Annotated in this window: 213 protein-coding genes and 2 pseudogenes (1 of these 215 running past the window's edge); 88 read left to right on the forward strand and 127 right to left on the reverse strand. The window is 70.4% G+C overall.

Annotated elements, in window-relative coordinates:
• Positions 1-265 precede the first annotated feature (265 nt).
• The 4 genes from D1369_RS13870 to sigE form a co-directional block, all read right to left on the reverse strand.
• On the reverse strand, positions 266-694 hold the full coding sequence (locus D1369_RS13870; RefSeq protein ID WP_007384517.1) for a sec-independent translocase: 429 nt from the start codon (positions 692-694) through the stop codon (positions 266-268).
• Between the two features lie 207 nt (positions 695-901).
• Positions 902-2,848, reverse strand: coding sequence for a trypsin-like peptidase domain-containing protein (locus D1369_RS42895; protein ID WP_162951014.1), 1,947 nt, complete (start codon positions 2,846-2,848; stop codon positions 902-904).
• 91 nt (positions 2,849-2,939) lie between these two features.
• On the reverse strand, positions 2,940-3,902 hold the full coding sequence (locus tag D1369_RS13880) for a zf-HC2 domain-containing protein (RefSeq protein WP_007384516.1): 963 nt from the start codon (positions 3,900-3,902) through the stop codon (positions 2,940-2,942).
• A complete protein-coding gene (gene sigE / locus D1369_RS13885) occupies positions 3,899-4,597 on the reverse strand; it encodes an RNA polymerase sigma factor SigE (RefSeq protein ID WP_037901355.1) in 699 nt (232 codons plus the stop codon). The genes D1369_RS13880 and sigE overlap by 4 nt, the downstream gene beginning before the upstream one ends.
• 235 nt (positions 4,598-4,832) lie before the next feature.
• Between sigE and D1369_RS13890 the strand changes: the two genes are divergently transcribed.
• Positions 4,833-5,531, forward strand: coding sequence for an O-methyltransferase (locus D1369_RS13890; protein ID WP_342364943.1), 699 nt, complete (start codon positions 4,833-4,835; stop codon positions 5,529-5,531).
• Positions 5,532-5,635: 104 nt separating this feature from the next.
• On the opposite strand, the gene D1369_RS13895 is transcribed toward D1369_RS13890, so the two are convergent.
• Positions 5,636-5,803 (reverse strand): DUF3117 domain-containing protein, encoded by a 168-nt coding sequence (locus D1369_RS13895; RefSeq protein ID WP_003966491.1) that lies wholly within the window; start codon positions 5,801-5,803, stop codon positions 5,636-5,638.
• Between the two features lie 357 nt (positions 5,804-6,160).
• Between D1369_RS13895 and D1369_RS13900 the strand changes: the two genes are divergently transcribed.
• Positions 6,161-6,952, forward strand: coding sequence for an enoyl-CoA hydratase-related protein (locus tag D1369_RS13900; protein WP_118082470.1), 792 nt, complete (start codon positions 6,161-6,163; stop codon positions 6,950-6,952).
• A 3-nt stretch (positions 6,953-6,955) separates the two neighbouring features.
• Here the strand turns inward: D1369_RS13900 and D1369_RS13905 are convergent, their stop codons facing one another.
• Together D1369_RS13905 and D1369_RS44520 are read right to left on the reverse strand one after the other, a co-directional pair.
• Positions 6,956-7,534 carry a DNA-3-methyladenine glycosylase I gene (locus D1369_RS13905; protein WP_007384511.1) on the reverse strand — a complete coding sequence of 193 codons (579 nt, stop codon included), beginning with the start codon at positions 7,532-7,534 and terminating at the stop codon, positions 6,956-6,958.
• Complete coding sequence (locus D1369_RS44520; RefSeq protein ID WP_082319452.1) at positions 7,531-7,890, reverse strand: DivIVA domain-containing protein; 360 nt, start codon at positions 7,888-7,890, stop codon at positions 7,531-7,533. Before D1369_RS44520 ends, D1369_RS13905 begins: the two co-directional genes overlap by 4 nt.
• A 137-nt stretch (positions 7,891-8,027) precedes the next feature.
• On the opposite strand from D1369_RS44520, the gene folP reads away from it, so the two are divergent.
• Positions 8,028-8,888: a dihydropteroate synthase gene (gene folP / locus D1369_RS13915; RefSeq protein WP_007384509.1), complete on the forward strand. Its 861-nt coding sequence runs from the start codon at positions 8,028-8,030 to the stop codon at positions 8,886-8,888.
• A 40-nt stretch (positions 8,889-8,928) separates the two neighbouring features.
• On the opposite strand, the gene D1369_RS13920 is transcribed toward folP, so the two are convergent.
• Complete coding sequence (locus D1369_RS13920; protein ID WP_007384508.1) at positions 8,929-9,687, reverse strand: TIGR00730 family Rossman fold protein; 759 nt, start codon at positions 9,685-9,687, stop codon at positions 8,929-8,931.
• Between the two features lie 108 nt (positions 9,688-9,795).
• Entirely contained in the window at positions 9,796-10,875 is a 1,080-nt protein-coding gene (gene dapE / locus D1369_RS13925; RefSeq protein ID WP_007384507.1) for a succinyl-diaminopimelate desuccinylase, read from the reverse strand.
• 84 nt (positions 10,876-10,959) lie between these two features.
• Here dapE and D1369_RS13930 point away from each other — a divergent pair, with 84 nt between their 5' ends.
• Positions 10,960-11,949, forward strand: coding sequence for a heavy metal transporter (locus tag D1369_RS13930; RefSeq protein ID WP_106433532.1), 990 nt, complete (start codon positions 10,960-10,962; stop codon positions 11,947-11,949).
• Positions 11,950-12,223: 274 nt separating this feature from the next.
• Complete coding sequence (locus tag D1369_RS13935; protein WP_007384505.1) at positions 12,224-12,664, forward strand: hypothetical protein; 441 nt, start codon at positions 12,224-12,226, stop codon at positions 12,662-12,664.
• Positions 12,665-12,743: 79 nt separating this feature from the next.
• Here the strand turns inward: D1369_RS13935 and D1369_RS13940 are convergent, their stop codons facing one another.
• On the reverse strand, positions 12,744-13,838 hold the full coding sequence (locus D1369_RS13940; RefSeq protein ID WP_007384504.1) for a bifunctional succinyldiaminopimelate transaminase/glutamate-prephenate aminotransferase: 1,095 nt from the start codon (positions 13,836-13,838) through the stop codon (positions 12,744-12,746).
• Positions 13,839-13,948: 110 nt separating this feature from the next.
• Entirely contained in the window at positions 13,949-14,266 is a 318-nt protein-coding gene (gene fdxA / locus D1369_RS13945) for a ferredoxin (protein WP_007384503.1), read from the reverse strand.
• Between the two features lie 140 nt (positions 14,267-14,406).
• Between fdxA and D1369_RS13950 the strand changes: the two genes are divergently transcribed.
• Positions 14,407-15,414: a GNAT family N-acetyltransferase gene (locus tag D1369_RS13950; RefSeq protein ID WP_118082471.1), complete on the forward strand. Its 1,008-nt coding sequence runs from the start codon at positions 14,407-14,409 to the stop codon at positions 15,412-15,414.
• Positions 15,415-15,446: 32 nt separating this feature from the next.
• On the forward strand, positions 15,447-16,298 hold the full coding sequence (locus D1369_RS13955) for a transglutaminase-like domain-containing protein (RefSeq protein WP_037901353.1): 852 nt from the start codon (positions 15,447-15,449) through the stop codon (positions 16,296-16,298).
• Between the two features lie 64 nt (positions 16,299-16,362).
• Here the strand turns inward: D1369_RS13955 and D1369_RS13960 are convergent, their stop codons facing one another.
• The 8 genes from D1369_RS13960 to D1369_RS13995 all read right to left on the reverse strand — a co-directional run bounded on the left by D1369_RS13960 (position 16,363) and on the right by D1369_RS13995 (position 24,110).
• On the reverse strand, positions 16,363-16,980 hold the full coding sequence (locus D1369_RS13960) for a response regulator transcription factor (RefSeq protein ID WP_007384501.1): 618 nt from the start codon (positions 16,978-16,980) through the stop codon (positions 16,363-16,365).
• Positions 16,977-18,143 (reverse strand): histidine kinase, encoded by a 1,167-nt coding sequence (locus D1369_RS13965; protein WP_007384500.1) that lies wholly within the window; start codon positions 18,141-18,143, stop codon positions 16,977-16,979. The genes D1369_RS13960 and D1369_RS13965 overlap by 4 nt, the downstream gene beginning before the upstream one ends.
• Positions 18,140-18,880, reverse strand: a complete 741-nt coding sequence (locus tag D1369_RS13970; protein ID WP_007384499.1) for an ABC transporter permease — start codon at positions 18,878-18,880, stop codon at positions 18,140-18,142. Before D1369_RS13970 ends, D1369_RS13965 begins: the two co-directional genes overlap by 4 nt.
• A complete protein-coding gene (locus D1369_RS13975) occupies positions 18,877-19,788 on the reverse strand; it encodes an ABC transporter ATP-binding protein (protein WP_007384498.1) in 912 nt (303 codons plus the stop codon). The genes D1369_RS13970 and D1369_RS13975 overlap by 4 nt, the downstream gene beginning before the upstream one ends.
• Positions 19,789-19,896: 108 nt before the next feature.
• Positions 19,897-22,344 (reverse strand): hypothetical protein, encoded by a 2,448-nt coding sequence (locus D1369_RS13980; RefSeq protein WP_240436070.1) that lies wholly within the window; start codon positions 22,342-22,344, stop codon positions 19,897-19,899.
• A gap of 248 nt (positions 22,345-22,592) precedes the next feature.
• The gene (locus D1369_RS13985) at positions 22,593-23,003 is read right to left on the reverse strand and encodes a DUF6113 family protein (protein WP_007384495.1); all 411 of its coding nucleotides are present in this window, start codon (positions 23,001-23,003) and stop codon (positions 22,593-22,595) included.
• Positions 23,000-23,857 carry an N-acetyl-1-D-myo-inositol-2-amino-2-deoxy-alpha-D-glucopyranoside deacetylase gene (gene mshB / locus D1369_RS13990; protein WP_007384494.1) on the reverse strand — a complete coding sequence of 286 codons (858 nt, stop codon included), beginning with the start codon at positions 23,855-23,857 and terminating at the stop codon, positions 23,000-23,002. Before mshB ends, D1369_RS13985 begins: the two co-directional genes overlap by 4 nt.
• A gap of 58 nt (positions 23,858-23,915) precedes the next feature.
• Positions 23,916-24,110, reverse strand: a complete 195-nt coding sequence (locus tag D1369_RS13995; RefSeq protein ID WP_007384493.1) for a hypothetical protein — start codon at positions 24,108-24,110, stop codon at positions 23,916-23,918.
• A 177-nt stretch (positions 24,111-24,287) separates the two neighbouring features.
• Here D1369_RS13995 and D1369_RS14000 point away from each other — a divergent pair, with 177 nt between their 5' ends.
• A complete protein-coding gene (locus tag D1369_RS14000; protein ID WP_007384492.1) occupies positions 24,288-26,408 on the forward strand; it encodes a prolyl oligopeptidase family serine peptidase in 2,121 nt (706 codons plus the stop codon).
• A gap of 135 nt (positions 26,409-26,543) precedes the next feature.
• Here the strand turns inward: D1369_RS14000 and D1369_RS14005 are convergent, their stop codons facing one another.
• The 5 genes from D1369_RS14005 to D1369_RS14025 form a co-directional block, all read right to left on the reverse strand.
• Positions 26,544-27,581: a dipeptide ABC transporter ATP-binding protein gene (locus tag D1369_RS14005; protein ID WP_037901352.1), complete on the reverse strand. Its 1,038-nt coding sequence runs from the start codon at positions 27,579-27,581 to the stop codon at positions 26,544-26,546.
• Positions 27,574-28,548 carry an ABC transporter ATP-binding protein gene (locus D1369_RS14010; RefSeq protein ID WP_007384490.1) on the reverse strand — a complete coding sequence of 325 codons (975 nt, stop codon included), beginning with the start codon at positions 28,546-28,548 and terminating at the stop codon, positions 27,574-27,576. Before D1369_RS14010 ends, D1369_RS14005 begins: the two co-directional genes overlap by 8 nt.
• 342 nt (positions 28,549-28,890) lie before the next feature.
• Positions 28,891-29,859 (reverse strand): ABC transporter permease, encoded by a 969-nt coding sequence (locus tag D1369_RS14015; RefSeq protein WP_007384489.1) that lies wholly within the window; start codon positions 29,857-29,859, stop codon positions 28,891-28,893.
• A complete protein-coding gene (locus tag D1369_RS14020; protein ID WP_007384488.1) occupies positions 29,852-30,775 on the reverse strand; it encodes an ABC transporter permease in 924 nt (307 codons plus the stop codon). Before D1369_RS14020 ends, D1369_RS14015 begins: the two co-directional genes overlap by 8 nt.
• Before the next feature lie 7 nt (positions 30,776-30,782).
• Entirely contained in the window at positions 30,783-32,426 is a 1,644-nt protein-coding gene (locus D1369_RS14025; RefSeq protein WP_007384487.1) for an ABC transporter substrate-binding protein, read from the reverse strand.
• 386 nt (positions 32,427-32,812) lie between these two features.
• On the opposite strand from D1369_RS14025, the gene D1369_RS14030 reads away from it, so the two are divergent.
• From D1369_RS14030 to D1369_RS14050, 5 genes are read left to right on the forward strand one after another with little or no spacing between them, the layout of a single operon-like run.
• Entirely contained in the window at positions 32,813-34,654 is a 1,842-nt protein-coding gene (locus D1369_RS14030; protein WP_086023220.1) for an ABC transporter substrate-binding protein, read from the forward strand.
• Positions 34,647-35,702: an ABC transporter permease gene (locus tag D1369_RS14035; protein ID WP_007384485.1), complete on the forward strand. Its 1,056-nt coding sequence runs from the start codon at positions 34,647-34,649 to the stop codon at positions 35,700-35,702. The genes D1369_RS14030 and D1369_RS14035 overlap by 8 nt, the downstream gene beginning before the upstream one ends.
• Positions 35,699-36,622, forward strand: a complete 924-nt coding sequence (locus D1369_RS14040) for an ABC transporter permease (RefSeq protein WP_007384484.1) — start codon at positions 35,699-35,701, stop codon at positions 36,620-36,622. The genes D1369_RS14035 and D1369_RS14040 overlap by 4 nt, the downstream gene beginning before the upstream one ends.
• Complete coding sequence (locus D1369_RS14045; protein WP_037901350.1) at positions 36,619-37,617, forward strand: ABC transporter ATP-binding protein; 999 nt, start codon at positions 36,619-36,621, stop codon at positions 37,615-37,617. The genes D1369_RS14040 and D1369_RS14045 overlap by 4 nt, the downstream gene beginning before the upstream one ends.
• The gene (locus tag D1369_RS14050; protein WP_037901348.1) at positions 37,614-38,648 is read left to right on the forward strand and encodes an oligopeptide/dipeptide ABC transporter ATP-binding protein; all 1,035 of its coding nucleotides are present in this window, start codon (positions 37,614-37,616) and stop codon (positions 38,646-38,648) included. Before D1369_RS14045 ends, D1369_RS14050 begins: the two co-directional genes overlap by 4 nt.
• 32 nt (positions 38,649-38,680) lie before the next feature.
• Here D1369_RS14050 and D1369_RS14055 read toward each other — a convergent pair whose 3' ends face one another.
• The 8 genes from D1369_RS14055 to D1369_RS14090 all read right to left on the reverse strand — a co-directional run bounded on the left by D1369_RS14055 (position 38,681) and on the right by D1369_RS14090 (position 49,911).
• The gene (locus tag D1369_RS14055) at positions 38,681-39,070 is read right to left on the reverse strand and encodes a VOC family protein (RefSeq protein ID WP_007384481.1); all 390 of its coding nucleotides are present in this window, start codon (positions 39,068-39,070) and stop codon (positions 38,681-38,683) included.
• Positions 39,071-39,140: 70 nt separating this feature from the next.
• Positions 39,141-40,289, reverse strand: coding sequence for a dipeptide ABC transporter ATP-binding protein (locus D1369_RS14060; protein ID WP_037901345.1), 1,149 nt, complete (start codon positions 40,287-40,289; stop codon positions 39,141-39,143).
• Positions 40,282-41,331 (reverse strand): ABC transporter ATP-binding protein, encoded by a 1,050-nt coding sequence (locus D1369_RS14065; RefSeq protein WP_007384479.1) that lies wholly within the window; start codon positions 41,329-41,331, stop codon positions 40,282-40,284. The genes D1369_RS14060 and D1369_RS14065 overlap by 8 nt, the downstream gene beginning before the upstream one ends.
• A gap of 10 nt (positions 41,332-41,341) precedes the next feature.
• Positions 41,342-42,295: an ABC transporter permease gene (locus tag D1369_RS14070; protein WP_007384478.1), complete on the reverse strand. Its 954-nt coding sequence runs from the start codon at positions 42,293-42,295 to the stop codon at positions 41,342-41,344.
• Positions 42,288-43,220, reverse strand: coding sequence for an ABC transporter permease (locus D1369_RS14075; RefSeq protein ID WP_007384477.1), 933 nt, complete (start codon positions 43,218-43,220; stop codon positions 42,288-42,290). The genes D1369_RS14070 and D1369_RS14075 overlap by 8 nt, the downstream gene beginning before the upstream one ends.
• Before the next feature lie 145 nt (positions 43,221-43,365).
• Positions 43,366-44,991, reverse strand: coding sequence for an ABC transporter substrate-binding protein (locus tag D1369_RS14080; RefSeq protein WP_007384476.1), 1,626 nt, complete (start codon positions 44,989-44,991; stop codon positions 43,366-43,368).
• 645 nt (positions 44,992-45,636) lie between these two features.
• A complete protein-coding gene (typA, locus tag D1369_RS14085) occupies positions 45,637-47,544 on the reverse strand; it encodes a translational GTPase TypA (RefSeq protein WP_020119702.1) in 1,908 nt (635 codons plus the stop codon).
• Positions 47,545-47,673: 129 nt separating this feature from the next.
• Positions 47,674-49,911 carry an ABC transporter family substrate-binding protein gene (locus D1369_RS14090; protein ID WP_007384474.1) on the reverse strand — a complete coding sequence of 746 codons (2,238 nt, stop codon included), beginning with the start codon at positions 49,909-49,911 and terminating at the stop codon, positions 47,674-47,676.
• A 299-nt stretch (positions 49,912-50,210) separates the two neighbouring features.
• Here D1369_RS14090 and D1369_RS14095 point away from each other — a divergent pair, with 299 nt between their 5' ends.
• The 4 genes from D1369_RS14095 to D1369_RS14110 are packed head-to-tail and all read left to right on the forward strand — an operon-like array spanning position 50,211 to position 54,058.
• On the forward strand, positions 50,211-50,501 hold the full coding sequence (locus tag D1369_RS14095) for a hypothetical protein (RefSeq protein WP_007384473.1): 291 nt from the start codon (positions 50,211-50,213) through the stop codon (positions 50,499-50,501).
• A gap of 19 nt (positions 50,502-50,520) precedes the next feature.
• Complete coding sequence (locus D1369_RS14100) at positions 50,521-51,357, forward strand: hypothetical protein (RefSeq protein WP_007384472.1); 837 nt, start codon at positions 50,521-50,523, stop codon at positions 51,355-51,357.
• Complete coding sequence (locus tag D1369_RS14105; protein WP_037901344.1) at positions 51,357-53,291, forward strand: fumarate reductase/succinate dehydrogenase flavoprotein subunit; 1,935 nt, start codon at positions 51,357-51,359, stop codon at positions 53,289-53,291. Before D1369_RS14100 ends, D1369_RS14105 begins: the two co-directional genes overlap by 1 nt.
• Positions 53,288-54,058 (forward strand): succinate dehydrogenase/fumarate reductase iron-sulfur subunit, encoded by a 771-nt coding sequence (locus tag D1369_RS14110; protein WP_007384470.1) that lies wholly within the window; start codon positions 53,288-53,290, stop codon positions 54,056-54,058. The genes D1369_RS14105 and D1369_RS14110 overlap by 4 nt, the downstream gene beginning before the upstream one ends.
• On the opposite strand, the gene D1369_RS14115 is transcribed toward D1369_RS14110, so the two are convergent.
• Together D1369_RS14115 and D1369_RS14120 are read right to left on the reverse strand one after the other, a co-directional pair.
• Positions 54,039-54,239, reverse strand: a complete 201-nt coding sequence (locus D1369_RS14115; protein ID WP_007384469.1) for a hypothetical protein — start codon at positions 54,237-54,239, stop codon at positions 54,039-54,041. The genes D1369_RS14110 and D1369_RS14115 overlap by 20 nt on opposite strands.
• Before the next feature lie 120 nt (positions 54,240-54,359).
• Positions 54,360-55,457: a glycosyl hydrolase family 18 protein gene (locus D1369_RS14120; RefSeq protein WP_037901338.1), complete on the reverse strand. Its 1,098-nt coding sequence runs from the start codon at positions 55,455-55,457 to the stop codon at positions 54,360-54,362.
• Positions 55,458-55,598: 141 nt separating this feature from the next.
• Between D1369_RS14120 and D1369_RS14125 the strand changes: the two genes are divergently transcribed.
• Positions 55,599-56,915: a hypothetical protein gene (locus D1369_RS14125; RefSeq protein ID WP_240436071.1), complete on the forward strand. Its 1,317-nt coding sequence runs from the start codon at positions 55,599-55,601 to the stop codon at positions 56,913-56,915.
• 14 nt (positions 56,916-56,929) lie between these two features.
• Here D1369_RS14125 and D1369_RS14130 read toward each other — a convergent pair whose 3' ends face one another.
• The 6 genes from D1369_RS14130 to D1369_RS14155 form a co-directional block, all read right to left on the reverse strand.
• Positions 56,930-59,557, reverse strand: a complete 2,628-nt coding sequence (locus D1369_RS14130) for a SpoIIE family protein phosphatase (protein WP_037901334.1) — start codon at positions 59,555-59,557, stop codon at positions 56,930-56,932.
• 290 nt (positions 59,558-59,847) lie between these two features.
• Complete coding sequence (locus D1369_RS14135) at positions 59,848-60,255, reverse strand: ATP-binding protein (protein ID WP_205574469.1); 408 nt, start codon at positions 60,253-60,255, stop codon at positions 59,848-59,850.
• A gap of 96 nt (positions 60,256-60,351) precedes the next feature.
• Positions 60,352-60,813: a (deoxy)nucleoside triphosphate pyrophosphohydrolase gene (locus D1369_RS14140; protein WP_037901332.1), complete on the reverse strand. Its 462-nt coding sequence runs from the start codon at positions 60,811-60,813 to the stop codon at positions 60,352-60,354.
• A gap of 25 nt (positions 60,814-60,838) precedes the next feature.
• The gene (locus tag D1369_RS14145; protein ID WP_007384464.1) at positions 60,839-61,030 is read right to left on the reverse strand and encodes an SPOR domain-containing protein; all 192 of its coding nucleotides are present in this window, start codon (positions 61,028-61,030) and stop codon (positions 60,839-60,841) included.
• A 313-nt stretch (positions 61,031-61,343) separates the two neighbouring features.
• The gene (locus D1369_RS14150) at positions 61,344-62,096 is read right to left on the reverse strand and encodes a GntR family transcriptional regulator (RefSeq protein ID WP_007384463.1); all 753 of its coding nucleotides are present in this window, start codon (positions 62,094-62,096) and stop codon (positions 61,344-61,346) included.
• Positions 62,097-62,242: 146 nt separating this feature from the next.
• A complete protein-coding gene (locus tag D1369_RS14155; RefSeq protein ID WP_007384462.1) occupies positions 62,243-63,517 on the reverse strand; it encodes a DUF4190 domain-containing protein in 1,275 nt (424 codons plus the stop codon).
• Between the two features lie 81 nt (positions 63,518-63,598).
• Between D1369_RS14155 and D1369_RS14160 the strand changes: the two genes are divergently transcribed.
• On the forward strand, positions 63,599-64,780 hold the full coding sequence (locus tag D1369_RS14160) for a serpin family protein (protein ID WP_037901330.1): 1,182 nt from the start codon (positions 63,599-63,601) through the stop codon (positions 64,778-64,780).
• Between the two features lie 14 nt (positions 64,781-64,794).
• On the opposite strand, the gene D1369_RS14165 is transcribed toward D1369_RS14160, so the two are convergent.
• Entirely contained in the window at positions 64,795-65,625 is an 831-nt protein-coding gene (locus D1369_RS14165; RefSeq protein WP_007384460.1) for an oxidoreductase, read from the reverse strand.
• 84 nt (positions 65,626-65,709) lie between these two features.
• Between D1369_RS14165 and D1369_RS14170 the strand changes: the two genes are divergently transcribed.
• Positions 65,710-66,627 (forward strand): LysR family transcriptional regulator, encoded by a 918-nt coding sequence (locus tag D1369_RS14170; protein ID WP_202477945.1) that lies wholly within the window; start codon positions 65,710-65,712, stop codon positions 66,625-66,627.
• Between the two features lie 33 nt (positions 66,628-66,660).
• Here D1369_RS14170 and D1369_RS14175 read toward each other — a convergent pair whose 3' ends face one another.
• Entirely contained in the window at positions 66,661-68,841 is a 2,181-nt protein-coding gene (locus D1369_RS14175; protein WP_205574470.1) for a DEAD/DEAH box helicase, read from the reverse strand.
• Positions 68,842-68,919: 78 nt separating this feature from the next.
• Positions 68,920-70,008, reverse strand: a complete 1,089-nt coding sequence (gene ychF, locus D1369_RS14180; RefSeq protein ID WP_007384457.1) for a redox-regulated ATPase YchF — start codon at positions 70,006-70,008, stop codon at positions 68,920-68,922.
• A 177-nt stretch (positions 70,009-70,185) separates the two neighbouring features.
• Here ychF and D1369_RS14185 point away from each other — a divergent pair, with 177 nt between their 5' ends.
• The gene (locus D1369_RS14185; protein ID WP_007384456.1) at positions 70,186-70,704 is read left to right on the forward strand and encodes a DUF6542 domain-containing protein; all 519 of its coding nucleotides are present in this window, start codon (positions 70,186-70,188) and stop codon (positions 70,702-70,704) included.
• An 88-nt stretch (positions 70,705-70,792) separates the two neighbouring features.
• On the opposite strand, the gene D1369_RS14190 is transcribed toward D1369_RS14185, so the two are convergent.
• Positions 70,793-71,536: a polyphosphate--glucose phosphotransferase gene (locus tag D1369_RS14190; protein WP_007384455.1), complete on the reverse strand. Its 744-nt coding sequence runs from the start codon at positions 71,534-71,536 to the stop codon at positions 70,793-70,795.
• A 29-nt stretch (positions 71,537-71,565) separates the two neighbouring features.
• The gene (locus D1369_RS14195; protein WP_007384454.1) at positions 71,566-72,576 is read right to left on the reverse strand and encodes a 4-hydroxy-3-methylbut-2-enyl diphosphate reductase; all 1,011 of its coding nucleotides are present in this window, start codon (positions 72,574-72,576) and stop codon (positions 71,566-71,568) included.
• 671 nt (positions 72,577-73,247) lie between these two features.
• On the opposite strand from D1369_RS14195, the gene xseA reads away from it, so the two are divergent.
• From xseA to D1369_RS14210, 3 genes are all read left to right on the forward strand, one after another.
• A complete protein-coding gene (gene xseA, locus D1369_RS14200) occupies positions 73,248-74,456 on the forward strand; it encodes an exodeoxyribonuclease VII large subunit (protein WP_007384453.1) in 1,209 nt (402 codons plus the stop codon).
• 9 nt (positions 74,457-74,465) lie between these two features.
• Positions 74,466-74,702: an exodeoxyribonuclease VII small subunit gene (locus D1369_RS14205; protein WP_007384452.1), complete on the forward strand. Its 237-nt coding sequence runs from the start codon at positions 74,466-74,468 to the stop codon at positions 74,700-74,702.
• Between the two features lie 135 nt (positions 74,703-74,837).
• A complete protein-coding gene (locus D1369_RS14210) occupies positions 74,838-75,428 on the forward strand; it encodes a malonic semialdehyde reductase (RefSeq protein WP_007384451.1) in 591 nt (196 codons plus the stop codon).
• 60 nt (positions 75,429-75,488) lie between these two features.
• On the opposite strand, the gene D1369_RS14215 is transcribed toward D1369_RS14210, so the two are convergent.
• A complete protein-coding gene (locus tag D1369_RS14215; protein WP_007384450.1) occupies positions 75,489-76,010 on the reverse strand; it encodes a DUF4245 domain-containing protein in 522 nt (173 codons plus the stop codon).
• 126 nt (positions 76,011-76,136) lie between these two features.
• Here D1369_RS14215 and glpX point away from each other — a divergent pair, with 126 nt between their 5' ends.
• The gene (glpX, locus tag D1369_RS14220) at positions 76,137-77,171 is read left to right on the forward strand and encodes a class II fructose-bisphosphatase (RefSeq protein WP_007384449.1); all 1,035 of its coding nucleotides are present in this window, start codon (positions 76,137-76,139) and stop codon (positions 77,169-77,171) included.
• 183 nt (positions 77,172-77,354) lie between these two features.
• On the opposite strand, the gene D1369_RS14225 is transcribed toward glpX, so the two are convergent.
• Complete coding sequence (locus D1369_RS14225; protein WP_007384448.1) at positions 77,355-77,729, reverse strand: WhiB family transcriptional regulator; 375 nt, start codon at positions 77,727-77,729, stop codon at positions 77,355-77,357.
• Between the two features lie 174 nt (positions 77,730-77,903).
• Entirely contained in the window at positions 77,904-78,638 is a 735-nt protein-coding gene (locus tag D1369_RS14230; protein ID WP_037901320.1) for a DUF1707 domain-containing protein, read from the reverse strand.
• A gap of 167 nt (positions 78,639-78,805) precedes the next feature.
• Here D1369_RS14230 and D1369_RS14235 point away from each other — a divergent pair, with 167 nt between their 5' ends.
• From D1369_RS14235 to D1369_RS14250, 4 genes are all read left to right on the forward strand, one after another.
• Entirely contained in the window at positions 78,806-80,476 is a 1,671-nt protein-coding gene (locus tag D1369_RS14235; RefSeq protein ID WP_007384446.1) for a fumarate hydratase, read from the forward strand.
• Positions 80,477-81,235: 759 nt separating this feature from the next.
• A complete protein-coding gene (locus D1369_RS14240; RefSeq protein ID WP_007384445.1) occupies positions 81,236-82,639 on the forward strand; it encodes a class II fumarate hydratase in 1,404 nt (467 codons plus the stop codon).
• A 72-nt stretch (positions 82,640-82,711) separates the two neighbouring features.
• Positions 82,712-83,404 (forward strand): DUF402 domain-containing protein, encoded by a 693-nt coding sequence (locus D1369_RS14245; protein WP_050789752.1) that lies wholly within the window; start codon positions 82,712-82,714, stop codon positions 83,402-83,404.
• Between the two features lie 295 nt (positions 83,405-83,699).
• Positions 83,700-85,823, forward strand: coding sequence for a SpoIIE family protein phosphatase (locus D1369_RS14250; protein ID WP_118082473.1), 2,124 nt, complete (start codon positions 83,700-83,702; stop codon positions 85,821-85,823).
• A gap of 49 nt (positions 85,824-85,872) precedes the next feature.
• Here D1369_RS14250 and D1369_RS14255 read toward each other — a convergent pair whose 3' ends face one another.
• Positions 85,873-88,218 (reverse strand): transglycosylase domain-containing protein, encoded by a 2,346-nt coding sequence (locus D1369_RS14255; RefSeq protein WP_007384441.1) that lies wholly within the window; start codon positions 88,216-88,218, stop codon positions 85,873-85,875.
• Positions 88,219-88,468: 250 nt separating this feature from the next.
• Here D1369_RS14255 and D1369_RS14260 point away from each other — a divergent pair, with 250 nt between their 5' ends.
• The 5 genes from D1369_RS14260 to D1369_RS14280 all read left to right on the forward strand — a co-directional run bounded on the left by D1369_RS14260 (position 88,469) and on the right by D1369_RS14280 (position 93,304).
• Entirely contained in the window at positions 88,469-89,371 is a 903-nt protein-coding gene (locus tag D1369_RS14260; protein ID WP_037901314.1) for an SPFH domain-containing protein, read from the forward strand.
• Positions 89,368-89,622 carry a hypothetical protein gene (locus tag D1369_RS14265; RefSeq protein ID WP_037901311.1) on the forward strand — a complete coding sequence of 85 codons (255 nt, stop codon included), beginning with the start codon at positions 89,368-89,370 and terminating at the stop codon, positions 89,620-89,622. Before D1369_RS14260 ends, D1369_RS14265 begins: the two co-directional genes overlap by 4 nt.
• Before the next feature lie 117 nt (positions 89,623-89,739).
• Entirely contained in the window at positions 89,740-90,261 is a 522-nt protein-coding gene (locus tag D1369_RS14270) for a PadR family transcriptional regulator (RefSeq protein WP_007384438.1), read from the forward strand.
• Complete coding sequence (locus tag D1369_RS14275) at positions 90,258-90,944, forward strand: ABC transporter ATP-binding protein (protein ID WP_007384437.1); 687 nt, start codon at positions 90,258-90,260, stop codon at positions 90,942-90,944. The genes D1369_RS14270 and D1369_RS14275 overlap by 4 nt, the downstream gene beginning before the upstream one ends.
• Positions 90,941-93,304, forward strand: coding sequence for an FtsX-like permease family protein (locus tag D1369_RS14280; RefSeq protein WP_037901309.1), 2,364 nt, complete (start codon positions 90,941-90,943; stop codon positions 93,302-93,304). Before D1369_RS14275 ends, D1369_RS14280 begins: the two co-directional genes overlap by 4 nt.
• Before the next feature lie 22 nt (positions 93,305-93,326).
• Here the strand turns inward: D1369_RS14280 and D1369_RS14285 are convergent, their stop codons facing one another.
• The 11 genes from D1369_RS14285 to D1369_RS14330 all read right to left on the reverse strand — a co-directional run bounded on the left by D1369_RS14285 (position 93,327) and on the right by D1369_RS14330 (position 103,500).
• Positions 93,327-93,755 carry a hypothetical protein gene (locus D1369_RS14285; protein ID WP_007384435.1) on the reverse strand — a complete coding sequence of 143 codons (429 nt, stop codon included), beginning with the start codon at positions 93,753-93,755 and terminating at the stop codon, positions 93,327-93,329.
• 4 nt (positions 93,756-93,759) lie between these two features.
• Positions 93,760-94,170, reverse strand: a complete 411-nt coding sequence (locus D1369_RS14290; RefSeq protein ID WP_007384434.1) for a roadblock/LC7 domain-containing protein — start codon at positions 94,168-94,170, stop codon at positions 93,760-93,762.
• Positions 94,171-94,212: 42 nt separating this feature from the next.
• Complete coding sequence (locus tag D1369_RS14295) at positions 94,213-95,031, reverse strand: hypothetical protein (RefSeq protein WP_037901308.1); 819 nt, start codon at positions 95,029-95,031, stop codon at positions 94,213-94,215.
• Positions 95,032-95,185: 154 nt separating this feature from the next.
• Positions 95,186-96,535 carry an AI-2E family transporter gene (locus tag D1369_RS14300; protein ID WP_118082474.1) on the reverse strand — a complete coding sequence of 450 codons (1,350 nt, stop codon included), beginning with the start codon at positions 96,533-96,535 and terminating at the stop codon, positions 95,186-95,188.
• Positions 96,536-96,668: 133 nt separating this feature from the next.
• Positions 96,669-96,803 carry a hypothetical protein gene (locus D1369_RS44525; protein WP_007384431.1) on the reverse strand — a complete coding sequence of 45 codons (135 nt, stop codon included), beginning with the start codon at positions 96,801-96,803 and terminating at the stop codon, positions 96,669-96,671.
• A 26-nt stretch (positions 96,804-96,829) separates the two neighbouring features.
• A complete protein-coding gene (locus tag D1369_RS14305; protein ID WP_205574471.1) occupies positions 96,830-97,516 on the reverse strand; it encodes a transglycosylase SLT domain-containing protein in 687 nt (228 codons plus the stop codon).
• Between the two features lie 412 nt (positions 97,517-97,928).
• A complete protein-coding gene (locus tag D1369_RS14310; protein WP_007384429.1) occupies positions 97,929-99,254 on the reverse strand; it encodes a PhoH family protein in 1,326 nt (441 codons plus the stop codon).
• Between the two features lie 324 nt (positions 99,255-99,578).
• The gene (locus D1369_RS14315; protein WP_007384428.1) at positions 99,579-100,352 is read right to left on the reverse strand and encodes an isoprenyl transferase; all 774 of its coding nucleotides are present in this window, start codon (positions 100,350-100,352) and stop codon (positions 99,579-99,581) included.
• Positions 100,353-101,035: 683 nt separating this feature from the next.
• The gene (locus D1369_RS14320; protein WP_007384427.1) at positions 101,036-101,827 is read right to left on the reverse strand and encodes a methyltransferase domain-containing protein; all 792 of its coding nucleotides are present in this window, start codon (positions 101,825-101,827) and stop codon (positions 101,036-101,038) included.
• 177 nt (positions 101,828-102,004) lie between these two features.
• A complete protein-coding gene (locus D1369_RS14325; RefSeq protein ID WP_007384426.1) occupies positions 102,005-102,877 on the reverse strand; it encodes an LLM class flavin-dependent oxidoreductase in 873 nt (290 codons plus the stop codon).
• A gap of 41 nt (positions 102,878-102,918) precedes the next feature.
• Positions 102,919-103,500, reverse strand: coding sequence for a dihydrofolate reductase family protein (locus tag D1369_RS14330; RefSeq protein ID WP_007384425.1), 582 nt, complete (start codon positions 103,498-103,500; stop codon positions 102,919-102,921).
• 100 nt (positions 103,501-103,600) lie between these two features.
• On the opposite strand from D1369_RS14330, the gene D1369_RS14335 reads away from it, so the two are divergent.
• Positions 103,601-104,017 carry a DUF192 domain-containing protein gene (locus D1369_RS14335; RefSeq protein ID WP_037901304.1) on the forward strand — a complete coding sequence of 139 codons (417 nt, stop codon included), beginning with the start codon at positions 103,601-103,603 and terminating at the stop codon, positions 104,015-104,017.
• Between the two features lie 87 nt (positions 104,018-104,104).
• Here the strand turns inward: D1369_RS14335 and D1369_RS14340 are convergent, their stop codons facing one another.
• Genes D1369_RS14340 through D1369_RS14355 form a run of 4 tightly spaced genes read right to left on the reverse strand, consistent with a single transcriptional unit; the run spans position 104,105 to position 108,226 of the window.
• Positions 104,105-105,142, reverse strand: a complete 1,038-nt coding sequence (locus D1369_RS14340; RefSeq protein ID WP_037901303.1) for a type VII secretion system-associated protein — start codon at positions 105,140-105,142, stop codon at positions 104,105-104,107.
• On the reverse strand, positions 105,139-107,166 hold the full coding sequence (locus D1369_RS14345; protein ID WP_118082475.1) for a putative T7SS-secreted protein: 2,028 nt from the start codon (positions 107,164-107,166) through the stop codon (positions 105,139-105,141). The genes D1369_RS14340 and D1369_RS14345 overlap by 4 nt, the downstream gene beginning before the upstream one ends.
• Complete coding sequence (locus tag D1369_RS14350) at positions 107,166-107,750, reverse strand: hypothetical protein (RefSeq protein WP_037901300.1); 585 nt, start codon at positions 107,748-107,750, stop codon at positions 107,166-107,168. The genes D1369_RS14345 and D1369_RS14350 overlap by 1 nt, the downstream gene beginning before the upstream one ends.
• Entirely contained in the window at positions 107,747-108,226 is a 480-nt protein-coding gene (locus D1369_RS14355; RefSeq protein WP_106433531.1) for a hypothetical protein, read from the reverse strand. Before D1369_RS14355 ends, D1369_RS14350 begins: the two co-directional genes overlap by 4 nt.
• A 388-nt stretch (positions 108,227-108,614) precedes the next feature.
• On the opposite strand from D1369_RS14355, the gene D1369_RS14360 reads away from it, so the two are divergent.
• The 3 genes from D1369_RS14360 to mycP all read left to right on the forward strand — a co-directional run bounded on the left by D1369_RS14360 (position 108,615) and on the right by mycP (position 111,776).
• Entirely contained in the window at positions 108,615-108,935 is a 321-nt protein-coding gene (locus D1369_RS14360) for a hypothetical protein (RefSeq protein ID WP_007384419.1), read from the forward strand.
• Between the two features lie 52 nt (positions 108,936-108,987).
• The gene (locus D1369_RS14365) at positions 108,988-110,370 is read left to right on the forward strand and encodes a hypothetical protein (protein ID WP_007384418.1); all 1,383 of its coding nucleotides are present in this window, start codon (positions 108,988-108,990) and stop codon (positions 110,368-110,370) included.
• Positions 110,371-110,453: 83 nt separating this feature from the next.
• Complete coding sequence (gene mycP / locus D1369_RS14370) at positions 110,454-111,776, forward strand: type VII secretion-associated serine protease mycosin (protein WP_106433629.1); 1,323 nt, start codon at positions 110,454-110,456, stop codon at positions 111,774-111,776.
• Between the two features lie 48 nt (positions 111,777-111,824).
• Here the strand turns inward: mycP and D1369_RS14375 are convergent, their stop codons facing one another.
• The gene (locus D1369_RS14375) at positions 111,825-112,037 is read right to left on the reverse strand and encodes a DUF397 domain-containing protein (RefSeq protein WP_007384416.1); all 213 of its coding nucleotides are present in this window, start codon (positions 112,035-112,037) and stop codon (positions 111,825-111,827) included.
• Between the two features lie 7 nt (positions 112,038-112,044).
• Complete coding sequence (locus D1369_RS14380) at positions 112,045-112,386, reverse strand: Scr1 family TA system antitoxin-like transcriptional regulator (protein ID WP_007384415.1); 342 nt, start codon at positions 112,384-112,386, stop codon at positions 112,045-112,047.
• 38 nt (positions 112,387-112,424) lie between these two features.
• Between D1369_RS14380 and D1369_RS43815 the strand changes: the two are divergent.
• A pseudogene (locus D1369_RS43815) lies at positions 112,425-112,769 on the forward strand (ATP-binding protein); the annotation flags it as partial.
• Positions 112,770-112,947: 178 nt separating this feature from the next.
• Here D1369_RS43815 and D1369_RS42900 read toward each other — a convergent pair.
• The 18 genes from D1369_RS42900 to D1369_RS14470 all read right to left on the reverse strand — a co-directional run bounded on the left by D1369_RS42900 (position 112,948) and on the right by D1369_RS14470 (position 129,275).
• Positions 112,948-113,508, reverse strand: a complete 561-nt coding sequence (locus tag D1369_RS42900; protein ID WP_007384413.1) for a hypothetical protein — start codon at positions 113,506-113,508, stop codon at positions 112,948-112,950.
• The gene (locus tag D1369_RS14390; protein ID WP_037901297.1) at positions 113,501-115,768 is read right to left on the reverse strand and encodes a DUF6571 family protein; all 2,268 of its coding nucleotides are present in this window, start codon (positions 115,766-115,768) and stop codon (positions 113,501-113,503) included. The genes D1369_RS42900 and D1369_RS14390 overlap by 8 nt, the downstream gene beginning before the upstream one ends.
• A 62-nt stretch (positions 115,769-115,830) precedes the next feature.
• Positions 115,831-116,169, reverse strand: coding sequence for a hypothetical protein (locus D1369_RS14395; RefSeq protein WP_007384411.1), 339 nt, complete (start codon positions 116,167-116,169; stop codon positions 115,831-115,833).
• 390 nt (positions 116,170-116,559) lie between these two features.
• Positions 116,560-117,552: an alpha/beta hydrolase gene (locus D1369_RS14400; protein WP_007384410.1), complete on the reverse strand. Its 993-nt coding sequence runs from the start codon at positions 117,550-117,552 to the stop codon at positions 116,560-116,562.
• Positions 117,553-117,730: 178 nt separating this feature from the next.
• Positions 117,731-118,363 (reverse strand): OmpA family protein, encoded by a 633-nt coding sequence (locus D1369_RS14405; RefSeq protein WP_007384409.1) that lies wholly within the window; start codon positions 118,361-118,363, stop codon positions 117,731-117,733.
• An 8-nt stretch (positions 118,364-118,371) separates the two neighbouring features.
• Entirely contained in the window at positions 118,372-118,953 is a 582-nt protein-coding gene (locus tag D1369_RS14410; protein ID WP_037901295.1) for a hypothetical protein, read from the reverse strand.
• Between the two features lie 36 nt (positions 118,954-118,989).
• Positions 118,990-119,535, reverse strand: coding sequence for a pilus assembly protein TadG-related protein (locus tag D1369_RS14415; RefSeq protein WP_240436072.1), 546 nt, complete (start codon positions 119,533-119,535; stop codon positions 118,990-118,992).
• A gap of 56 nt (positions 119,536-119,591) precedes the next feature.
• Positions 119,592-119,780, reverse strand: a complete 189-nt coding sequence (locus tag D1369_RS14420; RefSeq protein WP_050789751.1) for a hypothetical protein — start codon at positions 119,778-119,780, stop codon at positions 119,592-119,594.
• Positions 119,781-119,865: 85 nt separating this feature from the next.
• Positions 119,866-120,672 carry a response regulator transcription factor gene (locus D1369_RS14425; RefSeq protein WP_037901293.1) on the reverse strand — a complete coding sequence of 269 codons (807 nt, stop codon included), beginning with the start codon at positions 120,670-120,672 and terminating at the stop codon, positions 119,866-119,868.
• Between the two features lie 32 nt (positions 120,673-120,704).
• A complete protein-coding gene (locus tag D1369_RS14430) occupies positions 120,705-121,901 on the reverse strand; it encodes a histidine kinase (RefSeq protein WP_037903622.1) in 1,197 nt (398 codons plus the stop codon).
• A 506-nt stretch (positions 121,902-122,407) separates the two neighbouring features.
• A complete protein-coding gene (locus tag D1369_RS14435) occupies positions 122,408-123,295 on the reverse strand; it encodes a DUF5936 domain-containing protein (protein WP_205574527.1) in 888 nt (295 codons plus the stop codon).
• Positions 123,296-123,311: 16 nt separating this feature from the next.
• Entirely contained in the window at positions 123,312-124,256 is a 945-nt protein-coding gene (locus D1369_RS14440) for a type II secretion system F family protein (protein ID WP_007384402.1), read from the reverse strand.
• Positions 124,257-124,267: 11 nt separating this feature from the next.
• Positions 124,268-125,605 (reverse strand): CpaF family protein, encoded by a 1,338-nt coding sequence (locus D1369_RS14445; protein WP_007384401.1) that lies wholly within the window; start codon positions 125,603-125,605, stop codon positions 124,268-124,270.
• Positions 125,606-125,618: 13 nt separating this feature from the next.
• Positions 125,619-125,978, reverse strand: coding sequence for a TadE/TadG family type IV pilus assembly protein (locus tag D1369_RS14450; RefSeq protein WP_007384400.1), 360 nt, complete (start codon positions 125,976-125,978; stop codon positions 125,619-125,621).
• A gap of 1 nt (position 125,979) precedes the next feature.
• Positions 125,980-126,360 (reverse strand): TadE/TadG family type IV pilus assembly protein, encoded by a 381-nt coding sequence (locus D1369_RS14455; protein WP_007384399.1) that lies wholly within the window; start codon positions 126,358-126,360, stop codon positions 125,980-125,982.
• The gene (locus tag D1369_RS14460) at positions 126,357-127,607 is read right to left on the reverse strand and encodes an AAA family ATPase (protein WP_007384398.1); all 1,251 of its coding nucleotides are present in this window, start codon (positions 127,605-127,607) and stop codon (positions 126,357-126,359) included. Before D1369_RS14460 ends, D1369_RS14455 begins: the two co-directional genes overlap by 4 nt.
• 9 nt (positions 127,608-127,616) lie before the next feature.
• Complete coding sequence (cpaB, locus tag D1369_RS14465) at positions 127,617-128,324, reverse strand: Flp pilus assembly protein CpaB (RefSeq protein ID WP_007384397.1); 708 nt, start codon at positions 128,322-128,324, stop codon at positions 127,617-127,619.
• Between the two features lie 66 nt (positions 128,325-128,390).
• Positions 128,391-129,275 carry a hypothetical protein gene (locus tag D1369_RS14470; protein ID WP_082319449.1) on the reverse strand — a complete coding sequence of 295 codons (885 nt, stop codon included), beginning with the start codon at positions 129,273-129,275 and terminating at the stop codon, positions 128,391-128,393.
• A 257-nt stretch (positions 129,276-129,532) separates the two neighbouring features.
• Between D1369_RS14470 and D1369_RS14475 the strand changes: the two genes are divergently transcribed.
• A complete protein-coding gene (locus D1369_RS14475) occupies positions 129,533-131,233 on the forward strand; it encodes a glycoside hydrolase family 18 protein (protein ID WP_050789750.1) in 1,701 nt (566 codons plus the stop codon).
• 9 nt (positions 131,234-131,242) lie between these two features.
• Here D1369_RS14475 and D1369_RS42905 read toward each other — a convergent pair whose 3' ends face one another.
• The 4 genes from D1369_RS42905 to D1369_RS14490 all read right to left on the reverse strand — a co-directional run bounded on the left by D1369_RS42905 (position 131,243) and on the right by D1369_RS14490 (position 133,859).
• On the reverse strand, positions 131,243-131,410 hold the full coding sequence (locus tag D1369_RS42905) for a hypothetical protein (RefSeq protein ID WP_007384394.1): 168 nt from the start codon (positions 131,408-131,410) through the stop codon (positions 131,243-131,245).
• Positions 131,411-131,554: 144 nt separating this feature from the next.
• Positions 131,555-131,977, reverse strand: a complete 423-nt coding sequence (locus D1369_RS42910) for a hypothetical protein (protein WP_007384393.1) — start codon at positions 131,975-131,977, stop codon at positions 131,555-131,557.
• A 100-nt stretch (positions 131,978-132,077) separates the two neighbouring features.
• Positions 132,078-133,394: an Nramp family divalent metal transporter gene (locus D1369_RS14485; protein WP_037901289.1), complete on the reverse strand. Its 1,317-nt coding sequence runs from the start codon at positions 133,392-133,394 to the stop codon at positions 132,078-132,080.
• 57 nt (positions 133,395-133,451) lie between these two features.
• Positions 133,452-133,859 (reverse strand): ATP-binding protein, encoded by a 408-nt coding sequence (locus tag D1369_RS14490; protein WP_037901287.1) that lies wholly within the window; start codon positions 133,857-133,859, stop codon positions 133,452-133,454.
• A 571-nt stretch (positions 133,860-134,430) separates the two neighbouring features.
• On the opposite strand from D1369_RS14490, the gene D1369_RS14495 reads away from it, so the two are divergent.
• On the forward strand, positions 134,431-135,780 hold the full coding sequence (locus D1369_RS14495) for a M14 family metallopeptidase (protein WP_007384390.1): 1,350 nt from the start codon (positions 134,431-134,433) through the stop codon (positions 135,778-135,780).
• A gap of 18 nt (positions 135,781-135,798) precedes the next feature.
• Here the strand turns inward: D1369_RS14495 and D1369_RS14500 are convergent, their stop codons facing one another.
• From D1369_RS14500 to D1369_RS14520, 5 genes are all read right to left on the reverse strand, one after another.
• Positions 135,799-136,368 carry a hypothetical protein gene (locus tag D1369_RS14500; RefSeq protein WP_037901285.1) on the reverse strand — a complete coding sequence of 190 codons (570 nt, stop codon included), beginning with the start codon at positions 136,366-136,368 and terminating at the stop codon, positions 135,799-135,801.
• Between the two features lie 171 nt (positions 136,369-136,539).
• Entirely contained in the window at positions 136,540-138,012 is a 1,473-nt protein-coding gene (locus tag D1369_RS14505) for a gluconate:H+ symporter (RefSeq protein ID WP_007384388.1), read from the reverse strand.
• A 136-nt stretch (positions 138,013-138,148) separates the two neighbouring features.
• Positions 138,149-138,559 carry a RidA family protein gene (locus tag D1369_RS14510; RefSeq protein WP_007384387.1) on the reverse strand — a complete coding sequence of 137 codons (411 nt, stop codon included), beginning with the start codon at positions 138,557-138,559 and terminating at the stop codon, positions 138,149-138,151.
• Positions 138,556-139,317, reverse strand: a complete 762-nt coding sequence (locus D1369_RS14515; protein WP_007384386.1) for an IclR family transcriptional regulator — start codon at positions 139,315-139,317, stop codon at positions 138,556-138,558. The genes D1369_RS14510 and D1369_RS14515 overlap by 4 nt, the downstream gene beginning before the upstream one ends.
• On the reverse strand, positions 139,314-140,513 hold the full coding sequence (locus D1369_RS14520; RefSeq protein ID WP_037901283.1) for a sugar kinase: 1,200 nt from the start codon (positions 140,511-140,513) through the stop codon (positions 139,314-139,316). Before D1369_RS14520 ends, D1369_RS14515 begins: the two co-directional genes overlap by 4 nt.
• A 68-nt stretch (positions 140,514-140,581) precedes the next feature.
• Between D1369_RS14520 and D1369_RS14525 the strand changes: the two genes are divergently transcribed.
• Together D1369_RS14525 and D1369_RS14530 are read left to right on the forward strand one after the other, a co-directional pair.
• A complete protein-coding gene (locus D1369_RS14525; RefSeq protein ID WP_202477077.1) occupies positions 140,582-141,898 on the forward strand; it encodes an amino acid deaminase in 1,317 nt (438 codons plus the stop codon).
• A gap of 32 nt (positions 141,899-141,930) precedes the next feature.
• Positions 141,931-143,541 (forward strand): D-aminoacylase, encoded by a 1,611-nt coding sequence (locus D1369_RS14530; RefSeq protein ID WP_007384383.1) that lies wholly within the window; start codon positions 141,931-141,933, stop codon positions 143,539-143,541.
• 30 nt (positions 143,542-143,571) lie between these two features.
• Here the strand turns inward: D1369_RS14530 and D1369_RS14535 are convergent, their stop codons facing one another.
• Both D1369_RS14535 and D1369_RS14540 read right to left on the reverse strand, forming a co-directional pair.
• Entirely contained in the window at positions 143,572-144,504 is a 933-nt protein-coding gene (locus D1369_RS14535; protein WP_007384382.1) for a serine protease, read from the reverse strand.
• A gap of 202 nt (positions 144,505-144,706) precedes the next feature.
• Positions 144,707-145,357 carry a hypothetical protein gene (locus D1369_RS14540; protein WP_118082477.1) on the reverse strand — a complete coding sequence of 217 codons (651 nt, stop codon included), beginning with the start codon at positions 145,355-145,357 and terminating at the stop codon, positions 144,707-144,709.
• Positions 145,358-145,483: 126 nt separating this feature from the next.
• Between D1369_RS14540 and D1369_RS14545 the strand changes: the two genes are divergently transcribed.
• The 6 genes from D1369_RS14545 (at position 145,484) to D1369_RS14570 (ending at position 152,012) form a co-directional block, all read left to right on the forward strand.
• Positions 145,484-146,695: a pyridoxal phosphate-dependent aminotransferase gene (locus D1369_RS14545; RefSeq protein ID WP_007384381.1), complete on the forward strand. Its 1,212-nt coding sequence runs from the start codon at positions 145,484-145,486 to the stop codon at positions 146,693-146,695.
• Between the two features lie 89 nt (positions 146,696-146,784).
• The gene (locus D1369_RS14550) at positions 146,785-147,207 is read left to right on the forward strand and encodes a hypothetical protein (RefSeq protein ID WP_007384380.1); all 423 of its coding nucleotides are present in this window, start codon (positions 146,785-146,787) and stop codon (positions 147,205-147,207) included.
• Positions 147,208-147,619: 412 nt separating this feature from the next.
• Positions 147,620-148,684, forward strand: a complete 1,065-nt coding sequence (locus tag D1369_RS14555; RefSeq protein WP_037901279.1) for a substrate-binding domain-containing protein — start codon at positions 147,620-147,622, stop codon at positions 148,682-148,684.
• 16 nt (positions 148,685-148,700) lie between these two features.
• On the forward strand, positions 148,701-149,876 hold the full coding sequence (locus tag D1369_RS14560; protein ID WP_007384378.1) for a toxic anion resistance protein: 1,176 nt from the start codon (positions 148,701-148,703) through the stop codon (positions 149,874-149,876).
• Positions 149,873-151,429, forward strand: a complete 1,557-nt coding sequence (locus tag D1369_RS14565) for a VWA domain-containing protein (protein ID WP_007384377.1) — start codon at positions 149,873-149,875, stop codon at positions 151,427-151,429. The genes D1369_RS14560 and D1369_RS14565 overlap by 4 nt, the downstream gene beginning before the upstream one ends.
• A complete protein-coding gene (locus D1369_RS14570; protein ID WP_007384376.1) occupies positions 151,416-152,012 on the forward strand; it encodes a hypothetical protein in 597 nt (198 codons plus the stop codon). Before D1369_RS14565 ends, D1369_RS14570 begins: the two co-directional genes overlap by 14 nt.
• A 186-nt stretch (positions 152,013-152,198) precedes the next feature.
• Here the strand turns inward: D1369_RS14570 and D1369_RS14575 are convergent, their stop codons facing one another.
• Positions 152,199-154,022 carry a phosphoenolpyruvate carboxykinase (GTP) gene (locus D1369_RS14575; protein ID WP_007384375.1) on the reverse strand — a complete coding sequence of 608 codons (1,824 nt, stop codon included), beginning with the start codon at positions 154,020-154,022 and terminating at the stop codon, positions 152,199-152,201.
• Positions 154,023-154,360: 338 nt separating this feature from the next.
• Here D1369_RS14575 and D1369_RS14580 point away from each other — a divergent pair, with 338 nt between their 5' ends.
• The 4 genes from D1369_RS14580 to D1369_RS14595 all read left to right on the forward strand — a co-directional run bounded on the left by D1369_RS14580 (position 154,361) and on the right by D1369_RS14595 (position 158,144).
• On the forward strand, positions 154,361-155,074 hold the full coding sequence (locus tag D1369_RS14580; protein WP_007384374.1) for a hemolysin III family protein: 714 nt from the start codon (positions 154,361-154,363) through the stop codon (positions 155,072-155,074).
• 101 nt (positions 155,075-155,175) lie between these two features.
• The gene (locus D1369_RS14585) at positions 155,176-156,714 is read left to right on the forward strand and encodes a DHA2 family efflux MFS transporter permease subunit (RefSeq protein ID WP_007384373.1); all 1,539 of its coding nucleotides are present in this window, start codon (positions 155,176-155,178) and stop codon (positions 156,712-156,714) included.
• Positions 156,715-156,725: 11 nt separating this feature from the next.
• Positions 156,726-157,352 (forward strand): TetR family transcriptional regulator, encoded by a 627-nt coding sequence (locus D1369_RS14590; protein WP_037903619.1) that lies wholly within the window; start codon positions 156,726-156,728, stop codon positions 157,350-157,352.
• A gap of 33 nt (positions 157,353-157,385) precedes the next feature.
• Positions 157,386-158,144, forward strand: a complete 759-nt coding sequence (locus D1369_RS14595; protein WP_118082478.1) for a Mut7-C RNAse domain-containing protein — start codon at positions 157,386-157,388, stop codon at positions 158,142-158,144.
• Here D1369_RS14595 and D1369_RS14600 read toward each other — a convergent pair.
• Positions 158,101-160,131 carry a thioredoxin domain-containing protein gene (locus tag D1369_RS14600; protein ID WP_118082479.1) on the reverse strand — a complete coding sequence of 677 codons (2,031 nt, stop codon included), beginning with the start codon at positions 160,129-160,131 and terminating at the stop codon, positions 158,101-158,103. The genes D1369_RS14595 and D1369_RS14600 overlap by 44 nt on opposite strands.
• A gap of 167 nt (positions 160,132-160,298) precedes the next feature.
• On the opposite strand from D1369_RS14600, the gene D1369_RS14605 reads away from it, so the two are divergent.
• Entirely contained in the window at positions 160,299-163,502 is a 3,204-nt protein-coding gene (locus tag D1369_RS14605) for a tetratricopeptide repeat protein (protein ID WP_007384369.1), read from the forward strand.
• A 584-nt stretch (positions 163,503-164,086) separates the two neighbouring features.
• Here D1369_RS14605 and D1369_RS14610 read toward each other — a convergent pair.
• Positions 164,087-164,344: a hypothetical protein gene (locus tag D1369_RS14610; protein WP_007384368.1), complete on the reverse strand. Its 258-nt coding sequence runs from the start codon at positions 164,342-164,344 to the stop codon at positions 164,087-164,089.
• Positions 164,337-165,197 (reverse strand): mycothiol conjugate amidase Mca, encoded by an 861-nt coding sequence (gene mca, locus D1369_RS14615; protein ID WP_037901271.1) that lies wholly within the window; start codon positions 165,195-165,197, stop codon positions 164,337-164,339. Before mca ends, D1369_RS14610 begins: the two co-directional genes overlap by 8 nt.
• Positions 165,198-165,333: 136 nt before the next feature.
• Between mca and D1369_RS14620 the strand changes: the two genes are divergently transcribed.
• Positions 165,334-165,732 (forward strand): DUF4307 domain-containing protein, encoded by a 399-nt coding sequence (locus D1369_RS14620; protein WP_007384366.1) that lies wholly within the window; start codon positions 165,334-165,336, stop codon positions 165,730-165,732.
• Positions 165,733-165,899: 167 nt separating this feature from the next.
• A complete protein-coding gene (gene greA, locus D1369_RS14625; RefSeq protein ID WP_007384365.1) occupies positions 165,900-166,400 on the forward strand; it encodes a transcription elongation factor GreA in 501 nt (166 codons plus the stop codon).
• A 60-nt stretch (positions 166,401-166,460) separates the two neighbouring features.
• Here greA and D1369_RS14630 read toward each other — a convergent pair whose 3' ends face one another.
• The 3 genes from D1369_RS14630 to ilvA all read right to left on the reverse strand — a co-directional run bounded on the left by D1369_RS14630 (position 166,461) and on the right by ilvA (position 169,705).
• Positions 166,461-167,318: an ABC transporter permease gene (locus D1369_RS14630; protein WP_007384364.1), complete on the reverse strand. Its 858-nt coding sequence runs from the start codon at positions 167,316-167,318 to the stop codon at positions 166,461-166,463.
• Positions 167,315-168,295: a daunorubicin resistance protein DrrA family ABC transporter ATP-binding protein gene (locus tag D1369_RS14635; protein WP_037901269.1), complete on the reverse strand. Its 981-nt coding sequence runs from the start codon at positions 168,293-168,295 to the stop codon at positions 167,315-167,317. Before D1369_RS14635 ends, D1369_RS14630 begins: the two co-directional genes overlap by 4 nt.
• Before the next feature lie 180 nt (positions 168,296-168,475).
• Positions 168,476-169,705: a threonine ammonia-lyase gene (gene ilvA, locus D1369_RS14640; protein ID WP_007384362.1), complete on the reverse strand. Its 1,230-nt coding sequence runs from the start codon at positions 169,703-169,705 to the stop codon at positions 168,476-168,478.
• Between the two features lie 163 nt (positions 169,706-169,868).
• Between ilvA and D1369_RS14645 the strand changes: the two genes are divergently transcribed.
• The 3 genes from D1369_RS14645 to D1369_RS14655 all read left to right on the forward strand — a co-directional run bounded on the left by D1369_RS14645 (position 169,869) and on the right by D1369_RS14655 (position 171,324).
• Positions 169,869-170,372 (forward strand): MarR family transcriptional regulator, encoded by a 504-nt coding sequence (locus tag D1369_RS14645; protein ID WP_007384361.1) that lies wholly within the window; start codon positions 169,869-169,871, stop codon positions 170,370-170,372.
• Positions 170,373-170,543: 171 nt separating this feature from the next.
• Positions 170,544-171,047: a sigma factor-like helix-turn-helix DNA-binding protein gene (locus D1369_RS14650; protein ID WP_007384360.1), complete on the forward strand. Its 504-nt coding sequence runs from the start codon at positions 170,544-170,546 to the stop codon at positions 171,045-171,047.
• 28 nt (positions 171,048-171,075) lie between these two features.
• Positions 171,076-171,324 (forward strand): hypothetical protein, encoded by a 249-nt coding sequence (locus D1369_RS14655; RefSeq protein ID WP_007384359.1) that lies wholly within the window; start codon positions 171,076-171,078, stop codon positions 171,322-171,324.
• Between the two features lie 27 nt (positions 171,325-171,351).
• Here D1369_RS14655 and D1369_RS14660 read toward each other — a convergent pair whose 3' ends face one another.
• Positions 171,352-172,509 carry a cystathionine gamma-synthase gene (locus tag D1369_RS14660; RefSeq protein ID WP_007384358.1) on the reverse strand — a complete coding sequence of 386 codons (1,158 nt, stop codon included), beginning with the start codon at positions 172,507-172,509 and terminating at the stop codon, positions 171,352-171,354.
• A 172-nt stretch (positions 172,510-172,681) separates the two neighbouring features.
• On the opposite strand from D1369_RS14660, the gene D1369_RS14665 reads away from it, so the two are divergent.
• From D1369_RS14665 to D1369_RS14675, 3 genes and pseudogenes are all read left to right on the forward strand, one after another.
• A complete protein-coding gene (locus D1369_RS14665) occupies positions 172,682-173,800 on the forward strand; it encodes a hypothetical protein (protein ID WP_007384357.1) in 1,119 nt (372 codons plus the stop codon).
• Positions 173,801-173,962: 162 nt separating this feature from the next.
• Positions 173,963-174,631: a peptide-methionine (S)-S-oxide reductase MsrA gene (msrA, locus tag D1369_RS14670; protein WP_037901267.1), complete on the forward strand. Its 669-nt coding sequence runs from the start codon at positions 173,963-173,965 to the stop codon at positions 174,629-174,631.
• Positions 174,632-174,735: 104 nt separating this feature from the next.
• Positions 174,736-174,882, forward strand: a pseudogene (locus tag D1369_RS14675) (DUF4291 family protein); the annotation flags it as partial.
• A 74-nt stretch (positions 174,883-174,956) separates the two neighbouring features.
• Here the strand turns inward: D1369_RS14675 and D1369_RS14680 are convergent.
• Complete coding sequence (locus D1369_RS14680; RefSeq protein WP_007384354.1) at positions 174,957-175,550, reverse strand: DUF4291 domain-containing protein; 594 nt, start codon at positions 175,548-175,550, stop codon at positions 174,957-174,959.
• Positions 175,551-175,675: 125 nt separating this feature from the next.
• Here D1369_RS14680 and D1369_RS14685 point away from each other — a divergent pair, with 125 nt between their 5' ends.
• From D1369_RS14685 to D1369_RS14700, 4 genes are all read left to right on the forward strand, one after another.
• The gene (locus tag D1369_RS14685; RefSeq protein WP_007384353.1) at positions 175,676-176,377 is read left to right on the forward strand and encodes a hypothetical protein; all 702 of its coding nucleotides are present in this window, start codon (positions 175,676-175,678) and stop codon (positions 176,375-176,377) included.
• A gap of 26 nt (positions 176,378-176,403) precedes the next feature.
• Positions 176,404-176,832: a DUF4291 domain-containing protein gene (locus tag D1369_RS14690; RefSeq protein ID WP_237557962.1), complete on the forward strand. Its 429-nt coding sequence runs from the start codon at positions 176,404-176,406 to the stop codon at positions 176,830-176,832.
• Positions 176,833-176,899: 67 nt separating this feature from the next.
• On the forward strand, positions 176,900-177,028 hold the full coding sequence (locus D1369_RS44530) for a hypothetical protein (RefSeq protein WP_272920819.1): 129 nt from the start codon (positions 176,900-176,902) through the stop codon (positions 177,026-177,028).
• Between the two features lie 61 nt (positions 177,029-177,089).
• A complete protein-coding gene (locus D1369_RS14700) occupies positions 177,090-177,683 on the forward strand; it encodes a hypothetical protein (RefSeq protein WP_007384350.1) in 594 nt (197 codons plus the stop codon).
• Positions 177,684-177,689: 6 nt separating this feature from the next.
• Here the strand turns inward: D1369_RS14700 and msrA (D1369_RS14705) are convergent, their stop codons facing one another.
• Positions 177,690-178,202, reverse strand: a complete 513-nt coding sequence (gene msrA / locus D1369_RS14705) for a peptide-methionine (S)-S-oxide reductase MsrA (RefSeq protein ID WP_007384349.1) — start codon at positions 178,200-178,202, stop codon at positions 177,690-177,692.
• A gap of 163 nt (positions 178,203-178,365) precedes the next feature.
• Here msrA (D1369_RS14705) and D1369_RS14710 point away from each other — a divergent pair, with 163 nt between their 5' ends.
• Together D1369_RS14710 and D1369_RS14715 are read left to right on the forward strand one after the other, a co-directional pair.
• Entirely contained in the window at positions 178,366-179,481 is a 1,116-nt protein-coding gene (locus D1369_RS14710; RefSeq protein WP_037901264.1) for an AI-2E family transporter, read from the forward strand.
• A gap of 122 nt (positions 179,482-179,603) precedes the next feature.
• Complete coding sequence (locus D1369_RS14715) at positions 179,604-180,524, forward strand: DUF5829 family protein (RefSeq protein ID WP_007384347.1); 921 nt, start codon at positions 179,604-179,606, stop codon at positions 180,522-180,524.
• A gap of 72 nt (positions 180,525-180,596) precedes the next feature.
• Here D1369_RS14715 and D1369_RS14720 read toward each other — a convergent pair whose 3' ends face one another.
• Entirely contained in the window at positions 180,597-180,980 is a 384-nt protein-coding gene (locus D1369_RS14720) for a VOC family protein (RefSeq protein WP_007384346.1), read from the reverse strand.
• Positions 180,981-181,072: 92 nt separating this feature from the next.
• Here D1369_RS14720 and D1369_RS14725 point away from each other — a divergent pair, with 92 nt between their 5' ends.
• Genes D1369_RS14725 through D1369_RS14735 form a run of 3 tightly spaced genes read left to right on the forward strand, consistent with a single transcriptional unit; the run spans position 181,073 to position 184,231 of the window.
• Entirely contained in the window at positions 181,073-182,119 is a 1,047-nt protein-coding gene (locus D1369_RS14725; protein WP_007384345.1) for an iron-siderophore ABC transporter substrate-binding protein, read from the forward strand.
• A gap of 4 nt (positions 182,120-182,123) precedes the next feature.
• Positions 182,124-183,110, forward strand: a complete 987-nt coding sequence (locus tag D1369_RS14730) for an iron ABC transporter permease (protein ID WP_007384344.1) — start codon at positions 182,124-182,126, stop codon at positions 183,108-183,110.
• Positions 183,111-183,160: 50 nt separating this feature from the next.
• Entirely contained in the window at positions 183,161-184,231 is a 1,071-nt protein-coding gene (locus D1369_RS14735) for an iron ABC transporter permease (RefSeq protein WP_007384343.1), read from the forward strand.
• Positions 184,232-184,339: 108 nt separating this feature from the next.
• Here the strand turns inward: D1369_RS14735 and D1369_RS14740 are convergent, their stop codons facing one another.
• Positions 184,340-185,380 carry an NAD(P)-dependent alcohol dehydrogenase gene (locus D1369_RS14740; RefSeq protein ID WP_007384342.1) on the reverse strand — a complete coding sequence of 347 codons (1,041 nt, stop codon included), beginning with the start codon at positions 185,378-185,380 and terminating at the stop codon, positions 184,340-184,342.
• A gap of 180 nt (positions 185,381-185,560) precedes the next feature.
• Between D1369_RS14740 and D1369_RS14745 the strand changes: the two genes are divergently transcribed.
• Complete coding sequence (locus D1369_RS14745; RefSeq protein ID WP_007384341.1) at positions 185,561-186,463, forward strand: helix-turn-helix transcriptional regulator; 903 nt, start codon at positions 185,561-185,563, stop codon at positions 186,461-186,463.
• Positions 186,464-186,475: 12 nt separating this feature from the next.
• Here the strand turns inward: D1369_RS14745 and D1369_RS14750 are convergent, their stop codons facing one another.
• From D1369_RS14750 to D1369_RS14775, 6 genes are all read right to left on the reverse strand, one after another.
• A complete protein-coding gene (locus D1369_RS14750; RefSeq protein ID WP_007384340.1) occupies positions 186,476-187,246 on the reverse strand; it encodes an antibiotic biosynthesis monooxygenase in 771 nt (256 codons plus the stop codon).
• 183 nt (positions 187,247-187,429) lie between these two features.
• A complete protein-coding gene (locus tag D1369_RS14755) occupies positions 187,430-190,747 on the reverse strand; it encodes a S8 family peptidase (RefSeq protein WP_007384339.1) in 3,318 nt (1,105 codons plus the stop codon).
• Positions 190,748-190,957: 210 nt separating this feature from the next.
• On the reverse strand, positions 190,958-191,641 hold the full coding sequence (locus tag D1369_RS14760; RefSeq protein ID WP_007384338.1) for an ABC transporter ATP-binding protein: 684 nt from the start codon (positions 191,639-191,641) through the stop codon (positions 190,958-190,960).
• A 238-nt stretch (positions 191,642-191,879) separates the two neighbouring features.
• Entirely contained in the window at positions 191,880-193,343 is a 1,464-nt protein-coding gene (locus D1369_RS14765) for an ABC transporter permease (protein WP_007384337.1), read from the reverse strand.
• A 178-nt stretch (positions 193,344-193,521) separates the two neighbouring features.
• The gene (locus D1369_RS14770; RefSeq protein WP_202477075.1) at positions 193,522-194,787 is read right to left on the reverse strand and encodes an Ig-like domain-containing protein; all 1,266 of its coding nucleotides are present in this window, start codon (positions 194,785-194,787) and stop codon (positions 193,522-193,524) included.
• 203 nt (positions 194,788-194,990) lie between these two features.
• Positions 194,991-195,335: a hypothetical protein gene (locus D1369_RS14775; protein ID WP_037901263.1), complete on the reverse strand. Its 345-nt coding sequence runs from the start codon at positions 195,333-195,335 to the stop codon at positions 194,991-194,993.
• A gap of 130 nt (positions 195,336-195,465) precedes the next feature.
• Between D1369_RS14775 and D1369_RS14780 the strand changes: the two genes are divergently transcribed.
• Together D1369_RS14780 and D1369_RS42915 are read left to right on the forward strand one after the other, a co-directional pair.
• A complete protein-coding gene (locus tag D1369_RS14780) occupies positions 195,466-195,747 on the forward strand; it encodes an LPXTG cell wall anchor domain-containing protein (RefSeq protein ID WP_007384334.1) in 282 nt (93 codons plus the stop codon).
• 11 nt (positions 195,748-195,758) lie between these two features.
• Complete coding sequence (locus D1369_RS42915) at positions 195,759-195,932, forward strand: hypothetical protein (RefSeq protein ID WP_007384333.1); 174 nt, start codon at positions 195,759-195,761, stop codon at positions 195,930-195,932.
• A gap of 48 nt (positions 195,933-195,980) precedes the next feature.
• On the opposite strand, the gene hutH is transcribed toward D1369_RS42915, so the two are convergent.
• The 3 genes from hutH to D1369_RS14795 all read right to left on the reverse strand — a co-directional run bounded on the left by hutH (position 195,981) and on the right by D1369_RS14795 (position 200,165).
• The gene (gene hutH / locus D1369_RS14785; protein ID WP_007384332.1) at positions 195,981-197,519 is read right to left on the reverse strand and encodes a histidine ammonia-lyase; all 1,539 of its coding nucleotides are present in this window, start codon (positions 197,517-197,519) and stop codon (positions 195,981-195,983) included.
• A gap of 82 nt (positions 197,520-197,601) precedes the next feature.
• Positions 197,602-198,750: a GGDEF domain-containing protein gene (locus D1369_RS14790; protein WP_037901262.1), complete on the reverse strand. Its 1,149-nt coding sequence runs from the start codon at positions 198,748-198,750 to the stop codon at positions 197,602-197,604.
• A 614-nt stretch (positions 198,751-199,364) separates the two neighbouring features.
• Positions 199,365-200,165 carry an enoyl-CoA hydratase-related protein gene (locus tag D1369_RS14795; RefSeq protein ID WP_118083134.1) on the reverse strand — a complete coding sequence of 267 codons (801 nt, stop codon included), beginning with the start codon at positions 200,163-200,165 and terminating at the stop codon, positions 199,365-199,367.
• 201 nt (positions 200,166-200,366) lie between these two features.
• On the opposite strand from D1369_RS14795, the gene D1369_RS14800 reads away from it, so the two are divergent.
• Positions 200,367-201,026 (forward strand): hypothetical protein, encoded by a 660-nt coding sequence (locus D1369_RS14800; protein WP_205574472.1) that lies wholly within the window; start codon positions 200,367-200,369, stop codon positions 201,024-201,026.
• A gap of 12 nt (positions 201,027-201,038) precedes the next feature.
• On the opposite strand, the gene D1369_RS14805 is transcribed toward D1369_RS14800, so the two are convergent.
• Both D1369_RS14805 and D1369_RS14810 read right to left on the reverse strand, forming a co-directional pair.
• Positions 201,039-202,133, reverse strand: coding sequence for an adenylate/guanylate cyclase domain-containing protein (locus D1369_RS14805; protein ID WP_118082480.1), 1,095 nt, complete (start codon positions 202,131-202,133; stop codon positions 201,039-201,041).
• 107 nt (positions 202,134-202,240) lie between these two features.
• Entirely contained in the window at positions 202,241-203,104 is an 864-nt protein-coding gene (locus tag D1369_RS14810; RefSeq protein ID WP_037901260.1) for a biotin--[acetyl-CoA-carboxylase] ligase, read from the reverse strand.
• Positions 203,105-203,215: 111 nt separating this feature from the next.
• Here D1369_RS14810 and D1369_RS14815 point away from each other — a divergent pair, with 111 nt between their 5' ends.
• On the forward strand, positions 203,216-204,808 hold the full coding sequence (locus D1369_RS14815) for an acyl-CoA carboxylase subunit beta (protein WP_007384326.1): 1,593 nt from the start codon (positions 203,216-203,218) through the stop codon (positions 204,806-204,808).
• 17 nt (positions 204,809-204,825) lie between these two features.
• Complete coding sequence (locus D1369_RS14820; protein WP_007384325.1) at positions 204,826-205,035, forward strand: acyl-CoA carboxylase epsilon subunit; 210 nt, start codon at positions 204,826-204,828, stop codon at positions 205,033-205,035.
• Here the strand turns inward: D1369_RS14820 and D1369_RS14825 are convergent.
• Positions 205,032-206,162: an SGNH/GDSL hydrolase family protein gene (locus D1369_RS14825; protein WP_007384324.1), complete on the reverse strand. Its 1,131-nt coding sequence runs from the start codon at positions 206,160-206,162 to the stop codon at positions 205,032-205,034. The two genes, D1369_RS14820 and D1369_RS14825, sit on opposite strands and share 4 nt — an antisense overlap.
• 106 nt (positions 206,163-206,268) lie before the next feature.
• On the opposite strand from D1369_RS14825, the gene D1369_RS44535 reads away from it, so the two are divergent.
• Positions 206,269-206,397, forward strand: a complete 129-nt coding sequence (locus D1369_RS44535) for a hypothetical protein (RefSeq protein ID WP_007384323.1) — start codon at positions 206,269-206,271, stop codon at positions 206,395-206,397.
• Between the two features lie 18 nt (positions 206,398-206,415).
• On the forward strand, positions 206,416-207,036 hold the full coding sequence (locus tag D1369_RS14835) for a nucleoside triphosphate pyrophosphatase (protein ID WP_007384322.1): 621 nt from the start codon (positions 206,416-206,418) through the stop codon (positions 207,034-207,036).
• A 164-nt stretch (positions 207,037-207,200) separates the two neighbouring features.
• Here D1369_RS14835 and D1369_RS14840 read toward each other — a convergent pair whose 3' ends face one another.
• Positions 207,201-207,698: a hypothetical protein gene (locus D1369_RS14840; protein WP_037901258.1), complete on the reverse strand. Its 498-nt coding sequence runs from the start codon at positions 207,696-207,698 to the stop codon at positions 207,201-207,203.
• A gap of 378 nt (positions 207,699-208,076) precedes the next feature.
• Here D1369_RS14840 and D1369_RS14845 point away from each other — a divergent pair, with 378 nt between their 5' ends.
• Positions 208,077-209,849 carry a biotin carboxylase N-terminal domain-containing protein gene (locus tag D1369_RS14845; RefSeq protein WP_007384320.1) on the forward strand — a complete coding sequence of 591 codons (1,773 nt, stop codon included), beginning with the start codon at positions 208,077-208,079 and terminating at the stop codon, positions 209,847-209,849.
• A 108-nt stretch (positions 209,850-209,957) separates the two neighbouring features.
• Here the strand turns inward: D1369_RS14845 and D1369_RS14850 are convergent, their stop codons facing one another.
• The 4 genes from D1369_RS14850 to D1369_RS14865 form a co-directional block, all read right to left on the reverse strand.
• Positions 209,958-210,656 carry a hypothetical protein gene (locus D1369_RS14850; protein WP_007384319.1) on the reverse strand — a complete coding sequence of 233 codons (699 nt, stop codon included), beginning with the start codon at positions 210,654-210,656 and terminating at the stop codon, positions 209,958-209,960.
• Positions 210,657-210,736: 80 nt separating this feature from the next.
• Positions 210,737-211,804 carry a helix-turn-helix transcriptional regulator gene (locus tag D1369_RS14855; RefSeq protein ID WP_007384318.1) on the reverse strand — a complete coding sequence of 356 codons (1,068 nt, stop codon included), beginning with the start codon at positions 211,802-211,804 and terminating at the stop codon, positions 210,737-210,739.
• 249 nt (positions 211,805-212,053) lie between these two features.
• Positions 212,054-213,016 carry a DeoR/GlpR family DNA-binding transcription regulator gene (locus tag D1369_RS14860; protein WP_082319448.1) on the reverse strand — a complete coding sequence of 321 codons (963 nt, stop codon included), beginning with the start codon at positions 213,014-213,016 and terminating at the stop codon, positions 212,054-212,056.
• A 166-nt stretch (positions 213,017-213,182) separates the two neighbouring features.
• Positions 213,183-214,631 carry an NAD(P)H-quinone dehydrogenase gene (locus D1369_RS14865; RefSeq protein WP_037901256.1) on the reverse strand — a complete coding sequence of 483 codons (1,449 nt, stop codon included), beginning with the start codon at positions 214,629-214,631 and terminating at the stop codon, positions 213,183-213,185.
• Between the two features lie 96 nt (positions 214,632-214,727).
• On the opposite strand from D1369_RS14865, the gene D1369_RS14870 reads away from it, so the two are divergent.
• From D1369_RS14870 to D1369_RS14880, 3 genes are all read left to right on the forward strand, one after another.
• Complete coding sequence (locus D1369_RS14870; protein ID WP_007384315.1) at positions 214,728-215,165, forward strand: gamma-glutamylcyclotransferase; 438 nt, start codon at positions 214,728-214,730, stop codon at positions 215,163-215,165.
• 115 nt (positions 215,166-215,280) lie between these two features.
• Positions 215,281-216,105, forward strand: coding sequence for a purine-nucleoside phosphorylase (locus tag D1369_RS14875; RefSeq protein WP_007384314.1), 825 nt, complete (start codon positions 215,281-215,283; stop codon positions 216,103-216,105).
• A gap of 518 nt (positions 216,106-216,623) precedes the next feature.
• Positions 216,624-218,255, forward strand: a complete 1,632-nt coding sequence (locus tag D1369_RS14880; protein ID WP_007384313.1) for a phospho-sugar mutase — start codon at positions 216,624-216,626, stop codon at positions 218,253-218,255.
• A 515-nt stretch (positions 218,256-218,770) separates the two neighbouring features.
• Here the strand turns inward: D1369_RS14880 and D1369_RS14885 are convergent.
• Positions 218,771-219,445 carry a PH domain-containing protein gene (locus D1369_RS14885; protein WP_007384312.1) on the reverse strand — a complete coding sequence of 225 codons (675 nt, stop codon included), beginning with the start codon at positions 219,443-219,445 and terminating at the stop codon, positions 218,771-218,773.
• Between the two features lie 111 nt (positions 219,446-219,556).
• Here D1369_RS14885 and deoC point away from each other — a divergent pair, with 111 nt between their 5' ends.
• The 3 genes from deoC to D1369_RS14900 are packed head-to-tail and all read left to right on the forward strand — an operon-like array spanning position 219,557 to position 222,865.
• Positions 219,557-220,516 carry a deoxyribose-phosphate aldolase gene (gene deoC, locus D1369_RS14890; RefSeq protein ID WP_037901253.1) on the forward strand — a complete coding sequence of 320 codons (960 nt, stop codon included), beginning with the start codon at positions 219,557-219,559 and terminating at the stop codon, positions 220,514-220,516.
• Between the two features lie 5 nt (positions 220,517-220,521).
• Positions 220,522-221,973: an aldehyde dehydrogenase family protein gene (locus D1369_RS14895; RefSeq protein ID WP_007384310.1), complete on the forward strand. Its 1,452-nt coding sequence runs from the start codon at positions 220,522-220,524 to the stop codon at positions 221,971-221,973.
• Complete coding sequence (locus D1369_RS14900; RefSeq protein WP_007384309.1) at positions 221,963-222,865, forward strand: aldehyde dehydrogenase family protein; 903 nt, start codon at positions 221,963-221,965, stop codon at positions 222,863-222,865. The genes D1369_RS14895 and D1369_RS14900 overlap by 11 nt, the downstream gene beginning before the upstream one ends.
• A gap of 62 nt (positions 222,866-222,927) precedes the next feature.
• On the opposite strand, the gene D1369_RS14905 is transcribed toward D1369_RS14900, so the two are convergent.
• The gene (locus D1369_RS14905; RefSeq protein WP_007384308.1) at positions 222,928-223,323 is read right to left on the reverse strand and encodes a hypothetical protein; all 396 of its coding nucleotides are present in this window, start codon (positions 223,321-223,323) and stop codon (positions 222,928-222,930) included.
• Between the two features lie 162 nt (positions 223,324-223,485).
• Here D1369_RS14905 and D1369_RS14910 point away from each other — a divergent pair, with 162 nt between their 5' ends.
• The gene (locus tag D1369_RS14910) at positions 223,486-224,088 is read left to right on the forward strand and encodes a uridine kinase (RefSeq protein WP_037901251.1); all 603 of its coding nucleotides are present in this window, start codon (positions 223,486-223,488) and stop codon (positions 224,086-224,088) included.
• 163 nt (positions 224,089-224,251) lie between these two features.
• On the opposite strand, the gene D1369_RS14915 is transcribed toward D1369_RS14910, so the two are convergent.
• A complete protein-coding gene (locus D1369_RS14915; protein ID WP_037901249.1) occupies positions 224,252-224,995 on the reverse strand; it encodes a SigE family RNA polymerase sigma factor in 744 nt (247 codons plus the stop codon).
• Positions 224,996-225,224: 229 nt separating this feature from the next.
• Here D1369_RS14915 and afsQ1 point away from each other — a divergent pair, with 229 nt between their 5' ends.
• Positions 225,225-225,715, forward strand: the 5' portion of a protein-coding gene (gene afsQ1, locus D1369_RS14920; protein ID WP_007384305.1) for a two-component system response regulator AfsQ1. Its footprint extends 187 nt past the window's final position; only the first 491 of its 678 coding nucleotides appear in the window; its start codon is at positions 225,225-225,227; the stop codon falls past the right edge of the window.

Here is a 225,715-nt window from a genome sequence, read left to right on the forward strand (position 1 = left end):
GGACCGGACCGGCCCGCCCCCCTTCGGGCGGCGTCGCTGGTTCGCGTACGGCCCGCACAACAACTCGGCAGCATAGCCACACCGCTCCGAGCTGCGGGGAAACCGCCCGGCGCGCGGGGCGCACGGAGGGTGGCTTCAGGCCGTACGGGGGCCGTGCGCGGTGAGAGCGCGGTATGAAACGCGTCACGTACGACGTCACGTACGACGGGAAAAGGCGCCCGCGAGCTCAACTGCTCGGCAGGCGCCTTCCGGTGGGGCGTACGGCTCAGGTGGCGTCCGCGTCGAAGGGCGGGCGGTCGTCCTTGCCGAGCTCCTCGGGCTTCTTGGTCATGTCGATCCGGCCACCGGAGGAGGACGAGGAAGGCGAGGTGTCCGTGCTGTGCACCGCGTCGGTGACCTCGGCCATCTCCTTCTTCAGGTCGAAGCCGTTGCGGATCTCCTTGAGCCCCAGCTCGTCGTTGTCCAGCTGCTTGCGGATGAACGTCTTGGGGTTGAGGTCCTCGAACTCGAAGTCCTTGAACTCCGGGCCCAGCTCCGAACGGATGTCCTGCTTGGCGCTCTCCGAGAACTCGCGGATCTTGCGCACGGTCCGCATGACGTCCTGGATGACCTTCGGGAGCTTGTCCGGACCGAAGACGAGCACGGCGAGGACAACGAGCGTGATCAGCTCGAGCGGTCCTATGTCATTGAACACCTGAAGCTCCTTGCGATGTCCTCGGTCCTCGGCCCTCGGTGGTCTGTGCGGTCTTCCGTGGTCCGGGCCGGGTCCACGGTACCTGGGGATCCCGTACGACCGGTACTGCCCCGAGGGCTCCGAGTCCGTGCGGGTGGGCGGTTTTCCTGGTTGTTTGCCTTGTGGCGCGGGATTCGGGGGCGCCTCTACGAGGTTTCTGTCATCGCTTCAGCCGCCATCTGAGGATCCGAGGACCAGCGAAAGACTCCTTTCCCTGCCGTCGCGCTTCACGGTGAGCCGCAGGCGGTCGCCGGGGCGGTGGGCGCGGGTCCTCACGATGAGCTCGTCGCCGGAGTGGATACGGCGGCCGTCGACCTCGCTGATGACGTCGCCCGCCCGGAGTCCGGCCCGGTCGCCCGGACCGCCCTCGGTCACGGCGGGTCCGCCGTCGCTGCCCTTCGTCCCTATGCGGGCGCCGTCGCCCGTGTAGTCCATGTCGAGGGTGACTCCGATGACGGGATGGGTCGCCCTGCCGGTGTTGATCAGTTCTTCCGCGACCCGCTTGGCCTGGTTGACGGGAATGGCGAAGCCGAGACCTATCGAACCGGCCTGTCCGGTCCCGGAGCCAGTGCCGTCGTCGGCGGAACGGATGGCGGAGTTGATGCCGATGACACGGGCCCGGGAGTCGAGGAGGGGGCCGCCGGAGTTGCCGGGGTTGATGGGCGCGTCGGTCTGCAGGGCGTCGACATACGACACGTCGCTCCCCTCCCCGCTCTCGCCTCCGGCGGTGATGGGCCGTTCCTTCGCGCTGATGATCCCGGAGGTGACGGTGCCCTCCAGGTCGAAGGGGGCGCCGATGGCGACGACGGGGTCGCCGACCTGGACGCTGTCGGAGTTGCCGAGGGGCATGGGCCGCAGCCCGCCGACACCGCGCACCTGGACGACGGCGAGGTCGTAGCCGCTGTCCCGCCCCACGACGGTGGCCACGGCGGTGTCCCCGCTCTGAAAGGTCACCGATATCTCGCCGTCGGCGCCGGCCGGCTCCACGACGTGGTTGTTGGTGAGGATGTGACCCCGCCCGTCCAGCACGAACCCGGTCCCGGTCCCGGACTCCTCCGCCCCGCTCACATGCAGGGTCACGACGCTGGGCAGCGACCTCGCGGCGATCCCGGCGACAGTGCCCGGCGCGCGCCCTGCGGGCTCCTCCTCGGCCTGCGGCAACTCCACGACGTCACCTCCCATGCCGTTGCGCTCCAGATACGCCCCTACGACCCCACCGATCCCGCCCGCCACGAGCGCGAGCAGGAGAGCACCGGTGAGAAGCGCCCGCCGGGCTCGGCGACGCCGGGCGCCAACGGTGTCCACCACGGCACCGGTCTGCTGGAGGGGGGCGGGGACGGGGGCCCAGGGGTCGTAGTTCTGCCAGGGGTTCGGGGTGGCCGGCGCCGGGGGTGAGACCGGGGGCCGGCCGGCTGGGGGTGCCGTGGCGGTCGCCGGGAAGGGGGTGGGCGCGTCCATGGATGAGGCCGAGTCCTGGGCGGAGTCGGACGGCTGCCCCTGCGGGGGTCGCGTGTCGGACGGCGAGGGTGCGGCTGGGGCGACGCTCGCGGCCGACGCAGGGGGGCGACCCGGCGGCGGTGGGGCGAGCGCGCCGAGGGGTGCCGGAGGGGCGGTGACGGGGTGGGACGGTTGGGCCGCCGGGGGGTGGGCGGGCCCGTCGAGGTGCGGTCCTGGGGCCGGGACCGGGGCGTCACCCGGCGGAACCGCTGCGTCGGGGTGCGGTGAGGGCGTGGGTGTGCCCTGCCCTTGCCGCGGTGCGGGCGTCGGGGGCGCCGACATCGCCGTGCCCTGACCCTCCGACCCAGTCGGTGTCGGTATCCCCGTTCCATGCGTGGCTGTGGTCGTCGCCGGGTGCTGGACCCGCGGGGCGGGGGCCCAGGGACCCGGCACGCCGTAGGGCGGGGTGCTGGAGGAGTCGTAGTCCTGCGGCGGCTCGGGGCGGTCCGGGGCGGGCAACTCGAAGTCGTCCGCGGCCGCCGGTCCGTCCGTCTTCGCACCGGACGCCCGGTCTTCCGGTGGCCCGAGCAAGAAGTCACCGTCGGCCCCCGTCGGGCCGGTCCTCGGCGCAGCCCCCTCGCCTGGCCCGGAAACCGCCCTCGGCTTGCCCTCGTCCATGCTCCCCCCACAGTTGACCGGCCGCGGTGCGCGGCACGTCGACCTGTCTGTGGATTCAACCAGGTTCGGGCGCCGCGGAGCAGGGCGCCGGTCAGCGGGCGGTGCTGGGGGGAGGGGGCGCCGACGGGGTGGGGGAGACGGGTGCGGCGAGGAAGCCGGCGGTGGTGAGGTCCGGCGGTGTGGACAGGGACGTCAGGGTGAGCGGCGGGGAGGCACTGAGCGGACGTATGAGAGGGGACATCGCGGCGGCTCCGGCGACGACGGGCGCCGTCAGGGAGTGCAGGGCCGCCTGCTGCACCTGGGCGGGGATGCCCGGCAGCAGCGGGGCGGACGCGGTGGTCGGGGCGACCGGTGTGTCACCCGTCGTCCGCTGTCCCTGGTCCTGCGCGAGGAGCGGACCCACGCCACGGCGGCGCTGGCTCTCCGCCACCGCGGCTCCCGTGCCCGCCGTGCGTGCCGGTGTCACATTGCTGCCGGCCCCGCGGGCGTCGGTGTCGCCCGGTACCCCGGTGGTGACGCCGCCCAGCGCGATCGCGGCCAGCGACACCGCCCCGGCGGCGACGACCGCGAACCGCATGCCGCGCGAGGCCGAGCGGTCGGTCTCGTGACGGCTGACGTCATGGATGCGGAAGCCCCGGCCCGCGGAGGGCGGGAGCAGCGCGGTGTGCGTGCGGGCGGGGACGTAGTCGAACGCGAAGCGCTCGCCACGTCTTACGCCGAAGGCTCCGGTGGTGCCGGGTCGTCCCGACAGTCCTCCGAATCCTCCTCCGTCGAACGGCGAGCCGTCGCCGTCGTCAGGATCACCTCCCGGCAGCCCTTGGAGGCGGGCCAGGAAGCTCTCGGAGGGCGGGGGCGGGGCAGCCTCCGCGAAGACGTTCTTCAGGCGGCGCTGGGCGTCCGCCTCCGCCTTGCACTTCGGGCAGGTGGCGAGATGCGCAAGGACACGCTCTCGCGTGGCGTGACCGAGCTCGCCGTCCACCAGGGCGGCGAGCCGGTCTCCCAGATGCTGTTCCGCGAGGCTTCCCTCGCCGGGTTTGGGCAGTGATCCACTCACGCGGACGCGCCCCCTCCCCCCAGCGCGGGGACCCGGGCCATGAAGGAGCGGCGCTCGGCACGGGCCTCGGGTGAGCGGTGGGCAAGGGCCTTGCGCAGCTGGGACCGGCCGCGGTGGATCCGCGAACGGACGGTGCCGAGCTTGACGCCCAGGGTGGCGGCGATCTCCTCGTACGACAGTCCCTCGATGTCGCACAGGACGACCGCGGCGCGGAACTCCGGCGCGAGGGTGTCGAGGGCCTGCTGGACGTCCGCGTCGAAGTGGGCGTCGTTGAAGAGCTGCTGGGGTGACGGCTCGCGGCTGGGCAGCCGCTCGGCCGCGTCCTCGCCGAGGGCGTCGAAGCGGATGCGCTGCTTGCGGCGGACCATGTCCAGGAAGAGGTTGGTGGTGATGCGGTGCAGCCAGCCCTCGAAGGTGCCCGGTGTGTACGTGGACAGCGAGCGGAAGACGCGGACGAAGACCTCCTGCGTGAGGTCCTCGGCGTCGTGCTGGTTACCGGTGAGGCGGTACGCCAGGCGGTAGACGCGGCCGCTGTGCGTGCTGACGATCTCCTCCCAGGTGGGCGGAGTCCACGCCTGCCCGTCCGCGTCGGTGGCAAAGGTCGCGGTCTGGGCGTAGTCGCCGGCGTGGCTGTGGTCAGCAGTGTCGTTCACGGATCTCGGCCTGCCCGCCGATCCGAGGAAGCGCCGCAGCACTCCCCCACGATCACCAGGTGCGGCCGCACCTCCCCTGTCGGCTCTGGTTGTCTCCAGTGGAGCCCCTACCATAGCCACCTCGCCCGTTAGCTCCGGATAAGCGGTTTTACGAGAATTTGATCTGGGCTGATACCACTCGGTCCCCTGCGTCAGCAGTTGCTCGAGGGCCCGCTCGGCTTCGTGATCCAACTGTGTCCCCCCGGGTGCGTCTCCACCCCTCTAAACGCCCGGTCCCATCTGCGGGTTCCCGACGCCAACGGATACAGTCACGCCCAGGCAACCACGGGGCAAGGAGAGGGTCATTACCGGCAACCGGCAGACGAGCTGGGCGTTCGCCGACGCCTACGTCGCCGAGGACGAAGTCCTGAGCTGGGCCCGGGACCGGGCCCGTGAGGCGGGGCTGCGCTCGGTGTCGCCCGGCGCGGGCGCGGCGCTGCGGTTGCTGGCCGCCTCCGTGGACGCCAAGGCGGTCGCCGAGATCGGCACCGGCACCGGCGTGTCCGGCATTCACCTGCTGTATGGGATGCGCCCGGACGGCGTGCTGACCACCGTCGACCCCGAGCCGGAGCACCAGCAGTTCGCCCGCCAGGCGTTCCGCGCCTGCGGCTTCGCCAGCAACCGGGCCCGCTTCATCCCGGGCCGCGCCCTGGACGTCCTGCCCCGTCTCGCCGACGCCGGCTACGACCTCGTCTTCTGCGACGGTGACCGGCAGGAGGTCATGGACTATCTCGCTGAATCGTTGCGCCTGCTGCGTCCCGGTGGCCTGGTGGTCTTCGAGGGCGTCTTCGCCAACGGCCGCACCGTGGACTCGGGACCGCAGCCGACCGAGGTGCTGCGCCTGAGGGAGCTGCTGCGGGCCGTACGCGAGAGCCAGGAGCTGGTGCCGTCGCTGCTGCCGGTGGGCGACGGATTGCTCTGCGCGGTCAAGCGCTGAGCCGATGAGGGCCGTACGGCCATTAGGGGGACCGCCCGGGCAGACCACTGCCCCGGCACCTCAAAAGATGCCGGGGCAGCCGAAAGGGTATGGTCGCTTCCGCGTCAGCCGACGACCTTCTTGAGGGCGTCACCGAGCGCGTCGGCCTCGTCAGGCGTCAGCTCGACGACGAGCCGACCGCCGCCTTCGAGCGGAACGCGCATGACGATGCCCCGCCCCTCCTTGGTCACCTCGAGCGGGCCATCGCCCGTCCGCGGCTTCATGGCCGCCATGCTCGTTCCCCTTCCTGAAACCAGCTCATCGTCAAAGCCGACAGCCCTGGGAGGGCACGCGCATCCAAGAAGGGACACACGCCACCGGCATCGAACACATTGCTTCCCAGCCATTATCCCGCATCGCAGGACCCGATGACCAACATCAGTCGGCATCGCTTGGGCAACGCGCGCGAGCAAAACCACTCAATTCGGCGATGTGGCTGCGATACTCCGCCGCCGCGCCGATCCCAGCCGCTCGTGAGCGCTCCGTAATTCTTTGACGCAGGTCACACGTCCGGTCCGGTCCGCGGACGGTGATCTCCGCCATGCTGTCTTCGGACATCGGATGCAGCGGACAACCGGAGGGGATACGCCATGGCCGACACCGTGCTCTACGAGGTGCACGACGGGCTCGCGACGATCACGCTGAACCGGCCGGAGGCGATGAACGCGCTGAACATCGCCACCAAGGTCGCGCTGCGGGAGGCCGTGGAGTCGGCGGCCTCGGACGACGCCGTACGGGCCGTGCTGCTCACCGCCGCCGGGGAGCGGGCGTTCTGCGTGGGACAGGACCTCAAGGAGCACATCGGGCTGCTCGCCGAGGGCTCCACGGAGGTCATGAGCACGGTCAGGGAGCACTACAACCCGGTCGTGCGGGCCCTGACGGAGATGCCGAAGCCGGTGGTGGCCGGGGTGAACGGGGTCGCGGCGGGTGCCGGCTTCGGGCTCGTGCTCGCGGCGGACTACCGGGTGGCGGCGGACACGTCCGCGTTCAACACCTCGTTCGCGGGGGTGGCGCTGACCGCGGACTCCGGGATCTCGTGGACGCTGCCGCGGGTGGTGGGGCCGGGGCGCGCCGCCGACCTGCTGCTCTTCCCGCGGACCATGTCGGCTCGGGACGCCCATGATCTGGGGATCGTGAACCGTCTCGTGCCGTCCACCGAGCTGCCCGCGGAGGCCGAGCGGGTGGCGCGGGCCCTGGCGGAGGGGCCGACGGTGGCGTACGGCGCGATCAAGGAGTCCCTCGCGTACGCGCTGTCGCACTCCCTGGCGGAGACGCTGGACAAGGAGGACGAGCTGCAGACGCGGGCGGGGGCCTCCGAGGACCACGCGATCGCCGTGCGGGCCTTCGTGAACAAGGAGACGCCCAAGTACCTGGGCCGGTAGGGCTCAGCGGCTCCTGGCGACGCACGTCTCCAGGTGGTCGTCCACCAGTCCGCACGCCTGCATCAGGGCGTACGCCGTCGTCGGGCCCACGAACCGCAGCCCGCGCTTCTTCAGGGCCTTGGACAAGGCGGTCGACTCCGCAGTGACCGCGGGGACGTCCGCCAGGGTCCTGGGGACCGCGTGCGAGGCCGGGGCGTGGGACCAGATCAGCTCGTCCAGCTCGCCCGGGGACCATTCGGCCAGCACGCGCGCGTTGGCCATCGTCGCGTCGATCTTGGCGCGATTGCGGATGATCCCCGGGTCGAGGAGCAGACGGTCGCGGTCGGCCTCACCGAACGTGGCCACCTTGGCGATCTCGAAACCCGCGAAGGCGGCGCGGAAACCCTCGCGGCGGCGGAGGATGGTGATCCAGGACAGTCCGGACTGGAAGGCCTCCAGGCTGAGCCGTTCGTAGAGGGCGTCGTCGCCGTGGACCGGGCGGCCCCACTCCTCGTCGTGGTACGTCACGTAGTCCGGGGTGGACAGGGCCCAGGGGCAGCGCGGAGCGCCGTCCGGGCCGGTCAGGGCGGTGCCGTCGCTCACTGCTGCTCCTCCTGGCCGTGCTCCGGCTTGTGCAGGGCGACGTGGGCCGCGGCCTGGGCGCCGGCCAGCGCGGACTCCAGGTCGGCGATCCGGGCGTCCCGCTCGGCGAGCTCGGCGCCGAGGCGGCTGAGCGCGTCGTCGACGTCCGCCATGCGGTAGCCGCGGGCGGTCAACGGGAAGCGCAGGCCCTCGATGTCGGCGCGGTTCAGGGGTCGGTGCAGCGGCAGCGGGTCCTGGAGCCGCTCGGGGGCGACGTCCGGCAGCGGGCCGTCGCTCTCGCCGCCGCCCACCACGGCGAGCGTCACCGCGGCGACCACGACCGCGAGCGCGATGACCAGGAACAAGAACATAACCATCGCTGAGGTCCCCAGGGTCCCTGCCGGCGGCCGGCCACCGGCGTCGAATGTGTCAGGGTCCGATCGTGCCATGCGGGTCGGACGGTTAGGGTCGCAGGCGGCGGATGTGCAGGACGTACTAGGAGAGGTCACAGGCGATGCTCAGGCTGGGCAGGCGTGAATTCGACGCGCACGAGCCGGTGATCATGGCGATCGTGAACCGGACCCCGGACTCCTTCTACGACCAGGGCGCCACGTTCCTCGACGAGCCCGCCCTCGCGCGCGTGGAGCAGGCGGTGGCCGAAGGGGCCGCCATCATCGACGTCGGCGGGGTCAAGGCCGGGCCGGGCGAAGAGGTGTCCGCGGCGGAGGAGGCCCGGCGGACCGTCGGATTCGTGGCGGAGGTACGGCGGCGCTTCCCCGACGTGATCATCAGCGTCGACACCTGGCGGGCGTCCGTCGGTAAGGCCGTGTGCGAGGCGGGGGCGGATCTGCTCAACGACGCCTGGGGCGGGGTCGATCCGGGGCTGGCCGAGGTGGCCGCGCGGTACGGGGTCGGACTCGTGTGCACGCACGCCGGGGGCGCGGAGCCTCGTACGCGGCCGCATCGGGTGACGTACGACGACGTCATGGCCGACATCCTGCGAGTGACCGTGGGGCTCGCCGAGCGGGCGGTCGCGCTGGGGGTGCCCCGGGAGTCGGTGTTGATCGATCCCGGGCACGACTTCGGGAAGAACACGCGGCACAGCCTTGAGGCGACTCGGCGGCTCGGGGAGATGGTGGAGACCGGGTGGCCCGTCCTGGTGTCGCTGTCCAACAAGGACTTCGTGGGCGAGACCTTGGACAAGCCGGTGAAGGAGCGGGTGGTCGGCACGCTGGCGACGACTGCCGTGTCCGCGTGGCTGGGAGCCCAGGTGTACCGGGTGCACGAGGTGGCGGAGACACGGCAGGTGCTCGACATGGTGGCGTCGATCGCAGGACGCCGGCCTCCGGCGGTGGCCCGCAGGGGGCTGGCCTAGGACCGGGAGCGCAACCCCCGGTCCCGGCCGGTGCGAACGGCTACCTGCCCGCCTCCTTGGACACCAGCGCCACCGCCTCGTCCACGTCGTCCGTCATGTGGAACAGCAGCAGGTCCTTCTCCGACGCCTTGCCCTGGGCGATCAGGGTGTTCTTGAGCCAGTCGACGAGGCCGCCCCAGTACTCGCTGCCGAAGAGGACGATCGGGAAGCGTGTGACCTTCTGGGTCTGGACGAGGGTCAGGGCCTCGAAGAGTTCGTCGAGGGTGCCGAGGCCGCCGGGCAGGACCACGAAACCCTGCGCGTACTTCACGAACATCATCTTGCGGACGAAGAAGTAGCGGAAGTTGAGACCGATGTCGACGTAGGGATTGAGCCCCTGCTCGAAGGGGAGCTCGATGCCGAGGCCGACCGAGGTGCCCTTGGCCTCGCAGGCGCCCTTGTTGGCCGCCTCCATGGCGCCGGGGCCGCCGCCGGTGATCACGGCGAAGCCCGCCTCCACCAGGCCCCGGCCGAGCCGCACGCCCGCCTCGTACTCGGGAGAGTCCACCGGTGTCCGCGCCGAGCCGAACACGCTGATCGCGGGCGGGAGTTCGGCGAGCGTGCCGAAGCCCTCGATGAACTCCGACTGGATGCGCAGAACGCGCCAGGGGTCGGTGTGGACCCAGTCCGAGGGGCCGCCCGCGTCCAGCAGGCGCTGGTCGGTCGTGCTCGCCGTGACCTGTCCCCGCCGGCGGAGGACAGGTCCCAGGCGCTGCTCCTCCGGCGGCTGCTTCTTGCCCTCGGGGTTCCCGGTAGCCATGTGCGCTCCCTCCGCTTGCCTGGTCTTTCCATCTCAGCGTAGATCTACGCGGGTTACGGAGGGGGGACGTCCGCGTGTCCGCCATGAAGCGCCACCGGCGCACCCTTCCTACGACGTCAGCCAGGCCCGCAGCCGCGCCTCAGCCTCCGGGATCAGCGAGGCCTTCACCCGCTCGTCCACCTTGTGCGCGAGCAGCGGCTGACCGGGGCTGTAGTTCACCGCGGGCACACCGAGCGCGCTGAACCGGGACACGTCCGTCCAGCCGAACTTGGGGCGGGCGACACCCCCGACCGCCGCCATGAACGCCTGGGCGACGGGGTGGGTGAGGCCCGGGCGGGCGCCGCCGGTGTGGTCGTCGACGGTGAACTCGTCGACCCCGCAGTCCGCGAAGAAGTCCCGCACGAAGGCCTCCGCCTCGGCCTCGCTGCGGTCCGGCGCGTAGCGGAAGTTGACCGTCAGGGTGCAGGAGTCGGGGATGACGTTCGTGGCCACGCCGCCGTCCACCCGCACGGCGTTGAGCCCCTCGTGGAACTCCAGCCCGTCCACCACCGGCTTGCGCGGCTCGTAGGCCGCCAGCTTCGCGAGGGCGGGAGCGGCCTTGTGGATCGCGTTGGAGCCCATCCACGCCCGCGCGGAGTGCGCCCGCTCTCCCCTGAACGTCAGCAGCACCCGCAGGGTTCCCTGGCAGCCGCCCTCGACCTGGTTGTCCGTCGGCTCCAGGAGGACCGCGAAGTCGCCCTCCAGCCACTCGGGGTGGGCCTCGGCCACATGCCCCAGGCCGTTGAGGTGGGCCGCGACCTCTTCGTTGTCGTAGAAGATGAAGGTGAGGTCGCGGTTGGGCTCCGGGACCGTCGCCGCGATCCGCAGCTGGACCGCGACCCCGGACTTCATGTCGCAGGTGCCGCAGCCCCACAGGTAGCCCTCGTCGTCGAGCCGGGAGGGGACGTTGCCCGCGATGGGCACGGTGTCGATGTGGCCGGCGAGGATGACGCGTTCCGGACGGCCGAGGTCCGTGCGGGCGACGACGTTGTTGCCGTGGCGGTCGACCGTGAGGTGCGGCAGGGCGCGCAGGGCGCTCTCGATCGCGTCCGCGAGGGGCTTCTCGGTGCCGCTCTCGGAGGGGAAGTCGACGAGCTGCGCGGTGAGCTGAGCTGCGTCCAGCGAAAGGTCAAGAGGGGTGTCGGCCATGCTCCCGACCCTAACGCCCCGCTCCGCGCCCTCTCGGTCCCCGTCCGGCACAGCTGTCTCAGTACTCTCCAGTATCTTGTCCGGATGCCAGAGCCGTTGCCCCCTACTCGCAAGCGCCGTGGCCGTCTCCTCCGCTTCGGGGCGGCCGTCGTGGTCCTGTGCGCGGTCGCCGGTTACCTCGTGGTGCAGTACCTCACCGGCGGCACCGACGGGCCGACCTGCAGAGTCGTCTCCAGCGGCGCAGGCGGGCCGTCGTACGAGTTCACGCCCGAGCAGGCGGTGAACGCGGCGACGATCACCGCCGTCGGCACCGGGCGCGGGCTGCCGGAGCGGGCTGTGACCATCGCGCTCGCCACCGCGCTCCAGGAGTCGGGGCTGCGCAACATCTCGCACGGCGACCGTGACTCCCTCGGCCTGTTCCAGCAGCGGCCCTCGCAGGGCTGGGGCTCTCCGAAGGAGATCCTGGACCCGACGTACGCGGCTGCCGAGTTCTACAAGCACCTGGTCAAGGTGAAGGGCTACCAGGACCTCCCGCTGACGGTCGCCGCCCAGCGCGTGCAGCGCAGCGGCTATCCGGAGGCGTACGCCAAGCACGAGCCGGACGCCGAGCTGCTGGCCGCCGCCCTCACCGGCACCGCGGCGGCCACCCTGACCTGTGACGGCCGCCAGGACACCACCCAGGCCGCCCAGGCCACGGCCACGGGGACTCAGGCCACCGCCACGGGCCCCGACGCCGTGCGGTCGGCTCTCGTACGGGACTTCGGGCGCGACGCGCTGGAGACGACCGCGGCGGAGGTGGGCGCCAAGGCCGCGCCGAGCCCGACGCCCAGCACGAACGACACCCGCACCGTGACCCTTCCCGTGCGGAAGGACACCCGCCCCGGTTCCGACCGCAGCCTCCGGGAGCGCGGCTGGCAGCTCGCCCACTGGGCCGTCGCCAACTCCTCGGCGCTGCGCATCGAGCGGGTCTCCTACGCCGGGCGGCAGTGGACGGCCGGGAACACCGTCAGCGAGTGGCGTACGACGGGCGGCGAGGACGGCACGGAGTCGGTGCGGATACTGACGGCACGCTAGTTCGGAAGATCACCCGGGAGGGTCTCGTCCGGCCACCGCGGGAGCGGGTGTGCGCAGGTTTTCGTCACCTCACCCCCGTATCCGCGAAATCCCTTGCGGACACAGGGCGACAAGGATTCGGCGGACTTTCAGACCGGAAGCTTTTTGCCCGTTTTTATCCGCAGGTGATAATGCGACGCATTGCCAACTCTTTACATTGCGCGTCCGCAACCTTCGACGGCTTCGAGCGGTAGTCACGGCGTCCTAGCAACGTTTCCTCCGTCGAAGGAGCAACATGTCCCTCCCCCTGACCCGCAGGATCGCCCGTGCCGCGCTGCTCGTCGCTGCCGGAGCGGCCGCCGGGGTCGGTGCGGCCGGCTCCGCCAGTGCGGCTCCCGCCGCGCTGCCCGCCACTCCGAACCTCGGCGGGCTGACCGCTCTGGACGGGGCGCACGTCGGCAACACGGTGGACGGCACGGCGAAGAACCTGACCGGGACCGTGGGCAAGACGGGTGGCAAGGCCGTCGAGAAGGCGGTGCCGTCCGCGGGCAAGGCCGTGAAGAAGGCCACGCCGGTGGCGCAGAAGACGGCGGGTGCGGCCGCGGGCTCCGCCGGTGGCGTCGTCGGCGACACGGCGTCAACGGCGACGAAGGGCGGACTGCCGACCGACTCCCTCGCCAAGGGCGGCCTGCCGTCGGCTGACACCCTGCCGGTGAAGAGCCTCCCGCTCGGCTAGTACCCCCCGCATACGGCGAAGGGGCCCGGGGAACTCCCCGGGCCCCTTCGGCGTGTCCGGTCGTCGTGTCCGGAGCGGGTCACGCCAGTCGCTCGACCGCCGCCCGCACCCGCTCGTCCGTCGCCGTCAGCGCGACCCGTACGAACTTCTCGCCCGCCGCGCCGTAGAAGTCGCCCGGGGCCACCAGGATGCCCAGGTCGGCCAGGTGGGCGACGGTCGCCCAGCAGGACTCGTCCCGCGTGGCCCACAGGTAGAGGCTGGCCTCGCTGTGCTCGATGCGGAAGCCGTGGTTCAGGAGGGCCTCGCGCAACAGCGACCTGCGAGCCGTGTAGCGCTCGCGCTGTTCGCGGACGTGGGTGTCGTCGCCGAGGGCCGCCACCACCGCGGCCTGCGTCGGCGCCGGGGTCATCATGCCGCCGTGCTTGCGGATCTCCAGGAGGGGCGCCAGGACGGCCGGGTCACCCGCGAGGAAGGCCGCGCGGTAGCCCGCGAGGTTCGACCGCTTCGACAGCGAGTGAACCGCCACGATGCCGTCGTAGGAGCCACCGTTGACGTCCGGGTGCAGGACGGAGACCGGGTCGGCCTCCCAGCCCAGCTCCAGGTAGCACTCGTCGGAGAAGACCAGGATGCCGTGGGACCGGGCCCAGGCGACGATCCTCGTCAGCTCGTCCTTGGACAGCACCTTGCCGGTCGGGTTGGACGGCGAGTTGAGCCACAGGAGCTTCAGGCCCGCCGGGTCCAGCTCGGTGGGGTCGTCGTAGACCTCGTGGTCGGCCCGGGCGAGGCGCGCGCCGACCTCGTACGTCGGGTAGGCGAGGCGGGGGTACGCGACCCGGTCGCCGGGGCCGAGGCCCAGCTGGGTGGGGAGCCAGGCGACGAGTTCCTTGGAGCCGACGATCGGCAGGACGTGGCGGTGGGTGACCTCGCGGGCGCCCAGGCGCCGCTCCACCCAGCCGGTGATCGCGTCGCGCAGGGCCGGGGTGCCCCAGACCGTCGGGTAGCCCGGGGAGTCCGCCGCGTCGATCAGGGCCTTCTGGACGAGATCGGGGACCGGGTCGACGGGTGTGCCGACCGACAGGTCGACGATGCCTCCGGGGTGCGCGGCAGCCGTCTTCTTGTACGGCTCCAGCTTGTCCCAGGGGAAGGTGGGAAGGCGGTCGCTGACTGCGGACACGGCGTCGGGCTCACTTTCGGGTCGTACGGGAAACACGTCGGTCCCGCAGGCCAGGATCGGGGGCGATCAGGCCGTACGGGACCGAGGCGACACGGAAAGGTGCCAGCTGATCAGGCCTGCGGCGGCAGCGCGGCGATGAACGGGTGGTCCCGCTCGATCAGACCCAGCTTGCTGGCGCCGCCGGGCGAGCCGAGTTCGTCGAAGAACTCGACGTTCGCCTTGTAGTAGTCCTTCCACTCGTCCGGAGTGTCGTCCTCGTAGAAGATCGCCTCGACCGGGCAGACCGGCTCACAGGCACCACAGTCGACGCATTCGTCCGGGTGGATGTACAAGGACCGGGAGCCCTCGTAGATGCAGTCGACCGGGCACTCCTCGATGCAGGCCTTGTCCTTCACGTCGACACAAGGCTGCGCGATGACGTAGGTCACGCTGTCGTTCCTCCTCCATAGGGCGCTGGCGGGCCTCCTCAGGCTCCGCCGCCTCGCGCGCGGGAGCGCGGCGTCGTCGATGCCCGCCCCTAGTATCTCCGTTCTTGGGCATGATCCGAACAGGAGGGGTGAACTGACCTGTGGAAATCTCCGCGGCGGGGCGTCTCGTCGTCCGTATCTCCGCAGCTGACGTGGGCAAACGGGTATCCGTACGGTGCCTGGACGAAACCGGCGGCACCGGGGAGAAGTTCACCGACACGGTGGGTGTTCTCACATCATGGGACGACGGTGTGCTGAGCGTCACGCGGCGGGACGGGCAAAGTGTCCGCATCACGGAATCCGCGCTGGTCGCGGGCAAGGTCGTCCCCGCCGAGCCGGCCCGCCGCCGGGGCCCGGCCGCCTCGTACGAGGAGCTGGCCCGGATCACCGCGCGCGGCTGGCGGCCCGTGGAGAGCGAGTGGCTCGGCGAGTGGGAGCTGCGCGCCGCCTCCGGGTTCACCCGCCGCGCCAACTCCGTCCTCCCCCTCGGTGACCCCGGCCTGCCCCTCGACGAGGCCCTGACCGCCGTACGACGGTGGTACGGCGACCGCGGCCTGCCGGCGTACATACAGACCGCGACCGGCGCCGCGGGCACGCAGGAGGTGCTGTGCGCGGAACTGGAGGAGCGCGGGTGGACGCGCGAGGTGACGGCGGAGCTGTGGACCGGGGCGCTGGCGCCGGTCGCCGACCGGTCGTGCGACCAGGACGTGGTCCTGTCCCGGGAGGCAGACGACTCCTGGCTGGCGCGCTATCAGCGCAAGGGGGTGAGCGAGGTGGCGCTGCGGGTGCTGGGGAGCGGCGCGTCGGTGTGGTTCGCGACCGTCCCCGGGGCGGGGGCGCCGGCCGCGATCGGGCGGTGTGTCGTCGACGGGCGGTGGGCCGGTTTCGCGGCGGTCGAGGTGGATCCCGCGCTACGGCGACGGGGGCTGGCCACGACCGTGATGGCGGCCCTGGCGCAGCGCGCCCTCGACGAGGGGGCGTCGGCCGCCTGGCTCCAGGTCGAGACGGACAACGCCGGTGCGCGGGCCCTGTACGAGCGGATGGGGTTCGCCGCGCACCACGCCTACCACCACTACCGCGAGCCGGACGTCTCCGGCGGGGCCCGGTAGTAGCGATCGCCGTGAAAGGGCACGAGCCTGCTATGCGTCCCCCGTTTCCACCATCGCCCGAACGTTCCGCCGAGCTCCGGAGGCGGTTCGCCGAAGAAGCGCGGTCCGAGCGGCCCGATCTGGCCGCGCTGTGTCTGCTCCTGGGAGCCGAGGCCGACGGGGCGCTCGACGAGGCCGGCATCGACGCGGCCCAGATCGAACTCGACACGCTGGCCGGACAGCTGCCGTTCCGGCCGGGCGGGCCTCGCTCGTGGGCGGTGTCGTTGCGGGAGCTGCTGGGCGACCGGTGCGGGTTTCACGGCTCCGCCGCGGACTATCAGCGGCTGGAGTCCTCGTTGCTGCACGAGGTGCTGGTGCGGCGGCGCGGGTTGCCGATCCTGTTGTCGGTGGTGTGGATGGAGGTGGCCCGGCGGGCGGGAGCTCCGGTGTACGGGGTGGCTCTGCCGGGGCACTTCGTCGTGGGGTTCGGGCCGCCGCAGGAGCAGGTGCTGGCCGATCCCTTCGACGGGGGGCGGGTCCTGGCGGGGGCCGACGCCGAGTTGTTGGTGGCGGGGGCCACGGGGGGCTCATTGGAGCCGTCGATGCTGGTGCCCGCGGAGACCCTGGACGTCGTGCAGCGCATCCTCAACAACGTGCGCGCGTGGGCCGCGACCCGTCCCGAGCGGTCCGATGTGGGGCTGTGGGCCGTGGAGTTGGCCCTGCTGTTGCCCTCGCATCCGGCGCGGCTTCGGTACGAGCGGGCGCAGTTGCTCGTGCAGCGGGGTGACTTCGTCGAGGGGGCCGGGGAGTTGGAGGCGTATGCGGGGGTGGTGGCGGCGGTGGACGAGGCGGCCGCGGGGCGTCTGCGACAGCAGGCACGGGCGGCGCGAGCACGGTTGAACTAGGCCCGTCGTAGCGTCTACCGGTCCGCTGTGGCTGGTCGCGCAGTTCCCCGCGCCCCTGGGTGGGTCACAGCCAGCCCTTCTCTCTCGCGATCCGGACTGCCTCCGCCCTGTTCCGTACCGCCAGCTTCTGGATCGCCGTCGACAGGTAGTTGCGGACCGTGCCCTGGGACAGGTGAAGGGTCTGCGCCAGCTCGGCGTTCGTGGAGCCGTCGGCCGCTGCTCTCAGGACCTCCCGCTCCCTGTCCGTCAGCGGGTTCGCGCCCTCCGCCAGTGCCGCCGCCGCAAGGGTGGGGTCGATGACCCGCTCCCCCGCGAGCACCTTGCGTACCGCTTCCGCCAGTTGGGCCGCGGGGGCGTCCTTGACCAGGAAGGCGTCGGCGCCCGACTCCATCGCGCTGCGGAGGTAGCCGGGGCGGCCGAAGGTCGTGAGGATGACCAGCTTGACCGCCGGGAGTTCCTTGTGGAGTTGAGCCGCCGCCTCTATGCCCGTCGCGCCCGGCATCTCGATGTCCATGAGGGCCACGTCGATGTCGTGGGCGCGGGCCGCCGCCAGGACCTCGTCGCCGCGGGCCACCTGTGCGACGACCTCGATGTCGTCCTCCAGGCCGAGCAGGGCGGCCAGGGCCTCGCGGACCATCGACTGGTCCTCGGCGAGCAGGACCTTGATCGTGCGGCTCGTCATGAGGCGGATCCTACGTCGGCCGCGGAACCGGCGGGCACGCGGGCGACCAGCCGGAAGCCGCGCCGGGTGCCGGTGGCCTCCAGGGTGCCGCCGGCCTTCTCCAGGCGTTCGGTGAGGCCGGTGAGGCCGTTGCCGGGAGCGTTGCCCGCGCCGCCGGAACCGTCGTCCTCGACGGTGAGTTCGAGCCGGGGCCCGTCGAGGGTCTGGCGGTGCAGCAGCTCCACCGTGCAGCCGCGGGCACCGCTGTGCCGTACGACGTTGGTGACCGCCTCGCGCAGCGCCCAGGCCAGGGCCGACTCGCTCTCCTCCGGCACGCCGGCGAGGTCGGGTTCGGGGGGCAGGGTGGCGGTGACGCCGGCTGCCGTCAACGCGACCTGGGCGCCCGCGAGTTCCGCGGCCAGACGGGGGCGGCGGAAACCCGAGACGGCCTCGCGGACGTCCACCAGGGCCTGCCGGCTGACCTGTTCGATGTCGGCGACCTGCTGGGCCGCCTTGTCGGGGTGGGCGGGGAGCATCCGGCCCGCCAGCTCGCTCTTCAGGGTGATGAGGGACAGGGAGTGGCCGAGCAGGTCGTGCAGGTCGCGGGCGAGGCGCAGCCGCTCCTCGTTGGCGGCGAGCTGGGCGACCCGGGCCCTGGCCTCCCGCAACTCGATGGTCGTACGGACGAGTTCGCGGACGCCGGTCATCGCGAAGCCGCCGAGCAGGGCCGGGATGAGGAGGGCGCCGATGTAGTCCGTGCCGTCGGCGACGAGCAGGGCGAGGATCGCCATCAGGGCGGACGCTGCGGGGATGGTCCAGCGGGCGAGCCGCAGCGGCAGGGCCGCGCCGGACGCGATCGAGACGTACACGAAGAGGACGAGCCACTCGCGGCCCAGGGTGAGGACGAGCAGGGTCGACTCGGCCGAGAGGACCGCGAGGGAGACGAGGACGAACTCCTGGGCGTTGCGGCGGCCGGTCCTGAACAGCAGCGCCAGGTACCAGGCGACGAAGCCCGCGAGGCCGAGCCAGCCGAGGACGACGGCCACCGCGCCGTGGCCGCCGTGCAGGAGGTCCGAGACGGGTGCGCTCAGATAGACCAGCCAGATGCCCGTCCACAGCATCTTGACCATCATCTGCTTGCGGGTCTCGGGGCGCTGCCCGATCCCGACGCCGGTGCCACTCACGCCTTCAACGTGTCCTTCCGGTACAGCCAGGCCGCGCCGCCCGCGAACAGGGCGAAGGAGACGGCCAGGACGGCGATGTCCTGTGCGTGCGGGGCGCGGCTCTGCTCGATGGCCTGCCCGAGGGCAGCGTACGCGTGCGTGGGCAGCCACTTGGCGATGTCCTGGAGCCACTGCGGGAAGGTCGTCGTGGGCATCCACAGGCCGCCCAGCATCGAAAGCCCGAAGTAGGTGATCATCGTGATCGGGCGGACCGCGTCACCGGTGGCGAGGTAGCCGATGGCGACGCCGAGGGCGGCGAAGACGAGGCTTCCGGCCCAGATCGCGCCGGTGAGGGCGAGCCACTGCCAGGCGTCCAGTCGTACGTCCTTCACGGTCGCGGCGACGACGAACACGACCACGATCGAGGGCAGGCTCACCACGGCCGCGCTCGCCGTCTTGGCGAGGACATAGCCGCGACCGGGGAGCGTGGTCAGCCTCAACTGCCGTACCCAGCCGCCCTCCCGCTCCTTCGCGATGCGCTCGCTGTTGCCCATCAGGACGGCGGTCAGGGCGCCGAAGGAGGCCATCGAGACCATCATGTACGTCGCGACCGTCAGACCGGTGCCGTCGACCTTGTCGGTGGTCCCGGAGCTGCCCGCGATGATCAGGAACAGCACCGACGGGTAGAGCACCGAGAAGAACAGGAACTTGCGGTTGCGCAGGGCGCGGACGAGTTCCAGCTTGATCAGGCTGTTCATGACTGCTTGGCCTCCTCGGCCTCGGTGATGGCGACGAAGGCCTGCTCCAGACCGAGCCCGGCGACTTCGAGGTTGCGGGGGTAGACGCCGAGGCCGTAGAGGGCGTGGACGGTCGCGTCGGCGTCGGTGGACTGGATGCGGACGGTCTGGCCGCTTATGTCGATCGAGGTGAGGAAGGGCAGTGCGCGCAGCGGCCCCTCGTCGATGGCGCCCTCCAGGTCGAAGGCGATCCTGCGGGCGCCGGCCTTCGCCTTGATCTCGGCGGCGGTGCCGTCGGCGAGGAGGCGGCCCCGGTGCAGGACGAGCACCCGGTCGGCGATGGCGTCGGCCTCTTCGAGGTAGTGGGTGGCGAACAGGACCGTACGGCCCTGGTCGGCCTGTTCGCGCATGGTGGCCCAGAAGGCCTGGCGGGTGGTGACGTCCATGCCGGTCGTCGGCTCGTCCAGGACGATCAGGTCGCTGTCGCCGGCGGTCGCGAGGGCGAAGCGGACCCGCTGGGCCTGGCCGCCGGAGAGCTTGTTGACCTTGCGGTCGGCGATCTGGGCGATGCCCGCGCGGGACAGCACCTCGGTGGGCCGGTACGGCTTCGGGTGCAGATCGCAGGCGAGGCGTACCAGCTCGGCGACGGTGACCTCGTCCATCAGACCGCCGCTCTGGAGCATCGCGCCCACGCGCCCGGCGACGATCGCCTCACGCGGGCTGGTGCCGAAGAGCCGGACGCTGCCGCTGTCGGGCTGCTTGAGGCCGAGCAGCAGATCGAGGGTGGTGGACTTGCCGGCGCCGTTGGGGCCGAGCAGCGCCACGGTCTCCCCCGGGCGCAGGGTCAGGTCCAGTCCGTCCACGGCGCGTACCTCGCCGTACGCCTTGCTCACCTGGTCGAAGGCGACCACCGGGGCTGTCGTTGTCATACGGCCATGGTGGCTCCGCGGGTGCGGTGGCGGGCAGTGTCGGCCGTCCGGAGTGCCGCATGACAGATGTCATGTCGGGCGGCACTCCGGTGCCTGACTGCCGATCGGTCAGCTCGGGTTGGTGTCGATGACCCCGACGCGCTCGGCCGCCGTCTTGCCGCGCAGCGCCTTGCGGAGGGCGGAGGCCACGTCCTCGGGCAGGACGTCGCGCTTGCCGCTCGCGCCGTTGATCTGCACGCCCGCGAAGGTGGTGCCGTACGCCTCCTTGAGCGCTTCGAGGTTGTACGTCTCCACGAGCTTGCCGTCGACCGCCTTGAAGCCGAGGATCTTCGGCAGGGACAGCGAGCCGAACTTGATGCTGTGCGTCGCGTCGGTCTTGATGATGACGATCTCGGACATCGCGGGTTCCGCGAACTCCTTCATCATCCGGTCGACCTCGGCGTTCGAGATCGTCGGCTGCTTGGTGGTCGTCGGCAGCGTCACCTTGCCCGCGGTGCCGGTCTCCACCTGGGTGCGGTACGCCTCCTCGACCGCGGTGGTCGACCTGGCGACGTCGATGCCCTTGCCCGCCTTGCCGTACACGGCGACGGCCTTGCCGTTGACGAACTTGATCGTGCCGTCGGTCGCCGAGCCCGCGCCGCCCGAGGCGTCCTCCAGGGCCGCCTGGAGCTTCTCCTCGTCGACCGGCATGACCGGGTCGACGACCCGGTGGTTGCCGAAGAGGGAGCCGATGACGGAGATCGGGTTGTAGTCGCTCTTCGCGGCCGCGGCGACCGTGGCCTGGTCGTCGAGCTGGAGCCCCGCCTGGTCCGGCTTGAGCGAGACGGTGTCGCCGCCGACCGACAGCTTCAGCGCCTCGTTCACCCGGTCGCCGAGGGAGTCGTCGAGCTTCTTGACCGCGTCGTCGCGGGTGCCGCCGCCGATGTCCACGCCGAGCACGGTGGTGCCCTTGGGCACGTCGGAGCGGTTCATCAGGAGACCGGCGCCGTAGGCACCGACGCCCAGCAGGACCACCGTGCCGCCGACCATCGCCAGCTTGCTGCGGCCCTTCTTTTTCTTCTTCTTCGCCGCGGCGGCCGGGGCCGCCTGCGACGCGGTGTCGGGCAGCTTCGGGGGCGTACGGCCGTCGGTGCCCGGTCCGAAGGGGGCGTTCTGGGCGCCCGACGGCACGACCGGCATGCCGCTGGTGACGGTGTGTCCGGAGACGTTGTCCGGGGCGCCGTAACCGGGAGCGCCCGGTCCCGGGGCCGGCTTCTGCGGGGTGAGGATCGCGGTGTCGTCGCTCAGACCGCCACCGGGGCCGAGACCGGCACCGGGAGCACCGCCGGGGGCGGGGGCGCCGGGGCCGCCCGGCCGACCGAGGGTGCCGGGGCCGCCCGGAGCGGACTGGCCGGGCTGACCGCCGGAGATGCCCGGGGCACCGGGGCCCGCGGGGCCGCCGGAGATGCCGGGGCCGCCCGGGCCACGGGATCCGCCGGGGCCGCCTGGACCGCGTGCGCCGCTGCCCGGGCCGCCGCCCTGGCCGTTGAAGCTGTCGGGACCGTTGAAGGGCTCGCCGCCGAAGGACTCGGCCCTGGCGAAGGGGTCCGGTCCTGCGGGCGGCACGACCGGGCCGTCGCCGGTGACCGGGCCGCCCGTCGGGCCCGCGGGACCCTGGGACCCGCCCGGGCCGCCGGCGCCCTGCGTTCCGCCGAAACCGCCGCCGTAGTCGATCCGGCCGCCCTGGCCGCCGTAGTCGATCTGGCCGTTCTGCCCGCCGGGGCCGGCCGGGACACCGGGGCCGCCCGGCGCACCGAAGCCGCTCTGGCCGTTCGGACCACCGGCGGGGCCGCCGTAGCCGCCCTGGCCGTTCTCCTCGCCCGGGACGCCCGAGCCGTTGCCGTTCTCCGCGAAGTACGGCAGCTCGTCGCGGCGGGGTTCGGTGCCTCGCTGGCCGGCGTTCAGCGCCTCGGTGACGTCGAAGGAGCCGGTGCCGCCGCCGTGGCCCGGGGCCACCGGACCGCCCGTGGCACCCGGGAGCCCGGCGCCGTTCGTGGCGCCGGAACGGGAACCGCCCGGCACGCTCATGGAACCGACCACCCCACCGGGGCGCCCGGCACCGGGGCGCGCACCGCCGGACGCGGCCGCACCGGCACCGGCACCGCCGTGGCGGGGGCCGGACGCACCGGGGCTGCCGGCACCGGCCGCACCCGCGCCCGAACCGCCCGGCAGACCGACTCCGTTGCCGGCACCCGCGCCCGGACCGCCCTTGGCGGGGCCGGACTTGCGGGGCGCGAACCAGTCGCTCTGCCTCTCCTCGGCGGTCGGCGGGGCGGGTTCGGCGGGCAGTTCGACCGTGCCGGTGGTCGAGGAGGGACTCGGCGTCGGCGCCTCGGCCTCCGGACCGCTGTCACCGGAACTCTCCGCTTCCGCGACGGGCTGACGCACGACGACCGGCGGAATGGGCCGCGAACCGGGGATGTTGATCCGGATCCGGGTCGTCAGCGTGGTCTCGGTCTTGCGTTCCTCCGGCTGCGTGGCCGAACGGCCCGCGTCCGGACCGCCGTCGGAAGCCATGGGCGTCCCGTACGGCGGCGTGCCCGAGGGGTAGGCGGCTCCGCCGCGCCCGTTGGGCCCGGAGGACGGACTGTCAGTTTCACGACTCAAGGCAGGTTCTCCCGGTTGGCTCCGCCGCCCGTTTCGACCTCACTGCTTCGGGCGCCGGCGGCGCGCACCACCATACTGGCCACTTCTGGCCTGTATCCCACGACCGCCGGGGAAACCCACACGGGACTCGCACGCGCGCGATGTGGAGAAGTGGTACGTCACTTGCCAAGTCGGGCGGCGTCGCCGCCCGGTTGCCGCCCTTGCCCAAGGGTGGCGCAGATCACAGCCACAGCCATGCCGCCGAGCAGGAAGAGATAGGAGCCACTTCCTGCGGCGAAGACGAAGTCGCCTTCCGGACGGCTGGTGGTGAGAAAGATGACGGCGAGCATCCAGCCGCCGGCGGGCGCGACGGCTCCGGCCCGGCCGGCGGCGGCGCGGGCCCCGCCGAGCAGCAGTCCGGCCTCGCCGAGCAGCGCGAGCAGCAGTCCGCCCGGGAACCAGCCCCCCTGCACCAGCGCTCCGGCGAGCCCCACGACCGCCCCGAGCACGAAAAGGCCGAGGTAGGCGGCGACCCGTCCGGCGGAGGGGCGCTGCAGGGGCTGGGCCAGCATCGACGTACGGTCGCTCATGACGCGCCCTCGATCCCGGAGAACAGGTCGGTCTCCCTGGTGTCCCCGGGTTCCCCTCTCACCAGTTCGTAGTACTCGGTGGTGAAGAGAGGTTGCGCGAGTTCGTTGGAGAGCGCGAAGTACGCCCCGGACACGTCGATCTGGGTCGCGTGGGCGGCCATCGCGGCGCTCTTGGCGGTGGCGTACGCGGTGCCGTCGATCTCGGTGGTGATCCGCTCGTCGTCCACCACGCCCGGCACGTCGTCCAGGACGGCGGACTTGGTGAAGGGGAGGCCGGGCAGGTCGGCGTGGAGCTGGGCGAAGGCCCGCTCACCGATCGCACGCGGGACGCGGTTCCAGTAGACCTTCGGGATCCGCCATCCGGCGTCGGCGGCGAGCTCGACGGCGCGCATGGCGACGCGGTGGGCCTGGATGTGGTCGGGGTGGCCGTAGCCGCCGTGGTCGTCGTAGGTGACGAGGACCTGGGGGCACACCTCCAGGATCACCTCGACGAGATGGCGGGCCGCGTCGTCGACATCGGCCCGCCAGAAGCAGGCGGGGTCGTCGTTCTCCGGGAGGCCCATCATTCCGGAGTCCTGGTAGCGCCCGGCGCCGCCGAGCAGGCGGAAGTCCGCGACGCCGAGTTCACGCATGGCCGCGGTGAGCTCGCCGCGCCTGTGCTCGCCGAGAGCGGCGCCGGTCAGGTGCCGCAGTCCGGGCGGGATGACCTCGCCGAGTTCGCCGAGGGTGCAGGTGACCAGGGTCACCCGGGCTCCCTCGGCCGCGTACCTGGCCATGGTCGCGCCGTTGTTGATCGACTCGTCGTCCGGGTGCGCGTGCACCAGGAGAAGACGCCGAGCGGGCTGTTCCGTCATGGCCCCAGCCTACGAGGAGCCACCGACAGTCCCGCTCAGCCGGGTCGTCGGGGACGGGTCAGAACTTGATACTGCCGATCATGCCCGCGATGTTGGTCGTCAGCTCGCTGATCGTCGGTGCGATCGAAGAGGCGGCGAGATAGAAGCCGAGCAGGATGCACACGACGGCGTGCCCGCCCTTCAGTCCCGACTTCTTCACCAACAAGAAGACGATGATCGCCAGCAGCACTACCGCCGAAATTGAGAGTGCCACGGCGGCTCACCTCCAAAGATCCCAAGAGCGCGGGGGGTCGGACCAGGGGGGCAGATAAATCCATACAGCAGCCAGCGGATTCATACCCACTATGCGGTAGTGATCATAACTATCCGGGCCTGCGCATCCGTCGGCGCACGGCCGCACAAGGGGGCGCATGGCCAATATGGTCGGGTCATGACGACCGAGCCTGACTCCTTTCCCCGTCGGCACGCCCGTACCCAGCGCTTCACCGTCGGCGCGCCGCGCGCGTTCACCGTGGCGCCCGACGGATCGCGTGTCGTGTTCCTGCGCTCGAACTCGGGCACCAACCGGGCCAATTCGCTGTGGGTGCTCGACGCGGCGGACGGCGGGGAGCGCGTGGCGGCCGACCCGCGCGCCCTCCTGGGCAACACCGAGGAACGCCTGTCGGCCGCGGAGCGGGCGCGCCGCGAGCGCAGCCGCGAGGGCGGTGCCGGCATCGTCGGCTATGCCACCGACACAGCCGTCGAGTTGGCCTCTTTCGCCTTGTCAGGGCGGCTTTTCACGGCGGAGCTGCGGGCCGGGACGGCACGTGAACTGCCCGCCTCCGGACCGGTGATCGACCCTCGCCCGGCCCCTGACGGACGGCACATCGCGTACGTCGCCCGGGGCTCCCTGCGGGTCGTGGGCGCCGAGGGCGAGGACGACCGGGCGCTGGCAACTCCGGAGTCGGATCAGGTCACCTACGGCCTCGCGGAGTTCATCGCGGCCGAGGAGATGGGCCGGTCACGGGGCTTCTGGTGGTCGCCGCAGTCCGATCGGCTGCTGGTCGCGCGCGTGGACGACACGCCGGTGCGGCGCTGGTGGATCTCCGATCCGGCCCACCCGATGCGTGAGCCACACCACGTCCCGTACCCGGCCGCGGGCACCCCCAACGCGGACGTCCGGCTGTTCGTGATCGCTCTGGACGGGGTGCGCACGGAGGTCTCCTGGGACCGGAAGCGCTATCCGTATCTGGCCCATGTGCACTGGTCAGCCGCGGGTGCCCCGCTGCTGCTCGTACAGGCGCGCGACCAGCGCAGTCAGCTGTATCTGGCGGTGGACCCGGAGTCCGGAGCAACCCGGATGGTGCACGCGGACGAAGATCCAACTTGGCTGGATCTTTTCCCTGGGGTGCCCTGCTGGAGCCCTTCGGGGCAGCTCGTTCGCATCGCCGACGAAGGCGGCGCGCGGGTGCTCGCGGTCGGTGAACGGCCGCTGACCGGACCGCAGTTGCACATCCGCGCGGTGCTGGACGTCACCCGGGACGACGTACTGGTCTCGGCGTCGGCAGGCACCGAGGCCGAGTCCCCGGAGCTGGGCGAGGTGCACGTCTACCGGGTGAACGAGCTCGGAGTGGAGCGCTTGTCGCAGGAGCCCGGCGTGCACTCGGCGGTGCGCGCCGGGGGCGTGACCGTACTGGTGTCGGCGACCCTCGACCGGCCGGGCGCCCGCGCGCGGGTACTGCGCGACGGCAAGGAGACGGCGACTGTCACGTCATACGCGGAAGATCCCGGTTTGACCCCGCGCGTGACACTCACCGAGGGGGGCGCACGCAGGATCCCGTGCGCCGTGCTTATGCCGCAGGACTACGCCGGTGACAGCCCCCTTCCGGTTTTGCTGGACCCGTACGGGGGTCCGCACGGACAGCGGGTGGTCGCCGCGCACAACCCGCACCTCACCTCGCAGTGGTTCGCCGACCAGGGCTTCGCGGTGGTCGTGGCCGACGGCCGGGGCACCCCGGGCCGCTCCCCCGCCTGGGAGAAGGCCGTCCGGGACGACCTCGCGGCGGTGACGCTCCAGGACCAGGTCGACGCGCTCCAGGCGCTCGCCGAGGACTTCCCGCTGGACCTCTCCCGGGTCGCGATCCGCGGCTGGTCCTTCGGCGGCTATCTGGCGGCCCTCGCGGTGCTGCGCCGCCCGGACGTCTTCCACGCGGCGGTGGTGGGCGCCCCGGTCACCGATCTGCGGCTGTACGACACCCACTACCAGGAGCGCTACCTCGGCCACCCGGACGAGCAGCCGGCGGTCTATCGCCGCAACTCGCTGGTCGACGACGAGGGTCTGGTCGACGCGGCCGAGCCGCACCGCCCGATGATGATCATCCACGGCCTCGCGGACGACAACGTGGTGGTCGCCCACTCCCTGCGCCTGTCCTCGGCCCTGCTGGCCGCCGGCCGCCCGCACGAGGTGCTGCCGCTGTCCGGCGTGACCCACATGACCCCGCAGGAGACGGTCGCGGAGAACCTGCTGCGGCTTCAGCTGGACTTCCTGAAGCGGTCGTTGCGGGTGGCGTAGGGCGATGGCGCGGTAACAGCAGCGGGCCGGGACGACATGGCGCGTCCCGGCCCGCTTACGGCACCCGCACGGCCGTACGTCTTAGAGACTGACGCGTCCGTATATCGGAACCGGGTCAGTCAAGTTGCCTCCGTGTTACTCCGGCTCCTCGGCCGGGACGACCTGTTTCTCCTCCGCGAAGTGGCACGCCGAGTCGTGTGCCGCCGGGCCGCCCGCGAACCGGAACTCCGCGGGCACCGCCAGCGCCGGGACCTCCAGCGCGCAGCGCTCCTGCGCCTTCCAGCAGCGGGTGCGGAAGCGGCACCCGGACGGAATGTTCGTCGGGGACGGGACGTCACCCGTGAGGATGATCCGCTCGCGGTGTTCGCGGGCCTCCGGGTCGGGCACCGGCACGGCGGACAGCAGCGCCTGGGTGTAGGGATGCGTCGGATGGTCGTAGATCTCCTCGTCCCGGCCGATCTCCACGATCCGCCCGAGGTACATCACCCCGACCCGGTCCGAGATGTGCCGGACGATCGACAGGTCGTGCGCGATGAAGAGGTACGACAGCTCGAACTCGCTCTGGAGCCGGTCCAGGAGGTTGATCACCTGGGCCTGGACGGAGACGTCGAGGGCGGAGACCGGTTCGTCGGCGACGATGACCTCCGGGCGCAGGGCGAGCCCCCTCGCGATGCCGATGCGCTGGCGCTGACCGCCGGAGAACTGGTGCGGATAGCGGTTGATGTACTCGGGGTTGAGGCCCACGACGTCCAGCAGGTCCTGGACCTTCTTGCGCCGGTCGCCCTTGGGGGCCACCTCGGGGTGGATGTCGTACGGCTCCCCGATGATGTCGCCGACCGTCATCCGGGGGTTGAGGGAGGTGTACGGGTCCTGGAAGACCATCTGGATGTTGCGGCGGACCGACTTGAGCGCCTTGCCGGAGAGCTTGGTGATGTCCTCGCCCTTGTACTTGATCGCGCCTTGCGTCGGCCGCTCCAGGTTGACCAGCATCTTGGCGACGGTCGACTTGCCGCAGCCGGACTCCCCGACGATGCCGAGGGTCTCTCCCTTGTGGAGCGTGAAGTCCACGCTGTCCACGGCCTTGACGGCACCGACCTGTTTCTTGAACAGGATGCCCCGGGTCAACGGGTAGTGCTTGACCAGTCCATCCACTTCCAGGATCGGCTCAACCATTGAGGCACTCCGTCCAGAAGTGACAGGCACTGGCCCGTCCGTCGTCGACTTCGTACAGAGGTGGTACGTCCGTACGGCACACGTCCCGGGCCATCGGGCAGCGGGGGTTGAACGCGCAACCCGGCGGGATGTGCATCAGGTTGGGCGGCAGACCCTTGATCGCGTACAGCTCCTGACCCTTCTGGTCGAGACGGGGGATGGAGTCGAGAAGTCCGCGGGTGTAGGGGTGGGCGGGCGCCTTGTAGATGTCGTGCACGGGGGCCTGCTCGACGATCCGTCCGGCGTACATGACGGCGATCCGGTCGGCCACGTCCGCGACGACGCCGAGGTCGTGAGTGATGAGGATGAGGCCCATGTGGTACTCGCGCTGGAGCTCGGCGAGCAGTTCCATCACCTGGGCCTGGACGGTGACGTCGAGCGCGGTGGTCGGTTCGTCGGCGATGATCAGCGCGGGTTCCAGGGCGAGCGCCATCGCGATCATGATGCGCTGGCGCATACCGCCGGAGAACTGGTGCGGGTAGGCCTTCACGCGCTCCTTGGCGGCCGGGATGCGCACCCGGTCCATCAGCTCGACGGCCTTGGTCCGCGCGTCCTTCTTCGACATGCCCCGGTGCACGACGAACATCTCGCCGAGCTGGTCGCCGACGGAGAGCACGGGGTTGAGGGAGGACAGCGCGTCCTGGAAGATCATCGCCATCTCGGCACCGCGGACCCTGCGCCGCTCCTCCTCCTTCAGCTTCAGCAGGTCCCGCCCCTGGAAGACGATCTCGCCCCCGGTGATCCTGCCGGGCGGCATGTCGAGGATCCCCATGATCGCCTGCGCGGTCACCGACTTCCCCGACCCGGACTCCCCGAGCACCGCGAGGGTCTCCCCCGCGTCCACCTGGTAGTCGACCCCGTTGACCGCCTTGGCCACCCCGTCCCTGGTCCTGAACTCCACCTGCAGATCACGCACTTCGAGCAGCACGGAGACTCACCTCAGCTTCCGGTCGGGGCGTCGCGGGTCGGCTGGAACGGGGGCGCGAGGGACGTGGTGCGATGTTCGACGACCAAGCCCCCGCTCTCCTGGCACACGCGAACCCCCCGCGCTGACGGACCGCCAACGCAGCGCCCCCACCCCCACAGGACACCGAACCCGCCGCACCACGGCCCCTGGGCTGCAGCCCCGCTCCCGCCCCGGTCCCCTCCCCGGGACGGCACCCCAGCGCCCCGGCGCCACAGCCCGCCGAACACACCACACCACGACGCCCCGGCCCCCAGCCCCGCCCGCCTCCAACACACCCTCGCCCGCCAGGGCTCTCATGTCCGCTCACCTCAGTTTCGGGTCGAGGGCGTCGCGGACCGCGTCGCCGAGCATGATGAAGGCGAGGACCGTGAGGGCGAGGGCTCCGGCGGGCCAGAGGAGCATGTGGGGGGCGTTGCGGATGTAGGCGGAGGCCGCGGAGATGTCGATGCCCCAGCTGACCGTGGGGGGCTTGAGGCCCACGCCGAGGTAGGACAGGGTCGCCTCCAGGGAGATGTACGTGCCGAGGGCGATGGTCGCGACCACGATCACCGGGGCCACGGCGTTGGGGGCGATGTGGCGGAGCAGCAGGCGGGAGTTGGAGGCGCCCAGGGCCCTCGCCGCCTGGACGTAGTCGTTCTGTTTGGCGGTGATGACCGAGCCGCGCGCGATGCGGGAGATCTGCGGCCAGCCGAGCAGCACCATGAACCCGATCACCGGCCACACCGTGCTGCTCGTGACGACCGACAGGAGCACCAGGCCGCCGAGGACCACGGGGATCGCGAAGAAGATGTCGGTGGTGCGGGACAGGATCGAGTCCGAGAAGCCTCCGAAGAACCCCGCGAGGCCGCCTAGGACCGACCCGAGGAGCGCGACGCCCAGCGTGGCGCAGACGCCGACCGTCACCGACGTACGGGCGCCGTACACCGTGCGCGTGTAGACGTCGCAGCCCTGGCCGTCGTAGCCGAAGGGAGCGCCGGGCTGGGAGCCCTCCTGGGCCTTGGAGAGGTCGCACTTGAGCGGGTTGCCCGACGCGATCAGCGACGGCCACAGGGAGATGACGACCAGGAAGACGATCACCAGGGCGGAGATGATGAAGACAGGGTTGCGGCGCAGGTCGCGCCAGGCGTCGGACCACAGGGAGCGGGGCTTGTCCTGAGGGCCCGTACCGTCGGGGCCCTTCTCCAGGGTGGTGGCCTCGCTCACCGCGAGATCCATCGCACCGCCCGCTCCGGTCCCGGCGATGGCGCCCTCTGGTTCCTGGTATTCAGGCATAGCGGATCCTGGGGTCGAGGACGGCGTACAGGAGGTCGACGAGCAGGTTGGCCACCAGGAACACCAGGACGAGGACGGTGACGAAGCCGACCACGGTCTGGGTGTTCTGGCGCAGGATGCCCTGGTAGAGCTGGTAGCCGACGCCGTGGATGTTGAAGATGCGCTCGGTGACGATCGCCCCGCCCATCAGGGCACCGATGTCGGTGCCGATGAAGGTGACGACGGGGATGAGCGAGTTGCGGAGCAGGTGCCGCACGATGACCCGCTGTCTCGGCAGGCCCTTCGCCACCGCCGTACGGACGTAGTCGGACCGCCTGTTCTCCGCGATGGACGTGCGGGTCAGCCGGGTCACGTACGCCAGGGACACGGACGCGAGGACCAGGCCCGGCACGATCAGCTCGCCGAAGGTGGCGTCCGTGGACACCGAGGGTTTGATCCAGCCCCACTCGACGCCGAGGAGCAGCTGGAGCAGCAGGCCGGTGACGAAGGTGGGGACGGAGATCACGACGAGGGTGAGCAGGAGGACCGAGGTGTCGACGGGCCGGCCGCGCTTGAGTCCGGTGATCACGCCCAGCGTGATGCCGACGACGATCTCGATGACGATGGCGACGATCGTGAGCCTGATGGTCACGGGGAACGCCGTCGCCATCAGCTCGGTGACCTTCTGGCCGTTGAAGGCGGTGCCGAAGTCGCCGGTGAAGACGTTGCCCATGTAGGTCAGGTATTGCTGCCAGACGGGCTTGTCGAGGCCGAACTCCTTCTTGAGCTGGGCGGCCGTCGCCGCGTCGCACTGCTTGTCGCCGCACAGGCCCGCGATGGGATCGCCCATCACGTTCACCATGAGGAAGATCAGCAGGGTCGACCCGATGAACACCGGGATCATCTGGAGCAGACGCCGGACGACGTACCGTCCCATGGCGGGGTCAGCCGACCTTGATCTCGTTGTAGACGGGGACGCTGAACGGGTTGAGCTTGACGTTCGAGAGCCGCTCCGAGTAGCCCGCGCTGCCGTTCTGGTACCAGAGCGGGATGGCGGCCATGTTGTCCCGTACGACCTTCTCTGCCGCCTGGAACTTCTCGATGGCCTTGGTGGTGTCGGTCTCGGCGTTGGCCTCGTTCACGAGCTTGTCGAAGTCCTTGTTGGACCACTTGCCGTCGTTGGAGGAGGCGTTGGTGTAGTAGAGCGGCTGGAGGAAGTTCTGGATGAGCGGGTAGTCCATCTGCCAGCCCGCCCGGAAGGGGCCGCTCATCTTCTTCGCGGTGATCTGGCTGCGGAAGTCGGCGAAGGTGCCGACGGGGTTGCCGACGCAGGCCTTGTCGTTGTCGAGCGCGTTGTTGATGGAGTTGCAGACCGCGTCGATCCACTGCTTGTGGGAGCCGGTGTCCGCGTTGTACGTGATCTTGATCTGGCCGCCGGGAAGCCCGCCGCCCTCCTTGATGAGCTTCTTGGCCGCGGCGGGGTCGTAGTCGCAGGCGTCCCCGCACAGCCCGTCCTGGAAGCCGCCCTCCTTGCCGAGGACCGGGGAGGTCCAGTCGGTGGCGGGGGTACGGGTCTTCTGGAAGATGGTCTCGGTGATCTGGGCACGGTTGATCGCGCGGGACAGGCCGGTGCGGACCTTCTCCGAGCCGGCCTTGTTCCAGTTCTTGTCGTAGAACGGGAAGGCGAGGGTCTGGATGATGCCGGCCGGGGTGTTGATGTAGCGGCCGCCGAGGTCGCTCTTGACGTTCTTGAGCTGGGCGGCCGGGACGTCGTCGACGAGGTCGAGGTTGCCGGCCATGAGGTCGGTGTAGGCGGTGTTGTTGTCGGTGTAGACCTTGAGGGTCACCCCGCCGTTCTGTGCCTTGTCCGGGCCGTTGTAGCCGTCCCACTTCTTCAGGGCCATCTGCGAGCCCTTGGTGTACGAGTCGATGGTGTACGGCCCGTTGCCGACCGGCTTCTTCAGCCAGCCCGCGTGGTCCTTGAAGAAGGCCTGCGGGAGCGGCGCGTAGGCCGGGTAGCCGAGGGTGTCGGGGAAGGTCGAGAACTTCTGGTTGAGCTTGACGGTGAAGGTCCTCGGGCCGGTGACCTTCAGTCCGGAGAGGGTGTCGGCGGTCTGCTTGCTGCCGTCGTCGGGGTGGGTCTTGTCGTAGCCGTCGATGTAGCCGAAGAAGTAGGCGTTCTTCTGGTTGTTCTTGAGGGAGGCCCCATAGTTCCAGGCGTCCACGAACGACTGGGCCGTGACCTTCTCGCCGTTGCTGAAGGTCCAGCCGTCCTTGACGGTGATCGTGAAGTTCTGCGAGTCGCTCGTGTCGATCTTCTCGGCGAGCATGTCCTCGGCCTTGCCCGTCTCCGGGTTGTACTTCTTCAGGCTCCGGAAGATCATGTCGAGGACCTTGCCGCCCTGCACCTCGTTGGTGTTGGCCGGCTCCAGCGGGTTCTGCGGGTCGCCCCAGGAGGAGCTCAGCACCGCGCTGCCGTCACCGCTGCCGCCACTGTCGCTGCCGCTGTCCCCACCGCCGCAGGCCGTCGCCGCGAGGGCTACCGCCGCCGCGCAAGCGGCCCGTCTGGCGTGCGTGGCTCCACGCATGGAGTGCCTCCTCGTGAGTGCGCTGTGCCACCAGCGCCAGGGTACTGATCCAATACGAGGAAATATCTACCAATAAGACTCAAAACGCTAATCATTCCGTCCATTAGGTGTCACGCCTCGACGGATCCGAGAAGCGGGTCATCTGACAGGCCTCCGAATGGCCGTCATGGCTCCACCAGGGACCTTTCACTGATATGGACCAATGATTGTTCTGCGCCGGTCGGTTCACTGTTTCCGCAGGCCAGAACGGTCTCAGGCGCCGTTGACGAGCCCAGACCGCCACTGGTAGACACACTCATCAATCACCGCTCAGAACAAGCCCTCCCCGTGCAAGCGATGACGCGAGGTCACGACCTATGAGCACACCAATCCACGGCAGCGGCTTCATGAGCTCGAGAAGAGGACGACCGCGCATCGCCAGGCTCGTCGCCGTCGCCGGTGCCGCCGCGCTGATGTCATTAGCCGGACTCGCGACCCCGCTGAACCCGGCCCCTCAGCAGGCCTCCGCCGCGGACAACGGCAAGGTTCTCACCGTCGCCGTCGCGCAGAGCGTCGACTCCCTGAGCCCGTTCCTGGCCAGCCGGCTGCTCAGCACCAGCATCCACCGGCTGATGTACGAGTACCTGACCAACTACGATCCTACGAACGCCCGTACGATCCCCGGTCTGGCTACCAAGTGGGAGTCGTCCTCGGACAAGCTGACCTGGACCTACACGATCCGCTCGAACTCCAAGTGGTCGGACGGTCAGCAGGCCACCGCCGAGGACGCGGCCTGGACGTTCAACACGATGATGACCGATGAGGGCGCCGCCACTGCCAACGGCAGCTTCGTCGCCAACTTCGAGAAGGTCACCGCCCCAAGCCCCACCAAACTGGTCATCAAGCTGAAGAAGCCGCAGGCCACGATGACAGCCCTCGACGTGCCGATCGTGCCGAAGCACCGATGGGAGAAGGTCGGCGACCTCTCCAAGTTCAACAACGACAAGAGCTTCCCCGTAGTCGGGAACGGGCCGTTCATCCTCACCGACTACAAGCCTGACGGCTACGTGCGCCTCAAGGCGAACAAGAGTTTCTGGCGTGGGGCTCCCAAGTTCGACGAACTGCTCTTCCGCTACTACAAGGACCAGGACGCCGCCGTAGCAGCCCTGCGTAAAGGCGAGGTCTCCTTCGTCGCGGGCTCCCCTTCGCTGACGCCCGCCCAGGCGGCCTCCCTCAAGAACGCGGAGAACATCCACGTCAACGACGCCCCCGGTCGCCGCTTCTACGCCCTTGCGACCAACCCGGGTGCCAAGGCGAAGAACGGTCAGAAGTTCGGCGACGGCGACCCCTCCCTGCTGGACGAGCGGGTCCGGCACGCCCTGTTCATGGCGGTCGACCGCAAGGCCGTCATCGACAAGGTGTTCCAGGGTCACGCCGTGGAGGGCCAGGGGTACATCCCACCGCGGTTCTCGCAGTACTTCTGGAAACCCTCGCCGAGCCAGGAACTCGCCTACGACCCCGCGAGGGCCGCCCAGCTCCTCGACCAGGCGGGCTACCGGAAGAACAGCTCCGGCAAGCGTCTCGGCAAGGACGGCAAGCCGATCACGTACCGCGTCCTGTGCCACGCCACCGACCCGAACGACAAGGCGGTCGGCCAGTACCTGACGGAGTGGTGGGGCAAGCTCGGCATCGGCGTCACCCTCGACTGCCTGGACAACGTCACAGACCCCTGGCTCGCGGGCACGTACGACCTCGCCTTCGACGGCTGGTCCGTCAACCCCGACCCGGACTTCGTGCTGTCCATCCACACCTGCGCGGCCCTGCCCGCCACCCCGAAGGACACCGGCGCCACCGACAACTTCATCTGCGACAAGCAGTACGACAGCCTGTACGCGCGTCAGCTCGCCGAGTACGACCCCGCCGAACGGGCCACGATCGTGAAGCAGATGGAGTCGCGGCTCTACGACCTGGGGTACATGAACGTCATCGCGTACCCGAACGCCGTGGAGGCCTACCGGACCGACCAGATCAAGTCGATCCGGACGATGCCGAGCGCGGCGGGCAACATCTACGGCCAGGACGGCTACTGGAGCTGGTGGTCGGCGGTCCCGGCCGCCTCGGACGGCTCCTCCGACGACTCCGGCTCCACCGGGATCGTCATCGGCGGGATCGTGGCGGCCGTGGTCGTCGTGGGTGCCGGCGTGTTCTTCGCGATGCGCCGCCGGGCCACCGCGGAAGACCGTGAGTAGCGCCGGGCAGACCGCCGCCGACGCCCTCGCCGAACCGGCGGTCCGCGTCCGCACCCCGAGGGCGCGCGCCACGACCGCGTACGTCCGTTACGGCGCCGGCAAGGTCGGCGGCGCCCTCGTGTCCCTGCTCGCCGTGCTCGTCACCGGCTTCTTCCTGTTCCGGCTGATCCCGGGTGACCCGGTGAAGACGATGACCGGCGGCCGCCCGGTGTCCGCCGAGCAACTGGCGTCCTACCGGCGGGAGTTCGGGCTCGACCTGCCGTTGTGGCAGCAGTTCACCGACTACTGCGGCAACGCGCTCACCGGCGACCTGGGCACGTCGTACCAGTTCCACGCCCCGGTCGTCGACAAGATCGGCGAGGCACTGCCGAACACGCTGCTGCTGACCGGCACGGCCTTTGTCCTGTACACCGCGCTGGGCATCCTCCTCGGCACCCGCGCGGCCTGGCGTCACGGCCGGCTCGGCGACCGGCTGAACACCGGTCTCGCCCTGACCCTGTACTCCGTCCCGTCGTTCTGGCTGGGCCTGCTGCTCATCATCGTTTTCTCGGTGGGCATCGGCCCGATCCCGGGGCTGTTCCCCACCGGTGGCATGGAGTCGGGCGGCGAGGAGGGCTTCGCGTACGTCCTCGACGTGGCCCACCATCTGATCCTCCCTGTCGTCACGCTGGTCGCTGTCGAGTACGGGCAGACCCTGCTGGTCACCCGGTCGGCACTGCTCGACGAGATGGGCAGCGACTATCTGACCACCGCGCGCGCCAAGGGTCTCCGGGACGACCTGGTCCGGCGCCGGCATGCCGTACCGAACGCGCTGCTGCCGACTGTGACGCTTGTCTTCGTCAATCTCGGCCGGACGGTCGCGGGAGTGATCCTCGTCGAGACCGTGTTCTCCTGGCCCGGTCTCGGCGGATTGTTCTACCAGGCCTTGAGCGTGCCCGACCTGCCGTTGGTGCAGGGCCTGTTCCTCTTCTTCGCGGCGGCGGTGATCATCATGAACACACTGGCCGACCTGGTCTATCCGCTGCTCGACCCTCGGGTGGGCAGATGACGACCGGCGTCCCGACCCCGGTCACCGGCGCCGGCCCGTTCCGGCTCGCCTGGCAGCGCCGCCGTCGGTCCGCCGTCCGGTTCTGGGCGGGGTACCGAACCCACCGCGCCGGACTGGTCGGCCTGGCCGCGCTCACCCTGTTCGCGGTGGTCGCGCTGACCGCGCCGCTCACCGTCGGCTCCGACGTGGCGGGAGCGACCGACGCGCCGGGGCAGCCGATGGAGAGCCCGAGCGGCGAGTTCCCGCTGGGCACCGACCGGTTCGGGCGCGACCTGCTGGGCCTGCTGGTCTGGGGCTCGCGAGTCTCGCTGCTCGTGGGGCTGCTCGCGGCGGTGCTGTCGGTGGCGATCGGCACGCTGGTCGGCGTCACGGCCGGACACTTCAAGGGCTGGTACGCGACCGTGCTGATGCGGGTCACGGACTGGTTCCTGGTGATGCCGACGCTGGTGCTCGCCATCGCACTGGCCACCGTGATGTCCCGCTCGCTCGGCACGGTGATCCTCGCGATCGGCGTGACCTCGTGGCCGACCACCGCACGGCTGGTGCGGGCGCAGACACTGGCGGTGGAGTCACGGCCGTACATCGAACGCGCGAAGGCGCTGGGCGGCGGTCACGGGCACGTCATGTCCCGGCACGTGCTGCCCAACGTGATGCCGCTGGTGCTGGCACAGGCGACCCTGATGGTCTCCAGCGCGATCCTCGCCGAGGCGACGCTGGCGTTCCTCGGACTCGGTGATCCGACGGTGGTGTCGTGGGGCGGGCTGCTCCAGGAGGCTCGGGAGGCAGGTGCGGTGAGTTCCGGGGACTGGTGGTACCTGGTGCCGCCCGGCATCGCGATCGCCGCGGTTGCGCTGGCGTTCACGCTGTGCGGGCGTGCGGTGGAGTCGGTGCTCAACCCCCGGCTGGGGGTGGACCGTTGACCTTACTGGAGGTGCGGGACCTCGCAGTGACCTACCCGGGCGGGGCCGCCGCCGTCCGGGGCGTGAACCTGTCCCTGGCAGCCGGGCGGAAGCTCGGCCTCGCGGGCGAGTCGGGCTGCGGCAAGTCCACGCTGGCGCTCGCGCTGTTGCGGCTGCTTCCGGCCGGGGCCCGGGTCGGCGGGCAGGTCCTGCTGGACGGCGAGGACGTGCTGACGATGCGGTGGGGCCAGGTGCGGGCGGTCCGCTGGGCGGGCGCCTCGATCGTCTTCCAGGGGGCGATGCACTCGCTCAACCCCGTGCACCGCGTCGGCGACCAGATCGCCGAGCCGATCCTGCTGCACCGCAAGGCCACCGCGGCGGCGGCGAAGAGGCAGGCGGGCGAACTCCTGGTGCAGGTCGGCCTGCCGGCGGCGCGGGCCTCGGCGTACCCGCACGAACTCTCCGGGGGACAGCGTCAGCGCGTCATGATCGCCATGGCGCTGGCCTGCGACCCTCGCCTGATCATCGCCGACGAACCGACCACCGCGCTGGACGTGATGATCCAGGCACAGATCCTGCGCCTGATCGAACAGCTCGTCACCGACCAGGAACTGGGCCTGGTGATGATCAGCCACGACCTTGCGGTCCTCGCCGACACCTGCGACCGGCTCGCGGTGATGTACGCGGGCCGGGTGGTTGAGGAGGGCCCCGCCCGGGAGGTCTACGAGAACGCGGCCCACCCGTACGTCAAGGCTTTGTCGGCCGCCTTCCCGCGCATCGGCGACCCGGAATCCCGGTTCGCCCCCCGCGGCCTCCCCGGCGACCCCCCCGACCCGTCCGCGCTCCCCACCGGCTGCACCTTCCACCCCCGCTGCCCGGCCGCGCTGCCCTCCTGCGCGACGGAGGACCAGGAACTGCGGGAGTCGGGGGCGGCGCGGCGGGCGGCGTGTGTGCATGTGCGGGGAGCGGAGCCAGGGCCGGCCCCCGCGGCCGAGGATGCGAGGAGCGGCACATGACCGAGCGGCAGACGACGACACCGGTGCCGTCACCCGAGGTATCACCCACAGCTCCACCCCTGCTGAGCGCTCAGGGGCTGCACGTCACCTACCCCGGCCGGAACGGCGGGCCGCCCGCTCGGGCCGTGGACGGTGTCGAACTCGACGTCCGAGCCGGGGAGATCGTGGCCCTGGTCGGTGAGTCGGGCTGCGGCAAGACGACGCTGGCGCGGGCTCTGCTGGGCCTGGTCCGGCCGACCGGGGGCAGTGTCAGCTTCGGCGGGGAGCCGCTGGAGTACTCCGCCCGGGCCCTGAAGGCGTACCGCCGACGCGTCCAGCTGATCCTCCAGGATCCGACCGGATCACTGAACCCGCGGCACACCGTGTACGACGCGGTGGCGGAGGGCCTGCGGATCCACGGCCACCGCGGCGACGAGCGGGAGGCCGTGGCAGCGGCCCTGTCCCGGGCGGGCCTGCGTCCCCCCGAGCGCTTGTTCCTGCGCTACCCGCACGAACTGTCCGGCGGCCAGCGCCAACGGGTCGTCATCGCGGGTGCGTTGGTCCTGGAGCCCGAGCTCCTGGTCGCCGACGAGCCGGTGGCCTCGCTGGACGCCTCCGTCCGCGGCGAGATCCTGGCCCTGCTGCTGCGACTGCGCGCCGCACTGGGTCTGTCCGCATTGGTGGTGACGCACGACCTGGGCTTGGCCTGGAACATCGCCGACCGGCTGGCGGTGATGTACCTGGGCCGGATCGTGGAGACGGGGGACGTGGAGCAGGTGCTGACGGCACCGCGCCATCCCTACACGCAGGCGATGATGTCGGTGCTGCCGGGGGCCGCCGGGGCGCCGGTCGTCCTCACCGGAGAGCCCCCGGACCCGTCCCGCATCCCCTCCGGCTGCCGCTTCCACGCCCGCTGCCAGATCCTGGCAAGCGGGGAGGCGGAACGCGCGGGCGTCGCAGGGGCGTGCCGGGACGAGGATCCCGGGGTACTCGAGGGGGGTGACCAAGCGCAGGTGGCGTGTCACTGGGCGCGGGCGACTGCCACGGCGTGACCCAGGCTGCCACGGCGTGACCCAGGCGGCCGTCACGGCGTGGTCCCGGCCACCAGCTCCACCTCGAAACCGTCCGTGTTGGCGAGGTAGGCGGCGTAGTGCTGCGGGCCGCCCGCGAGCGGGTACCGGTCAGGGAAAAGGGGCGTCCAGCCGTGGGCGGGGGCCTCGGCGGCCAGGACGTCGACCTGACCGCGGCTGCCGGCGTGGAACGCCAGGTGGTTGAGGCCGGGGCGGGTGCGCTCGTGCCGGGTGCCGGTCAGCGCTGGTGACCGCTCCACGACGAGATACGTCGGCCCCAGGCGCCAACTGCGGCCGTGCTCCCAGTTCTGGTAGGGCTCGTAGCCGAGGCGGGTGAGCAACCAGCCCCATTCACCGCCCGCGCGGGAGAGGTCGGGGACCCACAGTTCGACGTGGTGCAGCATCGGTCGCTCTCCGAAAAAGCCGGTTCTCGGCACCCGTCGGGGTGCCGAGAACCGGCGGAATCCGTGACGGTCAGGCCGCGTGCACGACGTCCTTCTCCTCCGCGAAGTGGCAGGCCGACTCGTGCGCCGCCGGGGTGTCCGCGCCCTTGAAGCGCTCGGGGATCGCCAGCAGGGGCGCCTCCTCCGCGCACTTGTCCTGGGCCTTCCAGCAGCGGGTGCGGAAGCGGCATCCGGAGGGCGGGTTGGCCGGGGACGGCACGTCGCCGGTCAGGATGATCCGCTCACGGCCCTCACGGGCCTCCGGGTCCGGCACCGGGACCGCCGACAGCAGCGCCTGGGTGTAGGGGTGCGTCGGGTGGTCGTAGATCTGCTCGTCGGAGCCGATCTCGGCGATCTTGCCGAGGTACATGACCCCGACGCGGTCCGAGATGTGCCGGACGATCGACAGATCGTGCGCGATGAAGATGTAGGAGAGGTTGAACTCGTCCTGCAACCGCTCCATCAGGTTGATGACCTGAGCCTGCACCGACACGTCCAGCGCCGACACCGGCTCGTCGCAGATGATGATCTCCGGGTTGAGCGCCAGGCCGCGGGCGATGCCGATGCGCTGGCGCTGGCCGCCGGAGAACTGGTGCGGATACCGGTTGATGTACTCCGGGTTCAGACCGACGACGTCGAGGAGTTCCTGCACCTTGCGGCGCCGGTCGCCCTTCGGGGCCACCTCGGGGTGGATGTCGTACGGCTCCCCGATGATGTCGCCCACCGTCATCCGGGGGTTGAGCGAGGTGTACGGGTCCTGGAACACCATCTGGATGTTGCGGCGGACCGCCTTCAGCGCGCGCCCGGACAGCGTGGTGATGTCCTGGCCCTTGTAGAAGATCTCGCCGGCCGTCGCCCGCTCCAGGTTCATCAGGAGCTTCGCCACGGTGGACTTACCGCAGCCGGACTCGCCCACGATGCCCAGGGTCTCGCCCTGATACAGGTCGAAGGAGACTCCGTCGACGGCCTTGACCGCGCCGATCTGCTTCTTGAACAGGATGCCCCGGGTGAGCGGGAAGTGCTTCACCAGGTTGCGCACCTGGAGGATCGGCTCGCCACGCTCGACGGGCGCCTCGATCGCGGCGACCGCCTCCGACTCGGAAGCGGCGTCCACGACCTCGACGTCGGAGACGTTCGGCGTGGCGTCCTGCTGCTCGTCGTTCTTGCTGAGCTCAGCCATGGAGCGTCTCCTTCCAGAAGTGGCATGCCGAGGCGCGGCCGACCAGCTCGCTGCCGTCCTGGTCCGTCACCGGGAACAGGTCCGGGATGTCCGTACGGCAGATGTCCTGGGCCTTGGGGCAGCGCGGGTTGAAGGCGCAACCGGTGGGCACGTGCAGCAGGTTGGGCGGCAGGCCCTTGATGGCGTACAGCTCCTGGCCCTTCTGGTCCAGGCGCGGGATCGAGTCCAGCAGACCCCGTGTGTACGGGTGCGCGGGCCGCTTGTACAGCTCGTAGACCGGGGCGCGCTCCACGATCCGGCCCGCGTACATCACCGCGATCTTGTCCGCGACGTCGGCGACCACGCCGAGGTCGTGCGTGATCAGGATGAGGCCCATGTTGTACTCGCGCTGCAACTCCGAGAGCAGGTCCATGACCTGGGCCTGGACCGTCACGTCGAGAGCCGTGGTGGGCTCGTCGGCGATGATCAGGTCGGGCTCCAGGGCCAGCGCCATGGCGATCATGATGCGCTGGCGCATACCGCCGGAGAACTGGTGCGGGTAGTCGTTGACCCGGGCCGCGGCGGCCGGGATCTTCACCCGGTCCATCAGCTCGATCGCCTTGGCCTTGGCGTCCTTCTTGGACAGGCCGTGGTGGACGCGGAACATCTCGCCGAGCTGGTAGCCCACACTGAGCACCGGGTTGAGCGAACTGAGCGCGTCCTGGAAGATCATGGCGATGCGACGGCCACGGATCTTGCGGCGCTCCTCGCCGGACATCTTCAACATGTCCTGGCCGCGGAAGAGGATCTCCCCCTGGGGAATCGTCGCCGGCGGCATGTCGAGGATGCCCATGATCGCCTGCGCGGTGACGGACTTGCCGGAGCCGGACTCACCGAGCACGGCGAGCGTCTCGCCCGCGTTGACGCTGTAGTTGACGCCGTTGACGGCCTGGACCACGCCCTCGCGGGTGTGGAACTGGACGTGCAGGTCACGCACTTCCAACAGCGGTCCGCCGTCGCCCTCGCGCGGCGAGGGCACGGATACTTCTTCGATGATGGTCACGACGCCTCCCTCAGCGCATCTTCGGGTCGAGGGCGTTGCGTACGGCCTCACCGAGCATGATGAACGCCAGCACCGTGATGCTGAGCATGATCGACGGATAGAGCATGATCCACTGGGCCACGCGGATCTGGTTGCCGCCGTCGGAGATGTCGTTGCCCCACGACACGCCGTTGAGGCCGAGGCCCAGGAACGACAGTGTCGCCTCGGCGGAGATGTAGATGCCGAGTGAGATGGTGGCGACGACGATCACCGGGGCGAGGGTGTTCGGCAGGATGTGCCGGAACATGATCCGCGGCGTGCTCGCGCCGAGCGCCTTGGCGGCCTGCACGTAGTCGGCCTGCTTGGTGGTGATGACGGCACCGCGCATCACGCGGGCGACCTGCGTCCAGCCGAAGAAGCCCAGCGCGCCGATGACCACCCAGGTGGTGCGGTCCGCGAAGGAGTTCAGGATGACCATGGTGCCGAGCAGGAACGGGATGCCGAAGAACACGTCCGTCAGCCGGGACAGGATCGAGTCGACGAGACCACCGAAGTAGCCGGCGATCATGCCCACCAGGCCACCGAGGACCGTGACGACCACGGTGGTGCCGAAGCCGACCGCGATGGAGGCCCGCGCACCGTAGATGACCCGGGCGAAGACACTGCGACCCTGCTGGTCGTAGCCGAGCCAGTCGGCCGAGCCGACGTCGCTCAGCTTGGGCTTCTGCAGGTAGTGCTTGGCCAGGTCACCGAGAATCGGGTCCTCGCTGGTGAACCACCCCGGGAAGAAGGTGATCAGCAGCAGCACCAGGATCAGCACGCTGGAGATGATGAAGATCCAGCTGCGCCGCAGATCGGCCCAGGCGTCGCCCCAGAGGCTGCGGGCCTTCTCGGGCTTGGCCGCGGTGGGCGTCATCGGGGGCGTCGCGCCCGCCGGGTCGGCCGCTCCGGTGTTCTTGACGTCGGTCTTGGTCACGTCAGGCATAGCGAATCCTCGGGTCAAGGACCGCGTAGAGCAGGTCGACGAGCAGGTTGGCGAGCAGGTACACGAGCACGAGGATCGTCACCAGGCCGACCAGGGTGGTGCCCTCCCGGCGGGTGATCGACTGGTAGATCGTGCCGCCGATGCCCTGGATGTTGAACAGTCCCTCAGTGACGACCGCGCCGCCCATCAGCGCACCGATGTCGGTGCCCAGGTAGGTGATCACGGGGATCAACGAGTTGCGCATCAGGTGGACGCCCACGACGCGGCGCTTGGGCAGGCCCTTGGCGATCGCGGTGCGGATGTAGTCGGCGCGCAGGTTCTCGGCGACGGAAGTCCGGGTCAGGCGGGTCACGTAGGCCAGTGACGCCGACGCGAGGACCACGGCCGGCATCAGCAACTCGTTGTAGTTCGTCGAGTCGTTGACGTTCGGTGGCAGCCAGTTCAGCTCGAAGGCGAAGACCACCTTGAGGATGAAGCCGAGGACGAAGACCGGTACCGAGATCAGCAGCAGCGAGATCAGCAGGGCCACGTTGTCGGTGAGCCGGCCGGCGCGCATGCCCGCCACGATGCCGAGGGCGATGCCCACGACCAGCTCGATCAGGAAGGCCAGGGAGGCCAGACGGATCGTCACCGGGAACGCGTCACCCAGGACGTCAGTGACGGGGCGGCCACTGGCGATCTGCGTGCCGAAGTCGGCGTGCAGGATCATGTTTTTCATGTAGTGCCAGTACTGCACCATGATCGGCTGGTCCAGACCGTACTCATGTCTCAGCGCGGCGATCACCTGAGGGCTTCCGCCCTTGTCGCCGAAGAGCCCGCGCACGGGATCACCGGGCAGGGCGTAGACCATGAGGAAGATAAGCAAGGTGGTCCCGATGAACACCGGGATCATCTGGAGCAGTCGTCGTGCGACGTAGCGCCCCATCGTGCCTCCATGTCAGTCACAGCAGCGGCAGCCGACGGGCCCTTTCCCCGCGCACCGTTGAGTGATGCGTGCGGAAAGGGCCCCCCGGCCGCTGCCGTTGCCCGGGGCGCGGTCGTGCCGCGCCCCGGGAACGGGCTGTTTGCGGTTACTTCTTGACCTGAACGCCGGTCAGGATCGGGTCGCCGTCCTGGGCGTACTTGACGCCGCTGACCTTCTCCGAGTAACCCGCGTTGACCTTGTAGTACCAGAGCGGAATGCTCGGCATGTAGTTCGGGAGCGCCTTCTCCACCTGCTGGTAGAGCTTCTCCGACTCCTCCAGGGAGGGGGCGGCGTCGGCCTTGGCGATCAGGGTGTCGATCTCCTTGCTGGAGAAGCCACCCTGGTTGCCGTCCGAGTGCGTGCCGAACAGGTCGCGGATGAAGTTGGCGATGAACGGGTAGTCGAGCACCCAGCCGGAGCGGTACAGCGACTTGACCTCGTGCGCGTCACGGGCGTTGAGGTCCGCCTGGAAGTCCGCCTTGGAGTCGCCGGTGCAGGCCACGCCGACGGCCTTGGTGATGGAGTTGCAGACCGCCTCCACCCACTCCTTGTGACCGCCGTCCGCGTTGAACTGGATGGAGATCTTGTTCCCCGGGACGCCGCCGCCCTCCTTGATGAGCGCCTTGGCCTTGGTGGGGTTGTACGTGGTGACGTCACCGGCGGCGTTCGGCTGGTAGCCGAGGACGCCCTTGGCGACCCAGCCGGTGGCGGGCTCACGGGTGCCCTGAAGCACCGTCTTGGTGATGGTGTTGCGGTCGATCGCCATCGACAGGCCCTGGATGACCTTGGGGTCGATGTTCTTCCACTGCTTGGTGTAGTAGGCCACCGCGATGCTCTGGATCGCCGAGTACGACTGGTCCACGGCACGGTCGCCGAGGTCCGTCTTGTAGACCGGCAGGTCCTTGGGCGCGAGCTGGCGCAGGACGTCGACGTTGCCGGACTTCAGGTCCTCGTACGCCGTCTCCAGGTTGGTGTAGTTCTTGAAGACCACACCACCGTTCTTGGCCTTGTTCGGGCCCTGGTAGTCGTCGTAGCGGGCGACCTCGATCGACTTCTTGTGGTTCCAGCTGACGAACTTGTACGGGCCGTTGCCGACCGGCTTCTCGCCCGCGGCCTTCGGGTCCTTGTAGAAGGACTCCGGCAGCGGCGAGAAGACCTCGTAGCCCAGCTTGTAGACGAAGTAGGGCAGTTCGTTGTTCAGCGTGATGGTGAAGGTGTTGTCGTCGACGACCTTCAGGCCGGACATCTCGGTGGCCTTCGCCTTGCCCTTCTCGGGGGCGACGTCGGAGTAGCCCTTGATGTCCGAGAACCAGAAGCTGTTGGTCTGCTTGTTGGCCGGAACAGCGGCCCAGTTCCACGCCTTCACGTAGGACTCGGCGGTCACCGGGGTGCCGTCGTGGAACTTCCAGCCCGGCTTCAGCTTGACCGTGAAGGTCTTGTTGTCCTTGCTGTCGACCGACTGCGCGTTCATCATGACGATCTTGCCGCTGGCGTCGTAGTCGACGAGCCCGGTGAACAGGGCCTTCGTCACGATGCTGCCGTTGGACTCCATGGTGTTCGCCGGCTGCAGCGGGTTCTGCGGCTCGCCGACCTCGATCGAGAACTTTCCGTTCGGGTCGATCGCAGCCTTGCTGTCGTTGCCGCTGTCACTGCTGCCCCCGCCGCAGGCAGTCGCGCTCAGCGCCACAACCGCGGCTATCGCGACCCACTTGGCGCTCTTGGCACCGCGCATGGGTTCCTCCTCATGAGTCCATTGGTTCACCGCAAAGGGGCGCACACAGCACACAACCGCACCGCCCGTCGCCGGTGTCGGAGATGTCAGGTGCCCCCGCGCTCGTGAGTCGGCGCCGATGGCGCGTGACCCGTTTAGCCGAGCTCTACGCGCCTAACTATCTGCCATGCGCCAGGACCGAACCACACCCCTAAGGTCTCGGTTCGATCACACCTCTCGCCTACATCTTCCAAAATCCGGACAAACGGCTTGCTGAAAGATGCCTGCGAAACGGACTTGTTACACATCTATCGGGGGTGGCTGTCCGTATTCCGGACAGGCGAGGTTTGAAAACCGATTGCGCGCAACGGGGCCGCCATGTACGGGGCCTCCGCGCACCGAGGGCGCGGCAGGTGAAGCTCACTGACGCTCCGTCAACGCACCGTGACAGCACCGCCGTTCAGTGATCTGAAGCACACTCTTCGGGTGCCGGCACAGCGGACGCACAGTCGTGCCGCCTCCGCGACAGGGTAGTGCGGACGACACGGCCTTGCGGGCCCCCTTCCCTAAATCGAGGGATTACCCTATGGGCGCCACGACGGCGCCGGGCACCCTCGCAGTGAAGCGAGGGTGCCCGGTGGGTCGGTCTGGGGCGAAGGCCCGGCGTCAGCCGTGCTTGGCGCGGCTCGCGGCGCGGGCGCGCTCGCGGGCGTCCAGGTTGACCTTACGGATGCGGACCGCTTCCGGGGTCACCTCGACGCACTCGTCGTCGCGGCAGAACTCCAGGGACTGCTCCAGGGAGAGCTTGCGCGGCGGGACGATCGCCTCGAACGAGTCGGCCGAGGACGACCGCATGTTCGTGAGCTTCTTCTCCTTGGTGATGTTCACGTCCATGTCGTCGGCGCGCGAGTTCTCACCGACGATCATGCCCTCGTAGACCTCGGTGCCCGGGTCCACGAACAGCACGCCGCGCTCCTGGAGGTTCGTCATCGCGAAGGCGGTGACGGCACCGGAGCGGTCGGCGACCAGGGAGCCGTTGTTACGGGTCTGCAGGGTGCCGAACCAGGGCTCGAAGCCCTCGTGGATGGAGTGCCCGATGCCGGTGCCGCGGGTCTGGGTCAGGAACTCCGTGCGGAAGCCGATCAGACCGCGGGAGGGCACCACGAACTCCATGCGCACCCAGCCGGAGCCGTGGTTCGACATGTTGTCCATACGGCCCTTGCGGACGCCCATGAGCTGCGTGACCGCGCCCATGTGCTCCTCGGGCACGTCGATGGTCATGCGCTCGACGGGCTCGTACACCTTGCCGTCGACTTCCTTGGTGACCACCTGCGGCTTGCCGATGGTCAGCTCGAAGCCCTCCCGGCGCATGGTCTCGACCAGGATGGCGAGCGCCAGCTCACCACGGCCCTGGACCTCCCAGGCGTCGGGACGCTCGGTGTCCAGGACGCGCAGCGAGACGTTACCGATCAGCTCGCGGTCCAGGCGGTCCTTGACCTGACGGGCGGTCACCTTGCGGTCCTTGACGGCCGCCTTCGCGTCGGCGCCCTTGCCGGTGCCGCCGCGGCCGACCAGCGGCGAGGTGTTCGTCCCGATGGTCATGGAGATCGCGGGCTCGTCGACCGTGATCAGCGGGAGCGGGATCGGGTTCTCGGGGTCGGCGAGGGTCTCACCGATCATGATGTCCGGGATACCGGCGACCGCGCAGATGTCACCCGGGCCGGCCTTCTCGGCGGGCTTGCGGGTGAGCGCCTCGGTCATCAGCAGCTCGGTGATGCGCACGTTGGACATCGTGCCGTCGCGCTTGATCCACGTGACGGTCTGGCCCTTGCGCAGCTCGCCCTGCTCGACGCGGAGCAGCGCGATACGGCCGAGGAAGTTGTCGGCGTCCAGGTTCGTGACGTGCGCCTGGAGCGGGGCCGTCTCGTCGTACTCCGGAGCCGGGACGTGCGAGAGGATCGTGGAGAAGAAGGGCTCCAGGCTGTCGCTGTCGGCCGGGACGGTGCCGTCCTCCGGCTTGGTCAGCGAGGCAACACCGTCACGCGCGCAGGCGTAGACGATGGGGAACTCGATCTGGTCCTCGTCGGCGTCGAGGTCGAGGAAGAGGTCGTACGCCTCGTTGACGACCTCGTCGATGCGCGAGTCGGGGCGGTCCGTCTTGTTGATGCAGAGGATGACGGGCAGCCGGGCCTGCAGTGCCTTGCGCAGCACGAAGCGGGTCTGGGGCAGCGGGCCCTCGGAGGCGTCGACGAGCAGCACCACCGCGTCCACCATCGACAGACCACGCTCGACCTCGCCACCGAAGTCGGCGTGGCCCGGGGTGTCGATGATGTTGATGGTGACGACCTCGCCACCGTCCTTCGGGTGGTACTTGACGGCCGTGTTCTTGGCCAGGATCGTGATGCCCTTCTCACGCTCCAGGTCGTTCGAGTCCATCATGCGGTCGTCGAGCGATTCGGCGGCGTGCGCGGCGAAGGCACCGGCCTGCTTCAGCATGGCGTCGACGAGGGTCGTCTTGCCGTGGTCGACGTGGGCGACGATGGCGACGTTGCGGATGTCGTGGCGCGTGGCCATATTGCGGCGTACTCCCAGAGTGGTGAGAAGGCCCTGCTGCGTACGTCCGTGTGACGCGGGCCTGCCGGGCTTGACACGCCACGGCCTCACCCCATCGTACGTTGCCTGCCGGGTGGAGGCTTGCCGGGCTCAGTGCCCGGTGGGCCCGGACGCCGGCTTCGCGCCCTTTTTCAGGAAGCCCATGTCCTCGTAGACCGGCGTCTGGAATCCGAAGGAACCGGCGTTGACCACGTTCTTCTTCACGGCCGTCAGCTGGGGCCGCTGGTACAGCGGGATGGATCCGGCGGCGGCCCAGATCCGGGCGTCCGCCTTGCGGATCAGGCTCCGGCTCTTCCCCTCGTCGAGCGTGGCGACGGCCTGGTCGAAGAGCTGGTCCACCTGGTCGGTGCCCACCCGGGTGTAGTTCTGCTCGACGTTCAGCGACCCGTCCGCGGCCGGCACCGGCTTGGCGAAGATGGGGCGGGCGTCGGTGGCGGGGAAGGCGGACGCGGGCCAGGAGTACAGCGCGAGGTCGTACTGCCCCGACGCGATGTGGTCCTTGAAGTAGCTCTTGTCGGAGACCTTGGAGATCTCGGTCCGGATGCCGACCTTCTCCAGCATCGCGGAGATCCGCCCGGCCACCGTGCGCAGCGGTCCGGACCCCGGGCCGGACGGGAGCACGAACCGCAGGGCGAGCGCCTTGCCGTTCTTGGCCAGCACCTTCGTCGCCGCGTCGGCGGGAGCCGCCGTGCCCTTGGGGGCGTACGCCCCCGGCGCGCTGCCCTGCTTCAGCTTGTTCGCGTACTGCTTGCCGTCCTGGGCGAGATGGCGCGGGCTGTCCCCGCTCCCGCGGTGGTCCTTGGGGTCCTGGTCGTCGCTCTTGTCGTCCTCGCCGACGATGTACGTTCCGTCGTCCCCGTCCGCGGATTCCCGCTTGGCCTTGTGGCCCTCGGTCCCCGCCGCCTTGTCGCCCTTCTTCTTCTCCTTCTCGACCGGTCCGCCGGGCACCCAGCCGGCGTCCGCGAGCAGCGCCCGGGCCTCCTTGGCGTCCTGGCCGCCGAGGGCGCCGCTGTTGTCGGCGTAGGCGTCCTGGCCGGAGAGCGCGAGGTGGCTGCCGACGGGCACGGCGGGCAGCCCGAGCGGCGTGAGGACGACACCGGCCAGCGCCTTGCGGTCGATGGCGCGGGCCACGGCCCGGCGCACCCGCTCGTCGGCGAGCGGGCCCGAGGCGCCGTTGAGGGCGAGCTGGGTGTAGGCGGGCTCCAGGGACCTGCGGACCTCGTACCCCTTCAGGGCCGCCTGCTCACGCTCGTACGCGGCGAGTGCCCTGCGCTTCTTCTGCGAAGCGCTGAGCTCGTCGTCGGCCGCCTCCTCGTCGTCCTCGTGTGCGAGGGCCCAGGAGCGCAGCGCGTCGGCGGCTCCCAGGTTGCTGCCCGAGGGGCGGGCGGGCCGTCCGCCCGGACCCGCGACCGGGCCGGCGACCGGGCCGGCGCCGGGCGTGGCTCCGGCGCGGGCGGCGAGGCTGATGCGGCCGAGGGCCTCGGGGTCGACCTCGCCGAGCTCGATCGAGCCGGCGGCCAGCGCGGTGGCCCGCTTGTCGCGCGGTACGGCGCGCAGCACGATCTCGTTCAGCTTGGCGGGGTGGCCCCACCAGCGCGGATTGCGGGTGAGGGTGATCTCGTCGTCCTTGCGGTCGACCTTCTTCACCTGGAAGGGACCCGCGGTGACCTTGAGCTTCTTGCGGGCGGAGTCGTTGAAGGCGTCCGGGGTGCCCATGACGTCCTTCGGATACAGCGGCGAGAACAGCGAGCGCCAGTCGGCGTACGGCCGCGCGAAGGTGACCTTGACCTCCAGGTCGTTGGCCCCGCGTTCGATCTTCGCGATGCGCTCGTAGCCGGCGTTGCGGGCGGTCCAGTACGCGGAGTCCTTGCCGGACAGGGCGCGCCACTGGGCGGCGAAGTCGGCGGCGCCGATCTCCCGGCCGTCGCTCCACACGGCCTGCTGGTTCAGCTTGTACAGCACGACCTGCTTCGGCTCGGTCTCGACGACCTTGGCCGACTCCAGGTAGTCGGGGTTGATCTGCGGCCGCCCGTTCGCGTCGAGCCGGTACATGGAGGGCAGGACCGCCTGGGCGACGGTCGTGGTGGTCGCGTCGGCGTCCGCCTGGAAGGTGTTCAGGGTGTCCGGGACGGCGTCCACGGCCCAGTGCAGGGTGCCGCCGTCGGCGACCCGGTCGCGGGCGGCGGGCGCGATGTCCTGCTCCGCGAGCGGCTTGCTCCCCTTGTCCTCGGAACTGCACCCGGAGAGCGCGGTCACCGCGAGCGCGCCCGCGGTGAGGAAGACGACCGAGCGCGTGACCGCGCGCAGTGCGACGCCGTTGTGGGACATCTCTGCTTACCTCCGGGAGCCGCGGGCGTTATGATCACTTTTGGCGGTATATGGAGCTGATCACATCTATTGCGGCCACTGAAGAGGAAAGGGTTCGGCAACGGACGGCGACACGGCGACAACGACCGGGAAGCCCACCCGTGCGGCGCAATCGACGGCGCACGAGGGGCGCGCACGGAGGCACACGATCCGCCAATCCATGCACGTCCCTTCACACCAGCAGGTGTGACGCGCAACACTCGCAGGCGCATGACCGTTCCCGTCCAGGGCATCCCCGCCCACGGAAGTGAGGTCACGTCATGTCCGTGAACGACGAACTGGCAGCGGCCCAGCGCTCGCTCGACGAGGTGCTGAGGTACGTCAAGCGCCTGGAGCAGCAGCTGGGCAGCGGCGGTCTGGAGATGCGCCGAGTGCGGATCGACGCCGACCGCCTGCGCGAGAGCCTCGCGCTGCTGAGGGAGACCGACCCGGCGCTCGCCAAGGCCCGCCGCCCGGATCTCGTCTCCATCTCCGACACCCCGTACGACAACACCCTGTGGACGGACTCGGACGACGAGGGACTCGGCGCCCGCGACCGCCGAGCCCCCTGAACCCGACCGGAGTCAAGCGTTGGCCACTGGTACGGAACCTCCCGACACCGAATCCCATACCGTGAGCGGCGGCGTACGCACCGGTACGCGCGCCGCGATCGACGCCCCGCACCTGCGCACCGACCGCTGGTGGCTGGCGCCCGCGGCCACGGCCGCGGGGCTGCTCGCCTTCATCGTGTACTCGACCTGGCGGGCCTTCGCCGACACGGACTACTACGCGGCCCCGTACGTCTCGCCGTTCTACTCCCCCTGCCTGGCCGAGCGCTGCGCGCCCATGCGCCACGGCCCCAACTGGGAGCTCTTCGGCAGCTGGTGGGCCATCTCCCCCGCGATCATCATCCTGATCTTCCCGCTCGGCTTCCGGCTGACCTGCTACTACTACCGCAAGGCCTACTACCGGGGCTTCTGGGCGTCCCCGCCGGCCTGCGCGGTGGCCGAGCCGCACAAGAAGTACACCGGTGAGACCCGCTTCCCGCTGATCCTGCAGAACATCCACCGGTACTTCTTCTACGCCGCGATCGTGGTCGCCGGCATCCTGACCTACGACACCGTGCTCTCGTTCCGCAACGAGAAGTACGAGTGGGGCCACATGGGCCTCGGCACCCTGGTGTTCCTGGTCAACATCGTGCTGATCTGGGCTTACACGATCTCGTGCCACTCCTGCCGGCACATCGTCGGCGGCAAGCTCAGGCACTTCTCCAAGCACCCCGTGCGCTACAAGGCGTGGCAGTTCGTCGGGAAGCTCAACGCCCGCCACATGCTGCTCGCCTGGGCGTCGCTGGTGAGCGTGGCGCTCGCCGACTTCTACGTCTTCCTGGTCGCCTCCGGCGCTTTCGACGATCCGAGGTTTTTCTGATGTCCGTGGTCGACCGGCAGGAATGGGACGTCGTCGTGGTCGGCGCGGGCGGTGCCGGACTGCGGGCCGCCATCGAGGCCCGCGAGCGCGGTGCCCGTACCGCCGTCATCTGCAAGTCGCTGTTCGGCAAGGCGCACACCGTGATGGCCGAGGGCGGCATCGCGGCCAGCATGGGCAACGCCAACGCGAACGACAACTGGCAGGTCCACTTCCGCGACACCATGCGCGGCGGAAAGTTCCTCAACCAGTGGCGGATGGCCGAACTGCACGCCCAGGAGGCCCCGGACCGGGTCTGGGAGCTGGAGACCTGGGGCGCCCTGTTCGACCGCACCAAGGACGGCCGGATCTCCCAGCGCAACTTCGGCGGCCACGAGTACCCGCGCCTCGCCCACGTCGGCGACCGCACGGGCCTCGAACTGATCCGCACCCTCCAGCAGAAGATCGTCTCGCTCCAGCAGGAGGACAAGAAGGAGACCGGCGACTACGAGTCCCGCCTGAAGGTCTACCAGGAGTGCACGGTCACGCGGGTCCTGAAGGACGGGAGCCGCGTCTCCGGTGTCTTCGCCTACGACCGTGAGACCGGCCGTTTCTTCGTCCTGGAAGCCCCGGCCGTGGTGATCGCGACCGGTGGCATCGGCAAGTCCTTCAAGGTGACGTCGAACTCGTGGGAGTACACCGGCGACGGCCATGCGCTGGCCCTGCTCGCGGGCGCACCCCTGCTGAACATGGAGTTCGTGCAGTTCCACCCGACCGGCATGGTCTGGCCCCCGTCGGTGAAGGGCATCCTCGTCACCGAGTCGGTCCGCGGCGACGGCGGGGTGCTCAGGAACTCCGAGGGCAAGCGGTTCATGTTCGAGTACATCCCCGACGTCTTCAAGGAGAAGTACGCCCAGTCGGAGGAGGAGGGCGACCGCTGGTACGAGGACCCGGACAACAACCGGCGCCCGCCCGAGCTGCTCCCCCGCGACGAGGTGGCCCGCGCGATCAACTCCGAGGTGAAGGCCGGCCGGGGCTCTCCGCACGGCGGGGTCTTCCTGGACGTCTCGACGCGGATGCCCGCCGAGGTGATCCGGCGCCGACTGCCGTCCATGTACCACCAGTTCAAGGAGCTGGCCGACGTCGACATCACCGCTGAGCCGATGGAGGTCGGGCCGACCTGTCACTACGTGATGGGCGGTGTCGCGGTCGAGTCGGACACAGCCGAGGCGCGCGGGGTGCCGGGGCTGTTCGCGGCCGGTGAGGTCGCGGGCGGTATGCACGGCTCGAACCGGCTCGGCGGCAACTCCCTGTCCGACCTGCTGGTCTTCGGACGCCGGGCGGGCTGGCACGCGGCGGAGTACGCGACCGCTCTCGCGGCGGCACGTCCACCCGTGGACGAGGCCCAGGTCGACGCGGCGGCGGCCGAGGCGCTGCGGCCCTTCTCGGCGGAGGGCGCGGAGCCCGCCGTAGGACCTCCGGAGAACCCGTACACCCTGCACCAGGAGCTCCAGCAGGCGATGAACGACCTGGTCGGCATCATCCGCCGCGAGGGCGAGATGGAGCAGGCCCTGGAGAAGCTCGCGGATCTTCGGGTACGGGCCCGGCGGGCCGGGGTCGAGGGGCACCGGCAGTTCAACCCGGGCTGGCACCTCGCGCTGGACCTCAGAAACATGCTGCTGGTCAGCGAGTGTGTGGCCCGGGCCGCGCTGGAGCGGACCGAGTCGCGCGGCGGGCACACCCGCGAGGACCATCCGGCGATGGACCGCAAGTGGCGCAACATCAACCTGCTGTGCCAACTGACCGATCCGACGGGCGGGTTGGCGGCGACCGACCCCGTCCGGGGCCAGATCGACCTCACCCGCGAGACCACCGACCCCATCCGCGCCGACCTGCTCGCCCTCTTCGACAAGGAGGAGCTGGTCAAGTACCTCGCCGAAGAGGAGCTGTACGAATGAGCGGCTACACGGCCCACTTCAAGGTGTGGCGGGGCGATGTGAAGGGCGGCGGCCTGGAGGACTTCAAGGTCGAGGTCAACGACGGCGAGGTGGTCCTTGACATCATCCACCGCCTCCAGGCCACCCAGGCGCCCGATCTCGCCGTTCGCTGGAACTGCAAGGCGGGCAAGTGCGGTTCGTGCTCGGCGGAGATCAACGGGCGGCCGAGGCTGATGTGCATGACCCGCATGTCGGTCTTCACCCCGGAGGAGACGATCACCGTCACTCCCCTGCGCGCCTTCCCCGTCGTCCGGGACCTGGTCACGAACGTCGGCTTCAACTACCAGAAGGCGCGCGAGGTCCCGGCGTTCGTGCCGCCGCCGGATCTCGGGCCCGGCGAGTACCGGATGATGCAGGAGGACGTGGACCGCTCGCAGGAGTTCCGCAAGTGCATCGAGTGCTTCCTGTGCCAGGACACCTGCCATGTCGTCCGCGACCACGAGGAGAACAAGACCGCGTTCGCGGGCCCGCGCTTCCTCATGCGGGTGGCGGAGCTGGACATGCACCCGCTGGACGCGGCCGAGGAGTCCGGCCTGGACCGCAAGAAGACGGCCCAGGACGAACACGGCCTCGGCTACTGCAACATCACCAAGTGCTGCACGGAGGTCTGCCCCGAGGGCATCAAGATCACGGACAACGCGCTGATCCCCCTGAAGGAAAGGGCCGTCGACCGCAAGTACGACCCGCTGGTGTGGCTGGGGTCGAAGATCAGGAGGAGGTCTTCGTAGCCCTGCCCGGCTTCAGGGCCCGCCGCTGGACGCACAGCCCGGCGGCGAACACGGCCATGCCGCTCATCGCGACGGGGAAGTTGCCCATGCCGGGCCCCTGGAGCGGGCCGACGAAGAGATACGTGCCGATCCCGGCCAAGGAGACCAGGGTGCCGTAGCCCCACACACGGGGCCGCAGCACCTCGGCCCGCCCCGGTCGTCAGGACCAGTACCGCGAGGAGCACCAGCGTCTCGTGCATGCCGATCATCGTCGCACGAGCTCCAACGCCCTGACCAGGGAAGGGCGCAGGGCGAGGTGGGGTCACCCGCGGACCCAGTCCCTCTCGTAGGCCGTCCAGTCAGACTCCTTCGCCGCGAAGTCGACGTACAGTGCCACGCCGAAGTTCGGGCGGTGCGCGTCCGTGCGGGAGAGGCCGAGGCGGACGCCCCGGACGGCCGCGGGGACGGTCTCGGCGTGGGCCCAGTGGTCGAAGTTGTTCTCGCGGTAGAAGGGGAGGCCCATCAGCAGGTCGGTGGACTCGGGGGTGACCTCGAGGGCCAGGGAGGTCTGCTGGGCGACATAGCCGCCGTAGAGGCTCTCCAGTGGCGTGCTCGTGTCGTACGACATCACCGCGATCTGGTCGACCCGGCGCGCGACCTGGCCGAAGTATGCCTGCGACCACCACTTGGGGTGCCCGGCGAGCGTCCCCGCGACGGAGTGCAGCGCGGGCAGCGGGTCGATCTGGTGGGCGGCGACCGAGAGGGGGACGCCGTGGGCGCGGGTGACTTGGTGGAGGGCGTCGAGGAGGTCGAGGTAGTGCTCGTCGCCGGAGTGCAGGGGCTCCAGGTCGAAGTGGGCGCCGTCGAACCCGGCGGCGAGGATCTGCCGGGTGGACCGCACGACGGCGGCTCGGGTGTCCTTGTCGGCGAGGCGCATGCCGTCCGGGCTCTCGGTGGCGAGCTTGTCGCCGAGCCAGGCCTGGACGCGGATGCCGGGAGCCGCCTTGTGTACGGCGCCGATCAGCCAGGCCGCCTTCGGGTACGCCGACGCCGGCAGCGTTCCGTCGTGTTCCAGGGGGCCGGCGTGGACGTACAGGTCCCGGATCCCGGTGTCCCTGAGGCGCCGGGCGAGGGCCCTGACGTCGGCGTCGGTCCTGCGGCCGTCCACCCAGGCGTGACCGAGCCAGATCGCGTCCTTGTCGCGGGTGCGGGTGCCGTCGGCGGGATCGCCGGCGTAGTTGAGGCGGAGGGCGACGGCGACGGTCAGGAGGGGCACGAGGACGACGAGCGCGAGCCCGAGAACACCCCGGCGGATCCAGACCCTGCGACGGCGTCTCGGCTTCGGCGCCGGCGCCTCCTTCTCCGCCTCGCCGTCCCCGGCCCCGCCCCCGTCGGCCGGTATGTCCCGCGCCTGTGACATCCACTTCCCCGTCCGCTCGCCGTACCCTCGCCCGTCCCACCCCGCTCGCGCCCCCGCATTCCGCCCCATACGCTCCGAAACGTGACGTCATCCTTGATACGGGGTCGACCGCGGCGGGGCCGCTCGCACATATCCGTGCGGGTGGCGCATACCCTGCTGGGTGTGGTCGCCGGGGTCGTGTGGCTGGTGTTGCCGTGGATGACGATCAACGACGACCCTCCGGTTGCGGGCGCACGGGTCAGCGCCGCCGCCCCGGCCGAGTCCTCCGGCACCGACCTGGTCCTGCCGGTCGCCGTCCTCGTCGTGGTGGTGGCCCTCGCCGCGTACGCCTCGGTCCGCCGGGTACGCCGCACCCGCAGCCGTACGACACCGGCGGCCGCCGGCACGACCCACGTCGGCGCGTACCCCTCCCCCGCGGCCCCGCCCCCGCTCGCCGACCTCGACGACCGTTCCCGGGCCGCGCTGGTCGGCGCCGACAACCGGCTGCGCACCCTGCGCGAGGAAGTCACCTTCGCCGCGGCCGGGGCGGGTCCCGAGGAGCTGGCCCCGTTCCTCAGGGAGGCCGCGGCGGCGGAGGCCGAACTGGCGGCGGCGTGCGCGATACGGCGGCGGTACGAGGAGGGCGTACCCGAGGAGGCGGCCGCCCTCGCCGGGGTGGTGGGGCGCTGCGAGGAGGCCGAGCGGCGGCTGACCGGCGCGGCGGAGGGCCTGCGCGCCCTGCGGGGGCTGGACCGCGACCCGGCCGCGGCCCTGGCGTCGGCCGAGACCCGCTTCCGCGAACTGACCGCCCGCACGGCCGGGGCGGACACCGCGCTCACGGACGACTCCGTCACCGGGTACCTCGAACTGGCCAAGGACAGCCTGGTCACCGCCACCGTCGACCTCAACCGGACCCACCAGGCCACCGCCTCGGGCCGGCCGGAGGACGCGGCCCAGCACCTCCGCGCGGCGGAGACCGCGATCGCCCGGGCGGACGTGCTGGTGACGGCCATGACCCGGCTGCGCGAGGCGCGCACCGAGGCCGCCGGGCTGATCCCGGCCGCCCTCACGGGCGCGGAGGCGGAACTGGCCCCCTTCCGCGACGGCACCGCGTACGAGGGCGAGACCTATGCCCGGCTCGTGCACGCCGACGCGGTCCTGGCCGCCGTACGACAGGAGACGACGTCCGGACAGCCGTACGACCCGCTCGGCGTCCTGCGCCGGATCGTGCACGCGACCGCGCCCCTGGCGACCGGCCGGTCCGGGGTGCTCCCGGTGGCCGCGCTGCTGGTCGCCCGGGAGTCCGTGGCCGCGGCGGACGACTACGTCACCGTCCACCGCGAGGCGGTCGGTGCCGCGCCCCGCGTCCTGCTGTCGCCGGCACGGCTCACCGACGATCTCCCGCGGGCCGACGACCTGGCCCGCGAGGCGCGCGACCTCGCCGAACGGGACGTACGGCTGCGCGGGCACCCCGCCTAGAGCAGGCTCGGGACTCAGAACAGGCTGAGCAGTGCCTCCGCCGGGTCCACCATGCCGTTCTCCCCGTCCGGCAGCGGCAGTTCGAACCACACCGTCTTGCCGCGCGGGGTGCGCCGGGATCCCCAGGCCGCGCTGAGCAGGCCGACCAGTTGCAGGCCCCGGCCGCCCTCGTCGGTGTCGCGGGCGCGACGGCGGCGCGGCTGGACGAGGCCGGAGTCCCAGACCTCGCAGACCAGGGTGCGGTCCAGCAGGAGCCGTAGCCGGATGTCGCCCTCGCCGTACCGCAGGGCGTTGGTGACCAGCTCGCTGACCAGGAGTTCCGTGGTGTCGACCAGGGGTTCCAGGTCCCAGCTGAGCAGCTGCCCGCGGGCGTATTCCCGGGCCCGGCCCACGCTGCGCGGCTCGCGCGGGAGCGTCCAGTCTCCGACCGAGTCCGCGGGCAGGCCCTGGACACGTGCCATCAGCAGCGCGATGTCGTCCTCGCCGTGCAGGGTGTCGAGGGTGTTGAGGACGTGGTCGCAGACGTCCTCCAGCGGGGCGGAGGGGTCGGTGAGCGCTCCTACGAAGGCCTGCAGTCCTTCGTCGAGGGGGTGATCGCGGCTTTCGACCAGTCCATCCGTGTAGAGCGCGAGCAGGGCGCCTTCGGGTAGTTCGACCTCGACCTCCTCGAAGGGCTCGCCGCCGACGCCGAGCGGCATGCCGGGCGGTACGTCGAGCATCAGGGCGTCCTCGCCGGGTTCGACCAGCACGGGCGGGAGGTGGCCCGCGTTGGCGAAGGTGCAGCGGCGGGTCACCGAGTCGTAGACGGCGTAGACGCAGGTCGCCAGGTACACCTCGGAGAGGTCCGCCTCGCGGGGGCGGCGGGCCGCGCGGGTGGCCTGCTGGACGCCGCCGGGGGCGCCGAGACCGCGGGCGATCTCGTCCAACGCGGAGAGGACTTCGGCCGGTTCGAGGTCCAGGAGGGCCAGGGTCCGGACGGCGGAGCGCAGTTCGCCCATCGCCACCGCCGCGCGCAGACCACGGCCCATGACGTCGCCGACCACCAACGCCGTGCGGTGTCCGGGCAGTTCGATGACGTCGAACCAGTCGCCGCCGACCTCGCTGGGGCGGTCCGCGGAGGAGTTGCCGGGCAGATAGCGGCAGGCGATGTCGAGGCCGGAGGCGACCGGGTCGCCGGGCGGCAGCAGGGACCGCTGCAGTATCAGCGCCCGTTCGTGCTCCCGCCGGTACAGGCGCGCGTTGTCGATACAGACCGCCGCCCGCGCGGCCAGTTCCACCGCCAGATCCCGGTCCCGGTCCCCGAACGGCTCGCTGCCCTTCGTCCGGGAGAACTGCGCGAGTCCTACGACGGTGTCGTGGGCGACCATCGGCACCGCGAGCGTGGACTGCACGAGGCCGCCGTCCTCGGCCGGGATGTACTGCGGGCGGGCGGTGCGCAGGGCGTCCGCGCAGGGTGAGTTGAAGGGGTAGTGGTGGACCGCGCCGACCGAGACGGGGGCGCCGGAGCCGGCGAAGGGGGCGTCGGAGACCGCGCTGGCGAAGGCGACCCGGCGCAGTTCGGCGCTGCCGTCGGCGAGCCCGGGCGGGGTCTCGTCGCCGGCCAGCAGGCCCTGGTAGAGGTCGACGGTGGCCAGGTCGCAGAAGCCGGGGACGACGACGTCGAGGAGTTCGCGGGCCGTGGTCTCCAGGTCGAGCGAGTTCCCTATGCGGGCCCCGGCCTCGTTCAGGAGGGCGAGGTTGCGGCGGGCGGCCGCGGCCTCGCGGGCGGCGGCGCGGCGGGCGGTGATGTCTGTTCCCAGCCAGGCGATGCCGATGGGCCGGCCGGACCCGCTGCGCACCCGGTACAGGTTGATGGACCAGTGCCGGCGCTCGTCGGAGCCCGGAAGAAAGCCCGTCACGTGCATGTCCGTGATGGAGTCGCCGGTCTCCAGGACCCGGCGCAGGGTCGCGCTGACCCGCTCGGCCTCGGGGCGCGGCAGATAGTCGTGGACCCCCTTGCCCCGGTGGTCGTCCGGGCTGCCGCCGAACAGGGAGGCGAAGCGGTAGTTGACGCGGCGAACCCGCAGCTCGGGGTCGATCAGCACAAATCCGAAGGGAGATTGACCGAAAATCGCCTGCGAGGCGGCGAGGTCGGTCTCGATGCTGCGCAGGGTGCGCACATCGACGACGATGCAGACGGCGGCCTTCTCGCCCTCCTCGGTCCGCGTCGGCATGACGTAGACCTCGGCGAGACCCTCCCGGCCGCACTCGCCCTCGCCCGCCGACGGGGGCACCCGGAAGGGGACCACGCCGGTCCACTCGCGGCCGTCCAGAATCTCCGCCATCTTGCGCTGGCCCTGCGCGCGCAGGTCCGAGTCGATGAAGGCCTCGATGGGGTCCATGCCGACGGCGTGCTCGGCGGGGATGCCGAAAAGCTGCTCCGCGCGCAGGCTCCACTGGTCGACGAGACCGTCGGGGCCTATGGAGAAGGACGCGACCTTGATGTAGTCGTAGATCGAGCCGGGCGGGCTGCTCTGCCACATGGCGTCACCGGACGGCCCGTCACCGTGACGGACCTGTGCCACGTCAGCATCCGCGGCCTCCGCCCTCGCGCCGCCCGACGGGTCCTTCGACTCCGTGGCCTTCGCTGGTATCTCGCTCACGCGAACCGTCCCCTCCAGCTCACCGCGTCCGGTACCGGTCACCGGGGGCGGCTGCCCGCAGTATCCAGCACTACGGCGCCGCACAACACGGTGTTCACGATCACAGCACGATCCCGACGGTTTTCGGTCCGGGCTGCGACAACACTTCCAGTCTTCTAACCAGCGGACACGACGTCGAATCACGTCTGCCGACAACCGCCACTGGCCTGAACCAGTCAGTGGACAGCGGGAGGGGTGCCGTACAGCGATTTCCGGCGCTCTCGGCCTTCTCCACCTGGATCAGATCCTGGTCATCGCGGCATCGAGAGTTCGAACCAGACCGTCTTGCCCGTCACACCGGGGCGGGTGCCCCAGCGGTCGGCGGCGTGGGCGACCAGTTGCAGGCCGCGGCCGCTCTCGTCGTCCAGGTCGGCGACGCGTGCGCGGGGCGGGTCGGGCAGGGGGTCGGAGACCTCGACCAGGAGGACGCCGTCGATGCCTTCGGGGCGGACCAGCCGGACGCCGATGGGGCCGGTGGCGTGCCGCAGGGAGTTGGTCACCAGCTCACTGACCAGCAGGGCGGCGATGTCGGCGAGGCCGTCGAGATTCCAGGCGGTCAGCCGGTTCCGGACGGCCGTCCGGGCTGCGCGCACGGCACCCGGGTCCGCCGGGAAAGTCCACTTGGCGCAGTCGCCTTCGGTGTCGATCACGCCGATCACTTCCCGGGCCAGCCCATGTCCGCTTTCGTGGGGTTAAGGGGCACATACCCGATATCAGGGCCGCGGTACCGTGCCGAATGGCGTAAGTAGGGGCGCCTAAGAGCTCGGGGGATTCCGTCGGGGGGCGGGTGCGGGTGCATCGTGGCTTGTCGCGCAGCTCCCCGCGCCCCTGAAAGCCCTCAGTGCACCGATTGCTTCCACGTCCTGGTCGAGCCAGTTCACGTCCCAGACGTCGTCCGGCGCCAGCCAGCGCAGTTCGTCGTGGTCCTGCAAGGGCTTGGGGTCGGCCGAACCCGGGAGCAAGCGGACCCGCCATGCCTGAAGGATGTACGGGGGCTTCAGCGGCCACTCGCCGGGGACCCGCTCCAGCACCTCGGCCTCTACGCCCAGTTCCTCGCGCAGTTCACGGGACAGAGCCTCCTCCGGGCTCTCCCCCTCCTCCACCTTGCCGCCCGGCAGCTCCCAGCGGCCGGCGAGTTCGGCGGGCGCGCTGCGGCGGGCCGCGAGGAGGCGGTCGCCGTCGTAGAGGGCGGCCGCCACCACGATCCGTTCCGTCATGCGCCGGAGCCTACGGGAGGCTCCGTCAGTCGGCCGAACTCGCGCCGTTCGGGCCGATGCGCTCGACCCAGTAGAGCTGTTTGTGGCCGCGGGCATCGAGACTGTCAGCGATCTTCTGGGCCTCGGCCCGGGTCGCGTACCTGCCCACGCGGTAGCGATTGCCGTTGTCGTCCTGTCGTATGACGAGCCAGGGAAGAGTGATCGTGCCGTCGTTCATTGCGCCCCACCGCTCCTTCCCGACCTGCGTCGAGCCCCACCCGATAAGGAAACCGCACTCCGCATATGCCCGAGCCTACGCCCAACCTTTACGCAGCGAACACGCGTTTTCACAAAGAGGTACGCAACCAGCCAGGACGGACTCCTCCGGCAGGGGCGCGCACCGCTGAACACGCCCCCGGTGGACGGCGATGCCTCCGGTCGGGGACGCCTTGGACACAGCGCTGTCGACCTGCGAGAACGGCCGGATTCGAACGGCGTTCGCCTGCGGGCCGGTTGAGTGTTCGCCCCGGGCAACCTCCCCGGGGCGCGCGCTACTTCACCGGAAGGTGGTACGCGACCTGGTAGCGGTCGGCCGGAATGACCACGTCAGCCGTCTCCACCGGGCGGCCCGAGGCGTAGTAGGTGCGATGGACCACCAGGACGACATGCCCGGGGACACCGCCCAGGGCGAGCAGTTCCTCGGCGAGGCCGGGGCGGGCGCCGACCTCCTCGGTGACGTTGTCCACGACGACGTCGATGGCGGCCATGCGCTCCACCACACCCATGCCGCCGAGGGGGCCCTCCTCGGGGAGCATCACCGGAGTGCGCCCGGTGACCGCCAGGGGCTCCCAGGAGGTGGAGAGCATCATCGGCTCACCGGCCTCCCGGAAGAGGTACTTCGTGCACATCACCCGGTCGCCGGGCCGGATGGCGAGCCGCTCGGCGATGCCCGCCGAGGCCTCGGCCTGCCGGCTGCTGGACTCCCAGGTGCCGCGCCCCTCCCCGTCGGCCTGCTCCTGCCGGAAGGGGGTGGCGCCGGAGGCCGGGCGGTAGCCGGAGCGGGCGATACGGCGGGGCACGGGCCGCTCGCGGACGTACGTGCCGGACCCGGAGCGGCCCTCGACCAGCCCCTCGGCCATCAGCACCTTGCGGGCCTCCAGCGCGACGGTGTCCGAGACGCCGTACTCCTCGCGGATCCTGGCCTGGGACGGCAGGCGGGTGTGCGGTGGCAGCGAACCGTCGGCGATCTTCTTGCGGAGATCACCCGCGACACGCAGGTACGCCGGCTGCTCACCGAATGTCACTGGCCGCTCCCATCAGGTTGTACAGACAGCAACAGCCTGGCAACCGTGGGTTGGACCATGCAAGCAAAGGCCAGAGAATCACTCGATGTGATGACATGTTCCGGCGGTGGGCTTACGCAGGCACTTTCTCCCCGCTATGGCGGCGATCACACCTTGAGTTCGGCACCGTCTGTGGCGCCGCTCCCGTCGCCGTAGTCCTCGTCGGAGGCCGGCCGCTTCGTGGCCAGCCCCAGAGCCTTGCGTGCGGTGACCGTACTGGGGCCGTCGGCGTAGTCGTAGCCCTTGTCGTAGTGGATGTAGAAGGCGTCCACGTCGTCGTCCTCGGCCGCGGCGACCGCCTTCGCCCACTCGCCGCGGGCGGCCGTCATGTCCTTCACCAGGGCCGCGACCTGCTTGTCGGCTCTGGCAGGCCAGGACTGCGCGCCGAGAGCCCTGATCTGGTCGTCGAGGCTGTCGTGGACCTTTCGCGACCAGCTCCGGTAGCCGGGCAGGTCGTCCTCCGGGTAGTCCTCGGGCTCCTCCCACAGCACGGTGTCGAGGGCGTTGAGGGACTTGAGGAGGGCGATCTGGTACGTGTCGAGCGTGGTCTCGTCGGCGCGCAGCGAGCCGGTCAGGGTGGCGTTGTCGTCGGTGTTGCCGAAGATGCAGGTCACCTCGCGGTCGCCGAGGCGCCAGCTCTGCCGGGTCGGGCCGAAGTAGTAGACGTCGACGTCCTCGGGCAGCGCCCAGGTGTCCATGACGTAGCTGTCCCTCAGCGGGTAGCACTTCTCGTCGGCGGCATCGGAGACCGCGCTGTCCCCCGGGAAGGCGGAGTCGGCCATCCGGAACTCGCCGAACACCTCGCCGTCGTGCTCACCCGCGCAGGGCACCTCGTCGACGTCGTAGGTCAGGCCTTCGAGGGTCTCCCCGGGCGCGTCGAAGCACTGGCCCTTCACCACCGAGAAGGCCGTGCCCTGCGTCGCGCCCTTCTTGAACCCCTCCCAGGCCTCGGAGAATCCGCCGGTGGCGAGCGCCGTCACCCACAGGGCGAGCCCGAGCGACGACAGGATCGACCCGGCGACGGCCAGCCCCTTGCCGGACTGGCCCTTCTTCTTGATCTGCGCCAGCGCGACGACGCCGAGCACCAGTCCCACGGCCGGGAAGCAGCACAGGACACCGAGCACCAGGGAGGCGATGGCGAGGCCGTTGACGGAGGGGCGGCGGGCGTAGGGGCTGTAGCCCTGTCCCCAGGTCTGGTACGGCGGGCCATAGGGTTGCCCGTGCGGCTGTTCGTACGGCTGCGGCCCATACGGCTGCTGTCCGTACGGCGGCCGGCCGTACGGCTGCTGTCCCTGCGGCGGCGGCCCGTACGGGCCCGGGGCCGGGGACGGTCCCTGGGCGGGGTCGGGCTGGTGGGGCCCAGGGGGCGGGGGTATGGACACGGGTACCGTGCTCCTGGTTCAGGCAGGTGGGGAACTGACGTACGACAGGGCGCATGGTATGCGCGGGGCGGGCGGGGTGGAATGCCGATCACGGGTACGACGACCCAGGCGGTGAACGGGCTCACCGCACGATGGGCAGGGATGTCTTCCGGAGGGACCGTGTTCTCGGCCGCCGGTGTGTGGCCGCTGCTGGCCTTCCTGGCCGACGGGGCACAGGGCACGGCACGGGCCGAGCTGGCGCGGGCGCTCGGAGTGCCCGCGGAGCAAGCTGCCGCTGCGGCACGGGAGTTGCTCGCGGAACTGGCCGACGCGAAGGCGCTGGACGCGGCGCTCGGACTGTGGACCAAGCGGACGCTGGAACCGCGCGAGGAGTGGGAGGCCGGGCTGCCCACCGACACGCACGGGGTCCTCACCGGCGATCCCGCCCTCGACCAGCGGGAGATGGACGCCTGGGCGGAGAAGCGGACCAGCGGTCTGATCGAGCGGATGCCGGTGGAGGTGCGGGACGACACCGAGTTGGTGCTGGCGAGCGCGCTGGCCCTGCGGACCACGTGGCTGCGGCCCTTCGAGGTGCGTCCGGTACGGCCCTCCGCGGGCCCTTGGCAGGGCCGGACCCTGCGCGGGCTGAACCGCCGCAGCGTGCGTCTGGACCGGGCCGGGGTGGCGACCGCGCCCGCCGGCCGGGTCACCGAGGTGAAGGTGCTCGGGGACGACGGCGTGGACGTCCATCTCCTGCTCGGCGACGAGCACATGACGCCGGGTCAGGTGATGGCGGCGGGGGCGGCCGCGCTCGACGGCACGTGTCCGGTCGTACGGGGGTCGCTGCTTCCGCACGGGCCCGCGGGGCCGGGGCTGCGGGTGGAGGAACGGCCGTGTGCCGCCCCCCGGCAGCCGACGCTGGAGGTGACGACCACGGCGTTCGAGATGCGGGCGCACCACGATCTGCTGGACCTGCACGGGCTGTTCGGCCTCACCGCGGCACGGGACGCCCGCCAGGGCCACTTCCCCGGCATCAGCGCCTCGCCCCTGACCGTCGGCTCCGCCCGGCAGTCCGTCCTGGCCCGCTTCGACGCGCTCGGCTTCGAGGCGGCCGCGGTGACGGCGGTCGCGGCGGCGCCGGGTGGACCGCCGCCCACGCCCCGGTACATGTCGACCGAGGTCACGGCCACCTTCGACCGCCCCTTCGGCTTTCTCGCCGTACACCGCCGGACGCGGCTGGCGCTGACGGCGGGGTGGGTGACGGAACCGGCGCCGTACTCCTAGTCATTGAGTGGCCGTCAGTCGTCGAAGGCGGTGGCCCGGGTGCTCTTCTCCCAGGCGGCGACGTCGGCCCGTACGCCGTCGAGGTGGTCGAGCACGGCGGTCACCGCGTCGTCGCCGAGGGGCAGCCGCAGCGGGGTCTCCTCGGCGTCGAGCGCGGCACGGATCAGGGCCGCCGCCTTCGCGGGGTCGCCGGCCTGGGTGCCGTCGCCGCCGGAGACGAACCCGCGGGTCTCGCTCACCTTGGCGTAGACCCCGCTGTCGGCGCTGACTCCGGCACGGCTCGCGTCGAACAGCGAGGTACGGAAGGCGCCCGGCTCCACGATCAGTACCTTGATGCCGAACTCCCGCACCTCGTCGGCGAGCCCCTCGGACAGGCCCTCCAGGGCGAACTTCGTCCCGCTGTACGCCGAGAAGCCCGCGAAGGACATCTGTCCGCCCATGCTGCTCATCTGCACGATCGCCCCCGAACGCCGCTCCCGCATGCCGGGCAGCACCGCCCTCGTGAGCGCCGCCGGCCCGAAGACATGCACGTCGAACAGGGCGCGCAGCTCGTCCTCGGTGGTCTCCTCGAACGCGCCGACATGGGTGCGGCCCGCGTTGTTGACCAGCACGTCGATCCGGCCGTGCCGGGCCACCACGTCCCGTACGGCGGCCTCCGCGGCGGCCGTGTCGGCCACGTCCAGGCGCAGCGCCTCCACCTGGTCGGGGTGGGCGGCCACGAGGTCGTCCAGCGCCTCGGGCCTGCGGACCGCGCCGACCACGACATCGCCGTCGGCCAGGGCCGCCTCGGCGATCGCCCGCCCGAACCCGCTGCTCGCGCCCGTGATCAGCCACACCTTGTTCATGACGACTCCTCATCTCGGGTTGTTCCACCAGCCTGCTGCGGAAGTCGGTTGCCCGTCCAAGACCCACGGTGATAACCGATGGCTATGACGACCGACGTGCATGTACGGGATCTTCGCTACTTCCTCGCGGTGGCCGAGGAGCTGCACTTCACCCGCGCGGCCGAGCGGCTGTACGTGTCCCAGCCCGCGCTGAGCAAGCAGATCCGGGCGCTGGAGCGGCAGTTGGGCGTGGAGCTGCTGCGGCGGGACCCGCGGGGTGTGCTGCTCACCGAGGCGGGCGAGGCACTGCTTCCGCACGCCCGGCAGGTGCTGGCGGCCTGGGCGGCGGCGGACGCGGCCATGGCGACGGCCCGGGCGGCGGGGCGGGGCACGCTGGTGGTGGGTATGAGCACCAGCCCCGGCCGCGGTGGTCTGCTCCCGGCGATCCGCTCCCGCTTCACGGCCGCGCATCCGCAGGCGGTCGTACGGCTGCGCCAGATGGGCTGGCAGGACCCGACCGCGGGTCTGGCGGACGGCGATACGGAGGTCGCGTTCGTCTGGCTGCCGCTGCCCGACGAGGAGCGCTACGGATGGACCGTGGTCGCCGAGGAGCCCCGCCTGGTCGCCCTCCCCGACAGCCACCCGCTCGCCGCCCGTACGGAGGTGGACTTCGCCGACCTGGCCGACGAACCCTTCCTCGCCCTGCCGACCAGCGCGGGCCCGCTGCGCGACTTCTGGCTGGCCCTCGACGAACGAGCCGGCCGCCCGCCCCGCGTCGGCGCGGAGATCGCGGGCACCGAGGAGACCTACGAGGCGCTCGTCGCCGGCCTCGGCATCTGCCTCGTGGCCGCCGGCAACGCTCCCCTGATCACCCTGGGCGGCGTGGTCACCCGACCGGTGCGCGGCATCGGCCCCAGCAGATACGCGCTGGCCTGGCGCAAGGAGGACGGAGGGCGGCCGTTGGTGCGGGGGTATGCGGAGGCATGTCGGTGGGTGGCGGAAGCAGGGGCGGGGGCGGTTTGACGAGTTTGACGAGTGTGGCCTTCGGTCGCCCACTCACTCGGCCGCAGTGAGCCTCTCGTCCGTCATGCCCAGCCGCGCCTGTTCCTCCTCGACGATTCGTCGGGCCAGCTCGGTGTCCGACACGTCGATCGCGTCCGGGCTGGCTTCGGCCACGGCGCTGCGGCGGGCGTAGGCGTCGAAGAGGCGGGTCTTGGTCTCCAGCAGCTTCACCAGGCGTTCGTCGACGCCCCCGGTGGCGAGGAGACGGTACACGCGGACCGGCCTGACCTGACCCATGCGGTGGGCGCGGGCCACCGCCTGGTGTTCGATGGTCGGCTTGATCTGGGGTTCGCAGATGACGACGACGGAGGCGGCCTGCATGTTGAGGCCGACGCCCGCTGCCTGGATCTGCGCCACGAGCACCGCGGGGCCCGGGACATCGGCGAAGTCGTCGACCATCTGCTGCCGCCGCCCGGCCGGGACGCTTCCGGTGAGCGGGCCGAACAGCGCGGTGCCGTCGGTGTGCGCGGTCGCGAGTGCTTCCCGCACCACGTTCAGTACGTCCTTGAAGTGGGAGAAGACCACCGTCTTCTGCCCGTTCTCGCCGGCCTCCCGAACGATCTCCAGGAGCCGGTCCAGCTTGGCCGACTTCTCGGGGCGCAGGTACGCGGCCCTGCGCATCGCCATGAAGTTGCCCGCGCGGACGGCTTCACGGTAGGCCTCCTCGTCCGACGCGCTCAGTTCCTCCCACTCGTCGGTCTGCTGGAGACTCGGGAGTTCCGTCAGCACGTCCTCCTGGTTGCGCCGCAGGTAGACCGGGGCCACGGCCTTGCGGAAGGCGACGGATCCGGCCCACCTCTCCCGTTCACCGAGGGAGTCCGCGAGGTCGCCGTCGAGCATCCGGACCAGGTTGTGGAACTCCACGACCCTGTTCTCCATCGGCGTTCCGGTCATGAGGAGGGCGCGCTCGCACCGCTCCGCCCACACGGCAACCGCCTGGGACCGCTTGGCCTTCGGGTTCTTCACGGAGTGCGCTTCGTCCACCACGAGCAGCCCGACCTCCCCGCCGCCCGGCGCGGGAAATCCGCGCAGTGCGTCGAAGGTGGTCACCCCGACCCCGCCCCGCCCCTTCCAGTCGGCGAACGCGAGGTGCCGGTCGGGGCCGTGGAGCACGGTGACCCGCAGGGCGCTGCGGGCCTCGATCTCCCGGGTCCAGTTCACGAGGACGCTCGCCGGGCAGACCACCAGGAAGTGGCTCTGTCCCCCGGCGGCCAGGTGAGCCAGCACGGCGATCGCCTGGATGGTCTTGCCGAGCCCCATCTCGTCGCCGAGTATCACCTTGCGCTGGGCCAGCGCGAAGCGTGCGCCGAACGCCTGGTAACCGCGTAGGGAGACCCGCCGGTGCGCGTCGTCGAGGGGCTGGGTCCGTACCCGCTCGGCGATCTCGTCCGGCAGGAAGCCCTCGGCGGCGGCCGCGTCCGGCTGCCGCCCGGAGATCTCGGCGAGCAGGCTGTAGTACTCGGCGGAGCGCAGTTCGAAGTCCACCCAGGCCGCGATGTCGGACGGGGGCATCCGGAGCAGGTCCACCGAGGCCTGGGCGAGCAGTTCGGGCAGGCCCGACCGCTCCGCCTCGTCCACCAGCGACCGGATCTCGGTGACGGCCGCCCACGCGCGGGCCTTCTTCTCCTGGCCCGCGAGAAGCAGCCGGATTCGTCCGACGGTGAGCCTGGCGTCGGCGAGCAGCGGACCGAGCCGTTTCGACAGTACGGCGGCCTTGTCGACCGCACGTCTGGCGTCCGGACCGGCCTCTACCAGTACGTGCAGGGCCATGACGAGTGCGGTGGTGCCCGGTTCCGGCCGCTCCACGTCGATGTGGACGGCCACGGTCTCGTGCGCGGCCTCGGCGAGCCGGCGGGCGGCCGCGAGCATCTGGTCGACGGTGCGCTGCCCGACACCGGGAATCTGCCGCAACCGGTAGGGGCCTGCTTCGAGCACGCTGCCCACCGTGCGCAGTCCGCTCTTCTCGACGCTCCCCAGCCGCAGCCGGCCTTCGGTGACGTCCTGCAGGCGGGCCACCGGGATGGCGTCGAGCTCCCGCTTCACGGCCGCGTCGTGGATGGGCTTCAGCGCGGCCCGTACGGCCTCCGCCGCCCTGCCGTGGTCGACGACCACCGCCTGGGCCGCCTCGCACAGCCGCGCTCCCCTCGCGACCGTGTCCCGCTCACCACGCCCCACGCTCCCGCCCCCCTCTACGGAAAGAAACCTGTGCCCGGGCCGCCGGGAGGCGGGTGAACACAGGTTTCTGATCGGTCGTCAGACGTTGAAGCGGAACTCCACCACGTCCCCGTCCTGCATGACGTAGTCCTTGCCCTCCATCCGCGCCTTCCCCTTCGCGCGGGCCTCGGCCACCGAGCCGGTCTCCACCAGGTCGTCGAAGGAGATGACCTCCGCCTTGATGAAGCCCTTCTGGAAGTCGGTGTGGATCACGCCGGCCGCCTCGGGAGCCGTGGCGCCCTTCTTGATCGTCCAGGCGCGGGACTCCTTGGGGCCTGCCGTGAGGTAGGTCTGGAGGCCGAGGGTGTTGAAGCCGACGCGGGCGAGGGTGGCGAGGCCCGGCTCCTCGGCGCCGACCGACTCCAGGAGCTCCATCGCGTCCTCCTCGTCGAGCTCGGCGAGGTCCGCCTCCAGCTTGGCGTTGAGGAAGATCGCCTCGGCGGGGGCGACCAGGGCTCGCTGCTCGTCCTTGAAGGACTCGTCGACCAGCTCGTCCTCGTCGACGTTGAAGACGTACAGGAAGGGCTTCGTGGTCAGCAGGTGCAGGTCGTGCAGCAGCTCCTCGTTGCCGGAGCCCTGGACGATGCCCGCCGAGAACAGCGTGTCGCCCTTCTCCAGGATCTCCTTCGCCGCCTCGACCGCCGCGACCTTCGCCACGACGTCCTTCTTGATCCGCGACTCCTTCTGGAGGCGGGGCAGGACCTTCTCGATGGTCTGGAGGTCGGCCAGGATCAGCTCGGTGTTGATCGTCTCGATGTCGTCCTTGGGCGAGACCTTGCCGTCGACGTGGACGACGTTCTCGTCCTTGAAGGCGCGGATGACCTGGCAGATCGCGTCGGACTCACGGATGTTCGCGAGGAACTTGTTGCCCAGGCCCTCACCCTCGGAGGCGCCCTTCACGATGCCCGCGATGTCCACGAAGTCGACGGTCGCCGGGAGGATCTTCTGGGAGGAGAAGATCTCGGCCAGTTTCGCAAGGCGCGGGTCCGGGACGCCGACCACGCCGACGTTCGGCTCGATCGTGGCGAACGGGTAGTTGGCCGCCAGCACGTCGTTCTTGGTCAGGGCGTTGAACAGGGTCGACTTGCCGACATTCGGCAGACCGACGATTCCGATCGTGAGCGACACGTTGCGACTTCCCGTACGTGAGAGGAGACGTGAGGAGACTGGCGGCCAGGGGGCCGATCCACCAGTCTACGGCGTGTCGCAGCACGGTCCGGCGGCCCTCTCGAACGCATGGCCAAGGTCTTTCCCACGGCGTGTCTCAAGAGCGATTCCGCACATAAACAGACCTAGGTTGGTCCAGTGGAGCAACACAGGACCCGACCCCCGCACAACGGAACGCGACGCCCGGCCCAAGGAGCACCGCTGCCCGCGCAAGCCCGCGGCGAGCGCCGGCCGCCGATGGGCCGCCGCCCGCCACCCCCTGTGGTCCAGACGCTGCGGCGGCTGCCCAACCCCCGGCTCACCGGCCTCGGCGGCGGCCTCTTCTGCACCGGGCTGATGTTCGCGCTCGGCTTCCTCGTCTCCCTGCTGTTCGGCTCGTCCCTCACCCTGTACGGCGTGCTGTTCATGCCGGTCAGTGTGCTGACGTCGGTCTGGATACGCCGGGGTGACCTGCTGACCGCCCCGATCATCGTGCCGATCGCCTTCGCCGTCGGACTCCTCCCGGTCGCCGACAGCGGCGGCGGCACCTCGGGCCGGCTGATGGGCCTGTTCACCGCCCTGGCCACGCAGGCCGGCTGGCTCTACGCCGGGACGCTGACCGCCGGCCTCATCGCGCTGGTCCGCAGGATCCGGCTGGTGCGGGGTCGCTCGGGCTGATGCCGGGCTGGGCCGACGGCAGCAGTCCACGACCGACGTAGGCCGACGTGGACCGACGGCAGGCGTCCGCGGCCCCTGGCCGGTCGGCCTACTCCTGCACCGCCCGCATCGCCGCCCCCACGATCCCCGCGTTGTTCTGCAGCTGCGCCGGGACGATCTCGGCCTTGATGCCCTCGATGTGGGGCAGGAACTTCTGGGACTTGCGGCTGACACCGCCGCCGATGATGAACAGCTCGGGCGAGAAGAGCATCTCGACGTGGGCGAGGTACTTCTGGACGCGGTGGGCCCAGTGCTCCCAGGTGAGTTCCTCGACCTCCCTGGCCTTGCTGGACGCCTTCTTCTCGGCGTCGTGGCCGTGCAGTTCCAGGTGGCCCAGCTCGGTGTTGGGGACGAGGACGCCGTCGACGAAGAGGGCGCTGCCGATGCCGGTGCCGAGGGTGAGCAGGATGACGGTGCCCTTGCGGTCCTTGCCCGCGCCGAAGCTCATCTCGGCGACGCCCGCCGCGTCCGCGTCGTTGACCACGGTCACCGGGAGTCCGCCGAGGCGCTCGCCGAACAACGCGCGCGCGTCGGTGTCGATCCAGCTCTTGTCGACATTGGCCGCCGTACGGATGTGGGATCCGCCGGTGACCACGCCCGGGAAGGTCAGCCCCACCGGGCCGGTCCACCCGAAGTGGTCCACGACCTGCTTCACCCCGTCGGCCACGCTGTCGGGCGTCGCCGGGTGCGGGGTGAGCACTTTGTGGCGCTCCTGGGTGAGCTCGCCCTTGTCCAGGTCCACAGGGGCGCCCTTGATCCCGGATCCGCCGATGTCCAAGCCGAAGATCTGCATGGCCTTACGTTACGACGGACGACGGACAGTCACGCCTCGGAGGTCCCCTTGCGCTCCGCGACCAGCGCCGCGGCCTCCTCGCGCAGGTCGCGCCGCAGTTCCTTCGGGAGGGAGAAGGTGATGGACTCCTCGGCCGCCTTCACGAGTTCCACGTCGCCGTAGCCGCGCTGCGAGAGCCACTCCAGGACCTCCTCGACGAGCACCTCCGGCACCGAGGCGCCCGAGGTCACGCCGACCGTGGTCACGCCCTCCAGCCAGGCCTCGTCGATCTCGCTGGCGAAGTCCACGAGGTAGGCCTCGCGGGAGCCGGCGAGCTTGGCGACCTCGACGAGCCGCTTGGAGTTGGAGGAGTTGCGGGAGCCGACCACGATGACCAGCTCGGCCTCGGCGCCCATCTGCTTGACGGCGAGCTGGCGGTTCTGCGTGGCGTAGCAGATGTCGTCGCTGGGCGGGGAGATGAGCTGCGGGAACTTCTCCTTGAGGGCGTCGACGGTCTCCATGGTCTCGTCGACGCTCAGGGTCGTCTGGGAGAGCCACACGATCTTCGACGGGTCACGGACCTCGACCTTGGCGACATCGGCGGGGCCGTCGACGAGCTGGATGTGGTCGGGGGCCTCGCCGGAGGTGCCGATGACCTCCTCGTGGCCCTCGTGCCCGATCAGGAGGATGTCGTAGTCCTCATTGGCGAAGCGCACGGCTTCCTTGTGGACCTTGGTGACCAGCGGGCAGGTCGCGTCGATGGTGGCGAGCTTGCCGCGGGCGGCCTCCTCGTGGACGACGGGGGCGACGCCGTGGGCCGAGAACATGACGATGTTGCCCGGCGGGACCTCCTCCGTCCGCTCGACGAAGATGGCGCCCTTCTTCTCCAGGGTCTGTACGACGTACTTGTTGTGGACGATCTCGTGCCGGACGTACACCGGAGCGCCGTACTGCTCCAGGGCTTTCTCGACGGCGATCACGGCGCGGTCCACACCCGCGCAGTAGCCACGGGGGGCGGCGAGCAGGACACGGCGGCCAGGCGAAGCAGTCATGCGTCCCATCGTAAGGCCGCGTTCGGCCGGTAGACGGCGCCGGTCCTCGCGGCGGCGAACCGTGGAGGCCCCGTGGACGCGGCCGTGTTCCTGATCGGAGCCACGGGGCTGATCGCCCAGCGCGACAGACAGCCCCCGGCCGGTGACATGGCAGGCCGGTGATCCGGTGCCGGCCCTGGGTGCGGCGATCGTGGAGGCCCCGCGGGCGCGGTCAGGTACCCCATCGAGGCGGGGGTGCTGGTCGCCCCGCGCGGCCAGCAGGGCCCGGCCGATGACGTGGCGGGCGGTGAGCCAGTGCCGACACGGACGGTGCCGGTCCTCGTCGGAGCGGCGATCGTGGAGGCCCCGTGGGCGCGGTCAGGTACCCCATCGAGGCGGGGGTGCTGGTCGCCCGGCGCGGTCGGCAGGGCCCCGCCGGTGACGTGGCGGGCGGTGAGCCGGTCTTGGCGGGAGATGGTGCCGGTCCTCGTCGGAGCGGCGATCGTGGAGGCCCCGTGGGCGCAATCAGGTACCCCATCGAGGCGGGGGTGCTGGTCGCCCCGCGCGGCCAGCAGGGCCCCGCCGGTGACGTGGCGGGCGGTGAGCCGGTCTTGGCGGGAGATGGTGCTGGTCGCTCAGCGCGGCCGGTCGTTGCCTGGCGGTGACGGTGCGTTGTCGTACCGGGCCGTTACGCTCGCGGCATGGCTGTGAACTCGACCCCCGAAGCGCCTCTTCCCGTCGGCGAGGTGTCGCGCCTCATCGGCGGCTGGATCGACCGTCTCGGTGCCGTGTGGGTCGAGGGGCAGATCACCCAGCTCTCCCGGCGCCCGGGCGCGGGCGTCGTGTTCCTCACGCTGCGCGATCCGTCGTACGACATCTCGGTGAGCGTGACCTGCTTCCGTCAGGTCTTCGACGACGTCGCCGACGTGGTGAGCGAGGGCGCCCGGGTCGTCGTCCTGGCGAAACCGGAGTGGTACGCGCCGCGGGGCCAGCTCTCGCTGCGGGCCGCCGAGATAAGGCCGGTCGGGGTCGGTGAGCTGCTGGCCCGGCTCGAGCAGCTGAAGAAGTCCCTCGCCGCGGAGGGGCTGTTCGCGCCGGAGCGCAAGAAGCCGCTGCCGTTCCTGCCGCAGCTCGTCGGGCTGGTCTGCGGGCGGGCCTCGGCCGCCGAGCGGGACGTCCTGGAGAACGCCCGGCACCGCTGGCCGGCCGTCCGCTTCGAGGTGCGCAACGTCCCGGTGCAGGGCGTGCACGCGGTGCCGCAGGTCGTGCAGGCCGTCAAGGAACTCGACGCGCTGGACGACGTGGACGTGATCATCGTGGCGCGCGGCGGGGGCAGCGTGGAGGATCTGCTGCCGTTCTCCGACGAGCAGTTGGTGCGGGCGGTCGCGTCCTGTCGTACGCCGGTGGTGTCGGCGATCGGCCACGAACCGGACACCCCGCTGCTCGACTACGTCGCCGACCTGCGGGCCTCCACGCCCACGGACGCGGCCAAGAAGGTCGTGCCGGACGTGGGCGAGGAGTACGAGCGGGTGCGGGCGCTGCGGGATCGCGCGCGGCGATGTGTGGAGTCCTTCCTCCAGCGCGAGGAGCGATGCCTTGCGCAGGCGCTGGCGCGGCCGTCGATAGAGGATCCGCACCGGATGATCGACGAGCGCGCCGACCATGTGGCCGCCCTGGCCGACCGCGCCCGCCGCACCCTGGGCCATCTGCTGGACCGCGCCGACTCCGAGCTGACGCACACGCACGCACGCGTGGTGGCCCTCTCCCCCGCCGCGACCCTCCAGCGCGGGTACGCCGTCCTCCAGAGGGCCGACGGGCACGTGGTGCGGTCACCGGACGAGGTGACGGCGGAGGAGACGCTGCGCGCGCGGGTCGCCGAGGGTGAGTTCACTGTCCGAGTCGATGCATAGGGTGGGCGGATGACCAGCAAGGTGGCGGAAGAGGCGCTCGGGTACGAGCAGGCACGGGACGAGCTGATCGAGGTCGTACGGCGGCTGGAGGCGGGCGGTACGACGCTCGAGGAGTCCCTCGCGCTCTGGGAGCGGGGCGAGGAGCTGGCCAAGGTGTGCCGGCGGTGGCTGGACGGGGCGCGGGCCCGGCTGGACGCGGCACTGGCCGAGGAGTCGCAGGACGGCGGGAGCGACTCCGAGCAGTAGGTCCCGGTGATCCTGTGAAGCGGATCACCACGAGGCCCTTTTGATTGAACGTTGAACTTCATTCGCGTACGGTCGGAGACGTCAACCGGTCCACGGTCCGTTTCCCGCGACCGACGTCGTCCCAGAAGGTTCACCATGTCTCTCGTTCTTGACCCCGCCGCCCAGGACCTGCTGTTCCGCGAGGCCCGCACCGCGAACACCTTCACCGACGAGCCGGTGACGGACGAGCAGGTCCAGGCGATCTACGACCTTGTCAAGTACGGTCCGACCGCCTTCAACCAGAGCCCGCTGCGCATCACCCTGGTCCGCTCCGCCGAGGCCCGCGAGCGCCTGGTCCAGCACATGGCCGAGGGCAACCAGCCCAAGACCGCCACCGCCCCGCTGGTCGCGATCCTCTCCGCGGACAACGAGTTCCACGAGGAGCTGCCGCAGCTCTTCCCGCACTTCCCGCAGGCCAAGGACCTCTTCTTCAGCGAGCGTCCCGCCCGCGAGGGTGCCGCCGGGCTGAACGCCGCCCTGCAGGCCGCGTACTTCATCATCGGTGTCCGTGCCGCGGGCCTCGCCGCCGGTCCGATGACCGGTCTGGACTTCGAGGGCGTCCGCAAGGAGTTCCTGGACGACGACCACACCCCGCTGATGGTCGTCAACATCGGCAAGCCGGCCGACGACGCCTGGTTCCCGCGGTCCCCGCGCCTCGCCTACGACGAGGTCGTCACCACCGTCTGAGACGGCTGACACACGACGAGAGGGCCCGGCCGCCCGGCGGCCGGGCCCTCTCGCGCGGTCTCACGCCATCTTGAGGGACTTCGCCATCTCGGTCAGCTGGGCGAGCGATCCCGTGCCCGCGACCACCGTCGTCGCGCCGTCGCCCCGGTGCACGAGGGCGTCGTAGCGGCCGCCCGTGTAACGCGTCCAGGTGCGGCCCGCGATCTGCTGGGTCTGCTTCGTCGCCTCGGCGCCCTGGCTCGCCTCGTCGATGAACGCCGACGGCTTCTGAGTCGACTGCTCGATCTGCACGTACTGGTCACCGGGGGCCTGGAAACCCAGGTGCCAGGCGTCGAACCGGTCACCCTGGAAGCGCACCGAGGTCGCCTTCCAGCCGGCCGGCAGACCCTCGGGCGCGGCCACCGGGTAGGACGCCGCGCGGCGGGCCGTGAGCAGCTCGACGCGGTAGTCCACCGTCTTGATGTCCGGAGCGGAGTCGTCGTGCGGGATGAACACGTAGATGACCGCCGCCGCGATCCCGATCAGGCCCAGGGAGAGAATCATGTCCCGGACCGTCTTCTGCTTGCCGTTCGAACCTGCCACGCCCCTATCGTCGCAGGTGCCCGGTCCGCTCATCCGTGGGGTCCCCTGCTCATTTTGTCGGACTGACGATAGAGTCGACGGTCGAACCCTCATCCGGCCGTCGTCGTATCAGAAAGGTGCGCTCCGATGACCGAGCATCATCATCTGCCGTCAGAACTCGAAGTCCCCTCCGAGGCCCCCGACCGCAACCTCGCCCTGGAGCTCGTCCGGGTGACCGAAGCCGCCGCGATGGCCGCGGGCCGCTGGGTCGGGCGGGGCGACAAGAACGGCGCCGACGGTGTCGCGGTGCGCGCCATGCGGACCCTCGTCTCCACCGTGTCGATGAACGGCGTGGTCGTCATCGGCGAGGGCGAGAAGGACGAGGCCCCGATGCTCTTCAACGGGGAGCAGGTCGGGGACGGGACCGGGCCGGAGTGCGACATCGCCGTCGACCCGATCGACGGGACCACGCTGGCGGCCAAGGGCATGCCGAACGCGATCTCCGTGCTGGCGGCCGCGGACCGGGGGTCGATGTTCGACCCGTCCGCCGTCTTCTACATGGACAAGCTGGTCACGGGACCCGAGGCCGCCGACTTCGTCGACATCAACGCGCCGGTCTCCGTGAACATCCGGCGGGTCGCCAAGGCCAAGCGCTCCACCCCCGAGGACGTGACCGTGGTCATCCTCGACCGGCCCCGGCACGAAGGGATCATCAAGGAGATCCGGGAGGCGGGAGCGCGGATCAAGCTGATCTCCGACGGTGACGTGGCGGGGTCGATCTACGCACTGCGCGAGGGCACCGGCGTCGACATGCTGCTGGGCATCGGCGGTACGCCCGAGGGGATCATCTCGGCCTGTGCCGTGAAGTGCCTCGGCGGGACGATCCAGGGCAAGCTGTGGCCGAAGGACGACGAGGAGCGGGCCCGGGCGATCGACGCCGGACACGACCTGGACCGGGTGCTGACCACCGACGACCTGGTGTCCGGGGAGAACGTCTTCTTCGTGGCGACCGGGATCACCGACGGTGAGCTGCTGCGGGGTGTGCGGTACCGGTCGGAGACCGCGACCACCGACTCGATCGTGATGCGGTCGAAGTCGGGGACGGTGCGGCGGATCGACTCGGAGCATCGGCTGAGCAAGCTGCGGGCCTACAGCGCGATCGATTTCGACCGCGCCAAATAGCATCGCGTCAAATAGCTCGGTGCGCGTGGAGTGCTGGCGGTGCGGGTGCGTTGTGGCTTGTCGCGCCCACGCGGCGGAGCCGCACATCAACACGGCCCCGCGCCCCTGAGTAGGTCCACTCAGCCCAGTTCAAAAGGCGCCCCCGGTGCGGAGGGGGCGCCTTTTCCTGTACAGGTGCGGTGCTCAGCCCGCCTGGGCTATGCGTGCCGCCCGCGCCGCTTTCGTGACTTCCAGCTCGCGGCGCCTGCGCCGGGCCAGGACCACTCGGCGTTCGGCTGCGGTGAGGCCGCCCCAGACGCCGTAGGGCTCCGGTTGGAGCAGGGCGTGCTCGCGGCACTCGACCATGACCGGACAGCGGGCGCAGACGCGCTTCGCGGCCTCCTCGCGGGAGAGCCTGGCGGCGGTGGGTTCCTTGGACGGGGCGAAGAACAGGCCGGCCTCGTCGCGCCGGCACACCGCCTCGGTGTGCCATGGAGCGTCTTGGTCCCTGTCCCGCACTGGCACCCGCTGGGCAGGAACGGCAGCTACCTGCAGGGACGAATGCGGCGGTTGCAGCACGGTCTACTCCTGACGACGGCTTCGCGAGCGAGAGACGATGCAGCAAGCCCTACCCGCTGTGCGCGCGCCTATGCACTGAGTTCCGAACCGCTGGATTCCGGGCGGTCGGGTGCGCTTACGAGAGCCGACCGAGGGCCAGATCCTCCGTCACGGACCCACCCGGATTCACAACCGTCAACGATCCAGGTGTTTGCGCAAACTCCTGTCCACCTTGCGATCGACCGCGCGCTGAACCCGATCGAGGATGTCCGCGACGAGCTTGCCGCGCTTGGGCTTCGCATCCACACTGCCGAGGACGGCCCAGCCGTCGACGTACACCACGGGCGCGTCCGGCTCGGCCGAGTCGAGGGTGTCCACCTGGAAGTCGCCGAGGACACCGACTCCCGTGCCGCGCAGCGAGATGTTCTCCGGGACGCGCACCTCGACGCTGCCGAACACCGAGAACGCCTTGATGACGACCTGGCGGTACTCGAAGATCGCCTCACTGAGGTCGATCTCGACGCTGCCGAAGACCGCGTAGGCATGGATACGGCGGCCCGCGCGCCAGCGGCCCTTGCGGACGGCGGCGCTGAAGACCGCCACCACGTTGTCGTCCGGGTCCGGGGGGATCGCGTCGGTCGGGCGGTTCGGGGCGGGGCTCCAGGCGGGGGCGCTGCGGCGCTGGTGGGCCGCGGGCAGGTCTCGTATGAAGACCTCCAGCTCGCCCACCGTCTTGGCGCTCAGCACCCCCTCGACCCGCTCGGCGTGCTCGTCCGCGGAGAGGCGGCCCTCGGCCAGGGCCTCGCGCAGGATGTCGGCGATACGGTCGCGATCGGCGTCCGAGGCGCGCAGGTCGGCGTCCGACGCGCGCAAGTCGGCCACCGCGGGTGCGGGGCCCGCCTGCTTCTGTTCGGGCTTCTGAAGGTCCACCGCAGCAGCGTACCGAAACGCGATAGATCGCGACTAGGCCTGTGGACAACTCTTGGCGAACCGACTGAGCCTTACCTCACAAGCTGCCGCCCTTGGACAGGTTCTAGGCTGTTGAGGCCCGCCGACGGAGGCGGGTGGTCGACCCGCAGAGTGAGGAATGGGCTGAGATGCCTGAGTTCGCGTACACCGATCTGCTCCCCATGGGAGAGGACACCACCCCCTACCGGCTGGTGACCTCCGAGGGTGTCTCCACCTTCGAGGCCGACGGGCGGACCTTCCTCAAGGTGGAGCCGGAGGCGCTGCGCAAGCTCGCCGAGGAGGCCATCCACGACATCCAGCACTACCTGCGGCCGGCGCACCTCGCCCAGCTGCGCCGCATCATCGACGACCCCGAGGCCTCCGCCAACGACAAGTTCGTCGCGCTGGACCTGCTGAAGAACGCGAACATCGCGGCGGCGGGCGTCCTGCCGATGTGCCAGGACACCGGCACGGCGATCGTCATGGGCAAGCGCGGGCAGAACGTCCTCACCCAGGGCGGTGACGAGGCGGCGCTGTCGAAGGGCATCTACGACGCGTACCTGAACCTCAACCTGCGCTACTCGCAGATGGCCCCGCTGACCATGTGGGACGAGAAGAACACCGGCTCCAACCTCCCCGCGCAGATCGAGCTGTACGCCACCGACGGCGGCGCGTACAAGTTCCTGTTCATGGCGAAGGGCGGCGGCTCGGCCAACAAGTCGTTCCTGTACCAGGAGACGAAGGCCGTCCTGAACGAGGCCTCCATGATGAAGTTCCTGGAGGAGAAGATCCGTTCGCTCGGTACGGCCGCCTGTCCGCCGTACCACCTCGCGATCGTCGTCGGCGGTACGAGCGCCGAGTACGCGCTGAAGACCGCGAAGTACGCCTCCGCGCACTACCTGGACGAGATCCCCGCCGAGGGCTCGGAACTCGGGCACGGCTTCCGGGACAAGGAGCTGGAGGAGAAGGTCTTCGAGCTGACGCAGAAGATCGGGATCGGGGCGCAGTTCGGCGGGAAGTACTTCTGCCACGACGTGCGGGTCGTACGGCTGCCCCGGCACGGTGCGTCCTGCCCGGTCGCCATCGCGGTGTCCTGCTCGGCCGACCGCCAGGCCGTCGCGAAGATCACCGCGGAGGGGGTCTTCCTGGAGCAGCTGGAGACGGACCCGGCGCGCTTCCTGCCGGACACGACGGACGAGCACCTGGACTCCTCCGACGAGGACGTCGTCCGCATCGACCTCAACCAGCCGATGGACGACATCCTCGCGGAGCTCACCAAGTACCCGGTGAAGACGCGGCTCTCGCTCACCGGTCCGCTGGTCGTGGCCCGCGACATCGCGCACGCCAAGATCAAGGAGCGGCTCGACGCGGGCGAGGAGATGCCGCAGTACCTGAAGGACCACCCGGTGTACTACGCGGGTCCGGCGAAGACGCCCGAGGGCTACGCGTCCGGTTCCTTCGGCCCGACGACGGCCGGCCGCATGGACTCCTACGTCGAGCAGTTCCAGGCGGCGGGCGGCTCCAAGGTGATGCTGGCCAAGGGCAACCGCAGCAAGCAGGTCACCGACGCGTGCGGTACGCACGGCGGCTTCTACCTCGGCTCCATCGGCGGCCCGGCGGCCCGGCTCGCCCAGGACTGCATCAAGAAGGTCGAGGTCGTCGAGTACGAGGAGCTCGGCATGGAGGCGGTCTGGAAGATCGAGGTCGAGGACTTCCCGGCGTTCATCGTGGTCGACGACAAGGGCAACGACTTCTTCCAGGACCCGGCGCCGGCGCCGACGTTCACGACGATCCCTGTGCGGGGGCCTGGGCTGGCGTAGTGCCATTCGGTGGCGGCGGGGATGGGGTTCGCCCCCGCCGCCCCTACCCGTCCCCACCCCAGCGACTGCCGGGCCGTGCGCCAGGGCGGCGCGCCACGCGGTGACACCCGCCGCACGAACCGAGGGGTGGGAACGCGGGCAACCCGGGCATCCGCACCGGCACGCGTGCGCGGCGCCAGGCTGACCAGTCCCGGTGAGTCCCGACACCCCGCTCCCGACCTCCAACAGCCCCGGAGCAACCACACCGGCACGCCGACCGAGCGGCCGGCCGAACCCCCAGGCCGGTCCGCCTGACCCCTACCCGCCCGGTGACCCACCGCGTCTGTCGGGAGACCGGCCACGCCCCCTCCCGACCCCCAACACCCCAGGCCCGTCCGGCTGACGCGCTACTGGCCAGCGACCCATCAGCCAGCCCCGGAGACCGCCCACAGTCCCCTCCCGGCCTCCGCACACCCCAGGCCGATCCAGCTGGCCCGCTACCGCCCGGCAACCCGCCGGGCCTGACCGGGAGACCGCCCACACCCCCCTCCCGACCAGCGACACCTCTCCAGGCCGGCCGGACCGGCATTCGTCAGGCGCTCCGCCCACGGCATCGGTGCCGTCATCGCGGGCACCTGCAGCGAGGCGCCGATGTCGGCGGCGGCTGGTCCTGGGCGGCGAGGGTGCACCAGGAAGATCCACAGCGGTTTCCGGGCCGGCGTACGCGGCAGGAATAGGTGCCACAGGGGCAGACGCTGACCAACACGGAGGTGATCGGCAGTGGCCGACGAGCAGCAGGAACAGGCGTTCCGGATCGAGCACGACTCCATGGGTGAGGTCCGGGTCCCGGTGGACGCCAGGTGGCGGGCCCAGACCCAGCGGGCCGTGGAGAACTTCCCCATCTCCGGGCAGCGGATCGAGCGGGCGCACATCGAGGCGCTGGCCCGGATCAAGGGGGCGGCCGCGAAGGTGAACGCGCGGCTGAACGTGCTCGACAAGGACATCGCCGAGGCCATCCAGGAGGCGGCCGACGAGGTGGCCCGGGGCGACTGGGACGAGCACTTCCCCATCGACGTGTTCCAGACCGGGTCCGGCACCTCGTCCAACATGAACACCAACGAGGTCATCGCGACCCTGGCGACCGAGCGGCTCGGCCGTGACGTGCACCCCAACGACCACGTCAACGCCTCCCAGTCGTCCAACGACGTCTTCCCCTCCTCCATCCACATCGCCGCCACCGCCGCCGTCACCCGGGACCTGATCCCGGCGCTCCAGCACCTCGCCGCCGCCCTCACCCGCAAGTCCGAGGAGTTCGCCGACGTCGTGAAGTCCGGGCGGACCCATCTCATGGACGCCACCCCGGTGACCCTGGGGCAGGAGTTCGGCGGGTACGCGGCACAGATCCGCTACGGCGTCGAACGGCTCGAGGCCTCGCTGCCCCGACTCGCCGAGCTTCCGCTGGGCGGTACCGCGGTCGGCACCGGCATCAACACCCCGCCCGGTTTCTCCGCCGCCGTCATCGAGGAGGTCGCCCGCACCACCGGGCTGCCCCTCACCGAGGCGCGGGACCACTTCGAGGCGCAGGGCGCCCGGGACGGGATCGTGGAGACCAGCGGGCAGCTCAGGACCATCGCGGTCGGGCTGACGAAGATCTCCAACGATCTGCGGTGGATGTCCTCCGGACCCAGGACGGGGCTCGCCGAGATCTCGCTCCCCGACCTCCAGCCCGGCTCCTCGATCATGCCCGGCAAGGTCAACCCGGTGATCCCCGAGGCCGTGCTGATGGTCGCGGCCCAGGTCATCGGCAACGACGCCACCGTCGCGACCGCCGGTGCGGCCGGCAACTTCGAGCTCAACGTCATGCTGCCGGTCATCGCGAAGAACGTCCTGGAGTCGGTCCGGCTGCTCGCCAACGTCTCCCGGCTGCTCGCCGACCGGACCGTCGACGGCATCGTCGCCCACCGCGAACGGGCCCGGGAGTACGCCGAGTCCTCGCCCTCCGTGGTCACCCCGCTCAACAAGTACATCGGGTACGAGGAGGCCGCGAAGGTCGCCAAGAAGGCGCTCGCGGAACGGAAGACGATCCGCGAGGTCGTGCAGGAGAACGGTTACGTGGAGCGCGGCGACCTGACGGCCGAACAACTCGACGAGGCGCTGGATGTCCTGCGGATGACACGGCCGTAACCTTTCCCGGCGCCGGCGTGAACCGTGACACGCGCCGCAGCGTCGTATGCCCATGGCACCTAATATCTGTTCATGGCAGACGGTGGAGCGGTGAGAGCGGTGGAAGCAGGTACGTCGGCGCACTTCTGGGAGCCCGGGAGTCAGATCCTGTGGCGCTACCGGGAGAACGCGGGCGCGCACTTCCACATCGCCCGCCCCGTCACGGTCGTACGCGACGACGAGGACCTGCTCGCCGTGTGGCTGGCACCGGGCACCGAGTGTGTGAGACCGGTGCTGGCCGACGGCACGCCGGTGCACGCCGAGCCGCTGGAGTCCCGTTACACCAAGCCGCGTTCGGTCCGGCGGGACCGCTGGTTCGGCACCGGGGTACTGAAGCTGGCGCGGCCGGGGCTGCCGTGGTCGGTGTGGCTGTTCTGGGAGCCGGGCTGGCGGTTCAAGAACTGGTACGTGAACCTCGAGGAGCCGCTGACGCGTTGGGCCGGGGGTGTGGATTCCGAGGACCACTTCCTGGACATCACCGTGGATCCGGACCGCGGTTGGCAGTGGCGGGACGAGGACGAGTTCGCGCAGGCCCAGCGGGACGGCCTGATGGGCCCGGACCTGGCCGAACAGGTCCGGTCGGCGGGTCGTTCCGCAGTGGAGGTGATCCGCGCCTGGGGCCCGCCGTTCTCGGACGACTGGCCCGACTGGCGGCCCGATCCGTCCTGGACTGTGCCGCTCCTTCCGGAAGACTGGGACCGTACGCCCGCGCACTTGTCCTCATGAGACCCTTGATGCGCCCCCGGGCTGCAAACGTAGGATCGTCCTCCGCAAGAGCGCGCAGCGACAACTACCGGAGCGGGCACTGTGCTTGACCGATCGTCACCGAGGGGCGGCAGGACGTGAGCGTGGGGTACGAGGGCCACACCGGTACCGGCGGCGGAAGGTTGACCAAAAACGCAGGAACAGCCCCTGACCACGCGGGAATTCCGTTCCTGGGACACGCATTCCGGGTATCGGGATTTCGGCGGGACCAACTGCGCGTACGGCGTGCAGCCCCGGACGGACGGATTCGACACGCGTGACGGAGCACCCGACCTCCTTCGAACGCCCCCAGCCGGGCGTCGACCCCACGGACCCCCGCGGGGCGCTCCTGCGTTCCCCGGCGCCACCGCCCGCCCAGGGCTTCGAGGCGCCGACCGCTTTACCCGTCCAGGCCCGCTCCGGTGATCCCGCGCCGGAGGCGGCACCCGTCGTCCAGAGCAGCAACAGCACGACCGGGAGGACCGGCAACCACAAGGACATGGGCATGAACCCGGCCGGTACCGGCCCCGAGCACTCCCAGCCGGCCGCAGCGGAGCCGGACACGCACCGCCCGCGGCCCGTCACCGACGGGGTCCCGGTCCAGCCGGGCGGCGAGGACGAGCGGCCGCCCCAGAGCGGCGACGAACGCCGTACCGGCCAGGGACTTCCCCCGGGCCGGCCCACGCCCATGCGGCGCGACGGTGACCGGCTGCGCTTCGTGGGCGCAGCGACCCGCCGGATCGCCCGCGGTATCGACCTGGACGAGATCGTGATGGGCCTGTGCCGGGCGACCGTGCCGACCTTCTCGGACGCGATCCTCGTCTATCTGCGCGATCCGCTGCCCGTCGGTGACGAGCGGCCCACCGGCCCCCTCATGCTCCGGCTGCGGCGCACCGACCGCATCCCGCAGCAGGAGCGGGACCTGGAGGACGGCATCCTGCCGGTGCCGGTGCCGGAGAACCCGACCGAACTGGACACGCTCGGCACCGAACTGTGCGAGGTGCAGCCCGGCAGCGCGCTCGCCGAGGTGCTGCGCGGGGTGCGGCCGGTCTTCACGGACACGCCCGCGGCCCACGCCGCGCTGCCGGAACTGCTCGGCGAGGGATGTGAGTTCGCCGTGCCGTCGGGCCGCCGGGCGATCCTCGCCCCGCTGCGCGGTCGGCGCCGGGTCATCGGCGCCGCCCTGTTCCTGCGCCGCCCCGACCGCGTCCCCTTCGACCCGGACGACCTGCTCGTGGCCGCCCAGCTCGCCACGCACAGCGCGCTGGGCATCGACAAGGCGGTCCTGTACGGCCGTGAGGCGTACATCGCCGACGAGCTGCAGCGCACCATGCTGCCCGAGACGCTCCCTCGGCCCACCGGCGTACGGCTGGCCTCGCGCTATCTGCCGGCCGCCGAGACGGCCCGGGTGGGCGGTGACTGGTACGACGCGATCCCGCTGCCCGGCAGCCGGGTCGCGCTGGTCGTGGGTGACGTGATGGGGCACTCCATGACGTCGGCGGCGATCATGGGCCAGCTGCGGACCACGGCCCAGACGCTGGCCGGGCTCGACCTGCCCCCGCAGGAGGTGCTGCACCACCTCGACGAGCAGGCCCAGCGGCTCGGTACGGACCGTATGGCGACCTGCCTGTACGCCGTCTACGACCCGGTCTCGCACCGGATCACCATCGCCAACGCGGGCCATCCGCCGCCGGTGCTGCTGCACCTGGGCGGCCGGGCCGAGGTGCTGCGGGTGCCGCCGGGCGCGCCGATCGGTGTCGGAGGCGTGGACTTCGAGGCCGTGGAACTGGACGCGCCGGCCGGGGCGACGCTGCTGCTGTACACCGACGGGCTCGTCGAGTCACGGCTGCGGGACGTCTGGACCGGGATAGAGCAGCTGCGGGAGAAGCTCGCCGCGACCGCTCAGCTGACCGGGCCGGATCATCCGCCGCCGCTGGAGGCTCTGTGCGACGAGGTGCTCGACATGCTCGGTCCCGGCGACCGGGACGACGACATCGCGCTGCTCGCGGCCCGCTTCGACGGGATCGCGCCGAGCGATGTGGCGTACTGGTTCCTGGAGCCGGAGGACGCGGCACCGGGCCGTGCGCGGCGGCTGGCGCGGCGGGCGCTGTCCCGTTGGGACATGGAGGATCTGACCGACTCCGTCGAGCTGCTGGTCAGTGAGGTCGTGACGAACGCCGTGCGGTACGCGACGCGGCCGGTGACGCTTCGGCTGCTGCGGACCGATGTGCTGCGCTGCGAGGTCGGGGACGACGTGCCGCAGTTGCCGCGTCTGAGGCAGGCTCGGGCGACGGACGAGGGTGGCCGGGGGTTGTATCTCGTCAACCGGCTCGCCCGGCGGTGGGGGGCCACTCGGCTGAGCACCGGCAAGGTGGTGTGGTTCGAGCTCAACAGGGGCTAGGAAACGAGAGAGGGCGCCCGGTGATCACCGGGCGCCCTCTCTTTTTTGGCTACTGGTCGCCGTTCGGGTCGAACGGGTTCAGCGGTGAGGTCGAGGGCGCGACCGGAGTGCTCTGCTGACCGGTCGGCGCGCTCTGCGACGGCGACTGTGACGGGGTTTCCGACGGAGTCTCCGAGGGCGTCTCGGAGGGAGTTTCCGACGGCGTCTCCGAAGGCGTCTCCGAGGGCGTCTCGGACGGGGTCGCCGAGGGCGTCGGTGTCCAGGTCGGCTGGACCGCGGCGCCCTGGTCGGTGTCCAGGTCGAACTTGGTGTTCTTGCCGGCGACGCCGAAGGTGTACGCCGCCCAGATCTCCGCCGGGAAGCCACCACCGTTGACGCGGTCGAGGCCGGCCGTGTTGTACAGCTTGCTCTGCCCGTGGGTCTTGTGGTCCTCACCGAACAGACCGACCGACGTGACCAGGTCCGGGGTGTAGCCGGTGAACCAGGCGGACTTGTTGTCGTCGGAGGTACCCGTCTTGCCGGCGACCTTGCGGCCGTCGCGGGCCGGGTTCTGCTGGACGGACTTCTTGGCCGTACCGTCGTCGACCACGCCGGTCAGCACCGAGGTCACCGTGTCGGCGGCCTCGCGGCTGATCACCTGCTCGCCGATCGGGTCGGGCATCTGGAACTCGGTGCCACCCTGCTCCGCCGACTTGATGATGCTCGGAGTGACCTGCTTGCCGTGGTTGTCGAGGGTGGCGTACACACCGGCCATCTGGATCGGGCTCGCACCCATCGTGCCCAGGGTGTACGCGGGCAGCGGCCTCAGCTTGCCGGTGTCCATGCCGAGCTTGGTGGCGGTCTCCAGCACCTTGTCCATGCCGACGTCGACGCCCATCTGCGCGAAGACGGAGTTGATGGACTTGTTCATCGCCGTCTGCACGGTGACCTTGCCGTAGTTAGCGTCGTCCTCGTTCTCGGGGCCGAAGCCGACCTTGTTGCCGTTGCTGTCCACGACCTGGCGCTTGCTGGTGCCGTCGTAGATCGTGTTGGCGCCGATCGCCTTGCCGCCCTGCGTCTCGGAGGCGTTCTCCAGGGCGGCGGCGAGGATGACCGGCTTGAAGGTCGAGGCGGGCTGGTAGTCGGTGCGGTTGGCGTTGCTGATGTAGTGCTTGGTGTAGTCGGTGCCGCCGTACAGGGCGACGATCTTCCCCGTTTTGGGGTCGACGGAGGCGGCGCCGGCCTGCACGTTCCTGTCCACCGAACGCTTCTTCGGGTCCAGCTGGCTGGTCAGCTGGGTCTTGACCGCCTTCTCCAGCTGGGCCTGCTTCTTCTTGTCGATGTTCAGGGTGATGGTCCACCCCGAGTTCTCGACCCGGGCCTCCGCCTGGTCCTGGGTGATGCCTTCCTTGGCCACCAGCTGCTTCTCCAGCTGCTGTTTGGCGAGCTTGATGAAGTAGCCCTTCTGCCCCTCCATCCCCGGAGCGACCTTGGGCTCCTTGGGGAACGGGAACGTCATCTTGTCCCGCTTGCTCTTGTCCAGCCAGCCCTGCTTGACCATGTTGTCCAGGACGTAGTTCCAGCGGGCCGTCACCAGTTCCTTGCCGGTCTTGCTGGCGACCGCCCAGTCGTACTGGCTCGGGGCCTGGAGCAGCGCGGCGAGATAGGCGCCCTGCTCGACGCTGAGCTTGCCGGCGTCGACGCGGTAGTAGTCCTGCGCGGCGGCCTGGATGCCGTAGGCGCCGCGGCCGTAGTAGCTGGTGTTGATGTAGCCCGCGAGGATGTCGTCCTTGGGTGTCTCGCGGTCCACCTTCAGCGAGATGACCAGTTCCTTCAGCTTGCGCGTGACGGTCTGGTCCTGGTCGAGGTAGTAGTTCTTGACGTACTGCTGGGTGATGGTGGAGCCACCCTGTTTGCCCTTGCCGGAGAGTGTGTTGAAGAGTCCGCGGGCGATGCCCTTGAAGTCGACTCCCGCATCCGTGTAGAAGGTCTTGTTCTCCGCCGCCACGAAGGTGCGCTGCACCGGCTTGGGCACCTCGGAGAGGTCGACGATCTCGCGGTTGGTGTCGCCCTCACGGGCCATGACCGAGCCGTCGCTGTACTCGTAGATGTTGCTCTGGCGCTTGGCGTCCGCGTTCGCCGAGGGGATCGGCGTCACCAGGTACAGCACGATGAAGGCGCCGATGCCGAGCAGGCAGAGGCCGAGGAAGGTGCCGAGGATCTTCTTCCAGGTGAAGAGCCGGCGTATGCCGCTCTTACCGTTCTTCGTGCCCTTTTTGCCGCGCGCGGCGGCCTTGCGTGCCGCGGCCCTGCCGCCGGTCGCGAGGCCCTCGCTCGGCGTCCCGGACGAGCGCGTGGGCGGCGCCGCGCGGCGGCCACCGCGCTGACGTGCTCTTCTCTCTTCCGCTCGTCCCATGGGTCGACTCGCTCCGCTTCCTCATCGGCGGCCACTCAGGTTCGTGGCACAGGTCAGCTCAGAAAGCTAACACCGGTCTATATGACACAGGGCCCTCGATCCGGCCTCCGACGGGCGTGAGAATCAGCACCCGCCTCCTCGGAACCAGACCTCCGAGGGGGCGTCAAGGTTGCCGCGACGGGGTAAAGTGATATCACTTAGTTAGCGCAGCGCTAGCTGCTCGATGAGGTCGAAACGATGGGGGACCCCTATGTCCACAGACGACTCGGTACCCGACATGCCCGCCCCGCGCGTGCGGGAGTTCGCCGCGCACAGCATCGGCGGCGCGCTCGCGCTGCTGCTGGGCCTGGTCGGGCTGCTGCTCGCCGTCTTCCTGTTCGCCGCGAGCGGGGAGAGCCCCGGGTTCGCCGTCGGCGGGGTCCTCGTGCTGATCGTCGCGCTCATCTCGCTGCGCGGCCTGAACACGGTCGCACCGGGCGAGGCCCGGGTCGTCCAGCTCTTCGGACGCTACAAGGGCACCATCCGCCAGGACGGTCTGCGCTGGGTGAACCCCTTCACCTCCCGGACCAAGGTCTCCACCCGGGTCCGCAACCACGAGACCGCCGTCCTCAAGGTCAACGACGCCTACGGCAACCCGATCGAACTGGCCGCGGTCGTGGTGTGGAAGGTCGAGGACACCGCGCAGGCCACCTTCGAGGTGGACAACTTCGTGAAGTTCGTCGCCACCCAGACCGAGACGGCGGTACGCCACATCGCCATCGAGTACCCCTACGACGCCCACGAGGAGGACGGGCTCTCCCTGCGCGGCAACGCCGACGAGATCACCCAGAAGCTCGCCACCGAGTTGCACGCGCGCGTGGAGTCGGCCGGCGTGCAGATCATCGAGTCCCGCTTCACCCACCTCGCCTACGCGCCGGAGATCGCCTCGGCGATGCTCCAGCGGCAGCAGGCCGGCGCGGTCGTCGCGGCCCGGCGGCAGATCGTGGAGGGCGCGGTCGGGATGGTCGAGGAGGCGCTCGCCCGGATCACCGAGCGGGACATCGTGGAGCTGGACGAGGAGCGCAAGGCGGCGATGGTGTCCAACCTGATGGTGGTGCTGTGCGGCGACCGCGCCCCGCAGCCGGTCCTCAACACCGGGACGCTCTACCAGTGACGGCACCTTTCGAGGGGGGCTCCCCCGAGCGGCGGCCTCAGCAGCGCAAGCAGGTGCTGCTGAGGCTGGACCCGCTGGTGTACGAGGCGCTGGCGCGGTGGGCCGGGGACGAGCTGCGGTCGGCCAACGCGCAGATCGAGTTCGTGTTGCGCAGGGCCCTCAAGGACGCCGGCCGGCTGCCCGGGGACACCGGGCCGCTGCCGCGCCGGGGTCGGCCGCCCAAGGACACCGGCGACGCTCGGGACACCTAGAGCGCGCGTAGCAGAACCGTGACAATCGGCCCCCACCTGCGGCTGCTCGCCCCCTGACCTCCACCTACACACTCCGCGTATACATGCGGGGTATACACCGCATGTACAGTCCTCTCCATGTCCATCGGTCACACCCTCCTAGGGCTCCTGGAGTCCGGGCCCCGCCACGGTTACGACCTCAAGCGGGCCTTCGACGAGAAGTTCGGTCACGACCGGCCGCTGCACTACGGCCAGGTCTACTCGACGATGTCGCGGCTGCTGAAGAACGGGCTCGTCGAAGTCGACGGGATCGAGCCCGGCGGCGGCCCCGAGCGCAAGCGGTACGCCATCACGGACGCCGGGATCACCGACGTACAGCGGTGGCTCGCGACGCCCGAGAAGCCCGAGCCGTATCTCCAGTCCACGCTGTACACCAAGGTCGTCCTCGCGCTGCTCACGCACCGGGACGCCGGCGACATCCTCGACAACCAGCGCGCCGAGCATCTGCGGATGATGCGCATCCTCACGGACCGCAAGCGCAAGGGCGACCTCGCCGACCAGCTGATCTGCGACCACGCCCTGTTCCATCTCGAAGCCGACCTGCGCTGGCTGGAGCTGACCGCCGCGCGTCTCGACAAGCTCGCGGAGGTGGTCAAGTGACCCCGGCCGGTTCCCTTCTCGTCGCCGACGCGCTGCGCAAGACCTACGGTCCGACCGTCGCGCTCGACGGCGCCGAGTTCTCCATCCACCCCGGTGAGGTCGTCGCCGTGATGGGCCCCTCCGGGTCCGGCAAGTCGACCCTGCTGCACTGTCTCGCCGGGATCGTCCCGCCCGACTCGGGCTCGATCCTGTACAACGGCCGGGAGATGGCCACGATGAACGACTCCGAGCGCAGCGCTCTGCGGCGCTCCGAGTTCGGCTTCGTCTTCCAGTTCGGGCAGCTCGTCCCCGAGCTGACCTGTGTGGAGAACGTGGCGCTGCCGCTGCGGCTGAACGGCACCTCCCGCAAGGAGGCCGAGAAGACGGCCCTGGGCTGGATGGAGCGCCTGGAGGTCGACGACCTGAGGAAGAAACGGCCCGGCGAGGTCTCCGGCGGTCAGGGGCAGCGGGTGGCCGTGGCCCGGTCGCTGGTGACCAACCCGCGCGTGCTCTTCGCCGACGAGCCGACCGGCGCCCTCGACTCCCTCAACGGCGAGCGGGTCATGGAACTGCTCACCGAGGCCGCCCGGTCCACCAACGCGGCCGTCGTCCTCGTCACGCACGAGGCACGGGTCGCCGCCTACTCCGACCGCGAGATCGTCGTACGGGACGGGAAGTCCCGGGACATGGAGCGGGTCGTATGAGCGTGAGGCAGTGGTGGAGAGACCTCTCCATGGGGGTTCGGTTCGCCTTCGCGGGCGGGCGCGAGGGGTGGGTCCGGGCGCTGCTGACCGCGGTCGGGGTCGGGCTCGGGGTGGCGTTGCTGCTGCTGACCACCGCGCTGCCGAACGCACTGGCGGTACGGCACGAGCGGGGTGACGCCCGCTCGGACATCAACTACGGGCAAGACATGAAGAAGGCCGACAACACCCTGCTGTCGGGCAACGCGTCGACCACCTTCCGGGACACCGACATCCGCGGCCGGGACCTGGAGCCCGAGGGGCCGAAGGCGCCCCTGCCGCCCGGGGTCGCGAAGTTCCCCGCGGTCGGCGAGATGGTCGTCTCCCCCGCGCTGAAGAAACTGCTGGAATCCGAGGACGGCAGGCTGTTGCGGGAGCGGCTGCCGAACCGGATCGCCGGGACGATCGCCGAGAGCGGGCTGATCGGCTCCCACGAACTCGCCTTCTACCGCGGGGCCAAGGGGCTCGCCGCCCAGGACATCAACGGCGCCGGGATCAGCCGGATCGACAAGTACGGCAACCCGAACCCCACCGAGTCGGACTCCGACCCGGTGCTGGTGCTGCTGGTCCTGGTCGTCTTCGTGGTGCTGCTGATGCCGGTCGCCGTGTTCATCACCGCGGCCGCGCGCTTCGGCGGCGAGCGGCGCGACCGGCGACTCGCGGCCCTCAGGCTGGTGGGCGCCGACGGCCGCTCGACCCGGCGGATAGCCGCCGGCGAGGCGTTGGCGGGCTCGGTGCTCGGCCTCGTCCTCGGCACCGGGTTCTTCCTGATCGGCCGCGAAGTGGCGGGCTCCGTCGAGGTGTTCGGGCAGAGCGTGTTCCCGAGCTATCTCAACCCCTCGCCGCTGCTGGCCCTGCTGGTCGCGGTCGCGGTGCCCGCGGCGGCCGTGCTGGTGACGCTGCTCGCCCTGCGGGGCGTGGTGATCGAGCCGCTCGGCGTGGTGCGTACGGCGAAGCCCGCGCGACGCAGACTGTGGTGGCGGCTGCTGCTGCCGCTGGCCGGGCTCGGGATGCTGTACCCGATGGTCGGACAGGGCCGGGACGGCGGCGACTTCAACCAGTACCTCGTCAGCGGCGGTGTCATCCTGCTGCTGGTCGGTGTGACCGCGCTGCTGCCGTGGATCGTCGAGGCGGTCGTGGCCCGGCTGGGCGCGGGCGCGGTGTCCTGGCAACTGGCCGTGCGCAGGCTCCAGTTGAGCAGCGGCACGGCGGCCCGGATGGTCAACGGCATCGCGGTCGCGGTGGCCGGGGCGATCGCGCTGCAGATGCTGTTCGCGGGCACCGAGAGCGACTACACGAAGGACACCGGCTACGACATCTCGCGGGCGCAGATGCAGGTGACCGTCCCGAAGGGGAAGACGCTCGCGGCGACCGCGGAGGAACTGGCCGCGACCAAGGGCGTCCGGCAGGTGTACGCGTTCAACGAGGGCTTCGTCAACGACGGCACGGGTGAAGACGCGAGCTGGGCCCGGGTGACCGTCGCCGACTGCACGTCCCTGCGTGAGGTGGCCAAGCTGCCCTCGTGCCGCGACGGTGACGTCTTCGTCTCGCATGTCGCGCCGGGGGCGGGCGAGAGCGACAGCGACAGGCAGGCCACCGACGACGAGTCGAACGTGACGGCCCGGCCCGGCCAGAAGCTCTACTTCGACACCTCCGAGGCCGCGGAGAAGCAGACCTCGGTCGTCTGGACGGTCCCGAAGGCCGTCAAGCAGGCGGAGTCCATCGCCGACCCGACGGGCTACCGGCGCGGCGGAATCCTGCTCACCCCGGGTGCCTTCCCGGCACAGGCCGCGGCGGGGGTGCGCGGAGAGATCTATGTGCGGGTGGACGACTCGCTGCCGGACGCGCGCGACTACGTCCGCAACACGGCCGCCCGGATCAACCCGTACGAGGAGCCCATGACCTGGGTGTCCACCGAGAGCAACGACCGCTACTCCTCCATCCGCACCGGCCTGTTCGTGGGCGCCGCCTGTGTGCTGGCGCTGATCGGGGCGAGCCTGCTGGTCTCCCAGCTGGAGCAGTTGCGGGAGCGCAGGAAGCTGCTGTCGGCACTGGTCGCCTTCGGCACCCGGCGGCGCACCCTGAGTCTGTCGGTGCTGTGGCAGACGGCGATCCCGATCACGCTCGGGCTGCTGCTGGCCTCGGTGGTGGGACTGACGCTGGGCGTGGTCCTGCTGAGGATGACGGACACCGCGGTCCGGGTGGACTGGCCGAGTGTGCTGTCGATGACCGGTGTGGGGGCCGGGGTCGTCCTCGTGGTGACCCTGCTGAGCCTTCCGCCGCTGCTGAGGCTGATGCGGCCGGACGGGCTGCGGACGGAGTAGCCGCCCGCAGCCGGGCGTCCGCTCAGAGGCTGTACTCCTTCACCACCCGCCGGACCTGGGCGAACAGCATGCCGACGTTGACCGATTTACGGCACACCACCACGGCCACGACGTCCTGCTGTTCGTTCATCCGCACGAACAGGTGCGTGAGGTTCTCGCTGTTGACCAGGATCTCCTGGAAGAAGTGGTTGTCGCCGGCCATCCCGCGACGCTCCTTGAAGACGTCCTCGATCATCACGACCGTACGGCCCTGGAACAGGTCGAGCGTCGCCCCCGCCAGGAGGTCCAGGACCTCCGGCGGGTGGTTCTCGACCGTCTCGTAGGACAGCAGCATGCCGGTGGCCATGTCGACCACACCGGACGCGACGCAGTCGGGAGCCTCGGTGCGAAGGGACTTGACCAGGCCCATCACCTGGTCGGAGAAACTCGCGGTCATACGCTTCGTCGCCATCCCTTCAGACTCCCTCTGATGCCTTTTCCGGTGCTTTCCCGGTCGCCTTGTCGGTGAGGATCGAACCGATCCGGTTCAGGGTCGGCTGGGTCGCCCGGTGCAGGTGGTCCACGTCCATGCCCTCGTCGCCGAGCACGACCATCAGGGCGGTGTCGCCGACCGCGTAGAAGGCGGCGCAGCCGTGGCTGCCGTACGTCACGGTCCGGCGCAGCGTGCCGCGGGCGGACGCCTGCGCGGTGCGCCGGGCGAGGCCGAGGCCGGCCGCGGCGAGCGCGGCGAGCCCCTCCGGGTCGATCGAGTCGGCGGTGTCCGCGGCGATGAGCAGCCCGTCCGCGGCGGCCAACGCGGTGTCCGTGATTCCGGTGACCTGTTCGCGCAGACCGCGCATTTCGAGCGCCAGAGCTTGGTGATCCATAGAGTCAACTCCCCTGATTCTGATCGCGTCTGATCGGCTTTTTCATGTCGGTGTCCCGTTTCGGAGTCGGAAGAAGTTGCCGGGTTTTCGGCGGGGCAGATCGGTTCGCGCCGGGGCCGGGGGCTGCTCCACGGGCGGGGGCCTGCGGGGCCGCAGTTCGTCGCCCTCGGGGAGCGAGCGGACCGCGACAGGCGGAGGCGGTCCCGCGCACACCAGGAGCCCCTCGTCGAGCATGCGCGCCACCTCGACGGACACGGTGTAGACGCCGCGTCCGACCCGGAAGGCGAGGTCGCGGGCGGTGCTGCGGCCGTCGGCATGCGTGAGCAACTCGCTCCGCAGGGCCCCGGACCCGCTGTCCGTGCCGGAGCGCACGGGGCGTTCCCGGTCGGGGTGCACGGGGTGCGGCAGGGCGGCGAGTGCGGCGAGTCTGCGGAGCGCGTCCTGGAGCAGCCGCAGGGGCGGCTCACCCAGCGGGACCTGCGCGAACGGCTCCGCGGTGGCGTGGCGTTCGCACTCCTCCACCCGGCCCGCGGCCATCGCGAAGGCGGCGTCGTGCAGGGCCAGCGCGCACACCACCCTGAGCTGCGCGGCCCCCGCGTAGCCGTGCGCGATGAGCGCGGTGGCCGGCCAGCGCGCACCGCCCGACTCCCGCACCAGCCCGGCCCACTGCTCGCCGCTGACCCGCCCCGAGCGCAGGAGCAGCGCCTCGGGACCCGGGGCGCCGGGCGACTCCACGGCGACCACCCGGCCGTCCCCGAAGTGGAAGATGCCGCCCGGTGTCCCGGTGATGCGCAGCTCTCCGGTGAAGCCGTCACGCCCGCACGCGGCCAGGGCCTGAGCCAGGTGTTCGTGGCCCGACATCGCACCCCCCGCGGTTTCGCACACACGCCTGACGCGTAGCGCTGAGGAGGGAAGGTGTATCAGCCGGGGCGCATATTCCGGGGGCGAGTTTCCTACCTGCCGTCAGTTGACGGAAGTTGAGCCTACGGACCGCTCAAATCACTGTGTTCGGCGCTCAATTGACCGAATCCGCGGCAGGTTTTTCAGGGTTCGGAGGCTCTTGTTCCCGCGCCGGTCCCTCCTCGGCCGTGACGACCTCGTCCTCGGGCTCGGGCGGCGCCGACTGTTCCTCGGCGTACCTCTTGAGGTAGCTCACCACCGTGTTCGTCACCGCCACCAGCGGTACGGCCACCACCGCGCCGCCGATGCCGGCCACCATGCCGCCCGTCGCGACCGTGAGGACGACCGCGAGCGGGTGGACGCGTACCGCGCGGCCGAGGATGAACGGCTGGAGGATGTGGCCCTCGATCTGCTGGACGGCGAGGACCACCGCGAGGGTCATCACCGCCGTGAACACGCCCTGGGTCACCAGCGCGACGAGGACCGCCAGCGCGCCGGAGGCGACCGCGCCCACCAGTGGGATGAACGAGAACAGGAAGATGAAGACGGCCAGCGGGACGGCCATGGGGACGTCGAGGAAGTAGATGCCGATGCCGATGAAGACGGCGTCGATGAGGGCCACCAGGACCGTGCCGCGGACGTAGGCGGTCAGGGTGTGCCAGGCGCGCGGGCCCGCGCCGGCCACGGCCGGACGGGCGGCCGCGGGGACCAGCTTCAGCGTCCAGTTCCAGATGCGCCGGCCGTCGTAGAGCAGGAAAAGGGTGGAGAAGAAGGTCAGCAGTATGCCGGTGAGGGCTTCCACGACGACCTGGACGCCCTCCAGGCCCGCCGAGGTGATCTGGTCGGTGTTGGCGCCGACCGCCTCGCGCAGGTTCTTGGCGATCTGGTTGATCTGCTTGTCGGTGACATGGAAGGGGCTCTTCAGCAGCCAGTTGCGCAGGTCGTCGATGCCGCTCTGGATCTGGTCGGAGAGGTCGTCGATGTTCTCCATGACCTGCCAGGTCACGAACCAGCCCATCAGCCCGATGATGACGAAGCCGAGGATCGCGGTGAGAGCCGTGGCGGGGCCGCGCGGGACGCCGTGCCGCATCAGACGGGCCACCGTCGGCTGGAGCAGCGCGGTGATGAGCAGGGCGACGACGAAGGCGAAGACGACGAGCTGCACGGAGCTGATGACCCGCATCAGCACCCAGACGGTGCCCGCGAGGACCAGGAGCCGCCAGCCGGCCTCGGCGGCCACCCGTACGCCCCACGGCACGGCCTGCGCCGGGTCGGGGCGGGGCACCAGCACGACGGGCGGGCGGGAGGCGGCGCGTGACGGCTTGCTCCGCTTGCGCTCAGGCGGCTCGGCGGCGTCGGCCTCGGTCTCCTCGCGGGCCACCTCGGCGCGGCGCTCGTCCAACCGCTCTCCCACATCGGTCAGCCGGGCACCGAACCGGCCGATCCACCCTGGCACTCGCGACATGATCCGTCCTCTTCCCCCGTCTCTCCTCACCACTCACCCCTGGAGTCGTCCGGTCCGACCGTACAGGGCAAAAGCCCCTCCCCCTAGGACGGGGAGGAGCTCTGGGGGGTTGAGCGGCCGGGGCGATCCGTGATCACTCGTTGCCGTGGGCCTGCCGGCCCTCGGGTGGATCCGCGAGGAGTGTCGCGTCGTCGGCGCTCTGTGCGGTGCCCGCCTGGGCGACTCCCATGACGGCACCGACAGGGGCGATCGCCGTGGCCGAGGCCACGGCGAGTCGACGTGCGGAGACCCGGCTCAGTACCAGTGGTTGGCCTGCCAGAACGACCAGGCCTCGCAGGGGCTGCCGTACCGGCTGTCCATGTAGTTGAGGCCCCACTTGATCTGGGTGGCCGGGTTGGTCTGCCAGTCGGCGCCGACCGACGACATCTTGGAGCCCGGCAGGGCCTGGAAGAGACCGTAGGCACCGGAGGAGGCGTTGACGGCCCGGTAGTTCCAGCTGGACTCGTGGTCCACGATGTTGCTGAAGCACTGGAACTGCCCGCTCGGCACCATCGAGGAAGCCATCGCCTGGATCTGCGCGACGGTGTACGAGCTCTGCACCGGGAAGCTGGAGGAGCTCCTGCTGGCCTTCTCCTTGGCCTCGGCGCGCTCCTTGGCTTCCTTGGCCGCCTGCTCGGCGGCCTCCTTCTTCTCGATCGCGGACTTGGCGGCGGCCTTGCGGGCCGACTCCTCCGCGATCTTCTTGGCGCTCGCGTCCGCGGCGATGGCCTGGTAGTCGGCCTGCTGCGTGAGGGACGCGGTCTGCACCTGAGCCTGCTCACCCGCGGGGATGTCCGCCAGGAGCGTCGTCGTGTCGGCTGCCTTCGCCTCGGCGTCGTTCGGCTGCGCGACACTGCCGGAGGCAACTCCGACAACGCTTCCGACAGCGGTGACCGCGGTGGCTGACGCCACTGCGAATCCCCGGACCGAAATCGGGCTCACACGGTTTCCTTCCAGCATCGCCCGCTTCGGTGACCCTGGCGGACGCAATCGTGCCCCTAGACACTGGCCTCCCAACTAACGGGGTCACGGGAGGCGCGGGCCCGGTGGGCAACTCCCTTGCGGGGAGCGCCGCGTGGTGCGCGGGCGGCATACGACGGACGTTATGGAGTTGGTCGTGGTGTTGCTGTGGTGCCGTACCGCTGGGGGTACAGGTGTGCCGTATGCGGGGCCTGACAGAACCGAGACTCTGCCGTAACCGGACGCCGGGTGGCAATTCTGAGTTGCGTGTGAAAGCTCACATCCCGTTTGGCCCCAGCGATTTCGAGAAACCTCGACACGCGAAGGCGCCGCCCGGCTAGGCTCTTGGCCTTTCCGGACGGCGCCAACTCGCTGCGGGTTACCCCGTATTGCCTTAGATCTGGACGTCCTCCAGCATTTCGGTCACAAGGGCCGCGATCTGGGACCTCTCGGACCTCGTCAGCGTGACGTGGGCGAAGAGGGGGTGTCCCTTCAGCTTCTCCACCACGGCGACCACACCGTCGTAGCGACCGACCCGCAGATTGTCCCGCTGGGCCACGTCATGGGTCAGAACGACCCGTGAATTCGCGCCGATCCGGGACAGAACGGTGAGAAGGACATTCCGTTCCAGGGACTGCGCCTCGTCCACGATCACGAACGCGTCGTGGAGCGAGCGGCCGCGGATGTGCGTGAGCGGCAGGACCTCCAGCATGCCGCGCGCGGTGACCTCCTCGATGACCTCGCGGCTGGTGACCGCGGACAGCGTGTCGAAGACCGCCTGCGCCCAGGGGCCCATCTTCTCGGACTCGGAGCCCGGCAGATAGCCGAGTTCCTGCCCGCCCACCGCGTACAGCGGCCGGAAGACCATCACCTTCTTGTGCTGGCGGCGCTCCAGGACCGCCTCCAGACCGGCGCACAACGCGAGCGCCGACTTGCCGGTGCCGGCCCGGCCGCCCATGGACACGATCCCGATGTCCGGGTCCAGGAGGATGTCCAGCGCGATGCGCTGCTCCGCGCTGCGGCCCTTGATGCCGAACGCCTCCCGGTCGCCGCGCACCAGCCGGACGTTGCCCTCGGGCGAGACCCGGCCGAGCGCCTTGCCGCGCTCGGAGTGGATGGTCAGCCCTGTGTGCACGGGCAGGTCGGAGACCTCGGGGACGTAGACATGGCCTTCGTCGAAGAGGATGTCCACCTGCTCGCCGGGCAGGGTCAGTTCGGACATTCCGGTCCAGCCGGAGGAGCCCGTGATGGCGAGTTCGGCGCGGTACTCCTCGGCGAGGAGCCCGACCGAGGACGCCTTGATCCTGAGCGGGAGGTCCTTCGAGACGACGGTGACGTCGTACCCCTCGGCCTGCAGGTTGCGGGCGACCGCGAGGATGCGGGAGTCGTTGTCCCCCAGGCGGTAGCCGCTGGGCAGCACGCTGGGGTCCGAGTGGTTGAGCTCGACACGAACGGTTCCGCCCAGGTCCCCGATCGGGATGGGCGCGTCGAGACGGCCGTGCCGGACCCGGAAGTCGTCGAGCAGGCGCAGGGCCTGCCGGGCGAAGTAGCCGAGTTCGGGATGGTGCCGCTTGGCCTCCAGTTCCGTCACCACGACGATGGGAAGCACGACCTCGTGCTCGTCGAAGCGGCTCAGGGCGTTGGGGTCCGACAGCAGAACACTGGTGTCGAGGACATAAGTGCGCCGGTCTGGCTTGTGGCGCTTTGCGCTGGTCACCACGGAAGGACGTACCCCCTCGGAAGAGGTCGGGGAGCGACGGAGTGGAGCTGGACCGGTCGACGGCCCGTTTGCACGGGCCGGGAACCGGCCCTCCACTGCTTCTCCCGTGCTGTGACCGCACGGCAAGGCTGGTGCAAAGGGCCTCCCGGGCGGACGGCCCCGTGCCGCCCGCTGAGATCCGACACCCGTGGTTCGGGCATCGACCTGACTGGCTTATGCCCTCGAACATGCGGTGCCATGCCGACGCGTACGACGGCGACCCGGTGAACTCCTAGTTACTTCTGTCGCGAACGGGGTAGTCGAGCACTCTCTGTGAAGCGTCTGTCAGCCGCCGTAGCGGCGGTGGCGGGCCGCGTAGTCGCGCAGCGCGCGCAGGAAGTCGACCTTGCGGAAGGCCGGCCAGAAGACCTCGCAGAAGTAGTACTCCGAGTGGGCGGTCTGCCACAGCATGAATCCGGACAGCCGCTGCTCGCCGCTGGTCCGGATCACGAGATCGGGGTCGGGCTGGTCGCCGGTGTAGAGGTGGCGGCCGATCATGTCGATGTCGACGGCCTCGGCGAGCTCCTCCATCGAGGTGCCCTTGTCGTGCGCGTCAAGCAGCATCGACCGTACGGCGTCGGCGATCTCCTGGCGGCCGCCGTAGCCGATGGCGACGTTGACGAGTATTCCGTCGACGTGGGCGGTGGACTCCTCCGCCTCCTTCAGCGCCGTCTGCATCGGGGCGGGCAGCAGGTCCGGGGTGCCGACGTGGTGGACCCGCCAGCGGCCGTCGGCGGCGAGGGTGCGCACGACGTCCTCGATGATGCCGAGGAGGGGGCCGAGCTCCTCCGGCGGGCGGTTGAAGTTGTCCGTCGACAGCAGCCAGAGGGTGACGACCTCGACGTCCGTCTCGCTGCACCAGCCGAGGAACTCCTCGATCTTCTCCGCGCCGGCACGGTGGCCGTCCACGGGGGTGGAACCGGCGGCCTTCGCCCAGCGCCGGCTGCCGTCCACGATGACCCCGATGTGCTTGGGCACCTGGGCGTGGTCCAGGTGGCCTTCCACCCGGCGTGCGTAGAGCCTGACGAGCAGGCCGCGCAGCTTGTCGCGCAGGTTCACGTGAAAGTCAGCCCCTTTGAGATGGCGGTCCCCGCGGCTAGAGCGTACCGGGGCTTCCGGGCGCCAACTGCGCGGGGCCTTCTGGCGCCTGGGCGACCGCGGGCCGTCGGGGACCGGTCGCGCCCCTGCGGCGGAGCGTCCGTCGGCCTGTGCCCCGCGCCCTGCTGGGTACCCCGGCCGCGCCTGTCATGCGCGTCTCGGCGCACAAAAAAACGGGCCGGTCCGTGGGGGGGAGACGGACCGGCCCGAGGGGGGGTTTCCACCATAACCCTTCGTGAGGGCTGGCGCGTGCATCGGCGTGCCACAACTACTCTCCGGAGTCGGACGGCGACGGCGCGGTGGCCGGTCGAAGCCCTGTTCATGGGGGTTTCGTGGCCGAATCGCGGCGGAATCATGGGGGCGTGGGGCATCGCCCGCGTGGGTGACTCCGGGTCGGAACGTTTCTTTGACGCCGGGAAGTGGGCGTGGCACCGCGCAGCCCCCTCCTCTGCGCGGTGCCACCGCGCAGCTTTGCTGACGCGAATTGCCTCTCCTTGAATTTACGTCAGCCGGGGTCCTGACGCGAGCCGCCTGGGATAACGATGTGGAAACCCCGTGAAGACCATGGATATGCGGGGCAGGTCGGCCATCGATGGACCCATTGTCCGCTTTGCAGGCATCTGGGGGCGCCAGTGGACGGGCGGTCAGTGCGCAGACGGCTTGCGGGCCTCGAAGAGATGGCGGCTGCTGTGGGCGACGAAGGGCCCCTCGGCCTCGATCCGCTCGTGCAGGGACCGCAGTCGGGGCTCGTACTCCGCCACGGTGAAACCCGGCACCATCCACACCACCTTCCGCATGAAGTGCACGACGGCGGCGATGTCGTGGAACTCGATCCGCAGCCGCTCGGCACGCAGGTCGACGATCTCCAGTCCGGCGGCCTCGGCGGCGGCGCGTTCGCGGTCGGGGTGGCGGTCCGCGCTCTGCGCCGCGGGCTGCGGGCCGAGGAAGTGCTCGACGAGCTCGAAGACGCTGCGCGGGCCGACATGCTGGGCGAAGTAGGTGCCGCCGGGCTGGAGCACGCGGGCGATCTCCGCCCACTGGGGGTTGACCGGGTGTCGGCTGCTGACCAGGTCGAAGGTGTCGTCGGCGAAGGGCAGCGGCGCGTCCTCCGGTGCGGCGACGACCACGACGCCGCGCGGCCGCAGCAGGGCGGTGGCCTTGGCGGTGTTCGGCGGCCAGCCCTCGGTGGCCGCGGCGAGCACGGGTGTCTTGACCCCCTGCCCGAGGGCGAAGTCCATGACCTCGCCACCGCCGGTCTGAATGTCGAGCGAGGCGGCGGCAGCGGCCAGCCGTCCGGCCAGGGCGCGCGCGTACCCCCACGAGGGCCGCGCCTCGGTGGCCCGCCCCTCGAACCACGAGAAGTCCCACCCTTCGGTGGGCACGGCGGCGCCCTCGGCGACGAGGTCCTCGAAAGTGCGGGTGGGTCGGGGGGTCATGGGGTGATCGTGGCAGGAGGGAGGGGGTGGGCGCCGCTCAATTTCGCCGCCGCAAGGTTTCGCCGCCGCGAGATTTCGGCACCGGGAGATTTCGGTACTGCTCGATTCCGTCCTCCCGTCCTCCCGTCCTCCCGCGCTCGGGGCGCCGTACTCCGAGCGCCGTACTCCGGTCGCTCCTCATGGCACCAGCGGCCGGACGTCCTGCGCGACGAACCGTACGAAGCCCTCCGGGTCGGGTTCGTCGGCCGTCGGCTGGAGGACGACCGTGTCGGCGCCGGCGTCGACGAGCCGCTGGACGGCCTTGGCGACGGCATCCGCGTCCCCGGCGACCCCGAGGTCGGGGACGTCGGCGAAGCCCTCGTCGGTGAGTTCGGCGCGCAGCCGGGCGGTCGCGTCGGGTCCGGTGGCGGTGAGGAGGTAGACGACGACCCGGTGCGGATCCGTACGGCCCGCCTTTTGCCGCCCCTCGTCGATGAGCCCGCGGGCCCGGCGGACGCCCTCGGGCGGGGTGCCGGCCGTGAGCACCGTGCCGTCGGCGGCCTCGCCGGTCAGGCGGAGGGTGCGGGGGCCGGTGGCCCCGGTGAGCACCTCCACGGGGCCGTCGGGCGGCCAGTCGAGGGCGACGTCGTCCAGCGAGACGTACCGCCCTCGCGTGGAGACGCGCTCTCCTGCCAACAGGGCCCGCAGCGCGAGGAGATGCTCACGCAGCAGGGTGAGGGGCGACTCCGCGCGCGCTCCCACCTGCCCCATCCAGTCCTGCACACCGTGGCCGACGGCGAGGACCGCCCGTCCCGGGAACATCCGGTGCAGGGTGGCCGCCTCCATCGCGGTGATGGCGACGTTCCGCAGCGGGACGGGGAGCAGACCGACGCCGATCCGTACCCGCTCGGTCCACGCGAGGGCGGCAGCGGCGGTGGAGATCCCGCCCTCCCGGAAGCAGTCCTCCCACAGCCAGAGCTCTTCGAGCCCCGTCTCGTCGGCGAGCCGGGCGAGGGCCCGCAGCCGCTCGGGAGGGAGTTGGGGACGGAACACAGCGCCGAGTGCGGTCATGCCGCCCTTCCTACCCAGGGGGGAGACACGGGACAACTTCTTTACGGGGCCGTACGGATCCCCGGTTCCGGTTCGTACCGCAGCAGTACGACGCCATTGCCGAAGGTGTGCGACTCGACGAGCCGGAGGGAGGTCAGCGTGTCGGCGTGCGGGAAGAGGGGCTTGCCCCGGCCGACGAGGACGGGGTGGACGTAGATCCGCAGCTCGTCGACGAGGCCGTACCGCAGGAAGGTCTCCCCCAACTCGGCCCCGCCCAGGGCGAGATCACCGCCCGGCTGCTCCTTCAGCGCGCGGACCTCTTCCGGTACGACCTCACGGACGAGGGTGGAGTTCCAGTCGACGTGTGTGAGGGTCCGGGAGTAGACGACCTTGGGGAGGTCCCGCCAGATCGGGGCGAACTCCCTGACGGACGCGGGGGCTTCGGGGTCGGCGTCGGCGGTGGGCCAGTAGTCGGCCATGAGCTCGTAGACGACCCGGCCGTGGAGCAGCCCGCCCATGCTCCCGACCGTGGCGTTCATGTGCGTGTGCAGCTCGTCGTCGACCCGGTGCCAGCTGATGTCACGGTCGTGGCCCTCGATGTAGCCGTCGAGGGACATGGACATCATCAGGACGATTTTCCGCATCGGCCACCTGACCTGGGCAGTGGAGAGAGGATCGGCTCCCAAGGTATCGGGAGCGACAGGGACGGCGTGGGAACGCCATGGCGGGAGAGGTGGCTCCGGGATGGGGCGCTGGCTGGACGGGCGGGGCGAGCTGGTCGTGCACAGGGAACGGATCGTGCACGGGGAACAGATCGTGCACGGGGAACAGATCGTGCACGGGGAGCGGGACGGGTTCGCCGTACCGCTGGAGATAGCGACCTCCTACCGGGCCCGGACGAGGGGGCTCCTGGGCCGGGACGGTGTCGAGGGGGCCCTGCTCCTCTCCCCCGCGGGCAGCGTGCACACCTTCCGCATGCGCATCCCCATCGACGTCGCCTACCTCGACCGCCGACTCCGCGTCATCGCCGTCCGCACGATGAAGCCGGGGCGGCTGGGGCTGCCACGGGTGCGGTCCCGGCATGTGCTGGAGGCGGAGGCGGGGGCGATGGAAGGGTGGGGGGTGCGGGTGGGGGTGCGGGTGGAGATCGTGGTGGAGTGATGGGGGCGTGAGTGACGGTGCTTGGCGTGACGGCGGGGGGACGGTGCGTGGAGTGACGGTGTGTGGGGACGCGCCGGCTCAGCCGACTTATCCGAACGCGCTGACGGCGAGGTCGGACGACGGGAATCGCAGGTTGAGGCTGCTGCCGGTGTTGACCGCCACATAGCACCCGTACAGGACCTTGGCGAGCTCCCCTCCGTTCATCGCCCGCACATGCCGACCGTCGTCCGGGACGTAGGGGGCGCTGGTGTACACGTCCAGATGGCGCTCACCGTCGTCGCCCTCGCGGAAGCGGAGCTTGCCGTCCGACTCGGCGGAGACCAGCACGGTGCCCGCGCGGAGGGCGTCCAGGAATGCCTCGGCCGTGCCTCGGCGAGCCCGGAATGCCTGCAACGCGCGCTCCACGTCATTCTCCGGAGCACGCCATCGCAGCGCGGTGAGGGTGGGCTCGTAGTCGGGGTTGAAGTGGAACTCGCCGATCTCGCCGTTCTCGTCGATGGGCCAGCCGCCCAGCTTCCCGTGGTCCGGTACCTCGCCGTGCGGGTTGGTGTAGGCCGGGTCGATGGCGAAGATCACCCTGCCGGGCTGACGCCGGGCGGAACGCCGCATCTCCTCGGTCACCTGGGGTGCGAGCATCTTCGGTCCGCGGAAGGGGATGACGGGATACGCATGGATCTTCAGATCGCGGGGTTCGCGGTGCCACTTGCCGTCGCCGACGATCTCTTCCCTCAGGACCGCCAGGCTGGGCGCCTCCTGCCACGGCCCGGGCAGCGCGCGCCCCGGAAACGGGTAACCGCCTTGCTGCACCATCTCGGCCAATGCCTCGGTCGGGGCGAGGCCTCGTTGTTTCGCGGATCGCCGCAGTTCTCTCCACAAGCCGGTGGCATTACTGGCTTCGGGTCCCTGCTCCTCGCGCACGAGGTAGCAGACGGCCCCCTCCGCATCCGACGCGAACAGCGCCCCCAGAATCCCCTCCATATTGGCCACGACCACGTACTGCACAGGACCGTCCGCAGACAGTTCGTAGTCGTCCGGGCCGCCGGTCAGCCGTGGTTGCAGGTCGCCCGCCAGCCGAGAGAAGGGCCTCTCCTCGGAGTGCTCGTCCTGGCCGCGCTGTTCACTCATCGATGGATCTTTCCGTAGATCTGCCACTGCCCGTTCGCGTCCTTGAACGCTTCGGTGACCGTGTATTCGTTGCCGCGGCCGAGCAGCAGTTCACGCTCGTCGGCACCGTAGCGGCCCACCTTCTCCACATACAGGCCCGGGGTCCCCTCAGCCACGCGCAGGTGCAGGACAGCGTCCTTGTTCGTGAACACGGCGTCTCCCAATGAGGTGGACATGTAGGCGTCGTCCGTGAACTTCTTGCCGATCATGTCTGCCGGGTGCGCGGAACGCATCTTCTCCAGATAGTGCTCCAGGCCGGTGCCGCGGCGGACCACGACGTCCTCGGGAAGAGCGTTCCCGGCGAGCGCCTTGTCGAGCTGCTCGACGTGCCGGCGTACCTGCGGGCTGTCGTAGTAGCCGCCCTCCCCCTCCCGCAGGAACCCGTTGATCCGGTGGTGCTCGGGCCCCGTGTAGTCGTGCACCGCTGCCTTCTGCTCGTCGGGAAGGCTCTCCGCATAGTCGTTCCAGTGCTTGGCGCCGTACTGTGCCGCGTCCGCGTTGCTGTCGAAGGTGACGGCGCCGTCGGAGATCTCAGCCATCGCCGCCCGATGCTGTGCGATGTCCTCTGGCGGTCCCGGTGGGGGGTGGGCGCTCTTCGTCCCCGCTTCCGGGGTCGGTGGGCCCTCCCCGGAGGAGTCGGAGGCGTCCCACCTGCCGCGCGAGGCGTCCTTGGTGGTGTCGGCCGCGGCGTCCGCGGCCCCCTCACCGTGCTGGACCGTCCAGCCGTCCGGCAGCCCGCCCTCCTTGGCCGCCGCTTGGCCGACCGACTCGCCCGTGCCCTCGGCTGCCGTCCCGACCGCCTCGCGGCCGCCACGCTCCGCCGCGGTCTCCACGCCGTCCTTCGCGATCGCGGTCATGGTGCGGCGGGCCGCAGCCACCCCGGTCGCCGCGCCGCCGGTGACCGCGTCACTCGCGAGGTCGAAGGTGAGGGTGCCGAGTGCCTCGGCCGGGTCGGTGGACCAGCCCGAGCCGACCAGTGACTTGGCGGTGCGCACCGGATGGTTGACGGCCGTGAGCAGCCCCATGCCGGTGACGGAGACGTTCTGGAGGTACTGCGCGGGATGGGTCAGGTTGTAGGGGTCCATCGGGTTGACCGTCCGCACCATGCGGATCAGGCCCGTGCCGCCTTTGACGAATCCGCCGGCGAAGTGTTCGAGCTCCAGGTTGACGGCCCTCGTGCCGTCCATGAAACCGGCCTTGAGCTTGGCCAGGGTGCCCGGCTCGGCCGGGGCCGACGCGAAAGCATCGGTCACCTTGGCCGTGGCGTTCTCGGCGGCGGAGTCCCGTGTGCGCCGGGCGCGCCTGAGGATCTCACGGGCCGCGTCGCGGCCTGCTTCGCCGGGGTCCACGAACTCCCCCGGGTCAGTAGGAACTTGGGCCCCCGAGCGCGATGTCTCACCGAGCGACAGAACGCCTTGGTACTGCTGGTACTCCCAGGCCTGCCGGTCGTACGTCTGCCGGGCCGCGGAACTGTTCGCCTCGGCGGTCCGCCACTTCTCGATCGCCTCGGCCGCCTGCCCACGCGCCCAGGAGACGGTGTGCGCGTACTCCGCCAGGGCGTCCGCCGCGGCGGTACAGGCGTCGGCCGCGGTCAGCCACCGCTTGGGGTGGGTGGTGAAGGACTCCCGGAAGGAATCGGCCGCCGTGCCGGTCCAGCGATCCGGGTCGAGCTTCTTCAGCGCCTGCCCGGTGCCTTCGAAGGCGGATGCGAAGGCATTCAGATGCCGGACCGTATCCTCCAGGTCCCCGGTCGATCCGTGGATCAGCTCACCCGGCTGGTCCGTCTCCCCCAGCTCCCGTTCGGGCACCACGGCGCCAGCCGCCCCGGTGACGTACTCGGCGCCGTCACGGACCCTTTCCCCGACGGACTTCGGGCCGACCACGTCCAGGCTGTCGCCCACCGCGTCCGCGGTCGCGTTGACCCCGTCGGAGAGTCCTTGCCTGATGCCGTCGCCCAGATCCCCCAGCTCCCCCAGGACGCCCATCAGGCACCGTCCTCGGGCGTGACCGACTCCACCGACTCCCGCACGAACTCCCTGCCGGCCCGCAGCTGTGTGCCGTACTGGCCACTGGTGGTCAGGTCCTCCTCGGTCTCCTGCCAGCTCTGACCCATCTGCTGCACGGCACCGGACGCCGACTCCTGCGAAAGATCCGGCGTCCAGGCCGCCTTGGCCCCGGACTCGACCTGGCTCCACGACATCCGGGCGGCGTCCTGGCTGGAGACGGTCGGGGCGCCGTAGTTGGCCACGACGACGTCCTTGAGCACCCCAACGCCGTACTCCTCTGCCTCGTGGTAGTAACCGGCCGACAGGTCGAGCTTCTCGGCGATCTCGTTGCCCTCGTCGACCAGGGCCTTCACACCCCACTCCCAGCGTTCCGCGAAGGTGCCGAACGCCTTGGCGAGCCCGGCGTGGCCCATCTGCAGCGGGCTCAGCTCCAGGCTGTCGAACCCGAACCCGACGGCGCCGCCGCCTACTTGCCCGACGGCCTGCAGCTCCTCGATCGTCTGGTTGATGCCTTTGGCGGCCTGCTGGAGGACTTCGGGGTCCGCCCCATAGCCATCATTCATGTGCGGTCCAGGTCCAGAAGATCGACCGCCACCCGGTCCGGCACGACCCCGGACACCGGAGGCATGAGGAGCTGCCGGATGCCGCCCACGTCGACCGCGATCCCGGTGGCGGTCCGGGTCTCGGTGACAGCGGCGGGTACGGCGATGTCGAGCAGCCGGGAGCCGAGCACGGTCCAGTAGCGGATACGGCCGCTCGCCCAGCCGAAGTCGTTACCCGTCTCGGCGCGGGCTCGCGCGAAACGCTTCAACTCGGTTGTGGACGTGAAGGCGTACAGCCACTGGACACCGTCCGTCTCGACCGAGCAGGCCGGTTCGCTCTCGGCGAGCGGGACGTACAGGGCGGCCGCGCGGAAGGCCGCGAGCAGTCTGTCGCCGTCGCCCTGTCCGTCGTAGAGGTCGTGGATCTCGGCGGCCAGCGTTGCCCGTGCGAGCGCGCCCACGCCACCCGTCGGGCTGTTGGCCGCATCCGCCTTCATGCGTGGTCACCCCGTGACTGATCTTGTGATGCGCGAAAGCACATCACGGTGAACATGTGCGAGTCCAACCGGGTGGGACGGGCGTTGCCAAGGACGACGGCAAACCAGGCGATTCCGGAACCGGACTCGTTCAGCTGCCCTTCTGTTGCCCTTGCCGAGGGTGCGGCGGTCCGCGCGTCGCCTTGAATCTTGCTTGTGGACGAGGTGAGTTGAGTTCACCGTGGTCTTGTGACGGAACGTTGTGATGTTCGGTCCGTCAGTGAGCGCCAGTAGAGTTGGGGCAGGTCGGGGACGGTCGGAGAGCGGATGCGCCCGGCAGCAGTCCTGACGCGAGCACGACACGCGCGACCGACCGCGAGTGACGTAGCGAAAAAACGGGGAGCTGGGCATGGCCGAAGAAGTGAGCGTCGATCTCGACGAACTCGAGAAGACCGTCACCGCGTTGAACCAGGTACTGAGCGATCTCGGCAAGGCGAACACGGATACGGCGACCAACACGTATCTCCCCGAAGGCGCCCTCGGAACCGGATTCGACGAGGCGCACAAACTCGCCAACGCCCACAACGAGATGAAGACGTACATCGAGGACGTCGTGAAGTATCTCAACACGGTCATGGACGAGTTCGGGCGCAAGACGAAGTACACCCACGGGGCCTACCAGGACTCGGACTACGCGGCGCAGGCGAGTTTCCCGAACGCGGGGCACTGATCGATGGGCCGCGTGATGACCGAGGTGCGGGGCGACGAGGGGGTACAGGGGCATGGCTGGTAACGACAAGTACATCGACTACGACTACGTCGAGATGAACATGTGCTTCAACGAGAAGCACACGACACCCTTCTCCGGCGCCAAGAACATGGACGAGATGAAGGCCATGGTCCGCCACGCCAGACCTGACCTCGTGGAGGACGTCGTCACGGGCTGGAAGGACGTACAGGCCCAACTGGTCACGATTCAGCGCGACTTCGAGAAAGAGGTCACCCGAATCCAGGAACACTGGAAGGGGGCCGCCGCCGACGGATTCGCCCAGAAGGCCAAGCAGGTCAGCAAGAGCATCGGCGACACCTCGAAGTACGCCGGGCACACGGCTCTGGCGATGGCGAATGCCGCTTACACACTGGGCAAGGTCAAGGACGACGTCCTGGCGATGGAGAAGCCGGGGACGGTGTCCAGCTTTCTCAATTCCGCGGGCGACGGATTCACCGGCGACGACAGCGGCATGAAGAAGGACATCGCCGCCGGGAGGGGCGCCCAGGATGTCCTCGACCGCAACCATGACGATCTGTCGGCGGGGCGGGAGGCGCAGCTGGCCATGGCGGCGAAGATGGAGACGTTGGGGGCGTCTTATAACTCGCAGGCCAAGGCCATGGGGTCGTGGAATAGGAAGCCGCCGATCGAGGGCGAGAAAGACTACCCCGGGGACCCCGGCGGCATCACGCCCACGCCGGTAGCCACTCCGTCGGCCGCCTCGCCTCGAAGCCCGCAGAAAGCATCAGCAGGCACCGCCCGGCACGCCCAGACTGGCAATATCAGCCAGTCGAAGTCGGTGACTCCGCCTTCGGGCATCACCGGCGGAGCGGATCAGTCGACGGCACCGGTCCATAACGTAGGCACGGCGATTGACGGCATCTCCGGTGGCCACACTGGTACGCCGACGGTCAGCGGCGGTGGCGGCGTCGGTGGTGGAGCCGCTGGTGGCAGCGTCGGTGGTGGCGCTGGCAGCGTCGGTGGTAGCGCTGGCCTCGTCGGCGGCGTAGCCGGCGGGCGCAGAGCGATGGTCGGCCGGCCCGGCGTGGGCGGCATGCCCGGCCGACCCGGACCAGGTGCGGGTGCGGGTGCGGCCGGGAGCGCACGCCCGGGAGGCTCAGCTCGCCAGTCTGGTGGCATCAGCGGTGGGACGCCCAAGGCGGGTGCTGGCACAAGCAGAGGGACCGCTGGCGGCTCCGGCCTGCACAACAGCCGCGGTGCCGCGGGCCGAGGAGCCGGCCCTGTCCGCAAGGGCGGAGTCGCGGGTACACCAATTGGCCGTAACGGTCGCCCCAAGGACGAAGAGCAGCGCGAGCGGGAGCGTCCCGACTATTTGGTCGAGGATGAGGAGACCTGGACCCCACAGCGTAACGTGGCGCCTCGGGTCATCGAGTAGTAGCGGCGCGGGACGCCACAGTTGGCGGGATGGTGAGGGGCATCCAGGGTCAGCCCCTCACCATCCGGAGAGAGGACAGGCAAATGGGCTTCGCCCAGGCACTTCGCACAGCAGGCTGCAGCACATTGGCCGGGGCGTTTCTGTTTGCCTCTGCTCCCCTCGCGGCAGCAGATCAGGTCAGAGAAGATCAGTGGGCACTCAAGGCACTCAATGCCCAATCTGTGTGGAAGTCCTCCAAGGGACAAGGCGTCACAGTTGCCGTTATCGACGACGGAGTGAACGCCAGCCATGTAGACCTTCAAGGGAATGTTCTTGAAGGCAAGGACTTCATGGACGGGGGTAGCGCGTCCCCAGATTCAGGCGATAATCACGGAACAGCAATGGCGTCCATCATCGCCGGCCATGGGCACGGCACGAATGATGGCGTGATCGGCTTGGCGCCTGAGGCGAAGATTCTACCGATCCGAGAGTACGGCACTGGTGGACCGGGAACGGACGTTGCCATTCGATACGCCGTTGACCATGGCGCATCTGTGATCAACGTGTCGCAATGCTTTTATTCCACGGATCAGAGCGAGTTGGACAAGACTTCAGAAGCCGTAGCCTATGCATTGAGTCACGATGTCCTAGTCGTGGGCGGCGCAGGAAATGACGGCAATTCGTCCAAATGCTACCCGGCAGCTTCACCGGGCGCGCTGGGCGTGGGTGCTGTAGCGAACGACGGGAAGGTCTGGGAGAAATCGAACTCGGGCCCCCATGTCTCATTGACAGCTCCCGGAACCAACATCGTCTCCGCCAATGGCGCTGGCAATGGATATCACGCAGGAGACGGCACATCGGATGCGACCGCCTACACGTCAGCAGCAGCCGCCCTCCTCCGATCCAAGTTCCCTGACCTGACAGCAGGCCAGATCGCCAACCGCCTCGTAAAGACAGCGGCGCTGCCCGATTCCGAGAAGGGCCTGTCCCTACCGGACAAGAGCTATGGCTATGGCATCATCCAGCCCCTCGCCGCCCTCAAGGACAACATCCCGGCTGGCTCGAAGTACGGCCCCCTGACCGTCCCGGAGTCCCTGAAGGAGAAGTCCGCCGCTCCCGCAGTCGGTGCATCCGACGAACAGCAAGAGAAGGCGGACCGGAAGGCCACGATCATCTGGGCCGCCATCGGTGTCGTAGGCCTGGCCGTCATCGGACTGGTCGTCCTCCTGATCGTGAAGCGATCCAGGCGACGCAGGAACGGCAACGGCGGACCCGCCGGTCCTGGCGCTCCCGTCAGCTACCCGCAGTACGGCCAGCAGACCTACCCGCAGCAGAACCCGTACCAGCAGCCGGTCTCACCCCAGCAGCACAACCCGTACCAGCAACAGCCCACCCCGCCTCAGGGCCAGTGGCCGCCCCAGCAGTAGCCGCAGGTGCGGCCATGTCGGTAACTCGGGGACCGACGTGGATCAGCCTCAGAAGCTGGTGAACTCGGTGCGGGCGGAATCAGTTTTGAGGGCCTCGATGAAGGGGCTGAATGCTCCGGTCGGGACAGTGAGCGTTGCCCTGGTCGGAGCCTTTGAGTCTCGGATGGATATGTGGGTAGGGCGGGCTGCGATCTCCACGCAGTCGTTGCCCTCACCTCCGCCCGAGTAGGACGACTTCTTCCACTGATCGGGGGTGGTCATGGTGTCCTCAGAGTTCTTCGGCCAACTGATGGATGAGGTCGCGCGACTGCTCCGGAGGGAGTGACGCTTCCTTCACCCCAAGGAAGAGCGTTCGAAAATCCTCCAGTTGGGCCGCGGAATCGAGGTACACGGTGCCGTGCGGAGCATCGCGCACCACTGTGTCCAGACGGGGCACCGGCCCGCCCAGGTGGACCAGGGCACTGCCGGCCTCGGCGAAGTCGTCCAGAGCGAAGGGAACGACCCGGACCGTGACGTGGTCCACCTCGGACATCTCCAGGATGCGGGCCAGTTGGGCTCGGGTCGCGGTGCGCCCCGCGACCTTGATGCGCAGGGCGGCTTCGTGGATCACCGTCTCGTACGGGATGGGATCTGGGCCGTCGATGACACATCAGCCGCCGCACCCTCCGCTTGATCCTGACGATGCACGGATTGATCCGCATGGTCGACAGCGCGGAACTGCTCGCGGCCGAGCTGGTCTCCAACGCCGTACGCCACACAAAGGGACCCGCTGCCCTCAGGGTGCGGTTGTCGGCGGCCGTACTGCGTATCGGAGCGTGGGACGCCGACCCCGAACCTCCTGAGCCACCAAAGGAGTTGGACCCTCTCGGAGAGACAGAGCAAGGGAGAGGCCTGGCGCTCGTGCGTGCCAGTGCCGACCTATGGGGTTGGCAGCCGTTGGCGAGGAGAGGCAACCGGGGCAAGTATGTGTGGTTCGAACTGGCCGCAACCTAGCCAGGTGAAGGTGCGACATGAGGTCGCGCGTGTGGAGTGGACGCTCCCGACGCCGCCACAGCCGCCACAGCCGCCACCGCGTGACTCTGCGACGACAGCGCTCCCTCGGCAGGGTCCGGGGGGCCTGTTCGACCCCACCGACGCCGCAGACTGCGGCACCGGACTCCTCAACAGTCGATCAGCAGCCGTCCGCTTTCGCGGCTGCACCGAGAAACGCCCTTGTGAACTTGGTGAGCTTCGTTTGAGCTTCCTGCCAGTTATGGGGATTTCCAACACCAACTGTCAGGGCGTAGGTTCGAGCTTCCTCGCCCTCGACATCCGACGGGACCCCTGAACAATCCGCTACACCTACGGCATGGCCCCTGTACGTGGCGATGCGGCCGGAAGAGGAAACGGTGATCTCCTTGGCCTGGCTGCCAGGGACGGTCTTTGCGAGTACGTCTCGGGCGGCCAGCTTCTCCTGGTAGCGCTGGTCCGAGAGACTGAGCACGGTGTTTCCGTCCACCAGGTATGAACAAGACGACTGGTCTTGGCCATCCGTGAGAGCACCACCTGTCTGCGTCAGATCCTTCCCAGGAGGGAAGAGCGGTTCAATCACGGTACGGGTGACTGGAACTCCGCAGAGGCTCTTCGGCAAGTCGTACTGCACCGTCTGCTCGGCGGAACAACCGCACAGAAGCGCCAGCACCGCCAAAAGTGCCCACGTCGGCCGCTTCGGAATCCGCTGAAGGTCATCCATGGTGCGCGTCCTCCCACTTGGCTCCGGCAGCATGACTCTGGAAGGCCTCGCCAGCTACCGCATTCTTGATGTCGCGCACGGTGTCAGCGTTGTGATTACCGCGCTGTGCCGCTTGCTCGACAGCAGCCTGAGCCGCCCGCTGCACCTGAGTGCTGCCGTTGGTGTAGTCCCGGCTTGCCTCATCCTGTGCCTGAGATGTGGTGTCCCGCTGGATGCTCTCCAACACACTCGATTGAATGTCCTCGATCGCCCAACCTACGACGTCGCCGGCCACGGGAACCTTGATGGCACCTGTGGCCATGCCCAAGCCGCGGCCAACCCACTTGCTGGTGGTCTCGGCCGACTCATTGAAATCCGCGTCTTTCTCCCGGTGGGTTGAGAAGATCGCGTCCGCGCGGGCCTCGCTCATAATGCCTGCAATGGTGGCACCGGGGCGGACGGCGCTGGAGGCCCTCTCTTGGGCGGACACAGTGGAGTCCGTCTTGTCGTTCATGGCCCGGTCGACCTCAGCCGTGGTGTACGCCTGTTGTGATGCTGTGATCGCAGCATAGGCATCGGGATCCTGACCGACCTGGGAGAGGAACGCCTCGGTGTGCGCAGGGTCGAGCTGTGCGGGAGTACCGAAGACCGGCAGGCTCTCCTGACTGGACACGGCGCGCTGAACGTCTCCCATGTACTCCGCAGCGATGTTGCCCAAGCTGTCACGCGTGGCCTCGTACGGAGCTCCCTCTTTGCCATTGAGGAGTTCGGAGCCTCCCTCACCACCGAACTTGTCCACGATCTGGTGTGCCAGGGCAGCCTGGGCATCCGAATGCAGGACGGAGTCGGCGTTGGGGTCACCATCCCAAGAGCGACCGGTGGTTGCTGCTTCGAGGGCGTGTCCCAGGGAGTCCGGGAAGTCGTTCATGGACTTCTTCGCGGCGTCCGGGTCGTGCCCGGTGATGTCGGGGAAGGAGTCGTAGTCCTTGTTGACCAGGTAGTCCAGGTAGCTGTTGGCGCCGTCGATGTTGGCAAGCTCGCCCTTGTGAGCACCGTCCTCGGCGTACTTCTCCATGGGTGGCGTGAAGTAGTCGGTGGCCGCCTGCGGGCTGTGCCCCAACGCTTCCAGGACGCTGTTCATCGGGTCGTAGCCGGCGCCGTTCTTGCCCGAGGGATTGAAGCCGTACTCCGGGCCTCCGAAATCGGACTTGGTTCCGGCGAAGAAGTGCGGATCCCTGGCGTGGAGTTGGGTGACGTGCTCCGCGATCGGAGTGAGGAAGGAGGAGTCGTAATTGCCGTAGCGGAGGATGCCGCCGAGGAGCTGGTAGCCGTAGGGGCCCTCGCGCATGCTGTCCGGGTACAGCGGGATGTGCTGGGTGCCGAGTTTGCGTAGCTCGGCGGTCCAATGCTCGTCCAGGTGCGGCTTGTTGGCCGAGCTCGTGGCGGTGGCCAGGTTGTTGCCCATGTTGCGCTGCAACTGCTGGAGCGATGCCTTGCGTTCGTCGCTCGCGTCGGCGGTCTGAAGGGCGAGCTGGCCGTAGAGCTGAAGGGTGCCCTTCTGGCCGAGCTGCTTGTAGAAGGTGGTGGAGAACTCCGCGTCGCCCTGGTTGGACTTGAGCAGGTGGTTGAGCTCGGTGAGCTCCTTGTCGGTGAGCTTGTCGCCCTTCTTCATCAGCTCGGCCGCGTGGGTGGCGTCAGCTGAGTCCAGGGACATGACGACCTTCGAGTTGAAGTTGTCCGTGTAGGCGCCGAGGTCGCGGCGCAGGGCCCAGCAGGCGGTCTCGTCGGCGTCGGCGGCCTGTTGGAGGACGGCTTCGATACGGCGGGCGAAGGCGTCGCAGGCCTGTTGCTGTTCGCGGATGAGGGCCTGGCCGTCGGGGTCGTGGTGGGCCCAGGTCTGCTGGTTGGCGTCGTTGCGCGGGGTGACGACACCGGTGGCGCTGACGTGCAACTCCTGCTTCGGTGCTGCGACTTCGGCGAGGTGGTGGAGGTCGTCCTTGGTCTTCTTCAGGGCGTCATGGAGTGAGGAGAGGACCCCTGCGATCCCCTCCGCCTCCTTCTGGGCGTCCGCGAACTCCTGCTGAGCGGCACGTACGTCGCTGTCCGCCTTCGCCGCCGTCAGGACCGGCTGGTGCCAGCCGGCCTGCTTGAAAGGCGCCGCGACCTCGTCGCCGTATGCCGTGTGCAGGTCCTTGAACTTGGTGGCCGTCTCCCGCCAGCGGTCGGCGGCCGCTTTGAGGTTGCTGAGGTTGAGGTGGTACAGCTGCTCGTACGTCGGCATGGCTGTGGTGGGTCCCCGTGGTGTGGTGATTGCGCGGTGGGCGATGGTGGGGTCGGGCCGGATCAGCCGAACGGCGACGGCTCACCCGAGAGGGAGCGCATCGTCTGCGTGTTCGTCGTCTCGGTGCTCTGGTAGAGCAGGCCCGAGCCGCCGCACTGGCGGGAGAGGCTCTCGCACGTGGACGCGAGCGCCGAGACCTGGCTCGACCAGGTCTCCGCCAGGCCGCTGAGTGCTCCGCCGAGGCCACCGTCCCAGTTGCCGCTGCCGAAGTCCTTGGACGCCGAGCGGGTCTCGTCCACCGGGTGAGTTCCCGTGCTCCGCGTCCGTCCCGCCATCTCCTGCGCGCCGGTGCCCGCACGGTTCAGGGCTGCCGGATCCTCGATGTCCGTTCCGCTCGACACGCCGCGTCCCCCATGTTCGTTTCCGCCCCTTTGTCGGCCGGAACTTTCGATCGCGAATTATCAGTGGTGAGAAAGCGAAAGTTATCATCGCGGCACACTGCCTCCCCGGGGCGTCGCTTGGTTCTCGCCACTGGCGGCACCAGAGGGGAGAGGCCCCCGCCATTGCTCTCGCACACGCGTCCATCGGACAGTGCCGGGTGGACGGATCACCGCCGTGCCCCGGTCCGGGCCGGGTGATGGGCCGCCCGGCCCGGTCCGCGACGGCTCTGGGTTACGCCGGCCCGCGCATCGTGGTGACCTCCGACGTGGACGACATGACCAGGCTCTGTGGAGACCAGGTCGTCTCGGTCGGTGTCTGACTCCTGCCCCGAGCGCGGGGCGACGGCGTCCTCACAGCGGCAGACCGTGCAGGACGTCCGTCACCCGGGTGGGGTCCGAGGGGCCCAGATGACCCGCGTTCGGGAAGTCGCGGACCGTGAAGCGGTTGTGCGGGGTGAGTTCGTCGGCCTCCGCGATCATGCGGTCCTGGAGTTGCGTGGCCACGGTCCTGTCCTTGCCGAAGCGCAGATAGGTGCGCGGGACGCGGCCCCAGGTCGCCGCTCGGCCCACCGCCCGGTCCGCGTACGCCGTCATCGACTCGTCCGTCTGCATGCCCTCCAGCACGCGCAGGAACTCGGCGTCCGTACGGTCCGCGCAGATCATCTCCTTGAAGGCGGCCAGCTCGCGGCGGTCAGACGTACGCCAGTTGAGGCGCAGCACCCCCAGTTCCTCCGGGTCGCCGACCTGGTGCAACGGGTTGAGGGCGTGCTGCCCCTCCGGGGAGGACGCGCAGTCCATCAGGGACGGCATGGTGCGGCTCGGGCAGAAGGCCGCCATGTAGCAGATGTGGGAGAGGAGTTCGGGTACGGCGTCGGCGACCCGGCTCACCGAGAGGCCGCCCATGCTGTGGCCCACGAGGACGACGGGGCCGCCGAGGCGGGCGGCGCGGCGGACCGTGCCGGTGACGCGGCGCTCGAAGTCGTCGAGGGTGAGGGCGGCGACCGGCGAGGGCTCGGTCGCCAGGGCACGTAAGTCCTGTGCCTGGTAGGCCTTCGGAATGAACTTCTCCGTACCGTGCAGGGGTTGGTCCACGGCGACGACCCGATGCCCGCGCAGGGCGAGCTCCCTGCCGATCGCCGTCCAGAACGCGGCCGCGCTGTGCGTGCCGTGGACGAGGACGTAGGTGCGCACCCCGTGGGTGCCGGTCGCCCGCGCCGTTCCCGCGCCGACGCTCGCGGCGAGCGCGGCGCCGCCCGCTGTCGCGGCGAGTCCACGCAGTGCCGTACGCCGTGAAGGCCCGCTGGACCGGGGGATGTTGTCGGTGCTCTTCTCGTTGTCAGCCATGCGACGACCCTACGAACGCGTCAGGCGCCCCACGATGGCTCTGCACACCCGGTCGGGGGTGTACTTGCCGACACCTCTGAGCAGGAGCGCGCCTCGCCCCCCTCCCGTGGCGGGATCGGCTTCCTTCCCCTCACCGAGGAGTGTCATGACCCGCACCCCACCTGGTGAGGTCGGTCGGTCAGTTCTCCCCTCGGGGGAACGACACCTCCACCCGGCGGTTCTTCTTGCGGCCCGCTTCCGTGGCGTTGGAGGCGATGGGGAAGTCCTCGGAGTAGCCGCGGACCTCGTAGGTGATGCCCGAGTCCTTCAACTCCTGGTCCAGGACGTCCTGTACGGCGTTGGCGCGCTGGCGGGAGAGGGTGCGGCCGTGGGCGTAGCTGCCCAGGTTGTCGGTGAAGCCGAAGACGCGGATCCGGGTGGCGTTCTGGTTCTTGATCTCCGCCGCGATCGCGGAGATACGGGCCCTCGCGTCGCCGTTCAGCTTCGCGCTGTCCTTGCCGAACAGGACCTCTGCCTGGAGGGCGAACTTCACGTCCGCGTTGGTGTCCTCGCGCCGTTCGTCGCCGGTCTGGTCCTCCACGACCTGCTTGATGTCCAGGACCTTCGGTTCGGCAAGGGTGGCGCCTTCCGGGAGCTTCAGGTCCGGGTCGTTGGGGTCCACTTCGACGGGTGCGGTGGCGGAGGGTTCGGTGCCGGGCGGGTAGCTGGGGTCGCCGTCGTCCGCGTGGGCGGGGGTGAGGGTCAGGGCCGCCATGAGCGAGGCGACCGTGATGGCCAGGGCCAGGCGGGGTGGGGTTCGGGTGGCGGTCATGGTGGGCGTCATCCGGAGATCTGGATGGGAGCGGAGGCGAAGGTGGGGAGCTGGAAGGCCACCTCCGTGGTGCCTTCGGGTGGTGCCGGGAACTGCATGAACACGGCCAGGCTTTCGCCGGCCTTGAGGCTCGAGAAGCCCGTGGTGGTCAGCGGACGGCCGTCGGTGTCCCGGAGCACGTAGTACCGCTTCTTGCCCTTCGAGTCGACAAGCGTGGCACCGCCCAGCGACCGGCCGTTCCGGACGATCTCGGTCTCGTCGCCCCGCACCGCCGCGGGAACGACCACGCTCTTGTCGCTGTCGTTCTTCAGGTTCCCGTTCACGGTGACGAAGCCCCCGGCGTCCCGTTGGGCGGACGTGATCTGGAGCAACAGCCCGTCCTGACCCTTCAGTTCGGCCAGGGGCACGTCCGACTGCCCCTCCTGGGTACTGGGCTGGGAGCCGTCTCCCCGGGAGGCGGAAGCCGAAGCCTCGGGCTTCTTGTCGTCGCCGCCTCCTCCACCACAGCCGGCCACACCGACGGCCAGTCCGGCCGCGACCGTCAGTGCGACGATCCCCCTGCGGGCCCTCGCCGTGAACCGAATGCTCATCACTCTGCTTCCTTCGTCGCTGGTGTCGTCAGCTTGTCAGTCCGCCAGGTGGACGTCGAAGAGATCCTCGGGTTTCGGGAGATTCGTGAGATCCGTCGGGTCCAAGGGCCATTCGACTCCGTCATCGCACGTGAGCTTTGGGAGCACGTCCGGGTCGGCACCCGCTCCGGGCAGCTCGAACTCGCAGCGCGGCTCGATCACGGCGCGGGCGCGCTCGGTCGAATGCTGGCCCTCGGTGCCGGGGACGATGGAGTCGCCGACGCTCTGGTTGGTCGTGGCCTCGACTTCGTAGCCCGGGAGCACCCACTCCGGGTGCGCCTCGCACTGCACGCTCGCGTCGTTCTGCGCGGCCAGTTGGGCCGCCCGGGCACACCCCCCGAACAGCACTCCCTCGCCGTCGAAGATGTCATGCCACTTGGTGGGGTCGAGTATGTTCTCCACCCACTCGTCGGTGATCTTGTCCCGGGTGTCCAGGGCCGCCGCCAGTGCCGCCGCGTCGGCCGCCGTCTGGGCGCTGTTGCGGTTGGCCGCGGCCTGACCGACCGCGAGATAGGCGAACGCAAGCAGGAGCAGGCCCCCCACCACCGTGATGTAGATGGGGAAGGCCTGCCCTGCGTCGCTGTGCGAGTAGAAGCGGTTCAGCCGCCCGTGACGTTGGCGATCTGCTCGGTGATCGCGTCGTAGATCGTGTTGCCGATGTCCGTCCCCGTGATCGCCAGCACGATCGCCACCACCACCGCGATGATGCCCAGGTACTCGACCGCGGTCTGACCCTTGTCGTCGTTGAACCGGTTGCTCATCGTGAGACCCTTCGGTGTCGCCGCCATCGGCCACCGGAGCGTAGGCCCGCCCATCCCGGTCGGCGCAGGGTCCCTGGGCCCAAATCCGGGCCCAACCTCGCATCGGCACGGCTCACCCCACCCCTCGGCCCGAACTCGGCGCCGTGCCCAGCCACTTCGCGGCGGCCTCGGAGCGGCTCGTGCTGTGGAGCTTGGCGAAGATGCGGTTGATGTGGTTCTTGACCGTCTTCTCGCTGATGAAGCAGGCGGCGGCGATCTGCTGGTTGGTCATGCCGGATGCGATGAGGTCCATGATCTCCGCCTCCCTCGCGCTGAGTTGGAAACGCGACCTGTCCGAGGACGACTGTCCCACAGATGGTTGCAGTTGCGAAAGCCCTTTGAGAGGGAATCGCTCTGCGGAGGCTGGGACATGGGGATTTTCATGTGCATTCGCATCGCGTAGGTGCGTCAGCAGGGCGCCCGCCGCGGTGGGGGTGAGGTGGGTGCGGCCCTGCACGGTGTCCCGTACCGCCGCGGCGAGCTGGTCGGCCGTGAACTCGCCGTGGACGAGGTAACCGTCGGCTCCCCTGCGCAGCGCTTCCTGGACGGTCTCCGGCTCTCCGCTGTACGTCAGCATCAGCACCGGGGCGATCGGCACCAGGTACGGGAGCGCCGAGAGCCCGTCCACGCCCGGCATCCGGACGTCCAGCAGGACCACGTCCGGACGGTGCCGGCTCGCGGCCTCGTACGCCTCCCGGCCGTCCGCGGCCTCCGCCACGACCGTGATGTCGGCGCGGCCCGAGAGGAGGGCGGTGAGGCCCGCTCGGACCACCGGGTTGTCGTCGGCGACGACGATCCGGACGGGTGTGGCCGGGGCCGGGGCCAAGGCCGTGGGGAACAGCGCGATCGGTGGAGTGGGGTGCTGGGGGGCGTCCGGCATGTCGCGGCCTCCTCTCGGGGTGGGGTGGCGGGTCATCGGTCCGACTGCGGGGGTGACAGGGGCAGTTCGAGGAGTACTTCCGTGCCCTTCGCGTCCGCGCCCTCGCCGATGTGGATACGGGCGCCCACCGACTCGGCGCGTTCCACCATGCCGACCAGGCCGAAGTGGCCGGAGCGGCGGAGTGCGTCGAGGGTGGTGTCCGGCGGGAGACCGCGGCCGTCGTCCCGGACGCTGATGCTGAGCAGGTCACGGTCGGGGTCGATGTCCGCCGTGACGTCGATGCGCGTGGCCTCGGCGTGACGGTGGGCGTTCTCCATCGCCTCCTCGGTGATGGTGAGGAGTTGGCGGGCCACCGGGTGCGGGACGGCCAGTTCGGAGTGCGGGCTGTCGGGGGCGGCCCGGTAGGTGGTGGGGAGCGTGGTGCGGGCGCCGAAGTTCCTTGTGCGGGTGGCCAGTTCCCCTAGCACGTCCGTGGTGGGGGCCGGGTCCCGGCGCAGGTCGGTGAGGAGTTCCCGGGACTCGGTTGCCGCTCTGCGGGCCGCCCGGGCCACGAGTTCGGCCTGCTGCTTGAGCAGGGCCGGGTCCGGGGCGGGGGCTGCCGCCGAGGCCGCCAGACCCTCCGCCGCCAGGGCCACGCCGTGGAGGGTCTTCGCCACCGAGTCGTGCATCTCCCGTGCCAGTCGGGCTCGTTCCTCGCTGATCGCCTCCGTCACGGCCAGGCGGGCCTTCATCGCGGTCAGGGCCTGGGTCGCGGTGCCGAAGCGGAGCAGGAGGTTGCGCAGAGTGGAGCCGACCGCGCCCGTGATCACACAGAAGCCGGGGAGGAGAAGGAGGTCTGCGGGGGTGGTGTTCGGGTGCGGGAGGGCCGTCTGGGCCAGCAGGAGGATCAGGGACTGGAGGGACGCGAAGACCGCGGCGCCTCGCCAGCTGTACGCGATGCCGGCCAGGAGCGGGGTGCAGACACTGACGTAGGCGAGCGTGGTGTGGGGTCCCGCGGAGATCAGGAGCAGGCTGGCGAAGAGGGTGTCCGCGGCCAGGAGGGTGGGGTGGCGCAGGAGGAGGGGGCCGAAGCGTTCCCAGTCCCTGAAGAGCGCGTACGAGGTGATGAAGGTGATGACGACCGCTGCGCCGACCAGACGGGTGCCGAGGCCCGGGTTGGCGTTGAGGAGGGCGGCGGGGGCGGCCAGGGCGATCATCCCCAGGCGGAAGCCGAAGACCTGGCGGCACATGGCCTGGAGGGCGTTGACCTGGATGTCCAGGGCGGGTACGTCGGAGGTCACCCGGTCCCTGGCCGCACGGGTATCCGGCTCCGACGAGCCACGCACCCCATCCGCAACGAGTCCGGAGTCCAGGTCCCGGCCCGGGTCCGGGTCCGGGTCCGACGAGCCACACACCCGGCCCCCGGCCACCCGGGAGTCCGGTCCGGACGAACCACGCACCCCATCCGCAACCAGTCCGGAGTCCTGGCCCGGCCCCGGGTCCGGACCCGGGTCCGACGAGCCACACACCCGGCCCCCGGCCGCCCCGGAGTCCGGTCCGGACGAACCACGCACCCCACCCCAGGCCGTACGCGTCTCCGGCTCCGACGAACCACACGCCCCGCCCCCGACCAGACCCGAACCCGGTTCCGGTGACCCTCGCCCGCCCGCACCCCCACCCCGCACCGCCACTGCCGCCACCGCCGCCGTCACCCGTGAGCGCCTGCGCGCATCCGTCATCGACATCGCCCGGCCCCCTACTTCCCCGTGATCGTGCCGAAGTCGGTGCCCGAGCCCAGCAGCAGGCCCGCGGCCAGCAGAAGCATCGTGGCCGGGACCATGAAGGTGGTGATCATCATCGTGGCCTTGGGAACCGCGCGGGCGGCCTTGCGGCGGGCGTTCTGGGCGTCCGTGCGGCGCATGTCCTTGGCCAGGGAGACCAGGGTGTCCACGATGGGGGCGCCCAGTTCCTCGCCCTGCTGGAGCGCCGTCACGAACATCGCCACCTGTTCGGAGTCGTTGCGGCGGCGCAGCTCCGCGAAGGCCTGGCGGCGGCTCATGCCCAGGTCCATCTGGCGGAGGGTGATGCGCAGTTCGTCCGCCCAGGGGCCCTCGTACTTGGAGGCCACCCGGTCCAGTGCCTGGCGGAAGCCCAGGCCCGCGCTCACCACCACCGCGAGCACGTCCAGGAAGTCGGGGAGCGTGCGCTCGATGACGTCCTTCCTGACCCGGATCGCCGACCAGATGCCGACCTCCGTCCAGAACGCCCCGAAGGCCAGGAGCAACAACGCCACCAACACCTGCCCGCGCAGGAGGAAGACCAGGAAACCCAGGGTGCCGAGGAAGCCGTACACCGCCCTGCGGGCCGCGTAGCGGTTGATGGTCAGGCCGCCCGGGTTGCCCGCGAGGTCGATCTTGCGGCGGTACTTGGCGACCTGCTTGGGGCCCATCAGACGCAGGACGGTGGGGGCGTAGCGCATGCCCATGCGGTCGATCAGGGAGTCGACCGCGCCGGTGCGGGTCGATCCGACCTCCAGTGCCAGCACCAGGTCGCTCGGCAGTTTCGCCTCCGCCCGGTACATGCGGATGCCGGCGAAGACGCCCCACACGCTCACGGCCATCAACAGGGCCAGCCCGACAGCGATCACAGCCGTACCCTCCTCAGACGTCGATCCGTGACATGCGGCGGATCAGTACGAAGCCCACCGTGTAGAGGGCGAACGCGATGATCACCGCCCCCTGGCCGAGCGGTGAGCCCGTCATCCGCTCCAGCGCGCCGTCCTTGACGCCGTTCATCAGGAACAGCGAGCCGATGCCCAGCACTGGAACGGCGTACGAGGTCATGTTCACCTGGGAGAGCTGGGTGCGGACCTCGCGCCGGGTCTCCTTGCGTTCCTCCAGCGTCTCGGTCAGGTTCCTGAGGGCGCTGACCACCTGGCCGCCCGCCCGGTTCGACAGGACCAGGGTCGTCACCAGGACCACCAGTTCCCGGGACGGTAGCCGCTTCGCCATCTCGTCGAGGGCGTCCTCCATCGGTACGCCCACCGCCAACTGGTTGGCCACGTTGGCCAGTTCCTCACCGGCCGGGGCCTCCAGCTCCTCCGCCGCCATTCCGATCGCGGTGCGCAGGGCGAGGCCGGCGTGGGTGGCGTTGGCCAGGATGCGGGCCAGTTCCGGGAGTTGGTTGATGAACTTCTCGATGCGTTTCTGGCGTTGCCAGTTGAGGAACTGCACCGCCGCCCAGACGCCCGCGAGGCCGGCCAGCGGGCCGAAGAAGGGTGCCAGGGCCGCCTGGCCGATCAGCCACAGGCCTCCGACGAGCCCGATCATCGCCGCGAAGAACTCGCCCGGCGTCACGTCAAGGCCCGTCGCCGCCAGCCGCAGTTCCAGTTCCCGGCCGAGCCGGGTGCGGCGCAGCCTGCGGTCCAGGTCACGGAAGTGCCGCCGGCGGCCGGTGTACGGCACCTGGCCCGCGGCCGTCAGCCGGTCGACCAGGGCCGCCCGCTGCGCCCGTCCCCTGGCGTAGACGTGGACGCCCACGACGGCGAGGACGCACGTCAGCAGGGTGGCGCCCACGGTGAGCTTGACTAGGGTCTGCAGGTCCATGGGAGGGGGTCCTACCTGGCTTCTCGGAGGGCCAACTGGGCCGCGGACTGGGCCACCCCGAAGGCCTGGGGCGTGGGCTGGCTCGCCATGTAGAGGCGGTCGACAGTACGGCGCGGAAGCGGGAAGTACTCGAACCGGCCGTAGATCCGGCCGTCCGCCGCCATCGGCTGGGCGTTGAAGCGGGCCACGGTCGCCAGGCGGTACGGCTCGCTGCCGTTGCTCTCGAGCAGCGCGATCTCGGTGATCCGGCGGGCGCCGTCGGCGAACCGGGTGAGCTGGATGATCACGTCGACCGCGCTGTTGATCTGGTCGTGCAGCGCCTCGAAGGGGATCTCCACCTCCGACATGGAGGCCAGCGTCTTCAGCCGCATCAGCGCGTCCTCGGCGCTGTTGGCGTGGACCGTGGCGAGGGAGCCGTCGTGGCCCGTGGACATCGCCTGGAGCATGTCGAGGGACTCCCCGCCGCGGACCTCGCCGACCACGATCCGGTCGGGGCGCATGCGCAGCGAGTTGCGGACCAGGTCGCGGATGGTGACCCGGCCCTGGCCCTCCACGTTCGGCGGCCGCGCCTCAAGGCGGACCACGTGCCGTTGCTGGAGCTGGAGTTCGGCGGAGTCCTCGATGGTGATGATCCGGTCGCCCTCCGGGATCAGCCCGGACAGCGCGTTGAGCAGGGTCGTCTTCCCGGTGCCCGTGGCGCCCGACACGATGATGTTGAAGCGCGCCTGCACCAGGCCGGCCAGCAGGTACAGCATGTTCTCGTCGAGCGAGTCGAAACCGACCAGTTCCTGGAGCGTGTAGGAGCGCGGGAAGCGGCGGATCGTGAGGATCGCGCCGGTCAGGGAGAGCGGCGGGATGATGACGTTCACGCGCTCGCCGGACGGCAGGCGCGCGTCGACCATCGGGTTCGTCTCGTCGACCCGCCGGTTGACCGTGGAGACGATGCGCTCGATGGTCTGCATCAGCTGGTCGTGGGAGGGGAAGCGCAGCGGCAACTGCTCGACGCGGCCCGCGCGTTCGACGAAGATCGAGTCGGGGCCGTTGACCATGATCTCGGTGATGGAGGCGTCTTCGAGCAGCGGTTCCAGGATGCCCAGGCCGAGCGCCTCGTCGACCACCCGCCGGATCAGCTGCGAGCGTTCGACGGTCGACAGAACCGGTCCCTCGCGGCTGATGATGTGCCCGAGCACCCGCTCAAGCCGGGCCCGGCGCTCGGCGGCCGCCAGCGAGCTCATCTCCGCGAGGTCGATCTCCTCAAGGAGCTTGGCCCGGTACGAGGAGACCAGGTGGCCGTCCTCGCCCCGGCTGCCGTTCTCCTCGGGGGTGTTGATGCGGGACCGCAGACTCATGGGGGTACCTCGTTCAGTGGTCGAGCGGCATGGTGGCGGTCTTGACGGCGGGGTCGAAGCTCCAGCCGGGGACGATCGACGGGATCTGGACGGTGGCCGTGACGGTGACCGAGTCGCCGCCCCCGCCCTCGGCGCAGTCGACGGACAGCCAGTCGCTGATCGCGTTCACGCAGCCGTCCTGCGCGCTCAGGTCGAGCGAGGCGGCCCGCGCCCCGGCCCTGGCCGCCGTGCCGGCCTGCTGGGCGGTGTAGGCGATGAGCCCGATCTGGACGCCGGCCATGGCGACGAGGATCAGGATCGGGATGAAGCCCAGGTATTCGAGGGCCACTTGGCCGCGGTCGCGGTGTGCTCGGCTCTTGCCTGAGTACGACATCTCAGTCCCTGTCCTCCTCCACCGCGCCCGCGTGTCCGTCGACCTGGAAGGGGAAGGCGATCGAGCCCGGGAACAGCACGGGGACGTGGAGGTGGACATCGGCCGTGACGTAGCCGCCGCCGGTGCTGCAGCTGACCTGGCCGCTCCAGGCGCCGGGCAGCTTGTCCAGTCCCGCCTGTTCGCACGCGGCCTCCCGCTCCCCCGGCGCCGCCGCCGTCGCGGCCCGTACCGCCTCGTCCGCAGCATTCCCCGCGAGCGTGAAGGTGTACCCCAGCAGCACGAACTGCCACAGCAGCACCAGGGTCAGGATGATCAGCGGGGTCATCCCGAGGAACTCGATGGTGACCTGGCCCTCGTCGCGGCGGAGCAGCCGGGTGCTCATCTGCCCAGCTCCTTGCGTCGCCGGAAGGCCAACGCCCCCCGTTCCCGCCCGCCGTTGCGATGGGAGTTCGCCTCTGTGCCCTTGACCAGGCCCAGTTCACCGGCGAGCGTCCACAGGGCTTGCTTGACCGTGCCCTTGGCGTCGAGTTCGTGGACGCGGCCCGCGTCCACCGCGCCCTGGAGCTCCTTGAAGTTCGCCGGGATCACGGTCGCCGCGACGCCGGTGCCGGTGATCTTCTGGATGAGCGGGGGCTGGATCTCCGTACCGCGGCTGTGGCGGTTGACGACGACGGTGGTCTCCTCGGCCTTGCGGACCTGGAGGCGGTCCCACATCCGCACGGCACGCTTGGCGCCGCGTACGGCGACCACGTCCGGCGTGGTGACCAGCAGGGCCGTGTCGGCCATCTCCACGACCGCCGCGCCGGCCCCGCTGAGCTGTGCCCCGCAGTCGACGACGACGACCTCGTAGCGGGAGCGCAGGGCGCTGACGATCTGGCGGGCGGCGCGCTCGGTGACCTCCTCGCCGCGTTCGCCCTCGCCGGGGGCGAGCAGCAGCGCGAGGCCGGTGTCGTGGGCGAAGACGGCGTCGGCGAGGACGCGCGGCGAGATGTCGGTGATGGTGGCGAGGTCGACGACCGAGCGGCGGAACTGGACGTCCAGATAGGAGGCGATGTCGCCGGTCTGGAGGTCCATGTCGAGCAGGGCGGTGGTGCGGCCGGAGGCCTGGGCGGCGAGGGCGAGCTGGATGGCGGTGGTGGTGGCGCCGACGCCGCCCTTCGCCCCGCTGACGGTGACGACGGTGCCGCCGACGCCGGTGAAGACGTCGGTGGCGGCGCCCAGGTGCCGTCGTACGCCCGTGGACCACTGGGCGACCGCGTGCACCCGGGTGGCGAGCTCCTCGTAGCCGAGGGGGAGGGCGATGAGGCCGCGGGCGCCGTAGTCCATGGCGGCCTGGAAGAGGCCGGGGCCGACGTCGGAGGTGACGAGGATGACGCCGACGGCCGGGAAGCGGAGGGCTACCTCTCGGATGAGCTCCAGGGCCGGGACGGGACCGATGCGCTCATGGACGACGACGACCTCGGGCAGCTCGTCGATGGACTCGGACGCCAGGCGCGCGAGGGTGTCGATGAGCTGGGTGGAGTCGGTGACCGGGGCGACGGGCTCGGCGTCCGGGAGCTGGCTGAGCAGCGTGGTGAGAGAGCGCGCCGCGTCCGCGTCGCCGACTGCCGGGAGGATCCTCGTGGGCATGACGGCCTCTCACTTGTCCTTCGCGAGTTCGTACGTGCGCTCCTGCTCGGGGACCGTGCCGGTCTCGCCGGGGGCGACCAGGGCGAGGCGGACGCGTTTGGCGAACGACTCGGCGTACGTGAGGCGCTGGGCGTCGAGGGCGGAGAGCGCGAACGTGATGGGGACGGCCTTGGACGCCTCGCGGGTGCGGTCGTCGGCGTCGGGCTGGAGCGCGGTGATCTGGCCGACGTCGAGCACCCGGGCATTGGTCACGATGATCTTCGACTGGTCGGGATCGTTCTCCCGCTGTCCCTCGAAGGTGGCGTAGACATTCACCGCGGAGCCCGGCGTGATCTTGCCGGCGACGCCGGTCGCCGCGTCGATCATGATGGCGACCTCCTGCTGCCCGGGCTGCAGCGCCGGCTGGTCGACGATCATGTCACTCTGCAGCAGGGAGCCCTTCTTGAGGGTTGTCACAGCGATCTTGTCGCGCAGGGCGGCCAGGTCGGTGACCGCGTTGGCGGACAGCCAGCGCTTGGGCATCTCCGTCTTCTCGAACTGCGCCGCGGTGAGCCGGGTGTAGGGCTCGATGTCCTTCTTGACCTCGTACGCCGTGACCTCGGGGCCGACCTTGGACTTCACGTCGTCGATGACGGAGAGCACGCCGGCGAAGGCCGCGAGGGCGCCCAGGACCGACAGGAGCAGGAGTATCACGCCGCGGCGCTGACGGGAATTCATGAACCGTACAACCTCGTTGGGGGGCTCGGTCGAGCGGAATCGGGGACGGGGGCGATCCGGTACGGCTCACCCGGCGGGCAGTTGGTGCGGTTGCTGTTGCTGGGGGACGGGCGTCACCGGTGCGGTGGCCGAGCAGAAGACGCAGCGGTCACCGATGACGTCGATACCGCACCAGTGACAGATGTTCTGCCGTACCGAGGTGACCAGTTGGTAAAGGACGGACAGGTCGGGCAGGAAGGTGCAGAACTCGATCAGCTTGCCGGTGCCCCACCACTCGGCGGACTCGGCGGGCAGCGGAGCCTCCCGCAGCCCCTGGATCCGCCAGGACCTGGCGAGGGCCCCGGAGACCCAGTCGGACTGGAGCTGACCGCGGGCGACGAGCATCGAGGTGGCGAACTCCGGGCCGGCGAGGGTGGCGTCGGGGGCGAGCCTGACGAGCTGCGGCTGGGGGTGGGCGAGCACGGCGAACTGGCTGCCCGGCACCCATGACTTGGCGTGCGACTTGAGCCCGACGGGGACCCGGTCGAGCTTGGCCACCGAGCCGAGGAGCGCGCCCGCGTGGAGGTAGTGGGTGAGCAGCCGGCCCGCCGAGGCGAGGACGCCGGGGCTGAGGTCGCAGGAGGCGAGCTGTCTCAACTGGCGGGCCAGGACGGCGAGTCCCAGGGGTGGCAGCTCGGGCTGGAACAGGGCGATCCGGTCGCTCTCCAGGAGGGATCGCACGGTACGCAGTCGCTGGTCCACCGCCGGGGGCACGGCCCGGGAGTACACGACGACCACATGGCCGTGCTGGTCGATCAGCGCCTGGAGGGCGGCGAGCGAGTGGTCGAGCGGCTGCCGGTCGAGGCCGTCGAGCACGACGGCGGGCAGGGTCCGCTCGTCCTGTGCCGGCAGCGCCATGTCGGCACCGGTCACTGCGATGGCAGTTGGCACGCGCAGCTCCCCGTATCCCATGCCCGTGGGTCCGAACGGATCACTCCGCCGCACCCGGTCGACTTCACTGCGTGACTACCTGAGCACTGTAACCACGGCTCTGTGACCGGAGAACAGCGATTCTGTGACTTCCTGGCCGACCGGACGGATCAAAAGCGGGCGATTCCTGCCCAGATGGGGCGCACTTGCCACGTGCGCGCGCCGGAGAAAGGCCAGTTGTGCATTCATCCTCGCCGCCCTCCTTGACAGCGGGATTGGTCTGGACCAACTCTCTTGTCATGCCCATACTCAGCAGAAAACCGGCCCGGTTCCGGACCGCGGCCCTCATCGCGGCCCTCGCCCTGGGCGGCGCCCTCTCAGTCGCGGGACCGGCCTTCGCCGCGGACGTCAACAACGCGAAGAACGCCGGCTTCGAGTCCGGCCTGGCCAACTGGACCTGCTCGGCGAGCAGCGGTACGACCGTCTCCTCCCCCGTGCACGGCGGCTCGGCCGCGCTGAAGGCGACGCCCGCCGGGCAGGACAACGCCAAGTGCGTCCAGACGGTGGCCGTGAAGCCGGGTTCGACGTACACGCTGAGCGCGTGGGTGCAGGGCGGTTACGCCTACCTGGGCGCGACCGGCACCGGCACGACGGACGTGTCGACCTGGACCCCGGACTCCGCCTCCTGGAAGCAGCTGACGACCACCTTCACCACGGGCGCCTCGACGACGTCGGTGACGGTGTACACGCACGGCTGGTACGGACAGGCCGCGTACTTCGCCGACGACGTGTCGGTGTACGGCCCCGACGGGGGTGGCGGCGGTGATCCCGCTCCCACGGTGCCGGGGGCGCCGAACGGCCTGGCGGTCTCCGGCACGTCCTCCTCGTCCGTCTCCCTGACCTGGAACACGGTGTCGGGCGCGACGGGCTACAACGTCTACCGCAACGGTACGAAGGTCACGGCGGTCACCGGGACGTCGGCGACCGTGACGGGGCTGACCGCCTCCACGTCGTACAGCTTCCAGGTCACGGCGGTGAACTCGGCGGGTGAGTCCGCGAAGTCGGGTGCGGTGACGGGGACGACGAGCGCGTCGACGGGCAACGGGGGCGGCGCGGTGCCGAAGCACGCGGTCACCGGGTACTGGCAGAACTTCAACAACGGGGCGACGGTCCAGAGGCTGTCGGCGGTGCAGTCGCAGTACGACATCATCGCGGTGGCGTTCGCGGACGCGACGACGACTCCGGGTGCCGTGACCTTCAACCTGGACTCGGCCGGGCTCGGCGGGTACACGGTCGACCAGTTCAAGGCGGACATCAGGGCGAAGCAGGCGGCCGGGAAGAAGGTCGTCGTCTCCGTGGGCGGCCAGAACGGCACGGTCTCGGTGAGCGACCCGACGTCGGCGGCGAATTTCGCGAACTCGGTGTACGCGCTGATGCAGACGTACGGCTTCGACGGCGTCGACATCGATCTGGAGAACGGGCTCAACGCGACCTACATGTCCCAGGCGTTGCGATCGCTCGCGGGGAAGGCGGGTAGTTCGCTGGTGCTCACGATGGCACCGCAGACGATCGACATGCAGTCGCCGTCCAACGCGTACTTCCAGACCGCGCTGAACGTGAAGGACATCCTCACGGTCGTCAACATGCAGTACTACAACAGCGGTTCGATGCTGGGCTGCGACGGCAAGGTCTACTCGCAGGGCTCGGTGGACTTCCTGACCGCCCTGGCCTGCATCCAGCTGGAGGGCGGACTGTCCCCGTCCCAGGTGGGGTTGGGCCTGCCGGCGTCCACGAGCGGGGCGGGCAGCGGCTACGTCTCGCCCTCCGTGGTGAACAACGCGCTGGACTGCCTGACGAAGGGCACGGGGTGCGGCTCCTTCAAACCGTCGAAGACCTACCCCGACCTGCGCGGCGCCATGACCTGGTCGACGAACTGGGACGCGGCGGCGGGCAACGCCTGGTCCAACGCGGTGGGACCGCACGTGCACGGGCTGCCGTAACCGTCGGGGTCAGGACGTGGCCGGGTTGTCGCCCTGGATGACCGGCATGACCTCCCGGCCCGTGGCCCCGATGGTCGGGGTCAGCTCGTGTCCGCCCGCGCCCTGGAGGGTCACCAGGCCGGAGTGCGGAGGGTCGAACGCGCGGACCGTTCGGCCGTAGCGCACGATGCTGGTCACGGTCAGGTCGATCGGCGCCCCCGTGTCGCGGACCAGCGAGAAGCGGGCGCCGAGGCGGACGGGGCCGCGGAGCAGCGCACGACCACGGTCACCTCCCTCGCCCCGCGCCGCGCACCTCGTGGACCTGGAGTTCGGCGTCCACGCTCACACCAGGGGCCGGTAGTACCCCAGCACCGGTGCCAGCTGGGCGAACCACCGGCCCAGGGTGTCCCGGCTCTTCGCGTCGACCACGCACTCGTAGAAGCGGCCGTCGAGGTGGATGACGGCCATCATCAGGGTCTTGCCGCTCGGGCCGGCCTTGTAGTGGACGCTGCGGATCTCGTGCCAGGGGAACTCGGCGGAGTGGCCGTGGTCCTCGAAGGCGACGCCCGCGGAGTCGACGACGACGGAGTTGTGGCGGTCGACGGCCATGAACTCCGGTCCCTCGGCCGCCTGTTGGGGAGGCGGCGCGGCGAAGGCCGACGGAGGTGGGGGCGGACCGAAACCCGGGGCCGTGCTCGGCGGGGGCGGCGGCGGGGTGCCGTAGGGGTGGGGCTGGTCGCCGTAGGGCGGTGGCTGGGTGGTCATCGTGGTGGCCCTCGGGTGGTGGTGTGGTCCGGTGCAGAGGGTATCCGCCCCTGCGGGACCCGGCCCGCGCCACCGCCCGCTCCCGCTCCCGCTCCCGCGGCTAGAAGAACTCCGACCACGGCTGGTCCCAGATCTGCTTCACGCACAGGACCAGGAACAGCAGGCCCGCGATCGCCAGCATCGCGTTGCTCAGGGGGCCGTTGCGCCACTCCCTGGGCGTGCGGGAGGTGTTCAGCAGCCACATCAGCGTGCCGGCCAGGAAGGGCAGGAAGGCCGCGCCGAGGACGCCGTAGAGGATGACCAGGCGGAAGGGCTGGCCCTGGAAGAGCAGGACCATCGGCGGGAAGGTCAGCCAGAGCAGATACACGCGGAAGGGCCAGGAGCGTTCCCGCGAGCCTGAGGCGACCTCCTGGCCGGAGCCCGCCGCGGCCTCGCGGTCGCGGTAGCGCGCCACGAAGTCCGCGAACATCAGGCTCACCCCGTGCCAGACGCCGATCAGCGAGGTGAAGGACGTGGCGAAGAAGCCGATCAGGAAGAACTTGGCGGTCGCCGACCCGTATTCGTCCTCCAGGATGTCGCTGAGCTGGATGAGCCCCTTGTCGCCGCTCGCGATCGCCACGTTCGCGCTGTGCAGCAGCTCCGCGCCGACGAAGAGCATGGCGACGACGAAGATGCCGGTGGTGATGTAGGCGACCCGGTTGTCCAGGCGCATCACCTTCATCCAGCCGGTGTTCGTCCACCCCTTGGCGTTGACCCAGTAGCCGTAGGCAGCGAGCGTGATCGTGCCGCCGACACCACCGATCAGGCCGAGGGTGTTGAGGATCGAGTCCTTCTCGTCGGGCAGGACGGGGAGCAGGCCCGCGAACGCGTCCGGGAGGTTCGGGGTGACCCGGATCGCCAGGTACACGGTGACCACGAACATGACGCCCACCAGGACCGTCATGACCTTCTCGAAGACCGCGTACTTGTTGAACCAGACGAAGACCAGGCCGACAAGACCGCAGGCGATGGCCCACCCTTCGAGGTCCATCACGTCCGGGAACAGGGCCTGGAGCGGCAGCGCGCTCGACGACATCGCCGCCGCGCCGTACACGAAGCCCCAGATCACGACGTAGACGGCGAAGAACCAGGTGGTCCAGCGGCCCAGGCTCGCCCAGCCGTCGAACAGGGTGCTGCCGGTGGACAGGTGCCAGCGGCCCGCCGCCTCCGCGAGGGAGATCTTGACGAGACAGCCGATCACCGCGGCCCACAGCAGGGTGTAGCCGAAGTTGCTGCCCGCGATGAGCGTGGCGACCAGGTCTCCGGCGCCGACGCCGGTCGCGGCGACGACGATCCCCGGGCCGATGTAGCGCCAACTGGACTTGCGGGGTACGGGGTTCGCCCCACCGGTCACTTTGTTGTCCGTGGTGTCCGCCATGAAGGTCAAGAAACCCTAAAGACGGTGGTCCGGCAAGAGGGCGTGCGGTGAAGGAAGTCAGGGGTCGCCGGGGAGGCGTCCACCGCGGCGCTCGGCCCCGTGGGTGCCCAGTTCGAACCAGACCGTCTTGCCGGTCCCGTCCTGGCGACAGCCCCAGCGCAGCGCGAGCGCCTCCACCAGGAACATCCCGCGCCCGTTCTCGGCGACCCCGGCGTCCAGGACCTGCGGGGTGAGCCGGCCGGAGTCGGCGACCTCGCAGCGCAGCACGCCGTGCGCGGCGGACAGGGTGAGCGTGAAGCGGCTCGCCGAGTGGAGGAGGGCGTTGGTGGCCAGTTCGCTCACGAGGAGTTCGGCGGTGTCCACCAGGTCGCCCCGCTGCGCGAACCCCCACCCCTCCAACTGCTTGCGGACCTCGGCCCGGGCCTCGCGCACGGCGGACGGGCAGGGGTCGTACTCGGCACTCAAGTGACCTTCTCCCAGGTGAGATTGGAGATGGGCGGCATATAGGGGGCCGGGAGGCGGGCCTGGGGCCGGGCCGGCGTGACGGGTTGAGTGGCGGTTCGTCGGGCTGCCGGTCCAGGCGGCCCGCGGCGGCCCGGTTGCCGGCCGTGCGAGCGACACCGGGGACGGCTACCTCGGCCCCCTGTGCGGTCGGCGAAAACGGTCGTCTCGACCGGCAGATGCCCCATGATCAGCCAGCCCTCCGGGGGTGTGGTCGGAGACCCCACTGTGATCCTGGCTCTCAGATATATGCACGTACGGCTCACACCCGTGGGTGCACTTCCCCAAGAGGTGCGCCATGGTCCTTGGATCCGCGTACACTCCGCCGGCTCCCTCCCCCCTTCCCCTCAACCACTCACAGTCGACGCGCAGTTCACGCCATCGCGACTTTGTGCGCTCTTGACCTGCTCATGCCATAGCCGCACGATGAGCGGCACACCCGCACCGGCAGCACGTCGCAGAATTCGCTGGACCACCCCCGCTCCACTCCCCACTTCCGGAGATCCCGGAATCCCTGGAGAACACAGGAGACTTCATGCGACTTCGCACACGCGGTTCCGGCATCCGCAGTTCAGGCACCCGCGGCGGCACCCGCTACGCCGCCCTCGCCGCCGTTCTGGCCCTCGCCCTCGCGGCCCCGCTCTCCGCGAACGCCGACAGCGCCCCGAAGGCGGCACCGGGCGCCGAGGACGTCCGCCAGTACGAGATCCACCAGCACTCGACACCCGTGACCCGTACGGCGATCCAGCAGACGGGCGTGACGGTGGACGAGGCCGACGAGGAGACCGTCGTGGTCTCCGGACGCGCCGACCAGATCAGGAAACTGCGTCAACTCGGGTACGAGGTAACCGCGTTGGGGTCGCCCCCGGCACGGACCGCACAGGACGAGGCCCGCCTCTACGACTTCCCCACGGCCGACTCGCGCTACCACAACTACGCCGAGATGAACGCCGAGATCGACCAGCGCCTCGCCGCCTACCCGAACATCATGAGCAAGCGGGTCATCGGCACGTCGTACCAGGGCCGGGACATCGTCGCCATCAAGATCAGCGACAACGTGGCGACCGACGAGGCCGAGCCCGAGGTGCTGTTCACCCACCACCAGCACGCCCGCGAACACCTCACGGTGGAGATGGCCCTGTACCTGCTGCGCGAACTCGGCGCGGGTTACGGGAGCGACTCCCGGGTGACGAACATGGTCAACAACCGCGAGATCTGGATCATCCCCGACCTCAACCCCGACGGCGGCGAGTACGACATCGCCACCGGCTCGTACCGCTCGTGGCGCAAGAACCGGCAGCCCAACTCCGGTTCGTCGGCGGTCGGTACGGACCTCAACCGCAACTGGGCCTACCGCTGGGGCTGCTGCGGCGGCTCGTCCGGGTCGACGTCCTCAGAGACCTACCGCGGCACGGCCGCCGAGTCGGCGCCCGAGGTCAAGGTGGTCGCCAACTTCGTGCGCAGCCGGGTAGTCGGCGGGGTCCAGCAGATCAAGACGAACATCGACTTCCACACGTACAGCGAACTGGTGCTGTGGCCCTACGGGTACACGTACTCCGACACGGCGACCGGGATGACGGCGGACGACAACGCCGTGTTCAAGGCGGTCGGGCAGAAGATGGCCGCGAGCAACGGGTACACCGCGGAGCAGTCGAGCGACCTGTACATCACCGACGGGTCGATCGACGACTATCTCTGGGGCACGCACAAGATCTTCTCGTACACCTTCGAGATGTACCCGACGTCGAGTTCCGGCGGTGGCTTCTACCCGCCCGACGAGGTGATCGAGCGGGAGACCTCGCGCAACCGGGACGCGGTGCTGCAACTGCTGGAGAACTCGGACTGCATGTACCGGTCCATCGGGAAGCAGGCGCAGTACTGCTAGGAGTTGCGGCCGGCTCGCCTAGTCGGACTCCTCCGGCTCCGCTTCTTCGCCCTGCGGGGCCTCGTCCTCGAAGTACTTGTCCATGACCGCGTCGAGCTGTTCGTCCCACTCGGCGAACCGCGCCCTCGACGTGGCCTCTATCTCGATCGGGTACCAGCGGCGGTCGGGCGTGTGCACCGTGATGGTGAACCGCTTGCCGAAGCGCGGGGACTCCGTCTCGACCGCGCCGATCTCGTCCCAGCGGAACTCGCAGGCCTGGTCGTCGAGGGCGAGGCGTACGCCCCGGTGATCGGCGACGATCTTCGCGCGCCGGTCGGCGGCCTCGAAGACGGGACCGTCGGGGATTTCCTCCCCGGCGGTCTCCTCGGCCTCCCCTGCGGTCTTTTCGACCTCCCCGGCGGTCACCTCGGCAGCCGAGGAGGCCGCCTCCGTGACCGTGGGCTCGTGGGTGTCGGCGGCCTCGACGGCGTCCGCCGGCTCGGTGTCCTCCGTCTCGCCGGACACGGGTGAGGTGAGCCCGGGGACGAAAGCCGGGTCGAACCCGGCGCCTTCCAGGGGCTTGCTGCTCGAACCTATGCGCTGCTCCACAGCGGGCAGTATGGTCGACGATCCTGTGCCCGGCACACCCGGCCCCAACATCGTTACCGGACGCCTACATGGGGCTACCGCACCACCACGGGCACCCCGGCCCCACCGTCCCCACGCATTCCACCGCTGACGTGGGGCGAGGCCGGAGTCCCCCGCAGCCTCCCGGACCACCTACACGAACAGGCTCAGCACCGCGGCCATCACGAAGCCCGCCACCGACAGCACCGACTCCAGCACGGTCCACGTCCTCAGGGTGTCCCGCTCGCTGATGCCGAAGTACTTGGCCACCATCCAAAAGCCCCCGTCGTTGACGTGGGAGGCGAAGATGGAGCCGGCCGAGATGGCCATGATGACGAGGGCGACGAAGGCCTGGGAGTGGTGGCCCTCCGAGAGCAGGGGCGCCACAATGCCCGCCGTGGTGACGATGGCGACGGTCGCCGAGCCCTGGGCCACCCGCAGCACCACCGAGATCAGGTACGACAGCACGATCACCGGCAGGCCGACGTCGTTGAAGGTGTCCGAGAGCGCCTGGGCGACCCCGCTGGCCTTGAGGACCGCGCCGAAGACACCGCCCGCGCCGACGACGAGCAGGATGTTGCCGACGGGCTTGAGGGACGCGGTCGACACCCTCTCCAGGGACTTGCGGGACCAGCCGCGGCGAATGCCGAGCAGGTAGTACGCGAGGAGCAGGGCGATCGTCAGCGCCACGAAGGGGCTGCCGAAGAACTCGATCACCGAGCGGCCCGTGGAGGGGTCGAAGGCGATCGAGGAGAACGTGGCGGCGAGGATCAGGACCAGGGGCGTACCGATGATGCCGAGGACCGTGGCGAGGGGGACGGGGTCCTCGCTGGGCACGACGCCCTGCGCCCGCTGTTCCTCGATCACCGCCTGCTTGGCCTCCGCGGCCGCCTCCACCATGTCCTGCGGCACGGCGACGAAGATGCGGCGGCCGACCCAAGCGGAGTAGGCCCACGCGGCCAGCACCGCCGGGATGCCGCAGACGACGCCCATGAGGATCACCCAGCCGAGGTCCACGTGGAGCAGTCCGGCGGCCGCGACCGGGCCGGGGTGCGGGGGCAGGAAGGCGTGGGTCATCGACAGGCCCGCCAGCAGCGGCAGACAGTAGAGCAGGATCGACTTGCCGCTGCGCTTGGCCGCCGCGTACACGATCGGCGCGAGCACGAAGATGCCGACGTCGAAGAAGACCGGGATGCCGAAGATGAGACCGGTGAGGCCCATGGCGAGGGGCGCCCGCTTCTCCCCGAAGAGATTCAGCAGCCGGGACGCCAACACCTCGGCCCCGCCGCTGACTTCGAGGATCGCGCCGAGCATGGTGCCGAGCCCGATGATGATCGCGACATGGCCGAGGATGCCGCCCATCCCGGACTCGATGGTGGACACCGCGTCCGACCGCTGGACGGTGCCGAAGAGTTCGGTGACCGAGAGACCCGCGAGCAGGCCGACGGCTATGGAGACGCCGAGCAGGGCGACGAAGGGCTGGAGTCTGGCCTTGATGATCAGGAAGAGCAGCAGGGCGATACCGAGGGCGGCGACCGTGAGGAGGCCCGCGGTGCCGTCGACGAGGAGGAGCAGACCACCGGTGTGCGGGGGTGTCTCGGTGGTCGCGGCGAGCGGTAGGGACATGAAGGGGGGTCCTCTACGTAAGTACATGGAGCTTTCGGGCAGGGCGGATCGCGGCACGGCGCCCCGTGGGGTGCCGTGCCGTGCAGGACGTGCGGGAGGTGAGGGAGTTGCGGGAGGTGAGGGAGTTGAGGGAGCGTCAGCCGAGGACGGCGAGCGCGTCGATCTCGATGAGGAGCCCGGCGGGAAGGCCGACGTAGACGGTGGTCCGGGCGGCGGGCGGGGCGGTGAGGCCCTGCTCCTCGAAGTAGGTGTTGTAGATCGCGTTCATCTCGGCGAAGTGGTCCACGTCCGTCAGATAGACGCGGATCATCATCACGTCGTCCCAGGAGGCGCCGCCCTCCTCCAGGATCGCCTTGACGTTGGCGAGGGTCTGGAGGGTCTGCTCGCGCAGGGTGGGGCCTGCGGGCGTGGGCGGCTTGCCCTCCTCGGCCGGGAGGAAGCCGACCTGTCCGGCGACCTGGAGGATGTTGCCCTTCCTGACCCCGTGGGAGAACTTCGCGGGCGGGGTGGTGTGCGTCTTGGGGGTGAGCGCGATCTTGTCCGTCATACGGGGTCCTTTGCTGGTGTTCTGCCGGAGTACTCGCCGCTGATGGCATCGGCCGTACGGCGGACCTGTGGGAGGAGGGCGAGGAGTTCCTCGGCGGTGACGACGACGTTGGGCGCGGAGACCGACATCGCGGCGACGACCCTGCCGTCGGCGCCGCGGACGGGGGCCGCGACGCAGTTGATGGACTCCTCGTGGCCACCGAGGTCGGTGGCCCAGCCCTGTTCGCGCACCCGCTCCAACTCCTTCAGGAACGCGGGGGCGTTGGGGGTCGAACGGGCCGTGTACAGGGGGTATTCGAGCTTGTCCGCGAGGGCGTGCCGCTCGGCCTCGGGAAGATCGGCGAGCAGCAGCTTCGCGACCGCGGCGACGGTGATGGCCACCGGTTTGCCGATCCGCGAGTACATCCGCACGGGGTAGCGGCTCTCGACCTTGTCGATGTAGAGCACCTCGTCCTCCTCGTACACGGCGAGGTGGACGGTGTGACCGCACTGCTCGTTGAGCCGTACGAGGTGGGGGTGGGCGATCTCGCGGATGTCGAGGTTCTCCATCGCCTCCTGGGCCAGGGCGATGAGGCGGGCGCCGAGGCGGTAGCGCTGGTCGGACTGCCGGTAGACCATGCCGTGTTCGTGGAGCGTGCGGAGGAGTCGCAGCGCGGTGGACTTGTGGACGCCGAGGCGGTCGGCGACCTGCCCGAGGTCGGCGGGGCCCTCGGCGAGCAGCGGCAGGATGCTCAGTGCTCGGTCGACGGTCTGGCTCATGGGGTGCGTACCTCCTCCGGGGCCCTGTCGGCTTGCGTCCAGCCGGGGCCGAGTCGAAGTGTCCCCCACGTGTCGTCCCCGACGGCGGCGAGGCGATCGGCGTGTGCGCGGGCGGGGGGTGCGGCGAGGTCTCCGGGGGCGGTGAGGGCGGCGGCGGCCCAGAGGTGGCCGTGCCGGAGACGGTCCCTGAGAGGCAGTTCGCGGAGGGTCGCGGAGAGGAACCCCGCGGCGAAGGCGTCACCGGCGCCGGTGGTGGCCACGACGTCGACGGTGAGGGCGGCGACGAAGGTGCCCTGTGCGGTGGCTGAGCGGGGGTGACTCTCGCTCGCCCGCGCTTGCGGGGGGCCGCTGTCCGCGGGTCGGGAGCCGCCCCGGCGGGATGACTGCCCGCCACTGGGAGCGTTCTTCAGGGGCGCGGGGCCGCATCGATGTGCGGTTCCGCCGCGGGGCCCGGCAGGCCCGCGCTCGGCGGCCGACACGAATGCGGTGGCCCCCCTTCCACCCTGCTTGACCACCAGCACCTGAGGCTCGGGCAACGCGGTACGAATCGCATCCGGTCCCCCCGTGACCCCCCACGCCTCCTCCGCCTCGTCCTCCCCCACGAACACGATGTCCGCCCGCCGGGCCAGCTCCAGCAGCACCCGGGGCCCTTCGGTGTCCCGCCACAACCCGGCCCGGTGATTGACGTCGAAGGAGACAAGGGGACGCTTCGGCCCGGGTGCCGTCAGCTCACGCAGCAACGAGAGACAGGTGTCCGACAGGGCCGCCGTGATCCCCGAGAGGTGCAGCACCCGCCCCGCCCGCACCGCCGCGAGGTCCACGTTCTCGACCGACATCGCCGAAGCCGCCGACCCCGCCCGGTAGTACGCGACCTCATGCGCGTCCGTGGCCCGGTCCCCCGCCGTACGGAAGTACACGCCCGTGGGCCGCGCGGGGTCACGACCGACCGAGGAGACATCGACCCCGTACCCGCCGACCGTCTCGACCAGGTGATCGCCGAACCCGTCGGCCCCGACCCTGCTGACCCACCGCACCGCGAAGCCGGAGGCGGCCAGCCCGCAGGCCACGTTCGACTCCGCCCCGCCGATCGCCCGGTCGAAAGAGGGCACGTCGGCGAGCCGGCCGGGCCGACTGGGCAGGAACGTGACCATGGACTCGCCGAGCGCGACGACGTCCACGGCCTCGGGGGGGTTCACGATGGTCGTAGCTCCTTCATTGACCCGGCGTTGGCGTGGATGTTAGACAGCAGTGAGCGATACACGCAATGCACGTTGCACATACTGCAACGCACCCTCAGGGAGGCCCTGTGTCCGGTACCGAAGCGCTCGCCCGCCTCGCGGAGGACCGTGTCGACCACCGCTTCAAGGGCCTCCCCCCGGACGCGGACGGCCTGACCGTCGCCGAGCTGACCGCCCAGCGCCGCAACCTCTTCACCGACGGCTTCACGACCCCCGTGCTCGCCCTGTCCGCCGAGCGCCTGGAGCACAACCTCGCGCTCATGGAGACGTACGCGGCCCGCCACGGCCTCGCCTTCGCGCCGCACGGCAAGACGACCATGGCCCCCCAGCTCTTCCGCCGCCAGATCGAGCGCGGCGCCTGGGGCATCACCCTGGCCGTCCCCCACCAGGTGCGGGTCGCGCGGGCGTTCGGCGTCCAGCGGGTCTTCCTCGCGAACGAACTGGTGGACCCGGCGGCCCTGCGGTGGGTCGCCGACGAGCTGGCGGGCGACGCGAGCTTCCGCTTCGTCTGCTACGTCGACTCCGTCCGCGGGGTCGAGCTGATGGACGCGGCCCTGCGGGGGACCGCCCGCCCCCTGGACGTCGTCGTCGAACTCGCCGCAGGTGAGGGCGCCCGCACCGGGGTCCGCACCGAGGCGGAGTGCGCGGCGGTCGCCGACGCGGTCGCGGCCACCGAGACGCTGCGGCTGGTCGGCGTCGCCGGGTACGAGGGCGAGGTGCCCGGCGCGGACCCCGAGCGTGTGCACGCCTGGCTGCGCCGACTCGTCGCCCTGGCCGTCGACTTCGACAAGGCCGGACGGTTCGCCGCGGAGGGACTCGACGAGATCGTGGTCAGCGCCGGCGGCAGCGCCTGGTTCGACGCGGTCGCCGACGTCTTCGCCGAGATCCCCGAACTCTCCCGCCCCGTCCTGAAGTTGCTCCGCTCCGGCGCCTACGTCTCGCACGACGACGGCCACTACCGCAAGGTGACCCCCTTCAACCGGATCCCCGAGGAGGGCGCCCTGGAGCCCGCCTTCCGCCTGTGGACACAGATCGTCTCCCGCCCCTCCCCCGAGCAGGCCTTCGCCAACGCGGGCAAGCGGGACGCGGCCCACGACCTCGACCTCCCCTTCCCGCAGGTGATCCGCCGGGGCACCACCGAACGCCCGGCCACCGGCGTCGAGGTGACCTCCCTCTCCGACCAGCACGCCTGGCTGGCCACGGCCCCCGAGGCCGACCTGGAGGTCGGCGACTGGCTGGGCCTCGGCCTCTCCCACCCGTGCACGTCCTTCGACAAGTGGCAGCTGATCCCGGTGGCGGAGGCCGACGGCACGGTTGTCGCCTACATCCGCACGTTCTTCTGAGACGCGATCCGAGACGCGAAGGGACTCCGGCGATGGAAGAGCTCGTCATCAGGGACGCGGACGTCGTCGACGGCAGCGGCGGCTTCTCGTACCGCGCCGACGTGGTCGTCGACGGCGGCCGGATCGTCTCGATCGTCAAGGAGGCCGCCGAGGCCGGGTGCCAACGGCCCAAGGCGCGGCGGGAGCTGGACGCCGAGGGGCTCGTCCTCTCCCCCGGCTTCATCGACATGCACGCCCACAGCGACCTGGCCCTGCTGCGCGACCCCGACCACAGCGCCAAGGCCGCGCAGGGCGTCACGCTCGAAGTGCTGGGCCAGGACGGGCTGTCGTACGCCCCGGTCGACGACCGCACCCTGGCGGAGGTCCGCCGGGCCATCGCCGGATGGAACGGCTACGGCGACGACATCGACTTCGACTGGCGGTCGGTGGGCGAGTACCTGGACCGCCTCGACCGCGGGATCGCCGTCAACGCGGCCTATCTGATCCCCCAGGGCACGCTCCGCGCGCTCGTCGTCGGCTGGGAGGACCGCGAGGCGACCGCCCAGGAGCTGGGCCGCATGCGCCGGCTGGTCGCGGAGGGCATGGAACAGGGCGCGCTCGGCCTGTCGTCCGGCCTGACCTACACCCCCGGCATGTACGCGAAGGACGCCGAACTCACCGAGCTGTGCCGGGTGGTGGCCGAGTACGGCGGCTACTACTGCCCGCACCACCGCTCGTACGGGGCGGGCGCGCTGGAGGCGTACGAGGAGATGGTCGCCCTGGCCCGGGAGGCCGGCTGTTCGCTCCACCTGGCCCACGCCACCATGAACTTCGGCGTGAACAAGGGCCGGGCGCCCGAGTTGCTGGCCCTCCTGGACGAGGCACTGGCGCAGGGCGCCGACATCAGCCTGGACACCTACCCCTACACGCCCGGCGCCACGACGCTCGCGGCCCTGCTGCCGAGCTGGGCGGGCGAGGGCGGCCCCGAGGCGGTCCTGAAGCGGCTGGCGGACGACGACACGGCCGAGCGGATCCGGCATCACATGGAGGTCGTCGGGGCGGACGGCTGCCACGGCGTGCCCGTCGAGTGGGACACCATCGAGATCTCGGGCGTCGGCGACGCGGCCCTCGCGGACTTCGTCGGCCGGACGGTCGCGGAGGCGGCCCGGCTGCGCGGCGAGAGCCCCTGGACGACGGCCCGCGGACTTCTGCTCGCCGACCGGCTGGCCCCGTCGATCCTCCAGCACGTCGGCCACGAGGAGAACGTCCGCACGATCATGCGCCACCCGGTGCACACCGGCGGCTCCGACGGCATCCTTCAGGGGGCCAAGCCGCATCCGCGGGCGTACGGCACGTTCCCGCGCTATCTCGGCACGTACGTGCGGGAGTTGGGCGTCCTGTCCCTGGAGGAGTGCGTCGCGCACCTCACCTCGCGCCCGGCGTCCCGGCTGCGTCTGCCGGACCGCGGACTGGTCAAGGAGGGGTACCGCGCGGACCTGGTCCTCTTCGACCCGCGGACGGTGGCCCCGGGTTCGACCTTCGAGGACCCGCGCAGGCTGCCGACCGGCATCCCGCACGTCCTGGTCGACGGCAGGTTCGTGATCGAGGACGGCCGGCGCACGGACGTCCTGGCGGGGCGGGCGGTCCGTCGCAGTCCCATGTGACGGAACGCCTCGCGCCTTACCGGCCGCGGGTCACGGCCTGGGCAGGGTGCAGCCGCTCGCGTTCAGGTTGAGCTGGTTGCCCGTCGTGAAGCAGGCCGGGATGTTGTAGATCTCCTGGGCGTAGTTGATGCCCTCGCGAACGGTGACGTTGCCGTTCGCGTCGACCTCGCACGGGTTGTTCTCCGTGCAGCGCTCGCCGTCCTCGTTGCCGGTGTTGTTGACGGCGACGACCTTGCCGGTGGACTGGTCGATGACGGGCGAGCCCGAGGTGCCGCCGATGGTCTGGCAGGCGGAGGTGTAGCGGACCGAGTCCTTCCAGGTCCAGTCGCCCTCCTTCAGGCGGTACGCGAACCCGTCGATGTTGCAGCTGTAGAGCCGCTTCCAGTAGCCGGAGGCCACCGTGATGGCGGTCCCGGCGGTCGGGTGCGTGTCCTGCACGGTGAGCGCGGAGATGCCGTACGAGTTCTTGATCGACGCGTACGTGCTGGTGAGCTGGTAGATCGACACGTCCGTGTCGGTCATCGTCCCGTAGGCGAGCTTGCTGGCGCGCAGGGTCGCCACCTTGGTGCCGGAGGAGTTGAGCAGCCCGAAGGTGCGGCTGGACGCCTGGTTGGTGAGCACCTCGCCCGGCTCGGGGAAGCCGGTGGTGAGGCAGTGCCCGTTGCTGAGCACCAGCGCCGGGTCGGTGTCCACGGAGTTGGGGAACCGGATGACCGAGCCGGAGCAGTTGCTGAGCGAGACGGTCCCGGCGAGGGTCACGGCCTTGAGCCCCGGCGACGGTGCCGTGACCTGGGACAGGGTGTCGGTGGCGGACGTGACCAGGTTCTGGACCACGGAGACGGGGGTGTCCGTGTCCACGCTCTTGCCCACGCTCCGGGCCGTGGGTTCGGCGGCGACGGCGGGTGCCGCGCCTATCCCGGCCAGGGCCAGGGCGCTGAGCGCGGCGACGAGAGGCTTTCTCATGTGGGGGTCCCCTCTTGCGACTTGGGCGACCGGAAATCTTCCGGCCGCCCGCGAGTTTGTCATGGACATTGTGAAGAAGGGTGGTCACTTGGGCAAGAAGCTGTGCCGAGCCCGCGCCTCTCGACGGGCGACACCTCCACATCCGGCACGGCGCGAACACCTCGCCGCCTGCGCGACGAGATCAACTTACCCATTCGTACGGCTACTTGGGCTTTTTCGTACTGCCCTGCCCGCGTCCCTTCCCCTCGGAGTTACCCGGGCCGTCGGCGCCGGTCGCGGCAGAGCTCGCCGAAGGGGTGGGCGAGGTGCTGGAGGAGGACCGGGCCGACGGGCTCCCGCTCGTCCGCGGGTCCGCGGACACGTCCGTGGAGGGGTTCGCGCTTGATGTGCCGGCGGCGGTCGCCGGGCCACCGGAGGCCGTCGCGCCAGGAGCCGCCGGGCGGGCGGAGGAGGCCCGGTCCGTGGCGCCTTCCGTCTGCGCGGAGGCCGAGGTGGCACCGCTCGCTGGGTCCTGCCCGGGCTCGGAGGAGGAGCCCGTCAGGGACAGCCCCGCGATCAGTGCCGCCGCCCCCACCGCCCCGACGGCCACGACCACCCGGCGCGAGCGCCGACCGCCGCCGCGGGCGGCCCGTCGCCGGGCGGCCCGGCCGACGGAATCCGGCCCGCCCGGCTCCCGGCCACCGGACTCCGGGCCGGCGGGCCCGACCCGGGGGAGCTCGGCCGTCGCGTCGTAGGCGCTCTGCCAGCCGTGCGCGGCCGCGGGGTCCGGGAACTCCTCGTACGCGGGGGTCGCCGCGGGCTGCGGCTGATAGACGTTGGGCACCCCGGACTGGTATTCGACTGGCCTCGACATGGCGACGGATTCTAGGGACGGATGGGGCGGCTGGGACAGCTACCGGCGATAACAGCTCAAACCGACGCGTCTCGCGTGGCGGAAAACACGACCCGTGAGGCGTTACCGGGCCGTAAGCTCCCAGACATGCAGGTGATCCAGTCGACCAAGCTCGCCAATGTCTGTTACGAGATCCGGGGCCCGGTTCTCGAGGAGGCGATGCGCCTGGAAGCCGCCGGGCACCGCATCCTCAAGCTGAACACGGGCAACCCTGCCGCCTTCGGGTTCGAGGCACCGCCGGAGATCCTGGAGGACGTCCTCCGCAACGTCTCCACAGCCCACGGGTACGGGGACGCCAAGGGGCTGCTCGCCGCGCGCCGGGCCGTGGTCATGCACAACCAGACCATCGGCATCGAGACCGACGTCGAGCACGTCTTCATCGGCAACGGCGTCTCCGAGCTGATCGTGATGGCGATGCAGGGCCTGCTCGACGACGGCGACGAGGTTCTCGTACCGGCCCCCGACTACCCGCTGTGGACGGCCGCCGTGTCCCTGTCCGGCGGTACGGCCGTGCACTACCGCTGCGACGAGCAGGCGGACTGGATGCCCGACCTCGCGGACGTGGAGCGGAAGGTCACCGACCGCACCAAGGCGATCGTCATCATCAACCCGAACAACCCCACGGGCGCGGTCTACGACGAGACCATGATCAAGGGGCTGACCGACATCGCCCGCCGGCACAACCTGCTGGTCTGCTCGGACGAGATCTACGACAAGATCCTCTACGACGGCGCCACGCACACCCCGACCGCCGCGGTCGCCCCCGACCTGCTGACCCTCACCTTCAACGGCATGTCCAAGGCCTACCGGGTGGCGGGCTACCGGGTGGGCTGGATGTCGATCTCCGGCCCCCGTGCGCACGCCGACTCCTACATCGAGGGCCTGACCGTCCTGGCCAACATGCGTCTGTGCGCGAACATGCCGGGACAGCACGGCGTGGTCGCCGCGCTCAGCGGACGGCAGTCGATCACCGACCTGGTGCTGCCGGGCGGGCGGCTGGTCGAGCAGCGGGACGTGGCGTACGAGCTGCTGACCCAGATTCCCGGCGTGAGCTGCGTGAAGCCGAAGGGGGCGCTGTACCTCTTCCCGCGGCTCGACCCCAAGGTCTTCAAGATCAAGGACGACCGGCGGATGGTCCTGGACCTGCTGCGCCAGGAGAAGATCATGGTCGTCCAGGGCTCCGGCTTCAACTGGCCCGAGCCCGACCACTTCCGGGTGGTGACCCTGCCGACGGTCGGGGACCTGCGGGACGCGGTGGGGCGGATCGGGAACTTCCTGGACGGGTACGGGCAGCCGTAAACCTCGGCGGCGCTCGATCTTTTTCGTCCCCTCAACTTTAGACGGAATCTAAGCTAGGATGGTTTCCTGACTGCACAGGAGGCCATCCCATGTACGAACCGATCCGGACCAAGTCGGTCCACTCCACGATGGCCGACGCCCCCACCGACTTCCCCCACCGCTCCCGCGAGGAGGAGCTGGACATCCAGCTCGCGGGCCATCTCGCCGCCCTGCTCGCCGTCACGGACGAGCTGCGTGCGCTGGCGCCGTCCGCCGACCTCGACACCGCCGCCGAGCGGCTCGCCGAGCAGGTGGCCCGGCTGCGGGGCGGAGGCGCACCGGCCCGCGCCTCGCTGACCTCGGTCACTTCGGAACCGCACCTCACCGACCTGCACCGGCGCGCCCACGCGGTGGCCGGGCGCGCGCTGCTCGTGGCGGCGTCCCGTGCGGACACGGCGGCGGCGATCCTGGCGGCGGAGCGGATGGACTCCCACGCGGCGGCCCTTGAGCCCCGCGAACTCGCCACCCACTGAGCCCAGCGGCTCCCTGAACGGCCCCGGTCCGCGCGCATCCAGAGCGACGTGCGGACCGGGTGCCATGCACTGCGTTGGCTTGAGCGGGGGCGCGTGGTCGCCGTAGGGGTGGGTGTCGTTCTGCGGGTGCGGATGGGTTGGGGCTTGGCGCGCCGTTCCCCGCGCCCCTGGAAGGGGCGCGCCCCAGGCCGTCGTGTTGGTACGGGACCGGTGCTGCACCTGGCGTTGAGCCTCATCGCCGTGGGGGTGGGTGTCGTTCTGCGAGTGCGGGTGCGTGGGGGCTTGGCGCGCCGTTCCCCGCGCCCCTGAAAGGGGCACGCCCCAGGCCGCCGTGTTGATCCGGGACCCGTCCTACACCTTCCGTTCACCCTGTTCGCCGGGGAATGTTGGGTTCCGTGAGCAGGCTGCTCGTGTGAGACGAATCGTAGGGATCGTCCTCGCGGTCCTGCTGGTCGGCGGCGTGGTGGCAGCCGTCGTGGCGGGCCGGGAAGCGGACGACAAGGGCACGGCAACGAAGACCGTGCAGGGAGTGATCGGGTCGGAGAAGGCCGAGTTCTTCGAGGATCCCGACGTGGTGAAGGCCCTCGCCGCCAAGGGCTACACCGTGAAGGCCGAGACCTCCGGGTCCTGGGCCATGGAGGGGCTGGACCTGGGCGGGTACGACTTCGCCTTTCCGTCCAGCCAGGCGCCGGCCGCCGAACTCGCCGCGAAGCACGGGGTACGCGGGACCCTCCCGCGCCCCTTCTACTCGCCCCTGGTCGTCGTGGCGCACAAGAGCGCCGCCGGGGTTCTCGCGGGCAACGGCCTGGCCACGCTGGACGCCGAACACCGCGGCACCCTCAAGATGGCCGCCTACCTCGACGCGGCCCGCGCGGACCGCACCTGGCAGCAGCTCAAGGGGGCGGGCAAGTACGGGGAGCTGACCGGCACGCTCTACCTCTCCAGCACCGACCCGGAGACCTCGAACTCCGGCGCCCTCTACCTCGCCGCCGCCTCCTATGTGGCCAACGGCGGCAAGGTCGTCTCGAGCGCCACCGAGGTCGCGAGGACAACTCCCCTGCTGCACAAGCTCGTCAGCGTGCAGGGCGCCCAGCAGTCCAGCACGGACGCGGCCTTCCGGGACTTCGTCAGCGGCGCCGGCAATCCGCTCGTCCTGGTCTACGAGTCCCAGGTCGCCTCGCTCCTCGCGGCCGGGCAGCACCCCGACGACCTGGTCGTCCTCTACCCGGACACGACGGTCAACAGCGACCACACCGTCGTACCGCTGACCGAGAACGGCCAGGCCGTCGCCGGACTCCTCGCCACCGACCCGCGGTTGCGTGCGCTGGAGGTCCGGCACGGGTTCCGGCCGCAGGGCGAGGCCACCGAGTTCGCCTCGGCCACCACCTATCTCAAGCAGGAACTGACCGGCGTCCGCCAGGCGCCCGTGCCCACCTCCGCGGTGCTGCACGAGCTGGCGCGACGGGCGCGGGGATGACGGGGGGACAGCACCGATGACATCCATGAACGACAACGACACCTTCACGCTCACTCCGCCCGAGCCCGTGGCCGCCGTGCCGCGCGAGAGGGCGGGCGGGCTCGTCCCGGTCGACGACTCCGTGCGGACCGACATGGCCAGGAAGGCCGCCGCGTACGTCGAGGGACTCGCGACGCTCGACGCCCGCTCGCCCGAGTTCGCCGGCAAGGTCGGTGAGATCACCGCACTCGGCGCCGGCGAACTGCGGGGCGCCGCCGCGCAGTCCAACCGGATGCTGGAGCGAACCGTGCGCAGCCTGCCGGACAAGGGCGGGGACGCCCAGTCCCAGGTGGCCGGATCGCTCGTCGAACTGCGGCGCGTGGTCGAGGACCTGGACCCGAGGGACCTGTCCGCCTCCAAGGGCCGCAAGTTCCTGTCCCGGCTCCCCGGCGGCAACAGGCTGCGCGACCACGTCGCCAAATACGCCTCCGCGCAGGGGACGTTGAACAGGATCGTGGGGTCGCTGCGCGGCGGGCAGGACGAACTGCGCCGGGACAACGCCGCGTTGCAGACCGAGCGGGTCCGCCTGTGGGAGACCATGGGCAAGCTCCAGGAGTACGTCGTGCTGACCGAGTCCCTGGACACGGCCGTCGAGCAGCACATCGCCGCCGTAGGAGATCCCGGGGCGGCCGACTCGCTCCGCGCCGACGTGCTCTTCCCGGTCCGGCAGAAGCACCAGGACCTGCTCACCCAGCTGGCCGTCTGCGCACAGGGCTACCTGGCCATGGACGTCGTGCGGCGCAACAACGAGGAGCTGATCAAGGGCGTCGACCGGGCGGCCACGACCACCGTGTCGGCCCTGCGGATCTCCGTGATGCTGGCCTCCGCGCTCGACAACCAGAAGAAGGTCGTCGAGCAGGTCAACGCCCTGCGCGGGACGACCGAGGACCTGATCCGGGGCAACGCCGAGATGCTCGCGACCCAGAGCGGGGAGATCCAGCGCATCGCCGCCGACCCGGCGGTCGGCGCCGAGACCCTCCGGTCCGCCTTCCAGCAGATCTACCGGACCCTCGACGCGATCGACACGTACAAGGTCCAGGCGACCGAGGTGATGGCGGCGACCGTGGAATCGCTGGCCTCGGAACTCCAGCACGCCGGCGCGTACTTGGAGCGCAGCCGGTCGCAGGGCGCCCTGGAAGGGGGCCTGGGATGAGACGACGCGCAGTGGCCGCCTGCCTGGCGGCGTTCGGCCTGCTCACCGCGTGCACGACACAGAAGAGCCCGGCCGTCGACGTCTCGACGTTCGGCGTTCCCGGGCCCGCCGAGCCGGGCACGCTCCGCGTCCTCGCCTCCAGCGAGTTGAGCGACATGACCCCGGTCCTCGACCAGGTCGAGAAGGACACTGGCGTCAAGGTCAAGCTGAACCCCATCGGCACCCTCGACGCCGTGGACATGCTGGCGGAGGGGAAGACCGACGGGCAGTACGACGCGCTGTGGCTGTCCTCCAACGACTACCTCCGGCTGCACCCCGACGCGGCACGGAAGGTGGTCTCCGAGACGCCCGTGATGTCGAGCCCGGTCGCGATCGGGGTGCGGTCCGCGACGGTGAAGGCGCTCGGCTGGAGCCCCGCCGACGTCACCTGGTCCCAGGTCGAACAGGCCGTCCAGGACGGGAGGCTGACATACGGCATGACCGATCCGGCCCGCTCGAACTCCGGTTTCTCCACCCTGGTCTCGGTCGCCTCGGCCCTCTCCGGCGCCCAGTCGGCGCTCACCGACGCGGACGTCACGAAGGCCGCGCCCCGGCTGAAGGAGTTCTTCAAGGGCCAGAAGCTGACCTCGGGTTCCTCTGGCTGGCTGGCCGCGGCCTACGACCGGCGCGGTGACGTGGACGCCCTGCTCAACTACGAGTCCGTTCTCCTGGGCATCCCGGGCCTGACCGTGATCCGCCCGCGCGACGGCGTGATCACCGCCGACTATCCGCTCACCTCGCTCAGGTCCACGAGCGCGCGGACCCGCGAGGACGTCCGCCGCGTGAGCGAGGACCTGCGCACCGAGAGGATCCAGCGGGAGATCACGGCACGCACCCACCGCCGTCCGGTGGTCGCCTCGGTACCTCCGGCAAGCGGCCTGGACACCACCCGGCGCCGCGAACTTCCCTTCCCGGGCACCCGTTCCGTCGCCGACGGCCTGCTCGACTCCTACGAGAACGAACTGCGCCGCCCGTCGCGGACCGTGTACGTCCTGGACACCTCGGGCTCGATGGAGGGCGACCGCCTGGACCGCCTCAAGACGGCCCTCGCCGACCTCACCGGCGACTTCCGCGAACGCGAGGAGGTCACGCTGATGCCGTTCGGCTCGCAGGTGAAGAGCGTACGGACGCATGTGGTCAAGCCCTCGGATCCGCGGGCCGGCCTGGACGCGATCCGTGACGACACCTCGGCGCTCTCCGCCGACGGCGACACCGCGATCTACACCTCGCTCGAGAAGGCGTACGACCATCTCGGCGCAGGTCGCGACGCGTTCACGTCGATCGTGCTGATGACGGACGGCGAGAACACGGCCGGGGCCAAGGCGCGGGACTTCGACGCCTTCTACGCCCGGCTCGGCCGGAAGGCCCGGGACACCCCCGTCTTCCCCATCCTCTTCGGCGACTCCGACCGCTCCGAACTGGCCCACATCGCCGACCTGACCGGCGGCCGCCTCTTCGACGCCCGGCAGGGCTCGCTGGACGGCGCCTTCGAGGAGATCCGTGGCTATCAGTAGGTACCTGGAGTCCCGCAAGAACATCGCGGGCAGCGCGTGCGGGCTGGCGGGCCTGGTGCTGACCTTCACGGGGGTGGCGGGCCCGTACTGGCCCGTGGTCGTGGCCGGGCTCTACGGCGCGGGCGCGCTGGTCGCCCCGCCGGAGCGTCCCGCGCCGCCGGACCTGCCGGACCCCTCGGCCCAACTGGACCAGGTGCGGGCGGACTTCGAGGAGGTGCGCGCCTACCTGTCGGACATCGACCTGTCGGTCACGGCGGCGGCCCGGCTGCGTGAGCTGACGGAACTCCTGTCCGCGCTGCTGGACCGCGCCTGGTCCACGGAGCTCCTGACGCACGACCCGGAGAGCGTCCACGCGTTGTCCCGGATCGTGCGCCGGGACCTCCCGGAGGCGGTGGACAGCTTCGCCCGGACCCGCTGGTGGACGAGGATGACGCCGGGCACGGAGTCCCCCGAACTCCATCTGGAACAGCAGCTGAGCTTGATGAAGAAGGACGCCGAGCACCTGGCGGCGGGCCTGCGGGACGCGGAGGCCAGACGGCAGGAGACCCACACTCGCTACCTGGAGGAACGGTCGGACCGTTAGGGACGCGGGGAACGGCGAGGGCCCGCCCTCACCGGGCTCCCGTCGGGGCGGACGGGAAAGGTGAGGGCGGGCCCACAGCCACACACTCCGTTGTGTGCGGCCTCGCCGTACTGAAACCGCGGCCGGCCGTGACGATACAGCTGGTCAGGGCACGATCGGAGCCGGCCGCGGCGTCTTGTCGGGACCTCAGCCCAGGCGCTGCACCAGTGCCCGGTACTCGTCCCACAGCTCCTTCGGGGTGTGGTCGCCGAAGGTGTTGAGGTGCTCGGGAATCAGGGACGCCTCCTCCCGCCACACCTCCTTGTCGACCGTGAGCAGGAACTCCAGGTCGGAGTCGGCCAGGTCGAGGCCCTTGGTGTCGAGGGAGTCCTTGGCCGGCAGGATGCCGATCGGGGTCTCGACGCCCTCGGCCCTGCCTTCGAGCCGCTCCACGATCCACTTCAGGACGCGGCTGTTCTCGCCGAAGCCGGGCCAGACGAACTTGCCCTCGTCGTTCTTGCGGAACCAGTTGACGTAGTAGATCTTCGGCAGCTTCGACTGGTCCTTGCCCTTGGCCACGTCGACCCAGTGCCCCATGTAGTCGCCCATGTTGTAACCGCAGAACGGCAGCATGGCGAAGGGGTCGCGGCGCAGCTCGCCGACCTTGCCCTCGGCGGCGGCGGTCTTCTCGGAGGCCACGTTGGCGCCGAGGAAGACGCCGTGGTTCCAGTCGAAGGACTCGGTGACCAGGGGTACGGCGCTGGCGCGGCGCCCGCCGAAGAGGATCGCCGAGATCGGCACGCCCTTGGGGTCCTCCCACTCGGGCGCGATGATCGGGCACTGCGCGGCGGGGGTGGTGAAGCGGGCGTTGGGGTGAGCGGCCGGGACGCCGGAGTCCGGCGTCCAGTCGTTGCCCTTCCAGTCGGTGAGGTGCGCCGGGGTCTCCTCCGTCATGCCCTCCCACCAGATGTCGTTGTCGTCGGTGAGGGCGACGTTGGTGAAGACCGAGTTGCCCCACAGGGTCTTCATCGCGTTGGCGTTGGTGTGCTCACCGGTGCCGGGCGCGACGCCGAAGAAGCCGGCCTCCGGGTTGATCGCGTAGAGGCGGCCGTCCTCGCCGAACCGCATCCAGGCGATGTCGTCACCGATGGTCTCCACGGTCCAACCGGAGATCGTGGGCTCCAGCATGGCGAGGTTGGTCTTGCCGCAGGCGGACGGGAACGCGGCGGCGACGTACTTGGACTCTCCCTGCGGCGGGGTGAGTTTGAGGATGAGCATGTGCTCGGCGAGCCAGCCCTCGTCGCGGGCCATCACCGACGCGATGCGCAGGGCGTAGCACTTCTTGCCGAGCAGGGCGTTGCCGCCGTAGCCGGAGCCGTAGGACCAGATCTCGCGGGACTCCGGGAAGTGCGAGATGTACTTGGTGGAGTTGCACGGCCAGGGAACGTCCTCCTGGCCCTCCTCCAGCGGCGCCCCGAGGGTGTGGACGGCCTTGACGAAGAAGCCGTCGTCACCGAGCTCGTCGAGGACGGGCTGTCCCATGCGGGTCATGGTGCGCATGGAGACCGCGACGTAGGCGGAGTCGGTGATCTCCACGCCGATCGCGGAGAGGTCCGAGCCGAGCGGGCCCATGCAGAACGGGACGACGTACATCGTCCGGCCCTTCATCGAGCCGCGGAAGACGCCCTTCTCCCCGGCGAAGATGTCCCGCATCTCCCCCGGTGCCTTCCAGTGGTTGGTCGGCCCCGCGTCCTCCTCCTTCTCCGAGCAGATGAAGGTGCGGTCCTCGACGCGCGCGACGTCGGTCGGGTCGGAGGCCGCGTAGTAGGAGTTGGGGCGCTTGATGGGGTCGAGCTTCTTGAAGGTGCCCTTCGCGACGAGCTCCTCGCACAGGCGCTCGTACTCCGCTTCGGATCCGTCACACCAGACCACGCTGTCCGGCTGGGTCAGTTCGGCGATCTCGTTCACCCACGAGATCAGTTCCTTGTGCTGGGTGGGGATGACGGGGGGAGCCGCGATGTCGCGCGCCACGATTGCTCCTAGATGAGGGATTTTTTGTTTGGAGGCCCCGTGGGGGCTGCGACCCGGATGCTTCTCGTGCCTTTTCGGTGGTGACCTTGGCGCTCATCCGGTGCCGACCGCACTCATTTGATCATCTGACTGAAGCGCCCATCTGTCCAGAGGGCATCACAGGTGAGCGGAGTGACGATCGCCACGCTTTCCCGGTACACAGCGCGTTTATTTGCGTGCACTTAGCGTTCAGCCGACCGTTTCTTTACTGGTCAACCCCCGTGAGATGATGGCCACTCTCGGTCGTTCCGCCGCCGTACTCATGCGTAACTTACGGCCCCGTAGGTACGATGCCGGGCATGACGCCGCCCGCCCCCGACGCCGACGCACCGTCCCTGCCTCACCAGATCAAGCAGCACGCCCACGACCTGGCCGAGCCCATCAAGCCGAAGCTGCGCGGCTGGCTCCACCTCGGCATGTTCCCGACCGCACTGATCGCGGGGCTGGTGCTCACCGCCCTCGCGGACTCCACCAGAGGCCGGATCGCCTGCGGCATCTTCGCCCTGACCGCCTGCCTGCTGTTCGGCGTCAGCGCGCTGTACCACCGGGGCACCTGGAGCCCCCGCATGGACGGCGTCCTGCGACGACTGGATCACGCCAACATCTTCCTGATCATCGCGGGCACCTACACCCCGCTGACCATGCTGCTCCTGCCGGGCAGCAAGGGGCGCCTGCTGCTGTGGGGCATCTGGGGTGCCGCGGTGGCCGGCATCCTCTTCCGGGTCTTCTGGGTCGGCGCCCCGCGCTGGCTCTACACCCCCTGCTACATCGCGATGGGCTGGGCCGCGGTCTTCTTCCTGCCCGACTTCATGCGTGCCGGCGGGGTCGCGGTCCTGGTCCTGGTCGTCACCGGCGGCCTGCTGTACAGCGCGGGCGGCGTGATCTACGGCATCAAGCGGCCGAACCCGTCACCGCGCTGGTTCGGCTTCCACGAGGTGTTCCACTCCCTGACCGTGGCCGCGTTCGCCGTCCACTACGTCGGCATCTCGCTGGTGGCGTACCAGCACACATAGACCGTTCCGCGCCGTCGAGGGCCACAGCTGCCGAGCTGTGGCCCTTTTTGCATGCCGAAGTCGATTGACAGTTCATAGCTTTTGAGAGTTACTCTCATTTCATGGAAACCATCACTCCGGACCCCCGTCGCTGGTGGGCCCTGGCCGCCCTCGTCGCGAGCATGCTGACGCTCGGCTTCGACCTGACGATCCTCAACGTGGCACTGCCGACGATGGCCGCCGACCTCGACGCCGGCACCGGCGCGCAGCAATGGATGGCGGACGCCTACGTCGTCGTCTTCGCGGCCCTGATGCTCCCCGCGGGCCTCCTCGGCGACCGGTTCGGACGGCGCCGGATGCTCATCGCGGGACTCGCGGTCTTCCTCTCCGGATCACTGGTCGGCGCACTGGCCGGCGACGTGAACGCGGTCATCGCCGCCCGCGCGCTGATGGGCGTCGGCGGCGCCCTCGTCACCCCGCTCGCGCTCTCCGTGCTGCCCACGCTCTTCGCTCCCGACGAACGCACCAAGGCCGTCGGCATCGTCTCCGCCGCCTCCGCGCTCGGCCTGCCACTCGGCCCGATCATCGGCGGCTGGCTGCTGAACCACTTCTGGTGGGGCTCGGTCTTCCTGGTCAACGTCCCCATGGCCGCGATCGGCATCGCCGCCTGCGTCTTCCTGCTCCCCGAGACCCGCGACCCCTCCTCCCCCAGGGTCGACGCCCTCTCCACCGCGCTCACCGTCACCGGCCTCGGCGCCCTCGTCTACGCGATCATCGAGGCACCCACCCGAGGCTGGGGCGACCCCCTGGTGCTCGGCATGCTCGCCGCGTCCGCCGTCCTGATCGCCGCCCTGGTGCTGCGCGAACGCCGGGTCCGGCACCCCATGCTCGACATGACCCTGCTCACCCACCGCGGCTTCCTCTTCAACACCATCGCCGCGACCCTCGTGAACTTCATCCTCTCCGGCCTGCTGTTCGTCCTCCCGCCCTTCCTCCAGGCCGTCCTCGGCCACGACGCGCTCGGCACCGGCGTCCGCCTGCTGCCGATGATGGGCGGACTGCTGGTCGCCTCCCGTCTCGCCCCCAAGGTCGTCACCCGCTTCGGCGCCCGCGCCACGGTCAGCGCCGGCCTGGTGGTCCTGGCCTTCGCCGGACTCCTGGGCAGCCGTACGACCGTGGACTCCGGCTACGGATTCGTCGCGCTGTGGCTCTCCCTCACCGGCTTCGGCTTCGGTCTCTCGCTCATCCCCGCCATGAACGGCGGCCTCAGCGCCCTGCCCCGCGACCGCGCCGGCAGCGGCTCCGGACTCCTGATGACCATGCGCCAGGTCGGCGGCGCGATCGGCATCGCCCTGCTCGGCAGCCTGCTCGCCGGCACCTTCCGGGACCGCCTCGACGTCACCGGACTGCCCGCCCAGGCCGCCGACACCGCCGGGGAGTCCGTGGTCGCCGCCCACCAGGTCGCCCAGCGCACCGGCTCGGCCGACCTGCTGGCCTCCGCGAACAGCGCCTACGTCCACGGCATGGGCGTCGTCCTGCTGGTCTGCGGCATCGCGGCCCTCGTCGCCGCACTCCTCGCGGCCGCGTTCCTGCCGGGCACACCCCGCCCGGCCGAGACCCCCACGGACCCGGACATGGCTGCCGAGGAGGCCCATGCCTGAGAATGGCACCCATGACGCCCGTACACTCCACTCCCCCCGCTGACCTCTCCCAGCTGGGACTTCGCGAGCGGAAGAAGATCAAGACCCGGACGGCGATCCGCGACGCGACGTACGCGCTGATCGAGGAACAGGGCTACGAGACCACCACGGTCGAGCAGATCGCCGAGCGCGCCGAGGTGTCGCCGTCCACGGTCTTCCGCTACTTCCCCACGAAGGAGGACATCGTCCTCACGGACGAGTACGACCCCGTCATGCTGGAGGAACTGCTCGCCCGGCCGGCGGACGAGCCGTGGATGGAGTCCGTACGGCACATCCTGCACCGCGCCCTCGACGTCTCCGAGGCGGACCACGAGGTGACCCGGCTGCGCGCCCGTCTGATGATCCAGGTCCCCGCGGTCCGCGCCCGCATGATGCAGAGCATGTCCGTCACCGGCCGACTGCTCGCCGGCGCCATCGCGGAACGCACCGGCCGGGACGCGGACGACCTGGAGGTACGGGTCCAGACGATGTCCCTGATCGGCGGTCTCACCGAGGTCTACCAGTACTGGGCGGAGAACGGCATGCGAGACGACCTGCACGCCCTCACCGACCGCGCCCTGCACGTCATGGAACACGGACTTCCCCCGAAAAAGCCCTGAGACCACCGCCCGCCCGCATGTCATCCTGACCCGGTGAGCGCACCCGAGATCCACGTCGAATTCGCCCCGGAGCTGGCCCTGTTCGTCCCGCAGGGACGCCGCCTCGGCGCCACCCCGGTCACCACCGACGGCACCTCCTCCCTCGGCCATGTCGTGGAGTCCCTCGGCGTCCCGCTCACCGAGGTCGGCACACTGCGCGTCGACGGCCACGAGGTGCCGAGGTCGTACGTCCCCGCCGCGGGCGACACCGTCGACGTCCTCCCGGTCGCCCGCCCCCAACAGGTCCCCGGCGCCCCGCTCCGCTTCCTCCTCGACGTCCACCTCGGCACCCTCGCCCGCCGACTGCGCCTGCTCGGCGTGGACACCGCCTACGAGTCCACGGACATCGGCGACCCCGCTCTCGCCACCCGCTCGGCGACCGAGAAACGCGTCATGCTCAGCCGCGACCGGGGCCTGCTGCACCGCAGGGAACTGTGGGCGGGCGCCTTCGTCTACAGCACCCGCCCCGAGGACCAGCTCCGCGACATCCTGGACCGCTTCCGCCCCGAACTACGCCCCTGGACCCGCTGCACCGCCTGCAACGGCCTGCTGCGCGAGGCCACCAAGGAGCAGGTCGCGGACCGGCTGGAGCACGGCACGGAACGCTCGTACGACGTCTTCGCCCAGTGCGACGAATGCGGCCGCCCCTACTGGAAGGGCGCACACCACGAACAGCTGGAGCAGATCGTGGCGAACGCCCTGGCGGACGCTAACCGCCCAACGCCACCCGCAACGCCTCCGCGTCGGTCGTAGGCGCGTCACACGTGAAGTGCCGGCAGACATAGGCGGTGGGGCGGCCGTCGACGAGGACCCGGTCGGCGAGCAGCGGGAATTCGCCGCTGTCCGGGGTCCCCACGGCGACGACCGCCCCCGGCGCGTTCCCCAGAAGTGCCGTACGGTGCAGGGCCTTCGTGGCCTCGTCGGCCGACGCGGGCCCCACGATCGCGACCTCCTTCGGCCCGTCCAGGAACGCCTCCGCGACCGCGAGCCCCCACCCGACGAACCGCGGCACCCGGGGCCCGAGCGCCTTCACCACCCCGAGCGCCTTCTCCGCGCCCTCGCGATGGGGCTCGGACCCGGTCTGCGCGGCATAGGACAACAGCGCCCCCGCAGCGGCCGTCCACCCGGAGGGCACCGCGTTGTCGGTCGGGTCCTGCGGCCGCCGGATCAGCCGCTCGGCGTCGGCGGCGGTGTCGAACAGCGCCCCCTCCGGCCCGGTGAACCGCGTCAGCACATGGTCGAGCAGGAACCCGGCGAAGTCGAGCCAGACCCCCTCCCCGGTCACCGACGCGAGAGCGAGGAACCCCTCGGCCACATCGGCGTAGTCCTCCAGCACACCGGCGTTGGCTCCCACCTGACCGTCCTTGCTGGTACGGGACAGCCGGGCCTGCTCGTCCAGATGCAGCCGTACGAGAAGGTCGGCGGCCCCGAGTGCGGCGTCGACCAGGTCGGGCCGGTCGAAGTAGGCACCGGTCTCGGCGAGCGCGGCGATCGCGAGCCCGTTCCAGGCGGCGACGACCTTGTCGTCCCGGCCCGGGGCAGGCCGCTGCGCCCGCGCGTCGAGCAGCCGCCGCCTGATCGACTCGACCTTCTCCGCGTCGAACACCGTGTCCTGCTGCGGAAGTTGAAGCACCGACTGCCCGTGCTCGAACGTTCCCTCCTCGGTCACACCGAAGTACTGCGCGGCAAGCTCGGCGTCCTGCTCCCCGAGCACCTCACGCAACTGCTCCGGCGTCCACACGTAGTAGGCGCCCTCGACGTGCCTGCCCGTCCCGTCGTCGCTGTCGGCATCCAGCGCGGAGGCGAACCCGCCCTCGGCGGTGCGCAGTTCCCGCACCATGAAGTCGGCGGTGTCGAGCGCGACCCGACGGGCCAGGTCGGAGCCGGTGGCCCGCCACAGGTGGGCGTAGACGCGGCACAGCAGGGCGTTGTCGTAGAGCATCTTCTCGAAGTGCGGCACGATCCAGTCCCGGTCCACGGAGTAGCGGGCGAAGCCGCCGCCGAGCTGGTCGTGGATACCGCCACGGGCCATCCGCTCGCAGGTGTCCTGCGCCATCTGAAGAGCACCCTCGGCACCGGTGCGGGCGTGGTGGCGCAACAGGAACTCCACGACCATCGACGGCGGGAACTTCGGCGCCCCGCCGAACCCGCCGCGCTGCGCGTCGTACTCCCGCGTCAGCCCGAGCAGGGCCGCGGCGAGCTGCTCCTCACCGGGCGCCTGCGAGTCGCCGTAGGAGATCTCCCGTCCGGCGAGATCCCGCACGATCTTCCCGGCGACCTCGGCGACCTCGTCCCGCCGGTCGGTCCAGGCGGCCCGCACCCCCTCCAGCACCTGCCGGAAGGAGGGCATGCCCTGGCGGGGCGAGGGCGGGAAGTAGGTGCCGAAGTAGAAGGGCTCGGCGTCCGGGGTGAGGAACACGGTCATGGGCCAGCCACCCTGCCCGGTGGCGGCCTGCACGGCCTCCATGTAGACGGCGTCGACGTCGGGGCGTTCCTCGCGGTCGACCTTGACGCTCACGAAATGCTCGTTGAGCAAGTCGGCCGTCGCCTGGTCCTCGAAGGACTCTTGGGCCATGACATGACACCAATGGCAGCTCGAATACCCCACGCTCAGCAGAACGGGTTTGTTCGTCTTCCGCGCCTCCTCGAAGGCCTCGGCCGACCAGGGCCACCAGTCGACCGGGTTGTCCGCGTGCTGGAGGAGGTAGGGGGACGTCTCGTGGGCCAGTCGGTTCGGCATGGGGTCCATCCTGCCGCAGTACCCCTCGGGTCGGGCGTCAGGCGTGTCCCGGCGGTGACGTCGGCGAACCCTCCCCGATCACGCCGAGAGCGTTCGCCCTCTCGCCCCGATGCCCCGTCCGCCGCACACTTGACCAAGAAAGCCGTTGCCGCCGGAGGGGGACTGACATGCGGGACAGCCATCGGGCGGAAGCCGAACGGCTGTTGGGGCGGGCCGTGGAGGAGGAGGTGCGGCGATCCGGCGGGCGGGTCGACGGCGCCGTACTGCTCGCGCGGGCCCGGGGATCACTGGACGCGATGGCGCAGACGGCCGCCGAGGAGTACGAGGCCTACACGTGCGCGCTGGACGAGGCGCAGGCCGGGCAGCTGACCTTCGGGCAGCGGTACGCGAAGGAGGCGTCCGGGACTCCCCTGCTGGTGGCCGCGGTCGCGGCCCTGGCCGCCGCGGTCGCCGACCTGGCGCTCGGCACCGACGCGGGCACCGCGCTGGGCGCGGGCGTGGTCGTGGGGGTCGTGGGCGCGGCGGCGACCGTGGTGAAGGTGGCCGGTTCGCATCTGCCGGCCGCGCATCACCGGGCGGGCGCGATGGGCCAGCCCGGAGGTCCGGAACAGCTGCGGCTCCAGTGGCTGACGGCGCTGGAGGTACGGGGGATCCGGCCCTTCCTCGACCAGCAGCGGGTGCTGAGCGCGTCGACCGGTCCGAAGAAGGCCGGCCCGCGACTGCGTGGCACGGACAAGAGCGCGGCGGCCCGGGGAAGGAGCGTGCTGGAGCAGTCGTTCGGTCAACTCCCGGAGCGGATCGGTGAGTTCGCGGGCCGCCGGACGGAGATGGGCCGAATACGGCAGTGGGTGCAGGCGTCGCGTGCGAGCACCGAGACCCGGCCCACGGTGGTCGTGCTGCACGGACCACCCGGCAGCGGACGTACCGCACTCGCGGTCCGGGCGGCGCACGATCTCAAGGACTACTTCCGGGGCGCCTGCGTCGTGGATCTGCGCGGCGACAACCCGGAGGAGTCGCCGCTGTCCACCCGGGACGCGCTGCTGCATCTGCTGAACCGGCTCGGCGCCCCGCGCGAGCAGTTGTTGTTCCGTGAACGTTCCTCCCCGGACCAGCAGGTCAAGCGGCTGAGCGAGCTGTACCACCAGCATCTGACCGGTCTGCCGGTGACGATCGTGCTGGACGACGCCTCGGACCCCGAGCAGGTCCGCACCCTCGTCCCCGAGCGTTCCGACAGCCTGATCCTGGTCACCACGCGCGAGCCGCTGCGTCTGCCGTCGGACCTCGCCGCCCAGGTGCACGAGCTCCCGGTCGACTCCCTGGACGCGGCGGGCGCCGAGGAGCTCCTGGACGCGGCCGCGCAGTCCGCCACCGGCCCCTACGACGCCCAGTCCGCCGACCGGATCAGGGAGCTGTGCGGCGGTCTGCCGCTGGCCCTGCGCATCGCGGGCTCGTCCCTCGGCCCCCGTTCTCCTCGCCAACTCGCCGCGGATCTGGGGGCGTACGGTCCCGTCGGACCCGTCGAACGCGCCCTGTGGCTCCGCTACACCGACCAGTCGGAGCCGGCTCGCCGGCTGCTGCGCCGGCTCGCGCTGGCCGGGCGGTCCTCGCTCGGCGCCGCCGCGGCCGCCGCGCTGCTGGCCACCGACGAGACGGAGGCGACCCGGCACCTGGTGGCGCTGGCCCGCGCGGGCCTGATCGACCACGTGCGCGGCAGCCGTTACCGCGTACACGACGTGGTCCGCGCCTTCGCCCAGGCCCGGCTGCTGGACGAGGAGGAGCCGGCCGAGCGCACGGCGGCGCAGGAACGTCTCATCGTGAACTACGCCGACCTCGCCGACTCGGTGCTGCGCCTGGTCGACGGCAACATGTCGACCCGCTCGGACCGGTTCAGCCCGCACGGCTTCACCTCTCTCGACGAGGCGCTGCGCTGGCTGGACGACGAGTCCAGCTTCATCACGGCAGCGCTGCGGCACGCGGAGGGCGTCGATCAAGGGGCGGTTCTCAACCTCCTGGGCGCGCTGTGCGACTACTGCCTGCTGCGCGGCGACCTCTACCGCCTGGGCGAGATCAGCGAGTTGGCGCAGGCGGTGGACCAGGGGCTGCTGGTCCGTTCGGTGCAGTGGCGCACGGGTATCGCCGCCCGTCAGCTGGGCGAGCTGGACAAGGCGCGCACGACGCTGACCTCGGTGGTCGACCTGTACATGGAGGCCCACCACGACGCGGGCGCCGCGCGCGCCCTGTGCTCCCTGGGCATCACCCTGCACCACCAGGGCCATCTGACGGAGGCGGCGGCGAAGCTGCAGGAGGCGCTGGCCCTCCAGTCGTCTCCCGAACTGGCCACGGACCGCGCCTGGACGATGCACGCGCTGGCGGCCGTCGAGCGTGACCGCGGCCGCGTGGCCGAGTCTCTTGACCTCCTCACCCGTTCCCTGGTCCTGCACCGCGCCGGTGAGTCCGTCCACGGCGAGGCCTGGGCCCACTTCCAGCTCGGCCAGTTGTCCCTGCGCATGGGGGACGTACCGCGGGCGGAGTCGGAGCTCAGAACGGCCCTCGACCTGTACGGCCGTACCCGCGACGCGCGTGGCGAGGCGTGGGCGCTGACCCAGCTGGCGCGGGCCCGGCTGGTGGCCGGTGACCCGTCGGCCGCGGTGGACGGTCTGCGTCAGGCGGCCTCCCTGCACCGCGACAACGAGGACGCGCGCGGTGCGGCGTGGACGGTGTACTACCTGGGCCAGGCGCTGGAGGAGACGGGCAACCTGGACCTCGCGGTCCGTGAACTGGAGCGCTCCCGCACGATGTTCTCCCGCATGCGGGACGTCTACGGTCTGGCCTGCGCCCGCCATCACTCGGCCCGTGTCACCCGTGACCAACGGGCCGCGCAGACCGGCTCGTTGCGCAACTCGGGCTTCGCGCGCCAGCTCCTGGTCGACGCCCGCGCCGACTTCCAGCGCATCGGTGTCGCCCACGGCGAGGCGTGGACCTGCCTCGAACTGGCGGTGGTGGACGCGGGCAACGGCCGTACCCCGCAGGCCCTCGCCCTGTGCGACGAGGCGGCGGCCCTGTTCGCCTCCTACGGCGACCAGCGGGGCGAGGACTGGGCCCGCTTCCTGCGCTGCACGCTGCTGCCGTACGCGGCACCGGGCGGCGTGGAGATCGGCGCCGCGGTCGCCCAGGAGGAGCTCGCGGAACTGGGCCGCCGGGAGCACGGAGCACGGGACGAGAAGCTGGACGACTACGTGGGGGCGTACGGGTTGCTGCTGGAGCGCGGGGTGAACCTGGACGCGGGATGGCAGGCCTGGCGACTGGGCATGGTCCCGAACCGGCATGCACGAGAGGTGATGGGGGTGGGGGCGGCTCCGGCGCGGGGGTGAGACGCACGGCCGTAAACCGCCACCCGCGGCGGTCTCGGTGATCCGGGGGCAGGTGCCTGTGATGCAGGGCGGGCGTGTGCCTCTGTGGTCCAGAGGCTGGGGGTCACGGTGAACCGGAGGGGGCATCTGCCTCGGTGGTCCAGAGGCCGGAGGCCACGGTGATCCGGGGGGCGCCTCGGTGACCCGGAAGGGGCGTCTCAGTGATCCGCAAGCCCGGCGCCTCGGTGACCCGCAAGCCGACGCCCCGGTGACCCGCAAGCCCGATGCCTCGGTGACCGGGAGCCCGACGTCACGGTGGACCACAAGCCAGGCACCTCAGACCCGGAAGCCTGACGTCACAGTGACCGCGAGCCCAACCTCACGGTGGACCAAAAGCCAGCCGCCTCGGCCCCCGGAAGCCAGGCGTCACAGTGAGCCGCACGCCGACGCCCCAGTGACCCGGAAACCGGGCGCCTCGGTGACCCTCACGCCGTGCCCGGGCACGCTCGGACCCGCCGCTGACGGAGTCGTCCCGTCCGCTGCTATACCCGGTCCGGGCACGGCGGATGACGGGAGAGGTGCCCCTCCCGTCCCAGTCGCGTGGTTCAGCCCTTGGCAGGCGAGGCCTTGCCGGACGGGCCCTCGGCGGTGTTCTTGCCGGAGGTCTCGTCCGGGGACTCCTGGAAGTCGACCTTGTTCATGTGCTTGCTCATGGACTTCATCAAGGCCCACACCGCCAGGGCCATCGCCGCGAAGACGATGAAGCCGAGGACGCCGGGGGTGACCTTGTCCTCGTCGACCTCCTTGGCGAGGGTCACGAAGTGCGTCATTGCCAGGCTTGCGCTTGCGCTCATGTCAGGCATTGTCGCGGATGCCCGCAAAGAGGTCGTCCTCGGGGAGGGAGGTATCGACGAGGGACTTCGCGAGCTCGTACTCCTCCGTCGGCCAGACCTCCTTCTGGAGCTCCAGCGGCACGCGGAACCAGCCGCCGTCGGGGTCGATCTGCGTGGCGTGCGCGATCAGGGCCTTGTCGCGGATCTCGAAGAACTCCGCGCACGGAATGTGCGTGGTCAGGGTGCGGTCACGCATCGGCGACTCGTCCCAGCGCTTGAGCCAGTCCCCGTACGGCGACTCCATGCCCCGCTCGATCAGCGCGTGGTGCAGCGCCTCGGTGCGGGGGCGGTTGAAGCCCTGGTTGTAGTAGAGCTTGAGCGGCTGGTAAGCCGGGCCGAACTCGGACTCGGGGAACTTCTCGGTGTCCGCCGCGCCCTCGAACGCCACCATCGAGATCTTGTGGGTCATGATGTGGTCGGGGTGCGGGTAGCCGCCGTTCTCGTCGTAGGTGGTGATCACCTGGGGACGGAACGCGCGGATCTGCTTCACCAGCTCGCCGGCCGCCTTGTCGACATCCTCCAGGGCGAAGCAGCCCTCGGGCAGCGGCGGCAGCGGGTCGCCCTCGGGCAGGCCGGAGTCGACGAAGCCGAGCCACTCCTGCCGGACGCCGAGGATCTCCCGGGCCTCGTCCATCTCCTTCTTGCGTACCTCGTGGATGTGTTCCTCGATGTACGTGTCGCCCTGGAGCTTCGGATTGAGGATGGAGCCGCGCTCCCCTCCCGTGCAGGTCACGACCAGCACGTCCACCCCCTCGGACACGTACTTCGCCATGGTGGCCGCGCCCTTGCTCGACTCGTCGTCGGGGTGGGCGTGCACGGCCATCAGTCGCAGCTGGTCAGTCAAGACTCAATCCTCGTAAGTCGGCGCCCCCGGTGTCTTCGGGCGCGAACGGCGGCTTCTATAGTGACCGAATCGGGGGACGTTTAATTCCACGGTCTTGGTTTCCCAGGAGACGATCATGAGCACGGCGAGCACGCAGCTGCCCGAGGGCCGGTACGGCCGCTCCTCGGACGAGCGTGCCGACCACAAGCTCAAGATCGTCGGCACCGTGCTCGGCGCCTTCCTGCTCGCGTTGATCGGTTACTTCGCCTACCACTACGTCGGCCAGAACAAGATCAGCGGCGAGGTGATCGCCTTCGACGCGAAGAACTCGGCGGTCGAGGTGCATCTGGAGGTCCGCAAGGACTCCGGCACCTCCGGCTACTGCACGATCCGCTCGCAGGCGGCGGACGGCTCCGAGGTGGGCCGGGCCGACTTCCGCTTCGGCGGTGACGCCACCCGCATCGACAAGGTCGTCACACTCCGTACGACGGCCCCGGGCACCACGGCCGAGCTGCTGGGCTGTCACGCCGACTGACGTCACCCCGATACGTGACCGCTGACCTGCGTCGACGTATTTCTGATGGCTTATGTCCTCCCCCTTCGGCTCCTGAATTGTTAGGCTCGTGGTTTCGCCCATCCGTGAAGGAACATTCTTCTGGGTAGGGCGATGCTTTGTATTCCCAGTACCTACGAGGAGCACCTGTGACCCAGACCAGCGAAGACGTCACCTGGCTGACCCAGGAGGCGTACACCAAGCTCAAGGAAGAGCTGGCGTACCTGTCTGGTCCCGCGCGCGAGGAAGTCACCGCGAAGATCGCGGCAGCGCGCGAGGAGGGCGACCTGCGCGAGAACGGCGGGTACCACGCGGCCAAGGAAGAGCAGGGCAAGCAGGAGCTCCGCATCCGCCAGCTGACCCAGCTCCTGGAGAAGGCCAAGGTCGGCGAGGCGCCGACGTCGACGGACGGTGCCGTGGCGCCCGGCATGGTCGTGACGATCGCCTTCGACGGTGACGAGAGCGACACGATGACCTTCCTGCTCGCCTCGCGCGAGTACGCGAGCGCGGACGTCGAGACCTACTCGCCGCAGTCCCCGCTGGGCTCCGGCGTGATCGGCCACAAGGTCGGCGAGGACGCGGAGTACGAACTGCCGAACGGCAAGAAGGCCTCCGTGACCATCCTCAAGGCCGAGCCCTACAACGGCTGACCCCCGCCGACCGTCTGTCCTCGGCGGGCCCCCGGCGCCCTCGCGGCGCCGGGGGCTCTGTCATGCGGTGGCCGAGCGGTACTTGCGGACCGCCAGCGTCCTGAACACGACGACGATCAGGACCGAGTAGATCAGCGAGGCCCAGACCGGGTGCTGCATGGGCCAGGCGGCGGAGGTGGACTGGCCCGGGTTGGCGAAGAGCACCCGGCAGGCCTGGACGGTGGCGCTGAACGGGTTCCACTCGGCGATGTGTCTGAGCCACGGGGTCATGTGGCTGGTGTCCACGAAGGCGTTCGAGATGAACGTGACCGGAAAGAGCCAGATCAGCCCGCTGGAGGTGGCCGCCTCAGGGGTGCGGACGGACATGCCGATCAGGGCGCCGATCCAGGTGAATGCGTAGCCGAGCAGGAGCAGCAGGCCGAAGGCGGCCAGCACCTTCCCGGCATTGGTGTTGCCGTCCGACCCGACGCGCCAGCCGACCAGCAGCGCGACCAGGGCGAGGACGACCAGGGTCAGGCCCGTCTGCACCAGGTCGGCGAAGGTGCGCCCGGTGAGCACCGCGCCCCGTGCCATCGGCAGGGAGCGGAAGCGGTCGATGAGGCCCTTGTGCATGTCGTCGGCGATACCCGCGCCGGAGCTGGCGGTGGCGAAGGTGACGGTCTGCGCGAAGATGCCCGCCATCAGGAAGTTCTTGTAGTCGGTCGCGCTGGTGCTGCTGCCGATCTGCATGGATCCGCCGAAGACGTAGGTGAACAGCACCACGAACATGATCGGCTGGATGAGCCCGTAGATGATCATCTCGGGGATCCGGGACATGCGGATCAGATTGCGCTTGGCGACGACCATCGAGTCCCGGAAGGACTGACTGATGGGGTTCGTGGCCGGTGCGACCCGCGCGGTGTCGGTGACGGCGCTCACTTGGTGGTCTCCTTCTTGTCGCTCTCCTCGTCCTTCGCCTCGGCCACATGTCCCGTCAGGGACAGGAAGACGTCGTCGAGGGTGGGCCGGCGCAGTCCGATGTCGTCAATCTCGATGCCCCGGGTGTCGAGCTCGCGGATGACCTCGGCGAGCAGCTTGGCACCGCCGGTGACGGGCACGGTGAGCTTGCGCATGTGGTCCTCGACCGTGGTGTCGCCCTTGCCGAAGCCGCGCAGGATCTCCGAGGCGGCCTGGATGTGGTCGCGCTCGTGCACGACGACCTCGACGCGCTCGCCGCCGGTGCGGGCCTTGAGCTGGTCGGAGGTGCCCGTGGCGATGACACGGCCGTGGTCGACGACGGCGATGTCGTGGGCGAGGTGGTCGGCCTCCTCCAGGTACTGGGTGGTCAGCAGCAGGGTCGTGCCCCCGGAGACCAGCTGTTTGATGACCTCCCACAGCAGTTGGCGGTTGCGCGGGTCGAGGCCGGTCGTGGGCTCGTCCATGAACATCACGGGCGGGGAGACCACCAGGGCGGCCGCGAGGTCGAGGCGGCGGCGCATTCCGCCGGAGTAGGTCTTGGTGGGTCGGTCGGCCGCGTCGGCGAGGTCGAACTGCTCCAGCAGCTCGGCCGCGCGGGCCTTCGCCGGCTTGGCCTTCATCTGGTAGAGCCGGCCGACCATCTGAAGGTTCTCGCGGCCGGTGAGGTATTCGTCGACCGCCGCGAACTGGCCGGACAGGCCGATGGAGCGGCGCACGGCGTCGGGGTCCTTGAGGACGTCGATGCCGGCGACGACCGCCGAGCCGCGGTCCGGCTTGAGCAGGGTCGTCAGACAGCGGACGGCTGTCGTCTTGCCCGCGCCGTTCGGTCCGAGGAGGCCCAGGACGGTGCCTTCCGGGACATCGAGGTCGACGCCGTCCAGTGCCTTTACGTCTCCGAAGGTCTTGACCAGGCCTTCGGCATAGATGGCGCCTGGCATATGAGTCTCCACGTCGTCGGGGATTCTGGGGAAAGCCTAGGTTTGCGCGGTTTCCTCCGCCCGTTCTTTTCTCCGCGGGCGGCGTGAGCGGCGACACGAGACACACCATAACGCGATGTATCGCGTCTCTCAATGGACTTGCCCGAAAGAGTGATCCTGGCTCCCGGAGGGGTCCTGACCTCAGTCGATGACCGTGTAGCCGGCCTCGCGCAGGGCTCGGCCGACCTCGGCGCAGTGCTCGGGACCCTTCGTCTCCAGGTGCAGCTCGACCTCCGCCTCCGCGAGCCCGAGCCGTGGATCGGTCCGGACGTGGCTCACGTCCAGGACATTAGCGTCGACCACTGACAACACCCCGAGAAGCGTCGCGAGGGCACCGGGCCGGTCCGTCAGCCGCAGCCGTACGGCCAGGTAGCGGCCCTGCGCGGACATGCCGTGCCGCAGGACCCGCTGGAGCAGCACCGGGTCGACGTTGCCGCCGGACAGCACGGCGACGACCGGGCCCTCGAAGGCGCCCGGGTCGCTCAGCAGAGCGGCGACCGGACTCGCCCCGGCCGGCTCGACGACCAGCTTGGCCCGCTCCAGACACAGCAGCAGCGCGGCGGACAGCTCGTCCTCGGTCACCGTGCGGACCTCGTCCACGAGTTCGCCCACGATCCCGAACGGCACGTCCCCCGGCCGCCCCACCTTCATGCCGTCGGCCATCGTCGCCGGGTTCTCGATCGACACCGGGTGCCCGGCCGCCAGCGAGGGCGGGTACGCGGCCGCGCCCGCCGCCTGCACGCCGACGATCCGCACGTCGGGCCTGAGCGCCTTCACGGCGATCGCGACCCCGGCCGCGAGTCCGCCGCCGCCGATCCCGAGGACGATCGTGCGCACCTCCGGGCACTGCTCCAGGATCTCCAGCCCGACCGTGCCCTGGCCCGCGATGACGTCCGGGTGGTCGAAGGGGTGGATGAACACCGCGCCCGTCTCGGCCGCGTACTCCTGCGCGGCGGCCAGGGTCTCGTCGACCACCTGGCCGTGCAGGCGCACCTCGGCGCCGTAGTGCCGGGTGGCGCTGATCTTGGGCAGCGGGGCGCCCTTGGGCATGAACACGGTGGAGCGCACGCCGAGCAGCGTGGACGCCAGTGCCACGCCCTGTGCGTGGTTCCCGGCACTCGCGGCCACCACACCCGCGGCCCGCTCCTCGGGCAGCAGTCCGGCGATCCGGACGTACGCGCCGCGGAGTTTGAACGACCCCGTCCGCTGGAGGTTCTCGCACTTGAAGTGCACCGGCGCGCCCACCAGCTGACTCAGATGGCGGCTGCCCTCCATCGCGGTCGTCCGCGCCACGCCCGACAGCATCTTCTGCGCGCCGCGCACGTCGTCGAGCGTCACCGGCGGCACGGGGTGGGCCTTGCGGTAGTTCATGACTCAAGTCTCGCAGTTCACACGCGCGTGTTCGCGCTGTGACCAACGTCCGAGACGGGTTTGCGCAGCGCCGGTACGGCCCGCCCCCCGGCCGCGTACTCTGTCCCCCAATCCAGCTCCCCCTTCATGAAGTGAGCCTCCGGCCATGCCCACAACACCTGGAATGTCGATGGACATGACGACCGTCGGTGACACCGGTCTTCTCGACACCCTGCAGCACGAGGTGGCGGTCTTCGCCCGTCGTGCCGAACAGACCCGGCTCGGCGGGGTGGGGCAGGTGCGCAACTCCATGGACCGCGCCGCGTACCTGCTGCTCAACCGGCTCGACAAGGAAGGACCGATGGGCGTCAAGGCGCTCGCGGCGAGCATGGGCATCGACTCGTCGACGGTCACCCGTCAGGTGGCGCCGCTCGTCGACACCGGCCTGGTCAAGCGCACCTCGCACCCCGAGGACGGCCGCGCGGTGGTCCTCCAGCTGTCCCCGCGCGGGCAGTCCCGGCTGGAGGAAGTGCGCTCCTCCCGGCGTCAGTTGATGGCCGAGCTGACACACGACTGGGCGCCGGAGGAGCGCGAGGCGTTCTGCACGCTCCTCACACGCTTCAACACCGCCCTCTCCTCCCGGATGGCGGTCCAGGGCGTTCCGGCACCGGAGGCGCAGCCCTCCTAGACACGCGTCCTCCCCAGGTACGCGCACGCGCGTGTGCCGCCCCGCCTCTTGACCGGACGGCCACGCCGGGCCTCATATGAGATCAGGTCCTCGGAGACCGGGATCCTCGGAAACCGGGTCCTCGTGGTCGTACGAAGCCGACGTACGGCCATCCGCAGGCGGGGAGGTGCGGTGCGGCAACGGCAGGCGACCCAGAGCACGCGTCGAGCCCGGGAGTTCGAGGCGTTCGTCGCGGGCGCGGCCGGGCGGCTGCTGCAGGCCGCGACGCTGCTGACGGCGGAGGCCCCGGACGACAACCCGCGCGCGCGACGTCTGCTGACGCTCGCGCTCGCCCACACGTACGCGTGCTGGGACCGGCTGCGCGGCGAGGACCCCTACGACCGGGCCCGCGAGTACCTCGCCCTGCGCTTCGCCCACGGAGCGTGGCGCCGCCACGGCATCCTGCTCGGCGGCCGCACGCACCCCTCCGGTCCGCTGTCCCGGCTGACCCCCCAGGAGCGTCTGGTCCTGGTCCTGCGCCTCTACGAGGGCGTGGCCGAGGAACAGGCGGCGGCCCTGCTCGGTCTGTCGGCGGAACGCGTCCGCGCGATCTGCGACCGGGCGACGGCCACGCTGCTGCACCCACCGCGCGGGCCCTCACCAGCGGTGGTGGGGGCGAAGGTGGCCGCGTCATGAGACACCACGGCCGCTCCGGGAGGCGCACGTGAACCGGACCCAGCGCGAGACCGCGGTGCGGCAGCTCATGGAGCGGGGGACGCCGCAGGTACCGGCGGACCTGTACACGGACTCCGTGCGGCGGGGCTCGCGCATGCTGCGACGCAGGACCGCGGCGCGCCGGCTCATGTGGCTGCTGCTGCTCGCCGCGAGCGTGGCGTTCGTGGTGTGGGCGCTGACCGCGCGCCCCTGGGTGGAGCCGCCGTCCACGACGACTCCACCGATGACGGGCTGGTGAACCCGGTCCGGCCTGCTCGGCCGGCGGCTACCTGGCCAGCGCCTGCTGCAGGTCCTCCAGCAGGTCGTCGACGTTCTCGATGCCCACGGACAGGCGTACGAGGTCGGCGGGGACCTCGAGGGCCGAGCCCGCCACGGACGCGTGCGTCATCCGGCCGGGGTGCTCGATCAGCGACTCGACGCCGCCCAGGGACTCCCCCAGCGTGAAGATCCTGGCGCGGTTGCAGACCTCGACGGCCGCCTCCTCGCCGCCCTCCACCCGGAAGGAGACCATGCCGCCGAAGGACCGCATCTGCTTGGCCGCGACCTCGTGGCCCGGGTGTTCGGCCAGGCCCGGGTAGAGCACCTGCGTCACGCGCGCGTGCCGGGTCAGCATGTCGGCGATCTTCGTGGCGTTCTCGCTGTGCCGGTCCATGCGCACCGACAGCGTCTTGGCGCCGCGCAGCACCAGCCAGGAGTCGAAGGGCCCGGCGACCGCGCCCATCGCGTTCTGGTGGTACGCCAGCTCCTCGCCGAGCGTCTCGTCGGCGGTGACCAGCGCGCCGCCCACGACGTCGGAGTGGCCGCCCATGTACTTGGTCAGGGAGTGCACCACGACATCGGCGCCGAGCGACAGGGGCTGCTGGAGGTAGGGCGTCGCGAAGGTGTTGTCGACGACGAGCTTGGCACCCACGTCCCGGGAGACCTGCGCCACGGCGGCGATGTCGGTGATGCCGAGCAGCGGGTTGGAGGGGGTCTCCACCCACACGGCCTTGGTCTTCGGGGTGATCGCGGCCCGTACGGCGGCGGGGTCGCTGGTGTCGGCGACCGACCACTCGACGCCCCAGCGGGCGACGACCTTCGCGAAGAGGCGGAACGTGCCGCCGTACGCGTCGTTGGGGATGACCACGTGGTCGCCGGGGCTGAGCAGCGTACGCAGCAGGCAGTCCTCGGCCGCCAGTCCGGACGCGAACGCGAGACCCCGGCGGCCGCCTTCGAGGGCGGCGAGGTTCTCCTCCAGGGCGGTGCGGGTGGGGTTGGCGCTGCGGCTGTACTCGTAGCCGCCGCGCAGACCGCCCACGCCGTCCTGCTTGTAGGTCGAGACCTGGTAGATCGGCGGGACCACCGCGCCGGTGAGGGGGTCCGCGGTGTTGCCCGCGTGAATCGCGAGGGTCTCGAAATGCTGACTGATGTGCCTGTCGCTCATGGGCTCCGAGGGTAGTCCGCCCGGAGGACCGATGACGGACGACGGGCTCCCGACGGCCGTACGGCAGGGTTTTCCCCAGGTGTTCGGGCTGGTCCGGAACTGGGCCCGGGGGTTTTCCACAGGGGACGGACCGGGTTGGGCAATTGTCGGCGGCGTCTGGAACTCTTGGGGCATGGAGATTCTCTGGGTCCTGATGGCGGCGGTCCTGCTGGGCTTCGTCCTGCTTCCGTTCCTGCGGCGCGGGCGGGCCGGGATCGAGCAGGTCCCGGCGGGCCACCCGGACGCCGCGGACCCGGCGGACTACGGCTTCGTACGGCAGGAGGAGCTGGACATCCGCATGCCCGGCCCCGACCAGGACCTGCTGGACGTCCTGGACCTGGTGCAGCGCACACAGGACTACAAGGCCGCCTCCCAACTCCTGGCGGGCACCGAGCGGGAGGGCGAGCTGCGCTGGCAGCGCGTGCAGGCCTTCGCCGGGGCCGCCTCGCTGGAGCTTCAGCAGCGGCCGGGCGGGGTCAGCGAGGCGCCGGGCGGGCAGTGGCTGCGGGTGTGGCGGGCCGAGCAGCCCAAGGACGCGGGCGGCGCGGCGGTGCACGCGGAGTTCCTGGTGCAGCAGGCGTGGCGGACGTCGACCCCTGGCACGGACGAGTTCCGGATCATCATGGAGGAGGCGAGGACGGCCTGCGGCGAGGCGGCACTACTGGCTCCCGGCGATCCGGTCCCCTACCTCGTCGAGCTCTCCGTCGCGCGCGGACTGGCCTATTCCCAGGCGGAGTTCGAGCAGCTGTGGCTGAAGATCCTGGACCGCGCGCCGAACCACATGGGAGCGCACCTGGCCGCGCTGCACTACTGGTGCGAGAAGTGGCACGGCTCACGGCAGCTGGCGTACGACTTCGCGGAGGCGGCGGCCGCCCGGGCCCCGCACGGCTCGCTGCTCGCCGCGATGCCGTTGTTCGCGGTCTTCGAGCACCTGCCCGAGGTCAATCTGGTCAGCGGTTTCTACCAGAGCGAAGTCGTGACCAAGGCCGTGCACGGCGCGCTGCACGCCGTCCACTCGGCCCGTGCCGACGACCCGATGCTGGCCCATGTCCGCCACCTGCTGGTCTTCTTCCTGGTGCGCGGCGAGCGCTGGGCGGAGGCCATGAACCAGCTGGTGCACATCGACGGCCACGTCGGCGCCCTGCCCTGGACACTGTCCGCCGACCCGGCCGCGGAGTTCGCGATATACCGGGCGCTGGCAGTGGCGGGCTACGAGGCGAACGGCGGCAGCCCGGCGACGCTGACGCAGTGACGCGGTGATCCCTTCGGGGGCCGTCTCCACACCGGCACCTGCCATCCCTGCCGCCGTGCAGGTCGACGCCGGGCTTGTCGGAATGCGGACCGGCGGGGACCCGTTGTTCTCCCTGCCACCCCGCACCCCTGCCCGGCACGCACGATCGAAGGAGCCCGCGTCATGCTGTTCGGCCGTACGCCCGTCCTGCCCACCGCCGAGCAGGCGCTGAAGGGCCGCTCCGAGCCGGCGTTCACGGTCCCCGACCGGCACACCGTCCTCGGCACGCCGCTGCTCGGCCCCTACCCCGAGGGCTACCAGATCGCGGACTTCGGCCTGGGCTGCTTCTGGGGCGCGGAACGAAAGTTCTGGCAGCTCCCGGCGGGTGTCTGGACGACCCTGGTCGGCTACCAGGGCGGCCACACCGAGAACCCCGTGTACGAGGAGGTCTGCTCGGGTCTCACCGGCCACACCGAGGCGGTCCGCGTGGTCTTCGACCCCGCCCTCATCTCGTACGAGCGCCTCCTGAAGACCTTCTGGGAGTCTCACAACCCCACCCAGGGCTTCCGCCAGGGCAACGACGTCGGCACCCAGTACCGCTCGGCGATCCACACCCACACCCCCGAGCAGGCAGCGGCCGCCGAGGCCTCCCGCACCGCCTACCAGCGGGCCCTCACGGCCTCGGGCCACCGCGGCACGATCACCACCGAGATCCTGCCCGCGCAGGGCCGGACCTTCTACCCCGCGGAGAGCTACCACCAGCAGTACCTCGACAAGAACCCGGCGGGTTACTGCGGAACCGGCGGCACCGGGGTCTCCTGCCCGATCGGCGTGGCCAAGGCCGACGGCTGACGTCATCAGGTGGGCTTCAGAAGGTACGCGCGCAGGGTGCACGGGCGGCAGTCTCGTTCGAAAATGAATGGCTGACGGGGTCGAGGAACCGCACCCTGTACGTCATGGACGAACCGCAACACAGGATCCGCGCGCTGCACACGACATCCACGATCACCGTGTACCAGGCCTACGCCCCGGAAATCGGCCTGCCCGCCGTCCAGGACGGTCGTTTCCCCGCCGCGTGGAAGCGCGACAGGATGACGTGGGTCATCAAGCACCGTTCACAGACCTTTGCCGCCATGTGACCCGTGGGTGACGCTGGCGGCTTTGCACGGATTGCCGGTCAGGGACACAGGTGGGCCAGGAGTTCTGCATTGGCGGGGTACTCCTGTTCCTGGGGGAGGAGTCGGGCAGCTGAGTCCAGTTCGCCGTCCCTGACGAGCGCGTGGATCTCGTGGGCGAGCGGGGTCACGTCGCTGATGGACACGATCCACTCGTCCGCGTAACGCGACGATGCCTCACCCGAGAGCCCCAGTTGCAGCGAGCGGTACGGCAGGGGATGCAGGTGCAGATCGCGTTCGGGATCCCACTGGACACGGGCCGGTGCGCGCTTGAGGTCACGCTGCCAGGTGTCGCGATCGGGATGCAGTCCGCGGACGTAATGCGACAGGCAGGCATGGCGCAGCGCCCAGTCGAAGCCCTCGCGAGTGATCTCGAAGGCCAGGACGGTCTCCTGACTCTCCTTCATGCCCCAGCCGGAGCGGTACATCATCCACATGAAACTGGGTTTGATCCACGTCATGCGGTCAGGCTTCCACGCGGCGGGGAAACGGCCCTTGCGGGCGGCGGGTCCGCCGATCTCCGGGCGGTACGCCTGGTAGACGGTGATCGTGGACGCCGTGTGGAGCGCGCGGATCCTGTGGAGCGGTTCTTCCATGGCGTACAGCGTGGGCTCGGTCAGCTCAGGTGACCACCGATTTTCGACCCGTTGCCCGATCCGACGGAGCACGACGGCCGCAAACGGCAGGCAGTTGCCCGTGCGGGCCAAGTAGCGTCCGGCACATGGAGCGTCATCTCAGCAAAGCCGTACTCGATGGACTGACTCGTCGGGCGCGGTCGTTCATCACCGCGCACAGCATCAGGATCGACGTGCCGCCGGTCGGCCGGCTTGCGGAGCAGTGGCTTGCGCTCGGCGTCCCGCCGGTGGAGATCAACCGTGTGAAGGAGTATCAGGAGCGCTGGGGAGGGCTCGTGCTGCCTCCGGCTCCGCACTATGACGGTGGACCCAGGTATCTGGACTCCGATCTTCCAGAGGGTTCGCCGAACGAGGGATGGTTGTACCCGGCAGGGACCGATCGGACTGCAACCCCCTACTCGTTCATGATCGGACCGGGCGGGGAGTTCGGGGTGTACGGCTATCGCTGGACGCCCCTGCACCGAACCGTCGAGGGGTGGGTGGAGTCCGTCGCTCTCGCCCACCATGCGTCGATGTGGGCGCGGCAGGTCACCAGAGTCACCGGCGATCGCGTCGATGAGATCGCTCTGGACGGCTTCGAGCCGGTCGCGGAGGTCAAGGGGATGACGGACAACTGGTGGAGGGGCAACGACTCCTTGGTCGCCCTGTACGCGGGAGAGGCCGAGTCCCTCTCTGCCCCCTCGTGCCGCACCATGTTGATTTACTCCGGTCTGGATGACTGGGGGCTCTACGGAGGCGTACGGAGCCCTGGAATCCGCCACGCGAAAGGGTCTGTGAACACGCCTTGACCTGGATCAAGCCGTCGTTCCTGTGGATGATGTACCGCTGTGGCTGGGGCGCGAAAGCGGGGCAGGAAACCGTCCTCGCCGTCGAGATCAGCCGTGACGGCTTCGAGTGGGCGCTGCGCCACGCGTGTCTGTCGAGTCATGTCCGCGGGGCGCACCCCGACCGGGCTGCCTGGCAGCGTCAGTTGAAGCGTGCGCCTGCTCGCGTGCAGTGGGATCCCGAGCGGGATCTGCACCTCCGGCCGCTGCCGTACCGGTCCCTGCAGCTGGGGCTGTCCGGTGAGGCCGTACGACGCTACGCGGACGAGTGGACGGTCGCCATCCGCGACGTGACCCCGCTCGCCCACGAGATCCACGCCCTCGTCAGAGGTGGTGACATGGCCTCCGCGACCGGGCTGCTGCCGCAGGAACGCCCCTATCCCGCTGAAGCCGAATCGCTTGCCCACCTCCTGGCGTGACGGCCGGGTTCACCGGACTCCGGACGGCCCGCTCACCACCCGGCCGTCTGCGCGTCACGCGTCTGCGATGCAGACCACCAGCGTCTGCTCGGGCTGTTCGGCCAGGCCCGGTCCGATCGCCATCGCGTTCGCCGTCACTCAGCCCGCGCCGGTCGACGTGAGCGACATCGTCGTACGGCCCACCGCGCAGAGCTGACCCGTGCAGGGCCGACCGGCGCAAAGCCGTCCTCGACCCGTCGGGGAGGGATCATGGTGGGGTGACGGAACTCTCCCCCTACGAGCGGGACTTGCGGGATCGCCTGGCGTCGGTCCCCGTGCTTCCCGCGCCCGTTCCCTGGCAGCCGGTGTTCGACTCCTGCGCCGCGGTCGGAGGGCTGCTCGGGATCGGCTTCGCGACGCACCCGGACACCGGCAACGACCTGGTGATGGTCGTCTCGTCCGACGGCCACGGTCTCTTCGACGCCGTCACCGGCGAGAAGATCGCGCGGGACCGGGATCCCGATCCGGAGAGCAGTACGCCGGACGCGGCCGAGGATCTGACCTGCCCAGGTCTCGGGCCGGTCGCCGACGGCAGGGTGCACATCGCCGGGCTGTTCGGCGGCGGACTGCACGCCACCGCCGAAGGCGGCTGGCACGTGGAGGTCGTCTCGCCGGCCTGGCCCCGCCACCGCGTCCTGCTCTCCCGCGGCGACGGCATGCCCCACCGCGGTCCGCACGGCGAGCGGTGGTGGCACGTCTTCCGCTCCGACTACTCCGAACTCCGGGCTGTCGGTTTCTCCCCCTCCGGCCGCACCCTCGCCGTCGCGACGAGCAGCGACGTGACCCTCTGGACACGGCCGCCGGGTGTGTGACGAGCGTCAGCCCTCCGCACGCGCCGGCAGCCGCCAGCCCGGGCGGGGGAAGTGGCAGGTGTAGCCGTCCGGGTAACGCTGGAGGTAGTCCTGGTGCTCGGGCTCGGCCTCCCAGAAGGGGCCGACCGGCTCCACCTCGGTGACGACCTTGCCCGGCCACAGGCCGGACGCGTCCACGTCCGCGATGGTGTCCTCGGCGATGCGCTTCTGCTCGTCGTCCACGTAGTAGATCGCCGAGCGGTAGCTGAGGCCGATGTCGTTGCCCTGGCGGTTCTTGGTGCTCGGGTCGTGGATCTGGAAGAAGAACTCCAAGAGCGTGCGGTAGTCGGTCTGCTCGGGGTCGAAAAGGATCTCGATGGCCTCCGCGTGCGTGCCGTGGTTGCGGTACGTCGCGTTCGGCACGTCACCCCCGGTGTATCCGACCCGGGTCGCCGTCACCCCCGGAAGCCGGCGGATCAACTCCTCCATTCCCCAGAAGCATCCGCCCGCCAGCACAGCCCTCTGTGTCTGCGCAGCCATCGCTGTCCTCCCATATCTGCTCGCTCGGGCCGGTCCGCCGGCACACCGCCGACAGCCCCTGCCCACTCCCCCCTCAACGCGCGAGGGTGCCGGGCGATTCCACGACCGCCCGGTGACGCAGCCATGGTGCCCCTGTGACGTGGGTACCCATAGGGTGCAACCCGTGACTGCGAACTTGAGTTCCACGAAAGCCCGCGCGGCGCTGCGCACGTCGGCGCGGGCCTCCGCGGAGTTGCTGCTCATATTGCTGATGCTCGCGGTGAGTCTGTGGGTGCTGGGCCGGATGTGGTCGGTCGTGTGGCCGCTCGTGATCGGTCTGCTGCTGACCACGCTGACCTGGCCACCCACTCGCTTCCTGTTGCGCCGCGGGTGGAAGCCCGCTCTCGCCGCGTCGACGGTGACCGTGCTGTTCCTGCTGGTCGCCGCGGGTGTCGTGGCACTGATCGCGGTGCCGGTGGCGTCCCAGTCCGGTGACCTGACCGACGGCGTGGTCGACGGCGTCCAGAAGGTGCGCGAGTGGGCCGCCGGGCCGCCGTTGAACATCGGTGACGCCCAGATCGACAAGGCCTTCGACACCGCGGTCTCCCGAGCGCAGGACGGTCTCGGCAGCATGGTCGGCGCGGTCGTCACCGGCGTGAGCACCGTGGTGAACGGTCTGGTCACCGCCGTTCTGGCGCTGTTCCTGATGTTCTTCTTCCTCAAGGACGGCCCGCGGTTCCTGCCGTGGCTGGCCCGTCAGCTGCCCGGTCGGCTCTCCACCGACGTCCCGACGGTGGCCGCGCGCGGCTGGGACACACTGGGCTCCTTCGTGCGCTCCCAGGCGGCCGTCGGCCTGATCGACGCCGTCCTGATCGGCCTGGGCCTGTGGATCCTGGGGGTACCGCTGGTGCTCCCGCTGGCGGTGCTGACCTTCGTCTCCGCGTTCGTGCCGATCCTCGGTGCCTTCTTCGCCGGCTTCGTCGCGGTGCTCATCGCGCTGGTCTCCAACGGCCTGATGGACGCGCTGATAGTGCTGGCCATCATCGTGGTGGTGCAGCAGCTCGAGGGCAATGTGTTCCAGCCCATGATCCAGAGCCGGGGGCTCGGCCTGCACGCGGCGGTGATCCTGCTGGCGGTGACGTTGGGCGGCAGTCTCGCCGGAATCGTGGGCAGTCTGCTCGCGGTACCGGCCGCCGCGCTGATCGCGGTGATCTGGAACTACGTGCGCGAGCAGCTTCAGGAGCCGTCACAGGATCCGGGCACCGACGAGCCGGAAACCGGCATCGCCACCCCGTCCTGACGAGCGATCCGGCACCTCGTCGAACCCCAGGTGTCAAGCATTTCGGCCTCGTTGAAAATGAACCGCGGCCGCAGCCTCCCCGCCCTACGATCGCCCGCATGCGGATTCAGCGGATATTACGGATGATCGTCATACTCGCCGCGGCCCTCGCCGCAGCGATCGGGGGTGCCGTGGGGACGGCACAGGCCGAGGGAAGCCGGTCCTCTTCCGACCGGCAGTTGCTGTTCTACAACCACTCCTACGGGGTTTTCGACCGGGAGACCGCCGACGCCATCGAACACTCCGACTACCTGAGGGACTTCGCCAACTTCCAGGTCCGCACCACGACCGGTACCGGCGGACAGACCTGGACCGGCCGCTACCTGATGGGCCGCGAGACCTATCTCGAACTGTTCGGGGTCGGTGACATCGCGGGCCAGGACGGCACCCTCGGCTCCGCCGGGCTGGGCCTGTCCACCGAACGGGACGGTGACCTGGCGACGGTCACCGAGCGGCTGAAGAGCGAGGGAGTCGCCGACCCCATCGAGTTCCTCCAGACCCGGGACTTCGGTGACGGGGTGCCCGTGCCGTGGTTCGACGCCATCCTCACCGCCACCGAGTACGACGCCTTCGGGGCCTGGGCGATGGAGTACCGGCCGGAGTACTTCGCCGATCCCCGCAGCAAAACCGAGCCCGCGAGTTTCCCCGGTGACGTGGGCCGGGAGCGTGTCCTGTCCGACGACTACCGCACTCACCTGATGCGTGACGTGACCTCCGTCCGCATCGCGGTGACCGAGGGCGACCTCGCCGACACCGTGCCGCTGCTGCGGGCCGGCGGGTTCGCCGTCAAGAACGTGTCCGGTGGCGGTGTCGTCGCGGAGGGGGGCGGCACCACGATCCGGTTCGACTCCGTCCCGCGTGAACAAGCCGGTTTCCAGCGGGTCGAGATGTCGCTCAACCGGCCTGTGAAGGACCGGCACGTGGAGCAGCTCGGTCACTCGACGCTCACCGTCGGCCCGGGCAGCCGCGCAGTGTGGACATTCGCCGCCAACGGCACTCGATAAGCGGGCGGCGGGCAGCAGGCAGCAGGCAGCAGGCAACGGGTGCGCCCCCGGCGAGGGGCGCACCCCCCGGCCTCAGCCCCCGCTGCCGTACGGCCGCGTCAGAATCTCCAGCCGGTGGCCGTCCGGGTCGTCGAAGTACACGCCCCGGCCTCCGTCGTTGTGGTTGATCTCGCCGGACCGGTGGTGGAAGGGGTCCGCCCAGTACGGCAGCCCTGCCTCCCGGATCCGGGGGAAGATCATGTCGAAGTCGTCCTCGGAGACGAGGAACGCGTAGTGCTGCGGCGTGATCTCGTCGGTCGTGTCCATGTAGTCGAGGGTCACGCCGTTGGGGATCTCGACCGGGACGAAGGGGCCGTACTGCGGGCTCACCGCCAGCCCCAGGATGTCGGCCAGGAAGCGGGCCGAGGCTCGCTTGTCGCGCGCGGTGACGATGGTGTGGTTCAGCTGAACGGTCATCGCTGCCTCCTCGTTCAGACCATACCCCGGGACCAGTTAAGGTAAGGCTTGCCTTAGCAAACCTCAGCCCTCAGTACTTCCCCGGAGTAGTCGTGCGTGCAGCAGCAGTGAAGGCCGTCGTGGCCGCGACCGTCGTCGGAGGGCTGCTTGCCGGCTGCTCTGCGTCCTCGTCGGATACGGGCAAGAGCAGCGGCAAGGGTGACCGCAACTCCGTCAGGGGCGCTTCCGCGGGCCCCTCCGCCGCACCGAGCGCGCTCGCCGACGGCATGGGTTCCGACCAGGAGGCCGACGGGGCCTTCCCGCGCACGGTCACGCACTTCGAGGGCAGGACCACGGTCAAGGTCCAGCCGAAGAAGATCGCCGTGCTCAGCACCGGGCAGCTCGACGACCTGCTGTCCCTGGGGGTCGTCCCCGCGGCCACCACCCGCGCCGACAACGCCGGCCTCGTGCCCGGCTATCTCGCGGACGCCTTCCCGGCGTACAAGAAGCGGCTCGCCGGCATGACCGACGCCGGTACGCGCCAGGCGCCCAACCTGGAAACCCTCGCCGCCGCCAAGCCCGACCTCATCCTCGCCAACGACTCCCTCGGCGACCTCTACCCCAAGCTGTCGAAGATCGCGCCCACCGTGATCACCGCGGGCAACGGCATCAACTGGAAGCGCGACCTGCTGCTCGTCGGCGACGCGGTCGGCAAGGGCGAGGCCGCGCGGAAGCTGCTGGACGGGATCGTCGCCGACGCCCGCGCGAAGGGGCGGAAGATCGAGGGCGACCCGGCGGTCTCCATGGTCCGCTTCACCCCCGACCGCACCCGGATGTTCGGCGTCTCCTCCTTCACCGGTTCCCTCGCCGTCGACATGGGGCTCTTGCGGCCCAAGTCCCAGCAGTTCCACGCCATTTCGCAGGACATCGGCGCGGAGAGCATCGACACGGCCGACGGCGACTGGATCTTCTACTCCGTCCAGGGGGACGCGTCCAGGACGGACGCGGCGAGCATCGTGGCCGGGCCGCTGTGGAAGTCGATGAAGGCGGTCGGGGCCGGGCAGGCCGTGAAGGTCGACGACGACCCCTGGTACCTCAACGCCGGGCCGACCGCCGCTCGGCTCGTCGTCTCCCAACTCGCCGACGCCCTCGGCAAGTAGTCGCGTGATACGTCGTCTCGCCTGGCCGGCGGCCGCCCTCGCGGTGACCGCCGCCGCGGCCCTCAGCCTCATGGTCGGGACCCGGGCGGTGCCGCTGTCCGCCGTGGTGGACGCCGTGCTGCACGGCGGCGGGTCGCCGGACGCACTGGTCGTACGGTCGCTGCGGATGCCGCGGACCGAGATCGGGCTGACCGCGGGGGCCGCGCTGGGGGTCGCGGGAGCCGCGCTCCAGGCCGTGACCCGCAATCCGCTCGCCGACCCCGGCATCCTCGGACTGAGTCAGGGCGCGGCCGCGGGGGTCGTGGTCGCCATCGGGCTCGGGCTCGCGAACGGGTTCTCCGGGTACGTCTGGTACGCCTTCGTGGGGGCCGTCCTCGCCGCCTGTCTCGTGTACGGGATCGCGGCGCGTGGGCGGGGCGGGGCGTCGCCGGTGAAGCTGGCACTCGCGGGGACGGCGTTGTCGGCGATGACGGCCGGGGGCACGACCGTGGTCCTGACGTCGAGTGCGGCGACCCTCGACCAGTTCCGGTTCTGGCAGGTGGGGGCGTTGAGCGGGCGGGACGCGGGGACGGTCGTACGCATGCTGCCGTTCCTCGTCGTCGGGGCGGTGCTGGTGCTGGGGTGCGCCCGGGGGCTGGACGCGTTGGCGCTGGGCGACGAGACGGCTCGGGCGCTCGGGCACCGGGTCGCGTGGGTGCGGGGGGCCGCTGCGCTGGGGGCGGCGCTGCTGACCGCGGCGGCGGTGGCCGCGGCGGGGCCCATCGCGTTCGTCGGGCTGGCGGTGCCGCACCTTGCCAGGCGGCTCGTCTCGGGCGGCCACCGGGCGGTGCTGCCGCTGTCCGCGTTGCTGGGGGCCGCGTTGTTGGTCGGGGCGGATGTGGCGGGCCGGGTGGTGCGGGCCCCCTCGGAGGTGCCGGCCGGAGTGATGACCGCGCTGGTGGGGGTGCCGGTGCTGGTGTTTCTCGTACGGCGTCGGGGGGCCGTCTCGTGAGAGGTGTTCGGCGTACCGGCGCGCCGACGGATGTGCGTCAGCGTGTGGTCGTGGACCTGCGCGACCCGCACCCACCGAGCCGTGGCCGCCGGACGGCGACTGCCGTCCTGCGCCCCCACCCCCGCCTCTCCTTCCTCGTCCACCGTCGTTCCGTCGGCGTGGCCCTCGGGCTTCTCGTGCTCCTTCTCGCCGTCATGGCCGTCTCCACCTGCCTCGGGCAGACCTACGTCTCCCCCGCCGAGGTGTGGCGCACCCTCCGTACCGGAGCCGGGCCGTACGACCTCGTCGTCAATGAGCTGCGCGTCCCCCGGATCGTGCTCGGCGCTCTCGTCGGGGCCGCGCTCGGGGCGGCCGGGGCGCTGGTGCAGACCGTCACCCGGAATCCGCTGGCCAGTCCCGACGTCATCGGCGTAGGGCATGGGGCGGCCGCGACGACCGTGATCGCCCTCGCCACCGGGGCCGTCTCCTCCCCCGGCGCCATGCCCCTCTTCTCCGTCGCCGGCGGTCTCGGCGCCGCCGCCCTCGTCTACGTGCTCGCCTGGCGGCGCGGTATGCAGGCCGGCCGGTTCGTGCTCGTCGGCGTCGGGATCGGGGTCGCCCTGTCCGCCGTCGTGCAGCTGTATCTCGCCGACTCCGAGCTGGAAGCCGCCGAGCAGGTCAAGCTGTGGCTGGCCGGGAGTCTCAACGGGCGCGGCTGGGAGCAGGCCGGGCCCCTGGGCGTCGTACTGCTGTCGGCTCTGCCCGCGCTGGTGTGGGCGGCCAGGGCCGCGCGGCCGCTCGGGCTCGACGCGGACACCGCTGCCGCGCTGGGTGTACGGGTGGACCGGGTGCGGCTCGGGCTGACCGTGCTCGGGGTGGTGCTCGCCGCGACCGCCACCGGGGCCGCCGGGCCGATCGGGTTCGTCGCGCTGACGTCGCCGCAGCTGGCCCGGCGGCTGACCCGCACGCCCCAGCTTCCGCTGCTGTGCTCGGCACTGACCGGCGCCCTCGTCCTGGTGGCCGCCGATCTCGTCGCGCGCACGCTGCTGCCGCCGCTGGAGATCCCGGTCGGGGCGCTGACCTCGCTGGTCGGGGGGCCGTATCTGCTGTGGCTGCTGGGGCGGCGGAGCGCCGTACGGTGAAGGGCCGTGCCGGGGGGTCGCGCGCCGTGGGTCGAAAGGGCCGTGCCGGACGGCTGTACGCCGAAGGGCCCCGGTACGGAACCGGGGCCCTTCGGCGAACCATGTGTGTCAGATCGTCGCCGTGTCGATCACGAACCGGTAGCGGACATCGCTGTTGACGACGCGCTCGTACGCCTCGTTGATCTGCGACGCGGCGATCAGCTCGATCTCGGAGCCGATGCCGTGCCCGGCGCAGAAGTCGAGCATCTCCTGGGTCTCGGCGATGCCGCCGATCATCGAACCGGCGAGGGTCTTGTTGCCGCCGATGAGCGAGAACAGGTTCAGCGCGATCGGCTCCTCGGGGGCACCGACGTTGACCAGCGCGCCGCCCGTCTTGAGCAGGCTCAGGTAGGCGCCGAAGTCGAGGGGCGCCGAGACCGTGGAGAGGATGAGGTCGAAGGAGCCGGCCAGCTCCTTGAAGGTGTTCTCGTCGCTGGTCGCGTAGTAGTGGTCGGCGCCCAGCTTCAGGCCGTCGTCCTTCTTGCGCAGGGACTGCGACAGGACGGTGACCTCGGCACCCAGCGCGTGCGCGATCTTGACGCCCATGTGGCCGAGGCCGCCCAGGCCGATCACGGCGACCTTCTTGCCGGGGCCGGCACCCCACTTCTTCAGCGGGGAGTAGGTGGTGATGCCGGCGCACAGCAGCGGGGCGGCCTCGTCGAGGGACAGGCCCTCGGGGATGCGGACGACGTAGTTCTCGTCGACGACGACCTTCTCGGAGTAGCCGCCGTAGGTGGGCTCGCCGTCCTTGCCGATGCCGTTGTACGTGGGGACGTTGCCCTGGAGGCAGTGCTGCTCGATGCCGGCCTTGCAGTTCTCGCACTCACCGCAGGAGTCGACCATGCAGCCGACGCCGACGCGGTCGCCGACCTTGTACTTGGTGACGCCGGGGCCGACCTCGGCGACGATGCCGGCGATCTCGTGGCCCGGGACCATCGGGAAGATGGCCTCGCCCCAGCCCTCACGGGCCTGGTGGATGTCCGAGTGACAGATGCCGGCGAACTTGATGTCGATCAGGACGTCGTGCTCACGGACCGCCCGGCGCTCGATGGTGGTGCGCTCCAGGGGAGCCTTCGCGGCGGGGGCGGCGTATGCGGCGACAGTGGTCATGCCGGGGTTTCTCCTAGCGAGGGGGTTCGTGCCCGGCTGCCTTCTGTCCATCCGTCCGGGCACGTTCTCCAGAGTGCCCCGCACATCACGATCCACCCAGGTCACCGCTTTGCGTACGTTCGCTGGTCCTACTACTGGCGGGGACAGGATGGTGAGCGTACGACCGTGAATACTTGACGTATGGACGAGATGGCCGAGGCACTGCCCGGAAGCGGCTCACTGGACCGGCGTGCCGAGCTCAGCGAGTTCCTGCGCACCCGGCGGGCCCGGCTGAAGCCGCAGGACGTGGGGCTGCCGGACTTCGGGCGGCACCGCAGGGTGCCGGGACTGCGCCGCGAGGAGCTGGCCCAGCTGGCGGGTGTCTCCGTGGCGTACTACACGCGCCTGGAGCAGGGCAACGGGCGGAACGTCTCGGCGGAGGTCCTCGACGCGATCGCCCGTGCCCTGCGGCTGACCGACGCCGAGCACGCGCACCTGACGCATCTGGCGAAGCCGAAGGAGCACAAGAAGAAGACCACCGCGCGTACCGAGCAGGTGCGCGGGGCGATCAGGCACCTGCTGGACTCCATCGAGGTCCCGGCGTACGTCTCGGGGCGCCGGTCGGACATCGTCGCCTGGAACCGGATGGCGGCGGCGGTCTTCGGGGACTGGGCGGAGCTGCCGGCGCAGGAGCGGAACTGGGCGCGGCTGATCTTCCTGCGGCCGGAGTACCAGGACCTGTTCGTGCCGTGGGAGCAGAAGGCCAGTGACGTGGTGAGCTACCTCCGCATGGACGCGGGCTGCCATCCCGACGACCCCCGGCTGTCCGCCCTCGTCGGGGAGCTCTCCGTGAAGAGCGAGGAGTTCAGGCGTCTGTGGGCCATGCACGACGTCAAGGAGAAGAGCTACGGCGCCAAGCACCTGCGTCATCCGCTGGTCGGCGAACTGACCCTGCACTACGAGTCGTTCCCCCTGTCCGACGGCACCGAACAGGTCCTGATCACCTACCACGCGGAACCGGGTTCGCCGTCCGCCGACGCCCTGCGGCTGCTGGCGAGCTGGGGCACGGACGCCACCCGCGTGGGTGAGTCCGCCCGCCCCTGACCCGGCGCCCGCTCAGCCCTGGTACGGCGGGGCCGCCCCCCAGTTCCACTTCGGCACGGGCTGCTCCGCGGGCGGCGTGGCGTCCGGCCCCGAGAAGTGGACCGCGAGCCGGGTGCCCCACTCGACGTAGGCGAGGAACGCCGAGCGGAACGCCGCGTCGGTGGGCAGCCCGGCCTCGTCGGCGGCGTCCTGGATGAGGTTCACCCAGCGGCGGCGCTGCTGCTCGGTGATGTCGCGGCCCAGGTGCTTGGCGACCATGTGGCCGTGGCCGCCCTGGGTCTCCGAGTAGGCGGTCGGCCCGCCGAAGACCTCCGCGAGCCACAGGGCGACATGCTCGGCGTGCTCGGGGGCAAGGCCCGCGAACACCGGGGCCAGGAGGTCGTCGGCCAGGACCTTCTCGTAGAACACCGTGGTCAGCCGGCCGAAGGCCTCCGCGCCGCCCGCCCACGCGAACAGGGTGGGCACGGCGGCGCCCCGGCCACGGACCGTCGTCGGTTTGTAGTGGCGCATCTCCTCGATGTTCTCGATGTACGGCCGGATCGCGGCGAGGAAGTCCGGGAACAGCTCGGACTTCCGGAAGCCCTCCAGATGGTCCTCGGTGGAGGTCCAGGTGATCCGCAGGACGAAGTGCTCGAAGTCCTCCTCGCACCGCGCCAGCTCGAAGTCGACGCACTGCGGGGCCGCCGCCAGCTGGACCGAGGCGTGGGTGTAGGCGGACAGGAACTCCGGCGAGCGGTCTTCAGGGATGCGGTAGCGGATGTACTCGACGGTTTCTGTGGTCATACGGCCACTCAAACACGGGCGGTCGCCGGAAGCCGCTCTTCCGGTGATCGGATCGCGGTCGCTGATCAGAGTTGTCGCTCGGAGTCGCCGGTCAGCGGCCCTGGACGGCCGGCTGACGCACGCGAAAGGCCCGCCGGAAGCGGTGTGCTTCCGGCGGGCCTTCCGACTACCGCTTCCTACAGGTCACTTCCCGTAGTACGCGTTGTAGATCGAGATCGTCGACTTGTTGCCCTTCTTGTCGGCGATCTTGGCGTGGAAGGAGATGGCCTTCCCCTTCGCCGGGTTCTTCACAGTGATCTTGCCGCCCGAGACCGTGACCTTCTTCCAGGTCTGGCCGTAGTCGTACGACACGTACACCGCGAGGGACTTCAGGTTGGAGCCCTTCGCGGAGCCCTCGACGGTCACCGGGATCTTGACCGTCTTACCGGCCTCGACGCGGCTGTCCAGACCCGTGGTCGCGTTGAAGCGGACCGTGGAGGCGGGCAGCTTGGTGAGATCGGCCGACTTCTTGGACGCGAACGTCCAGCTGGCGTCGATCCGGGTGGAGGCCGCCGCGACCTTGACACTGCGCTTGACCGAGGTCGTCAGCTTGTAGTTGGCCTGGCCGGCCGGGACCTTGAAGGTCTTCTCGCCGAACAGCGGGTCGTCGTTCGAGCCGACCTTGACGCCGTTCTTGTACAGCGTGGTGTTGACCGAGGTGAACACCGAGGAGCCGGCGTGGCCCTGGCCGTCCGCGAACAGCGGGAGGGAGCCGAAGATCTCGTTGCCGTCGCGGTACAGACCGAAATCGGCGTTGAGATGCGGGCCGAAGACCGCGGTGTTGAAGGTCTTCGCGTAGGACTTGCCGCCCTGGAAGGACTGCGCGGCACCCAGGGTGTAGTACGCCTCGGAGAGCGGGAAGCCCTCCTCGTCGACACCGCCGGACTGCTCGAAGTCCATCTCCCACTTCACACCGCTGGGGGTGGACAGGTGCAGGGTGCGGGTGCCCGGCAGGGTCTGCTGGATACCCATCGAGGAAGCGGAGAAGGAGCCGGGCAGCCAGCCGACGGCGTTGATCGAGCCCTTCTTGTCGCTCGCCGCCGCGCCCATGCCGACCTTCACCTTGGCCAGCTCGCTCGCCTTGTAGTGCTTGGTGTACCCGGTGGCGAACTGCTTGACCTTGCCGCCGGCGACGGTGTCGTACTGCTCGGTGGCGCCCTTGCTCCAGTGGCCGTCGAACTGCTCGCTGAGCGAGCCGTCGGTCACCTGCGGACCGAAGTGGGCGGTACGGAAGCCCGCGTACGAGTCCAGGAACCAGCCGAAGCCGTAACCGCCGTCGGGCGTGTCGATCTGGAAGCCGGGGGAGGCGAACTCAGACTTGGCGGCCGTGTCCGGCACGGTGATGTCGACCGGCTTGGCCTTGCGCGCGTCCAGCGTGACCGTCGTGTTCTTCGTGACGTTCAGCTTCGGCTGGACCAGCCAGTCGGCGCCCTTGCTGAAGTCCTCCGGGTCCACGAAGTACGCGGAGTTGAGGACGTAACCGCCCTTGGGCACGCGGACGGTGACCGAGCCGTCCTCGTCGTACGGCGAGTACCACTTGCCGTTGGCGAGGCCCGAGATGCCGTACAGGTCCGCGCTGTAGTTCTTGGCCGGCTTGCCGTCGCGGTCGAGTACGTTCAGCGTGACGTCGTAGGACTCGACCTCCCGCTGCACCGCCGCCGCCGTACGCACCGTCTGGCCGCCGCCCGTCGCCGTCACGTACGCCGAGTAGGCGCCGTCGAGCGTGCCGCCCAGCTTGGAGTTGACGGTGAGGGGGACGGATGCCGTGCCGCCGTTCGCCGGGACCGTCACCGTGGTGGCACCCAGCTTGAAGAAGCCGGCCGGAGCGGCCTGGCCCTTCGGGTTGGTGGCCGTCGACGACAGCTTCAGCGTGACGTCCTTCGTACCGAGGTTGCGGTACGTCACCTGCTTGGTGTCCGGCTTGTCGTCGGTGTGCGGCCACTGCTGGGTGCCGAAGCTCACCGAGACCGGGTCGGCGATCACGGACTGCGTGATGGCCTTGTCGACCTGGATACGGCCCGAACCCTGCTGGAACGGGGTGTACTTGCCGCCCTTGGCGGAGCCCGTCAGGGCGCCCTTCAGCTCGGCGTAGCCCCAGTTCGGGTGCTCCTGCTTGAGGATCGCCGCCGCGCCCGCGACATGCGGGGTCGCCATCGACGTACCCGAGATGGTCAGGTAGCCGGGCGGCTTCTCGCCGACCTCCTGGTCGATGAGGCTGCCCTTGGCCGCGGCTGCGGTGATGTCGACGCCGGGCGCGGTGACGTCCGGCTTGATCGCACCGTCGCCGGTGCGTGGGCCGGTGCTGGAGAAGTCGGCCAGCTTGTCCTTGTCGTCGACGGCGCCGACGGTGAGCGCGGCGTCCGCGCTGCCCGGCGAACCGACGGATTCCGGACCCGAGTTGCCCGCGGCGATGGCGAAGAGGATGCCCTTCTCGGCGGAGAGCTTGTTGACCTCCGCCTCCAACGGGTCGATCTCCGGGGTGTCGCCGCCGCCCAGGCTGAGGTTGACGACGTTGGCGCCCTGCTCGGCCGCCCACTCCATGCCCGCGAGGATCTGCGAGTCGTCGCCGTAGCCGTCGTCGCTGAGCACCTTGCCGTTGAGCAGCTTGGCGCCCGGCGCCACACCCTTGTACTTGCCGTTCGACTTCGCGCCGGTACCGGCCGCGATGGAGGCGACGTGGGTGCCGTGGCCGAACTTGTCGGTCGCGTCGGCGGAGGTGGAGAAGTTCTTCGCCGCGATCACCTGGTCCTTGAGGTCCGGGTGGGTCGCGTCGATGCCGGTGTCCAGGACGGCGATCTTGACGCCCTTGCCGTCGTAGCCCTTGGCCCAGGCGGTCGGCGCGCCGATCTGCGGCACGGACTTGTCGAGGCTGGCCTTGCGGACGCCGTCGAGCCAGACGTGCGCGATGCCGGAGGCGGTCTTGTCGCCGTTGGTGACCGCGTCCCACAGCTCGGGCGCGTCCTCCTTCGGCGTCTGCACCGCGTCGGCGTTCAGGGAGGTCAGGGAGTGGCGGAGCGTGCCCGCGTCCCGGACGTCGTCCTTGGCCGCGGTCGCCGCGCCCTTGTAGCCGACGATCACCTTCAGTCCCTTGCTCTGGGACTTGCGGGTGGCGGCCTTGTTGAGCTCGGTGACGTCGAACAGCCGCTGGTCGAGCTTGCCGCTCGACACCAGGCGGACGACGTCGGACGGCAGCACATAGGTGTGGCCGTCGGCCTTGCGGAGCTGCACCGGTATGTGCTCACGGCCCTTCGCGGGCTCAAGGCCCACGACGCGGCCCTTGGCGTCCACGACGACACGGTCACCGGTGATCAGGGTGATGCGGTGCTTGGGCGTGAGCTGCGCCTTGTTCGACTGCGAGACACTCGCGGTCTGTTGCGCATCCGCCGACGCCGGGCTGGTCATGCCCGCCGCGAGCGCTACCGCGGCCGCCGTGGCGATCGTGGCCGCGCATGCCTTTTTCACTTGTCTGCGCAAGTTTCCCCCTTGCAGAAGGACCGGGTGAATTCCCCGTTCACCCGGGCGGGGGGAGAGTCGCACGCGTATACGTGCGCCCCCCGGCTCTCGCAGTATGCCGAGGGGTGATCACGACCTCAATAGACAACTCCCCGACAGCAAAGTCTGTTACAAGACTGCCGGATTCAGGGGGAGTTGAGGCTGCTCGCATTCACTGGTTCAGGAGGCGGCGTTCTCCTTCACCGTGATCCTGCCCTTGCGGATCGTGGCGAGGCGGGGGGCCTTCTTCGCGATGGCGGAGTCGTGGGTGACCATGATGAAGGTCAACCCCAGCTCCTTCCACATGCGTTCGAGTACGTCCATGATCTCGTCGCGCATCGACTCGTCCAGGTTGCCGGTGGGTTCGTCGGCGAGGAGCACCTTCGGCTCCTTGACGAGGGCCCGGGCGATGGCGACGCGCTGCTGCTGGCCGCCGGACAACTCGGAGGGCAGATGCCTCAACCGCTCCCCGAGCCCGACGGAGGCGAGGGCCTCGGCCGCCCGCTCCCGCCGCTCCTTCGTCTTCACGCCGAGGGGTACGAGGGCGGTCTCCACGTTCTCCTGGGCGGTGAGGGTGGGGATGAGGTTGAAGGACTGGAAGACGAAGCCGATGTTCTCACTGCGGACCCGGGTCAGCCTGGCCTCCGACAGCTTGGCCAAGTCGGTGCCGTCCAGCACGACTTCGCCCTCCGTGGGCTTGTCCAGTCCGCCGAGCATCTGCAGGAGGGTGGACTTGCCGCCGCCGGTGGGGCCCTGGATGACGAGACGGTCCCCGTCGGCGATGGTGAGGTCCACACCGGCGAGCGCGTCGACGGTGTCCTTGCCCCGGGTGTAGCGCTTGGTGACGCTTCTGAGTTCGTACATGGTGAGCTCCTGGGGTGGTGGGGGTTCGGGGTGGTGCGGGTTGTGCTCGGCTGTGGCGGTCGGTGGGGGCTGGTCGCGCAGTTCCCCGCGCCTCTACGGGGGCACGGTGGGAGCCTGCGTGACGGAGCCCACCCAGGGGCGCGGGGAACTGCGCGACCGGCCACGAACGCTCCCGCGGCCGCGAGACCGCAGGACGAGGCACATCCGTGGGCGCGGCCGGTACCGCAGCGGACGCCCGCTACTCGACTCGGCGCAACGCGTCCGCCGGCCGCAGTCGCGACGCGCGCCAGCCGCCGAACGCTCCCGCGATGAGACCGCCCGCCACCGCCAGACCCACCGCGATCGACACCGTCGTCAGACTGACCGGGGCCGTCAGGGCCACGTCCAGGGTCCTGGCGGCCGCCTGTCGGCCGGGGCCCCCGAAGCCCCCACCGCCGGGACCACCCGCGCCGCCACCGCCGCCACGGCCCAACTGGGCCTGCAGCGTGGGACTGATGGCGGTCACGACGTACGCCCCCGCGAGACCGAGCCCGATTCCCAGCGTCCCGCCGAGCAGCCCGTTGACCATCGCCTCGCCGACGACCTGCCGGGTCACCCGCCCCGACTTCCACCCCAGCGCCTTGAGCGTGCCGAACTCCCGTACCCGGCGCGAGACAGCGGAAGAAGTCAGCAGACCGGCCACCAGGAATGCGGCGACCAGCACCGCGATCGACAGCCACTTGCCGACATTCGTCGCGAGGGACGACGCCGTCGACAGCGATCCCGACACCGTGTCCGCGAGATCCGCCGAGGTCGTCACCGTCGTACCCGAGACGTTCTTCTGGATCGTCGACTTGACGGAGTCGATCTTCTGGGAGTCGGTCGCCTTGACGTAGATCGTGGTGACCTTGTTCTTCGAGTCGCTGAGCGTCTGCGCCTGGGTGAGCGGGACGTAGACGTTGGCCGCCGCGTCCCCGCTGTCCGCGGTGGCGATGCCGATCACCTTGAACTTGACGCTCTTGATGGTGACGGTGGAGCCGACCTTGAGCTTCTTCTCCTTGGCGTACGCGGAGTCGACGACGGCGACCTTGGCGTCGGTCTCGGTCGCCGTGAACGTACGGCCGCTGGTGATCTTGGAGGAGGTCAGCGGACCGAGGGCCGCCTTGGTGACGTCGGTGCCGAAGACGGAGTAGTTGTCGACGTCGAAGTCGGCGCCGCCGCCCTGCACTTCACCCTGGGGCTGGCCGGTACCGCCGCCGTTCCTGCCGAAGCCGCCTTCACCGCCCCCGTTGCCGTTCTGCTGGAACTGGCCGCGCGTGAACTGGCCGTTGATCTTGATGACCTGGAGGCTCAGTCCGCCGACCGCGTCCGAGACGCCGGTCTGCCCGTCGACCTTGGTGACCGTGGCCGCGGACAGGGTCTGGAAACCCTGCACCATCACGCGGTCGCTGCTCTGCTCCGCGTCGGACCCGTTGTCCTGCGCGTCGAACCGGAAGCGCGGCCGGTCCGACGAACTGGCCTGCGGCTGGGCGGCCTTGGTGACCGTCATGTCGGTGCCCAGTCCGTACAGCGACTGCAGGACCTTGTCCTGGGCCTTCCCCATGCCGGACGACACGGAACTGACCACGATGACCAGCGCGATCCCGAGCGCGAGCCCGGAGGCGACGACGAGGGCCGCCTTTCTGCGGCGGCGCAGTTCGCGCCTCAGGTAGGTGAAGAACATGGCCGCAAGCTAGGTACGGCGCGTGATGACTCCATAAGGTCCGAATAAGAGCTGCATGAGAAGCCTGTCCGGTAGCCAGGGACGAACCCTCACACACCTGTCAAGGCGGGACCGTTCAAGCCGAGAGGCGGCCGCCCCTCAGGGCAACCGCCTCTCCTTGCTCAGGTCGAAGTGGACGTCAGACCGCCGACCCCGCCTTCCAGTCCGCCCAGCTCAGGTTCCAGCCGTTGAGGCCGTTGTCCGGGGCCACCGTCTTGTCGCCGGTGTTCTTCACGACGACCACGTCACCGACGATCGAGTGGGTGTAGAACCAGTAGCCCGCCGTGCCGGTGTCGTTGGCGCCCTTGGTGTCGGACAGGCCCACGCAGCCGTGGCTGGTGTTGACGTTGCCGAAGACGGACTTCGCGCCCCAGTAGTTGCCGTGCACGAAGGTGCCGGAGTTGGTGAGCCGGATGGCGTGCGGCACGTCCTTGATGTCGTACTCGCCCTTGCCGTCATCGTCGGTGAAGCCCACGGTCGCGCCGTTCATGCGCGTCTCCTTGAACTTCTCGGACATCACCATGATGCCTTCGTACGTCTTGTTCTCCGGGGAACCGGCGGAGATCGGGATGGTCTTGATGACCGCGCCGTTGTGCGTGATCTTCATCTGCTTGGTCTTGGCGTCGACGTACGAGACCTGGTTGCGGCCGATCTTGAACGTGACCGTCTTCTGCTGGACGCCGTAGACACCGGAGGCACCCTCGACACCGTCGAGCGCGAGCTTCAGCGTGACGGTGGAGTTCTCCTTCCAGTACTGGTCGGGACGGCAGTCCATGCGGACGGTGGAGAACCAGTGGCAGACGACCTCCTGGCCGCTGCTGGAGGAGACCGTGATGCCCTTCTGCACGGCCGCCTTGTTGGTGATCTCCTTGTTGAAGTTGATCGACACCGGCATGCCCACGCCGACGGTCGAGCCGTCCTCGGGCGTGAAGTTGCCTATGAAGCTGTTGGCCGGGGAGACCGTCGTGAACGAGGCGTTCTCGTGGGCGACGAGCCCGTCGGAGTCCTTGGCCTCCGCGGCGACCTTGTAGGTCGTGGAGCGCTCCAGCTGGGTGCTGGGCTTCCAGCTGGTCTTGTCGGCGGACAGCGCGCCGGCCACCTTCGTGCCGTCGGTGGTCGTCATCGTCACGTCGGTGAGCGTGCCCTTGCTCACGGTGACGGCGGCGGAGTTGTTGATGGAGGCGTTGTCCGTGCCGTCCTTGGGCGTGATCTTGATCTCAGCCTGGGAGCTCTTCTTGGCCGCCGCCTCGTCGGCCTTGGCCTGCGAGGTGTCGCCGCCACTGCCGCCCGACGACGAGTCGTCGCCACCGGAACAGGCCGAGAGCACCAGCACCCCGCCGAGCAGAGCGGACGCGACCGTCAGGCCCCTGCGCCGCTTACTGACCGTCATCACACGCTTCTCCATCGTTGCCGAATCCCAGAATCCCCGAGAGTCCCCGTCAAGAACTAAACGCTACGACCGGTTCGTCCCGTTCCACCTTCTCGGAAGGTGTGGGGCACACCACGTCCGCCGTGGCGGAAGGTGCGTCTGTCGGTCCGTGCGACCCCTGAGACGACGAAACCCCGGGCGGCGGTTGCCGCCCGGGGTCACGATTCTCCCGAGCGCGCTCAGCCGACGACCTCTTCTTCCTCGTCTTCTTCTACATCATCCTCGTCGAGGTCCCAGTCCGGCGAATCCGGGTCGTAGTCGACGTGCTCACTGCTCCAGGATGCCTGGGCCAGTTCGAGCCCCGGCACGTCCCCCACCAGGTCGAACGGGTCCACGAGATACGCCAGAGCCTCCGCAGTGTCTTCCGTCACAGCGCTCTCGGCATGCGCCCGCTCGTCCTTCGGCATGTCCGGATCCTCCGCGATCCGCGCCAGCGCGGCCCGGGTGACGGCGTCCTGGTCGTCGACCTCGACGACGAGTTCCACCCGAAGTCGTACAAAACGTGATGTCTCTTCAGTGCTCATGCCCGGAGCGTAAAGCCCATCGCTCCCGTGACTTTCCCGTGACCCGCGCCTTTCACTAACATCGGCCCACACGGCCAATTCGCCAGCACCACAAGGGGATCGATATTCCGTGTCATCCGTTCGCCGTCCGTTGCTGACCGCCACCGCCGCGGGGACCCTGCTGGGTGCCCTGTGGTTCGTCCCGTCTGCCAACGCGACTCAGGACAGCCCGGCGAGAACAGAGCCGTCCGTGCAGGCCACCACGCAGGCGCGGGTCACGACCACCAGCGCGGAGACGTCCACGGACGACACCCGGCTCGCCGACACCGGCAGCTTCGACACCACGCCGTACGTCGTCGGCGGCACCCTCTTCCTCACGCTGGGTGCGGGCTTCGTCGTCTATTCGGTACGACGGGAACGCCTGGGGTTTTAACGGCCGCGAAGGTGCTCAGCGCGGCCGAGTTGACGAAGCTGCTGCTCGCCAAGGGCGATGCCGCCGGGTGCGACGCCCTGCCGAGGTCCAAGTGCGAAGTGAAGACGGACAAGGCCGCCTGTGCCCCGCCGGCGCACGCCATGGCGGGCCTCGCGCCGCGCGGGACGGAGGCCAAGCTCAGGTAACCGGCACGGGCCCTGTTCGCTCGTACGGCGAACAGGGCCGCGGCCCCCTTACAGCAGCGGCCCGGTGACGGCCTCCACCGCCGACACCAGCCGGCCCTCCCGCACGAAGACATCCGCCGCCGCGAGATCCGGCGCCAGGAACCGGTCGGGACCAGGACCCTCGACACCCGCCTTGCGTACGGCGGTGATGGCGGCCTGGGTCGCCGGTGCGGGGCTCAGACCCTCGCGCAACTCGACGGCGCGCGAGGCGGCGTAGAGCTCGACGGCGAGGACCCGGGTCAGGTTGTCGACGGCGGTGCGCAGCTTGCGCGCGGCCGACCAGCCCATCGAGACGTGGTCCTCCTGCATCGCGGAGGACGGGATCGAGTCCGCGGACGCGGGCACGGCCAGCCGCTTCAACTCACTGACCAGCGCGGCCTGCGTGTACTGGGCGATCATCAGCCCGGAGTCCACGCCGGCGTCGTCGGCGAGGAACGGCGGCAGCCCGTGGGACCGGTTCTTGTCGAGCAGCCGGTCGGTCCGCCGCTCGGCGATCGAGGCGAGGTCGGCGACGGCGATGGCGAGGAAGTCCAGCACGTAAGCCACCGGCGCGCCATGGAAGTTGCCGTTGGACTCCACCCGACCGTCCGGCAGCACCACGGGGTTGTCGACCGCGGACGCCAACTCCCGCTCCGCGACGAGCCGTGCGTGGGCCAGGGTGTCCCGCCCGGCGCCGGCGACCTGCGGGGCGCAGCGCACGGAGTAGGCGTCCTGGACGCGCGGCGCGTCGTCCTGGTGGTGCCCGGTGAGCTCCGAACCCTCCAGCACGGCCAGCATGTTGGCGGCCGAGGCGCCCTGCCCCGGATGCGGCCGGATGGCGTGCAGCTCGGGAGCGAGCACCTTGTCGGTACCGAGCAGGGCCTCCAGCGACAGGGCGGCGGTGATGTCGGCGGACTTGTAGAGCATGTCCAGGTCGGCGAGCGCCATGACCAGCATGCCGAGCATGCCGTCGGTGCCGTTGAGAAGGGCGAGCCCTTCCTTCTCCCGCAGTGCGACGGGCGTGATCCCGTGCTCGGCGAGCAGCTCACCGGCCGGCCGCACGACCCCGTCCGGCCCTTCGGCGTCCCCCTCCCCCATGAGGGTGAGGGCACAGTGCGAGAGCGGCGCGAGATCACCTGAGCAGCCGAGCGACCCGTACTCGTGCACGACCGGCGTGATCCCGGCGTTGAGCACATCGGCCATGGTCTGCGCGACCTCGGGCCGCACCCCCGTCCGCCCCGAGCAGACGGTCTTCAGCCGCAGGAACATCAGCGCCCGTACGACCTCCCGCTCGACCCGCGGCCCCATTCCCGCGGCGTGCGAGCGGACGATGTTGCGCTGCAGCTGGGCCCGGAGCTCCGGGCTGATGTGCCGGGTCGCGAGGGCGCCGAAGCCGGTGCTGACGCCGTAGACGGGCTCGGGCCTGGCCGCGAGGGCGTCCACGATCCCGCGGGCCGCGGCGAGAGCGGCGACGGCCTCTCCGGACAGCTCGATACGGGCACCGTCCCGCGCCACGGCAAGGACGTCGGACGCGGTGACCCCGGACGTCCCCACCACCACAGTGTGCATATCCATATTCAGGAGCGTACGCACTGAATTCCAGGATGTCACTACTGGGTAGGGGGTACGCCCCTTACCAGGCCGACCGGCCTCAGGGCTGCCGCCCCCGGAACGTCCGCCGCTCGGGCGTCTGCCCCGACGGAGCCGCATCGGCCAGCCGTACGACGGGATCGTCGGGCCCGCCCCGCCCCGCGACCACGGGCCTTTCGGCACGCTCGGCCTTGGCCCGGTACTGCGCGGCATCGGCGAGCCGGAAGAGCCGCCGGGCGGACCGGACGGGCCCGATGGGGTCCGCGGTGGAGGCCACCCCGCACGCCACCCCCTCCCCCAGCTCCAGCTCACCGGCCCGCCGGCAGAGTTCGTCGGCGGCCCTGACGACGTCGTCGGCGGACGGCCCGACGGCGAGCAGACAGAACTCGTCCCCACCGAGCCGGGCGGCCAGGGCCCCCGGCAGCATGGCCCCGCACAACGACAGGACCGACCCGAAACGCTCCAGCAGCCGATCGCCCACGGCATGCCCACGGGTGTCATTGACCCGCTTCAACCCGTTCAGGTCACACACCACGAGACTGACGACGACCCCGTCCCGCTTGTGCCGGTCGACGGCCTCGTCGAGCCGCGCGTCGACGGCACGGCGATTGGCGAGCCCGGTCAGCGCGTCCGTGAACGCCAGCCGTCTCGCCTCCTCCAGCCGCTCCGCCTGGGCGATTCCGGCGGCGACGACGGCGGCCAGTACGGTGGCGAAGTCGGCGTCCTCCCGTCCGAAGACGGGGGCACCGGTGGGCCGGGCGACATACAGCTCACCCCACGCCCGCCCGTTCAGCACGATCGGGGCGACGACACAGCTCCCCCGCCCCCTCCTACGGAGCGCGGCGACCCGCTGATGCACATACCCGGGCCGCCCCCCGGCTGCCGGCCCCTCCGCCGTCTCGACCCACGCGTTGGGCTCGCCGCCCCCGGCCCACCGCTCGTGCAGAAACTCGGTGATCTCCGGGAACTGGTGCACGGGGTAGGCCTCCCCGTCGGGAAACTCCTCCTCACCGGCGGCCCGCTCCCCCACGTTCACCAGCACCCTGAGCCGCCCGAGCTCCCGCTCCCACACCGACAACGCGGCGAAACTCCCCCCGAGCGCACGGCACGCCCCAGCGGCGGCGGCCCGCCACGCCTCCCGCGAGCCGTGCGCCGCGGCCATGCCCTGAGCCAACGCGACGACCGCGGCCAGCCGGATGTCCTCACCCATCAGTCCAGGTTAGGGAGGATTTGGGCGGGTACCGGGGTGCGGTTGAGCCGTTCGAGAACACGGGCAGCCGCGCTGGGCTTGAGCGGGGCGCCTATGGGGGTGCCGGGTTCGGTTGTGGGGCGGGTGCGGGCCGGTGGGGGCTGGTCGCGCAGTTCCCCGCGGTTCCGCTGCGCTGGGCTTGAGCGGGGCGCCTATGGGGGTGCCGGGTTCGGCTGTGGGGCGGGTGCGGGTCGGTGGGGGCTGGTCGCGCAGTTCCCCGCGCCCCTAGGTGGGTGCAGTCACCTGCGCCAGGACGGGCCGTTCGCCACCCTCCCCGCCGCGACGCGCGCCCAGGCGGGCCGGTAGTCGCGTACGGCGGGAAGGGGACGGGGTGGGGGGTGTCCGCCCGCAGCGGCCGGCGTCCGGCACCGAGCACAGCTCAAGCAGCAGCAACCGCCGGACCAGGACGGACACCCCCCACCCCGGCCCCGACCCACCACCGGACGGAACGCGCTACACAAGCCCCCACCGAACCCGCAGCTGCGCCGCAGGCATCAGGGGCGCGGGGAACTGCGCACAAACGCCCGCCCCCACCCAACCCGCACAAGACACCGCCCACCCGCCGGAGGCAACCGTCACTGCCCAGGCCACCGCGCCACCCGTCGCTCATTGAACGCCGCCACCCCCTCCGCCCGATCCCCCGAGAACGCCACCGCCCGCCACGCCGCGTCCTCCACCTCAAGGCCGGCCCGCAGATCCAGCCCCTGCCCGAGCCGCAGCGCACGCTTCGCCGCCCGCAGCCCCACCGGCGAGTTCGCGGCGATACGAGCCGCCAGCGAAAGCGCCTCCGCCCGGTCCTCCCCAGCCTCCACCAGCTGATCCACCAGCCCCAGCCGATGCGCCTCCGCCGCCTCCACCCGCCGCGCCGTGAAGATCAGCTCCGCGGCCCGGGCCGCCCCCACCCGCCGCGGCAGCAACTGCGTCCCCCCGCCCCCGGGGATCACCCCCACCGACACCTCCGGCAACCCCACCACCGCCGTACGGTCGGCCACGATCAGGTCGCACGCCAGCGCCAGCTCGAACCCCCCGCCCAGCGCGAACCCGTGCACCGCGGCGATCGTCGGCACGGGCAGCTCCAGCACCCCCGTGTACGCCCCCCGGGTCACCGGCCGCTGCCGCACCAGATCCGCGTCGCTGAAGGAGTTCCGCTCCTTCAGATCAGCGCCCACACAGAAGGCCCGCTCATGCGTGGAGGTCAGCACGACAACCCGTACCGTCCCCTCACCCCCCAGCGCGTAACAGGCGGCGGCGACGGATCGCGCCATCTCCGTGGAGACCGCGTTCATCGCCTTGGGCCGGTCGAGGACCAGCTCGGCGACTACCCCCTCCTCGTGCCGCCTCACCAGCACGAACTCCCCGAACCGCTCCTCGCCCATGACACCCTCCCGGTTAACGCGGGTTAACAAGAACGCTCCGATCATCGCAGCCCCGCCCCCACCGCGAAAGGTTCCCGCCCGACGCACCCGACACCTCGTTCGAGTGACATCCCACCCAACTCCCCACCCACCGCTCACGGCAGCGCATAACGTGCGCCCCGCCATGGCGCACAGGGGGCGCAGGCACCCAGGGGAGGAAGCATGACGGCGACGATGACGACGACAGGGCTGACGGAGGACGGCGGTATCCGCCTGTTCGGACCGCGCGGCCGCCACCGCAAGCCGCGCCCCCGCAAGGTCCTGCTCGCCGCGGGCGGCCTCGCCCTGGCCGCCGGCGCCCTGAGCCTCGTACGGCTGACCCCGGACGCCGGAGTGGGCGCCTTCGGCGCGGCGGAGCCGGACCCCCAGGCCGCCCCGGGCACGGACACGGACATCGACACCGGCTTCGGCACCGGCACCGGCACGGACCGCGCGACGAACGCCGCCGCGACCGTGGGTTCCGTCCCCCAGGCGAGCCCGTCGTCGACCGCGGCGATGGGCGGGATCTCCGCCACCCCCACACCAGGCACCTCTCCGGCCACGGCCCCGGCCCCGGCCCCGGCAGGGTCCGCGACCGCCGTACCCCTGCCCCTCGCGGCGGCTCCCACGACAATCCCGGACGCGCCGAACGACCAGGCCGAGGCACCGGCCCCCACGGCGACCACCGCGCCCCACGCCCCGGCGACGACCCCCGCCCCGCCACCGGCCCGGACCCCAGCCCCGCCGGCCTCGACACCGACGCCCCAACCCGCGCACTCGGCACAGCCCGCGCCGGGCCTGTGCGTGCCGATCATCGGGCTGTGCGTGCGGCAGGGCGGCTAGGCGGCAGGGCGGCTAGGAGGGGGCCACGTCCCTGCGGGTCAGCAGCCAGGGCTCGACGACGCCGAGGCCACGCACCGGCCGCTGCCACATCGGCTGGAGCGCGAAACGGTAGGTCGGCGGCTCCTCGCCCTCCTTCTCGGCCGCGGCCGCGGCCTCGGCCGCCTCCGCCTCGGAGGCGGGCGCCTCACCGTGTCGGATCAGCTCCTCGGCGAAGGCACTGTCGACGAGCACGGCGTCGCGCGGAGCTATCGAGGTCAGCCGGGAGGCGAGGTTCACCGTCGTACCGAAGACATCACCCATACGGGTGGTCACCGTGCCGAAGGCGATGCCGACGCGCAGCTCGGGCATGGTCTCGTCGTTGGCCATGGTCTCGATCAGGCGCAGCGCGATCTCGGCGGCCACCGCCGCGTCGTCGGCCGCGTACAGCACCTCGTCGCCGAGGGTCTTGATGAGCCGCCCGCCCCGCGCCGCCACAAGATCCGCGGCGGTGGTCTCGAAGGCCTCGACGAGTTCGCCGAGCTCCTCCTCCTCCATACGGCGGGTCAGCCGCGTGAACCCGACGAGGTCGGCGAAGCCGACGCACAGCCGCCGGTCGACCATCTCCTCGTCGTCGGCGGCCTGCACGACCCGCCCCGCCGAGGCGGAGAGCTGGCGGCGCCAGACGTAGACGAGGAACTCCTCCAGCTCGGGCAGGAGCAGCTCGATGATCGGGTACGTCACCTCGGTACGGGTCATGCCCGGTTCCGGGGGATCGGTCAGGCCCTCCAGGAAGGAGTCGATCTGCCACTCGGCGAGCCGGGCGGTGGTCTGCCCGGTGGACCGCGCCACCTGTACGGCCATGGCCTCGCTCAGCAGCCCCGCCTCGACGAGACCCGCGAGCCGGCGCAGCGCGAGGACGTCCGCCTCGGTGAACGCCTTGGCCTGGCCGACGTCGGCGAAGCCCATCGCCCGCCAGAAGCGGGTGGCCAGCTCCATGGAGACGCCGGCCGTGCGGGCCGCCTGGAAGGGGGTGTAGCGCCGCTCGGCGCCGAGGATGAGCTGTTCGAGACGCACGGCGAGCGGGTGCGGGGTCGCGTCCGCGCCGGAGCCCGTGTCGTCTGCGGTCACGCCTGCTGCCCTTCCGATCTGTCACGGTCAGGTATCGACCGGCCTCAACTGTACGGCAGGTGTGCGGTAGCTCACTCCCGAGGAGGGGTGACTGACGCACCCACAGCTCACGCGGGTCGCAAGTGGACGATGTCCCCCGCCCCCACCGGTTTCTGTACGCCCTCCTCCGTCGCGATCACCAGGCGGCCGTCACCGTCCACCGCTACCGCCTCTCCCACCAACGCACGATCACCCGGCAACTCCGCCCGTACCGTTCTCCCCAGCGTCGCGCACCCTGCCGCATACGTCTCCTGGAGTCCGCTCACCGTCGGATCCCCCGCCGCCGCGCGCCAGCGCTCGTACCACTCCTCCAGGGAGCGCAGGACGGCCCGCAGCAGGGGGTCCCGGTCGGTGCTCACCGCCCCGGCCAGCGCCAGCGATCCCGCGGTGGGGACGGGCAGCTCGTCCTCCCGGAGGGTGACGTTGATGCCGACGCCCACGACGACACCGTCCTCGCCGGCCCGCTCCGCGAGGATTCCGCCCGCCTTGCGTTCCTCGCCGCCCACGGTCACCAGGAGGTCGTTGGGCCACTTCAGGGCGGTGTCGACGCCCGCCGCCCGTGACAGGCCCGTCGCCACGGCCACCCCCGTCAGCAGCGGCAGCCAGCCCCAGCGGGCGACCGGGACGTCAGCCGGGTTCAGCAGGACCGAGAAGAAGAGGCCGGAGCGGGCCGGAGCGGACCACTGGCGGTCCAGTCGGCCCCGCCCCGCCGTCTGCTCCTCGGCGACGAGGACCGCGCCCTCGGTCGCCTTGCCCGCGGTGGCGCGGGCGACCAGGTCGGAGTTGGTGGAGCCGGTGCCGGCCACCACCTCGATCCCGGACCACAGGCCGCCCTCCCGCACCAGCCCGCGGCGCAGCGCGGCGGCGTTGAGGGGCGGCCGGTCGAGGTCCGACCAGCGGCTGTCGTCTCCTGAAACATCTCGCGGCGTCATGCAAGCCACCCTAGGTGTGTGAAACGCCGCACTGCTGTTTCGTAGGGGCACCACTACTCTACGGATGAGTAACCGTCCCCCCTTTTGAGCAGGCAGGGAGCCGCGAGACCGATGTCCGAGCCGGAAGAGATCGACATCCACACCACCGCGGGAAAGCTCGCGGATCTCCAGCGCCGCGTCCAGGAGGCGACGCACGCCGGCTCCGAACGTGCCGTCGAGAAACAGCACGCCAAGGGCAAGTTGACGGCCCGTGAGCGCATCGACCTGCTGCTCGACGAAGGCTCCTTCGTCGAGTTGGACGAGTTCGCCCGGCACCGCTCCACCAACTTCGGGCTGGAGAAGAACCGTCCGTACGGCGACGGAGTCGTCACCGGGTACGGCACGGTCGACGGCCGCCCGGTCGCCGTGTTCTCCCAGGACTTCACCGTGTTCGGCGGCGCGCTCGGCGAGGTCTACGGCCAGAAGATCGTCAAGGTGATGGACTTCGCGCTGAAGACCGGCTGTCCGGTCATCGGCATCAACGACTCCGGCGGCGCCCGCATCCAGGAGGGCGTGGCCTCCCTGGGCGCGTACGGCGAGATCTTCCGCCGCAACACCCACGCGAGCGGTGTCATCCCGCAGATCAGCCTGGTCGTCGGCCCCTGCGCGGGCGGGGCCGTGTACTCCCCGGCGATCACCGACTTCACGGTCATGGTCGACCAGACCTCGCACATGTTCATCACCGGCCCCGACGTCATCAAGACGGTCACCGGCGAGGACGTCGGCTTCGAGGAGCTGGGCGGTGCCCGCACCCACAACGCGGTGTCCGGCGTGGCCCACCACATGGCCGGGGACGAGAAGGACGCCGTCGAGTACGTCAAGCAGCTGCTGTCGTACCTGCCCTCCAACAACCTGTCCGAGCCGCCGGTCTACCCGGAGGAGGCGGACCTCTCGGTCACCGACGAGGACCGCGAGCTGGACACGCTCGTCCCGGACAGCGCGAACCAGCCGTACGACATGCACACGGTGATCGAGCACATCCTGGACGACGCCGAGTTCTTCGAGACGCAGCCGCTGTACGCGCCGAACATCCTCACCGGCTACGGCCGGGTCGAGGGCCATCCGGTGGGGATCGTCGCCAACCAGCCGATGCAGTTCGCCGGCTGCCTCGACATCACCGCGTCCGAGAAGGCGGCCCGCTTCGTCCGCACCTGCGACGCCTTCAACATCCCGGTGATCACCTTCGTGGACGTCCCCGGCTTCCTGCCGGGCGTCGACCAGGAGCACGACGGCATCATCCGCCGCGGCGCCAAGCTGATCTACGCCTACGCGGAGGCGACCGTCCCCCTCATCACGGTGATCACCCGCAAGGCCTTCGGCGGCGCCTACGACGTCATGGGCTCCAAGCACCTCGGCGCGGACCTCAACCTCGCCTGGCCCACCGCCCAGATCGCCGTCATGGGCGCTCAGGGCGCGGTCAACATCCTGCACCGCCGCACGATCGCGGAGGCGGAGGCCGCCGGAGAGCTGGAGGCGACCCGGGCGCGGCTGATCCAGGAGTACGAGGACGCCCTCCTCAACCCCTACATCGCGGCCGAGCGCGGTTACATCGACTCCGTGATCATGCCGTCGGACACCCGCCGCCACGTGGTCAGGGGCCTGCGCCAGCTGCGCACCAAGCGCGAGTCCCTGCCTCCGAAGAAGCACGGCAACATCCCCCTCTAGCCCTGCCGGGAGCCGTCATGAACATCAAGGTCGTACGGGGAAACCCCACTCCGGAGGAGCTTGCCGCCGCCCTGGCGGTGGTCCGGGCCCGCGCCGCGGCGGCGACGGACACGCCGTCCGGCGCGGAGGAGACCAGGGCCGCGTGGTCCGACCCGTCACGCATCGCGGGCCGCCGCCTGCCCCAGCCAGGGCCGACGGCCTGGTCCCGCACGTACTGGCCGGCCTAGCCGTCCTGGCCGTCCTGGAGGACGGCTGACAGCGCTTCGGCCATCACCTCGTACCCGAGATCGTTCGGGTGCAGGTGATCGCCGAAGTCGTACGACGGATGCAGCCGGTCCGGGTCCTCCGGATCGGCCAGCTCCCGCGCGAGGTCCACCACCGTGTCGTACTCGCCGGAGCAGCGCACCCACTCGTTCACCTCGTGCGAGACCTTCGCCGCGTGCTCACCCCAGTGGTCCGAGCCGCCGAACGGCAGCAAGGTGCACCCGATCACCCGCAGCCCCCGCGCCTGCCGTATCAACTCCCGGTGTCCGGCGATGAGTTCGGCCGCCTCCACCACCGGCGCGGGCTTGTACGTCGGCTGCTCGTCGGTCTCGCTGAACCCGATGTCGTTGAGCCCCAGCAGCACGACTACGGTGTCCACGCCTGCCAGCCCCAGCACATCCCGCCGGAACCGGCCCACCCCCTTCTCCCCGTACCACGCGGAGTCGTTGAGCAGCAGGTTTCCCCCGATCCCGGCGTTGAGCACGGGCCGTCCGCTGAGCCGGGCCAGCGCGTCCGACCACCGCCGGTCCGCCCCCACCGTGGACCCGAACCCGTCCGTGACGGAGTCCCCGAACAGCGCGATCCCGTCCGTGCGCCCCGCGTCCGTCTCGACGGCGGCCAGGAAGTACCAGGACTCGCTCACCGCGTCGAAGCCCTGCCCGTCCGTCTCGCTCAGCAGCTCCCCCGGTCCCCGGTAGCCGGCGGTGAAGGCCTGCGCGTGGAAGGTCGCGGGCCCGGTCGCCGCGTCGAAGTACAGGGTGACCGTCACCGACTCCCCGGCCGCCACGGTGAGTGCGACCGGCTCGCTCACCAGTGAACCCCGGGCGGGGATCTCGGGCGGGAGCGTGAGCCTGCGCAGCGATCCCGGCTCCACGCCCGCCCCCGCGGTCGTACGGCCGACTGTCGCACCCGCGAGACGGACCGGCGAGGTGCCGTAGGCGTGGGACAGCCGGATCCGCACCCGCTCCCCTCCCGCCGACAGCCGGACGACCTGGCGCACGGACTGCCGCCAGAAGCCCTCGCGGGACCAGTTGGGGGTGAAGCCCTCTGCGGGGAGCTGAGGCGAGGCGGACCAAGCGGTGGTGAACACGACACGTACCCCTCTCACGGACTGCTAATGGAACTACAGTACCGTTTGGAGAAGTTGAGTACGCGTACTCAGGCGCCCTCCGCGAAATCGCCGCAGGCTGGAAACCATGCTGTGGTCCGACCCTGACAACGAACCGCCGAAGGAACTGCGCGACATGCAGGACATGCTTCGGCGACTGAGCATCTTCCTGGCACTGGCCATGGTGCTCGCGATGATCGTGATCGGGCTGCGCTGATCGGACTACGCTGACCGCATGACCGATCAGCCGCGCCGCCGACTCGTGCTCGCCTCCCAGTCCCCCGCCCGGCTGGGCCTGCTGCGACAGGCCGGCCTCACTCCCGAGGTGCTCGTGAGCGGGGTCGACGAGGACGCCGTCACCGCCCCCACCCCCGCCGAACTGGCGCTCGCCCTCGCCGAGGCGAAGGCCTCCGTCGTGGCCGCGAAGCCCGAGGTCAAGGGTGCGCTGGTGATCGGCTGCGACTCCGTGCTCGACCTGGACGGCGAGGCCCTGGGCAAGCCGGCCGACGCCGAGGAGGCGACGGCCCGCTGGAAGGCGATGCGCGGGCGGGCGGGGACCCTGCAGACCGGCCACTGCGTCTACGACACGGCGAGCGGCCGGTACGTCTCGGCTGTCGCCTCCACCGTCGTCCGCTTCGGCGAGCCGACCGACGACGAGATCGCCGCGTACGTCGCCTCGGGCGAACCCCTCTACGTCGCGGGGGCGTTCACCCTGGACGGCCGTTCGGCCCCCTTCATCGAGGGCATCGACGGCGACCACGGCAACGTGATCGGCCTCAGCCTGCCACTCCTGCGCCGCCTGTTGGCCGACCTGCACATCGGCATCACGGAGCTGTGGGCGCCCCCGGAGGCGTGACCGGCGAACCACCCGGACGCGACCGTCCGCCGCCATCGCGTGCCGACCAGTCAGGCCCCCTGCATCACGGACCCGCGACCGCCGGCGGAGGCACGAGCACCTGACCTCCGACCTCCCGGAGACCCACCCACCCCTCCCGCGCCGATCGCCGACCTGTCAGGGCGTCACGGCGTTGTGGGTGCCGCCGGAGGTGTGAGGGGGGAGCCGCCGGCCTCCTGGGGGGCCTGCGAGGCCTCGGAGGTGCCCGGGCCGTTCGTGTCCTGTGGTCCCGTCGTGACCGGGCCTCGCCGACCGTCGTAGGTCACCAGCACCAGCACGATCAGGGCGAGCACCACGACCATGAAGAGGAACTGGGGCCAGCCGATCAGGGCCCACGCGACCGCGCCCAGCAGTCCGTGCACCACGGCGGCGCTGATCAGCAGGACTCGGCCGAGCCCGGCGGGCTGCCGGTCGCGTACCGCCACCAGCAGGGCGACCAACGCGCACAACGCGAAGTACAGACCGAAGACGACCCCGCCGATCTTCGAGGACGTCGACATCGCGTCCGGGTCCAGACCGGCCAGCGACATGTTCTGCGCGTCGACGAGATCGCCCATGAGCCAGTTGAGCATCGCCACGCCGAAAGCCTCGGCGAACAGGACAACCGCCACGACCCACGCCACCGGCCTGCGTATCACCGGGCCCCACCCACTTTCGAGCCATGCTGTTGTTACCCGAAGTACCTTCGATACAGCGCGAACGCTACTAACGGGTAAACCGCGGGACAAGGGTTCGGCCGCGGGCAAAGAATCATTGGGCCATTCGTAGGGACTCGACAAAGAATCGGAGTGGTCCGCAGCACGCTCTCACAGAGACCTTGGCCACAGAGGAGGGCTAGGGTTTCCGGGAGGAGTCCTGCGTACCGAGGTGCGACAAGGGATTTCGCGGGTCGTGCAAGCTCGCATCACGCTCCGTGTGGGGAAGGTCACCACAGGGGACGGGTCGAAGAGCCGTGTCGGCAGTCCCTAAACTCGGCTTGTTTCAAGGAGGGAGCCTCAATCGTGCGCAAGGTGCTCATCGCCAATCGTGGCGAAATCGCTGTCCGCGTTGCCCGGGCCTGCCGGGATGCCGGTATCGCGAGCGTGGCCGTGTACGCCGACCCGGACCGGGACGCTCTGCATGTCCGCGCCGCGGATGAGGCGTTCGCCCTGGGCGGTGACACCCCGGCCACCAGTTACCTGGACATCGAGAAGGTCCTGGGGGCCGCGCGGGAGTCGGGTGCGGACGCCGTCCATCCGGGTTACGGCTTCCTCTCGGAGAACGCCGAGTTCGCGCAGGCGGTCCTGGACGCGGGCCTGATCTGGATCGGCCCGCCGCCGCAGGCCATCCGCGACCTGGGTGACAAGGTGGCGGCGAGGCACATCGCCCAGCGCGCCGGTGCCCCGCTGGTGGCGGGTACCGCCGACCCGGTCTCCGGCGCGGACGAGGTCGTGGCCTTCGCCGAGGAGCACGGCCTGCCGATCGCCATCAAGGCGGCCTTCGGCGGTGGCGGACGCGGCCTGAAGGTCGCCCGCACCCTCGAAGAGGTTCCCGAGCTGTACGACTCGGCGGTGCGCGAGGCGGTGGCCGCGTTCGGCCGCGGCGAGTGCTTCGTGGAGCGCTACCTCGACCGCCCGCGGCACGTGGAGACCCAGTGCCTGGCCGACAAGCACGGCAACGTGGTCGTCGTCTCCACCCGTGACTGCTCGCTGCAGCGCCGCCACCAGAAGCTGGTCGAGGAGGCGCCCGCGCCCTTCCTCTCCGACGAGCAGGTCGCCGAGCTGTACCGGGCCTCCAAGGCGATCCTCAAGGAGGCCGCCTACGAGGGTGCGGGCACCTGCGAGTTCCTCGTCGGCCAGGACGGCACCATCTCCTTCCTGGAGGTCAACACCCGCCTCCAGGTCGAGCACCCGGTCACCGAGGAAGTCGCCGGCATCGACCTGGTGCGCGAGATGTTCCGCATCGCCGACGGCGAGGAACTCGGCTACGGCGACCCCGAACTGCGCGGTCACTCCTTCGAGTTCCGCATCAACGGCGAGGACCCGGGCCGTAACTTCCTACCGGCCCCCGGCACCGTCACCACGTTCGAGGCGCCCTCCGGCCCGGGCGTCCGCCTGGACGCGGGCGTCGAGGCGGGCTCGGTCATCGGCCCGGCCTGGGACTCCCTGCTGGCCAAGCTGGTCGTCACCGGTGCCACCCGCGAGCAGGCCCTCCAGCGCGCCGCGCGCGCCCTGGAGGAGTTCCAGGTCGAGGGCATGGCCACCGCGATCCCGTTCCACCGCGTGGTGGTCAAGGACCCGGCCTTCGCCCCCGAACTGACGGGCAGCACCGACCCGTTCACGGTCCACACCCGCTGGATCGAGACCGAGTTCGTCAACGACATCAAGCCCTTCGCGGCCCCGACCGACACCGAGGCCGAGGACGACGCGGACCGCGAGACGATCGTCGTCGAGGTCGGCGGCAAGCGCCTGGAGGTCTCCCTGCCCTCCTCCCTCGGCATGTCCCTGGCCCGCACCGGCCTCGCCGCCGGCGCCAAACCCAAGCGCCGCGCGGCCAAGAAGTCCGGCCCCGCGGCCTCCGGCGACACCCTCGCCTCCCCGATGCAGGGCACCATCGTCAAGATCGCCGTCGAGGAAGGCCAAGAGGTCAAGGAGGGCGACCTCATCGTCGTCCTCGAGGCCATGAAGATGGAGCAGCCGCTCAACGCGCACAGGTCCGGCACCATCAAGGGCCTGTCCGCGGAGGTCGGCGCGTCGATCACCTCGGGCGCGGCGATCTGCGAGATCAAGGACTGACCGCACCCTCGTACGCCCTTTGCCCTTACGGCATTCCGAGGCGCCCCGCGGACCGGAGCAGTCGGTCCGCGGGGCGCCTCGTTTTCCCCGTCCCCCGAGACGGTGGTCCTACGCGGTCCGCGCCCAGCCGGTGCCATGGCGCACGAGGGCGAGGCCGGCACAGGCGAAGGCGACGGCCGCCATCACGAACGACAGCGCGGTCAGGGGCGCGATGCCGATCACGTATCCGGCGACGTTGAGTGGCATGGATAGGATCAGCAGCCAGGCGGCCCAGGCCGGCACCACCCGGCCGCGCAGGAGGGCGACGCCCAGCAGGATCGCGCCGAGGACGTGGGCGGCGACGAAGTAGAGGATCGGGCCGTTCACCACCGCGAGCGCGTTGACCCCGTCCGCCACCCGCACCAGGGAGTCCTGGCTCACGCCCTTGGCGAAGCCGCCGAGCGCGACGACGTCGAGGTTCGGGGTGGTGTCGATCGCGATCAGCCCGGTGCCGAAGAGGACCGCGCCCCACAGACCCAGCCGGGCCGAGCGGGACACGGCGAGCAGGGCCACGCCGACCAGGCCCGGCAGGAACAGCACGGTGCCCACCGTCCACAGCCACACGGACAGCTCCGTGGCTCCTTGGTGCGCGGCGATGTCCCTGGCGATCTCCTTGCTGGAGGCGTCCGTGCCGTACGGCGCCACGAGGCCCGCCGCCGCGAACATCAGGGGGCCGAGGGTGGCCGCGATCGCGGCGAGGAGGCGGGCGGTGCCGGGCGTGGCGCTTTCCGCGGCGGCCGTGGGCGTGGGTGCCGGTGTGGTGGTCATGAGAGTCCCCCTTGGCGGTCTGCCCCCGTGCGGAGCGCCTTCCGCCAGTGAAGCGAGAACGGGTGACCGGTGACCATCCGTCAATTGTGAGGGGGTCGCGACATGTCGTATCGGTCCGTGCGGTGGCCCGGCCGGTCTCCTCGGTCTCCCCGGTCCCCTCGGTCCGTGAGGAGGCCCAGGTCGCGGCCCCGGCGCAGCAGGGCGGCGGTGTGGCCGGCCTCCAGCTTGCGGTGCAGGGAGGCGATGTACCCGCGCACGGTCGCGGGGGACAGCCGCATCAGGCGTGCCGTCTCCGTCGGCGTACGGCCGTCGTGGAGGTGGACGAGGGTGCGGTGCTCCTGCTCGGTGACGCCGAACAGCCGGGCCACGGCGCGGGCGCGGGAGAGGTCGTGGAGGAGGAGCAGGGCGGGCAGGCCGGGGGTGGCGGGAAGGTGCCGGACCTCGATGTGGCGGGCGGTGAAGGAGACCTCGGCGGTGAGGCGGGGGTCGTCGTGCAGGGTGGTGAGGAGTTCGGCGGCGACGGCGTTGAGGGGGTGGGGTCGGCCGGTGCCGTCGATGCTCGCGACTCCGCAGTCGTGGCCCTCGGCGAGGCGCAGGGCGGCGGCGGAGAGTGCGACGAGTCGCTGCCGTTCGGCCAACTGGGCTTCCAGTGCGCCGAGTTGGAGGTGGGCCAGGCCGAGCAGGTCGCGTTCACGTGCGGTGAAGTCGCGGTCGGAGCGGACCAGGGCGTAGCCGTCGACCGCGGTCGCGTTGTCGGTCCCCGCGGCTGCGACGAGATGGTGGCGCAGGCCGAAGGGGCGGAAGTCGAGGTTGTAGCAGTGGGTGCGCTGCCACTGGCGCTCACCGGCGACGTCACTGACGCGCCAGGCGCCGGGGGTGACGGTGTCCAGCATCAGGTCGGTCAGGGGATGGTCCAGGGGATGGTCGTAGATCACCATCGGGTCGGCATGGAAGGAGTCCGCGGGCACGTTGAGCGCGAACACCCCGCGCCCGTCGAGCGGCAGCCGGTAGCGCTGCCCGGCGTCAGCGGGCACGAGCCCCATCACCGCGGTCAGCGCCCGCTCCCACAACTCCTCCGGCCCGGCGGCGTCCGCCAGTTCCCGCCCCAGCTCCACCACACGACGCGCGTCCGCCCCGCTGATCTCCATGCCACTCTCCCGGCGCCGCTCTCGCCAGAGATTTCCCTTTGAGGACCTGACGTCCCCCTTGGGAAGAACCTACGGCTTCCCGCCCTTACGGGATGCGTCCCGCACGGAGTCACCGGGGTTGGGCGGAGGGTCGACGGGGGCGCGCGAAAAGCGAGTTGAGCTGGGGCGCCGGGGGCGGCGGGCGCATCCTGGGCGAACCGGGGTCCGTGCCCGGGCCGCCCGGAGGCATCACCGTCCCCGTCGAACGGCTCAGCGGCGACGCAGATCCGCCACCCGGGCCCGCTCCGCACCCTGGCCCGGGTCACCCAGGGCCGTGGCCGTGCGGAGACCTGGTCCCGCCGACGGGAGCTGGCCGCGGCGGGGGCCCGGCACCGGCACGTCCCGGCGCTGCTGCTGCCGCGCCGGGACCTGATCACCCCCCGGCGCTCCCGACGCGCCGGCGACGGCGATCTGCACCCCCTGGTCGGCGAGCGCCTGGAGTTCCGTGCCGGCCCGGTCGTCGTGGGCCGGGGGCTCGTCGGTGACCAGTCGGGTGATGAGGTCCGTGGGCACGGTCTGGAACATGGTGTCGGTGCCGAGCTTGGTGTGGTCGGCGAGGACCACGACCTCCGCGGCGGCCTGCACCAGCGCCCGGTCCACGGACGCCGACAGCATGTTGGACGTGGAAAGACCGCGCTCGGCGGTGAGCCCGCTCCCGGAGATGAAGGCCCGCGAGACCCTGAGTCCCTGGAGCGACTGTTCCGCGCCCGAACCCACCAGGGCGTAGTTGGAACCGCGCAGGGTGCCGCCGGTCATCACGACCTCCACCCGGTTGGCATGGGCGAGTGCCTGGGCCACCAGCAGGGAATTGGTCACGACGGTCAGCCCGGGAACCCGGGCGAGACGGCGTGCCAACTCCTGTGTGGTGGTGCCCGCCCCCACCACAATGGCCTCGCCTTCTTCGACGAGACCCGCGGCGAGATCGGCGATGGCCGTCTTCTCGGCGGTCGCGAGATGCGATTTCTGCGGAAAGCCGGACTCCCGCGTGAACCCGCCCGGCAATACCGCACCGCCGTGCCGGCGGTCGAGGAGTCCTTCTGCCTCCAGTGCGCGCACGTCCCGCCGTACGGTCACTTCGGAGGTCTGGACGACGCGGGCGAGCTCACGGAGCGACACGGCCCCATTGGCTCGCACCATTTCGAGGATCAATTGGCGACGTTCTGCAGCGAACACGAAACTGACAGTAACCCCAACGACCGTCTGGTTTCAGCAGTATGCGCCGAATTACCGAAGTTGTTCGCACAGTAGGACGGGGAGTGGTATAGGGCCTAATCTCCCCGCCTATGCCGCACGAATGGGCGACGACTCCCTGTGACCAGGCAGGAATCGCTTTCGGCCGTCAGGCTCCTCCGGTCTCCTTGCGCGTGTGCAACTGCCGCGCCACCTCGGCGATCGAGCCCGAAAGGGAGGGGTAAACGGTGAACGCGTTCGCGATCTGTTCGACCGTCAGATTGTTGTCGACCGCGATCGAGATGGGATGGATCAGTTCCGAGGCGCGGGGCGCCACGACGACACCGCCGACGACGATCCCGGTGCCCGGCCGGCAGAAGATCTTGACGAAGCCGTCGCGGATGCCCTGCATCTTGGCGCGCGGATTCCTGAGCAACGGCAGCTTCACGACCCGGGCGTCGATCTTGCCGGCGTCGACGTCGGACTGCGAGTACCCGACGGTGGCGATCTCGGGGTCGGTGAAGACGTTGGAGGAGACGGTCTTCAGGTTCAGCGGAGCCACCGCGTCGCCGAGGAAGTGGTACATGGCGATGCGCCCCTGCATGGCGGCCACGGAGGCCAGCGCGAACACCCCGGTCACGTCACCGGCGGCGTACACACCGGGAGCCGTCGTCCTGGACACCTTGTCGGTCCAGATGTGCCCGGACTCGCGCACCTTGACCCCGGCCTCCTCCAGCCCCATCCCCTCACTGTTGGGAATGGCACCGACGGCCATCAGGCAGTGCGAACCCGTGATGACCCGCCCGTCGGCCAGCGTGACCTCGACCCGGTCCCCGACCCGCTTGGCGGACTGGGCACGGGAGCGCGCCATGACGTTCATGCCCCGGCGCCGGAAGACGTCCTCCAGCACGGCGGCCGCGTCCGGGTCCTCGCCGGGCAGCACCCGGTCCCGGGACGAAACGAGCGTCACCTTGGACCCGAGCGCCTGGTAGGCACCGGCGAACTCGGCACCCGTGACACCGGAGCCGACCACGATGAGTTCCTCGGGCAGCTCGGTGAGGTCGTAGACCTGGGTCCAGTTGAGAATGCGCTCACCGTCGGGCTGGGCGTCGGCGAGTTCACGAGGATGCCCGCCCGTGGCGATCAGCACGGCGTCCGCGACGAGCGTCTCCTCGCTCCCGTCGACGGCCCGCACGACGACCTTCCGTGACCCGTCGAGCGCCTGCATGCCTTCGAGCCGCCCCCGCCCCCGCAGCACCCGGGCACCGGCACGCGTGACAGAAGCGGTGATGTCGTGCGACTGAGCGAGGGCCAGCCGCTTCACGCGCCGGTTGACCTTCCCCAGATCCACGCCCACCACCCGGGCGGCCTGCTCCAGAGGTGGGGTGTCATCGGCGACGATGATCCCCAACTCCTCGTACGACGAATCGAAGGTCGTCATGACCTCGGCCGTAGCGATAAGGGTCTTCGACGGCACGCAGTCGGTCAGGACCGACGCTCCGCCCAGACCGTCGCAGTCGACGACGGTCACCTCCGCGCCGAGCTGGGCGGCCACCAGGGCCGCCTCGTATCCGCCGGGTCCGCCACCGATGATCACGATCCGAGTCACGTACTCCATTGTCCCGCACGACCGGGGGTGCCACGGCCTGGGGGCCACCCCGAGACGCCACTGTTACGGGAGAGACACCGGGGAAGGCTGCCGTACCCTCGACCCATGTCGCTCTACGCCGCTTACGCCGGCAACCTCGACGCGCGGCTGATGACCCGCCGCGCCCCGCACTCGCCGATGCGCGCCACGGGGTGGCTGAACGGGTGGCGGCTCACCTTCGGGGGCGAGCACATGGGCTGGGAGGGCGCACTCGCGACGATCGTCGAGGACCCCCTGTCCCAGGTGTTCGTGGCGCTCTACGAGATCGCCCCCGCCGACGACGAGTCGATGGACCGCTGGGAAGGCGTCGGCCTGGACATCTACCGCCGCACGCGCATGCGCGTCCACACCCTGGAGGGTGAGGAGCATGCCTGGACGTACGTCCTGAACGGCTACGAGGGCGGTCTGCCCTCCGCCCGCTACCTGGGAGAGATCGCGGACGCGGCGGAGTCCGCGGGCGCCCCCCACGACTACGTCATGGAACTGCGCAAGCGCCCCTGCTGACCCGGCCGCACACGCCACCCGTGACCCGGTTGGTCGGAAACGACAAGACAACGATCGCCATCCCGTCAGCTCTGTCATCTACGCGCGTAGGCCCGGACCGGCTACCCTCGTCCGCGTGAACGCATCTCTTCTTCCGGACGACATCCAGGGCGACCCGCACGCCGCCGCCGACGCCGCCGCCGCGCGCCTGCGCGAACTGACCGGCGCCGAGACCCACGACGTCGCCCTCGTGATGGGCTCCGGCTGGGCACCGGCCGTGGATGCCCTCGGCGCCCCCGACGCCGAGTTCCAGGTCACCGAGCTGCCCGGTTTCCCGCCGCCGGCGGTGGAGGGGCACGGCGGCAAGATCCGCTCGTACCGGATCGGTGCGAAGCGGGCCCTGGTCTTCCTCGGCCGCACCCACTACTACGAGGGCCGGGGTGTCGCGGCCGTGGCCCACGGCGTGCGCACCGCGGTCGCGGCCGGCTGCAAGACCATCGTCCTCACCAACGGCTGCGGCGGCCTCCGCGAGGGCATGCGCCCCGGCCAGCCGGTCCTGATCAGCGACCACATCAACCTCACGGCGACCTCCCCGATCATCGGCGCGAACTTCGTCGACCTGACCGACCTCTACTCCCCCCGCCTGCGCGCCCTGTGCAAGGAGATCGACCCCACCCTGGAGGAGGGCGTCTACGCCCAGTTCCCCGGCCCGCACTACGAGACCCCGGCCGAGATCCGCATGGCCCGCGTCATCGGCGCGGACCTGGTGGGCATGTCGACGGTCCTCGAAGCGATCGCCGCGCGCGAGGCGGGTGCGGAGATCCTGGGCATCTCCCTGGTGACGAACCTCGCCGCGGGGATGACGGGCGAGCCGCTGAACCACGAGGAGGTCCTTCAGGCGGGCCGCGACAGCGCGACGCGCATGGGTTCGCTGCTGGCGCAGGTGCTCGGCCGGATCTGACAGAACGCGGCAGCCGGGCGCCGGGCGCCTATGGGGGTGCCGGGTTCGGTTGTGGGGCGAGTGCGGATGCGTGGGGGCTGGTCGCGCAGTTCCCCGCGGGCAGCTGCGCTGGGCTTTGAACGGGGTGCCTACGAGGGTGCCGGGTTCGGTTGTGGGGCGGCTGCGGGCCGGTGGGGGCTGGTCGCGCAGTTCCCCGCGCCCCTAAGGAGTTGCGGTCACCCTGCGCCGGAATGGACCGTGGGCCGTTGGCCGCGTACGGCGGGAAGGGGACGGGGTGGGGGGTGTCCGCCCGCAGCGGCCGGCGTCCATTACAGGGCCCCTTTTGAAGCGACCGAGCCGCCGGACCGAGGACGGACACCCCCCACCCCGGCCCCGACCCACCACCGGACGGAACGCGCTACACCCGCCCCCACCGGGGCCGCAGCTGCGCCGCAGGCATCAGGGGCGCGGGGAACTGCGCAAAAACGCCCGCCCCCACCACACCCGCACAGGACACACAACGAGAGGCTGACGCAACCGTGCAAGACGATCTCATCGCCCGGGCCAGGACCTGGCTCGCCGAGGACCCCGACCCGGACACCCGCAACGAGCTCGCGGGGCTCATCGAGGCCGGAGACGTCACCGAACTCACCGCCCGCTTCGGCGGCACCCTCCAGTTCGGCACCGCCGGCCTCCGCGGCGAACTCGGCGCAGGACCGATGCGCATGAACCGCGCGGTCGTCATCCGAGCCGCCGCAGGCCTCGCCGCGTACCTCAAGAAGCACGGCAGCACCGACGGCCTCGTGGTCATCGGCTACGACGCCCGCCACAAGTCGGAGGACTTCGCGCGGGACACCGCCGCCGTGATGACCGGCGCGGGCCTGAACGCGGCGGTCCTCCCCCGCCCCCTCCCCACCCCCGTCCTCGCGTACGCGATAAGGCACCTCGGCGCGGTGGCCGGCGTGGAGGTCACCGCCAGCCACAACCCGCCCCGCGACAACGGCTACAAGGTCTACCTCGGCGACGGCTCCCAGATCGTCCCGCCCGCCGACGCGGAGATCGCCGCCGAGATCGACGCCATCCGCTCCCTCGACGACGTCCCCCGCCCCGACACCGGCTGGCAGACCCTCGACGACAGCGTCCTGGACGCCTACCTCGCCCGCACAGACGCCGTACTCGCCGAGAACTCCCCCCGCACGGCCCGCACCGTCTACACGGCGATGCACGGGGTCGGCAAGGACACCCTCCTCGCCGCCTTCGCCCGAGCCGGCTTCCCCGCCCCGGAACTCGTCGCCGAACAGGCGGATCCCGACCCCGACTTCCCGACCGTCGCCTTCCCGAACCCGGAGGAGCCCGGCGCGATGGACCTCGCCTTCGCGAAGGCCGGGGAGACGGACCCGGACCTGATCATCGCGAACGACCCCGACGCGGACCGCTGCGCGGTGGCGGTCAAGGAAGACGGCACCTGGCGCATGCTGCGGGGCGACGAGGTGGGCGCCCTCCTCGCCGCCCACCTGGTGACCCGCGGAGTGCGCGGCACGTTCGCCGAGTCGATCGTCTCCTCCTCCCTCCTCGGCCGGATCGCCGAGAAGGCGGGCCTGCCCTACGAGGAGACCCTCACCGGCTTCAAGTGGATCGCCCGCGTGGAGGGCCTGCGCTACGGCTACGAGGAGGCCCTCGGCTACTGCGTGGACCCCGAGGGCGTACGGGACAAGGACGGCATCACCGCGGCCCTCCTCATCACGGAGCTCGCCTCCGAGCTGAAGGAACAGAACCGCACGCTCCCCGACCTCCTCGACGACCTCGCCGTGACCCACGGCCTGCACGCCACGGACCAGCTCGCGGTGCGCGTGGAGGACCTGTCGGTCATCGCCCGGGCGATGGAGCAGCTACGCGAGCACCCGCCGACCGCGCTCGCGGGCCTGGCCATCACGAAGGCCGAGGACCTCACGCGCGGCACGGACAAGCTCCCGCCCACCGACGGCCTGCGCTACACGCTGGACGGCGCGCGCGTCATCGTCCGCCCGAGCGGCACCGAGCCCAAGCTCAAGTGCTACCTGGAGGTGGTCGTCCCGGTAGCCACCCACGCCGACCTCCCGGCGGCCCGCGCCAGGGCGACGGACCTGCTGACCGCCGTCAAGCGGGACCTCTCGGCGGCAGCCGGCATCTGAACCCGCCGGCCGACGGCCCCGCGTCTGAACCCGCCGACGACGCCGGACGACCGAGCCCGCCCGCTGCGACGGGCGTCGGAACCCCTTCAGCAACGGCCCCGCACCCGACCCGTCGGCGACAGCGACGGCCGAAGCTGAACCCGCCGGTAGATGACCCCGGCAGCCGAGCCGAGGGGCGGCCCCCGTCCGGGCCGCCCCTCCCCCGTCGGCCCACCCGCACGAACCCACCTCACCTCATCGGGTGAACTCCCCGGGACTGTTGACCCCGGCTCCACGCCCCACCCCGGCCGTCACCACGGGCCTGACGCCGCTGATCGTCCTGGCCACCTGACCCGGGCCACCCGCCGCCACCGCACCCTCGCACTGACGACTGCGGTGCTGGGGCCGACGTGCTGGGGCGCCGACATGGCACGGTCTGGACAGGGGCCGCCGTAACCGCCCTCCACACAGGCCCCGCCCCAAGGGCACACCACGGCCCGACGGCACCGACGGCACCGACGGCACCCCAGAAGGCGTTACCCCAACGCCGCCAGAATCGCCACAAGCACCGCCCCGGCCAGCGCCGGCCCCATGATCTCGTACGCCCACCGCACGGAAACCTCGCCCTGGGAGGCCTTCGCCTGCCCCCGGGCCTCCTGCATCTCGCGCAGTTCGTCCATGATCTTGTCGGTCTCGGCCCGCGTGGGCCCCTCCGGGACGGTCGTACGGCCGCCGAAGCCGTCCGCCTGCATGCCGCCGCCGCCGAACAGGCCGAGGCCCCGGCCGGAACCGCGGGCGTCGGACGGCCGGGCCGCCTGCCGGGCCGTCTGCCGCGCCGCCTTCTTGCGGCCGCGCAGGGAGACCGGGATCGCCCACAGCTGGTACTTCGTGCCGGACTTGACGAACACCTCGTTCGAGAAGGTGGAGCGGAACATCTCGACCTGTCCCCACGGCACCACGATCACGCGGAAGGGGTTGCGGATGCGCAGCCGGTCGTCGTTCGCGAAGACGGCCGGGCGCAGGGTGAAGGCGACCACCAGCGGTACGACGAGGATCAGGACGGCGAGGGCGAGCCACGGTGTGCGGCCGGTGCCGGAGACGACGGCGTCGATGCCCAGCCAGCCGATGATGACGAGGAGCAGGCAACCGCCGACCAGCGCCATGGGTGAGCGGTAGATGCGGTCCCTGGACTCGGGGGGTGCGGTCGTCATGAGGCCGATCCTAAGCGCCGTCCGGCCGCGTGCCTGTGCGCGGGTGCCCCTCGGAACCGGTTCTCCGGGGTGTACAGCCGCTACGCGCGTAGATATGCTCGTCTGGTGACCATGCCCACCACTGCATCAGCCGCACACCCGCTCACGGACGTGACCGCGTCCGACAGCAGTCTGCGCCGGTTCCTTCACGGGCTGCCCGGCGTGGACGCGGTCGGCCTGGAGGCGCGTGCCGCCTCGCTCGGTACGCGTTCCATCAAGACGACCGCGAAGGCGTACGCCATCGACCTCGCCATCTCGATGGTCGACCTGACGACGCTGGAAGGCGCTGACACCCCGGGCAAGGTCCGGGCGCTCGGCGCCAAGGCGGTCCGCCCCGACCCGACCGACCGGACAAGCCCCGCGACCGCGGCCGTCTGCGTCTATCCGGACATGGTGGCCGTCGCCAAGGAGGCCGTCGCCGGTTCCGGCGTCAAGGTCGCCTCCGTGGCCACCGCGTTCCCGGCCGGCCGCGCCGCCCTCGACGTGAAGCTGGCCGACGTGCGCGACGCCGTGGCCGCCGGTGCCGACGAGGTCGACATGGTCATCGACCGCGGGGCGTTCCTCGCGGGCCGGTATCTGAAGGTGTACGACGAGATCGTCGCCGTGCGCGAGGTCTGCGGTACGGCCGCCCGGCTCAAGGTCATCTTCGAGACCGGCGAGCTGTCGACGTACGACAACATCCGCCGCGCGAGCTGGCTCGGCATGCTGGCGGGCGCGGACTTCATCAAGACGTCCACCGGCAAGGTCGCGGTCAACGCCACGCCCGCGAACGCCCTGCTGATGCTGGAGGCGGTGCGCGACTTCCGCGCCCAGACCGGCGTGCAGGTCGGCGTGAAGCCGGCGGGCGGTATCCGCACCACCAAGGACGCGATCAAGTTTCTCGTCCTGGTCAACGAGACCGCCGGCGAGGACTGGCTGGACAACCACTGGTTCCGCTTCGGCGCCTCCTCGCTCCTGAACGACCTGCTGATGCAGCGTCAGAAGCTGGCCACCGGCCGCTACTCCGGCCCCGACTACGTGACGGTGGACTGATCACCATGGCACCTGCATCCGCATCCGCATTCGAGTACGCCCCGGCTCCCGAGTCCCGCTCGGTCGTCGACATCGCCCCCTCCTACGGCCTGTTCATCGACGGCGAGTTCGTGGAGGCCGCCGACGGCAAGGTCTTCAAGACCGTCTCCCCGTCGACCGAGGAGGTCCTGTCCGAGATCGCCCAGGCGGGCGAGGCGGACGTCGACCGCGCGGTGGGGGCCGCCCGCAAGGCCTTCGAGAAGTGGTCGGCGCTGCCCGGCTCGGAGCGCGCCAAGTACCTGTTCCGCATCGCCCGGATCATCCAGGAGCGCAGCCGCGAGCTCGCCGTCCTGGAGACCCTGGACAACGGCAAGCCCATCAAGGAGACCCGCGACGCCGACCTCCCCCTGGTCGCCGCGCACTTCTTCTACTACGCGGGCTGGGCCGACAAGCTGGAGCACGCCGGGTTCGGGGCGAGCCCCAGGCCCCTCGGCGTGGCCGGCCAGGTCATCCCCTGGAACTTCCCGCTCCTGATGCTGGCGTGGAAGATCGCGCCCGCACTCGCCACCGGCAACACGGTCGTGCTGAAGCCCGCCGAGACGACCCCTCTCTCCGCGCTCTTCTTCGCGGACGTCTGCCGCCAGGCCGGCCTGCCCAAGGGTGTCGTCAACATCCTTCCGGGCTACGGCGACACGGGGGCCGCGCTCGTAGCCCACCCGGACGTCAACAAGGTGGCCTTCACCGGCTCGACGGCCGTCGGCAAGGAGATCGCGCGCACGGTCGCGGGCACCCGCAAGAAGCTCACCCTCGAACTGGGCGGCAAGGGCGCCAACATCGTCTTCGACGACGCCCCGATCGACCAGGCCGTCGAGGGGATCGTCAACGGCATCTTCTTCAACCAGGGCCAGGTCTGCTGCGCGGGCTCCCGGCTGCTGGTCCAGGAGTCGATCCAGGACGAGCTGCTGGACTCGCTCAAGCGCCGCCTGTCCACCCTGCGGCTCGGCGACCCGCTCGACAAGAACACCGACATCGGCGCGATCAACTCGGCCGAGCAGCTCTCGCGGATCACCTCGCTCGTCGAGAAGGGCGCGGCCGAGGGTGCCGAGCCCTGGTCCCCGGAGTGCGAACTCCCGTCCTCCGGCTACTGGTTCGCCCCGACGCTCTTCACGAACGTCACCCAGGCGCACACCATCGCGAGGGACGAGATCTTCGGCCCGGTGCTGTCGGTCCTCACCTTCCGCACCCCGGACGAGGCCGTCGCCAAGGCCAACAACACCCAGTACGGCCTGTCGGCGGGCATCTGGACCGAGAAGGGCTCGCGCATCCTGGCTGTCGCGGGCAAGCTCCGGGCCGGGGTCGTCTGGTCCAACACGTTCAACAAGTTCGACCCGACCTCGCCGTTCGGCGGTTACAAGGAGTCGGGGTTCGGCCGCGAGGGCGGCCGCCACGGCCTGGAGGCATACCTCGATGTCCGATAAGTCCGAGCAGCAGCGTCTGTCTGTCTTCAAGACCTACAAGCTGTACGTCGGCGGGAAGTTCCCGCGTTCCGAGAGCGGCCGGGTGTACGAGGTGACGGACTCGAAGGGCAAGTGGCTGGCGAACGCACCGCAGTCGAGCCGCAAGGACGCCCGTGACGCGGTCGTGGCCGCGCGCAAGGCGTTCGGCGGCTGGGCCGGCGCGACGGCGTACAACCGCGGCCAGGTCCTCTACCGTGTCGCGGAGATGCTGGAGGGCCGCAGGGCGCAGTTCGTCCACGAGGTGGCCGACGCCGAGGGCCTGTCGAAGTCCAGGGCGGCCGAGCAGGTCGAGGCGACGATCGACCGCTGGGTCTGGTACGCGGGCTGGACCGACAAGATCGCCCAGGTGGTCGGTGGCGGCAACCCGGTGGCCGGACCGTACTTCAACCTGTCCTCGCCCGAGCCGACGGGCGTGGTCGCCGTCCTGGCCCCGCAGGAGTCGTCGTTCCTGGGCCTGGTCTCGGTGCTGGCCCCGGTGATCGCGACGGGCAACACGGCGGTCGTGATCGCTTCGGAGAGCTCTCCCCTGCCCGCCCTGTCCCTGGGCGAGGTCCTGGCCACCTCCGACGTCCCCGGAGGCGTGGTCAACGTCCTGTCGGGCCGTACGGCGGAGATCGCGGCCCCCCTCGCCTCCCACCAGGACGTCAACGCGATCGATCTGGCGGGTGCGGACGAGGTCCTCGCCAAGGAGCTGGAGATCGCGGCGGCGGACAACCTGAAGCGGGTCCTGCGTCCACAGCCTGTGGACGACTGGACGGCGACTCCGGGCATCGACCGTCTGACGGCGTTCCTGGAGACGAAGACGGTGTGGCACCCGACGGGATCGCTGGGCGCGTCCGGGTCGGCGTACTGAGCCCCTGAAGCCGGAGAGCCGCGCTTCCCACCGTCCGGCGGGAAGCGCGGCTCTCCGCCGTGTCAGTTGCTCAGCAGTCCCGCCACCTGCCCCACCACCGGCATGCTCCCGATCGACTGTGCCTGCGCGACCGGTCCGGTCAACGCCTGCGACGTCAGCGGCTGGAAGTCCGCCAGCTGGGTCCCCACCCCGTTGTCCAGCGGGTCCACTCCCGTGCCCGCCAGCGGGTTCGGCTTGAGGCCGGCGACCGGGCCGGCGACGTAGCCGACCGTGCCGGTGAGGGAGCGGAGCCCGGACTGGGGATCGATGTTGCCGAGCGAGGTGGGCCGGGTGTGCAGCACGTCGACCACCGGCTCGGTGGCCGCGGCGGCCGCTCCGGCGCCTGCGCCGAGTGCGACACCCGCGGCGGCGAGAGCGGTGAGCGTGCGCTGGGCGGTCGGGTTCGCGTGTCGGGCCATCGTTTCTGCCACCTTTTCCGTGCACTGGGTAAGCATGTCGACACGAAGGGTAGTTGAGGTGTGACGCACGCTTCAAAGCCAACCCGCGGGGTCGATGAACAGCGGGTGAATGCCTCACACTGGTGTCCCGTGAGTTCCCAACCGCCCATACCGACGCGAGTCGTGCTGCTCTGCGGCCCCTCCGGCTCCGGCAAGTCCCTTCTCTCGGCCCGTTCCGGTCTTCCGGTCCTCCGGCTCGACGACTTCTACAAGGAGGGCGACGACCCGACACTGCCGCTGGTGGCGGGGAGCTCCGACATCGACTGGGACCACCCCGGATCGTGGGACGCGGACACCGCGGTGGCGGCGATCGTCGACCTGTGCCGCACGGGCCGTACGAAGATCCCGGTCTACGACATCTCGCTGAGCGCCCGCACCGGCGAGGAGGCGGTCGAGATGGGCCGGACCCCGCTGTTCATCGCGGAGGGCATCTTCGCCGCCGAGATCGTCACCCGCTGCCGGGAGCTCGGTGTGCTGGCCGACGCGCTGTGTCTGAGCCGGGGTCCGGTGCGCACGTTCCGCCGCCGGTTCCTGCGGGATCTGCGCGAGGGCCGCAAGTCCGTGCCCTTCCTGCTGCGCCGCGGCTGGCGGCTGATGCGCCGGGAGCGCTCGATCATCGCCCGCCAGACCGCGCTGGGCGCCCACCGCTGCGACAGGGACGAGGCCCTCGGCCGCCTCGCCGCCGCGGCAGCGGGCCGCCGGCCGGCGGCGACTCCGGCGGCCTGAGTCTCCGCTGAGCACACAGCAAAGCGGGACTGGACGGACCCCCCGGCCCGCCAGTCCCGCTTCTTGGTGCTTCCCCAGGTCCCCGTTGTTCCCCCCCACGGGTACCGGCCCCCCAGCCGGTACCCCTGGTCCCCCGTTCCCCCGTGTCGTGCTTCCCCCACCCTCAGGCGACGAGCTCCCCGAAGGCGTTCTCCTCGTCACGGCCGAAGCTGAGGACCTCGTCCTCGCGCAGGCGGCGCAGGGACCGCCAGATGCTGGACTTCACCGTGCCGACACTGATGTCGAGGATCTCCGCGATCTCCGGGTCGGTGCGGCCCTCGTAGTAACGAAGGACCAGCATCGTGCGCTGGAGTTCGGGAAGCCGGGCGAGCGCCTGCCACAGGACCGCGCGCAGTTCGGTGCCGCGCATCGCGTCCGTGTCGCCGGGCGTCTCCGGCAGTTCCTCGGTCGGGTACTCGTTCAGCTTGCGGCGGCGCCACGCGCTGATGTGCAGGTTCGTCATGGTGCGGCGGAGGTAGCCCCCGACCGCGGCCTTGTCACTGATCCGGTCCCACGCCCGGTACGTCGAGAACAGCGCGCTCTGGAGCAGGTCCTCGGCCTCGAAGCGGTCACCGGTCAGGTGGTAGGCGGTGGCGTACAGGGAGGCGCGGCGCTCCTGGACGTAGGCGGTGAACTCCGCCTCCGACAGCGAACGACGCTCCCCCGAGCCCTCCCTGTACGACGATCCCCCGTGCGTTTCCCCCGTGCTGGTGTCAACCACCGACATGTACGCGGTGTGCTGACGCCCGGTGCCGCGAGCGCACCCCCGCCCGCTCACGGCACCGGACTTCTCGGAACCCCGCCCCCCGTTCACGTCGTGCAGGCGCGTGATCACTGCGCTGGTGATGTTGCTGTGCAGCGTGCTCATCTCGCGCCCCCCGTCGTGGACTTCCGGTGTTCGGCTTGCTCAGGCGGTGGCTCCTTGCCTGTGCCGAGAACTCTGCCAACGCACCTTCATGGCCGTGTCCGCCGACTGTCACAGACCTGTCACAGGGATCCGTCTCAGGAATTGCACAGCGGACCCACGGACGGGTGCCGTACGGACTGCGTGTCCCCACAGGTCGTACCGCACCCCCTCCATGGGCCAGAATGAGCCCGTGCCTTCCCTGTTGCTGATCGAGGACGACGACGCCATCCGTACGGCCCTGGAGCTGAGCCTCACGCGCCAGGGTCACCGGGTGTCCACCGCTGCCACCGGCGAGGACGGCCTCAAACTGCTCCGTGAGCAGCGGCCGGACCTGATCGTGCTGGATGTGATGCTGCCCGGTATCGACGGGTTCGAGGTGTGCCGGCGCATCCGGCGCACGGACCAGCTGCCGATCATCCTGCTGACCGCGCGCAACGACGACATCGACGTGGTCGTCGGCCTGGAGTCCGGCGCCGACGACTATGTCGTCAAGCCGATCCAGGGGCGGGTCCTGGACGCCCGGATCCGGGCCGTGCTGCGGCGCGGTGAACGCGAGTCGACCGACGCGGCGAGCTTCGGCTCCCTGGTCATCGACCGCGCGGCCATGACCGTGACGAAGAACGGCGAGGACCTCCAGCTCACCCCGACCGAGCTCAGGCTGCTCCTTGAGCTGAGCCGGCG

It is taken from the genome of Streptomyces sp. CC0208 (genome assembly GCF_003443735.1).
In the GTDB taxonomy this organism is placed as follows: domain Bacteria; phylum Actinomycetota; class Actinomycetes; order Streptomycetales; family Streptomycetaceae; genus Streptomyces; species Streptomyces sviceus.

What these genes read in the sequence shown, in the direction of transcription:
- D1369_RS42895 (WP_162951014.1), bottom strand. Translation starts at nt 2,848, where the DNA reads ATGGACGAGGGCAAGCCGAGGGCGGTTTCCGGGCCAGGCGAGGGGGCT.
- D1369_RS13895 (WP_003966491.1), bottom strand. Translation starts at nt 5,803, where the DNA reads ATGGCGGCCATGAAGCCGCGGACGGGCGATGGCCCGCTCGAGGTGACC.
- D1369_RS13900 (WP_118082470.1), top strand. Translation starts at nt 6,161, where the DNA reads ATGGCCGACACCGTGCTCTACGAGGTGCACGACGGGCTCGCGACGATC.
- D1369_RS44520 (WP_082319452.1), bottom strand. Translation starts at nt 7,890, where the DNA reads ATGGTTATGTTCTTGTTCCTGGTCATCGCGCTCGCGGTCGTGGTCGCC.
- folP (WP_007384509.1), top strand. Translation starts at nt 8,028, where the DNA reads ATGCTCAGGCTGGGCAGGCGTGAATTCGACGCGCACGAGCCGGTGATC.
- D1369_RS13920 (WP_007384508.1), bottom strand. Translation starts at nt 9,687, where the DNA reads ATGGCTACCGGGAACCCCGAGGGCAAGAAGCAGCCGCCGGAGGAGCAG.
- dapE (WP_007384507.1), bottom strand. Translation starts at nt 10,875, where the DNA reads ATGGCCGACACCCCTCTTGACCTTTCGCTGGACGCAGCTCAGCTCACC.
- D1369_RS13930 (WP_106433532.1), top strand. Translation starts at nt 10,960, where the DNA reads ATGCCAGAGCCGTTGCCCCCTACTCGCAAGCGCCGTGGCCGTCTCCTC.
- D1369_RS13935 (WP_007384505.1), top strand. Translation starts at nt 12,224, where the DNA reads ATGTCCCTCCCCCTGACCCGCAGGATCGCCCGTGCCGCGCTGCTCGTC.
- D1369_RS13955 (WP_037901353.1), top strand. Translation starts at nt 15,447, where the DNA reads ATGCGTCCCCCGTTTCCACCATCGCCCGAACGTTCCGCCGAGCTCCGG.
- D1369_RS13960 (WP_007384501.1), bottom strand. Translation starts at nt 16,980, where the DNA reads ATGACGAGCCGCACGATCAAGGTCCTGCTCGCCGAGGACCAGTCGATG.
- D1369_RS13970 (WP_007384499.1), bottom strand. Translation starts at nt 18,880, where the DNA reads ATGAACAGCCTGATCAAGCTGGAACTCGTCCGCGCCCTGCGCAACCGC.
- D1369_RS13975 (WP_007384498.1), bottom strand. Translation starts at nt 19,788, where the DNA reads ATGACAACGACAGCCCCGGTGGTCGCCTTCGACCAGGTGAGCAAGGCG.
- D1369_RS13980 (WP_240436070.1), bottom strand. Translation starts at nt 22,344, where the DNA reads ATGGCTTCCGACGGCGGTCCGGACGCGGGCCGTTCGGCCACGCAGCCG.
- D1369_RS13985 (WP_007384495.1), bottom strand. Translation starts at nt 23,003, where the DNA reads ATGAGCGACCGTACGTCGATGCTGGCCCAGCCCCTGCAGCGCCCCTCC.
- mshB (WP_007384494.1), bottom strand. Translation starts at nt 23,857, where the DNA reads ATGACGGAACAGCCCGCTCGGCGTCTTCTCCTGGTGCACGCGCACCCG.
- D1369_RS14000 (WP_007384492.1), top strand. Translation starts at nt 24,288, where the DNA reads ATGACGACCGAGCCTGACTCCTTTCCCCGTCGGCACGCCCGTACCCAG.
- D1369_RS14005 (WP_037901352.1), bottom strand. Translation starts at nt 27,581, where the DNA reads ATGGTTGAGCCGATCCTGGAAGTGGATGGACTGGTCAAGCACTACCCG.
- D1369_RS14015 (WP_007384489.1), bottom strand. Translation starts at nt 29,859, where the DNA reads ATGCCTGAATACCAGGAACCAGAGGGCGCCATCGCCGGGACCGGAGCG.
- D1369_RS14020 (WP_007384488.1), bottom strand. Translation starts at nt 30,775, where the DNA reads ATGGGACGGTACGTCGTCCGGCGTCTGCTCCAGATGATCCCGGTGTTC.
- D1369_RS14025 (WP_007384487.1), bottom strand. Translation starts at nt 32,426, where the DNA reads ATGCGTGGAGCCACGCACGCCAGACGGGCCGCTTGCGCGGCGGCGGTA.
- D1369_RS14030 (WP_086023220.1), top strand. Translation starts at nt 32,813, where the DNA reads ATGAGCTCGAGAAGAGGACGACCGCGCATCGCCAGGCTCGTCGCCGTC.
- D1369_RS14040 (WP_007384484.1), top strand. Translation starts at nt 35,699, where the DNA reads ATGACGACCGGCGTCCCGACCCCGGTCACCGGCGCCGGCCCGTTCCGG.
- D1369_RS14050 (WP_037901348.1), top strand. Translation starts at nt 37,614, where the DNA reads ATGACCGAGCGGCAGACGACGACACCGGTGCCGTCACCCGAGGTATCA.
- D1369_RS14055 (WP_007384481.1), bottom strand. Translation starts at nt 39,070, where the DNA reads ATGCTGCACCACGTCGAACTGTGGGTCCCCGACCTCTCCCGCGCGGGC.
- D1369_RS14060 (WP_037901345.1), bottom strand. Translation starts at nt 40,289, where the DNA reads ATGGCTGAGCTCAGCAAGAACGACGAGCAGCAGGACGCCACGCCGAAC.
- D1369_RS14070 (WP_007384478.1), bottom strand. Translation starts at nt 42,295, where the DNA reads ATGCCTGACGTGACCAAGACCGACGTCAAGAACACCGGAGCGGCCGAC.
- D1369_RS14075 (WP_007384477.1), bottom strand. Translation starts at nt 43,220, where the DNA reads ATGGGGCGCTACGTCGCACGACGACTGCTCCAGATGATCCCGGTGTTC.
- D1369_RS14080 (WP_007384476.1), bottom strand. Translation starts at nt 44,991, where the DNA reads ATGCGCGGTGCCAAGAGCGCCAAGTGGGTCGCGATAGCCGCGGTTGTG.
- typA (WP_020119702.1), bottom strand. Translation starts at nt 47,544, where the DNA reads ATGGCCACGCGCCACGACATCCGCAACGTCGCCATCGTCGCCCACGTC.
- D1369_RS14090 (WP_007384474.1), bottom strand. Translation starts at nt 49,911, where the DNA reads ATGTCCCACAACGGCGTCGCACTGCGCGCGGTCACGCGCTCGGTCGTC.
- D1369_RS14095 (WP_007384473.1), top strand. Translation starts at nt 50,211, where the DNA reads ATGTCCGTGAACGACGAACTGGCAGCGGCCCAGCGCTCGCTCGACGAG.
- D1369_RS14105 (WP_037901344.1), top strand. Translation starts at nt 51,357, where the DNA reads ATGTCCGTGGTCGACCGGCAGGAATGGGACGTCGTCGTGGTCGGCGCG.
- D1369_RS14110 (WP_007384470.1), top strand. Translation starts at nt 53,288, where the DNA reads ATGAGCGGCTACACGGCCCACTTCAAGGTGTGGCGGGGCGATGTGAAG.
- D1369_RS14120 (WP_037901338.1), bottom strand. Translation starts at nt 55,457, where the DNA reads ATGTCACAGGCGCGGGACATACCGGCCGACGGGGGCGGGGCCGGGGAC.
- D1369_RS14140 (WP_037901332.1), bottom strand. Translation starts at nt 60,813, where the DNA reads ATGACGGAACGGATCGTGGTGGCGGCCGCCCTCTACGACGGCGACCGC.
- D1369_RS14145 (WP_007384464.1), bottom strand. Translation starts at nt 61,030, where the DNA reads ATGAACGACGGCACGATCACTCTTCCCTGGCTCGTCATACGACAGGAC.
- D1369_RS14160 (WP_037901330.1), top strand. Translation starts at nt 63,599, where the DNA reads ATGCCGATCACGGGTACGACGACCCAGGCGGTGAACGGGCTCACCGCA.
- D1369_RS14165 (WP_007384460.1), bottom strand. Translation starts at nt 65,625, where the DNA reads ATGAACAAGGTGTGGCTGATCACGGGCGCGAGCAGCGGGTTCGGGCGG.
- D1369_RS14170 (WP_202477945.1), top strand. Translation starts at nt 65,710, where the DNA reads ATGACGACCGACGTGCATGTACGGGATCTTCGCTACTTCCTCGCGGTG.
- D1369_RS14190 (WP_007384455.1), bottom strand. Translation starts at nt 71,536, where the DNA reads ATGCAGATCTTCGGCTTGGACATCGGCGGATCCGGGATCAAGGGCGCC.
- D1369_RS14195 (WP_007384454.1), bottom strand. Translation starts at nt 72,576, where the DNA reads ATGGGACGCATGACTGCTTCGCCTGGCCGCCGTGTCCTGCTCGCCGCC.
- xseA (WP_007384453.1), top strand. Translation starts at nt 73,248, where the DNA reads ATGGCTGTGAACTCGACCCCCGAAGCGCCTCTTCCCGTCGGCGAGGTG.
- D1369_RS14205 (WP_007384452.1), top strand. Translation starts at nt 74,466, where the DNA reads ATGACCAGCAAGGTGGCGGAAGAGGCGCTCGGGTACGAGCAGGCACGG.
- D1369_RS14210 (WP_007384451.1), top strand. Translation starts at nt 74,838, where the DNA reads ATGTCTCTCGTTCTTGACCCCGCCGCCCAGGACCTGCTGTTCCGCGAG.
- glpX (WP_007384449.1), top strand. Translation starts at nt 76,137, where the DNA reads ATGACCGAGCATCATCATCTGCCGTCAGAACTCGAAGTCCCCTCCGAG.
- D1369_RS14235 (WP_007384446.1), top strand. Translation starts at nt 78,806, where the DNA reads ATGCCTGAGTTCGCGTACACCGATCTGCTCCCCATGGGAGAGGACACC.
- D1369_RS14245 (WP_050789752.1), top strand. Translation starts at nt 82,712, where the DNA reads ATGGCAGACGGTGGAGCGGTGAGAGCGGTGGAAGCAGGTACGTCGGCG.
- D1369_RS14255 (WP_007384441.1), bottom strand. Translation starts at nt 88,218, where the DNA reads ATGGGACGAGCGGAAGAGAGAAGAGCACGTCAGCGCGGTGGCCGCCGC.
- D1369_RS14260 (WP_037901314.1), top strand. Translation starts at nt 88,469, where the DNA reads ATGTCCACAGACGACTCGGTACCCGACATGCCCGCCCCGCGCGTGCGG.
- D1369_RS14270 (WP_007384438.1), top strand. Translation starts at nt 89,740, where the DNA reads ATGTCCATCGGTCACACCCTCCTAGGGCTCCTGGAGTCCGGGCCCCGC.
- D1369_RS14280 (WP_037901309.1), top strand. Translation starts at nt 90,941, where the DNA reads ATGAGCGTGAGGCAGTGGTGGAGAGACCTCTCCATGGGGGTTCGGTTC.
- D1369_RS14285 (WP_007384435.1), bottom strand. Translation starts at nt 93,755, where the DNA reads ATGGCGACGAAGCGTATGACCGCGAGTTTCTCCGACCAGGTGATGGGC.
- D1369_RS14290 (WP_007384434.1), bottom strand. Translation starts at nt 94,170, where the DNA reads ATGGATCACCAAGCTCTGGCGCTCGAAATGCGCGGTCTGCGCGAACAG.
- D1369_RS14295 (WP_037901308.1), bottom strand. Translation starts at nt 95,031, where the DNA reads ATGTCGGGCCACGAACACCTGGCTCAGGCCCTGGCCGCGTGCGGGCGT.
- D1369_RS14300 (WP_118082474.1), bottom strand. Translation starts at nt 96,535, where the DNA reads ATGTCGCGAGTGCCAGGGTGGATCGGCCGGTTCGGTGCCCGGCTGACC.
- D1369_RS14320 (WP_007384427.1), bottom strand. Translation starts at nt 101,827, where the DNA reads ATGACCCCCCGACCCACCCGCACTTTCGAGGACCTCGTCGCCGAGGGC.
- D1369_RS14325 (WP_007384426.1), bottom strand. Translation starts at nt 102,877, where the DNA reads ATGACCGCACTCGGCGCTGTGTTCCGTCCCCAACTCCCTCCCGAGCGG.
- D1369_RS14330 (WP_007384425.1), bottom strand. Translation starts at nt 103,500, where the DNA reads ATGCGGAAAATCGTCCTGATGATGTCCATGTCCCTCGACGGCTACATC.
- D1369_RS14335 (WP_037901304.1), top strand. Translation starts at nt 103,601, where the DNA reads ATGGGGCGCTGGCTGGACGGGCGGGGCGAGCTGGTCGTGCACAGGGAA.
- D1369_RS14340 (WP_037901303.1), bottom strand. Translation starts at nt 105,142, where the DNA reads ATGAGTGAACAGCGCGGCCAGGACGAGCACTCCGAGGAGAGGCCCTTC.
- D1369_RS14345 (WP_118082475.1), bottom strand. Translation starts at nt 107,166, where the DNA reads ATGGGCGTCCTGGGGGAGCTGGGGGATCTGGGCGACGGCATCAGGCAA.
- D1369_RS14350 (WP_037901300.1), bottom strand. Translation starts at nt 107,750, where the DNA reads ATGAATGATGGCTATGGGGCGGACCCCGAAGTCCTCCAGCAGGCCGCC.
- D1369_RS14355 (WP_106433531.1), bottom strand. Translation starts at nt 108,226, where the DNA reads ATGAAGGCGGATGCGGCCAACAGCCCGACGGGTGGCGTGGGCGCGCTC.
- D1369_RS14360 (WP_007384419.1), top strand. Translation starts at nt 108,615, where the DNA reads ATGGCCGAAGAAGTGAGCGTCGATCTCGACGAACTCGAGAAGACCGTC.
- D1369_RS14365 (WP_007384418.1), top strand. Translation starts at nt 108,988, where the DNA reads ATGGCTGGTAACGACAAGTACATCGACTACGACTACGTCGAGATGAAC.
- mycP (WP_106433629.1), top strand. Translation starts at nt 110,454, where the DNA reads ATGGGCTTCGCCCAGGCACTTCGCACAGCAGGCTGCAGCACATTGGCC.
- D1369_RS14375 (WP_007384416.1), bottom strand. Translation starts at nt 112,037, where the DNA reads ATGACCACCCCCGATCAGTGGAAGAAGTCGTCCTACTCGGGCGGAGGT.
- D1369_RS42900 (WP_007384413.1), bottom strand. Translation starts at nt 113,508, where the DNA reads ATGGATGACCTTCAGCGGATTCCGAAGCGGCCGACGTGGGCACTTTTG.
- D1369_RS14390 (WP_037901297.1), bottom strand. Translation starts at nt 115,768, where the DNA reads ATGCCGACGTACGAGCAGCTGTACCACCTCAACCTCAGCAACCTCAAA.
- D1369_RS14400 (WP_007384410.1), bottom strand. Translation starts at nt 117,552, where the DNA reads ATGGCTGACAACGAGAAGAGCACCGACAACATCCCCCGGTCCAGCGGG.
- D1369_RS14405 (WP_007384409.1), bottom strand. Translation starts at nt 118,363, where the DNA reads ATGACCGCCACCCGAACCCCACCCCGCCTGGCCCTGGCCATCACGGTC.
- D1369_RS14410 (WP_037901295.1), bottom strand. Translation starts at nt 118,953, where the DNA reads ATGAGCATTCGGTTCACGGCGAGGGCCCGCAGGGGGATCGTCGCACTG.
- D1369_RS14420 (WP_050789751.1), bottom strand. Translation starts at nt 119,780, where the DNA reads ATGGCGGCGACACCGAAGGGTCTCACGATGAGCAACCGGTTCAACGAC.
- D1369_RS14425 (WP_037901293.1), bottom strand. Translation starts at nt 120,672, where the DNA reads ATGCCGGACGCCCCCCAGCACCCCACTCCACCGATCGCGCTGTTCCCC.
- D1369_RS14430 (WP_037903622.1), bottom strand. Translation starts at nt 121,901, where the DNA reads ATGTGCCGCCAGGTCTTCGGCTTCCGCCTGGGGATGATCGCCCTGGCC.
- D1369_RS14440 (WP_007384402.1), bottom strand. Translation starts at nt 124,256, where the DNA reads ATGGACCTGCAGACCCTAGTCAAGCTCACCGTGGGCGCCACCCTGCTG.
- D1369_RS14445 (WP_007384401.1), bottom strand. Translation starts at nt 125,605, where the DNA reads ATGAGTCTGCGGTCCCGCATCAACACCCCCGAGGAGAACGGCAGCCGG.
- D1369_RS14450 (WP_007384400.1), bottom strand. Translation starts at nt 125,978, where the DNA reads ATGTCGTACTCAGGCAAGAGCCGAGCACACCGCGACCGCGGCCAAGTG.
- D1369_RS14455 (WP_007384399.1), bottom strand. Translation starts at nt 126,360, where the DNA reads ATGAGCACCCGGCTGCTCCGCCGCGACGAGGGCCAGGTCACCATCGAG.
- D1369_RS14460 (WP_007384398.1), bottom strand. Translation starts at nt 127,607, where the DNA reads ATGCCCACGAGGATCCTCCCGGCAGTCGGCGACGCGGACGCGGCGCGC.
- cpaB (WP_007384397.1), bottom strand. Translation starts at nt 128,324, where the DNA reads ATGAATTCCCGTCAGCGCCGCGGCGTGATACTCCTGCTCCTGTCGGTC.
- D1369_RS14470 (WP_082319449.1), bottom strand. Translation starts at nt 129,275, where the DNA reads ATGGGATACGGGGAGCTGCGCGTGCCAACTGCCATCGCAGTGACCGGT.
- D1369_RS14475 (WP_050789750.1), top strand. Translation starts at nt 129,533, where the DNA reads ATGCCCATACTCAGCAGAAAACCGGCCCGGTTCCGGACCGCGGCCCTC.
- D1369_RS42910 (WP_007384393.1), bottom strand. Translation starts at nt 131,977, where the DNA reads ATGACCACCCAGCCACCGCCCTACGGCGACCAGCCCCACCCCTACGGC.
- D1369_RS14485 (WP_037901289.1), bottom strand. Translation starts at nt 133,394, where the DNA reads ATGGCGGACACCACGGACAACAAAGTGACCGGTGGGGCGAACCCCGTA.
- D1369_RS14495 (WP_007384390.1), top strand. Translation starts at nt 134,431, where the DNA reads ATGCGACTTCGCACACGCGGTTCCGGCATCCGCAGTTCAGGCACCCGC.
- D1369_RS14505 (WP_007384388.1), bottom strand. Translation starts at nt 138,012, where the DNA reads ATGTCCCTACCGCTCGCCGCGACCACCGAGACACCCCCGCACACCGGT.
- D1369_RS14510 (WP_007384387.1), bottom strand. Translation starts at nt 138,559, where the DNA reads ATGACGGACAAGATCGCGCTCACCCCCAAGACGCACACCACCCCGCCC.
- D1369_RS14515 (WP_007384386.1), bottom strand. Translation starts at nt 139,317, where the DNA reads ATGAGCCAGACCGTCGACCGAGCACTGAGCATCCTGCCGCTGCTCGCC.
- D1369_RS14525 (WP_202477077.1), top strand. Translation starts at nt 140,582, where the DNA reads ATGCACGTTGCACATACTGCAACGCACCCTCAGGGAGGCCCTGTGTCC.
- D1369_RS14530 (WP_007384383.1), top strand. Translation starts at nt 141,931, where the DNA reads ATGGAAGAGCTCGTCATCAGGGACGCGGACGTCGTCGACGGCAGCGGC.
- D1369_RS14535 (WP_007384382.1), bottom strand. Translation starts at nt 144,504, where the DNA reads ATGAGAAAGCCTCTCGTCGCCGCGCTCAGCGCCCTGGCCCTGGCCGGG.
- D1369_RS14540 (WP_118082477.1), bottom strand. Translation starts at nt 145,357, where the DNA reads ATGTCGAGGCCAGTCGAATACCAGTCCGGGGTGCCCAACGTCTATCAG.
- D1369_RS14545 (WP_007384381.1), top strand. Translation starts at nt 145,484, where the DNA reads ATGCAGGTGATCCAGTCGACCAAGCTCGCCAATGTCTGTTACGAGATC.
- D1369_RS14550 (WP_007384380.1), top strand. Translation starts at nt 146,785, where the DNA reads ATGTACGAACCGATCCGGACCAAGTCGGTCCACTCCACGATGGCCGAC.
- D1369_RS14560 (WP_007384378.1), top strand. Translation starts at nt 148,701, where the DNA reads ATGACATCCATGAACGACAACGACACCTTCACGCTCACTCCGCCCGAG.
- D1369_RS14565 (WP_007384377.1), top strand. Translation starts at nt 149,873, where the DNA reads ATGAGACGACGCGCAGTGGCCGCCTGCCTGGCGGCGTTCGGCCTGCTC.
- D1369_RS14580 (WP_007384374.1), top strand. Translation starts at nt 154,361, where the DNA reads ATGACGCCGCCCGCCCCCGACGCCGACGCACCGTCCCTGCCTCACCAG.
- D1369_RS14585 (WP_007384373.1), top strand. Translation starts at nt 155,176, where the DNA reads ATGGAAACCATCACTCCGGACCCCCGTCGCTGGTGGGCCCTGGCCGCC.
- D1369_RS14590 (WP_037903619.1), top strand. Translation starts at nt 156,726, where the DNA reads ATGACGCCCGTACACTCCACTCCCCCCGCTGACCTCTCCCAGCTGGGA.
- D1369_RS14600 (WP_118082479.1), bottom strand. Translation starts at nt 160,131, where the DNA reads ATGCCGAACCGACTGGCCCACGAGACGTCCCCCTACCTCCTCCAGCAC.
- D1369_RS14605 (WP_007384369.1), top strand. Translation starts at nt 160,299, where the DNA reads ATGCGGGACAGCCATCGGGCGGAAGCCGAACGGCTGTTGGGGCGGGCC.
- D1369_RS14610 (WP_007384368.1), bottom strand. Translation starts at nt 164,344, where the DNA reads ATGCCTGACATGAGCGCAAGCGCAAGCCTGGCAATGACGCACTTCGTG.
- mca (WP_037901271.1), bottom strand. Translation starts at nt 165,197, where the DNA reads ATGGCCGTGCACGCCCACCCCGACGACGAGTCGAGCAAGGGCGCGGCC.
- D1369_RS14620 (WP_007384366.1), top strand. Translation starts at nt 165,334, where the DNA reads ATGAGCACGGCGAGCACGCAGCTGCCCGAGGGCCGGTACGGCCGCTCC.
- D1369_RS14635 (WP_037901269.1), bottom strand. Translation starts at nt 168,295, where the DNA reads ATGCCAGGCGCCATCTATGCCGAAGGCCTGGTCAAGACCTTCGGAGAC.
- ilvA (WP_007384362.1), bottom strand. Translation starts at nt 169,705, where the DNA reads ATGAACTACCGCAAGGCCCACCCCGTGCCGCCGGTGACGCTCGACGAC.
- D1369_RS14645 (WP_007384361.1), top strand. Translation starts at nt 169,869, where the DNA reads ATGTCGATGGACATGACGACCGTCGGTGACACCGGTCTTCTCGACACC.
- D1369_RS14660 (WP_007384358.1), bottom strand. Translation starts at nt 172,509, where the DNA reads ATGAGCGACAGGCACATCAGTCAGCATTTCGAGACCCTCGCGATTCAC.
- D1369_RS14665 (WP_007384357.1), top strand. Translation starts at nt 172,682, where the DNA reads ATGGAGATTCTCTGGGTCCTGATGGCGGCGGTCCTGCTGGGCTTCGTC.
- msrA (WP_037901267.1), top strand. Translation starts at nt 173,963, where the DNA reads ATGCTGTTCGGCCGTACGCCCGTCCTGCCCACCGCCGAGCAGGCGCTG.
- D1369_RS14680 (WP_007384354.1), bottom strand. Translation starts at nt 175,550, where the DNA reads ATGGAAGAACCGCTCCACAGGATCCGCGCGCTCCACACGGCGTCCACG.
- D1369_RS14685 (WP_007384353.1), top strand. Translation starts at nt 175,676, where the DNA reads ATGGAGCGTCATCTCAGCAAAGCCGTACTCGATGGACTGACTCGTCGG.
- D1369_RS14690 (WP_237557962.1), top strand. Translation starts at nt 176,404, where the DNA reads ATGATGTACCGCTGTGGCTGGGGCGCGAAAGCGGGGCAGGAAACCGTC.
- D1369_RS44530 (WP_272920819.1), top strand. Translation starts at nt 176,900, where the DNA reads ATGCAGACCACCAGCGTCTGCTCGGGCTGTTCGGCCAGGCCCGGTCCG.
- msrA (WP_007384349.1), bottom strand. Translation starts at nt 178,202, where the DNA reads ATGGCTGCGCAGACACAGAGGGCTGTGCTGGCGGGCGGATGCTTCTGG.
- D1369_RS14715 (WP_007384347.1), top strand. Translation starts at nt 179,604, where the DNA reads ATGATCGTCATACTCGCCGCGGCCCTCGCCGCAGCGATCGGGGGTGCC.
- D1369_RS14720 (WP_007384346.1), bottom strand. Translation starts at nt 180,980, where the DNA reads ATGACCGTTCAGCTGAACCACACCATCGTCACCGCGCGCGACAAGCGA.
- D1369_RS14740 (WP_007384342.1), bottom strand. Translation starts at nt 185,380, where the DNA reads ATGACCACTGTCGCCGCATACGCCGCCCCCGCCGCGAAGGCTCCCCTG.
- D1369_RS14745 (WP_007384341.1), top strand. Translation starts at nt 185,561, where the DNA reads ATGGACGAGATGGCCGAGGCACTGCCCGGAAGCGGCTCACTGGACCGG.
- D1369_RS14750 (WP_007384340.1), bottom strand. Translation starts at nt 187,246, where the DNA reads ATGACCACAGAAACCGTCGAGTACATCCGCTACCGCATCCCTGAAGAC.
- D1369_RS14760 (WP_007384338.1), bottom strand. Translation starts at nt 191,641, where the DNA reads ATGTACGAACTCAGAAGCGTCACCAAGCGCTACACCCGGGGCAAGGAC.
- D1369_RS14765 (WP_007384337.1), bottom strand. Translation starts at nt 193,343, where the DNA reads ATGTTCTTCACCTACCTGAGGCGCGAACTGCGCCGCCGCAGAAAGGCG.
- D1369_RS14770 (WP_202477075.1), bottom strand. Translation starts at nt 194,787, where the DNA reads ATGGAGAAGCGTGTGATGACGGTCAGTAAGCGGCGCAGGGGCCTGACG.
- D1369_RS14775 (WP_037901263.1), bottom strand. Translation starts at nt 195,335, where the DNA reads ATGAGCACTGAAGAGACATCACGTTTTGTACGACTTCGGGTGGAACTC.
- hutH (WP_007384332.1), bottom strand. Translation starts at nt 197,519, where the DNA reads ATGCACACTGTGGTGGTGGGGACGTCCGGGGTCACCGCGTCCGACGTC.
- D1369_RS14790 (WP_037901262.1), bottom strand. Translation starts at nt 198,750, where the DNA reads ATGGGTGAGGACATCCGGCTGGCCGCGGTCGTCGCGTTGGCTCAGGGC.
- D1369_RS14795 (WP_118083134.1), bottom strand. Translation starts at nt 200,165, where the DNA reads ATGGGCGAGGAGCGGTTCGGGGAGTTCGTGCTGGTGAGGCGGCACGAG.
- D1369_RS14800 (WP_205574472.1), top strand. Translation starts at nt 200,367, where the DNA reads ATGACGGCGACGATGACGACGACAGGGCTGACGGAGGACGGCGGTATC.
- D1369_RS14810 (WP_037901260.1), bottom strand. Translation starts at nt 203,104, where the DNA reads ATGACGCCGCGAGATGTTTCAGGAGACGACAGCCGCTGGTCGGACCTC.
- D1369_RS14815 (WP_007384326.1), top strand. Translation starts at nt 203,216, where the DNA reads ATGTCCGAGCCGGAAGAGATCGACATCCACACCACCGCGGGAAAGCTC.
- D1369_RS14820 (WP_007384325.1), top strand. Translation starts at nt 204,826, where the DNA reads ATGAACATCAAGGTCGTACGGGGAAACCCCACTCCGGAGGAGCTTGCC.
- D1369_RS44535 (WP_007384323.1), top strand. Translation starts at nt 206,269, where the DNA reads ATGCTGTGGTCCGACCCTGACAACGAACCGCCGAAGGAACTGCGCGAC.
- D1369_RS14835 (WP_007384322.1), top strand. Translation starts at nt 206,416, where the DNA reads ATGACCGATCAGCCGCGCCGCCGACTCGTGCTCGCCTCCCAGTCCCCC.
- D1369_RS14850 (WP_007384319.1), bottom strand. Translation starts at nt 210,656, where the DNA reads ATGACCACCACACCGGCACCCACGCCCACGGCCGCCGCGGAAAGCGCC.
- D1369_RS14855 (WP_007384318.1), bottom strand. Translation starts at nt 211,804, where the DNA reads ATGGAGATCAGCGGGGCGGACGCGCGTCGTGTGGTGGAGCTGGGGCGG.
- D1369_RS14865 (WP_037901256.1), bottom strand. Translation starts at nt 214,631, where the DNA reads ATGGAGTACGTGACTCGGATCGTGATCATCGGTGGCGGACCCGGCGGA.
- D1369_RS14870 (WP_007384315.1), top strand. Translation starts at nt 214,728, where the DNA reads ATGTCGCTCTACGCCGCTTACGCCGGCAACCTCGACGCGCGGCTGATG.
- D1369_RS14885 (WP_007384312.1), bottom strand. Translation starts at nt 219,445, where the DNA reads ATGACGACCGCACCCCCCGAGTCCAGGGACCGCATCTACCGCTCACCC.
- deoC (WP_037901253.1), top strand. Translation starts at nt 219,557, where the DNA reads ATGCCCACCACTGCATCAGCCGCACACCCGCTCACGGACGTGACCGCG.
- D1369_RS14895 (WP_007384310.1), top strand. Translation starts at nt 220,522, where the DNA reads ATGGCACCTGCATCCGCATCCGCATTCGAGTACGCCCCGGCTCCCGAG.
- D1369_RS14900 (WP_007384309.1), top strand. Translation starts at nt 221,963, where the DNA reads ATGTCCGATAAGTCCGAGCAGCAGCGTCTGTCTGTCTTCAAGACCTAC.
- D1369_RS14905 (WP_007384308.1), bottom strand. Translation starts at nt 223,323, where the DNA reads ATGGCCCGACACGCGAACCCGACCGCCCAGCGCACGCTCACCGCTCTC.
- D1369_RS14915 (WP_037901249.1), bottom strand. Translation starts at nt 224,995, where the DNA reads ATGAGCACGCTGCACAGCAACATCACCAGCGCAGTGATCACGCGCCTG.